This window comes from Heliomicrobium sulfidophilum (genome assembly GCF_057715735.1).
On record NZ_JBVTZZ010000004.1, the window covers coordinates 513,739 to 744,424 of the forward strand.

Sequence of the window (230,686 nt, forward strand, 5' to 3'; positions counted from 1 at the left end):
GGGGCCTTTCATGCTCTCCAGGTTGCCCGTCAGATCGCGGAGGCTCTCCCGCCCCCGGACGCCAACCCGTTCGCGCGGCAGGCCGAGGGCTTGGGCCAGATGGGCCGGCAACAACGGCGTCAGCGAACCGCCGCCGACGAGGATGACCGCCTGCGGCGACTTACCGTTGAGGGTGACGATCTTGTCGGCGATCTGGCAGGCCAGGTGTTCCGCCGTCGGTTCCAGTGTGGCCAGAACATCGCGGACATCCAATTCCTGCTCAAAGCCGAGAACGTCGCAGGCGCAGACCTGCTTTCCCTCCAATTCGGTCGTCTCCCGGCCGGGCGCGCTCTGCGTGAGGGATTGCAACTCCCGCTTGATTCGCTCCCCTTCTCCGAACTCGAGCAGGTATTTCTGGCAGATCTGTTCCGTAATCTCATCACCGGCGACAGGCACCATATCATAGGCGATGACGGTGCCCCCCGAGGTGATGGCGATGTCCGAGGTGCCGGCGCCAATATCGACGAGGGTCAGGTTCAGTTGACGCATGTTCGGCGGGATGACCACATTGATGGCGGCAATCGGCTCCAGGGTGAGGCTTTTCATCTCCAGGCCTGATCGCTGGAGCACCGAAAACATGGAATCGACGACAACCCGGGGCAGGAAAGTGCCGATGACCTCGATCTCCGCCTCGAGCCCCCGCTGGCCCACCAGGTTGCCGATGGGTTGAGCCTCCAGGTAGTAGTTGACGACGCTGTAGCCGACACAGTGGTAGTCGCGGACAGCGTCGCCGCCGGAGATCTTCAGCTCCTTTTGAGCCTGCTGAAGCGCCGCCAGTTCCAGTCCGAGGACGTCTTCCGGCGTGTATTCCTGCAAGGAGGGCGACTTGCGCCCGGCCCGTCCCCGCGAAGTCTTCAGCGCCCGTCCGGCGGCAGCGACGGCCACCTCCTTTAGGGGCTTCTCCAGTCGCGATTCAAGGCGCTCTTTGATCCGGCGGACCACCTGGGTCACCTGAACGACATCATGGATCTGACCGTCCAGCATGGCCCGCTGGCGGTGTTCTTCCATGGCGGTATGTATGATTTCCAATCCTTCTTCCGCCTCGCGGGCGATGATCCCGACGACACTCCGGGTGCCGATGTCGAGGGCGAAGATATACTGATCGCGATCCGGCATGTCCAGTCCTCCTGCATGCGAAAATGCCGCAGGACCTCTTTCGACCCGGCGGCATGTTTTTCCTGCTGTCCAAAAAGAACCTGCCGCGCCTCCCACTTCCCTGACTGCGGCGTCAATCAGGGGCCGTCAAGCCGAGAGAAGCTCCAGAAACTCATCTTTGCTGAGGCCGGCTTGTTGCAAGATGCCCATTAGGGTGCCTTTTTTCAGGTCTTTTTGGTTTCCCGGGACGGTGACGGCGAAAAGTTCTCCTGCTCCTGCCTTCACAAGGCGGAGATGGCTGCCCTTTTGCCGGATCGGCGTGAAACCGTCCCGGGAAAGAACCTTGGCCACATCGAGGCCGGACACCGTAGGTAAGCGGCCGGACATCCCCAAAACAGCGTCACCTCCAGTTTCCTCTGGAGGCGCGACAGGATTCAATCCTATTGTAACCATTCGAGCCCTTTTTAGCGGTTCCTCTTTTCCGCATTTTTCCCTGATCCCGGATTTGCGCATAAAAGAACGCGGCGGTGATACCCTAATGAATGCAGCTTGCTGAATCTATCCGCTATACCAAAACTGCAGGAGATGATGTATCATTTGTACCCGCTTGTTCCTAATCTCCCTGCTGGCTGTGGCGATTGTCGTTCACCCTATGGCGGTTCATGCCGCGCCAGGACCGGGAGAGCCTGAAATCCTCTCCGTCGACGAGGTGCCCTTGCATACGATGGCCCAATTGGCCATGAACGGATACCGTTTGTCCGCCCCTATGGAGGTGGACGCCTCCGCCTATGACGCCTGTATCGAATGTTGCGGCAAGAGCGACGGCATCACCAAGACGGGACAAAAGGCGATCCCCTGGTACACGGTGGCCGTCGATCCCGATGTGATCCCCCTGGGAACGAAGATCTACGTGCCTGGCTTTGGACGCGTCTTTGAGGCTCAGGATATCGGCGGTAAAATCCGCGGACGGCGGATGGACTTCTTCTTGCCCGATCATGAGTCTGCCGTCAGTTTTGGCAGACGCCCCTTGCGTGTCTTTCTCCTGGCCGGCCCCGACGTCAAGTTACCTGGGGCGGCCAACGGGACGATGGTGTGGGCGCCGGCGCGCAGTCAGCGTTAGTCGCCTTGTTGCGGGAAGAGGCTTCCGGGTGGTGTGATCCAGTGGAATCCCTGGCTGTACTGTTCCTTCCAGAGGGTCACATAGCGGCGGGCGTTGCCCTTGAACCGTTCCGCTTCCTCCGGGGTCAATGTCCGCGCCACTTTGGCCGGACTGCCGACGATCAGGCTGTAGGGAGGGAACTCCTTGCCCGGCGGCACGAGGGCATGGGCGCCGACAACGGAGTGTTCGCCGATGACCGCTCCGTCGAGGAGGACAGCCCCCATGCCGATGAGGCAGTAGTCGCCGATGCGAGCGCTGTGAATGATGGCGCCGTGACCGACAGTGACCCAGTCGCCAATCTCCGTGGGATGGAAGGCGTCAGTGTGGAGGACCGTGTTATCCTGGATGTTGGCGTTCTCGCCAACGATGATCGGCTGGCCTACATCGCCGCGTGCGACCACATGAAACCAGAGGCTGGCGCCTTTTTTGACGATCACATCGCCGCCCACGATAGCGCTCGGGGCGATGAAGCTGTCCGGATCGATCTGCGGGGTCAGTGAGCCTAGTCGAAAGATGGGCATCTGCTTCGACTCCTTTTCCAAAAAGGTCTGTGATTGGATCATTCCCGGCAGTTCCCTGATTATACCGGTTTTTTGACAAAGCCCCACCGCCCAGACGGCCCCTTGGACCGTGGACGATGGGGCTTTTCCTTTACTTGTTCAGATAGGGGTTACTTGTTGGCGACCTTCGATTTGGCGCCGGCGAAGAGAACGCCGATCAACACGAGGGGCCAACCTAGATAAAAAAGTCCTTTATAATGCTGTTTCGCTTCTTTCCACTGGCGGTCGACCGTTTTGTCGGCCCGCATCCAGTACCAGAAGCCATAACCGAAGCCGAAGTAGACGCCGACGATAGCGATGGCCAACCATAGGGTTTCGAATATGCTACTGTCCAAGTTTTCTGCCCTCCTTGCTACAGTTTCTGGTAAAAGAAGGTGGCCGCCGTCCCAAAGCCCAATTCCCGCGCCTGAAAGATCTGTTCTGTCGATCCGGTGAACAGGATTCCGCCCTTGCGCAGGGCATTGTAAAAGCGCTTGTAGAGGAGGCTCTTCGTTTCTTCCGTGAAGTAGATGACCACATTGCGGCAGAGGATGAGGTCGAAGCCGGATTCGAAGTTATCCTTCAGCAGGTTGTGCTGCTGGAACCGGATGTGTCGTTTCAAGTCATCTTTCACCCTATGGAAACCGCTCCCCTGAGGTTCAAAGTACTTCGAGACGAGCTGCGGCGGGACGTTGGCTAGCGATTTGTCGGTGTAGATGCCGATCTGGGCCTTGCGAAGCACCTCGGTGTCGAGGTCGCTGGCCAGCACCTTGTTGCGCATGTCGCAACGAGATTCCAACAGGGTCATGGCCAGGCTGTAGGGCTCTTCACCGGTGGAACAGCCGGCCGACCACACCTTCAGGACAGGGTTCTCCTTCATCAGCATGGGCAGGATTTTCGTGGTCAGAATCTCCCACTGGCCAGGGTTGCGTAAAAATTCCGAAACGTTGATCGTCAGGTGATCGATAAACTTGCGATACTGCTCGGCATCCCGGTCGATCAGGCTGAAATAACTGAGCAGATCATTGGCGCCTTGCGACCGCGCCAATGTCCGGATTCGACGTTCCATCTGCGGGCGCTTGTAATTCGACAGGTCCAATCCGCTTTTGGCATGTACCTTCTTAATAAAAATTTCGTATTCATCTCCAACGACGGTCACGGATTTGCCTCCTTATCAGAGTATCATGCAAACCGTCTTATCATTTCGTGAACTGGCGGGAAGATTCCTGCTTTGTTATCGATAAAGGGGCAAGATCCCAACGCCGCAATTAGTGCTGTTTGATTTTTAAGCTAAATACAAAATTTTCCTTCTAGAGAATAAAAAAAATCCTTGGCGCTTGCCAAGGAAAGGACGCAGTGGCTCCGCTGCCGCACCTGCGTTGGAAAGATCATCCATTATAGTTTATGCAGGAGTGCCGACGTTTTATGACTCTTCTTTTGTTGTTTTCCCCGGTCTTCTGCCCCGCTGGCCGTGGGAATACGTTCCCCAGGCAGTTCAGCTTGAAAGAGGTCATCTTCATATACTTCGATCATGGGCTTAGTATGCCCGGAGAAAGGCCTTCTTAACGAAAAAACTATGGTTCACGAAAGTGTGCTTGCAGGGGGGCTTCGCTAAACTCCTGACTTAAGCGTTCCGGACAGCCGCCTGAGCCGCCGCCAGGCGCGCGATGGGCACCCGGTAGGGCGAGCAGGAGACGAAGTTGAGGCCGCTGAGGTGGCAGAACTCGATGGACGAAGGTTCACCGCCATGTTCGCCACAGATGCCGACAAGCAGGTCGGGACGAGTGGAGCGGCCTTTTTCCACGGCGATCTTCATCAAGCTGCCGACGCCTTCCCGGTCGAGGACGACGAAGGGGTTGTCGGCTAACAGCTTCCGATCCGTATAGATGCCGAGGAACTTCGACTCAGCGTCATCGCGGGAGAAGCCGAAGGTGGTCTGAGTCAGGTCGTTGGTGCCAAAGGAGAAGAACTGGGCTTCCTTGGCCACCTGGTCGGCTGTCAAAGCCGCCCGGGGCACCTCTATCATGGTGCCGACGCTGTAGTGGAATTGGGTCCCTGTTTCGGCCATGACGGCTTCCGCCGTCTCTTCGACAACCTTGCGCAGGTAGGCCAGTTCTTTGACCTCAGCCACCAGGGGGATCTCGACCTCGGGCTCCACGTCAAAGCCTTCCTTGACCAGTTGGACCACCGCCTGGAAGATGGCCCGCGCCTGCATGGCATAGATCTCGGGGTAGGTGATCCCCAAGCGGCAGCCGCGATGGCCGAGCATGGGGTTGAACTCGTGGAGGGCGCGGACTTTCTTCATCAAGACTTCTTTTGCGTCCAACTCTTCGAGCAAGGATTCTTTGCGGTCGCCAGCGGCCGTCTCGATGGCGCAGCGCAGGCGCGTCGTTTCGACGAGTAGGTCTTCCAGGTTCGGCAGGAACTCATGGAGAGGCGGGTCGAGCAGGCGGATGCAGACGGGGAAGCCGGCCATCGCCTTGAGGATGCCGTAGAAATCGCCCTGTTGCATCGGTAACAGTTTCGCCAGCGCCGCTTCACGCTCTTCCAGCGACTGGGCCAGGATCATCTCCTGCACGATGGGCAGCCGCTCCTGGGCCATGAACATGTGCTCCGTCCGGGTGAGGCCGATGCCGGCAGCGCCGAAGTTGCGAGCCATCTCCGCTTCCTCGGGCTTGTCGGCGTTGGCGCGTACGCCGAGAGTGCGAATCTCGTCGGCCCAGTCGAGGAGGACGCGGAACTCTTTCGTCAGTTCCGGTTCGAGCATAGGCACGACCCCTTCGATGACGCGGCCGGTAGCGCCGTCGATGGAGATGACGTCGCCCTTATGGTAGGTCTTGATCCCGCCAGAGGCGGTGGCGACGACGAAATCGCCACGGTTGTAGTCGATGCGCAGGGCTTCACAGCCGCAGACACAGGGTTTGCCCATCTGGCGGGCGACGACGGCGGCATGGGAGGTCATCCCGCCGCGGCTGGTCAGGATCCCCTGGGCCTGAACGATGCCGTGGATGTCATCGGGCGTCGTCTCCATGCGGACAAGGATCACCTTTTCGCCTGCTTTGCCGAGGGCTTCCGCCTCGTCTGCGTCAAAGACGACCTTGCCCGAAGCGGCGCCAGGCGAGGCCGGCAGGCCGGTGGCGATGACGGTCAGTTTGGCCGACGGATCGATGCGGCGATGCAGCAACTGGTCCAGGTGTTCCGGTTCGACGCGCAGGATGGCTTCTTCCTTGCTGATCAGGCCTTCCTGGACCATGTCAACAGCGATCTTCACGGCGGCGGCGGCGGTGCGCTTGCCGTTGCGTGTCTGCAGCATCCAAAGCTTGCCCCGCTCGATAGTGAACTCAATGTCTTGCATGTTGCGGTAGTGCCGCTCCAGGATCCCGCAGATCTCGACAAACTGTTCAAAACAGACGGGCAATTCTTCTTGCATGCGCGAGATATGTAGCGGCGTGCGGATGCCGGCAACGACATCTTCGCCCTGGGCATTGATCAGGTACTCGCCGTAGAGGGTCTTTTCCCCTGTCGAGGGGTTGCGGGTGAAGGCCACACCGGTGCCACAGTCATTGCCCATGTTGCCGAAGACCATGGCCTGGACGTTGACGGCTGTGCCAAGATTGTCGGCAATTCGGTTGATTTGGCGGTAGACGCGGGCGCGGTCATTGTTCCAAGAGGAGAAGACGGCGCGGACGGCACCTTCCAATTGGGCCATGGGATCCTGCGGGAAGATCTGGCCGGTGGTGCGCCGAACCATGGTCTTGTAGTCATTGATCAGGGCGCTGAGGCTTTCGACCGTCAGTTCGTTGTCGAAACGCACGCCCTGCCGTTCCCGGTAGTCTTCGAGGATATGTTCAAAATCGGCGTGAGAGGCGCCGAGGACGACATCAGAGTACATCTGGATGAAGCGGCGGTAGCAGTCGAGAGCGAAACGCTCGTTCTGGGTCGCCTGGGCCAGGCCTTTGACGGTCTCATCGTTAAGGCCCAGGTTCAAGATGGTGTCCATCATGCCAGGCATAGAGAAAACGGCACCCGAGCGGACAGAGACGAGCAAGGGGTTTTGGGCGTCGCCGAACTTCTTGCCTAGTTTTCCTTCTACCTCGGCCAAAGCGGATTTGACCTGAGCCATCAACCCTTCGGGGAAGTCTTTGCCGGCGTCGTAGTAGGCGTTGCAGGCCTCGGTGGTGATGGTGAGGCCCGGCGGAACAGGCAGGCCGATGTTGGTCATCTCGGCCAGGTTGGCGCCTTTTCCACCCAGCAGGGATTTCATTTCCGCTTTACCTTCCTCAAAGAGGTAGACCCATTTTTTAGACATTCCGTTCCCCCCGGTAATAATATTCCAACACACGAGCGGCAGTCTCCTCTACCGCTTTGTTGGTGACATTGATGACAGGACAGCCGACGCGTTTCATGATGCTGTCGGCGTAGTCCAGTTCCTGCAGGATCCGCTGGTGGCTGGCGTAGTCGGCGTTGCCGGCCAGGCCGAGGGCGCGCAAACGCTCCGTCCGGATGCCGTTGAGCAGTTGCGGAGAGATCGTCAGGCCCACCACCTTGCGTCTCGGCAGTTGAAAGAGTTCCTCCGGCGGCGCCACCTCAGGAACGAGGGGGACGTTCGCCGCTTTGATCCGTTTATGAGCCAGATACATGCAGACAGGCGTCTTGGATGTACGCGACACGCCGATCAGGATCACATCGGCGTGCAGGATCCCGCGAGGATCCTTGCCATCATCGTATTTGACGGCAAATTCAATGGCCTCGACCTTGCGGAAGTACTGTTCATCCAGTTGATGCAGCAGCCCTGGTTTTTGGGCCGGTTTCAGGTTGGTCAGTTTCTGGAGCCGATCGATCGTGGGCCCGAGCACATCAATCGTGGGGATCTGGCGCTCCTGAGCCATGCGCAACAATGTCTCCCGTTGCTCGTCAATGACGAGCGTATAGGCGATGATGCTGCGATGCTTCGACGCTTCTTCGATAATCTCCTCGATATGGCTCTGTTCCAGCACGTAGGGCACTCGCTTGATCTCAAACCCCTGTCCGTCAAACTGGCTGGCGGCGGCGCGAACGACAAATTCAGCCGTTTCACCGATGGAATCAGAGACTACGTAGATGACTGGTTTTCCACCATCCGCGTTAGCGATATGCTTCCCCTCCTTGGTACCCGAAGCGGATGATCATCGGCTCCGGTTTACAATTCGTCGTTGCCGAGTTCTACAAAGAAGCGGGTGATGTTCGTTTTGGTCAGCCGTCCCACCACTTCAAGCCGTTCCTGACCGTTGGAGTGGACAAAGGTGCGAACAACAGGCAGTGCGTCGATCTGATGGGAAATCAGCCGTTTGGCCGCAAGGTAGACGGTGTCATCAGGTGTGACGGTGATGATGTTCGGCATGCGGGTCATCACCATCCCGATAGGCATCTTGTGCACATCACCGCCGCTGATGGCGATCTTGAGGAGGTCTTTGCGGGAGACGACACCGGTAAGATAGCCTTCAGCATCGACGACAGAGAGGGTCCCCACATCCTCGGTGAACATGGTGACAACAGCGTCATAAACGCTGGCCGTTTCGCGCGCCACCACCGGCAGGGATTTGATGTCCTTGACGCGGAGCTTGCTGATGGCGCGGGCCACGAGGGTGTTTCCAGATCGACCGTTGTAATAATAGCCTACCCGGGGACGGGCTTCCAGGATTCCCGACATGGTCAGGATTGCGAGATCAGGTCGCAAGGTCGCGCGGGTCAGTTCCAACAGGTCGGCGATCTGTTCGCCGGTGATCGGCCCTTTCTCCTTGACGATCTGCACGATTTTGACCTGGCGTTCAGAGAGTTCGATACATCGTCACCACCTTGCCGTCCTCACCCACTGCTTAGAATTATGTCATACTATATTGTTTGATAACCAAAATGATATATACTATATCGACCTCTAGTTTTCCTGCTTAAATGACAGATTTTTTTGTACTATGCGCATACATTTGGCAAAGTGCGCGCCTGGCCGGGCATGCCCTAACCCTAAAAAAAAGCTGCTGACCTAGTCAGCAGCCTTTCCTTGCTCCCCTCTTGTTTGAGTGAGTCAATCGACAAGTTTACTCAGATCGGCCACTCCTCGAGTCAACCTGATGACACCGTTGAGGAGAGCGAGGCGGTTTTCCCGGATGGCCGGCTGGTCGGCCATAACCATGACGGCGTCGAAAAAGGCATCCACAGCCGGTCGCAGGGCGGCCACAGCCTCCAGGACGGCGCCGTAGTCGCCGCCGGCCTGCCGGACCCGAGCTTCAGCGGCTTGCAGGGCCTGATAGAGTTCCCCTTCTGTCGCCTCTTCAAAGTGAGCGGGCTCTACGGCGCCGGCGCTGCCCTTTTTGGCCAGGTTGGCTGCCCGGGTGTAAGCGGTGATCAACGCCGAGAATGCGTCGGCACGGCGGAAGGATGTCAAGGCTTTGGCCCGTTTTAAGACCTCGGCCGGTTGATCGAAGCCTTCGGCCAGCACGGCGTCGATGGTGTCGTAACGGATGCCCTCTTCCCCGAGGAGGAAGCGCAGACGCTGGCGGAAAAACTCCATCAGATCCTGCTGCGCCTGTTCGAGGCTGCGCGTCGGTCGGCCTGCCGCAGCATAGAGGCTGTAGGCCTTCTCGATCACGGCGGGCAGGGACAGGGGCAGGTCACCGCGCATGATGATCTGGCAGACGCCCTGGGCTTGCCGGCGCAGCGCATAGGGATCCTGGGAGCCGGTGGGGATGATGCCGATGGAGAAGCAGCCGACGATGGCATCCATTTTGTCAGCCAGGGCGACGAGGGTCCCCTCCATTGCGCTGGGTACATCATCGCCGGAGAAGCGGGGCTGGTAGTGCTCGCGGATTGCCTGGGCCACCTCGGACGCTTCACCGGATAAGTTGGCGTACCGTTCGCCCATGGTCCCTTGCAGTTCCGGGAATTCGTAAACCATGTGGGTGACCAGGTCGGCTTTGGCCAGTTCGGCAGCCCGCAAGGCACGCTCCCGCACCGCACCGGAGACGTTCAGGCTGTCCGCCAGGAAGGCGGTGAGCGCCTGTTCCCGCTCCACCCGTTCGAAGACGGTGCCCAGGCTCTCCTGAAAGACGATCTTCTTCAGTTTTTCCTTCTGATCAACCAAGGGCGTCTTCTGGTCTTCCGCGTAAAAGAAGGCGGCGTCGGCGAGGCGTGCCCGCAGCACCTTTTCGTTGCCGGCCTGGACGATGGAGAGGTGATCGGCGGTGCCGTTGCGGACGGTGATGAACTTGGGCAGCAGGCCGCCAGAGGGATTTTTGACGGGGAAGTAGCGCTGATGCTCCTTCATGGGCGTGATCAGCACCGCCTCGGGCAGTTGCATGTAATCGGCGTCCACCTGTCCGCAAAGGGCTGTAGGGTACTCAACCAGGTAGGTGATCTCGTCAAGCAAACCCTCGTCTTCGGCAACCTGACCGCCTTCCTTTGCGGCCAGATCGGTGATCTGCTGCCAAATCAGGGATTTGCGTTTTTGCGGATCGGCGATGACATAGGCGTTTTCCAGGCTTTCCAGGTACCTCGCCGGTTGGTTCAGTTCGATGGGACCGCCGCCGAGAAAACGGTGGCCGTAGGTCGTCCGGCCTGACTGGACCCCTTCAATTTCGAGGGGGATGATCTCTTCGCCGTAGAGGGCGACGAGCCAGCGGATGGGCCGGGCAAAGCGCGTCTCTCCCCAGCCCCAGCGCATCGGTTTCGGGAAGGATAGTCCGGCGATCCAGCTTTTCAACAGTTTCGGCAATACCTCCCGGGCGGGGCAGCCGCTTTCGGTACGGAGGGCATACAGGTAGGGCACTCCGGCCAGATCGCGGGTGACCAGGGCGGACACGTCAACGCCCTGGGAGCGGGCAAAACCCTGGGCAGCCTTTGTCGGGTTGCCCTCCTTGTCAAAGCCGGCTTTGACGGCCGGGCCTTTTACCTCAAGCCGCAGGTCTTGCTGCTGCAGCGCCACCTCTTTTACATAGAGGGTAAGTCGCCGCGGCGAGCCGTACGTTTCGACGGCGCCGAAGGCCAGTCGCGCCTCCTGAAGGCCCTTTTCAGCCAATTCCCGCAGTTGAGCCAGCGCGGGGGGCATGAATTTGGCCGGGATTTCTTCTGTTCCGATTTCTAACAACAGATCGCGAGTATCCACGCGTCAACCTCCTCTATTTCCACGGGGAGCAACCCCTGCGCCACAGCTTCTACTCCCCTGCTTTTGCCTGATCCAACCCGAGCTGCTCGCGCTGCGCCGGATCCTTGATCAGGGGATAACCGAGGCGTTCCCGCTGTTTCACATAGGCTTGGGCGCAGACGCGGGCCAGGTGGCGCACACGGGCGATAAAGCCGGTCCGTTCCGTCACCGAGATGGCGCCCCTGGCATCGAGGAGGTTGAAGGCATGGGAACACTTGAGCACATAATCGTAAGCCGGTTGGACGAGTCCCTTTTCGATGACCCGCAAGGCCTCTTTTTCATACATGTCAAAAAAGGTGAACAGGGCGTCCGTGTCGGCCACTTCGAAGTTGTAGTGGGAGTAATCGACCTCTCCCTGGTGATGGACATCGCCGTAGGTGACGCCGTTGACCCATTCGATGTCATAGACGGAATCCTTCTGTTGGATGAACATGGCGATCCGCTCGATGCCATAGGTGATCTCGGCGCAAACAGGCCGGCAGTCGATGCCGCCGCACTGTTGGAAGTAGGTGAACTGGGTCACCTCCATGCCGTCGAGCCAGACCTCCCAACCGAGACCCCAGGCGCCGAGGGTCGGCGACTCCCAGTTGTCTTCGACGAAGCGAATGTCGTGCTTGAGCGGGTCGATGCCCAGACGGCGCAAGCTGTCCAGGTACATCTCCAGGACATCGTCGGGAGAGGGTTTCAGGATGACCTGGTACTGGTAGTAGTGTTGCAAACGGTTCGGGTTTTCACCGTAGCGCCCGTCGGTGGGACGGCGCGAAGGTTCCACATAAGCCACATTCCAGGGCTCTGGTCCGAGGGCGCGCAGAAAGGTGGCCGGGTTCATCGTGCCGGCGCCTTTTTCCACGTCATAGGGCTGCTGAATGATGCATCCCTGTTCCCCCCAGAACTGGTTGAGCGCCAGAATGATCTCTTGAAAGTTCACGGTCAAGCGTCCTCCTTAATCATGGTAACTCCCATTTATCGTCGCTGTCCTATCTTCGAGCCGTTGCCGCCCCCATTCCGAGTAATCAAACTCAATTTTAACACAAAAAGACCAAAATTACGAAACCATGGGGGAATCGGATGATCGATTTTATCGTAACGGCAGGAATTTTTAACAATCGGCAGAAAGTGAAAAATAATCGGTTCTCCGATTGAATAAAAAGTTCCGCTCCGGTATAATCATTTAGTGCCAATAAATGCCATGGACGGATTGTCAACCAGGGGAAAGGAGCGTATTTTATGTCAGTTGCCGTCTTTCTGGCGCCGACAGCTCTCGATGCTTTTCAGATCGTTGACGAGATGTTCCTCGCCGGGCTTCCTGTGGCGACGGTGAAAGCAGAGTACGGGTCCACTGTTGTCGAAGGCAGAGATGCCCCGACCCTGGCTACCCGGACGGGCGCCTATGCCGGCCGTCCCACACCGTGCATCGCTGAACTCACTCCCCTGGAGAAGGGGGCCGTCGTCATCTCCCGGCTGGATTTAGATACGATCGGCGCTTGTCTCGCCCTGATTGGACAAAAGCCACAGGATGAAAACTTCTGGGCTGGCGCCGCTTATCTTCAGGTGCGAGGGCCCCACCGGGCCGGCGACCTTCCCGAGCAGGTGCGGGAGCAGTTGGACGCCTGGTCTTCCTGGTCTGAATCGCACCTTCCCCTCGGCCCCTTCCGGCGGACGATCAATGTAACCAACCATGTCGTCAAGGGCGGCGAGGCGATCGAGGCCATCCTGACGGGTGATCGCGAACTGCTCACCGCCGGTCAGCAGTGGGCTGCCGGGCATGACGCTGTTTCTGAAGCCAGGCTGGTCGACGAAAGCCCCCTGGTCCGCGTCTTCGTCACCGAAGGCCCCCGCTGCTCTGCCGCCTACTACTCCCCCCGTCTCGGGCGGATCGTGCCGGCCACGGTGGTCCTGGACTCCCGGCAAGGGACGATCACCATCGCCTGTGAGGGGGGCCAGTTCGACGCCCGGTCTATTGTTCGCGAACTCTGGGGACCCGGCGCCGGCGGCCGGCCCGGCATCGCCGAAAGCCCCCGCGATCGCCGGATGGGCCTATCGGATCTGATCATGGCTGTCAATGTCGTGGGGAGGGCCGTCGAAGCCAGTTGGGCTGATAACGACTTACCGCCCGTCGATCCGGATGCTCCGCCCGAACTGACCTTCATCGCCGTCGATTCTGTCGGCGGTTTGAAGATCGGAGAACCGGTGGTCGCCAGTTTCCCCTTCTGGAAAGACGGCGCCATCACGGTGCGCTCCCTCTGGGGCGGTTCGCCTGTGCTCGTTCCCGGCGGCGCTCTCTTCCCGGCCTATCCGGGATTCTGGCTCCGCATCGAAGAGCGCGCCGAGGAACCGGGCGCGCCTGTCGTCCGGGGGCGCGTTCTCGGTCCCAAGGACGCAGAGGACGCCCTGGTTCCGATGATGGAAGGAGAAGGGATCACCTTCAAGGGGATGAGTCTCTCCCCTGATCCTCAGCGACCCTTCGTCTACTGCTCCCACTGGATGACAGCCGAAGACGGCAGCGGCGTCATCCGCTGCGCCGCCGTCCAGTTGCTGCCGACGGAAACGTACCTGAAAGCGAGCCATAAGCCGGTTCAGGAACTGTTCGTCTAGAAAATAAGAACAAAAAAGAGCCTCGGAGTCGCTGAGCTACCAGCCTGCAGCATGGACTCCGGGGCTCTTTCTACTCTTTCATCGGTTCAGTTGGCGCCACCGTTGGCGCCGCCTCATCAGGCAGGGTCTTGCCGACGGATTCCATCACCGCCCAAGAGCGCATATTCCCCTCGGAACGGCTGCGGATGGTCTCCTGAAGCAGGATGGAGGCATGACGCAACACCTTGGGACCCACGCGCAGACGCCCGAGGTCGCGCGGGTCCATCTGAAGCAAGTGGCGCAGCAGCCCCAGGGCGCCAGGGGCGATCAGGCCTGTCTCGGTGTGGCGATGGCGACAACAGGCGCCGATCACCCCGCCCATCTCCGGTGAATAGGCGGGCCAGGGCCCGGATTCGGCGATCTCGACCGGTTCGCCGCAGTCCAGGCAGAGGAAGAGTTCCGGGCAGTAACCCAACCGGTCCAGCAAGCGGAGTTGAAAGAGACAGGCGACCAGATCGCCCGGGAAAACGGTGAGCAGGTGCCAGCCTGTCAGCAGCAGCGGGAACAGGTCGGCCCCGCTGTGGTCAGGGCTGAGCCGGTCTACCAACTCGGCCATGGTTGACGCGTGAGTGAAGCGCTCCACATCGCCATGGAGGTTGGCGAAAGATTCGATCGGTTCCGCCTGGGTCACCGTCTGCAGGTTCTTGCCATCATAGAGGACCAGTTGGCTCTGCGTCAGCGGCTGTGTGCCGGCGCGCAGGCGGCTCGTCGGTTTGCGCACCCCTTTGGCGATGGCGTTCACCTTGCCCCGTTCGCGGGTGAGCAGCGTCAGCAGCCGGTCTGCCTCGCCATAGCTCCGGCTGCGCAGGACCAGCGCCTCGGCGCGGTAGACGCGCATATTCGCCCTCCTCTATTCTGTTCGCGGGAAGTCAGCGACACCGGAGAGACCGTCGAGGATGACCAGAGAGGCGCTCGTCCCCAAGCGGTCGGCGCCAGCTTCGAGCATACGCACTGCCGTTTCAGCCGTCCGGATGCCCCCGGAGGCTTTTACGCGGGCATGGATTCCCACCGTCTCCGCCATCAGCGCCACTTGGCCTGTCGTGGCGCCTCCGGGCCCGAAGCCTGTCGACGTTTTTACATAGTCGGCGCTGGCGGTTAGGGCGCGCTGGCAGGCGGCGATGATCTCTTCGTCGGTGAGCAGCGCCGTCTCGACGATGACCTTAACGATGGCGCCCGGCTTTTGGCGGGCTTCCCCGACGACACCGGCGATATCGGCCTCGACATCATCCCAGCGACCCATCTTGGCCCAGCCGATGTTGATCACCATATCCAGTTCATCGGCGCCTGCCCGCAAGGCTTCCCGCGCCTCCGACGCCTTCAGGCGGCTCAGAGAGGCGCCGAGGGGAAAGCCGATGACGGTGGCCACCTTGACCTGGCTGCCCTGTAAGAGGTTGGCGCAGGTTTCCACCCAGACGGGGTTGACGCAGACAGCGGCAAAACCGAAGGCGGCCGCTTCGCGGCAAAGGTTTTCGATTTGCGCCTTCCCCGCCTCCGGTTTGAGCAGCGTATGGTCGATGAGCGGCGCAACCCTCTCCCGGGTCCACTTTTCCTTTGTTGGCAAACTCAAGGGCGATCACTCCATTTTTTCGTCGAAACCGAAGGAGCGCAGCACATCAGGGCGCTGGCGCCAGTCTTTCTTCACCTTCACCCAGAGTTCCAAATAGACTGAAGTCCCCAGCAAGGCCTCGATCTCCTGTCTGGCCTTCTGTCCGACCTCTTTCAGCAGTGAGCCGCCCTTGCCGATAAGAATCCCCTTTTGGGAATCCCGTTCCGTAAAGATGGTGGCATAGACGACCATGCCCCCTTTCGGCGTCTCCTGCATCTGTTCGATGACGACGGCCACCGAATGGGGGATCTCCTCGCGGGTGGCATGAAGCACCTTTTCCCGGATCAACTCCGCCATCAACTGCCGTTCCGGCTGATCGGTGAAAGAGCCCGAGGGGTAGTAGAGGGGTCCTTCCGGCAGTTTGTCGAAGATCAGGTCTTTGAGTCGGTCCAGGTTGGTCTTCACCCTGGCCGAAACGGGGATCAGTTCCTGCCATGCCACCAGTTGGCTGTACTGGCTGATCTTCTTCAAGCCCTCTTCCCGGGTGACAGCGTCCATCTTGTTGACGACGAGAAAGACAGGCGTCTTAATGTCTTTGAGCAGGTGGCTGATGAACTGCTCTCCCCCGCCCGGTTCCTCCGAAGCGTCAACGACGTAGAGGATCAGGTCCACCTCGCTCAAGGTCTTGCGGGCTGTCGTCATCATGATCTCGCCCAGCTTGTGCTTCGGTTTGTGGATGCCAGGGGTGTCCAGGAAGACGGCCTGACCGTTTTCCGCGTTGAGCACCCCGACGATGCGGTTGCGCGTCGTCTGGGGCTTGTCAGACATGATGGCCACTTTTTTGCCGATCAGTTGGTTCATCAGCGTCGACTTGCCCACATTGGGACGACCGATGATGCTGATAAAACCGGAGCGGAGTTTTTCCGCGCTTTTGCCGTCAATCTCCGGCGCGGGAACATTGGCGACTGTCATCTCCGGTCGGGGAGGCCTTTTCTCCCGCTGGTACCGCCGGACAAACCGATATTTTTCCGCCAAAAGGGCTCACCTCAGTCTTTTTTAATTCCAATTACGCTTTGCCGAGCGATTCATCAAGCCGAAAGATGCCTGGCAAGAGTTCGCTCACCAGTCTGATCTCCAGGCGGTCCTGATCGTCGATCATATAGACAGGCATCTGAGGAGCGAACTCGCCCAGCGCCTGGCGGCAGGCGCCGCAAGGCGTAACAGGCGCCTTCGCATCAGAGGTAAGTACGAGGGCTCTGAAGCGTTGGCAGCCCTCTGATACGGCTTTGAAAAGGGCGGTCCGTTCGGCGCAGTTGGTCAAGCCAAAGGAGCTGTTCTCAATGTTGCAGCCGCTGTAGATGACGCCATCCTCCCCCAGCAGCGCTGCACCGACGCGAAAACGCGAATAAGGCGAATAGGCGCGCTCACGGGCTTGGCGCGCTCTTTCGATCAACTCCTGTAGCACCGCTTCTGGCAGAATGGATTTTTGCTCGGACGATAAAGCCATCGCGTCGTCCTCCTTTATCGTTGGACTTTCTTAGGATGTCCGCTGCGGGGGGATTACTGTTTCAAAGCATGCTGAAAAGACGCGGACCAAAGACGATGATCGCCACGATCAAGGCATGCAATGCCAGCAAGAGAACAGCGCCGGCGGCAGCATCCTTAGCGGCGCCAGACAGGGGGTGTTGTTCCGGGCCGATGCGATCGATGGCCGCTTCGACGGCGGAATTGAAGGATTCCGCAGCCAGGACCAGAAAAACAGCCGTGACCACCCAGGCCAGTTCCCAGCCGCCTAAACGAAACCAGGCAGCCAGGGCCAGAGCGGTCACAGCGGCGATCAGATGGATCCGCATGTTCTGTTGCGTCGCGATCACCCAGAGGATGCCGCGCCAGGCGTAGCGGAAGGAGCAGAGGAACTTTTTCAGGTCCATTCTCGCTTGAGTCCCTGGGTTTGCAAGACCTTTTCCTCCATAGCTCGCATGCGGCTCGTCTCTTCCTCATCACAGTGATCGTAGCCCAAAAGGTGCAACATGCCATGGACGAAGAGAAAGCCCATCTCCCTCTCCAGGGAGTGGCCGTACTCCTCAGCCTGTCGTTCCGCTGTTTCTACGGAGATAATGATATCGCCCAGCACCTTGCCTGCCGTGGGGTCTTCAAAGTCCGGCTCATCATCAGCCTGTTCCTCCATGGCGAAGGACAAGACGTCTGTCGGCTGATCGATCTTCCGGTACTCGGCATTGAGGCGACGGATCTTTTCATCGGTCGTCAGGACAAGGCTGATCTCCGTTTCCTCGATGGAATGACCGGCCTCCTCGAGACAAGCCATCGCCAACTGCTCCAGCATCAACTGCCATGCTTCTTCCACTTCCGGGTCTTGGAAAAGGCTTTCCCGTTCATCCACTATATACAGTTCCACTGCGCTTCCTCCCGTCCAATTCTTTGGAAACACTCTCGGGGTATTCGATCCGTGTATGATAGATCCCGTTGAAGACGCGGCAGAAGGCCTGGGCGATGCGATCAAGATCCTTGAAGGTCAAGTCGCATTCCTCCAACTGCCCGTCGTTCAGTTTCTCCTTGATCAGTTTGCGCACCAGACCCTCGATCTTGCCTGAGGTGGGTTGGGGCAATGAGCGGACGGCCGCTTCGACCGTATCGGCCAGCATGACCAGCGCCGCTTCCTTGCTCTGCGGCTTGGGCCCGTCGTAGCGGAAATCACCTTCCTGAACGGACTCTGTGCGATCCGCCTCCAAGGCCCGGTGATAGAAGTAAGAGACAAGGGTATTGCCGTGGTGCTGTTCCACTAGATCGACCACCTGGGGCGGCAGGCCCGCCTCCCGGCACAGTTCTGCGCCGTCCTTGACATGGGAGGTGATGATCAGGGTGCTCAGGGAAGGGGCGATCTTGTCGTGGGGATTTTGCCCCTGGGACTGGTTTTCAATGAAAAAAGCAGGCCGGCGGATCTTGCCAACATCGTGGTAATAGGCCCCCAGTCGAACGAGCAATGCGTCAGCGCCGATCATCTCGGCCGCCGCCTCGCCTAAGTTTCCGACGAGCAGGCTATGGTGGTACGTGCCCGGCGCCTCCATCAGCAACCGCCGCAACAAAGGGTGGTTCGGGTTGGCCAGTTCGAGCAGTTTCACCGATGTGGTCAGCTTAAAGGCCGACTCCAGGTACGGCAAGGATCCGATCATGAAGACCGACGACAGGATTCCGTTGACAACGGCCATCGGCAATCCATACGTGGCGATGATGGGAATCTTGACGCCCATGGACAGACCGATGGCAAACACAGTCAGCGCATTGGCAGCGGCCATCGTCAGACCGGCCCGGGCGAAATCCATCCGCTGGCTGAAGCGGGAAACGCTGTAGACACCGACGAGAGAGCCAATCCAAGCCACGATGGCATGCGGGATAGAGCCTTCAGCGATTACGCCGATGAAAATACTGAGCACCAGCGACATGAAAACGGCCACGCGGCTGTCCAGGAGGATGGCGATCAGCATCGGACCCGTCGCGGCGGGGATGACGTAGAGTAGCTGATCATAGACGGCCCTTTGCTCATGCAGGTTTATCGAAGCGATGATCCGCGCCGTCAGCAGCGTCATCATCGCCATCAAGCCCAACAGCAGGAGCATCCGTTCATCTTGATAGAGATCACGCCGGTACGTACGCAGGTACCAGAGCACAACGGTCATGTTCAGGAGGACGAGCAATACTGTTCCCAGCGGTTTCAACCAGGCAGCGCCTGTCCGCAACAGCTCCAATTGGGCTAGCAGTTCGATCTGCTGTTCGGTGACGACATCACCGGCGCGGACGATCACATCGTCCTTACGGACAAGGAATGTGATCGGCGCAACACTCTGACGCACCTCGTTGCGCAAGCGCTTCGTGGCGTCTACATCTAGGGTCGAGTTGGACCGCAAAAAGAGCGGGATCAAGGTACGCAGGATCTCTTTCGATTCCTGTGTCAAGACAGAACTGTCGATCCGATCGAGGACGATGGCGTGGGCTTCCTGCAAGCTGTAAGGGAGCACCCTGCCAGCAGCCCGGGTAAGGGGCATCCCTTGAGGCATTTCATCAACGGTATCGGTCAATCCGGGCATGCTCAGCAGATCGTTGATCTGATTTTGCGTTTCCGCCTGAATAAAAGCGAGCGATTCAGGACGGAGGGCAACGAGCTTGCGCAGCAGGCCCTCCGGGATCGGCACATTCATCTGCACCTTCAACTGATCCCACCGCCGCTGTTCTGCGGGGGCGCCGGCAGAGGCGGTATCCGCGTTGAGCGGTTCCGTACCTGCCCGTTGGTAGTCGGAGATCGCTTTAAACAACTGTTCAATATCACGCTGGCTCCGCCCGGCTACGTTGGGATCATGGGTGTAGACGGGGGGCGTGGCGTTGACTTTTTGTTCGCGAGCCAGTCGGGTCCGTTCCTCGTCAACAATCTCCTTCGTGATCGGCGATTTGATGTCTTTCTGGCTTGTCTGCCCCACTTCGAGCGTCTCCAGGGAAGACAAGTGGGGCAAGGCCAGGATCACAGTATAGAACAGGAAAAAAGTGAAGCCGAAAACGACTCGGCGTGTTGTCCGGTATTGCCATACTTTCCGCAACGCCAACGTCAACAGGGCCGTCATTTGGCTGTAAGCCACCCGATTTCACCTCATTTATTTCCCTGTCAGCCCTGGCCTTCATAATCCTCATAGGCGCGAATGATCCGGCCGACGAGAGGGTTGCGCACCACATCTCCCGTGGTGAAGAAATGAAAAGCGAGTCCTTCGATACCCTGCAGAATCTTCTGCACAGTCACAAGCCCCGAGTTCGCGCCCCGGGGCAAATCCACCTGTGTAATGTCGCCGGTGACGACGGCTTTCGATCCAAAACCGATGCGGGTCAAAAACATCTTCATCTGTTCCGGCGTCGTGTTTTGCGCCTCGTCGAGGATGATGAAGGAGTCGTCAAGCGTGCGTCCCCGCATATAGGCCAGCGGCGCAATCTCGATGACCCCGCGCTCCATGTATTTCTGGGTCGGTTCAGCACCCATCGTGTCAAACAGCCCATCATATAAGGGGCGCAGGTAGGGGTCAACCTTCTCCTGCAAGTCCCCAGGGAGGAACCCTAACTTCTCCCCAGCCTCCACAGCCGGACGGGTCAGGATGATCCGGTTGACTTCTTTGTTCTTCAGAGCCAGTACGGCCATGACGACGGCCAGGTAGGTTTTACCCGTCCCGGCCGGTCCAATGCCGAAGATGACCTGGTTTTTTCGGATGGTCTGCAGGTATTTCCGCTGGCCCAATGTTTTCGCTTTGATCTGCTTTCCCCGCGGCGTTGTCATTACCACATCGCCGAGCGCTTCGGCGATCAGCGGTGGGTGCCCTTCATTGATCAGGCGAAAAGCGTACTCGATCTCGCTCTGACCCACCTCTCGCCCGGACCGGACGAGGGCGATCAATTGTTCAATCAGCCTTGTGGACGCCTCGACGACAGGCTTGGCGCCTGTGATGATGATCTCGGCGCCGCGGGCGACGATCTTGGCCCCGCTTAAGCGCTCGATCAACCGCAGATTCTCATCGCGCTGGCCGAAAAGCCCCACAGCTTCCCAGTTGTCTTCAAGATGGATTCTTTGCTCTTGGCTGGATGCCGACAGGTTTGTCCAACCTCCCGTGACGCCTCGCGCCTATTCTGTGCCCGCTTCGATCGACTGGGGAAGGGCGATGTCTTCCAGCGCTTCCACCGATACCTTCACTTTGACTGTTCCCGGTGGCGCCGGCTGGGGGAAAACCATCTCCCGCAACACCCTTGCGCCTGGCGGCAAGAGATCGCCGACGGCCTGCCGGGCTTTTTCCTGGGCCGCCACCATCGCTTCCTGAGCGGTCCGCTCATGCCGGAAGCTGCGCAATTCATGATACTCTGTTTTTATTATTTCGACGGGTAAGCCTAGATTCCTCCATAATGAAGGAGTTCTCATGGAAACCTCTTCTTTACCCACCGGATAAGGGCTACTGCGGGGACCTTTTATGATGATTTCCTGATTTCCCCATCTTATGCGCCATTGTTCGCTGATAGCCCCTGTGGGAACCGACCCTTCCAAGACAATAGGCTCTTCGATCCATTGATCATAGGAGACCTTCGCCCAGGCTTCTCCGCGAGCCTGCACCTTGTCAAGCAGTTTGGGCGGCTCCGGCTTGTCCTCCCCTTGGGTTCTGACAGTTGGTCCATGCTCAAAGAGGAGTCCCGAGATCAATAACTGATCCTTCTTTACACGCTCGCCCTCGGCGACCTTCCCCTCTCCGACGAGGACCATGAGACGCTGGATGACGCCCTCCTTGGCGGCGATGATATTGCAGGGACCGCTCACAGATGATTTTTTCGGCAACACCTTTTCCTGCACTTCGATGACGACACGCGTTCCTTTAGCTGTGATGCCCACCCACTCCAAACCGGGAACGGCGCTCATGATCGATTGTTCCGCCTCACGCACATTGATCAAAGGCCGCCAGCATCCGACGCGGATCCCCTTTTCGCTGGCCGCCTGCAACAGTTGCTGCTTGTCCACCTTTTCATTGCCGATGACATCGACATCCCAGACGAAGGTGGACATGATCAGAATGGTCAACACAAACGATAAGACGCCGATGACGAGGGAGCGCTGCCGTTTCAACGACGAGGCGTAAAAAGGCAAGCCATAGCGCGACTCGATGCGCATACGGCTGCCTGATCGGCGGGCCACATGGCGGAGTGAACGGAAGCCATCCATGCGCACCTTAGCCGACATACGGCCTGACGCTTCTCGCCGCAGGTCATAGAGGGGGATCCCCCGGCTCGCCGCCAGATTGATGAATTTTTCCAATTGAGAACCTTCGATTTTGATGCCCAAAAAGCCGAACCAAAGGGACCACCATCGGCGCAGCATGGCCTTCCCCCCTAGTCATTTCAAATAATTCAGTTGGTAGATGCGCCCTTCCACGACCAGTTCCTCAGGAAGGATCGTCCGAAGCACCAGTTGTTCTCCCCTGATCTCCAACTCGCCTCCGGTGATGCCGATGCGGATGCGATCGTCGGAATACTCGACGATGCCCCGGTGATTTTCCAACACGAGTTGCACCTGACCGATCATGGTGATCTTCGGGTAATCTAACAGCACATCCTTGGGCATTTCCAGGAATCCGGCCAATGCCTTTTGCAGACGCTGCTTGCCTCTTTCCCAGGCCATGTTCCGCACTCCTTTCCATCCTTGTCCATACCTATGCGGGAAGGCAAGCGAACATGCCCCGCCATCCGAGAGAGGCGCGCCGGCTTTTCAAGAGGACACAAAAAAGAACCCTTGCGGTTGTTTCCCGCAAGGGTTCTTTATCCGTCACCGGGGTTGTACAATTAGTCTTTAGCCAAGGATCTCCTTGACGACCTGGTTGACTAGTTTACCGTCAGCGCGACCTTTGACTTTCGGCATCAGAACCCCCATGACCTTGCCCATGTCTTTGGGGCTCTGGGCGCCTGTCAATGTCACAGCTTCCCGCACCAGCGCGCGGACCTCTTCTTCGGAAAGTTGCTGGGGAAGATACGCGGTCAGAAGCGCGATTTCTTCTCTCAGCGCTTCTACGGCATCAGAGCGGCCCGCTTTTTCATACTCAGTGATGGAATCGCGGCGCTGTTTCACTTCCCGGGCAAGCACATCGATGGTCTCTTCTTCCGTGAGATCGCGCCGTTTATCGATTTCCACTTTCTGAATGGCGGATCGAACCATGCGAATGACAGAGAGGCGGAACTTGCCGGCCTCTTTGTCCTTCATCGCCTGCTTCATGTCCTCCATCAAACGTTCCTTTAGCGACATGATGTCACCATTCCTCAGGTGGATTTCCGTTTCCGGGCTGCCTCTGATTTTTTCTTCCGTTTCACACTGGGTTTAAGATAGTGTTCACGCTTTCGGCATTCCGACAAAACGCCCGCTTTCTGGCAGGAGCGCTTAAAACGCCGCAGGGCGCTATCTAAAGTCTCATTTTTACCAACTCGTACTTCGCTCATTCCGCTTCCCTCCCCCCGCTGGTATCTATGATGCCGGGTCCAGGCTGTGCTTGGTGCGGCGAACGGTAGTGTGCAACAAACAAGATACACACAGTCTACATTATACTTCCAGGGAGCGAAAGCGTCAACCGGGGAGTTGCTGCCGTTTTATCCCGGTGGCCAAGCAAGGGCTCTTCCGGCCAGGAGATGGACATGGAGGTGGAAGACGGTCTGGCCGGCATCGGCGCCGGTGTTGATCACCAGCCGGAAGTTATCCTTTTCGATGCCAACCTTTTCGGCGATCTTCGGCGCGGCCAGAAGGAGTTGACCCAGCAGGGCCTGGTGTTCGGCAGTGGCTGCCGCCACAGAAGGGATGTGTTCCCGGGGGATGATCAGGATATGGGTTGGCGCCACCGGGTTAATGTCCCGGAAAGCGACGACCTGCTCGTCTTCGTAGACAAGTTGAGCCGGAATCTCCCGCCGGACGATCTTGCAAAAGATGCAGTCGCTCACAACTTCACCCCCTTTACCGGGTTCATTCCATCAGACCTTGGCATCACGCCTCAATAGGTAGGCCGTCCAGGGCGCCGTCGGGGCGGACCCGAAGCAGGCGAACAGAAACCAAGTCCTCCCGTTCGATCCCCCTTGCCTTTTCCCCTGGCACGTTTCCCAAGGGCTTTTCAAAAAAGACCTTCAGGTAATTATCGGTATGTCCTGTCCAGAATCCGGCAACCTCTTCCTCGGCCAGCACCTCCCGGATTTGGCCGACGAAGGCCTCGGCGTACTGGACAGCAAGTTCGCGCGCCAGTAGCCCTAAGCGCTGCACCCGTTCCTGTTTGAGGGAAGAAGGGATCTGGTCTGGGAAGGATGCTGCCGGTGTGCCACGGCGCGGTGAATAGGGAAAGACATGCAGACCGGCCAATGCCGCCGCGCGGCAGAGTTCCTCTGTCATCCGAAAATCGGCCTCCCCCTCGCCAGGAAAACCGACAATCACATCGCTGGTGATCGCCGCATGAGGAATCAGTTCTTGGATCTTTCGCGTCACGTCGAGAAAATCCTGCCGCCGATAGCGCCGTCCCATCTTTTCCAATACGGCATCCGATCCCGATTGCAAGGGGATGTGGAAATGGGGACAGACGTGGGGATGAACGATGGCCTCCAGTAGTTCCGGTGTAAACTCCTGCGGTTCGACTGAACCGACGCGGATGCGCCGGAGGTCGGGGATGCGGCAGAGTTCGACAAGCAGTTTAGCCAAGTCTGTATGGAGATCGCTCCCATAGGCGCCTAAATGGATCCCCGACAGGACGATCTCCTTAAACCCCTCTTCGGCGAGACGCTCGGCCTCGTCGACGACGCTCTCGATCCTGCGGCTGCGCACAGGACCCCGGGCATAGGGAATGATGCAGTAAGTGCAATAGAGGTTGCAGCCGTCCTGGATCTTCATCGTCGCCCGGGCGCGGGAGCGTTCGGCCACGGCGGGGAGTTCCTCAAAGTGCTCAATCCGTTTTGAGTCGAAGACGGTGTTCACCGTTTCTCCGCTGTGGCGGTGCTGCTCCACCAGATCGACGATGGCTCTGCGCTGATCTGTGCCGACGATGATATCTACGCCTTCGATGGACCGAACCTCATCAGCCGCCGTTTGCGCGTAACAGCCGGTCACGACGACGACGGCTTCAGGGTTCTGGCGGTTGGCCCTCCGGATGGCTTGGCGGGATTTACGGTCGCTCAGGTGGGTTACGGTGCAGGTGTTGACGACATAGACATCCGCCGGCCCGTCAAAAGGTACGATGGCGTATCCGCGGGCCTTGAACATGCCGACGATGGCGTCAGTCTCGCCCTGGTTGACCTTGCAGCCGAGGGTGTGGAATGCGGCGGTGAACTCTCCCGGATTCATCCCCAATCCCCCAGTTCGTACATGATTGCGGCCAAAGCGGCAATGCCAGCCGTCTCCGTCCGCAAGATCCGGGGTCCGAGGCCGACGGAGCGGGCGCCTTTTTCTTTGGCTTGGGTCACCTCTGCGGCTGTCAAGCCGCCCTCAGGACCGATGGCCAGGCCGATGATCTTGGGGGGGCCGTCGTGAAGCAGGCCTTCCTCACGCAAACCGGCGAGCACCTGCTTCAGACCTTTCCCCCGCTCCTCCTCCCAGGGGATCAGGAGAGGAGCGGCGGGATCCCATCGGGCGATGACCTCCGACCAGGTACATGGGGTTTTGACCTCCGGAATGACGGTGCGGCGGCACTGTTTCGCCGCCTCGCGGGCGATCTTCTGCCAGCGGTCGCGCCGCTCCTTCGCTTTAGCGGCGTCGAGACGCACGACAGACCGTTCGGTCAGGACAGGAAGGATCTGCGCCACACCGAGTTCGGTGGCTTTTTGGATTACCAGATCCATCTTCTCGCCCTTGGCCACGCCCTGGAGCAGACAGAGGCGGACCGGGGCTTCCCGCGAAGCGCCAGTCCGCCGCAAGCCTTCCAGACAAGCCTTGTCTCCGTTAACCTCGGCGACGACGGCCTCATATTCCTGCCCAACCCCGTCAAAGGCGAGCACAGGGTCGCCGGGGCGCAGGCGCAGCACCCGGGAGAGGTGCTGGCTCTCTTCCCGGTCGAGGCAGACGCAGTCGCCTGTCAGATTGCTTGGATCAAAGAGAAAACGGTGCATCGGTCACGCCCCGGTTCAGTTTTCTGTTGAGGCGCCTGCCCTGCGGGCGACGACGGCAGCCCATTCGCCGTGGCTGATCAGTTCTTCGATGGTGAATCCCTTTTCTGTCATCGCCTCGACTACATCGTCAAGGCGGTTCTGGATAATCCCGGAAACGATCATGATCCCCTCCGGGGCAAGCAGAGCCTCTGCTTGGGGAGTCAGGCGGATAATCACATCGGCGATGATGTTCGCAACCAGGATGTCGGCCTGTTCCTCCAACCCGGCCAGCAGATCGTTGCGGCGCACGTTCACGATCGCGTCGACCTTGTTCAAGGCCACATTTTCTTGAGCGGTGGCAACAGCCACCGGGTCATTGTCGACAGCGAAGACTTGCTTGGCGCCTAGCAGCGCTGCGGCGATGGAGAGCACGCCAGAGCCGGTGCCCACATCGAGGACACGCGCCTCAGGGTGAACATAGTCCTCTAAAGCGCGGATACACATCACCGTTGTAGGATGGGTGCCCGTGCCGAAAGCCATCCCCGGATCGATGGAGATGACCAGATCATCCTCTTGCGGGACATATTCTTCCCAGGTCGGCCGGATGACCACGCGACGACCGACTTTTTCCGGTTTAAAAAAGGCTTTCCAGGCATGGGCCCAGTCGTCCTCATGGAGGTCCGTCATCGTCCAGGCATGGGCGGGCCATTCTTCGGAGCGCTCCCGGGCGGACAGTTCTTCCTGCAGCGCCGCAAGCCGCTCTTCCAGGGCGTCGTCGATGGCCAGGTATGTCTTTACGCGGATCATGCCTTCTGGCACGTCTGGGATCTCCACGTCGTGGAGGTCCCAGACATTGCTCTCAATGTAGCTGGCGATCAGTTGGGGGTCCTCAATAACCATCCCCATTGCCCCGACTGTTTCAAAAATCTCGGCCATCGCGTCGGCATTTTCCTGCCGGGTGGTGATGGCGATCTCACGCCATTTCAACAGCGATACACCCTTCCCCGCCGGTTAAGCCGGTCCTCACATGAAGGCGTCTTTCATCTTTTCAAAGAAAGACTTTTCTTTCTCTGACTCGATGTTTTCCGCCTTCAGGGTGCGCCCGAACTCGCGCAGCAATTCCTTTTGTTTTTCACTCAACCGAGTTGGCACGGTCACCTTGACCTCGATCCGCTGGTCGCCCCGTCCGGTGCCCCGAAGCCGTTTAATGCCCTTGCCGCGGATGCGGAAGACGGCCCCCGTTTGGGTTCCTTCGGGAATCTTCAAGGATACCTTGCCGTCCAGGGTCGGTACCTCGATCTCAGCACCCAAGGCCGCCTGGACGAAGTTGATGGGAACCTGGCAGATCACATCGTCGTTGTCGCGCTCAAAAAAGGAATGGGATTGCACCTCGATAAAGACGTAGAGGTCGCCTGGCGGACCGCCTTTGTCGCCGGCCTCGCCTTCGCCGGAGACGCGGATCCGCGTCCCCGTGTCGACACCGCCGGGCACCTTGACTTTGATGCGCTTCCGCTTGCGAACCTTCCCCTGACCGCCGCAGTGGAGGCAGGGTTTGCTGATGATCTTCCCGTCACCACCGCAGGTGGGACAGGTGCGGACTGTCTGCATGTTACCGAGCATCGTCTTGGCGACGGTGGTCACCCGCCCAGAACCGTGGCAGGTGGAACAGGTGGTCGCCGAAGTGCCCGGCTCAGCGCCGCTGCCACCGCAGACATCGCAAGCTTCCAGACGCGGGATGTCGACCTCTTTTTCCACGCCAAAGGCTGCCTCTTCAAAGGTGATGGACAGGTTAAACCGCAGGTCGGCCCCCTTCTGGGGACCGCGCCGTTGGCCGCCACCGCCGAAGCCGCCGCCAAAGAACATGTCGAAGATGTCGCCGAAACCACCCATGTCGGGTCCGCCTTCGCCGAATCCGCCAAAACCGCCGGGACCGGCGTGGCCGAATTGGTCATAGCGGGCGCGCTTTTCCGGATCAGAGAGCACCTCGTAGGCCTCATTGATCTCTTTGGTCTTCTCTTCAGCGAATGCTTTGTCGGGGTGGACATCGGGGTGGAATTCCTTGATCAACCGGCGGTAGGCCTTTTTGATCTCCGTCTCCCCGGCGTCCCGCCCAACGCCTAACACCTCATAGTAATCGCGTTTGCTCATCCTTGTCCCCTCCCCCCGGTAAAAGCATCGACAGGGGGGCTAAGCCCCCCGGTCGCCTGAATCAGGATTTTTTCTTATCGTCATCGATGACAGTATAATCGGCGTCGACCACATTGTCATCCTTTTTCTCTTCTCCGCCAAAGCCGCCGGGGGCGCCTTCCGGTCCCGCGCCAGGCGCGCCGGCAGCCCCGGCTTGCTGGTAGAGCTTGGTGGACAATTCATAGACAACGGTCGTCAGGGCTTCTGTCTTTTTCTTGATCTCTTCCAGGTCAGTGCCTTCGAGGGCTTTTTTCAGTTCTTCCTTGGCGGCCTCGATCTTTGCTTTATCGGCGGCCTCCACCTTATCGCCTAGGTCTTTCAGGGTCTTTTCCGCCTGGTAGGCCATGGAGTCGGCCTGGTTGCGGATCTCGACCTCTTCCTGGCGCTTGCGGTCCTCTTCGGCGTGCAGTTCAGCGTCTTTGACCATCTGGTCGATCTCTTCCTTGGAGAGACCCGTCGAGGCGGTGATGGTGATCTTCTGCTCGTTGCCGGTAGCCTTGTCTTTGGCGCTGACGTGGACGATGCCGTTGGCGTCGATGTCGAACTTGACCTCGATCTGGGGGATGCCGCGCGGCGCCGGCGCGATGCCGCTCAGGTGGAAGCGGCCCAGGGTCTTGTTCTGGGAGGCCAGCTTGCGCTCGCCCTGAAGGACGTGCACCTCGACAGAGGTCTGGTTGTCGGCGGCGGTGGTGAAGGTCTCGCTCTTGCTCGAGGGGATGGTCGTGTTGCGCGGGATGAGGACGGTGCAGATGCCGCCCAGGGTCTCAATGCCCAGGGAGAGGGGCGTCACGTCGGCCAGAACGATGCCTTTGACCTCGCCGCCGAGCACGCCCGCCTGGATGGCGGCGCCCATGGCAACGACCTCGTCAGGGTTGATGCCTTTGAAGGGCTCTTTGCCCAGGTATTTGCGGATGGCTTCCTGGACGGCGGGAATCCGGCTGGAGCCCCCGACGAGGATGACCTTGTCGATGTCTTTCGGTTCCAGCTTGGCGTCTTGCAGAGCTTGGCGGGTGGGACCCATGGTCATCTCCACAAGGTCGGCCGTCAACTCGTCAAATTTGGCCCGCGTCAGGGTCATGTCTAGGTGCTGGGGACCGTCAGCGGTAGCGGTGATGAAGGGCAGGTTGATGTTCGTCGACATGACGCCAGACAATTCGATCTTGGCCTTTTCAGCGGCTTCCTTAAGGCGCTGCATGGCCATCTTGTCGCCGCGCAGGTCGACGCCGGTCTCCTTCTTGAATTCGGCGACCATCCAGTTGATGACCTTTTCATCGAAGTCGTCGCCGCCGAGGCGGTTGTTACCGGAGGTGGCTTTCACCTCGAAGAGGCCGTCGCCCAGTTCAAGGATGGACACGTCGAAGGTACCGCCGCCCAGGTCATAGACGAGGATGGTGTGGTCCTCTCCCTTGTCGACGCCGTAGGCGAGGGCAGCCGCGGTCGGCTCGTTGATGATGCGCATGACTTCCAGGCCGGCGACAGCGCCGGCGTCTTTGGTGGCCTGGCGCTGGGAATCGGTGAAGTAGGCCGGGACGGTGATGACGGCCTGGGTGACCGGCTCGCCCAGGTAGGCTTCAGCGTCAGCCTTCAGCTTCTGGAGGATCATGGCTGAAATCTCTTGGGGAGTGTAGTTCTTGTCATCGATTTTTACTTTATGATCAGTGCCCATGTGCCGTTTGATCGAGATGACCGTCCGGTCAGGGTTGGTGATGGCCTGCCGTTTGGCCACCTGGCCGACAAGACGCTCGCCCGTTTTGGAAAAACCGACGACTGAAGGAGTGGTCCGGGCGCCTTCTTTGTTAGGGATGACGACCGACTCGCCGCCTTCCAGCACGGCGACACAGGAGTTGGTTGTGCCTAGGTCGATGCCGATGATTTTACCCATGTGTGTAACCTCCTATTTTCTTTGCCATTTCATCGTTCCAACTATTTGTTTTTGGGGCTCGTTATTCAGCTTGTTATTTATTTCGAAAGGGCTCAACCGCCTTTAGCCACTTTGACCATGGCTGGCCGGATCACCTTCGCCTTAAAGAGGTAGCCTTTTTGCAACTCTTCCATGATAACTCCGTCCGGAAACGTTTCGTCGGCTTCGCCGAACATGACGGCCTCATGGGCCTGGGGATCGAATTCCTTGCCAACTGCCTCAAGGGGTTGCAATCCTTCTTTCGCCAGGATATCGGCGAACTGGCGCTCGATCATGGCCACGCCGGAGAGCAGATTTTCGGCGGCGCCGGCCTTTGCCATCGCCCCCAGGGCGCGCTGGAAGTTGTCCAGGACAGGCAGGAGCTTCTTCACCAGCCCCTCATTGGCGTAGGTCCCCAGTTCCTCTTTTTCTTGGCGCGTCCGCCGGCGGAAGTTGTCGAAGTCGGCCTGCAAGCGAAGATATCGGTTTTCCCAGTCTTGCAGTTCTTCTTTCGTCTTGTCGAGCTCTTCCTTCGTCTTGGCCACCTCGGAAAGAAAGCGGCCCAACTTCTCTGCCGCATCGGCAGCTTGGCGGTCCTCTTCGGTAAGTGCGGCCTCTGCGCCTTCTCCGTCGGTGGACGGGTTTGGACACTCCTTCTCAACGGGGCTGTTTTTCATGTCGCTGTGATCAAAAGCGGCCTTGTCGCTGTTCTTGCTCTCTCTCTCTTCGACGGTCACCAGTCTCCCTCCCCACGGTTATTGCCTGAATCGGGACGTTCCTCCCGCTTTTTGATGATCGTGTCGATGCGCAGTATGGCTTCCGCCACCTCGCCAGCCGCCTTTAAGGCATGCATCTTCACTTGCGCCGGATCGATGACTCCCATGGCCCACATATCGGCCAACTCGCCGTTGTCACAGTTGATCGAAAGGGTGTCGCTGTTCTGCTCCATCTGGGCAGCGATGACATCGCCCAGCTTTTCCAGGGGGTTGAAGCCGGCATTGGTGATGATCTGGGCAAAGGGCTTCTTCAGAGCGGCCACAACGCAGTCGAGGCCGTAGGCGGCCATGCCCCGTGTCTCCCGGCGCACCTCTTCCATCTGACGGGCAACAGCCAACTCGACGGCGCCGCCGCCGGGGACAAGCCCACCTTTGATGGCCGCCTGAACGGCCGAGGCGGCGTCCCTGGCGATGCGTTCCCGCTCGCCGACAACCTCCTCGGTGGCGGCGCCAACGAGGACTGTGGCCACCGGTTTTCCGCTTCCCTGCAGGATGCAGACATGCTCCAACTTCTCATCGACGGTAATCGTCCCCGCCTTGCCCAGATAGCGTACTAAATCTACGGGATCGCGCTTCAGCCCCGTGCGCTTGATTGCCCGGGCGCCTGTATGTTCGGCTGCCTTTTTCAACTCCCGGCTGGCGACGCGCTGGATGACGAGCACGCCGGCGTCGGTAAGGATCTCTTCGGCGATATCTTCTACACCCCGGTCAACAAGGACAGCCTTGACGCCGAGGGCGACGATCTTGCGCACGTTTTCCAAGAACTCCTGTTGCTTCTGGCGATACCAGTTGAAGCCGGCCTCGGTGCTGAGGGCCTCTTCCTCTAATTCCTCCGGTTCAAGGGCGTCATCGATCACCAAGACGAGCGCCTCTTCCAGCTTTTTGGGCATGTCCTCATTCATGGGCGTCTTGTTGATGATCACGCCAGAGAGGACCTGGTTGTCAGCGCCTTCACGGGCGCGGATCGTCTCGGAGAGTTTGAAGCCGGACTCACGGATCTTCTCTTCCCCAACCATTCGGGCTGCTTCCACAACCAGCCGGGCAATGTCCTGATGTTCCCGACCGGCCACGAGGGCTACCTTCTCCAGCATGGGATCCATGACGCCTTGTACGGGACGGGCATGACGCTGAAACATCTCGACGGCGTTTTTAACGCCTGCCTTCAACCCCTCGATGACCCGGGAGACGGGGACGCCCTTCGTCACCTGGTTGACGCCTTCGCTGATCAGGCTGCCGGCGAGAACAGTCGCTGTGGTCGTCCCGTCGCCGATCTCCGACTGCTGTGCCCTGGCCATCTTGATCAGCATACGGGCCGCCGGATGGTTGACCTCCATCAGCTGCAGGATCGTCACACCGTCGTTGGTGATGACCACGTCGCCGAACTTGTCAACAAGCATCGTGTCGAGTCCTTTCGGACCGAGGGTGCCTTCGACGGCGCTGGCGATGGCGCGGATGGCGTTAGCGTTGGTCATCAATGCCGCTAATCGCTCATCCACTTCGGTGTTGTTGCTCACTTGCTTGACACTCAACGCTGATTCCTCCAAGTCTCTTACGAAAAGGCAGGGAAATAGGGACTTTTTGCCGACAAAAAGCCCCTACCCTTCCAGAACCTTCTACCGATTGAACATTTTTTTCAGGGCTGCCGAAAGTTGTTCCGTCAACCCCTCTACAACAGCGACAGCTTTGGAATACTCCATACGGGTCGGCCCGATCAGGCCGATGACGCCGAGGACCTCTCCATCCAACTCGTAAGAGGCCGTCACCATGGAACAGTTGCGGAAACCTTCGAGGCGGTTTTCCGTGCCGATCTTGATGTGGATGCCCTGATCGGGGTGATCATGCATCAATTCGCGCACGGTATGATGTTGTTCTAGTATGCCCAAAAGGGTCTGGAGTTTTTCCACATCTTTGAACTCAGGCTGTTTGAAGATATTCATGGTGCCAGCCAGAAAGACCCGCTCTTCGCTGTCGCTGAGCAAGGCCTCATCGATGAGTTCCAGCGATCGCGAAAGGACTTGCTTCTGTTTCTTCAAGGCCTCGTTTAGATCCATGCAGAGCGAGGTCCGGACCTGGGCCATCGTCAATCCCTGCAGGCGTTCATTAATCATCGCCGACACCTTCTGCAGGTCTTCCGGCGTCATCGACTCGGGGATATCGAAGAGCTTGTTCTCCATGACACCGGCAGAGGTGACAACGACAGCGACCGCCTTCGTCGGCATGACGGGGAAAAAGTGAATCTGCTGAAAAGTCGTCTTCCCCACCTGGGGACCCAGCACGACAGCGGTGTAGTTCGTCAACTTGGCCAGCAGGTTGGTCGTTTGCTGCATGATGCTGTTGACTTCCTGCAAACGCTCCGACATGGCTCGTTGCACCCTCCGGAGTTCCTCCGGATTGAGGCTCTCCCGCTCCATCAGGCAGTCGACAAAGTACCGGTATCCGTAATCGGAAGGGATGCGCCCCGATGAGGTATAGGGCTGTTCGATCAGTCCCAGTTCCTCCAGGTCAGACATCTCGTTGCGGATGGTGGCGGGACTGACACCGAGGTCATACTTGCGGGCAATGGTGCGGGAGCCGACGGGTTCCGCCGTGGATACGTAGTCTTGAATAATAGCCCAGAGTACCTTCTGCTTGCGATCATTCATTTGCATCCCGGAACACCTCCCGTTGTTAGCACTCGCTGTAGACGAGTGCTAACCTCTACCGTAAAAAATACCACCGGAAAAAACGCTTGTCAATACTTGGGGAAGCCTGCAACTGTCAGTCCAGGTAGCGGCCCATGATCTCGTTGGCGATCAGATAGGAACGCGGTTCGAGGGCTATCGTTGTCCCATCATAGTGTATCCAACCCTGACGGGAGAGCTCTGCTGACAGTCTATGCCAGTTTTGCCGCCTTGCCTCGTCAAGACCGTATTCAACGGCCACCGCCTGCAGGCTGACGCCAGCCATTGTGCGCAAGCCGAGGATGACCGCCTCCTGGGCCGCTACTTCCGGTGTCAGTCCCTCCTCTTCAACAGGCAGCACTTCCTCGCCCTTTTGAAAAGAGCGGACGAAAGCGTCACTGTCGGCAGGCCAGGACCAGCGTTGCAAGCCGGTGGCAGAGACGGCGCCGCTGCCGAAACCGAGGTAATCCCCCCGCAGCCAGTAGTTCAGGTTGTGCCGGCATTCCCTGCCGGGCCGGGCAAAGTTGGACAGTTCGTACTGGAACAAGTCGGCTGATTGCAAGGTACGGCAGGCTGTCTCGTACATCTCGACTTCTAGGTCCTCGGCGCATGGTTCAGCCAGGCCTCTCTTCAGCCAATCGGAGAGGGGGGTTCCCGATTCCGCTTTCAGATTATACAGCGAAAGGTGATCGGGCGCGTAGCCAAGGGCCAATTCAAGAGACAATTGCCAGTCCTCCATGGTCTGACCAGGGATGCCGTAGATCAGATCGATGCTGATGTTATCGATGCCTGCCTTCCGGGCCGCCAATAGGGCTGCCGTCACGTCAGCCAGGCGCTGCCGACGGCCCAGGAAGGCGAGCAGCCGCGGTTGAAAGACCTGTACACCCAGGGAGAGACGGTTGCAGCCGGCCTCGGCCCAGCCAGCCAGCTCGCGCTCATCGACGGTCCCTGGATTGGCTTCAATGGTGATCTCCGGCAATACTTTCGATCCAGATCGCCCCTCATCAAGGCCGTAGCAACGGCGCAAGGCGTCCAGGATCCGCGACCCCGCCGCTGCGGTTAGCAGTGTCGGGGTGCCGCCGCCAAAAAAAACCGTCGCCGGCCCCGAGGGGAGGCGGTGACGCCAATGGTCCGCCTCCCTTTCGATCTGGCCGATGACGGCGTTCGCGTAAGCCATCCGGAATTCGCTATCAGCCGGATGGGAATAGAAGTCACAGTAGGCGCACTTGCTGTGGCAGAAAGGGACATGGACGTAGACGCCCCAGCTCGATTTCATCCCTTGCGCAACAGAGAAATGCTTTTGCTGATTTGACAAGCTCTGATCTGCCCTATCGCTCGCATATTTCATCATACTTGGACCCTTCTGGCCAGCCCTACTTGTCGATGCTGAGGACAGCCATGAAGGCTTCTTGCGGAATTTCCACGCTCCCCACCTGTTTCATCCGCTTTTTGCCCTCTTTTTGCTTCTCCAACAGCTTGCGCTTCCGCGAGATGTCGCCGCCGTAGCACTTGGCGAGTACGTTTTTGCGGATGGCTTTGATCGTCTCGCGGGCGATGACCTTGTTGCCGATGACGGCCTGAATGGGGACTTCGAACATCTGCCGGGGGATGAGATCCTTCAGCTTATCAGCCAAGGCGCGGCCGCGGTTATAGGCGCGGTCACGGTGGACGATGATGGAAAAGGCGTCGATCAGGTCCCCATTGAGCAAGATGTCCAGCTTGACCAGTTCAGAGACGCGGTAACCGATCAGTTCATAGTCTAGCGAAGCGTAGCCCTTGGTGCGGGACTTCAACTGATCGAAGAAGTCAAAGATGATCTCGGCCAGGGGCAGTTCATAGATCAGCATGACCCGCTGACCGGCGATATAATCCATGTTGATGAAAGTGCCCCGTTTTTCCTGGCAGAGTTCCATGACGGCGCCCACGAAGTCGGAAGGCACCATGACAGAGGCTTTCACATAAGGCTCTTCGATGGTCTCGATCTTCTGGGTCGGCGGCAGTTTGGTCGGATTGTCGACGAGGACCACCTCGCCGTCGGTCTGGTTGACTCTGTAGATGACGTTCGGCGCCGTCGTGATCAGGTCGAGGTCGAACTCCCGTTCCAAACGCTCCTGGACGATCTCCATGTGCAAGAGGCCGAGGAAGCCGCAGCGGAAGCCGAAACCGAGAGCTACCGACGTTTCCGGCTCATAGATGAGGGCGGCGTCGTTGAGGCGCAGCTTGTCGAGGGCGTCGCGCAGGTCTTCATAATCAGCGCCTTCGACAGGATAGAGGCCGCAGTAGACCATGGGCGTCACCTGGCGGTAGCCGGGCAGGGGCTCCTTGGCCGGATGATCGGCGTCGGTGATCGTATCGCCCACACGGGTGTCTTTGACATTTTTGATCGAAGCGACGATGAAACCGACCTCGCCGGAGGAAAGCTTCTCCACCTGCCGCGGCGCCGGCGTGAAAACGCCCACCTCGGTCACCTCGAAGGTCTTGCCGGTGGACATCATCTTGATCTTGGTGCCTTTTTTCACGGTACCTTCGACAACGCGCACATAAGAGATGGCGCCTTTGTAGGCGTCATAAAAGGAATCGAAGATCATGCACTGCAGCGGCGCTGTCGGATCGCCCTCGGGCGCCGGGACCTTGGCCACGATCGCTTCAAGCGTCTCTTCAATGCCGATGCCAGCCTTGGCGGAAGCCAGGATGGCGTCAGAGGCGTCCAGACCGATGACATCCTCGATCTCCTGCTTGACCCGATCAGGCTCGGCGCTCGGCAGGTCGATCTTGTTGACAACAGGGATGATCTCCAGGTCATTCTCCAAAGCCAGGTAGACATTGGCCAAGGTCTGGGCCTCAATACCTTGGGCGGCGTCGACGACAAGCAACGCTCCCTCACAAGCGGCGAGGGAACGAGAAACCTCATATGTGAAATCCACGTGGCCCGGGGTGTCGATCAGGTTCAGCGTGTACACTTGGCCGTCCTTTGCCTTGTACTGGAGACGGACGGCTTGCAGCTTGATGGTGATGCCCCGCTCCCGCTCCAGGTCCATCGAGTCCAGAACCTGATCCTCCATCTCACGTTCCGTCAGCGCCCCGGTAAATTCCAGGATGCGGTCGGCAAGGGTCGATTTGCCGTGGTCAATATGGGCGATAATGCAAAAATTTCGAATGTTGGCTTGCGCCTTTCCCATAATTCTATAAGTCCTCCCTTGCCAATTGCACAGACATATGCAATATATTATAACTCATTTCACCGGGGGCAAACAACGCCATCGGGCAGCTAATCGTTGCATTTTTAAAAAGAAAAGGCCCGCACGGAGAAGCGCGCAGGCTCTAGCGTCGCATGAACCGGCTGAAGAAGGTACGGGCGACCATGTCCGCCTCCTCCATCTTCATTAAATAGGTCGCCAGCGCGTAGATGGCGGCGCCGGTCGATACAGTGATCGTCAATAGGATGAGTTGGCCTGTCAGGGTGGTCATATCCACCATGGTCCCGATGAATTCCTGCAAAACCATGATCACCCCTCCCATGATCGTCGAGGCGACGAGGGTTTTCAACAACGACGCCAGCAGCCGTCCCCCGTCGATGGAGCGCAGCGCGCGCCGGGCCAGGAGCAGGAAGAAGCCGAAAGCGACAACGGCGCTGAGGGAGAATGCCATGGCCAACCCTTCCGCCCCCCAATAGCGGATCATGACCAGGCTGAGCGCCGTGTTGAGGACGAGGATGATCACGCTGACGCGAACAGGGATGGAGGGTCGCTGCAAGGCGTAAAAGACTCGTGGGAGCAACTGGTTGGCACCCTGTGCGAAAAGGCCGATCAGGAAGAAGAGCAACACCGAAGCGGTCGCCAAGGTGGCTGTGTGGTCGAATTTATCGCGTTCAAAGAGGACCTGCACAATGGGAACGCGCAGGATGGCCATGCCGACGGCGGCGGGAACGGTGATGTAGATGACCGTTCGTAAACCGAGGGACAGGTTTCGGCGAAAATCAGACCACTCCCGGCGGGCAGCAGCGCTCGTCAAGCTGGGAAAAACGGCCACCGAGATGGCGATGGCGAAGACGCCGAGAGGAAGCTGCATCAAACGGTTGGCGAAGCGGAGGGCCGTGATCGACCCCGGTTCCAAGGCGGACGCCAGGTTCTGGTTGATGATGTCCTGGACCTGGCCGATCGATAACCCCAAGAGGGCCGGTCCCATCAGCTTGGCAATCTGGCGCACGCCGGGATGATCGAGGCGCATCACCATCCGGTAGCGCAGGCCGATACGCAGCAACATGGGCACCTGCACGAGGAAGTTGACAAATGCCCCAAGGACGACGCCGATGGAAAAGGCGGCGATTCCGTAGGTATCGGACAGGAAATAGCCACAGAGGATGATGACCACGTTGTAGAGAATCGCCCCGACGGAGGGCATAAGGAAGTGCTGGTATGAGTTGAGCACGCCCATGGCCAACCCGGCCAGGCCCGTAAACAAGACAGAAGGAAACATGATCCGCGTCAAGAAGATCGTCCGTTCCAACGTCTCTCCCTCAAAGTCATAGGCGACCAGGGGGATCAACTGGGGGGTGAAGATTTCGCCGATGATGATGCCGATCGTGAGCAGCAGGATCATGGCATTGATGAAGGTAGACGCCACGATCCAGCCGTCATTCTCCTTGTCGGTGGCGACGTAAGAGGAAAAGACAGGGATAAAGGCCGTCGAGAGAGCGCCTCCGACGAGCAAAAAATATAAAAAATCTGGCAATGCAAATGCGGCGATGTACGAATCGGTAATCGCGTTCTGTCCAAACTTGGCCCCGATCACCGCTTCCCGGACAAAACCAAGGATGCGGGAAATCAGCATCGCCAGCATGATCGAGCCGGCGGCCTTGGCGATGCGCTGACCACCCTTGGAAGGCGGCGTCCCGTCGTTGTTGATGTGGTTCACTATCTGACTCCCTTTCCTGGCTGGCTCCCTCCCTAATTGTAGTAACTTTTTTTGCTTTGACAACCGCATTTCCGTCATATCTCCAGCGATATGTCAAAAAAAGTTCATAAAGCGCCTGTTCTTTCCCTGACCAGGCGCCATCATCTCCCCTTTTTCCCTTCCCGGATCAGCCCTTTTTCTTCGAGCACCTTGGTCAAGGCGTCAGCGAAGATCTCCGCCGACGCCTGCGCTTCAGCAATGCTATTGAGGTGGCCGCCGATCTCGACGAGCAACGCCCGCGGGTGCATCTGCTGGTGGTAGCGACCGGCCTTGGTGATGACGCCCTTGCATAAGCCTGGCGCCTTTTCATCCAGTTTGGCCGCCACAGCCTCGGCGAAGGCGAGGTTATCTCTCCAATGGGGATGAGGCGCTCGGGCATCTGTCCCGACGACGATCAGTATCCGCGCCGCCTTCCGTCCGCCAATCGTCACCGTCTCCCGCAATGGAACGGCATCCCGGTGCAAATCGATGATCGCTAAGGGGTTGGTGTGACTGTTGAGCAGCTCGAGGAGGGTTTTTCGCGATTGAACATAGGCCAAATCGTAGGACGGGTAGTCGTGAATGGCGTCGGAATGGATGACACGAAGCTGATGTTTATCCTGCAATCGGGCTGCTAAACGCTTGCCGGCTGTAAAGACACCGGCATTGCGGCCATCGAGTCGCGATGGTCCCCCGCCAGCGCTGTAGTTTTCCGCGTTGTGGGTGTGATAGAGCAGCACAACCTTTTCTGGCGCTCCTGCCGATGTTTGCGGTTTCGCTGGAGGCGTGTCGGGAGAACTTTGTCCTCCTGCATTCAAGCCAGGTTCGCCGCGAGGATCCTCTCGCAGGATATCGAGGTCGGGGTAATCGTCGCCCTCCTGTTCGAGCGCCTGCTTTTGGGTCACGCCGCTGTCCCCGTCTGGTATCCTAGCTTGCTTTTGACCGGTCGCAGGCAAAGCCGCCTGTTGCATAGTCGAGCCCAGAAAAGGGATTTGACCTTCGATCAGGCGATTGAGGTAAGCGGTTGTGAGGCCCTTTGAAATTGTAGAAGGACCTTGTGTGTTTCCTTCGCCGTCGATGCCTGTTCCATCCCGGGGATCCGGCGGCGGCGCCGGGGGTTGCGTTGAGAGGACAGGCAGGGCAAACTTGAGCATTTCGTAAGGCGGAAACCAGGTCCAAAAAGCCGGAGTGAATCGCCACAGAACGCCCGCCAGCACGACAGTGAGGAAAAAAAGGACGACCCAAAGACGGCTGCCACGAGAACGCCCCCATGGGTTTGTCCGGCGAATGAACAAAATAAAAACCCCCTTCTCACCCAATATATGGGTATGTCGGGGGTGGTCAGGCTATGACGGGAATCGGTTCTCTCAGCGATTTCCTTTGCCTGGCAACGCTTTCGGCGTCAGCGGCGTCGGCAGCACGGCGTCAACGGCGCCGATAATCAGCGCGGCGATCAGCGCGCCAACGACACTCGTCTGGATCGCATTCGGCACAATCAGTTGGCTCAGCCAGATGACGGCTGCGGAAACCAAGAATCCGACGATGCCGCGGTGCAGGCTCGTGATCCGGTCTCCGAAAACGGCTTCTGCCGCGTAACCCAGCAAGGCGATGACCAGAGCGGCCACGACGGCTCCGATGATACCGTTGATGACGAAGAAGGGGATAAACCAACTGGCCACCAAGAGGACGACGGCGGAAACAAGGAAGCGGACAATCATTGAAAACATGATGGGCTTGTTCCTCCTTTTGGAACTTTTCGCCCTTAGTTTCCCCGTTCTTCCCTGATCCATGCATGACTGCCCAACCAATTTTTACAGACAAATATAAACCGTATGAGGCAAAAAAACTTATATCGAGGCCAATGCCGTCATAATTTGGCTGAGGCGCAAAGTCTTTCTTGCATCTGTTCCTTTCACATGGTAAAATGACTTTTGTTGAGTGGCAAGGAGGTGAGGAGTGTGCCCAATATCAAATCAGCGATCAAGCGGGTCAAGATCGCCCGTGAGCGGACGTTGAAGAACGCCTCTGCCCGTTCCGCGCTGCGTACGACGCTCAAGCGTTTCGAAGCCGCGATGGCCTCCGCCGACGTGGACAATGCTCGCGCCGCCCTTGCCAAGGCTGTCCGGGCTCTCGATAAAGCCGCCGCTAAAGGTTTGATCCACAAGAATACGGCGTCTCGCAAAAAGTCCCGTATTACGAAGCGTTTCAACAAGGCTGCGGTGTAAGGCGCCACTGTCCAACGGGCAGTTTGTTCGGTGGGTAATAAAAAGGGAGATCGGATCATCCGGTCTCCCTTTTGTCATGTCTTTTTATGCTCTATTGTTCCCTTGCCTGCCTTCACCGGCGAAAGCGAGCAGGCACAGTTCCAGCGTCTGCTGAGCCTCACCGGCGCCTGTCTTGATGGTCACGTCGGCTGCTGTCAGGCGGTGATAGAGGCGGCGCAACTCTTCCCTGGGGAAGCGGTCAGCCTGGCCTTCCAGTTTCCGTACGACCCCTGCCGGCAACTTCATCTCCCTGGCCCAATCATTCTTGCGCACGCCGGAGGCGGCCAGTTCCTTCAGTCGAAGCAGTTGCCGCACATGGCGGATGATCAGAAAGAGCAGCGGTATGGGATGCTGGCCATTGCGGACAAGGTCGCGGGCGATGCGCAAGGCATCATCGACACGGCCGTCGCCGAGGGCGTCGGCGATGGCAAAGACATTATCCTCTGGTGTGGCCGGTACAAGTCGGCGGACCCGCTCAGCCGTCACCCGCCGGGTCGGTGAGGGTTCGCCCAGAAAGTTGCGCAGCTTCTCCAACTCGAGGACTATCCGCCCCAGATCGTCACCGGCGCGGTCGATGAGCAGATCCAGCGCCTCTGCGTCAAAGGGCACTTTCATCGCCTTGGCTCGCTGGGCCGCCCAGCGACGACCATCCGATTCGGACAATTTTTTAATCTCCACGGCGTGGCCGGCCTTTTCGATCGCTTTATAGAGGCGTTTTCGCTTATCCACCCCAGCCGGGGAGAAAAAGATCAGGCAGGTCGTCGGCGACGGATCAGACAGGTAGTGAAGCAGCGGCGCCTCCGGTTCAAGGGCCTTGGATCGGCTGGCGCCCTTGCCTTTACCTGAGTTTACTGCCTCCCCATCGGACGATTCGGAACCGCGAGGCGCCCGCAACAAGGGCGTGTCACGCACGATGACAAGGCGCCGTTCGGCCATAAAAGGCGGCGTCTGGGCCGCTTCGGCGATGGTCTCCGCAGTCACGTCTCCCTCCAGGCGGTCGATGTTGAATTCCCCTCCCGGCTGGCTGGCGAAGCGCCCCGTCCATTCGTCCAAGACCTCGCCCATCAGGAACGGCTCGTCGCCAAAAATAAGGTAGACAGAGGCATAGACATCCCTCTGAAGTGTTGCTTTGATGCCGGCATAATCCACGGCCACCCCGCCTTTCTGCAAGCCTTCGGAGACTGCTCTTCATATATTGTAAAACGAAATCGAGCAAAGGCAAGTGCAGTCGGCAAGGTGGTCGCAGCTTTTGGCAGAGACGGCGGAACAACTGGTTGAACTGATCTGGCGGGAATACGGCCTCCATGTCCGGGCGATCCAGCGGCTCGCTCCGGTCTGGCGGTTGGAGACCGACATGGGGCCCCTCTGCCTTAAACGAGTCGATTACGATGAAGGGAAACTGCGCTTCATCTGCCTGGCCATGGACCACCTGCGCCGGCAGGGGTTCACCCGCTCGCCGGTCTTGATCCCTTCGCGGCAGGGATGCTTGTGGATCCCTCACCGGGATGTTCACGGTGAGGGCTGGCTCTTTCTCACCGACTGGGTTGCCGATCGGCCTTGCAACTTCCTTGACGAAGGTCATATCCTGGCCGCCGCAGCGACCTTGGCCGAGTTCCATCAATACGCCAAGGGGCTCGATTGTCCGGGCTTATCGCGGCGGCGCGCCCACTGGGAGCGCTGGCCCCGCCTGCTGGCCGGGCGGATGGCCGACCTAAGCCGCTATGCATCGACGGACACAGGAACGCCGGAAGAACAGGCACTGCTAAAGCGCAACATCAGGCAAGCCCAATCCGCTTTGGCCGTGCTGGAAAAATCAGAGTACCGGTCTATCGCGGCAGATTCGCGCCAGGAAAAAACCTTCGTCCACCGCGATATCGCAGCCCGCAACTTTGTTCTCGATTACCGTGATGAGGCGAAACTGATCGATTTCGACTACTGCCGCTGGGACCTGCGCCTCGCTGATGTGGCCCGTCTCCTCGACCGGGTGTTGCGAAGCCACCGCTGGTCCTTCTCGCTGGCTCAGAAAATATTGTCTGTCTATGAAGAGATCACACCTTTACAGCCAACGGAGTACCCTGTCCTGCTTGCCTTCCTCCTCTTCCCTCAACGCTTCTGGCGCCTCTGTCGCCGCCGTTATGACAGTTTTCTCTTCGATGCGGCCGAGTTCGGTCGCGACCTGCGGCAGTTGCAAGCCGAGCAAAAGCAAAAAGACCTCTTTCTCCGCCGATATGGGGAGGAATACTGCTGGGGGTTTTTGCACCGTCATTGTTTTGATTCGACGATGAAGGCAATGGGGTTCACAGAGGAACAAGGCGCAGTAGCAGATGTAGGCACGGAAAAAGAGCTAACCGCAGAGACGCCGATGCAGCTTGGGGAATCAAAAAATAACGCGATGGGGCTGGCCTATCAACTTGATCTGTATCGGAATTTTTTCTGTCAGGCATGCAAGCAGAAACCTGACCTGCGCCCGATGTCGCCAGCATAGGAGCCCGATGCAGCTGGCTTACGATGGGCAAAGGCATTTTTATATTTTTGGAATTAGAGGAATTTACTGAAACGTTGTAGAAAAAACCACCGGGGGTGTCGCCATGAAGCGTCCTTTGGTGGTTTTTGTTTGCATTTACGCCATCGGCGTCGCGCTAGGTTTGCTTGGTCACGAAATAAAAACCTATCCCCTGTCTGCTGATACAGTCCAGACAGCGATTGCGCTGGCAGCCAGCGGGGTCGCCCTGTTGCTCTGGGGGGACCGGCATCTATTTGCATCTTCGAGCGGACACCCCCCTTTAGCGCTCTGGAAACGAACAGCCCTCTATTCGGCAGTCATCGCCGCCGGAACGGCCTTCACTTTCCTGGCGGCGCAACCGCGCTCCGGACTGTACCTATCGCTGGAACGAACGGTCACCCTGGTCGGCAGGGTAGAACAGATCCACTCCCATGACGCGCCGCTGCTGATGGATATTCGGACCACAGAGGGAGAACGGGTCCGTGTCAGGTCTCAGCGCGCAACCTCAGGGGTCCCCCTCCGACTTTACGAACAGGTCGAGGTGACGGGGGAGTTGCGCCTTCCGACGGAACGGCGCAATCCTGGCGACTTTGACTACCGGGCCTACCTGTGGCGGCAAGGGATCGCCCTGGAACTGCACTGCCGGGATGGCGAGGCAATCGGCCGCGTCCGCTCCCTGCTGACCGAGGCGGATGATGGCGTCATGGAGGGGATCGCCGGCGCCGCCGACAGCATGCGCCGGCAGATGGAAGCCTTTCTCTTCGAGCGCCTCCCCCAAGAGACAGCAGGTATCATCTCCGGGATTCTTTTCGGCGGCCAAGGGGGCCTGTCAGAGGAAGACCGGGAAGTCTATCGCGTCACCGGTGTCGCTCATGCCTTCGCCGTCTCGGGTTCGAACATTGGCGTGATCGCCGGGACGGTTCTGACACTCCTGCGCGGCGGACGACGATGGCGGGCGCCCCTCTGGCCGAGCATCGCCGTGACAGCTGCCGCCATCATCTTCTACGGCTTCATGACCGGCTTTCCCGCGTCGGTGCAACGGGCGTTGTTGATGGCGCTGGGCGGACTCGCAGCTTACGGATTGCAACGCAAAGCCGACCCGCCGACAATGCTGGCAGCTGCAGCGCTGCCCATCCTCCTCATCAACCCGCTCATGCTCGCCGACCCCGGCTTTCAATTGTCCTTCACGGCCACCTGGGGCATTCTCTACCTCTTCCCCACGTTGCTCCGCGCGCTTCAACCAGGGATCGAGCGCCTAGTTCAGTCCTTGGAACAGCGCTACGCCAGTGCAGGCGTCGCCTTGGGCAAAGGGGCGTCACTGCTCTTCGATGCGCTGCTTGTCTCCCTGGCGGCACAGTTGGCGGTATCTCCCCTTGGCCTCTACCACTTCAACCTGTTTTCCGTCGCCGGCCTCTTAGCCAACCTGGCCGGCGGCGTGATCATCGCCCTCGTGACGATCCTTGGCTTCGTCGCTTTCTTGCTGCTCCCCTTGTGGCCGGCAGGAGCGCTCAGCTTCACCCTCGTTTCGGCGGCTTCCGTCAACCTCCTGAATGTCTTCCTCCGCAATCTCGCCGAATTGCCAGGGGCAGCCTTGACCGTGGCCACACCCTCTCCCCTGCTGTTATTTGCCTACTACTTGGCTCTCGTCTTTTTCCGGGAGAGCCTAGCAGGCCACGTCCGCCCCAAAGACGCTGCCCGCGTTCAGTACTGGACTATACGGACTACCCCGATCGTAATCATCCTCTTCATTGCTTTCCGCCTATTTGTCCCCACCGAACTGCGAGTCACCTTCATGGATGTGGGCCAGGGAGACGGCATCCTGATCGAGACACCCGGCGGCAAGACGGTGCTGGTGGATACGCCCGGCCCACCACCGTTCACCCTCCAAAATGAAGCGGGGCCATCCAAGAAAGCCTTCGATCCAGGCGAACGGGTCGTCTCCCCTTTTTTTCACCGGCAGGGAATCACCCAGTTGGATCTGGTCGTCAACAGCCATGCCGATCAGGATCACATCGGCGGCCTTCCCTATTTGTTGGCGGAGTATCCTGTCGGACAACTGGTACTCTCCCACCCGCCTGGCCCTTTGCCTCCCGTGTATCTGGCACTGCAAGAGTTGGCAGAGGAACGGGCAGTTCCTGTCTTGGAATCGCTGGAACCAGGCAGCGACATCAGCCCCGATCCGGCTGTGCGCATGACAGTCCTCTATCCGACACCCGATTCGTCGCCCCAAACTGTCAACGGCTCTTCCATCGTCCTGCTCGTCGAATATGGTCGTTGCCGCCTGCTACTCACAGGTGATCTGGACCAGGAGGGATTGGCTTATCTCGTTTCCCATCACCAGGAAGACATATTCCCCATGACGGCAGGGGTGGTCAAGATCCCTCACCACGGCAGCCGGCACAACCTAGAACCGTCATTCATGGCGGCTCTCGGCGAACCGGACCTGGCCGTCGTCTCCGTCGGTCGGAACACCTTCGGTCACCCCGCTCCGGAAGTGCTACAACGTTGGGGGGAACAGTGCGCCGAGGTGTTGCGCACCGATACTCGCGGCGCCATCATCGTCACCAGTGACGGCGAGCAATGGCGCTGGCAAACCACCCGCCGGGAAGAGCCTGCGCTTACGGAGTGACCAGACGAACCCACAAGGCATCGCCGGTTATGCCGCATTCGGTCCTTTTGCCAAAGAGGGGCGACAGGGCATGCGCCGTGCTTCCCGTAAAAAATGAAGCCCGTAGGCTGTGTCTTTTAAACCTAAACCTAAGCGTGCATGGTCCGTAAAAAAATAAAAAATGGAAGTCTGCTGGATGAGCGGCAACTTCCATCTTCAAACAAGCCTCTTGGCAAACCTTATCATTGCTATGTAATCACAACTCCCAGCCCGTACAGCACTGGAACGGTGATGGCAATTCAAAGCGAGCCGTCTCCCTTTTGGCAGTCGCGACAATAGCCGAAGATCTCAAAGGTATGTCCCAGCACTTGAAAGTCTTCGCGCCGGGCCAGTTCCTCGGCCCTCTCCTCCATGGGGCAATAGGGCAGGCAGAGGGACTTGCCGCAAGTTACACAGACCAGATGGTGGTGGTGGGGCCGGCCATCCAGTTCATATCGTGCTCCCTCCTTGCCCTGCTGGCTGATCAGGCTGACCACCCCTAAGTCGCAAAGCACCTTCAGGTTGCGGTACACCGTATCGGCGCTCATGTCGGGGTAATCCTCCCGCAAGCGGTCAACCATCTCCTTGACGGACAGAGGCTGTTTCGCCTCAATTAATGAACCGATTACCGCCCGCCGCTGGGGCGTAAACTTGTAGCCCTTTTCCTTGAGCAGTTCCAGCACGTCCTCTGTCTGCCTCTGTTTCGTCTCCTCTATCGCCATAACGCCTCCTGCAACTCAGCCGAACGTTGTCAATACCCCTGGGACATTCGTCCTTTTTCGCCCGTTCAGTGATTGACCAACCGACGCAGCGAAACCTCTTCCTTGGATCGACGGCGGAGGAAGCCCACTATGGCAGCCCGCAGCGCGATGGTCGCCACCAACAAGGCGGACGCCAATAAGACGATCGTTCCTCCTGGGGCGAGATCAAAGTAATAAGAAGCCGTCAAACCGAGACTGACTTCCGCCAGAGCGTAGACCAGCGCCAGCCAGAGGGCTGCGCGGAAACTGCGGGCTACCTGCAAACTGGCTGCAACAGGCAGAACCAGCATTGACGAAACGAGCAGAATGCCGACGATCCGCATGGAAGCGGCCACGACGAGGGCCGTCAGCACCATGATCAACAGGTTGAGGGCGTTGACGGGCAAGCCGCTGAGGCGCGCCTTCTCCTCATGCAAGGTAATGTAAAAAAAGCGGTGGTAAAAGAGGCTGACGGTGAGCAACACTGTCAGGCTGACAGCGGCCAAAATCGCCAGATCGCGGTCATTAACGGCGACGATGCTGCCGAAGAGATAGCTCAGGATGTCTGAAGAGGCCGACTTTTTCATACTCAACAGGATGACTGCCAAGGCAACGCCGCCGGATAAAACGACGGCGAGGGAGATCTCGGCGTAGTTTTGAAAGCGGCGACGCAGTTTTTCCAAGCCCAACACGGCCACGATGGAAAAACCGAGTGCCATCAGCGGCGGATAGACGCCGAGAAGCATCCCGCCGGCAACACCGGCCAGGGAAACATGGGAGATCGTATCTCCGATCAGGGAGAGGCGCCGCAGGACAAGAAAAAGTCCGATGGCCGGGCAGATGACAGCGACCATGACGCCTGCCAGGAGCGCTCGGACCATGAAATCGTGTTGTAGCATTTCAGGCATGGCGCTCCCCTCCTAATGGCCGTGCCGGATCATCTGCACTGGATGACCGTAAAGCAGTGAAAGGATTTCTGACTGGCGCGCCTTGAAGCCGCTCACCTCGCCATGGAAGAACAGGCGGCGGTTCAGACAGACGAGCTTGTTGACACGCTCTGTCACAGCGCCGATGTCATGAGATACAATGACAATCGTCAAAGCCGATTCGCCGTTCAGACGCTCCAGGAGACCGTAGAACTGCTCTTCCTGTTCCATGTCCACCCCGACGGTGGGCTCGTCCAAAAAGAGAATCTCCGGTTCGCCAGCCAGCGCCTGGGCGATAAAGACCCGCTGCTGCTGACCGCCGGACAGGTTGCCGATCAGCCGGTCGGCGAAACCGTCCATCCCGACCGTCACGAGAGACTGTTCGATGATCTCCTGGTCATCCTTATTGAGGCGCCCAAAGAGCCCCTTCCGGCCCAGCCTGCCGGCGGAAACAACCTCGCGGACAGTGGCGGGAAAAGCGTCGTTGAAAGCCGTCACTTTCTGCGGCACATAGCCGACCCGGCTCCAATGGCGAAATTGGGCCAACGGTTCTCCCCAGAGGAGAACCTGTCCTTGTTCCGGCGTTAACAAACCGAGGAGCAGACGCAAGAGCGTCGATTTTCCTGAGCCGTTGGGACCGATGATGCCAAGAAAATCGCCCCGATAAATGTTCAATTGGATATCCGTCAGTGTCTCCTGGTGACCATAGCGAAAAGAGAGATTGCGGGCCTCGACAAGCAGGTCTGCATCCGACTGCCAAAGAGCCGCAGCCTCTTGGCCGTCCCCTTTTTTTGGAAATGGCACGGCCCCTCCCTCCTCTCAATAAACAGATTAACAGCAACAGGTTGTGCAAAACTTGACTGAATTCCCTCCGGCGCATACAACGCGTTACCATCTATATCGTCACTTAAATAGGATTATTCTTATTTGCGATTTAAGCTTACACCGACAAGGCTGCTGATGACAAGTCTCAATCGACCGTGATGTACTAATTTCCCCTTCCCATTCTCCCCCTATCGCGATGCCGATAAACAGAACCGGAGGCCGCGAAACCAAAGCTACGTTTGGTCGCGGCCTCCGCATGAATTTTGGGTTGTTTGTATCGCCTGCTCTTTATTGCTTCGTTACTGCTTGGTGATCAGTTTCAGCGCGACGGGGATCTTGGCTTCCACTTTTTCTTTCTTGACTACTTTTTCAGCGGTCTGCACGCCCACTTCCCCGATCAGCTTGGGCTGCTGGGCGATGGTGGCCGACATCTTGCCTTCCTGAACGGCCTTGACGGCATCAGCGCCGCCGTCGAAGCCGACGAGGATCACGTTCTTTTTGGCGGCTTGCAGGGCTTGCAGGGCGCCGAGGGCCATCTCGTCGTTATGGCAGAAGACGGCTTGGATGTCCGGCTGGCTTTGGAGGATGTTCTCCATGACGGTCATACCTTTGGAGCGGTTGAAGTCGGCAGGTTGCTTGGCAGCGACCTTAATTTCCTTTTCATTGTCGATGAGGCTGTGGAAGCCCTGTCCACGGTCGCGGGCAGCGGAGGTGCCGGCAATACCTTCAAGCTCGGCTACTTTGCCTTTTCCGTTCAGGGACTTGACGACGAATTCAGCTGCCAGCTTGCCGCCAGCTACGTTGTCCGAGGCGATGTGGGACAGGACGTCGCCGCCGCTAACGCTGCGGTCAAGAGTGATCACCGGTATGTTTGCTTTGTTGGCATCTTTAACGGCGGTGACGAGACCGTCGCTGTCGGTCGGGTTGAGCAGGATGATATCCACTTTCTGCTGGATCAGGTTCTCCACCTGGGAGACCTGCTTGGAGGCGTCGTCCTGGGCGTCCATGACGACCAGCTTGGCACCCAGCTTGTCAGCGGCGGCTTGAGCGCCGTCGCGCATATCGACAAAGAAAGGATTGTTCAGGGTGGAGAGGGCGATACCAACCGTCATCTGCTTGGCCGAGTCAGCTGGCTTATCGGCCGGTTTGGCCGGCTCCTTGGAACCGCCGCAACCGGCGAGCATGCCGACCATAAACAGGGAACCGACAATGAGGGACGCTGCTTTCAGATACCGTTTCATGCGATTTCCTCCCATTTCTTTCGCTCTTTCGCTGTTTAAAGCACCACTTGAGTTGGAACGTTCAAAACCGCTTTGATGACACTGCTTTCACACGTCATACTTCAAAGCTCGTCATACTCGAACCGACCCCTTGCCTGCTCACCCCCTTGCGGCATTTCGCCGGTCTAATAGCACCGCGATCAGGATCACGATGCCTTTCACCGCCTGTTGGTAGAAGGAAGAAACGTTGAGTATGTTCAGGCCGTTGTCGAGCACACCGATGATCAGTGCGCCCACAAGGGTCCCGAGCACGCCACCCTGGCCACCGGAGAGGCTAGTCCCACCGAGAACGACCGCCGCGATGGCGTCCAACTCATAGCCGGCGCCGGCTGTCGGTTGGGCCGACATGAGCCGCGAGGTGAGAATGGCGCCGGCAAGGCCGCACATGAGACCGCTGACGGCGTAGACAAAGATCTTGCTGTAAGTAGCCTTGATCCCGCTGAGGACCGCCGCCTCCTCATTGCCGCCGACGGCGAAGACGCGGCGCCCCACCGTCATCCGGTTCAAGACGAACCAGGCCAGAAAGACCATGACGGCGGTGATGACGACCGGCGTCGGGATGGGACCCAGGTATCCGCCCCCCAGGGCGTTGAAGCCTTCCTCAACAGCGCGGATGGGACGTCCCTCTGTGTAGATCAGCGTGGCCCCTCGGAAGAGGGTCATCGTGCCAAGGGTGGCCACAAAGGGGGCGATGCGCCCGTAGGCGATTAACAATCCGTTCAACGCGCCGCCAGCGAGGCCGATCAGGCAGGCGTAGAGCAGGACGAGCCCCGTATCCATGCCGCTGGCCAACGCGCCGGCAGCCAGAGCCCCGGCAAAGGCCAGGATGGAACCGACGGAGAGGTCGATGCCGCCGGAGATGATGACGAAGGTCATCCCCAAGGCAAGGAGAGTGTTGATGGACACCTGCCTGGCGATGTTGAGGATGTTGGAGGCCGTAAAAAAGCGGTCCGACATGAGGGTCAGGGCGATGCAGATCAGGACCAGGCCGATCAGGGGGCCCATCCGGTATCGGCGGAGTTTTTCCAGCAGTTCTTTCATGGGGCACCTCCTGTGGCGCAACGCATAAAGGCTTCTTCCGTCACTGTCTCTCTCGTGAAATGGCCAGTGATCTGGCCTTCGTACATGACATAGATGCGGTCGCTCATGCCCATCAGTTCCGGCAGGTCCGATGAGATGAGCAGGATGCCGATGCCGTTGGCGGCTAGTTCGTTGATCAACTGGTAGATCTCCACCTTTGCCCCCACATCGACGCCGCGCGTCGGCTCATCGAGGATCAGCAGGCGCGGCTTCGTCTCGAGACATTTGCCGAAGACGACCTTCTGCTGGTTGCCGCCGCTCAGGTTGCGCACCGGCTGGTCTGTCCCGGACGTCTTGATCCGCAAGGTCTTTACATAGCCATCCACCATCCGGCGTTCCTCGGCGCCATCGATGACGCCCAAACGCGCCCGCTTGGCGAGCGTCGGCAATGCCAGGTTATCTTTCACACTGGCGATCAGCACCAAGCCTTCGTCCTTGCGGTCTTCCGGTACCATGGCGACGCCGTGGGCGATGGCTTCGGCGGGATGGCGAAATAGCCCGGTTCGGCTTTCACCGCTGCCTGTTTGCAGGCGCAGGCTCCCTTTCGCTGGGTCAAGGCCGTAGATGGCTCGACCCACCTCGGTCCGCCCGGCGCCCATCAGGCCGCCGATGCCGATCACCTCGCCGGCGCGCACGGTCAGGCTGACCGCTTTTAACCGGTCGTTTTGCAAGCCTTCCACTTCCAGAATCGTCTCGCCTGCTTCCACCACCACTTTGGGAAAGCGGTCCTCCACCTGCCGTCCCACCATGAGGGAGACCAGTTCATCGATAGTCGTCTCCGGAATCGGCCGCGTGGCGATAAAAGCGCCGTCGCGCAGGACGGTGACACGGTCGCAGATGGCGAAAAGTTCCTCCATGCGGTGGGAGATGAAAATGATCGACACGCCTTGTCCGGCGAGGGTGCCCATGATGGAAAAGAGCTTCTCTTTTTCCGTCTCCGTCAAAGCTGCCGTCGGTTCGTCCATGATCAGCAGCTTTGCTTTCTTCGAAAGGGCTTTGGCCACCTCGACAAGCTGTTTTTCGCCGACGCTCAGTTCCTCGACGGCGCGCGTCGGCGCCACCGTCAAACCGACTTGGTCGAGATAGCGACGAGAGGCATCCACCAAGGCCGGCCAGCGGATGGTCCCCCAGCGGGTGAAGGGGCCTTCGTTGCCCAAGAAGATGTTCTCGGCCACGCTTAACTGAGGGACGAGGTTGAATTCCTGGTGGATCATGACGATCCCGAACGCCTCTGCTTCCCGAGGTCCTCGCACCGTCAAAGGTTTGCCATCAAAGTCGATTTCCCCGCTATCCTTGCTGTAGATGCCGGTGAGGATCTTCATCAGTGTCGACTTGCCGGCGCCGTTCTCGCCCAACAGGGCGTGGATCTCCCCTTTTTCGACGCTGAAATCGACAGCCTTGAGCACCTTGGCGCCGGGAAAGCTTTTGTTGATCGCCCGCATCTCCAAGAGTGACATGGTCTTCTCCTTCCTAGCCGTCAAAAGGTGACTCCGGCATAGAGGAGGATGTTGGCGTAGGGCGTCCACTCCCCTGTCCGGATGACAGCCCGGGCTTGGCGGCAGCGCGTCTTCAGCGATTCATGATTGACGAAGTACAGCTCCACCGGCGCTAGACGACCGGCGAGGGCTTCTACCAGCGGTTCGTTTGGTTTTAGTTCCTCGGCGACGGTGGCCGATTCGACGACCATCTCCGAGAGGATGGCGTCAAGGACCGGCAAAAAGGGCGGCACCCCTTTGGTCACAGCCAGTTCGATGCAGGGAACGCCGGGTGGGACGGGCAGGCCGCTATCGGCCACCACCACCAGGTCGCCATGGCCGAGGCTGGCGATTAACGAAGCCAGATCGCGATGCAAGATGCCCTGTTTTTTCATTGTACCCCCTCCAAAAAACGATTAACCTCGTCCCGGTCCGGCAGCGACGTCTGAGCGCCCTTTTTTGTCACCGACTGGGCGGCGACGGCGCTGGCGAAATGAAGGGCCTCTTTCAGCGCCTGCCCCTCAGCCAGGGCGACAGCGAATCCGGCGACGAAAGCGTCTCCGGCGGCGGTTGTGTCAACGACGGGAACGGAAAAGGCGGGAATGCGGTTCATCTTTACTCCGTCATTACCCCTATCGCACCTTTTGCCTCCATCGCCAATATCTTCACTATTTCCTCCGTCGCTATCGTCGACTTCATGATCTCCCTTGTCTCCCTCGCACCCATCGCTTCTTTCGCTGAAAAGCACACCCTTCTCGCCCATGGTCACGATAAGCGTCCCCGTCATCTTTTTCTGCAAGTCGCTGAAGTCACTCGCCGGGTCGCCAACGAGCAAGGCAGCTTCATGTTCGTTGGGCACGAGGTAGGCGATGCGACGAAGCCAGTCCTCCGGCAGCGGCTGGGCTGGCGCCGGGTTGAGGATCAGCGGCTTTTGCAGTCGCTCCGCCAATTCGATCGCCTTCCCCACCGTCTCGAGGGGCGTTTCCAGTTGAACCACCACCGCGTCGACGGAGGCAAAAGCGTCAGCGCACGCCTCCAGATCAGCCGGCGTCAATTGATCGTTGGCGCCGGGAACGACGACGATCTGGTTGTTGCCGTGGTCATCGACAGCGATTACGGCCACACCGGTCGAGCCGGGAACCTTTTTGATGCGAGACGGCTCCAAACCGTTCTCACGGAAATACTGCACCATGTCAGTTCCGTAACGGTCATCACCGACGGCGCCGATGAAGGTCACCTCTGCGCCTAGACGGTTGGCCGCCATGGCCTGGTTGGCGCCCTTGCCGCCGGGAACGGTGAAAAACTGCTTTCCTTTTACAGTCTCGCCTGTATGGGGGATCCGCTCGGCATAAGCCACTAGGTCGACGTTGATGCTACCGACGACGAGCAGGCGCGGTCTTGTCATGTTCTCACCCTCCTGACAGAAGACTCCCCGATCTCCAACCGGGGCTCCAGTTCGATATGTTGAAAGCTCTCGTTGCCTTTGATGGTCTCTAGCAACAGTTGGACGGCCCGTTCCCCCATCTGGTAGGTCGGTTGGACGACCGTCGTCAAGCGCGGGTGGACGTAGTGGGTGAGGGTGATGCCGTCATAGCCGACGATTGCCAGATCGTCAGGCGCACGCAGGCCGGCCATTTGCATCTGTTCGAGCGCCCCGATGGCCATCATGTCGTTGGCGCAAAAGACAGCCTCCGGCGGCGGCGTCATTGCCAGCAGTGCAGCCATGGCCCCTTTTCCCCCACTTAAGCGGTAATCACCCTCGACGACAAGGGACGGTTCGACCGGAAGGCCGGCGTCCATCATGGCTTGGGTAAAGCCCTCCAGACGCTGCTGCGCCGAGACAGAGGCAGCCGGTCCGGCAATATGAGCGATTCTCCGGCACCCCTGAGACAAAAGGTGTTCTGTCGCCAAGACGGCGCCGCCGATATTGTTGGAACTGATGGAGTGGATATCAAGGGTGATGGTGCGATCGATCACGACCAACGGCGGCAAGGAGCAGCATTCTTCGGTCAAACGCTCCTCGGTGAGTTTCGTACTGACCAAGATGACACCGTCGACACACTGCTGGCGCAGGATACCCAGGTACAGAGCCTCTTTCTCCAGTTCCCAATCGGAGTTGCAGAGGATCAGGTTGTAGCCGTGACGGTAGGCTTCGTCCTCGGCGCCTCGGGCCACCTCGGGGAAAAAGGGGTTGGTGATATCGGGCAGGATCAAACCGATCGTCCCTGACCTGCGTGTCACCAGGGTGCGGGCGACGCGGCTTGGCCGGTAATCGAGGGCCTTGATAGCGGCCAGCACCCGCTCCTCTGTTTTACTGTCCACATAGCCGCTGGCGTTTATGCACCGCGACACCGTTGATACGGACACGCCAGCCAGGGCGGCGACATCTTTGATCGTAGCCATAACGCCCCTCCGCTCTTCTCGGTTTGTCTCGGCAGTCTTCACCGGTTTGGCAGCGGTTCTATCGAACTGATTTTCATGTGGTAACGTTTCCACATGTTAATTCGCCGTTAATTTCTGAATTCCTCTCCAGAAAAGTTCCTCATATAAAAAAAATATCACCACCACAGCGATCCCCTCCCGTCCTTTATTTGCATGGACCCTTGACAGATCGACAGCGACATATTACCATTTAACATGGCGATATTTGCGGATGTCGAAAAGGGCATCCTTTTTTTATGAGATTTAGGAGGAATAATTGTTTGAAACGGACAGATCTGCGGAACATTGCCATCATCGCCCACGTCGACCACGGCAAGACGACCCTCGTCGACGGACTCCTGCGCCAATCAGGCGTCTTCCGGGCCAATGAAGAAGTCCAAGACTGTGTCATGGACTCGAACGACCTGGAGCGGGAACGGGGCATCACTATCCTCGCCAAAAACACAGCCGTCTCCTACCAGGGCATCAAGATCAACATCGTCGACACGCCCGGCCACGCCGATTTCTCCGGCGAGGTGGAGCGCATCCTCTCCATGGTCGACGGCGCCATCCTGCTCGTCGACAGCGCCGAAGGCGTCATGGCCCAGACCAAGTTTGTCCTGCGCAAGGCTTTGGAAGCCGGCCTCTGCCCCATCGTCGTCATCAACAAGATGGACCGCAACGACGCCCGCCCCGAGGAAGTGCTCGACGAGATCCTTGAACTGTTCATCGAACTGGGCGCCGATGACGACCAGCTTGAATTCCCCGTCCTCTACGCTGTCGGGCGGTCCGGCTGGGCCAGCCTGAAAGCGGACGAGCCGGGGACCACCCTGGAGCCGCTCTTTAAAACGATTGTCGAAAAGGTCCCCTGCCCCGAAGGCGACGAGGATGCCCCGGTGCAGTTGCTGGTGGCTGCCCTCGACTATGACAGCTACGTAGGCCGCGTTGCCATCGGTCGCATCCGCCAGGGCAACCTGCGCGCCGGTCAGCAGGTCTCTGTCTGCAAGCGCGACGGCGCCATCGTCAAAGGCAAGTTGCTCAATGTCTACACCTACCAGGGTCTCAAACGGGTCGCTACGGAAGAAGCGACCGTCGGCGACATCATCTGCGTCACCGGCATCGAGAACGTCCACATCGGCGAAACCGTCTCCGACCCGGACAACCCCGCCCCCCTGCCGATCATCAACGTGGACGAGCCTACCCTGCAGATGACCTTCCAGACGAACACGAGCCCCTTTGCCGGCAAAGAGGGCGAATACGTCACCTCCCGCCACCTGCGGGCGCGCCTTTATAAGGAACTGGAGAAAAACGTGGCCCTGCGCGTCCAGGACACGGAAGACCCCGATGTCTTCCTCGTCTCCGGCCGGGGCGAACTGCACCTGTCCATCCTGATTGAAACGATGCGCCGCGAAGGCTACGAGTTGGCCGTCTCGAAGCCGCAGGTCATCCTGCGTAAAGACGAAGACGGCGTCCTCCTGGAGCCGCTGGAGCACCTGACCATCGACGTGCCTGAAGAGTACATGGGCGTCGTCATGGAGAAACTGGGCACCCGCCGCGCCGAGATGACCAACATGGTCAACAGCGGCAACGGCCAGGTTCGCCTGGAATTCATCATCCCCGCCCGGGGCCTCATCGGCTACCGGACGGAGTTCCTCACCGACACGCGCGGCTTCGGCATCATGCACCACCTCTTCCACGGCTATGGCGAATACCGGGGCGAAATCCCGGGCCGTAGCCGCGGCGCCGCCGTCGCCCTTGAAGCCGGTACCACCACCGCCTACGCCCTGGGCTACCTGCAAGAGCGGATCCGCTTCTTCATCTCCCCTGGCGCCGATGTCTATCAGGGCATGATCGTCGGCGAAAACTCGCGGGAACAGGACATGGACATCAACGTCTGCAAGGCCAAGCACCTGACGAACATGCGCGCCTCCGGCTCCGACGGCACCATCCGCTTAGAGCCGCCGCGTATCCTCTCCCTCGAAGACGCCCTGGAGTGGATCGACGACGACGAACTCGTCGAAGTGACGCCGAAAAACATCCGCCTGCGCAAACGCATCATGGACATCAACCAGCGGGAACGGGCGAAGAAGAATAAGGCGTTGGGGATCAACTAAGGAATTAACTAAAGCGCCAGTTATTGGCTAATCTTTCGATGCAGCTAAGGTTTTAGCGAAAGAAGCAACGATTAGGGGCCCTTTGCGACTTAGGCAAAACATCGAAAGAAGTGAGAACGGATCAAGCCCTTGGGTCTGACTGACGACCCAAGGGCTTGTTGTTTTTCCGGCTTGGGAAAAGCAGACGAAACGGTTACAATAGAGGATATAGAACATATGTTGCCTAATTCTTTTTGTCGCTTTTTCCTGTTCCACTTCACTCCCTTACCCCTCACCCCTTACTCCCTGCCCTTGTTCCCCATCCCATCCTGCTACTGCGTTGAATGCTCACTTATAAATCCTTTAGGAGTTGTTCCTATGGACCTCTTTTCCTATCAAAGTGAGGCTTTAAAAAGCAAAGAAGGACCCCTTGCCTTCCGCATGCGCCCGCGCAGCCTCGATGAGGTGTCCGGGCAAACCCATCTACTAAAAAAGGGCTCCCTCTTTCGCCGCATGATCGATGAGGATAAGCTGCAGTCCTTTATTCTATACGGGCCGCCGGGAACGGGAAAGACCACTATCGCCCGGCTGATTGCCCAGACGACCGATAGCAGCTTTGTCACCCTCTCCGCCGTCACGGCCAACACGAGCGATATCAAAAAGGTGGCCAAAGAGGCCGAAGAGCGCCTCTCCTTCAACCAGAAGCGGACGATCCTCTTTATTGACGAGATCCACCGCTTTAACAAGGCCCAACAGGACGTGCTGCTGCCGATCGTGGAAGACGGCACCTTGATCCTGATCGGCGCCACAACGGAAAACCCGCTTTATGAGTTGAACGCCGCTCTCCTCTCCCGCTTGCGAGTCTACATTCTGCAGCCCTTAAATGAGGAAGAACTAGTGTCACTCCTGAAACGGGCGCTCACCGATGGTGACCGGGGTCTGGGCCTGCAAGAGAACGCCCTTACGGAAGAGGCCCTCGATCTGATCGTGCGGGCCGCCAAGGGAGACGCCCGGGCTGCTTTAACGATCTTGGACATGGTCGCCGGCGTTCACAGCGACGCCGGTCAACCGATTGAGGCGAACGAGGTAACCGAGGTTACGGGACGGGTTGCTGTCTACTACGACAAAAAAGGAGATCGCCACTACGACACGATTTCCGCTTTTATAAAAAGCATCCGAGGTTCCGACCCTGACGCGGCACTCTACTGGCTGGCGGTGATGCTGGAAGCCGGCGAGGATCCCCTCTTCATCGCCCGCCGCATTGTCATCCACGCCGCCGAAGACATCGGCATGGCCGACCCGATGGCCCTCGTCGTTGCCCAGGCGGCTGCCGAGGCCGTCAAATTCGTCGGGTTGCCGGAAGGACGCATCCCCCTCGCCGAAGCGACTATATACCTGGCCTGTGCTCCCAAGAGTAATGGTGCCAAAGATTCTATTGACAAGGCGTTACGAGCCGTGCGGGAGGCAAAACGCATTGAGGTCCCCCGCCACCTGGCTGACACGTCCCACTCTAAAGCTGGCGACCTGTTGGGCAGCGGTGTCGGCTACAAGTACCCACATAATTACGGCGGCTATGTCCGGCAAAACTACCTGCCGCCGGAAATGGAGAACGCCCGGTTCTACACCCCCTCGGAGAATGGCCGGGAGAAGCAGATTGGGCGTTGGTTGGAGGAATTGCGCGAAAATCACAACACCCCCTAATTCTAGAAGGTATTTCAGAACCCACGCATCTTTGATAAAAAAAGTCCGCCAAACCCTTATCTGAAGCGCTTTTGGAGAATTGTCACGAAATCGCGACAATTCCCACACGAGAATGGATATAATTAGATAAATTTCCAGAAAAGTTTAAAGGATTCCTAATCCCTTTGTCGAAGTGAGTTGTTGCAACGCAAAACACTGCACAAAGGAGGAATCCTCAATGCAAAGTGTAGCACAGCCACCTACAAAACCACAAGTAATCCTCTGTAGAACACCTGGTGGAAAAAAAGCGGGCCGACAAGTCCAACTTTTTACGCAGTACGCCTCAAAGGTACATGGCTTTTCGCAGATGGTTCGTCAAGCAAAGGATGGTCGCAAGCAACCCCGTATCAAAGCCCCAGCCATTTTTACCGTCGCTTTTTTTGGCGCCTTTTTCAGTATGGAGAGTATGGAGCAGATGGACCGTTGGCGGAAAACCACATCAATGGTTGGCGAGTGACTGCCATCAATGGCGTTGAGTTATTCCACACCAAGGCCCATCGTTGTCCCGAATGCCTCACGCGCGAACATCGCGACAAGACCCTTTTTGGGGTGTTCAATCAACGTAAAGTCTGCTACAACAATCATGCTTTTTTGTGTGGACGCCCTTGGTGCTACTTGCAGGTAGTACCTTAACAGGGGCGTCTTTTTCCTTTCAATTTCATTGGTTATGGTCATTATATCCAGTAAATCTCGGTCAGGCAATCCCAGCATTTTTTGGGCATTTTAGGCCAGCGTAAACAGTTGACCTGGGGTTCGTGGTCCTCGGGTCGGAGGTTTGCCCTTCAGACAACGCCCATGCCGGGCGCACTAAAAAGAAGACCTATCGCTTCAAGACGATAGGTCTTCTTTTTATGCGCTTACTTTTTCCTTCAAAACCACACAGAGTATATTTACCGTAAAGCATACAAGTGAAGGTCAAGTCCTCGACCGATTCGTACCCGTCGACTCAACACCTCGTCTTCGCCTCTCAGCGCCTAGGCATCCGCCGTATGCCCTTACTAACTTGACCTTATATCAGTTACTGTCGTAGCGTCTTATCCGTCGTTTCACCGGACTTATCTATCCGCTGACGCATCGTCGATGCATGGCATCGTTGATACATGATCGGAATCGAAAGAAGTCCGCTCAACGCCGGCGCAAATCACTTCGACCATAACCGCTTGCGCTTTACGTATCCTCTGTGCAGTTTTCAAGGAGCAAATGAAATGGTGGGCCTAGGTGGACTCGAACCACCGACCTTACGATTATCAGTCGTACGCTCTAGCCAGCTGAGCTATAGGCCCATCATGACCCGCTTCAGTTTCACACATCACTGCATGAGCTGTCGAGCCTGCCGGTTTCCCGGCCGATCCGGCGACGTCCTACTCTCCCAGGGACCACCGTCCCAAGTACCATCGACGCCGGAGAGCTTAACTGACCTGTTCGGGATAGGAACGGGTGTTACCTCTCCGCCATTGTCACCAGATCATCTTCAGTTATAGGAAACCATTGAGGGATGCTTGAGGTGTAACCGTCGCGAACAGCTCCAGTAATGACCGCTTGTTGCGGCTCACCAGCGCCTGACTGCTCACCGGAATTCAGAGTCTATCACACTGGTCAATCGATATCAACCGGTATGTTTTACCTCGAATTCCTGTGAACCGTTTGCTCCGGTCCCTCAAAATCAAACAGTTGCGATTTTTTTCTTTGCCCCTTTGCCGGGCGGAGTTATATAGTATCACTTTCAGCTCATCATTTCAACTGGTATTTTTAAGAAATTTAAGCGATTCACTTAAAAATCCTTTTGAATCATCAAGCATCAGGTGAATACCACATGCATATCGCGGTACAAACAAACGTTGTTTTATCATGGCGGAGCAGACGGGATTCGAACCCGCGATCTCCAGCGTGACAGGCTGGCATGTTAGGCCTCTACACCACTGCTCCCTATTGGTGGGCGATAACGGAATCGAACCGCTGACCTCTTGCATGTCAAGCAAGCGCTCTAACCATCTGAGCTAATCGCCCGTATTTTTGGAGGCGGCACCCAGATTCGAACTGGGGAATAAAGGTTTTGCAGACCTTTGCCTTACCACTTGGCGATGCCGCCGTTTCTCGACGGAACTGTATATTAACAGGCGGTTCGGATAAAGTCAATGTTATTTTTATCCTTACGCTCCACAAACATATTCAATATCAAGCGCCGTTAGGTCATTTGCTTTTTTCACAGATGGTTTCAAAAGGCGAGGCAAAAGACGTCGGCATTTCTAGGTCCACCTCTGGTCCGTCGAACCTTTACGGCAGCCATTCCACTTTACCCGTATCCAGATCATACTTCGCCCCCTGGATCTGCACCTTCTTCGCGTTCAACGCATTTTGGAGAATGGCGCTCTTCTTCAGCTCGTCGAGGGAGGCCTGGATATTGTCATTCGCAGTGGTCTCGACCAGTTCTGTCCCCTTGAGCCCTTTTGTCTTTTCATCTTCCGCTAACGGACGGATCCGATCGGTGATAGAGGCGATGCTTCCCTCCACATGACCGCCTTCTACAGCCGCCTTGACAGCGCCACAGCTTTCATGGCCCAAAACCACGACGAGAGGCGTTCGCAGGTGTTCCACGGCATATTCAACGCTGCCAAGCACCTCAGGGCTGACCACATTGCCGGCGACGCGGACCACGAAGAGATCGCCCAGTCCCTGATCGAAAAGGTGCTCAGGAGGAACGCGCGAGTCGGAACAACTGACTACCACCGCTATCGGTTTCTGACCGCCGACCAATTGCCGCCGCTTATCTTCTCCGAGATTTTTATCCTGTGGCGCCGACTCAATAAAACGCCGATTGCCTTCCTCCAGTATCTGTCGGATCTCTTTGGGTGAGGCCGACACCTCAGGGGTCACTGTGTTTTTCATTGGTCGGGCACATCCTGCTGCCAATAAACATGCACTTAGGAAAAGAACGATACCCAGAGAAAGGGGCCACTTTCTTGTCTGCAAAAGAGACACCGCCTTAAAAGCAAGTTTAAGCGGTTATATCTTCACCCTTTGAGATAAAGTTATACTTGTTCGCAGAACAAAAAATGAAAATAATCGTCACTTCCAATCCAACAGAAGCCCCCGCTTGTTGTTCTTCACGAAACAGGGGGTCAGCCTTCCGGAAATAGTGAACTGTGTGAAAACGAAAGAAGCATTGCCATCCTCACTTTTTGCAGGAATGCAATGCTTCTTACTCGCTGCTTTATCTCTCAATCAAATTCAACCGTTTATGCGGGAGGAATCAAAATGGAGCGGAAGACGAGATTCGAACTCGCGACCCTCGCCTTGGCAAGGCGATGCTCTACCGCTGAGCTACTTCCGCATAGGGACTGGAGCCGATGGCCGGACTCGAACCGGCGACCTATTGATTACGAATCAATTGCTCTACCAACTGAGCTACACCGGCAAAAGATCCGCCATGATTCACGACGGAATTGTATTTTAACAAATGATCATGAAAAAGTCAACGGTAGATCTACGACAGAGCGGCCTCTTCTCGCTTCCTCCAATGAAGCGCCAAGTACACCGTTAAGGCGGCTCCAAGGAGCAACAGAACAGAGAGGACGGTAAAGATAGGCTCGATGCCTACCCGGTCGGCAATGTTCCCGAGCACGGTCACACCGACGCCGCCCATGCCGATGGCAAAACCGATGATCAAACCGGAGACAGTGCCCAGATGGTTGGGCATCATCTCCTGGCCGATCACGATGGCCGAGGAAAAGCTGGAGAAGAGCACAACACCGAGCACCGACAGGATGGCCTGCAAGGCAATCCCATCAGTAAAGGGTACGAGAAAGACGAGGGGCATGGAGATCAACAGCGACAGGAAGATCAGCCGGCGAGCGCCGAAGCGATCGGCGATGGGGCCGCCGGACAGCGTCCCGATAGCGCCGATGATAAGAAAGTAGCTGAGCAGGTTCGCGCCCTCATCTTTTGTCCCATGGAGGATGTCGACAAAATAAAGCGGAACGTACGTCGTCAGACCCGCCGTCACCCAGGAACGGATGAAAACGATGACTAGCAGTGTGATGAGGGGTCCCGTGAAGGCAAAGGGCGCCTTCGCGGGCAATGCAGCAGAAGGAGGCATTGCCGCAGAGGCCGAGGCCGAGACTGCTCCTGTTTGGCGGACAGTCACCTGGGACGCGCCCGCCCGGCTTGCTTCATGTAGACCGGACATGCTCCGGATGAGCAGGTAGGCCATAGCGATGCTGATCGGCAAAAAACCGACCAAGCCCGGCAACCCCCACCACTTGTAAAAAAATCCGGCCAACAAGGGGCCGATGCCGAAGCCCAGATTCCCACCGACAGAAAAGATCGAGATGGCCGATGCCTTGCCTTTCCCGGCCACGACCTGGGCGGCCTTGTAGCTTTCGGGGTGAAATGCGGCGACACCCAACCCCGATAAGAGAAATCCAGCCAGGGCAGTCCAAAAGTTCGTCGACAAACCGGCCAAGGCCATCCCGGCCCCGGCCAATACCGTACCAAGCGGCATTAACCAGGTGGTCCTGTAGCGGTCGCTGAGCACCCCGAAGATAGGCTGAATGACCGAGGAGGACACGTTCCCGACCAAGATTGCGATCCCGACCAGGAAATAGGAAAGATCATAGTGGTCCTTGAGGAAGATCGCCACTAAGGCCATGGCGCCCTGGTTAAAATCTGTCACCATGTGCCCAAGACTGAGAAGCAAGAGTTTCCGGTTCTGCTGAATCCATTGCCATGATAGGTTCATCTGTAAATCTCCGTTTCTTCACCCGTTGCCAATATCTGACCTGTTGCAATATAGGTATCCACAAATGCTACTATATCACCCGGATTGGCGGAGTCAAACAGTAAAAAGGTCCTTCATGCACCCTATTACGCGATTATTACCGATTGTCTCTGCGGTATCCGCAAAATCAGACATGGCGAAAACAAACGGAGACCGGCCACTTGCTCCGGTCTCTCACGGTTCTATTTAATTTATCAGCTCCATTTTCTGTTATATTTCCCGCCCAGCTTCGCCTCGTTCCTGTGCGCCTTTACTTCCCACAGCGACCACGGGAGTCAAGAACATACATGCCGTCTTTCATGAGCAGGCAGTCACCGACCCGGGCCTCTTCGGGGATGCGATGGCGGGGGATTGTCATGACCCCATCATCGGTCTTGATAAAGGCTTCATTTTCTCCGATGCCGTCTAAAATCACTCGCATCATCAGGTATCACTCCATCAATTAGGTTACGATCACTCGCAAGCCTTCCCGCCATCTCGGTCTACCATACATTCCCCCTTGGCTTTCCGCCCACACACTCCCACTTACACATTTCTTTTATCGTTTCTTCCATCGTTCCCTTCATCGTTTCCTTCATCGTCATCCCGATATCAATCTACAGTGATCATCTCCTTCAGATCACCGAACTTTTTCGGCCCAATCCCGGGAACATTCTGCAGATCTTCGATACGCTGGAAGGGGCCTTTTGTCTCCCGGTACTGGATAATCTTCTGTGCAGTCGAAGGCCCCACACCTGGCAGGCGGTCCAACTCATTCGCATCCGCCTGATTGATGTTGATTATGGAACCCCCGCTGCTGCCAACACTGCTGTTGTTCTTGTTGTTGCTGTTATAACCGCCGACGCTTCGCGCGCTGACAGCACTTACCCCGCTGGAGACATGCCCGGGTGCAGCAGTGGCGGTCATTGTAGCGTTACCCTCGCCGCTCCCACCCTGTCGATAAGGAACGACGATCTGCCTGCCGTCTGCCAGAGGCGCCGCCCGGTTTAAACCTTCCATGTCGGCGTCCGGGTGAACTTCCGCCATCCGGATCGCGTCTTCCACACGGCTGCCGGCAGGCAAGCGGTAAACGCCAGCCTTCTGGACAGCCCCGGTGACATGAACGGCAATCTCCTTCTCCTTCTGGGCCTTTGAACCGTTCTGACTCTTTCCCTGATCGCCGTCGGAAGCCCTCGCCGCCGGGAGGACTTTTCGCTCCGTCGCCGTTTGGGAATAGAGCTTCGTGCCTTGAAGCCCCATGCCAATTACCAATACCACCAGCAGCCCCCCGAGGATCGCAAATAGGCGTTTTGGATTATCCATCATTTCGCCACCTTTTCATGTCTTTTCGCGATCCTGGTTCGACATAACAGTTACAATCCCTTCCAAAAATATGTTCTGTCTCCTATTTTTTTCTAAATTATCCGTGTTATTCTGGAGAACCGCGTTGTTCTTATGTATCTGCGTTGTTCTTGATTATCTGCATTGTTCTCAAAGTATCCGTAAGTGCTCAAGAAAAATGCCCCGTTGTCCATGCACGGACACCGAGGCGACAACTTCATTCTTCATCCGTTATTACCTTACGGGAGAGAAACCTGATAATCATAGACCATCTTGGAGACGGTCGCCAGGGTTTCATTCGAAGCCGCCTCCCAGCCGTTTTTGCTGTAAAGGCTGATGATATAGGGACGGTTGTTGGCGAAGACGACCCCCATGTCATGAATGCTGTCGTTTAGCGAGCCGATCTTATGGGCGACCACCGTTCCGACAGGCAGTTTGGCTGGGATCCGTTCATTGAAGACGGTGTTTTCCATCGCTTGGAAGATCTCCCCGCCCAGTCGGGGATGGGCGTCCTTAAAGAGGAGGAGCGTGCCCAGATACTTCCCCATATCCCGAGGCGTCGTGATAAAATATCCATTTGCGTCGGAGCCGGTCACATTGGCGCCGAGGGAGCGCATATAATTGTTCACGTTGTCTCGACCCAGGTAATCGAGAAGCATGACCCAGGCCACATTGTCGCTGTAGACGATAGAGAGCCGACCCAGTTCCCGCAGGGTGTACTGACCGCCGTATGGCTTGGTCTGCAAAATGCCTGTGCCCTGACGATAGTACTGGGGCGTATAGGTGAGCTTGCTGTCCAGGTTGACTTTCCCTTGCGCCGCCAGGCTGTACAGGTACATGACGGTAGGCACCTTATGGGTGCTGGCGGTCCGGTGGGTCTCATCGCCGCCGATATCCATTTTCGAGCCGGAAGTCAGGTCCTGCACATAGAGGTTGACCTGGCCGGGCCGTGTATTCAGGTAGCTCTGAATCTGCTGTCTCAAGGGAGCGTAATTGGGAAGGGATACCTTTTTCACCCCGGCGCCGAGGGTAAAACGCCCGTCCGCCGTCCGGACAGCGGCGATATGATTCACGCCGTCCCAGCTTACATCCGCGCCAAAGGCCTGCCCAAAGAGCGTGAGTGGCACGTAAAGGCGTTCACCCGAAAGGTAAGGCGCAAAGGTCAACTGAATCGCCTTGCCATTGGCTGAGGCCCAGGGGTTCCCTGTCTCCACCGTCACTCCCATGGGTGTTGGCCCTGCCAGAGGGGGTTTTTTGGATTTCCTTTGGGGCAAGGCCGACCCGGAGGCCCGGTAGGGCCGTAGGGTCGGAGCCGTCTCTTCTCTTATGCAGTGGGTACGCTTTCGAGTCGCTTCATACTCTGCCGGAAACGGTACGACTCGCCGTTCATGAGCAAGATGTGGGCATGGTGGGTCAGGCGATCAAGAAAGGCCGCCGTTAGCTTGTCATTACCAAAGATCTGGGTCCATTCGGCAAACTCCAGATTGCTGGTCACCATGAGGCTGGCTCGCTCGTAGAGGGTGGAACAGAATTGAAAGAGCAGTTCCGCCCCTGTCTTGCTGAAGGGGATGTATCCCAATTCGTCGAGAACGATCAGGTCATGCTGGCGCCATTGCTTTTCTACTTTGGTCAAGCGGTGTTCCGCTTGCGCAGCGAGGAGTTCATCCACCAGCGTGGCCGCATGGACGAAGCGCACTCGTTTTCGTTGACGACAGGCGGCGTGGGCGATCGCCGTGGCCATGTGGGTCTTTCCCGTTCCGCTGTTGCCGATCAGGATGACGTTCTCTTTTTTGTCGATAAACTCGCCTTGCGCCAACGTGAGCACTTTTTGCTTGGACAGGGAAGGAATCACCGAAAAATCAAAGGCGTCCAGTGTCTTGAGCAGGGGAAAGCGCGCTTGCTGGATACGTGCTTTTTGCTGGTTCTCTTCTCGTTGACTTACCTCGGTTTCCAATAACGTGCAGAGGTACTCCAGATACCCCTGGCGGCTTTCTTCCGCTTCCCGCGCCAACGCCTCGGCGTGGCGCGCGACAGTGGGAAGCTTCAGCCGCTTGAGGCAACTTTGCAATCGTAGCGTCGTCGTCAATGCAACGTCTCCTCCTTCCCGAGAAGTCGGTTGAATTGACCGATGTCCGGCTGGGCCACGGAATAAGCGGCCAGTCTTCCCGGTAGCTCACCGACCGCCATGGAGAGAAGCGGCGCTGGATGGAGCCGGCGGCGAACAAGTTCGGCGACGACATCATAGCGGTACACCCCCTGCGCTTCCGCTTCTGTTAACGCCGGCACAAGCACGTCCGCGCCGTGCTGCCGGTGCAGGTGCAGGATGCGGATAAAGGCGCGGTCTCCTTCGGCTCCGTAGCGCTGATGCATCTCCATGTAAAAGCGGCGATAGACTGGGGGTGCGCTGTCATTTTGAAAGGCTGCCGCATCGCGCAGCGCCCGCGGTTTTTTGGCCAGCGCGTCGATGAAGTGATCGAATTGGAGGCGCCACTGTTTGCGCTCATAGCACCGGCGGTGCACGGCGATTACCTCGACACCTGCGATGATCCGGATTTCATCGACATACGCCTTCAGCAGCAGTTCACGACCAGCCCAGGCGCACGGGATCGAGTAGGCGTTGGTTTCAAAATGGACCAGGGAATAGTGGTCTGCTCGCGCCGGGATTACCCGACAGGCATCAAAGTCGTGCTCCGGCAGCGCAAGCAGGTGCGCCTTTTCTCGCGCCCAGGCAGAGGCGATCCGCTCTTCGCTGTGCGGAAGCCGGGTCTTCCCCGCGTAGCGGAGGCATTGTTGCTCAAGCCGTTGGTTCAGTTCGTCAAGGCTGTCCACTTCCGGCAGGGGCACGAAGAAATTCCGCCGACTGTACCCCACCATACATTCCACCTGACCTTTTTCATTTCCTGAAGCGACATTGCAAAACTCGGCTCGGAAGACGTAGTGCCCCCGCAATGCCTGGAAAGCTTCTTGTTCCTCACGGTTGCGGCCACCCAGGACCTTCTTCACCGCCGTCTTCAAATTATCGTAGGTGACGCGCTGCGGTACACCGCCGAAGAATCGGAAAGCACGGCAGTGGCCGTCGAAAAAGGCTTCTTGGCGTTCATGGGGATAGGCCCGGACGTACAGAGCGCGGCTGGCGGTCAACCGCATCACAAACAGATGGACTTTGGTGGGCGCTCCTTGGAGAAGGACTTGTACCTCACCCCAGTCACATTGTGCATTGTCCCCCAGCGGAAATTCCAAGGGTATGTACACCGTTTTGACTTCCCGGCGAAGCTGTCCCACCATTCGTCGCACCGTCGATTCCGCGCCCGTGAAGCCATATTCTTCAGCAAGGCGCTCATAGATGCGCCGGCCTGTATGGCGCTGTTTCGGCGGACGGGAGAGATCGTCCGTCAGCCAGGTTTTGATGATTGGCGAAAAAGGACCCACGACAGGCGCTGGACGGTGGCGTGGTATCTGTTTTCTGCGCCGTTGGGACGGCTCTAAACCGTCTTTCAGATATTTGCCGATGGTGCGCCGCGACATCTTAAGTTCGGTGGCGATTCGACGGATCGATTTCCCTTCCCTAAAGTACATCCGTCGGATATCATGGTATTGAGCCATCGTGATCATCCTTTTTTCCTCCTGCACGCTAGTGTATTGGCACTTAGGAAAATTGGAAATCCGGTGGCTCACTTTTTATCGGATCACTGGCCTCAAAAGTGGATCACTTTTAGATTAGCATTTACACGTCACAGCAGCGCTTCCCTTCACCACTGTCATGGCTTGAGTCGCCGGGTTCCAGTAGACATTCATGCCAAGACTTTCCGCCGCGCCCCGAAAGGGAACGGCTGTCACACCCTTTTTGCTTTGAACAGGCGGTGTCGTCTGAACCAAATTGCCGTTGATGGAGAGGGAGATTTCCGGATAACTGGCTGCCGCCGGTTGGGCTGCTGTCATTCCGAAAAGCATCACCGTGGCAATCGAGAGAACCATCAGCCCCCACTTCCACGTTTTTCGCATATTACCACCCCTTATATAGTGTTAATTGGGCGCTTGTTCCGGGGGGGCACAATGCACTATTGTATAAGAAGTGAACCGGATGTGTCCACAAGCATATATTGGTCGTTATATCGGATATGAGATATGTTTAATGTTTAATTAACAATCATGGAGCCATTGGGCTGGTTCCCTTTGAATAGTTATGTTAAACTGAAAACAACGTGGAGAAGAACCGTTCGGAAAGGAAGAATGCGATGATTCACGAAATTCAATCGTCGAACAACCAGGTTTCCGTTACGCTGACAGGAAGTATACTCGTGACCGACGCTGCGGAACTGCGAGAAAAACTGCTGAAATATGCAGATAAGCACGGTGTCCTCTTTCATATTGATATGCAACGCGTTGAATTTATCGACAGTTCTGGGTTGGGCGTTCTGGTTACGGTTTTAAAGCGCAGCCGTCAAAACGGTGGAGACGTTATCATCAAAGGCATTCACGGCGTTGTTAAGGAAGTCTTCGAACTGACACGCCTCAACCGGGTCTTCCAAATCCAATAACCCCTCTCAGATCTCAGTTGTGCCTCTTGTGAATAGCTACGCAGTCCCTCACCCGTTTCAGCCTTTTTCCGCCATATTTTCCGAAAAGAAACCCTTGTCTTTTTACAGACAAGGGTTTTATAATGTTTTGTGCATATTCGCACATTGAACTTTTGCCAGAAAGATCAAACCACTGTCTAGCCTTTGGTAGCCCTTGCTACGCCTCTATTTCATCTACCTTTTCTCCCTCATTCGCTACACTCGAAATGCAATCTACAGATCGGGAGGTACCTCAGATGCAACCTAAATTTGAAACCACCGTGCAACTGCTGCGGCATGAGGTGCTGACTCATGTGGCCAAACTGGCCATGGAAAAGACACTCGATCAGCATAAGGACCTGATCCCCTACATGATCGTGCAAGGCAAAAAGCCGCGTTTCCGCTGCTGTGTGTATAAAGAACGCGCCGTCCTCAAAGAGCGGGTGAGCCTCGCCTGCGGCAACGATGTGCGCGGCTCCTCCGGCATCATTCAGGTCATGCAGACCGCCTGCGAGGAATGCCCTGTCGAACGGTTCACCGTCACAGAGGCCTGCCGGGGCTGCATCGCCCACCCCTGCATGGAGGCCTGTCCCGTCAACGCCATCAGTCAGATCAACCGACGGGCCATCATCAACCAGGAAAAATGCATCGAGTGCGGCCGCTGCCGCCAGGCCTGCCCCTACGGCGCCATCACCGACACGCAGCGCCCCTGCATTAAAGCCTGTCCAGTCAAGGCCATCTCCTACAGCGAGGACAAGTTGGCCACGATCGACCAGAAAAAATGCATCAACTGTGGCCAGTGCGCTTATCGCTGCCCCTTCGGCGCCATCTCAGACAAGTCTTTCATCACTCAAGTCATCGGCACGGTGCAAGCCAAGGAGCGACCGGTTTACGCCGTCATCGCACCCGCTGTGGCGGCCCAGTTCCCTGAGGCCAATCTGGGCCAGATCCGCACAGCCCTGAAACAGATCGGCTTTTTCGACGTGGTCGAAGCCGCCCTCGGCGCCGACATGATCGTCCCGGAAGAGGCCAAGGAGCTGGAAACGAAGATCCGGGAAGGCTCCTTCCTCACCACCTCCTGCTGCCCCGCCTTCTATGACATGGTGGACAAGCACTTCCCCACCCTGAAAGACAATATATCATCGACCGTCTCCCCCATGATCGCCACTGCCCGCTACATCAAGGCCAAGGACGTCAATGCCGTCGTTGTCTTCATCGGTCCCTGCATCGCCAAAAAAGCGGAGATCACCCGGCAGGCGGTGGCCGGCGCTGTCGACTTCACCCTCACCTTCGAAGAGATGCTCGCCCTCTTCCAGGCCACGGACATCGATCCGGTCCAGTGTGAAGCCAACCTCCGGGAGGAAACCTCTCCCTTCAGCCGCGCCTTCGCCCGTTCCGGTGGCGTGACCGCTGCCGTCGTCCAGGCATTGAAAGAGGAGAACAAGGAGCTCGATGTACGTCCGGTCAAGTGCAACGGCGCCGAGGAGTGCATCAAATCCCTCCGCTTGGCCAAAGTCGGCAAGCTGCCGGAGAACTTCATCGAAGGCATGGTCTGTGTCGGCGGCTGCATCGGCGGCCCGGCGGCTTTGAACCATAGCGCGAAAGCCAAGGCGATGATCGACAAGTTCAGCGCTGAGGCGCAGGTGAAGACCATCCGGGAAGCCCTCGAACCGCTCGACGACTGTGACGTGGACCTGCACAGCCACCATTCATAAAACCAGCACAGCGAAGGACAAACACAATAGTGACGGATGAACACAATAGCGACGGCCGGCGGCATCTGCCCCGGCCTTGTTCATTTCCTTCGCAAAAACCATTGACTTGGCTCGTGAAACATCCTACAATGAATATAAAGATTAACATAATCTTAACAAGACAAAGGGGGGGCGTTGACTATGTTAATGGAATTGGCAATCGCTGTACTACTGACCTCGGTTCTCTTCGCCAACCTTCAAACTGCGCCTCGCTGAAGTAGCGAGTCAGGAGATGGTAAAGAGAAACAATCAATAAGGACGGCGCAAGCGTTTTAAGGAGGGATGTACCATTTTACCAGCGCCTCACGAGTGACTGCCGCTCGGACTTCGGTCTGACGCGGCAGTCATCTTTTTAAAGGAAGAAGTTAAAAAAAGCCGCGGCACAAAAGCGCCGCGGCGTCAAAAACAATGCATATGCATCAATGGACCGAATCGATTAGATAAGAAACCATCTAGGAGTTTCCATCAAACCATTCGGATCAGTGAACTCGATTGAAAAAGAATCCCTTAACCGACAAGCACCTTGCCAGGGTTCATGATGCCGTTAGGGTCCAGTGCCTTCTTGATGGTCACCAGCACCTTGCGTTGGGCATCGGTCATGTGCTTGTCCATGGCCTGGGCGCGCTTGGCGCCGATGCCGTGTTCACCGGACAGGTTGCCGCCGAGGGCATAGACTTCTTCGTACAGTTCGTCGAGGACGGCGTACTTCAGCTCATGCCAGGCGTGATCGTCGCGATCTTCGCGCATGATGGTGCAGTGGATGTTGCCGTCACCGGCGTGTCCGGCGCTGGGGATCTTGCACTCATACTTGGCAGCGATGCGCTCGATGGCTTCGATGGCTTTGGGAATGTTGGAGACGGGGACAACGATGTCTTCCATGCAGTAGACGGGGCTGATCATCCGGATGGCTTCTGCGTAGCACTTCCGGGACTTCCAGATCCGCTCCTGGGTGGACATGTTGTCGGCCACGAAGACTTCCAAAGCGCCGTTTTCCAGGGCCAGCTTGCCGATGGTTTCATAATCGTCCTGGACCTGCGTTTCCGAGGTGCCGTCAACTTCGCAAATGACATAGGCGCCAGCGTCTCCATAGGGCAGCTTCTTGTTCAGGTACATCTCCGCCGACTTGATGGAGAGGCTGTCCATGAATTCGAGGCAGGTGGGGATGATGCCGGCAGTCATGATCTTGGGAACGACCTTGATAGCGGTCTGCATATCGGCAAAGGGGATGAGCAGGTCGGCCACATACTTGGGCAGGGGCATCAGTTTCAGCCAGACCTTGGTGACGATCCCCAAGGTGCCTTCGGAACCGACCATCAGGTGGACGATATCATAGCCGGTGACGTCTTTGACGTTCTTGCCGCCGAAGGTGACGATCTCACCGTCAGGCATGACGATTTCCAGGCCATAGATGTGGCGGGAGGTAACACCGTACTTGACGGCCTTGTTGCCGCCGGCGTTGGTGGCCACGTTACCGCCGATGAAGGAGGAGTCAGCCGAACAGGGGTCGCCGGCGTAGAGCAGGCCATGTTCCTTGGCTGTCTTCTGGACGTCGCCGGTGGTGACGCCCGGTTCGCAGACCATGAACAGGTTTTCCGTGTCTACGTCGAGGATTTGGTTCATCTTCTCCAGGGAGAGGACGATGCCGCCTTGCAGGGGAACAGCGCCCGCAGCCAGGCCGGAGCCGGCGCCCCGCGGCGTAATGGGGATCAGTTCACGGTTAGCCAGTTTGACCACTTCGGAAACCTGCTGGGCATTTTCCGGTTTAACGACGACTTCAGGCATCTTTTCCCAAAGCTTGTCAGAGACTTCATCCTTCGAGTACATCTCGATTTTTTCTTCGTCGATGAGAACGTTGGCGTCACCCAGGAGGGCGCGCAGTTCTGCAACGATGCTATCAGTCACTTTATTGAATTGCATTCCTCTACACCCCCTGCTTACGCGTTGGCCTTCAAGTTTTTGAAGGCTTCGATCATCATGGGAACGACCTCGAAGACATCGCCGACGATGCCGAAGTCGGCCACTTTGAAGATCTGAGCTTCCGGATCCTTGTTGACCGCCACGACGACTTCGGACGTCTGCATGCCAGCCAGGTGCTGGATCTTGCCGGAGAGGCCGAAGGCGAAGTAGAGCTTCGGCGCAACGGTCTTGCCGGAGAGGCCGATCTGGTGCGGGTAGGTGGTCCAGCCCAGTTCAACGGCGTCACGGGTGGCGCCGACGCCGGCGCCGAGGATGCGGGCCAGCTCTTCGACCATCCGGAAGCCGTCGGCGTTCTTCATGCCTTTGCCGCCGGCGACGATGACGTCCGCTTCTTCGATGCTGACTTCCTGGGTGGTGTCCTTGATATATTCGAGGAATTTTTCGGGGGTGAAGAAAGTCGCCCCTTCGTATTCCTTGACGATGACTTCGCCGGTGCGGTTGGCGTCGAAAGCGGCCGGTTTGGCAGACTTGGGACGGACGGTCGCCATCTGGGGACGATGGTCCGGCGTCTTGATGGTGGCCATGATGTTGCCGCCGATGGCGGGACGGGTTTGCAGGAGGAGACGCGTTTCGGCGTCGATGGTCAGTTCGGTGCAGTCAGCCGTCAGACCCGTTTCCAGCATGGCCGCGACGAGGGGCATGACGGTCCGGCCGGTGGTGGTGGCAGCGGCGACGATGACTTCCGGCTTCAGTTCTTCGCAGAGCTTGGTGATGGCTTTGCTGTAAGGACGGGGCAAGAAGTTTTTCAGAACGGCGTCTTTAATGAAGAAGACCTTGTCGGCGCCGCGCTTGACGACCTCTTCCAGGCCCTCGATCTCGTCACCGAGGAGGACACAGGAGAGTTCGCAACCCAGGTCGTCGGCCAGCTTGCGGCCGCGGGTCAGCAGTTCGTAGGTGACTGTCAGGATCTTGCCGTCTTTCTGTTCGCCGAAGACGAGGACCCCTTTATATTGCGAGAGCTTTTGCTCTTTTTCCACGTTTGCGTTGACGTACGTCGACATCGTTATCCCTCCCCTTAGATGGCTTCCTTGCCGGCGAGAAACTTCATCATTTCTTCGACCGGCCCGGTGGTGCCGTCAGCTTTTTTCATGATCGTGTCGCGGGACAGCTTGGGGCTGAACACCTTCACGACCCGGGTCGGCGAACCCTTGAGACCCAGTTCAGCGGGCTCGAGGCCCAGTTCAGCAGGGCCATAGACGGGAACAGCCGTTTCCCTGGCTTTCAGCTTGCCTTTGAGGGTCGGGAAACCGGGTTCGTTGATGTCTTTGTTGACGGTGGCCATGACGGGGAAGGGAATTTCAACGCGTTCGAAGCCGCCTTCGACGGTCCGTTTGACGATAACGCCGCCTTCTTTGACTTCCACGCCGGAGACATAAGTTTCTACGGGAATGCCCAGGTAGTAGGCGATCATGGCGCCCGTCTGACCGGTTTCACCGTCGGTGGCGCGTTCACCACAGAGGATCAGGTCCACATCGCCCACTTTGCGGATGGCAGCGGCGATGGCTTTGGCGGTGGCGATGGTGTCAGAGCCGGCGAAAGCGCGGCCGGAGATGAGCACGCCGCCGTCGGCACCCATGGCGATGGCTTCTTTGATGGCTTTCATCGCTGATTCGGGACCCATGCTAACTGCGGTAACTTTCACATTCTCGTGTGAATTTTTGATGCGGATGGCCTCAGCCAGGGCGTTTTCGTCGAGCGGGTTGATAATGGTGTCCTTACCGCTACGAATCATGACGCCGGTGACGGGATCCATCTTCACGTTGTCTGTGCCGGGAACTTGTTTGACGAGCACGACAATGTTCACCGTTTTGCACCCCCTGCAATATTTGGGACCTTGTTGGTTCATGTGGCCGTAAACCAGGATTCATCGCAAGCATTTGAGGACCCGGTGGCTCGGTGGTCAGACCAAGTAAAGCCGCAAAAAAAGAGTGCGTGACCCCCGGATGCTTGTGAATGAAGGGCTTACCACAACACACATGAAATGTATTTTGTATGTACTCATTATAAAGCAAAAAAGTCCATCGTTAAATATTTTGTGAAAAAAAAATATTCAGAAATATTATTTTTTCGTGATGAACCCCGGTGTTCCGGGGTTCATCCAGCTTCCATGGTAACAGGCAGCCACCGCAGCAAAAGACGGTTCAGATCTTCCCGGTTCAACGGCTTGGTGAGCGCGTCATCAAAGCCCAAGCCTGTGTATCGCTCCTCGTCGCCTTGCAAGGCAAAGGCCGTCATGGCGATGATAGGCGTTCGTCGGCTGGCGCCGGTTTCGTTGGCGCGAATCTGTTTCACCGTATCTGCGCAGTCTTTCTCATTGTCCTGATAGTCGAGGAAGACGAGCCCATAATCGCCAGTGACGGTTGCCTGGACGGCCTCTTCCCCACTTACAACGGCATGGACGGTGAGACCGAACTTTTTTAGTTGGAGCACAGCCAACCGCTGGCTGACGGGATTATCCTCTACGAGAAGCACCGGATTGTCCGTCCGGATGGCCACGCCCTGCTGGGCGATCACAGTTGCTGGGGCGGTGTCTTTTGCCGCACCGAACGGTTCCAAGGGAATGACAAACCAGAAGGTGGATCCTCTTCCCTCTTGGCTTTCAAAACCGATCCGGCCGCCCATCAGGTCGACGAGTCGTTTGGCGATGGACAGGCCTAGACCGGTGCCGCCATAGCGGCGGGTCGTCGAGGTGTCCGCCTGGGTAAAGGGTTGAAAGAGCTTTCCTTTCGCCGCGTCGGGGATGCTTACACCGCTGTCGGTGATCTCGAAACGCACCCATGGATTCCAGGTTGCGTGAGCGCGCCATGTGTGCGCCTGCCTGCCGGGATCATACAGATTCCAGACATTCGGCTGCTCCCGCGAAATCCTGACTGATACCTGACCGGCTTCGGTGAACTTGACGGCATTGCCGAGTAGGTTGAAAAGGACTTGCCGCAGCCGCACCGGATCGCCCCTTACCAGCCCCAAATCCTCCAGGTCGATTTGATTGAAAAAGCGCAGCCCCTTTTCCTCCGCCTTGTCAGCATAAACCTGCAGCACATCGGTGAGCAGGACGGTCAGATCGAACTCCACGTTCTCCAGGTTCATCTTCCCTGCTTCGATCTTGGAGAAATCGAGGATGTCATTGATGATCGTTAGGAGCAGATTGGCCGAATTAATGACCACCTCGGCGTAATCGCGCTGCTCCGGATCCAGGTTCGTATGGAGCATGAGTTCTGTCATGCCGATGATCCCGTTCATGGGCGTGCGGATCTCGTGGCTCATGGTAGCGAGAAAATCGCTTTTGGCCCGGTTGGCAGCGTCGGCAGCTTCTTTTGCCTCTGTCAATTCATCGTTCAACCGCTGCACCTTTTCCAACTGCTGCTTCAATTCCAGTTCCCGCTGTTGGAGCATGACCAGCGCCTGGGCCAGTTCCCGGTTTTGTTGTTTGATCTCGTCTAGGGCCGTCTGGGGCTTTTCCTTCTCCAAAGCCTCGCGCCAGCGGGCGACGACAGGCGTGGAGACGCGCGGCATCGCCGTTGGGATGGCCTTGGCGAGGCGCACCACTGTCTCTCCCGGCTTATCTTCCACCGAAAAGAAATCGACCAGGTTATCATACCGGAAAGGACCCGGCGTCTGGGCGAAGCGATTGGCCGAGGCATCGCCGGAAGTAAAGAATTTTTCCCGACCCTGGATGGTGATTTGAAGGTACTGCCGGTTGTCCCGTTCAAGCAGGTTGAATTCGACCTTGCCGCCACCGCAAAGGAGCAGGCTGCGGAGAATGTCTGACAGGGCGCTGATCAGACGGGTGCGGTCATGGTCGCTGAGTCCGGCGAGTGAGGCCACGTCGCGGGCTCGCTGGCGCAACTGAATGATATCCGGTTCAAATCGGACTTCGGCTTGATTGATGACAATTCCACTCATGACTAACACCCTTGCCGGACAACGACGACGGTCACATCGTCATTGCCTCGAAAAAAGTCTCGGTACAAGACGGCGGCGATCAGCGCAGGGTGGCGCACTAGCAACCCCGGATAGGCGGCGTGGTCCCACCGCGACGTGAGCCCGTCGGAGTGCATGACCAACAGAGCCTGCTCCGGCCAGGCATAGCTGTTGTCTTGAAACCTTCCCGGATTGAGCCCGACCGTTCCATTGTAAGAGAGGCAGCCCGTAACCCCTTGGGGGGACAGGATTCTACCAGCGATATTGCCGGCACCGGAGTAGGTCACCTGACGCTGCCTCAAGTCAATCGATGCCAGCGCCACCGCAGCCCCCCGTGTATGGCGCAATGGGCCATTGATGCAGCGGATGAACGCAGCCGGCGACGTTATTTTCTGCTCTCGGAAAAAGCGCAGCGCTTCTTGGGAAGCCTCTGCCGCCTGCAGGCCATGACCGAGTCCGTCCGTGACGAGGAGGGCTCCCCCTTCTTCTCCGATGTGAACCCCCCAGCCGTCTCCGCTGACCGGTTCGCCTGGTTTGGGACGCATGACAACGCCAACCTGCAGCGGCGCCTTCGCTTCTAACCATCCCCGTTCATAAACTTGCGCCAGGATGGCCGTCCCCTGCCCGGGACGCGTATAGATATCAAAGACCTGGGATAGGCGGAGGACGGCGCCAAGGCCGTTGCCGACAGTGCCTACTGTAGAAACGCCGTCTTGCAGCATACGCTGAGGATTCTCAATGCCCGGTCCCTTGTCAAGACTGATGATCTCTACGCCATAGTGGTCGCCCGTTTCAACGGACGCAAGCAGGATCTCTCCGCCCCTGGTGGCGTGTTTGACCAGGTTGCTGGCCAGTTCGGTGGCCACAATGGCCACCCGGCCAGCGTCCTCGGCGCAAAACCCGTTGGACAAGGCGATCTCATTGGCGGCGCGCCGCACCTCTCCCACCTGGCTTGGCTCAACGACCGGATAACAGCAGTGATGCTTCATGCGCCTCCACCCTCTCTCCCTATATCCAGCGCGCGATGACGATTTTCGTCCCTTTGCCGGCCTGTGAACGGATGTGAAAGTCGTGGACGAGTCGTTTTGAACCGGGCATACCCTGGCCAAGCCCATTTCCGCTCGTATAGCCTTCTTGCATCGCCAGGTCCAGATCAGCGATCCCCGGTCCCTCATCTTCAAAGGTGATCTGCAAACCCCGGCGCCCCGGCGCTTCGACCTGTTCGATGAGTACCGTTCCGCCGCCGGCATAGTCGACCATGTTGCGGGCCAGCTCGCTCGTGGCTGTCATCAGCTTAGTCTGATCCAGGAGATTGAAGCCGAGAGAAACCGCCTGTTCACGCACCCGCTGACGGACCGCGACGATCTCCTGGGCGCAGGAAAGGGGGATGCGTTCACACTTCGGCATCAACGTCATGGACCATCTCCTGATCGAGCCCCAAGCGGGAACGCAGCAGTTCCATGCCTCTTTCCACATTCAGGGCTGTCAGGACGCCAGGAAGATCCAACCCCAGCTCCACCATGGTGATGGCCACAGCCGGCTGCATGCCCACGACAACCGTCTGAGCGTCCATGAGGCGAGTGACGGCGGCGATCGCGCCCAGCATGCGGCCGATGAAGGAGTCGACCATATCCAGGCTGGAGATGTCGATCAACACGCCCCGAGCGCCCGTTTTGCTGACCCTATTCGTCAGATCATCCTGCAAGGCCATGACCAGGCGGTCGTGCAAGTCCACCTGAATCGTGACCAGGAGAAAAGGACCCATCTTCAAAATGGGGATTCGTTGCATACGCCTTCCCCCTAGCCCTTGCTGGCGGGTACGACAATCAGTTTGCGCATCTCATAAGCCAAGCGAAGCGCACCGGCCAGTGAAGACCGCGTTTTGACCATGGACAGATCGACGCCAAGTTGCACGATGGTCTGGGCGATCTCCGGACGCACGCCGCTGATGATGCATTCGGCGCCCATCAGGCGGGCGGCGCTGACCGTCTTCATGATGTGCTGGGCCACCAGGGTGTCGACAGTCGGCACGCCAGAAATGTCCAAAATGGCCACATCGGAATTGGTGTCCTGGATGCCCCGCAGCAGGTTTTCCATGATCACCTGGGTGCGCCCGCTGTCCAGGGTGCCGATCAGGGGCAAGGCCAGGATGCCATCCCACACACGGATGACCGGCGTTGAGAGTTCCAGCATCTCCTGCTGCTGGCGGGCGATAATCTCCTCCCGCGCCCGCGTATAGCTGTCAAAGGTAATCAAACCGAGCTTGTCCAGGATCCGTGACAAAGGAAGAAAATCGAGGACGAAGATATCCATCTGGTGGCTTCCTTCGCCTTGAATGAGGCGGATCAAGGCTTCTTTGAGGCTGAAGATATAACTGGCTGTCTCGATAGGGCTGAACCCCTGGTGGGTGCGAGAGACGGAGATCTGAGTCAGCATCATTCTCACAGGCTCCCACTCTTCCCGGTCGATATCCTCCACGTTCCCTGTGGAGACGGCAGCGACGAAGGTATCGACGAACTCCCTCGACTGCCAATACAGATCCTGGGAGGTCATCCGATCCAAGCGAAGGGACAACTCAGCCATCTGTCCCTCCATCCAGATCTGCAGCAAGGCATCCTTTCTCTCCATCAATAGACGAGTGATTTGAGTCGGCATTCCGGATCCCCCCTGTCCATGTTCGAACAAAATCTTTGCTTTCATTATAATTCTACCCTTTGCGCTAAAACCATTCTTTTTTTCCTGCCAAGAAAAAAACATCCACAGAGGTAACTTGACAAGAGGCGGCGAGCATCGTTCTTTTCCAAGGTTGCGAGGTGTGGTACGCTAGGGTCAGCACAGGCTTTCGTCTGGGCATCGCCTCTCGCCAGTTTGGGTGCTGCTCAAAGCTAGTCTAGGCAATGCCCGCTCGCATTTACAATTTAAATTGGAGGGAATACTCTCATGGCCCAAAAAACCAACGCCGCCCGCCTGCTTGATCAGATGAAAATCGCCTATGAGTTGATGGAATATGATGTCGACGAATCGGACCTCTCTGCCATCACGGTGGCGGACAAGATCGGCCTTCCCATCGAACAAGTCTATAAAACCCTCGTCGCCCGGGGCGACAAGACAGGCGTCCTGCTGGCCTGCATCCCGGGAGACCACGAACTCGATCTCAAGGCCCTCGCTGCCCTGAGCGGCAACAAAAAGGTGGAGACGGTTCCCCTTAAAGAGGTTCAACCGCTGACCGGGTATATCCGGGGCGGCGTTTCCCCGGTGGGGGCGAAGAAAAAGTACCCCCTCTATGTGGACGAGCGGATTAAGTCGGTAGAGAGGGTCTCCATCAGCGCCGGCATTCGCGGTTGCCAGATGGTCCTCTTCCCTGCCGACCTGCTGCGGGCGACAGGGGGGCGCACAGGGAGCATCTCCAAGGCCTAACCAGTGAAGAATGCCCGAAAAAAAATGGCCCCGGCTTCTTTAATGAAGATCCGGGGCTTTACATCTAGTCAAACTTCGCAAAATAGTTGTTATGTAAACTATAGAAGTCAGAACAGCTAACAGCGACTGCCCTGCCTTTTAATGCCATATTAATAAAGCGCCTCCGTAAAACCAGCAGAATGCAGGAATAAATTGAGTGGTGGCTATAAACTATCTTAACAGCGGCATAGAACCTGTTAGCTTGTTTATTTTTTTCTTATTCCCGTAAATAGCAATTCCAAAGTAAGTATGGTCTTGCTCCATTGTGATTGCTGCCTATCTGATACTTAGTGTATCACAAGTAGCAATACCATTCTTGTATGATATTGCCCTACCGATTCAGCAAGCAAATAGTCCTCCCAACGGGGTGTGTCGTATCCCATGCTTTTCCTTCGCATCAGCAGCATGACCGGCAACCTTCCGGCTTCCATTTAATTCGCTTCAATTATTCTAATATTTCGTGAAATCTTTACTTTTATGGGGGGCAGAAAAGACAAATAACCCGTAAGAGGGTTCACCTTATCAGTGGCCTTCTTACGGGTCTCTGTAGAACTATCTGTCTGCTCTTCTCTGGTGTACTTAGGTTAAGACGAAAAGCATACGCTCATTTCATCGGTTTCTATAGGAAATACCCCACCCCAGAAGCAAAGATCCGCTGGTCCTTCTCCCCTGGCACGTTGACGACCACATGGCGGCCGATCCGTTCCGAGTGGCCCATCTTGCCGAGGATGCGTCCGTCGGGGCTGGTGATGCCTTCGACGGCCGCGACGGAGCCGTTGGGGGTGTAGCGGATGTCCTCGTTGATATTGCCGTCGAGGTCGACATACTGGGTGGCAATCTGGCCGTTGGCGAAGAGGCGTTCGACCATCTCCGGCGAGGCGAAGAAGCGGCCTTCGCCGTGGGAAAGGGCAACACTGTGGACCTCCCCTGCTTCGACGCGAGAGAACCAGGGTGACAGGGTCGAGACGACCTTCGTCCGAGCCATGCAAGAGATGTGGCGGCCGATCCGGTTATAGGTCAGGGTCGGGCAGTCCTCGGTGATGTCGACGATCTCACCGTAGGGGACGAGGCCGAGCTTGATCAGCGCCTGGAAGCCATTGCAGATGCCGAGCATGAGGCCGTCTCTCGTCTTAAGCAGGTTGGTGACGGCTTCTTTCACCCGGGGGTTCCGGAACATGGCGGCGATGAACTTGCCTGATCCCTCGGGTTCGTCGCCGGCGCTGAACCCGCCGGGAAGGGAGACGATCTGGGCGTTGTTGATGCCCTTCACCATCTCGGCGATACTTTCCTCTACATCGATTGGGGTCAGGTTGCGGACGATGAGGAGGTCGGCAACGGCGCCGGCCTTTTCGAAGGCGCAGGCCGTGTCATACTCGCAGTTGGTGCCCGGGAAGACAGGGATGAAAACGCGGGGACGGGCGATTTTCACGGCCGGGCGATGGGTGTTCCGGCCGGTGAACAGGCGGATGTTTCCGTTTGGGTTGACCGCTCCGTCGGGCTGTCCGTTCTTAAGCGACGCCATCAGTTCATCGCTCGTCTTCACCCGTGTCGGGAAGATCTTCTCCAGCGGTTTTTCCCAAGCGGACTGGGCCTCGGTCAGAGCGATTTCTACGCCGTTGACGCGCAGGACCGAAGCTTCCTGGGTGTAGCCCAGAAGCACATAGGGAACATCGCCGAAGGAAGCGGCCAAGTCGGCAGCGCTGTCGATCTCCAGGACGAGGGAGCCGTAATCGGCGCGGAAGAGGTCGGCGGACGCGAAGCCATCGCCCATGATCAGGCCGATCTGGTTGCCAAAGGCCATCTTGCTGACGGCGGCAGCGACACCGCCGAAGCCGACGGCGTAGGCGGCAAGCGCCTTGCCTTCCCCAGCGAGTTCGGCCACCTTCCGGTAGTTGCAGTCGAGGCTGGCGAAATCAGGCAGTTCGTTCTCATCGCGGCGTAGGGGCAAGAGGACGACGGGATGGCCAGAGCCCTTGAACTCCGATGAGATGGCCTGTCCGGCGTCCATCACGTTGACGGCAAAGGAGACAAGTGTGGGCGGCACATGGAGATCCATGAAGGTGCCCGACATGCTGTCCTTGCCGCCGATGGCGGCGATGCCGAGCCGTTTTTGGGCCACAAAGGCGCCGAGGAGGGCGCTGAAGGGCTTGCCCCAGCGGACAGGGTCTTTGCCCAGTTTTTCAAAATACTCCTGGAGGGTGAGCCGGATGCAGCGGTAGTCGCCACCCAGGGCGACGGCCTTGGCGACGGACTCGATGACCGCATAGAGGGCGCCGTGGAAGGGGCTCCATTTGGCCAGTTGGGGGTTGTAGCCGAAGGTCATGGCCGTGGCGGTCGTCGTCTCGCCGCCGAGGACGGGGAGCTTGGCCACCATGCCTTGGGCCGGCGATGCCTGGTGGACGCCGCCGAAGGGCATCAGCACCGTATTGGCGCCGATGGTGCTATCGAAGCGTTCGACGAGACCCTTCTGGCTGCACACGTTCAGGTCGCTCAGGTTAGCGAGCCAGGCGGCGCGCAGGTCGGGCAGTTGGGCCTCGACTGCCGCAGGCAGGGTTTTAAAGTAGTTCTTTTCGGCCTCCGGCCCTTTGACAATCACCGTCGTCCGCTGCTTGACGCCGTTGGTGTTCAGGAACTTACGGCTCAGGTTGACGATGGTCGCGCCGCGCCAATTCATCTTCAATCGCTCTTCTGTTGTCACGGAAGCGACGGGGGTCACTTCCAGGTTTTCTTCATGGGCCAATCGGGTGAAGGCGTCTACATCTTCCGGAGCGACGACGACGGCCATCCGCTCTTGTGATTCGGCGATGGCCAGTTCCGTCCCGTCGAGGCCCTCGTATTTTTTGGGGATGGCGTCCAGATTGACGATAAGGCCGTCAGTCAGTTCGCCGATGGCGACAGAGACGCCGCCAGCGCCGAAGTCATTGCACTTTTTGATCCGACGGCTAACTTCGGGGTGGCGGAAAAGGCGTTGGATCTTCCGTTCCGTGACCGGGTTGCCCTTTTGAACCTCTGCGCCGCAAGAGAAGAGGGATTCTGCCGTATGCTCCTTCGAGGAACCAGTGGCGCCGCCGCATCCGTCGCGGCCCGTCCGCCCGCCGACGAGGAGGATCACATCGCCCGGCGCGGGGGCTTTGCGGACCACGTTTTGCCGCGGAGCTGCGCCGATAACCGCGCCGATCTCCATCCGCTTGGCGACGAAACCTTCGTCATAGACCTCGGCCACCTGCCCGGTCGCAAGGCCGATCTGGTTGCCGTAGGAACTGTAGCCGGCAGCGGCGCCGATAGTGATCTTGCGCTGGGGCAGCTTGCCGGGCAGGGTGTTCTCCACCGGGGTACGGGGATCGCCGCTGCCGGTGACACGCATGGCCTGGTAGACATAGGAGCGCCCGGACAAGGGATCGCGGATCGCCCCGCCGAGGCAGGTGGCGGCGCCGCCGAAGGGCTCGATCTCTGTCGGGTGGTTGTGGGTCTCGTTTTTGAACATGACGAGCCATTCTTCTTTTTTGCCGTCCACATCAGCCTGCACGACAATGCTGCAGGCGTTGATCTCGTCAGACTCGTCCAGGTCGTCGAGGCGGCCCTGTTTTTTCAGTTCTTTCATGGCGATGACGGCCATATCCATCAGGCAGACATCGCGCTCTTTATCGCCGTAGACGAGGTTGCGCGATTGCAGGTACTCCTCATAAGCCGCCCGGATCGGGCCAGTGAAGGCGCCTTCTTCGATCTGGACATCCTCGATTTTGGTGAAAAAAGTCGTATGGCGGCAGTGGTCAGACCAGTAGGTGTCGATGACCCGGATCTCGGTGATCGTCGGGTCCCGCTGTTCCTCATCGCGAAAATAGGCCTGGCAGAAGCGGAGGTCCTCGAAGCTCATGGCGAGACTCAACTGCCCCATGAGAGAGCGCAGTTCCTCATCGCTGGCGGCAATGAAGCCGTCAAGGGTCTTCACGTCTTCCGGCGGCTGGAGCTGCATGTCCAGGGAAGCCGGTTTTTCCAGGCCAGCCTCGCGCGATTCAACGGGGTTGATGCAATAGGCCTTGATCCGGTTGAACTCGTCGTCACTGATCTGGCCTTCGAGGACGAGCACCTTGGCCGACTGGACGACGGGGCGTTCTTTCTGGGTCACAATCTGGATGCTCTGGGTCGCCCAATCGGCCCGCTGGTCGTACTGGCCGGGCAGGTATTCCATGGCAAAGAGGCGATGAGCCGGGTCGATCTCCAGCCGTTCATCGTACACACGGTCCACGTTGGGTTCCGAGAAGATCGTGCCGCGCGCCCGGGCGTACTCCTCGTCAGAGATGCCGGCCACGTCGTAACGGTTGACGATCCGTACGCCTTCCAATCCGGAGATGCCCAGGTTCTCCCGCAAGTCATCGCGCAGGTGCTGGGCTTCCACATTGAAACCCTCGCGTTTTTCCACAAAGATCCGGCGTATCGCCTTATCCATATTAAATCAATGCCCCCCGTGAGTGAATCAAATGGGTGATTCGATAGGTTATCCGTAGGTCTCTCAATCAGCGATCATCATTATAACACGGCTAATAGGGAATTGGCGAAACGTGTCTAATCTTGTGGCGTCCGCCCCTTCGCAGCTGACTTTTTCTTGTCCACTGTCGTTTTTTTGGAGGACTTGTCGGGCGAGAAAGAGAAATCCTTCCCCATTACACGGAAACGTCGGCAGGTCGATGCGACCACTGGTTCAGCGATTGTGAGTTACGCAACTTGCTGGATCACGCAGCTTGCAGGTCACGCGGCTCGCTGGCGGATTTCTCAAGGGGAAGTATACCATGAAAGACAAAAATCTCACCATCGTCGCCGCCCTTGTCCTCATCGGGGGCATCGCCGCCGGCCTGTTCACAATCGAACAGACCCGGGCCAGCGCCCCGACCTCTCCCTCATCGCCTGTAAAGACTCCTGCGGCTTCAGCGGGCGTCGACGCCGCAAAAACATCCCCAGCCCTGTCTGAAACGGACAAGAAGAACGGGGAAAAGGACTCGGAAAAGCCGTCGCAGGCTTCGCCGCAGTCCTCTTCGGAGAAAATCGAGACGAATCCCAAGTCGGGCGCATCGTCCGCCAAAGGGACGACCGGTCCCCAGGACTGGTGGATCCCTCGCCACGAGACAGGCGTCGCCCCCCAGTGGCCCCGCTCGATGACTAGCGCCATCGAAGCCTATAACCCGGTGTACCGGATCCCGTCGGAAGAGAAAGCGCTCTATCTGACTTTTGATGAAGGATATGAGAATGGCTTCACGCCGAGGATTTTGGAGGCGCTGTCCCAGGCGAAGGTCCCGGCCACCTTCTTTGTCACTGGCCAGTTTCTCGACACCCATCCGGAATTGGTTCGCGACATGGGCCGGCGCGGATTCGGCGTCGGCAACCACACCCAGACCCATCCGGACATGACAAAGCTGAGCGCCGAGCGGCAAAAAGCGGAACTGACGAAGATCAATGACGCCGTCAAAAACCTCACGGGGCGGCAGCCAGGCTACTACCGTCCGCCCATGGGCCGCTTTGACGCTACCTCTGTCGCTGTGGCCCATGAACTGGGATTGACGACGACCTTTTGGAGCATCGCCTACAGGGACTGGGAAGTGGACAAGCAGGTCGGTCCGGACAAGGCGCTACCCCAAGTGATGAAGCAGATCCACCCAGGGGCGGTCATCCTGCTCCATGCCGTCTCTCAGGACAACACAGAGATGCTCCCCCGCTTTATTGAAGAGTGCCGCGCCCAGGGGTACATATTCAAAGCGCTGCCGGGCGAGCCGTCGCCGCGATGATGTACGAACACTGCGTTGATGTACCAACGTCGCAGCGATATACGAACGAATAACGAAGTATAACATAGAGGAGAAATGAAACCAGCTCAACCCCGCTGCGTTGCAGGGTTGAGCTTATTTTACAGGCATCGTATTTCCATGGGGTAAATGGTTCTTTTTTTATTGCTTCTGTTCAGATTTACTTTGAGGCTTTATCCCTCTAGGGCTCTTTTATCACCTGGTTCCTTACGGGCTCCCTTTTACCCTTCCTGTTTTGCCGACGCCAGCGACTTGCGGTTCAGCATCCAGTAGATCGGCAATCCGATGACCGTGATGATCAGGGCCAGCAGGGTGTCGGTCGGGTTGTTGAAGATGGTGCTGATGACGATGAAGGCGGAACCGACGATGGCGACGAGCGGGATGAAGGGATAGCCGGGCACGCTGTAGGTCCGCGAGGCAACGCTGTTTTTCTTCCGCAGGATGAAGATGGCCACGAAAGCCAGAATATAAAAAACATAGATGGCAAAGATGGCGATGTCGGAGAGGCGGTCCGGGTCAGCGACAAACATCATCAGGATGGCGAGGACCACCTGCGAGATGGTGGCGAAGATGGGCGTTCCGAGATTCGGTTGCACCTGGGACAACAGGCGTGAGAAAGGCAGTTGGCCCCGCTCGGCCATTGCCAGCGGCACCCGGGGGAAGGTGAGGATCTTGCCGTTGAGGCAGCCAAAGATGGAGACCATGATGCCGATGCTGATCAGCTTGCCGCCGATGCCGCCGAAGAGGATCGTGGCTGCCGTGCCGGCCGCGTTTTCACCAAGCTTGGCGATTTCAGAGGCGGGCAGGACGTGCATTATGGCGATATTGACAGAGAGGTAAGCGACGGTGACGACGGAAAGACCGATGATAATGGCGCGCGGGAGGATTTTCGCCGGGTTTTTCATCTCGCCGGCGACGAAGCCGACGACGAGCCAGCCGTCATAAGCCCAGAGCGTCGCCAAGATAGCGGCGGCCATGCCGGTTTTTTCGGTGACGCCGCTGGTCATGTTGAGAATCTGGCCGTCACCTTGCCAGATGCCAAAGATGGCGATCAAGGCGATAGGGATCAGTTTGCCAGCGGTGGCAAGGGTTTGCACAAAACCGCCGTATTTGGTGCCGATGCTGTTGACGACAGCCAAAAAAACGATGGTGCTAATTCCGATATAGAGCTTCGTTTCTGGCCCCCAACTGAAGAAGTTGGCCACAAGGGAGCCGAAGTAAAGACCTAACGCGGCGATGACGGCGGGACCGTAGATCAGGGTTTGCATCCATCCGCAAAGGTAGCCCCACAGCTTGCCATAGACCTCTTCCAGATAGACGTAGAGACCGCCTGTTTTGGGGATCTGAGTCGCCAACTCGACGATAGTCAGGCCGCTGGCCAGGGTGATGATCCCGCCGAGGATCCAGGCCCAAAGCGCCATGGTAGAGTCGCCTGAAGCAAGAATGACCTTCCCTGGTTTCATGAAAATACCCGATCCGATGACTGAACCGATAACGATGGACATGGCGACGATCGTTCCAATGTCTTTTTTTAGCATCGATTCCGATTTGTGTTGCATCCTGTGATGCTCCTTTCGTGGATTGACCACTGGGTTTTTGGGTATTTGTTTGTACCTCGCGGACACTTGTACATTATACAAGGAACCTTCGCAATCGTCAGCAATAATTTTATTCCTCTTTGAAAAAGCCCTTGAAAACCTCAAAAAACCAATAAACTTTTTAATACATCATAATAAAGTGATAAATCAATGTATGATGAGTAAACTGCCTGGACAGGCGGTTGAGTCAATGAGAAAATATAATTCGTTACCCCGTCAAGAAAGGACTGTGGTCCATGACTTCTCCGGACCTGCAGAAGCGACATGAAGCAATAACCATCGACCCACCCCGTGGCGATGTCGGTGGCGGTGGCGGGGGCGGTGTAGGCGACGATATCCGCCGCGGCATGCACGCCGGCATCCCTATCGCCATCGGCTACATTCCCATCGCCATCGCCTTCGGACTGCTCGCCAAATCGGCCGGTCTGCCCAACTGGGTCGGCATGACTATGTCTTTTTTCATCTTCGCCGGCGCCAGCCAGTTCGTCGGTGTCAACCTCCTCGCCCTGGGCGCTGGTTTTGGCGAGATCATCTTAACGACACTCATCCTCAATTTCCGCCACTTCCTCATGTCGGCGTCACTTTCGCAACGACTGGAGGCGGATGTGACAAAAAAGTGGCTCGCCCTGATCGCCTTCGGCGTCACCGACGAAACCTTCGGCGTGTCGGCCCTTCGTCCCGAAGCCAAGCTGGCCAAGGGATTCGTTCTCGGTCTCAACGGGATCGCCTACGCCGCCTGGAACGCCGGCACCTGGATCGGGTTGTTTATGGCGGAAGGGCTGCCTGAGGCGTTGAAAAACAGCATGGGCATCGCCCTCTACGCCATGTTCATCGGATTGCTGCTGCCGTCGATGAAGCGTTCCCGCGAAGTGCTCACCATCGCCCTGCTCGCCGCCGCCATCCACGCCCTCCTGCGCTGGCTTCCGACCTTCGCCGGCTTGTCGACAGGCTGGACGATCATCATCGCTACCGTGCTCAGCGCCGCCGCCGGCGCGGCCATCTTTTCGAAGGAGGCGCAAAAGGCATGAATCCCCTTGCATCAGCAGCTTCCGCCAGCACAATCGACCCGTGGATGCTCTTGGGCCTGATTCTCGCTATGGGCCTTGTCACCTACCTCCCGCGCATGCTGCCACTGGCGCTGCTCCGCCACATGAAGCTACCGCCGGCGGTGCACCGCTTTCTCCGCTTCATTCCCTTTGCCGCCCTGGGGGCGCTTATCTTCCCCGGCATCCTCTCCTCCACCGGACCGGATCATTTGCCGGCTGCGGCGGCCGGCGGCATCGCGGCGGTCCTGCTGGCGTTGCTGGAGATGAACCTGATCCTCGTCGTCGCCGGCGGGATCGCAGGGGCTTTCCTGTGGGGCCAGCTTTGGCCGTAAATGAATCGGATAGACGAAGGCATAACAAAAACAGGCCTGCTTCCGCGCCGGAAGGGGCCTGTTTTGTATTACAGATGTTGCGTATACAGGTGTTACGTGTAAAGATGCTGCGTGGACAGATTGCGTGGGCTGTTCAAAATTGCTTCATTTTCTGAGCGCTGATTACTTCTCTTCGATGCTGATCGTTTCGATCCGCACGTCTTCCATGGGCTTGCTCCGCTCGCCGCCAGCACCCCATTCCACAGGCGTGTCAGAGATCTTCAGGACCACGTCCATCCCATCGGTGACTTGGCCGAAGACGGTATAGTTGGGGTAGTTGTTCAAACCGCGGGCGCTGTCGCCGTTACAGATGAAGAACTGGCTTCCGTTGGTGTTCGGGCCGGCATTGGCCATGGCAACGACACCGGGCGCGTAGGGCAAGGCCGGCGGCAGCTCGTCGGCAAAGCGGTACCCCGGTCCCCCTGTGCCGTTGCCTTTGGGGTCGCCCGTCTGGATCATGAAGTTCTTGATGATCCGGTGGAAGCGAACGCCATCATAGAAATTGTCGCGGGCCAGGAAGACAAAATTGTTGACCGTCTGCGGCGCCTGGGCGGCGAGCAGTTTGATCGTGAAGGTCCCCCTCGTCGTGTTGACAGTGGCCAGATATTCTTTTTCCGGGTCGATGGTCATTTCCGGCGGCGCCGGGTAGGTTTTTTGTGCCATCGGTGTAAAGGTCATCTCCTTTTCTTCATCCAAATTATACCCCGTTGACGGCGCTCTGAACCCGTCTCCCCTACTGTACGCGCTGACGAAGAAGAAATCAATGGAAAAGGTCAATCGCTGTCACAGCGCTGCCTTTGCCTACATAATAAAGAACGTTAAGAAGCGCGCGCATAGGAATCGGTCGGCTCTTCTCGGGCCTGCGGCAAGGGAGCGTTGTCTATGTTTGAGCTTGAACAACTCCAGGGCCTCCTGCTCCAGCCCTTTTCGTTCGTATATCACCGTTATGACGTCCATGTGATGGTGTACCTCCGGGAGCATCCAGAATACGAAACCCTGGAGGCCATGATCCGACTCCGCGAAGGTTCTGATCCGCTGATCTGGGCGATCATCACGCTCCACGATCAGTCTCAGGTCGATCATGTCAATGACGAGCGGGTGATCCAGCAGTTGAAACGGGAAGGACTGAAACGGGAGATTTATTTCCGGCCCATCGGATGCCGCCGGACCGTGGAAGAAGATATCGCCCGCATTCAGCTTTCCTTTAATTCTTACCGAGGGGAACCGGTCCGCCTCGATTTCGTCGCCGCCGGCAAGACATCCTCCCGTTGGGGCGGGCCCGTCGACCCGGGGGAACATGCCCGCCAGCGTTCCCTGCCAGTCATGTTCCGCCAACGAAGCACCCTGGCCGGCAAGCGGAGCCGGTTGCTCATCACCGGCAAGGAGTACGCCATCCCCCGCCGCGTCTGGATTCCCTTTTTCTTCACGGGACTCAAGGGGTACTACTCGGAGGTCTTCGATATGGCTGTCCTCCGTTCCGGCGACCGGCAGATCCGGTTGGTCGAGAAGCCGGAAAAAGGGGTAACGGGCGAACGGTGGCGTTTCATGAGCAACAGAGGCGAGATCGACTACGTGATCACGGCTGCCAGCGAGGAGCAGATGGTTGTCCAGTCGGCTACCCATCATCTGATTCTAAGGCAAAGCAATGACCGCCCCGCTTTGCGCGCCTTCGGTTCCGCCTCCCATACGGTCGCTTCGGGAACAGGCAACTTTGCCGTCCAGTTCGATCCGCCGCTGCCCATCCCCTCCCTCGACGCCGGCCCGTCGAAAAAAACAAAGGCGGGCAACGAAGCGGCGCCCGCCGGTGAGATCCATGAGGGACGGTTTACTTTGTCCATCGACGACAACGAACTGGTCACCGGAAAAACCATGGTTCGGGAAAATGCCGGAGGTGTCGAGATCCGCCTGTTACCTGATTACCCCCGCTGGGCGAAGCGGCGGCCGCTGACAATGACAGTGGAGAAACAAGGCGACGCCTTTTCCGTTTGCACCAAGGTTGACCAAGTGTAATTGCGTAGCCGGAAAGCGGCGGATACTTCCCGGCGGTCTGTTTTTGCGGTCTGCATCTTACGTTGATCGGCCTGTTTCCAGACGATGGCGCTCCCACATGTCATGATGCTTTTTCAGCATCTCGGGAATGGGCAGGTTGTAAGGGCACTTCTTGACACAGGCGCCGCAGGCGACACAGTTGGGGACCGTCTCCATGGGTCGTCGCAAAAACTCGACGGCCACCGACGGCGCCATGCGCTTGGCCAGCACCTGATACCCCATGGCCGGGGTGATCATCACCCCATGGGGACAGGGTTGGCAATATTCGCAGCGCCGGCAAAACTGCATGCCCAGTTCCTGGCGGTAGCGGTCCATCGCCGCTAGGTCTTCGTCTGTCACCACGTTGGGGCTGTCGTAGAAGGAGACGATCTGGTCAACAGACTGCACCGAGTCATATCCGGGGATCGCCAGCACGTCGGGATGCTGGCGCAAAAACTTGAAGGCCAGCGCCGCATCGTCGATCATGCCCCCGGCAAAGGGTTTCATGGCCAGGATGCCCAGATCCAACTCTCTCGCTGCCGGAAAAAGGTCCTCCTCGGCGGCGTCTTCGATGAAGTTGAAAGGAAACTGGATCGTCGAAAAATGACCTGTACGGATCAGTTTGAGGGCCATCTGGCGGTTGTGGGAGGTCACACCGATGTGGCGGATCTTCCCCTCTTCCTGCGCTTTGACGATGACCTCCATGGCGCCGCCGGGCGCTGTCAAGGCCTCCCAGTCCCTGTCCTGGGAGACCTGATGCAGTTGGTACAGATCGATATAATCGGTGCGCAGCATGCGCAGGCTGTTCTCCAAGTGGGCCAGCGCGCCTTTTGCGTCACGGGAGCCCGACTTGGTGGCAATGACGACCTTGTCGCGCATCCCTTGAAAAGCCTGGCCGATCTTGTCTTCGCTGTCCCGGTAGGCGTTGGCTGTGTCATAGAAGGTGATGCCCCGCTCATAGGCCCGTTGCAGCACCTTGATGGCTTCATCGGTATCGAGGCGGATGATGGGGATCCCGCCAAAACCGAGTTCCGATACGGTAAGGCCGGTTTTTCCCAGACGCCGGTAGTTCATCGGATCATCTCCCTCGCGTAAATCAGTTATTGCCCGATTTTCATTTTCTTTGGCGCCGCATCGGCGGCATGGGTGTCTTTACTCATCTTTTCTTGCTGTCCGCTGGAAAATCCTCCGATGCAGCAGGCAATCTCGAATAGAAAAAACCGCCCTCTGAACGATGATCTTGTTCTTTGGGGCGGTTTTTCATGGGTTGGTAGTTAAGGGGCGGTTCTGCTCATTGAGTTATGTATCGGACTGCCTTAACGAGTTTTTGAGTGTTGCCATTTCACTCAAGCGCTTACGAAGACCCTCTGTGTGTTCGATCATTGTCTCGACCAATACCTGAACCCTTTGTCGAGCTGCAGCCTGCTCGTTCAAGACCCGATTCATGGCGGCCTGCTTCATAGAGTCCGGAGATCCCAAACAACCAATCTGGTCGATATTGTCGACCATGTTCCGGCTGGCCTTGGCGATCTGTTCCACCGTCGCCGTTACATCATGGATCTGGGTGGCCGTGTTGTTGACCAGATCGGCAATAGCCTCAAAGCCAGCACCGGCGTCACGGGCCAATTGGGTGCCTGCTTCTACCTCTTTTCCGCCTGCCTCCATGGATACAACGGCTTTTACTGTTTCCCCCTGGATCTCGGTGATGAGGACGCTGATCTCCCGCGCCGCTTTGGCTGAATTCTCCGCCAGTTTCCGCACCTCTTCGGCGACGACAGCGAAGCCTCTTCCCTGCTCCCCGGCCCGGGCCGCTTCAATTGCCGCATTCAAGGCCAGCAGGTTCGTTTGATCGGCGATGCTGGTAATCACATTGGCGATTTGGCTGATCTGTCCTGACTTGCTGCCCAGTTGTTGGATGATGCCGGCTGTATGGAGGGAGGCGTTGCTGACGATTTCCATCTGGTTGACGACGGACATGATCGAGTTCCACCCCGATTCAGCCGACGAATAGGCGTCAGCTGCAGACTGGCTGGCAGCCGCTGAACTCTCGGCGAGGGCTTCCATCGCCTGGGCGATTTCGAGCGAGTCGCCCCGCAAGCGTTCCGCCAACCGGGCCTCTTCTTCCTCCTCGACCACTTTTCCGTCCTGCGCCGCTGTCCATGCTGTCTCAACAGAAAGACAATCGAGATAAGCGTCGAGGTGAGAACGCAATTCACCGGCCCCTGTTGCCATGGTTTCCACCAAGCGATGCAGATTGGAGAGGGATGCGGCCTGCCATTCGATAAGCCATTTCAGTTGTCCTTCCGGCGAAGGGTCAGCGCCGCCGCCGCCTGGATGCGCCCGGCACGCTTCCGACACTAAGGTGTGCAGTTTCTCCATCTGTGAGGCCAATTGGGCAGCCGATAACCCCAACATCATAGTTGCAATGGCAGCGAAGACACTACATACCACCGCCATCGCCGGAACTGAGAGGAAAACGCTCGCTCCTGCGCCTGCCGCGCCAAGAACGGCGGCGGCTGTGAGCAGCAAGAGCCTGCTTTTTTCGTTGAACCCGTTCATCTTCCGCGATACCCACCTTTCCGTCAGCCGGGTTCACCCTTTTTCAATGCCACAATCAGGTGATGATGTAAGGGAGACGGAAGATGAAGGCAGTTCCTTTTCCGATTTCGGAGCAGACTTCGACACTCCCCCCGAGGCTTTCCGCTTCGGCCCGGACAGCGGCCATCCCGACGCCGCGGCCCGATACGATGCTGACTTCGTCTTTCGTGGAAAAACGGTCCATAAAGATGATTTCGACGATTTCCTTGTCAGAGAGCCCCTTGATGGCTTCCTCCGAGTAGATACCCTTTTCGACCGCTTTGGTTCTGATTACGGCAGGGTCAATCCCTTTGCCGTCGTCGGCGATGACAAGGGTGAAGCCTTCCGATTCGGCCTTCACTTCCACCCGGATCGTTCCGTATTCAGGCTTGCCGGCTTCGATGCGACTGTCCATATCCTCGATGCCGTGGTCGACGACATTGCGGAAGACATGGACAAGGGATTTGCAGAACTTCGTATAGGCGTTCTTGTCGATAAAGATGTCGTCACCGCTGATCTCGATCGGCTCAATGCCCTTTTCCAACCGTTCTGCCAGGCTTTGCACGTATTCGGTATAAGACGCCAGAATGTCTTTGAAGTTGGTGCAACGGAGTCGCTTGATCAGGGACAGCAGTTCGGCCTGTTGCTCCTCCGGGAAAGCAGTGGTGACACGCTGTTCGATCTCGATGATCCGGTCAAGGCTGACCGCAAAGGTCTGGCTCTGGCAGAAGAAGCCTTCACCCAAGATCTCGGTGATGATCTCCCGGTCGCGGGCGAGACAGCACTCACAGTCGACGGAGTCCACGATCTCTTTGATGGCCTCAACAGTGGCATTGCCGCTGTCCGTCAACAGGGAGAGACGGTCTTCCAACTCATGCAGATGGGACGCCGTGTGGGAGAGGTGCAGTTGGCTGAAGTCTCCCTTATATGTGTGGACAGCGCGATAGATCTCAGACAGCTTTTCTGCTGCGCCGTAGCCGCTTTCGAGGATTTCTGGAACAGTTTTCTCCATGAACTCTTTGAAGCCGTCCATGCCGTTGATGATGTCGCTCTGGCAGGAGAGCGCTTTGAGTACCAGCTTCAGATTGTTTTTTTCCTCGATCATCTTTTGTTCGAGCGCTTTTTTCTCGGTGATGTCGGTGAGGATCGCCATGACGATCTTCTGCTCCAGTTGAGGAATGATCTTGTATTCGCACTGGACGATCTTTTCTGCGACCTTGATTTCGCTTGGCAGCAGGGAGAGGTAGACGTTCGTCTCCAGGCTGTTATTGGCGTTGAAGATACCTTTCAGCACCGCATCGGTCGTTTCCCGTTCCTCTTGGGAGAGGTGGCAACCGATCAATTCAAGAAAGTTGAGTCCGCCGATTTCCCTTTCGAAAATATCGACACATTCCAAGCTGTACTCATTAAAGATGACCAGGTCATTCCCGAAGGACAAAAAGCCTTGGCCGGCGTTGTCCATCAGGTTTTTGATCGTTTCCTTCTGTTTTTCCAACAGCTGGATCTGCTTCTCCCTGCGCTTGGACAGTTCCACCATGAAGCGGCGGATGCTGATTGCGCCAAGGTAGCAGCCCTTGTCCTCGACAAGGATGAAGTCATAGAGGCTGTCCTGGTCGCGACTCATGGACAGCATGCCGATCTGCGTGATATCCGTGCTGGGATTGACGATCAGCGGCTGCTTGTTCATAATACGGTTCACGGGCCGGGTCAGGAAAACCTCCCGTCCAAACTGCTTGCCGATCCTGCGGTAAAAGCTGTTCCGCATGATCAGGCCCACTGCGCGGCCTTGTTTAAGTACGACGACGCCTTCTGCGTTCTCATCGGACTCAAAGATTCCCAGGACACGGTTTCCCAGATCGTTAAAGTCGACGACGGGAACCTTCTGAATCAGCTTGCCGATATGCACGTCATAATGATCGCCTGTTTCTTCTACATCAAGGGCACCGTTTTTTTCCGGAAGGTTGAGGAGAATCTCTTCCATTACCGCCACAAGAATCAACCCCTTTCATCCAATCCGATACAATGCCATCGGAAAAGCAATCAGCCATTAGGCTTTCAATACCTCATCAACGGCGCTGAGGACCTTATTGGCGTCGAAGGGTTTGGTCACATAGCTTTTGGCGCCGCTGTTGATCGCTTCGAGAATCTTCGGCGCCTGGCCCAAGGCGGAGATCATGATCACTTTGGCCCGCGGATTTTCCTGGATGATTTTCTTCAGCGCCGCGATGCCATCCATTTTCGGCATGGTGATGTCCATGGTGACCAGTTCCGGTTTCAGTTCGGTGTATTTCTTGCAGGCTTCCTCGCCGTTGACAGCTTCACCGACAATCTCGTGCCCTTTGGTGGTCAATATTTTCTTCAAGTTGCCCCGGGACAGGTTGGAATCGTCACAGATTAAAATGCGCGCCATGGCTCACGAACCTCCTTGTTGTCAATTTACCCGGCAATGGCGGGAATCCCTTCGGCGAAGATGAAATCAATTCGGCCGAAAGGCAAGTGAACAGGGATGCGGAAGAGCGTCTGGCCTCTCAGCAAGGCTTTTTCCTGGCACAAGGTCGGCGGCTGCAGTTCCAAATCGATGCCCTGGTTGGACAAAGAGGCCAAGAAGAGACCGCAGGTGACGTTTAAGAATTCGCCGAGCGAATCCTCCATCTCGATATCTTCGATGCCCAGACCTTCGCTGAAACGGAGGGAGAACTGCTCGACCACATCCTGTTCCCCGGCAAGTCCCATGAACAGGTCGTAGCTGCCGTTCATCGTCGTAAAGACCAACGTTTTGAAGGCAACCTGTTCAACCACTTCTCCCTGACTGAAACGGAAATCACTTTCGACGAAACGGAACGTGTTCTTGACAAAGCTGAGAAAGGCGTCGCGATAGAGCCCGTTTTCCTCGGACTGGTCGAGCTTCAGGAAGACATCGACCATGGCGTCCATATCGTCATTTTTCAAGGCTTCGAATTCCTGATCGCTGATGTTGCGCTGTTCTTTGAACTCTTTCAGCAGGTTGGCCATCTGGTCATAGGTGAAGAATCCTTTATCGACGAGCACCTGGCTGAGGGCGAGATAACTGCTCGACTGATTGCCCAGCAACTCTTCCAGTTGGGCGACAGTCAGAAATCCCTCCTGGATGGCCAGTTCGCCAAAACGTTTGTCTTGCTTGAGCTGCAGGCTGTGGATTTGTTCGACCTGCTCCCCTGTCATGTATCCGGCATCAATCGCCAACACGCCAAGCCGCGCCCGGACATGCTTCAAACGGTTCAACACTTCACCTAATTGGTCCATGGAGAGTAAATGCCGTTCAAGGAGGTAGTTGCCAAAAAACTGGGTAAACATGCTGCCAAGACCTCTCTCTCGTTGTTCGTTGTTATTTGCGGACATGGTTTAAAACCGAAAGACATGCTTTCTCGTTCATCATAATGGTGAAGTGTTATCCAGAATTTACTGGTTCGTTAAGGAAACGTAAAAGTCTATTTAAACGAGTTGTAATCAAGGCAATGATTTACAAAGTTGGAGTCGAGTTAGGCATAATGTCTATGCATGCAGACTTTCGATTCCTTTGGGCCGTTTTCAACCGATAAATCTGCTATAATGTTTTGTGGACAAAATAATCAGACAAAGGACTCTCCACGGATGTAATCAATCTCCCCCTTTGAAGGTTTGGGGATATCCCATCCCTTTCCTTACATAGTGATAAAGAGGTACAGTGAACAGTGAGGAGGATTTTGTTTCATGACCTTCAGCAAACTCAATCGAAGCAATGCCACCATGACCAAGGCCCGCACCCCTGACAGCGTCGTCCCCTTCTCGGGCCTCTGCGCCACCTGCCTGGACGGGTGCCCCGGTCTCTGCGAAGTGGGCAAGTCCGCTTATCGCGCCAAAGAGACGCTCTATCCCCAGCCTTTCGGCACCACCACTTCTGCTTCTGAAAAGGATTATCCCGTCGACCTGTCCCACTTCAACATCATGGGAACGGCTGTCGGCGCCAAGGGCATTGAAGCCGACTCAGACAAGGCCATCTTCCCCGCTGTCAACATTGAGACGGAAATCGGCAATGAACATAAAATCAAGCTGAAGAATCCCATCGTCATCGCCGGCATGGGCTCCACCAACGTGGCCGCCAACAACTGGGATCACCTGGCCGCCGGCGCCGCCATCTCCGGCGTGGCCATCGTCATCGGGGAAAACGTCTGCGGCATGGATCCCAAGGTGGAGATCAAAGACGGCAAGGTCGTCCATTCCCCCGCCCTGGAAGCCCGCGTCAAGGCTTTCCAGAACTGGTACAACGGCTACGGCTGCATCGCTGTCCAGGCTAACGTGGAAGACACCGGCCTGGGCGTTCAGGAATACGCCCTCGAAAAGCTTGGCGTCACCGCTGTAGAGTTGAAGTGGGGCCAGGGTGCGAAAGACATCGGCGGCGAAGTGAAACTGAACACGCTAGAACGGGCCATGCAACTGAAAAACCGCGGCTACATCGTGTTGCCGAACCCCCTCGAAGAAGATGTGCAAGCAGCCTTTAAGGCAGGCGCCTTCAAGGAGTTTGAGCGCCACTCCCGCGTCGGCATGGTCACCCGCGAATCCTTCATGGCTCGCGTCGACGAGCTGCGCGCTAAAGGGGCGAAAAACATCTTCCTGAAGACGGGGGCTTACCGCGCCGCCGACCTGGCCCGGGCCGTCAAGTTCGCTTCTGACGCCAAGCTCGACCTGCTCACTGTCGACGGCGCCGGCGGCGGCACCGGCATGAGCCCCTGGCGGATGATGAACGAATGGGGACTGCCCACCGTCTACATCCAGGCCCTGCTCGTCAAATACCTCGACAAACTGGCCGCCAAAGGCGCCTACATCCCGCCCGTGGCCATCGCCGGCGGCTTCACCCTAGAAGACCAGATGTTCAAAGGCATCGCCCTTGGCGCTCCATACATCAAAGCCATCGGCATGGCCCGTTCGCCCCTGACGGCAGCGATGGTCGGCAAGACCATCGGCAACCAGATCAAAGAAGGCAAGGTCGCCGGCGAAGCCGCCAAATATGGCGATACACTGGAGAAGGTCTTCATGCTCACGTCGGACGTGAAGAAAATGACAGGCGATCGCTTCGAAGAGCTTCCCGTCGGCGCCATCGGCGTCTACAGCTACTTCGAGCGCCTGGCCCAGGGCCTCAAGCAGTTCATGTGCGGCGCCCGCAAGTTCTCCCTCGACTACATCACCCGCGACGACCTCTGCGCCCTCACCCGCGAAGCGGCCGAGATCACCGGGATCCAGTACATCATGGACCATGACGCCGAAGAGGCGGAGGCGATTCTCGGGGGTTGATTCGACTACGCCGGAAGGCCGTTCCTCTGAGGACTGCTCTTCTGAGGACTGCTCATCAGAAGATCAACGGAAGGTTGCTTCACCAGATAATTGTTCAAATACAACAAGAACCACGACCGAGCATGTACCGGTCGTGGTTCTTCTTTTCACAGTGGACATACCTCCGGGGCGCTTGGTATATTTGGGTATATATTCTGTGAACATTCCAAAAAGAATTTGAGGTATGACCGATGGACACTGCCAATCGCCTAATGATCGAATTTCGCTCCCCCTCAACCCTGGTTTCTTTCGGCCTCAAGCGGCAGTTCCCCGCCGTCACCAAAGGGGACGATGGATGCCACCGCATCGCCTTCACTGCCGACAGCAAAGACCACGTTCAATTGTGTGAGTTCTGGAAGAAAGCCCGCCGCTGGGAAATCCGACGCATCAGCGCTTCCGGAAAAGCGATTACGCCGGAACAGTTGGATAAGATCGTCACCTGCCTGGAACAGCGCCAGAAGGTCCGCGACGCCGCTTACTACTGTGACGGGCGCAGCGTGGGGCTCACCGCCCGCGATGAAGGAGCGCTCTTTTTTCCGGGCTGCCGTTTCCTCATCGTCGATGACGTGGACTGGTGCGAACCGGACGGGCCTCGCTGGTATCGCCACGGCGCTATCGACGGCGAAGGCGTCTTTCATACGGACAAGGCGGGTGTTCTCGCCATGCTGGAGCAGTCGGCCCAATCGTCGGGCTGTGTCGCCTGCCCCGCCCTCGATTGGCAGCAGGTCAGCCGTCGCGTCTTAGCCCTTCCCGACGCCATCAACCCGCGCAAGGACGGCGCCTGGGAGTACCGCTTCGACGACACCGGAACCGCTGTGACGGGTATCATCCGGACGCCGCCGGAGCGGGCCGGCAACGGCCGCTTTGACATGGACACCTGCATGACCAGCGTCCGTGTGGACGAATCGAAAGCGCTCACGAACAGCGCAGTATCGAGACCTGTGAAGCCTGAAGAAGCCTCCCAAGAGGTCGACCCTTTCACCGGCACTGGCAATGGATCTTCGACCGGCTCTTCTAAGACTGGCTCCTCCTCGTCCGGCGCCGTCTCCCATCCGCTCGACAACACCATGGAAGATTTCTTCCGCCCCGTCAAACCGGGCAAGGTCACCTATGCCGACGTAGGCGGTTTAAAAGAAGAGTTGCGCCTGCTCCGGGAGGCTGTCGAACTGCCTTTGCGCTACCCTGATCTGGTGCGGACCCTCAACATCACGCCGCCGAAGGGCGTATTGCTCTACGGCCCGCCGGGCTGCGGCAAGACGCTGCTCGCCCAGGCCGTCGCCAACGAAGTGGAGGCCACCTTCTTCGCCGTCAAGGGACCGGAATTTCTCTCCTCCCTCCACGGGCAGAGCGAAAAACGCCTGCGCGAGCTCTTCGCCCAGGCGGAGCAGAAAGCCCCCAGCATCATCTTCTTTGACGAGATCGACGCCTTCGCCTTTGACCGCAGCCGCACGACGACCTCTTTCGAGGCGACCCTGGTGGCCCAGTTCCTCTCTCTGATGGACGGTTTTGACCGGCGCGCCCAGGTCGTCGTCATCGCCACGACCAACCGGCTCGATGTGCTCGACAAAGCGCTTCTGCGCCCCGGCCGCTTCGACTACCGTGTCCGGGTGACCGTGCCGACCCTGGAGGATCGCTTGCAGATCTTCAAGCTCCATACGGCCAAGATGCCCCTGGAAGGGACGGTCGACATCAACGGCCTGGCCGAAAAGACACAAGGCTTCACCGGCGCCGACATTGCCGCCCTCTGCGCCAAGGCGGCCCTGATGGCCGTGGCCCGGGCGCTGGGACCGGACATGGACCGCTGGCCGGCCTCGCTCTCTAGCGACTTCACCAGCGCCATCCGGATTACGGGAGATGATTTCAACGTGGCGCTGACCCAGGTGCGGGCTTCGGTAGACGTGGACGACAATGATGACCACATCGCTTAGGCTATCAGGGTACAGCGAGGCACGTTATGATCCTAAGGCCCCATTATGAGCCCAAGTCCACGTTATGTTATGAGCCCAAGTCCACGTTATCCTCCCCTGTCATCGTAAAGCTCAAAGCCTAGCGAACGGGCACGCAAGCAAACCAGGCGGCAACGTTACATTCAAGGAAACAGGCTTTCCGCCTAGCAACGTTACGCTCAAGACTACAGGTAAGCAAAGACACCCAGCCGGAACCGACAGCATCCGTCGCACCCGGCTGGGTGTTTCTTGTTATTTTCATGGAAAATTTTAATCATCCAGCAGGAGTGTTTTTACTGGCAATCGAAGAAAACGATTGCTATTTCTTTTGCTATCCAGGAAAGATTAAGGAATGGAGAACTAGCCGGCGCAAGGAGGTTCGATCAGATGAACATGGTTTATCCCTCCCCCATGCTAGGCGCAGATAACGGCGCCGCCCACGGGGCTTCCCCCGCCCCCGATGTCACCCAAGCGATTGACAGACTGGTGAATCAGGCCCAGGCGGCCTTGGACCGTTTTCTTGAACTCGACCAGGACCAAGTGGACAACATCATCCACGCCATGGCCGTGGCTGGCCTGGAGCAGCGCATGCCCCTGGCCAAAATAGCCGTCGAGGAGACGCGCCGCGGCGTCTATGAAGACAAGATCATCAAAAACACCTTCGCCACCGAGTCGGTCTACCACAGCATCAAGTACCACCAGACGGTGGGCGTCATCGGCGTCAACGAGTTTGACGACTACGAGGAAGTGGCCGAGCCGGTCGGCGTCATCGCCGCGCTGACGCCAGTCACCAACCCCACCTCGACGACGATGTTCAAAGCGCTCATCGCCATGAAGACGCGCAACCCCATCATCTTCGCCTTCCACCCCGGCGCCCAGCGCTCCAGCGCCGCCGCCGCCCAGGTGGTCTATGAGGCCGCCGTCCGGGCCGGCGCGCCAGAGCACTGCATTCAGTGGGTCGAGCGGCCCTCCATTGACGCCACCAACCTGCTGATGCGCCACCCCGGCGTCAGCCTGATCCTGGCCACCGGCGGCGCCAACATGGTCCTCGCCGCCTACAGTTGCGGCAAGCCGGCCCTCGGCGTCGGGCCGGGCAACGTGCCCTGTTTCATTGAAAAGACGGCCAACCTGCACCGGGCCGTCACCGACCTGATCATGTCGAAGACCTTTGACAACGGCATGATCTGCGCCTCCGAGCAGGCCGTCATCGTCGACCGGGCCATCGCCGGCGACTTTGAAAGCTACATGAGCGAACACAAGTGCTACTTCCTCAGCGAAGACGAAAAAGCCCGCCTGGAGGGCATCGTTGTCAATGAGGAAAAATGCGCCGTCAACGCCGACATCGTCGGCCAGCCAGCGGCCCGCATCGCCGAGATGGCCGGATTCTCTGTGCCGCCCGACACGAAGATCCTGCTGGCCCGCTTAGAGGGCGTCGGCCCCCAGTATCCCCTCTCCCGGGAAAAACTTAGCCCCGTCCTCGCCTATTACATCGTCGACGGCGCCGAGGAAGGCATCGACCGGGCCGAAGAGATGGTCCGTTTCGGCGGCATGGGCCACTCGGCCGTCATCCATTCGGAAGACCCGGCGGTGATCGACGCCTTTTCCCGCCGGATTAAGGCGGGTCGGCTGATCGTCAACTCCCCCGCTAGCCAGGGCGCCATCGGCGAGATCTACAACGCCAACATGCCCTCGCTCACCCTGGGCTGCGGCACCTTCGGCGGCAACTCCACCTCGGCCAACGTATCGGTGGTCAACCTGATCAACAAAAAACGGGTGGCGAGGCGGCGAGAAAAGATGCAGTGGTTCAAAATCCCCGAGCGGATCTACTTCCAATTCGGCGCGGTGGCCTACCTGGAGAAGATGCCCGACATCCACCGCGCCTTCGTCGTCACCGACCCGGTCATGGTGCAGCAGGGGTATGTGGACCGGGTGCTCCACTACCTGCGCCAGCGCCACATCTACGTCCACAGCGAGATCTTCGCCGAGGTGGAGCCCGATCCGTCCGTCGAGACGGTCATGCGCGGCTGCCGCATGATGAACGACTTCAAACCGGACGTGATCATCGCCCTCGGCGGCGGCTCGGTCATGGACGCCGCCAAGGGGATGTGGCTCTTTTACGAACACCCGGAGACCGACTTTTCCCTCCTCCGCTTGCGTTTCATGGACATCCGCAAGCGCGTCTACAAGTACCCCAAACTGGGCGCCAAGGCGCGGCTCGTCGCCATCCCGACCACCTCGGGCACCGGCTCGGAGGTCACATCCTTCGCCGTGATCAGCGACAAAGAACGGAACATCAAATATCCCCTGGCCGATTACGAACTGACGCCCGACGTGGCCATCATCGATCCTGAATTCGTCATGACCGTCCCGCCGGGGGTGACGGCCGACACGGGCATGGATGTGCTGACCCACGCCATCGAGGCCTATGTGTCGGTCCTCGCCTCCGACTACACGGACGCGCTGGCGATCAAGGCGATCCAGATGGTCTTCGAGTACCTGCCGCGGGCCTTCCACAACGGCCACGACAAACAGGCCCGGGAGAAGATGCACAACGCCTCCTGCATCGCCGGCATGGCCTTCACCAACGCCTTTCTCGGCATCAACCACGCCATGGCCCACCAGTTGGGCGGCGTCTTCCACATCCCCCACGGCCGGGCCAACGCCATCTTGCTCCCCCACACGATCGCCTTCAACGCCAGCCGGCCGACGAAGTTCACGTCCTTCCCCAACTACGAATCCTATGTGGCCGACCGCCGCTACGCCGAGATCGCCCGCATGGTCGGCCTGCCGGCCCGCACCGTCGAGGAGGGCGTACAGTCGCTCATCGAGGCCGTCCGCCATCTCATGCAGAAACTGCGTATGCCCCTCACCCTGGCTGAACTCGGTATCGAGCGGAACCGGTTCATGAGCCTGGTGCCGGAACTGGCGGAGCGGGCTTTTGATGACCAGACGACGACGGCGAACCCGAGGATGCCGTTGATGACGGAGTTGCAGCAGATTTTGATGAATGCTTACGGGGGATAAAGAGCGGTTTTGAAAAAAGTACAAAACTGATCATGGATTTGCTTTCGACGATTTCTAATGCGACCTCGCCATCTTCGGCGACGTCGCATTATCTTTTCGGTTGTCAGAGGGCGAAAATGATGTCCCTTATATCAATTCATCTACACTAGGCGGACGACTTCCATCCTCCTAGCGCCTCCCTGCCCGACAAAAAACTCTGGTTATCCCGTAAAAACTCATCTGCTATGTGAGAAGGAAAAGCAATTCTCACCGGTTTGTGGCGAAGTCTCTCTAACTCTTTCGTTGTCCCCTGATCAATACCCCTGAGTATTGTCAGGTCTTCGTCAACAATATCGCAGACCTTGTCGGGAACTTCAATACCTGCAGCTTCGACTTTTAAAGAGGCTAGCATTCTAGGATTTAATATTATAGTGGGTATTAATTATCTCATCCAAACCTTCCTTATTTTTCAAAATAAGCTTAGGATGAAAATTTACAACATACTGATCAATTGCAATAAAAGAAAGTAATATTTCTAACGCCACCTTATTGTAATTAGCGAGTAATATATCGTTTATTAGGAGAGTACGGAGAGTACCTGTAATTTTTTCTATTGACGACAAAAAATAAAGTATAATCGATAACTCATACGAAAGTTTTCTAAAGTTAAGTCTATTAAAAAGTATCAACGACATACTAGTAATGATTTTGTGACTATCTCGCGTAGAACTTAAAATTCTTCTATTGAAAAAATCTATAATATATACTCCCCAATATGAGAATACTACCATAACAATTAAAAAAACAATGTAAACGATTGCGGAGTAGTACTTTTTGTCAATATCAAAAATTTGTAACACAGCAGTCCATAACACAAATTGAATTCCTGCCAGCAAGAAGAATGTTACAACAATGCCAAGAAATATTTGAATTATAGCAATAATTTGATAAACTAGTTCCAAAAGTTTATTAACTACAAATGCTATTTTACCTATATACTTATTTTCCTTAAATGGCTCAAAAATAATTTTTATGCTTAATAACGAAAAAGTAGTCCCTGTTAAATATATAACCAATTGACCTTGCAAATCGTCTACATTGAAAATTACGTACCAACAATACGCCGCTACAGAAACAAGCATTATAATAACAATAATAGATAATATTTTCAATTTTGTTTTTTCCTCCACAATTCAATTATATTGCTCCAATTTTTTCGACAGAAAAGGTATTTTTCCTTCTAACCGTTAATAATTAACCTTATCTACAGGTACTGGTGGTTAAGGCTTATTACACGTCGGGCCAAAAGCCCGCTTCTACTACCTCCGCGAGAAGAAAAACCGCCCTGGCGGCTCTCCCTAACTATGTAATCTGTTAAGCCTTATCCCTTAGCTTCATCCATTGCATCTTCTTAAATATCCTGCCAATCAAAATTCCGTTGCCTCCGCTATGTCCAATTCTGTTCCTATCGAATACTCGGCGGCCATAACCTCATCCGGAAAATCTTTCAGGTCGTTCTTCTGCCGTATCAGGCTGGCAACCATTTCTGTGATCACTCGCTGCAAATGCTCGTTCATTGTTAGCTCTGTCCTTTCAGCGTCTATGTGTTTGGGTCGATGTAACTGTATTTTACTAGCAATTATAGGTTTGTCGGTGTTGGGGGGAAAGAAAATCAGCCCGTCAGTGTGACGGACTGTTTGGATGAACAGTCGGATTTCCCCCACCGGCCATTCATCGTCTCTGTTTTTGGGTCAATGTAACGAGGTTCTACTTGTTGCTGGAGTTTTAAATACCTTTAGTATTATGTAATTCAAAAATTATGAACTATGAAATTTGCTAGTTTATCAAATTCCCTATCCATTAAGTACATTAAGTCTATCTGATTTTGAGCCCAAGCTCCCCTGCCTATATCTCTGGTAGGTCTTGTATTATGTAAGTATTTAATCGGTGTATTTTGCACAATACTATCGGGTGCCATAACATTAAGGTCTTCAATCTTTGCAACAGGAATTTCACCGATACAACTAGGTATGCAATTGTAATTCTTTATATTATTCAAATTTATTAGCAGCCGATTTTTTACGGCACTTTCAATATGTTTGTATTGTGCTTTGTCCGCTCCAGTCGCCTGGGCAACACTAGTACCCGGCTTTTTCCTAGTATCAAATCCGTTAAATATCCATCCCCCAAACTTGGGCTGCCCTTTGGTAGGTATTAAAGTATCGTATGGATTTGATTCCAAATATCTACTAGTTCCCTGTTGCCAATCCGTAATAAATTGCGGCAGTACTTCACCGATTAAGCCTATACAATACGCTGAGAACAAATCCGGAGTACAAGGAACAATAAAATAATCGGAGCAATACAACGCAGATCTAACTAAAGTATTAAATGACGGAGGTAAATCAAGTAAAACAAAGTCATATGCGAAACCTTTTGATTTTTCCACCTCTTCTATTAATAAGTAAAAAACGGTATAGCCCTGAGCCCCCAATAACGTCAGTACCAACATTAAGTACGTCAGCAAAATTATTCAACCAAAAATCCCCAGGTACTATATCGAGAGTTATTTTTCTTGAGACATTCAAGACTCTTTGCGTTTGAACTGTAGAGATTTTATTCTGAAGAATGTACGGTTGGGCAAATGATCTTACTGTCATACCGTAAGGGTTGCTGCCGGAAGTGTTAAGGCAAGTTGCAAATCCACTAGTTCCAATAGTAGCAATTGAAAGATTGCATTGCGGGTCAAAGTCAATAAATAATACTTTTTTTCCCAGATGGGCTAACGAGACTCCTAAATTCCAGACTATAGTAGTTTTCCCAACTCCGCCCTTGTTGTTAAAAATAGATATAACTCTTCTCACATCTAGTTCTCCCCTCGATAATAAATAAATACCAATTTTTGTTTGAGCAAATGACGGATAGAATAGAATCTATCCCTCTGCTTTCCGAAATCCTCAATAAATCTAAGGAGCTATTAGATAAATGTTATTCTACGGCGTTCCTTTATTTTCCTTCAAGTGGTTTCAAAAAAACTAAACGTGTGTTGCCGTTTCTCCACTGCCTAAACGTCGGGCCTACGGTTCGTTGTTCCCCCCGCTATCCCCCAACACAAAATAAAAAAGCCCCGGAATTAATCCTGGACTCCAACATAACTCATCTTTAAAACCCCACGTAGCCGTCACGCCAGGCGTCACCGCCCGACACAACCAACATCCACACACCCGAAAAAACCAATAAAATCAATGGTCGGGGTGACAGGAACCTGCGGCCTCTTGCTCCCGAACCAAAGAACCGTAGATGGGTAAAATTATTTCAAGCACAAAGCTAAGCATTGTCAATATTATTCTCAACCCCACTCAATATTTTCCCTGTTACCCCTTTAAACACCTGCCTTTTAAAACAACGCAAATCTGGCACCGTAAACAAGAACGGCGCCAGATTGCATAAAGAGAAAACGTTTGGCTCTTCGTCAAGTAATGTTGTTTTCTTACTTAACTTCCTACTTGAGAATCCCAGCAGCCAGCGCGATGTAGTAAGCACAAACACCACCGATGAACGGTCCAGCGACGGGTATCCAAGCATAACCCCAGTCAGATCCACCCTTGCCAGCGATGGGCAGAATGGCGTGGGCGATGCGGGGTCCTAGGTCACGAGCAGGGTTGATGGCGTAGCCAGTGGGGCCGCCGAGGCTCAGGCCAATGCCCCAGATCAGGATGCCGACCATGTAGGGGACCATGCCGGCGGGGACGGCGACGGCTTTGGAGGTCAGGGCGAAGACGGGGACGATGAGCATGATAGTGGCGATGATTTCACATAGCAGGTTGGATGGGGTGTCGCGAACGGCGGGAGCGGTGCAGAAGATGCCCAGCTTCGCGCCCTTGTCTTCGGTCAGTTCCCAGTGGGGCAGGAAGGCCAGCCAGACGACAGCGGAACCGACGATAGCGCCAGCGACTTGCACGCCCATGATGGCGACGGCTTCCGAGAAGGTGTAGACGCCGATCAGCGTTTTGGCGAGCGTTACAGCCGGGTTCAGGTCTCCCTGTCCGCCGGTGGCGACGGAAGAAGCGATGCCCATGATGACGGCAAAAGCCCAGCCTGCGGTGATGACCAACCAACCGGATCCCTCCGCCTTGGAACCTTTCAACAACACGTTCGCCACGACGCCAGCGCCGAAGATGAGCAGCACGACGGTGCCGAAAAATTCGCCAAACAAATAATTCATTGGGAAACATCCTCTCTTCTGAATTGTTCATTTTTTTGACTATTGCAATTATTTGTGTATTCAAATAATTGCTCTTTTCTGTACGCTCAGGTTTTCTTACTCTTTTACGCTTACTTAGGACGACTTAGCGTAAAACAGCTTAGCGGAAACAGAGTAGAAATAGGATAGAAACGAGGTAAACTCGACCGGCTACTTCGAAACCTTATCGCGATAGAAGTAGCCGGCCCGTATCGTAAGCCGATACTGTTCTGCTAAGAAAATGCTCGTCTTGGAAGATATTCGTCTTAGAAAATGCTCGTCTGCAACCCCTTATGCGGCGCCGGGATAACGATCTGATCGACCAGGAATCCGCTGTCGGCGATGACGTGGCTGCCGGCCTTGATGGCGGCGGTGACAGCGCCTACGTCGCCGGTGAGCGATACGATGGCTTTGCCGCCGAGGCCGCGGGCCAGGCGAATCTCGATCAGTTCGACGGCGGCGGCTTTGACAGCCTGGTCGGCGGCGACGACGGCCGAGGCGACCGAGTAAGTCTCAATCACGCCGAGCGCCCGGATTTGCTTGACTTCGGTGCAGCCGGTCAACGCCGGGAAGACGGTCGGATGGACGTTGGGCAGGACGAAGTCGTTGACCACATGGTCCTTTCCAATCGCCTGGCCGCTGCGGACGGCGCTCTGGACGGCCCCGACGTCGCCGCTGACGAGGATGACGTACTTGCCCGGGCAGAGGGGCTGGGCCAGGAGCAGTTCCACGTTGCCGGACTTGAGCATGGTGTCGGCGACGAGGATGCCCTGGGTCACATTTTCAATCTCCAACATGCCGATGGCGTTTTTCATTGCTTCCCCTCCCCTCTCAGGCTTCCGCCCGGATCGTAACGCCGATTTCCGTCGAAATGACGACGCCGTCAATGCTGGCGTGGATGTTGGCGCTGACCGCCGCGCCTTCCGGGATGGCGGCCACCAATTGCCCCACCGTGACCTTGTCACCGACGCTCACCGCGATGACAGCCGGCGCGCCGATGTGCTGCCGCAAAACCAAGCGCACTTCGTCCGCCGCCAGGAGCTCATCGACCAGCGGCGCGGGGACGTCATACTCGTACAGGCCCAACCGGGAGACGAGCCGTTTGATGGGAATGCGCCGGTTGCTGCGGTGCGAGCCCGCCCGGAGCGGCTTGTTGTGATGGGGGTTTTTGATGCCGGCGGCGCTCATCTGCCGCTTCAGTTCCGCGTTGACGCGGCGCGGCGACAGGCCCATGGTGCAGCCGAAGCTGTCGCAAGCCCCGCATTCGGAACAGAGGAAGGCGCTCGTCAGCACGGTCGAGGCGCTGCCGGTAAGACCGTTGCCGACGGCCTGCATGATCCGGTGCGGCTCCAGACCGTGACCGAGCAGGTGACGAGGGCAACTGTCGGTGCAGGCGCGGCAGGCGCAGCAGACCGATTTGGCCCGGTTGAGGGCCGCTTGCCAGGGCAACTGGCGGCTGACGACCAGCGGGTGGTCCTTCGGCAGGACGAGGATGCCGCCGGTCGTCTTGGTGACCGGGGCGTCCTTTTCGATCAGGCGTCCCATCATGGGGCCGCCGTCGATCACGGCGTAGTCGTCGATCTTCGCGCCGCCGGCGGCTTCCACGAGGCGGCTTACGGAGACGCCGACAGGGACTTTCAATGTCACCGGCTTGTGTACGGCGCCGGAGACGGTGACGTACTTTTCGGTGACGGGAATGCCGTCCATGGCCCGGGTGACGTTGAGCAGCGTCTCCACGTTGACGGCGACGACGCCCACCTGCAAGGGGATGCCGCCTTCCGGCACGATCCGCCCGGTCACCTCATAGACCATGACCTGCTCGTCGCCGGCCGGGTAAAAGTCGGGCATGAAAAAGAGTTCGATCCGCCCCGGCGCATGGGTGGCGATGGATTTTTCCAACGCCTCGGCGGCGGCGGTGTACTTCTTTTTGAGGGCGATGTAACTCTTGGTCGCCCCGGTGGCCAGCATGACGGCGATCATCCCGAGGACGACCTTGTCGCTCTCGACAGCCATAATCTGCTGGTGGGCGCGCAGCAGCGGTTCACATTCAGCGCCGTTGGCGATGATAAAATCCGCTTTCGCGTTTATTTTCACATGCGTGGGAAAACCAGCCCCACCGGCCCCCACCACACCAGCGGCCCTCACGGCGTTGACGATTTTTTCGATCATCGGTTTCAATCACCCGCTTTTTTTAGGGGGCGGTTTGCCCCGCCCCAATCAATCCTAATCACGCGATCTTGACTGGCAATGCGATATCGCCTGCTAATCATTCGTTCTAGCAATGCGACTTCGCTTTGCTCGACAATCACGCCAAACTACACGATCTTGAAGCCTTCTACAAGGACGCAGCGGCGCTGGCGGGTGAAGGTCCGGGCGGAGGTGAGGCCTTCCCCGGTCGGACCGGCGATGGTGAAGGTGGTGTGGCCTTCGCCGCCGACGCCAATCCCAGCGTAAGAGGGGCCGTTTTTGACGAAGATGGTCGTCTGGATGGCGCGGGCGAGGCGGGTCAGGTTGTCCACGTTTTTCGAGTGCATGATGGCCGTGTGACGGTTGCCATGTTCGACTTTGACGGCCAGTTCGATGGCGGCGTCGATGTTTTTCACCTGGACGATGGGCAGGATGGGCATCATCAACTCTTCGATGACGAAGGGATGGTCCTCTTCTACCTCGCAGATGACGGCGCGGATGCTGTCGGGCACATCGATGCCGATGGCCTTCAGAATGAGCTGGGCGTCCTTGCCGACCCAGGACTTGTTGATGCCGTAGCTCTTCTTCGGCTTGACGGTGCAGCCGGGAGCGATCAGCTCTTCCTTCTCCGTCATGACCACTTTGAGCAGGGCGTCGATCTCCGATCCTTTGATCAGGTAGGCCCCGTTGCGACGCATGTGAGCGATCAGTTCATCGGCGACCGAGCCGACGACGATGACCTCTTTTTCGGCGATGCAGGGCAGGTTGTTGTCAAAGGAGCAGCCGGCGATGATGTCGCGGGCTGCTTTGGGGATGTCGGCCGTCTCGTCGACAACGGCCGGCGGGTTGCCGGCGCCGGCGCCGATGGCTTTTTTGCCAGAGGAGAGGACGGCTTGGACGACGCCCGGTCCACCGGTGGCGACGAGCAGGCTGATGCCGGGGTGTTTCATCATCTGGTTGGCCGCCTCGATGGACGGTTCGGCCACCATGGTCAGGAGGTTGCCGGGGCCGCCCGCCTCGATGATGGCGTTGTTGAGGATCTCCAAGGTCCGGTAGGAGGTCTTCTTCGCCGTTGGGTGGGGGCTGAAAAGGACGGCGTTGCCGGCGGCGATCATGCCGATGCCGTTGCAGATGATCGTCTCCGAGGGGTTGGTGGTCGGCGTGATGGCGCCGATGACGCCGTAAGCGCCCATCTCCACTAACGTCAAGCCGTCATCGCCGGTCCAGGCGGTGGTGGTCAGGTCTTCCGTGCCAGGCGTTTTGTTGGCAACCAACTGGTTTTTCAGGATCTTGTCGCTCACCCGTCCCATGCCGGTTTCCTGGACGGCCAGGCGGGAGAGTTCCTCGGCGTGGGCCAAGGCGACTTTGCGCATCGCCGCGATCAGTTCTTCCCGTTTGGCGACGGAGAGGGTCTGCAGTTGCAGGTAGGCGCGACGAGCGGCGTTGACGCATTCATCGACGGTGGCGAAGACGCCGGGGATCTGGGGCGCCGCGGCTTTGGCTTCCTTACTTTGCAGGTTGGCCAGCACCTCGGCGACGATCTTGCCGACGATCTCTTGGTTGATGCTCATTGGTCATTCACTCCCTGTTTCACGGCGTACTCAGGCGTCCAATCCGGCTTGCGCGACGGCGATGTCCTGTTCGACAGAACCGCCGCTCACCCCGATGGCGCCGATGATGACGCCGTCGTCAGCGATGGGGATGCCGCCGCCGAAGACGACCAGCCGGCCGCCGTCGACGGTGTTCAGCCCGTAGAGCGCCCGGTAGGGCTGGGCCAAGGCCGCCGCCGCTTCTGTCGACATCTTTAAGGCCACCGCTGTGTAAGCCTTGTCCCGGGAGATGGCGATACTGGCCAGCAGGGCCCCATCCATCCGGTGTTGGGCCACCAGGTTTCCCCCGTCATCGACGACGGTGATCACCATGGGTACACCGATTTCGGCTGCTTTCGCTTCCGCGGCTTCGATCATCGCTTTCGCGCGACCGAGCAGCGTTGAGGCAGCCGCTTTTTTTGTCAAGTTTACGGGGTCGGCAGCCGCCTGTTTGGCAGCGGGTTGCTCAGGGGTCAACGGTTCCGCTTTTGCCGGCTCAAGAACCGGCGGCTCAAAAAACGACCGCTCTTCGGAGGAAAGCTCAGTCGCCGATTGCTCGGACAAAATGCGCTTCACCGTGGCGGTCACTTGGTCAACCATCTCTTCCTGGTCCACATAGCGGGCCAGCACGAAGAGCAGGTCGGAGAGGCGATTCAGGTAGACCATGACGGGCGGGTGGACGTCGGCGAACTTGGACAGTTTCACCGCCGCCCGTTCGGCCCGGCGGACGATGGTCCGCGCCAGGTCAATGGCCGCGCCGGCGGAAGAGGCGCCGGGGATGACAAACCCCTTTTGGGGGATCCGAGCGGCTTCCAGGCGGTCGATCACCTGTTCCAGCGCGCGGGCATGGTCGTCGGTGAGGCGGTAGCTCAACCGGCGGTTTGTCCCTTCCTCCCCGAGTTCGGTCGCCAGGTCGGCGTTGACATCAAAAAGTTCCGCCTGGAGGCGGTGGATGATCGACAGGACCTGCTCGTTTTTGGTGAGCGATTTGGCTAAACCCAGGGCGGCGCTCGCTTCATCGAGGGTCCCGTAGACCTCGACACGGGCGTGGTCTTTCGGAACGCGCTGGCCGCTGAAGAGGCTGGTGACGCCCCGGTCGCCTGTTTTGGTGTAGACTTTCATCGCAAATTACCCCTTGCCGGCTTTTTCGGCGGTGTTTCGCCGTGTGGGTGCTCCCGGCCCACCCGACCCGCCGTGGCGGGCGAATCGGGCCGGCCGTTTGCGGAGCCGGTCAATCGGCGTCGTTGAGCAGCCGTTCGTCGAGTTCAACGCTGTCGATGATCCCGACGATGGCGGCGTCAACGGCGCTGTTTTTATTGGGCAGGATCAGCCGGGCCGATGTCCCTTGCAGGACCAGCACCCGTTCGCCGCTTCCCGCGCCCACTGTGTCGACAGCCACGATCAGCCCGATTTTGTTGGCTGAACTGCTGGACATGGGCTTGACGATCAGCAGCTTGCTGCCGACGAGGCTCTCATCCTTGCTGGTGGAGACGACGTTTCCTACAACCGTTCCGATCCACATGGAAGATCGCTCCCCTCCTCGGGCTCACCGGTCTTTTAGGTGTTCGCCCGGATAATTTCTACGCCGTAATCCCGGGCTGTGTCGCGAGCCAGAGGGGTGATCAGATCTCCCGGGGCGACGGAATAGACCCGTCCGCCCGATAGAGCGACGGCTTTGATTTTTTCGGCGTCGACGAGGTTCTTTTTCGCCGGCGCAGCGGTTTGCGGCGCTACCGCTTCCCTGCCGCCGGCGTTGAAACGTTCCAGCGCCCGCCGGGCTTCCCGGCCCAGGTTGCGCACATCGGTCAGGTTCACGCCGAAGTCGCGCACCTTGCGCAGGTTCTCCTGAAAGGCCCGCACCAGGACGATGGGGGCTTTGTCCATCTCCAGGCCGGCTCGCCAACTGTCCCGGGGGTCAGCGGCGTTTTCGGCGGCGATGACCGGCTTGCCCAGCATGAGCGCCTGCATGATCAGCGTTGTGGGCAACGTGTCAGACAGGGTGTGGGCCAGCTTGGCCATGGTGTTCTGTGTCAGCACAGGCACGATGACCAGGTCCGCCTGCCGGAGCGCCTTACCGGGATAGGGAGAGTCCGGCGTCACGATCGTCACGTCGTCGCCCAGGTGCTGGCGCACCCGTACGGCGCCGATGATCGTTTCCGCTGCCCGGGAGAGGACGACCGTCAGGTGGCAGGCGTCTTCCTGCAACTCCTTGAGGGCCGCGAGCCCCTCCTCCCTGCCGATGGTGCCGCCGGTGAAGATGGCCATCACAGAGGACCGGGGTGTTGCGGGAGCGCTGTCAGCGGTTGTATCGTCCGAGGCCTGGCGGATGCGCCGCATCACTTCTTCCATCACGCGGCGGACCAGTTCTTCATCCATCAACGCCCGCCTCCTTTCACTCCGGCCGGTAGAGGTAAACGGGGTCGTTGTTTTTCAGGCCGGCGGCGTTGGCCTCATCGACGTCCAGGTGCATCTCCAAGCGGAACTTGGGATGGACCCGGATCAGCACGTTTTTGAAGATGACGCCGCGTGGTCCGAAGCTCTCGATGTTGACGCGGTCCTGGTCATGGAGGCGGAGGGCTTCCGCCTCGGCGGGGCTCATATGAATATGCCGGGCCGCGCAGATGACGCCTTCTCTCAGCATGAGGGCGCCGCAGGGACCGGCGATGGAAATCCCCGGCGATCCCTGGGTCTGGCCGGAATCGCGGACCGGGGCGTTGATACCGAGGGTGAAGCCGTCGGTGCGGGAGATTTCCACCTGGGTCTGACCCCGCAAGGGACCGAGGACGCGAACGCTGCGCAGGACGCCTTTCGGACCGATGAGGGTGACCGTCTCTTCGGCGGCGTACTCGCCTTCCTGTTTGAGGTCCTTCATCTTCGTCAAGGCGTGACCTTCCCCGAAGAGGATGGCCGCGTCCGTCGTGGAGAGGTGGATATGGCGGTTAGAGATGCCGACGGGGATCCCCTTCGGAGGCGCTTCCCCATCGGGGAAGCGCTCCTGCAGGGCGATGACCACTTGGGTGATGATTTGTTCCATCAATTTGGCGTCCAACGGTTTCACCTACTTCTGCCCTGCGTCCGAAGACACAAGGATCAGGCCTCGAATTTGGGAATGATTTTTTCCACATCCATATGGGGGCGGGGAATGACATGGACGGCGACCAGTTCGCCGACTTTTTGGGCTGCAACGGCGCCGGAGTCGACAGCGGCTTTGACAGCGCCGACGTCGCCGCGGACGAAGACGGTGACCAGGCCGGAACCGATTTTTTCATAACCGATCAGATTGACGTTGGCCGCTTTCACCATGGCGTCGGCCGCTTCTACGGCGCCGACGAGACCTTTGGTTTCCACCATGCCCAGAGCTTCTCCTCGCATCGGTCATACCTCCTTAGGCTTTGTGGTGCATGCATGTGCTGCGGGGCTCCCCTTTTTTCCGGGGACAGCGGGGATCGCCGCAGAGGTTGCAGGTGTATGGAGAGGCCGGTTCTGTCACGGATTCTGATACCGGTTCCAAAACAGGTTCGGATACCGATTCAGACACAGGTTCCGTCTCCGGCTCTGGCGCTGCTTCGATCACCGGTTCGCTCTCCGGTTCGAGTACAGGCTCGGTCACCGGTTCCGCGAGCACTTCGGGCGCAGGCGCTGGTGCAGGCTCAGGCGCCGAGGCAGGCTCAGGTTCGGCATCCGGTTCACTTCCCGTCGAAGCGTCCGACGCAGGCGGGGTTTCGGATACAACCTTCGATCCGGACGCCTTCGTGGTGACTGTTTCCCGGTTGAAGATGACGCCCTTGATTTCGCTGTGCGGGCGGGCGATGACATGGGTCGCTGCGACCTTGTTGACTTTGCGGGCCGCTTCTGCGCCGGCCGCGACGGCTGCCTTGACGGCGCCCACGTCGCCGGCCAGCTTGATCAGGACCATGCCGCCGCCTTTGGTCAGTTCGTAACCGAGCAATTCAATGTTCGCCGCTTTGACGGCAGCGTCGGCAGCCTCAACGGCTGCGGCCATGCCTACGGCTTCAATCAACCCCAGGGCATTTTGGACCACGGGTTCACCCCCTTCGCCTCGCCTTGATTCGTTGCCTTGCCTTGCATCGGGCACTGCTCTGCCAGGATCTTGGCGACGATCCGGGCGATCACTTGGTCGAGCGGTTCTTCAGCGCCCGATTGTGCGTCGCCAATCGTTGAATATGAATTCGCTATACCACTGAGGTTCGCTTCCGAACGACCTTGCGCTCCTGTCGCTCCTATCGCTCCAGTCGCTCCTGCCGCTTCGGCGCCCTTCCCCCTCCGGCTCGCCGGCTCAGCGTCGGTTTCCAGCTTGAAGGCCGTCCCTTTGACCAGCCGCGCCGCGTTGTAGCCAAAACGACGCCAGTCGGCCGGTCTTCCCGTCTCATCGAGCAGAAAAAGGGGACGGTTTTCCGGCAGGCGGCGGTGGTGGATGCACATCCCCAGGCCGCCGATGACACTGATGCCGACACCGAGTTGGGAGGCATGGGCCGCCTGGTGGGCGATCTGGCTCAGATCGCCCACCTCCACGGTCCGGGTTGAGGCGGGGATGCCTTCCTCTTCGAGTCCGGCATTCAATTCCCGCAGCTTCCGCTGGCAACCGTCATGGGGTGTGTAGGAGATGATGACAGACGGTCTTGCCGGCGCCCGTTCCGCAGCCATTGCCGCAGCGGCAGGGACATTCAATGCAGCGTTCGCCTCGACCGTCTTTGCCGTGGTCATCGCCTGCTCACCTCCCGTCGCCGGTATAGGTGAGCACCAGGCCGGTGGCAACAGCGTTGCGGGGACCTTCCGTCCCGCGGATGTTGCCGCGGCCGCAGACGATGCCGTATTCGGCCAAGGCGTCGGCTACCATGTCGGCGACCTCGAAATCGAGGGCCGAACCGCCCACCATGACGACGAACTCGATGTGACGGACGTTGCCGGTGGGGGCCACCCGGGCCAGGGCGCGCAAGGCGTTGGTCACGAAGACCTTCTTCTTGGCTTCCCGGCGCACGTGGCGGATCTTTTCCAGCGAGTGGGTCGTCGGGATGGGGACCATGCCGCTTTCCTTCAAGATGACGACCCGGGCGAAGACCTGGGGCGGCAGGTGCTGTTCATAAAAACGCACTGTGCCGTCTTCCAGGCGGACGTGGTAGAGGCTCTCTACCTTGGCCAGGGAGTGCTTCTTGATGTCCTCGGCCAGGTCGATGTCGTTCAGACCCAGTTCCGAGTTGATCAGCATGGTGACCATGTCTCCGGCGCCCGCCAGGTGGATCGAGTGGGTCTTGCCGTCGCGGGTGGCGATGGCCGCGTCGGTCGATCCGCCGCCCATGTCCAAGATGGCCAGGGGCTTGTCCGTGCCCGGTGTCGTCAAGGCCCCGAGGACGGCCATGTTGGCTTCCACACCGGCGATGACGACAGGGATGCCGAGTTGGGCCGTCAGTTGATCGGCGATCTGCTGCATCGGCAGGCGGCTCGTCTTGACCATCGCCGCCAGGGCGACGGCGTTTTCGAGGGCGAACTCGCCGGCCAGGCCGCCGCGGACCTCTTGGGGGATGAAGGTGTCGACGCTGAGCAGGTCTTGGATGTTCATCTGGTTGAGGGGCTGGCCCGTCAGGTCGCTCATGACCTGGCGGACTCGCTCCAGCATGCCGCCGGCGTTGGTGCCCGGCTCGCCTTTCACATCCACGACCGGTTGGACCCGTTCGACAGCCTGCATGATCTTGGTCGATCCGGCGTCCACGTCGATCTCTTCGCGGTGGCGCTGGCCGAAGATGGTGATGGCGCCGGCGGGGATGGTGCGGGCTTTGACATCGCCCTGAGGCGTCCGGACGACGACGGCAGAGCGGTTGCCGATCAGCGCCCGGGCGATGGGCACGACCATTTTGGTCTCTTCCGGCGTCAGGTTAAAGACGGTGGCGATGCCGTAGGGGTTCGACAGGGTTTGGATCGTGTTCCCCGGCTCGGTCACTTCCACAGCGGCCAACATGCCCAGGGGCACCTTGTCGATGAGGGTGACTTCGTCGACGATGGGGATCGTCTTTTCGAGCCGGTTGGCGATCAAGACCGCATCGTCCTGGCAGGCGATGGCCCCTTCGATCAAAACGCCACGGTCAAAAGCCCAATTGAGGGACTGGGCGGCATCGGCAAAGTCGATGCCGGCGGGGATGACGACGATCACCTTTTCCCCGGAGAGGACCTGGTCCAGTTCGCCAAAAGCCACTGTCTTGCCGACGCCGAGGCCGAGGCCGCCCGGTGTGCCCGGGTTGTGACCGATCATGGTCGACTCGGTGATGATCGTTTCGGTGATCGTCTCCATGGCCAGGTCGCCGATGACAGGGGTGGCTTCGTTGAAGCGGATCTGCTTCAGATCGTGCATGTCCACGCCGGCGCTTTTGAGGGCGTCGGCGAGGGCCATGCGGATGCCGGGGATGTTGGCAGTCGTTCCCTTGATGCCGGTCGTTTTAACGATGCCGCTGCTCAGAAACTGCATCTCTCCCGAATCACTGACCTGGGCGATGCATACCTCCGTGGTGGAGTTGCCGATATCGACGCCCGCCACAATGGCCATGAGCGTTCACTTCCCTACTCCGCTTTCAGGCGGTTCCGGCGCTCATAGACATCGGCGGCTTCCCGCACAAAAGCGGCATTGATTTTAGCGGCGAACTTGTTGTCCAGTTCGTCAGCGATGGCCAACAGTTCTGCTTTCGTGGAGCGGTACGGGCGCAGGGCGTTGTAGATCTCGAGGATGCGAGCGTCGGGGATGGCCGTCAATTCGGCAGCCCGGCGCAGGTTGGCGGCAAACTGAACGCGGCCGACGCCGTCGGCGATCTCCGCTTGCATCCGCAGGGTTTCCGGGGTGATCCGCACATCATCGGCAGTCACGGCGCCGCTCAGGACGTTGTCCAGGGTGATGTCGCTGAGTTTTTTGCCGGTAGGCGATTTCAGCAGTTCCGGCCGCTTCGTGGCCAGGGGGTAGTCGGCTTTCGGATCCAGCTTGGCGCAAGCTTGGGCAGGAGCCGGAGCGGCAGACGCGGCGGGCGCCTGGGTCACCGATGCGAGCACCTGGCGGACCAGTTCTTCGAGCATTTTTTCATTCATTCCCGTCACCACCTTCTAGAACTGTACTTGAAGTTCAACCGGCTTAGCGCCGGGAACGACGTGTTCCGTTTCCTTGATGTGCAGCACGGCCGCTTTGGCCTGGAACTTGGGCCGGGCCATCTGGTCGTTTTTCGTGGGAACCGGCGTCGGGGACTCGCCTTTGGCGTACTTGGCGGCGTTGCGGCCGATGGCCCGGTAGGCCGGCAGGTCGATCAGGGGCGATTGGGGGAACAGTTCCAGGTTGCTGAGGGGCGGCAGGTCTTTCTGGTGAATGACCGTGGTGCCCCGGGACTGGATCCCGATGGCGATGCCGGAGCCGCTGATCTTGGTGCCGTCATGGGCGACAAAGGCCACGTCAGAGGAGCGGGTCACGCGGATGACCCGGGCGCGCATCCCTTCTTCTTCGATGCCGGCGATGATTTCGCGGAGGACATCGCTGTGGGGGATGTTGACGATGGTCTTGTTCTGATATTTCGCAAACGCCGGGGCCAGGGCGACGACGACTTCGTCGCTCTTCGCGCCCGGACGGGCTTCGCCTTGTTCGGTGATGGTCATGGGGCGTCCGGTGACGACCGTCTTGGCGGGCGCGGCGGCCGGCGCTTCCATGCCTTGCAGGACTTGCAGTACGATCTCACGGAGCACTTGCTCGTTCAGTTGCATCCTTGTTCCACCTCTCTCCCGATCAAACGTCAAAGTCGGACGGCTTGATGGCCTGGCTGATGTTCTGAATCTCGTCCCAGCGTTCCTTGCTCATGCGATAGCCCGTTCCGGGGCCGGCATAGTCGTTGCAGCAGTTGACGGCGCTGACGACGTTGAAGTCCTTGTCCAGGATGGACGAGGTGTGCAGGTAGTCGCCGGAGATGCGCTGCTTGAGCATGTTGAGGACGTTCTGGGCGATGTCGGCAAAGCCGTTCTTGGCCAGGGCTTTGACGATGTCGATGCCGGTGATGCCCCGCTTCATCATGTCTTCGGCGGCTTTCAGGTCTTCGACGACGTTCCGGGGCGGCATGTCCTTGCTGCCATGAGCATAGGTGGCCGCTTCCACTTCCTCGTCGGTGATGGCCGGGAAGCCCAGTTCGCGGAAGACCACCTGGAGGGCTTTGGCCGCTTTGTTCCGGACAGCGATGACTTCCGCTTCCGAAACGGGGCGCAGGCCGCCGTCGACCTTCAGGTCGCGCTGGATGATGTTGAAATCGTCGAAGTCTTCGGCGTCCACGTTGGAGCCGGCAAACATGTTGTCATAGTTCGGCGTGGCGCTGTAGCCAGAGGTGATGAAGTCGGTGCCCGGCAGCATCTGCATCAGCAGGCGAGCGGTCCGGCGCATGTCGGAGTGGGAGAAGGTCTGGTCATTGCCGGAGGCGACTTCCAGGTCGAGCATGGTGGTGCAGAGGTTCTCGGCGAGGACGGCGCGGATGCCCGAGGGGACAGCGCCCGGCACGCCGATGCAGGAGATGGAGCCGTTTTGCAGGCCCTGGACGCCGGCGCCCTTGGTGACAAGGATGCAGCGGATCTCCAGGTAGAGCATGGACTTGCCTTCGGCGTAGCCCATCTGCACTTCCGAACCGGTGCCGGAGGTGAAGCGCATCTTCAGGCCGCGAGAGGCGTAGGCGGAGGCCAGGAAGCCTTTGGACCAGGGGGTGTCGTCGCCGTCGACGAAGACGTTTTCCGTGCCGTAGACGGAGATGGTTTCGGCGTAGGCGGTGATGCCGCGCATGCCCAGGAGCAGTTCCGTCGCTTCTTCCAGGGCGCACTGGATCAGGACGCCGCCGCGGCCGACCTGACCGCCGACCTGCAGGGAGAGGGCGTTGAAGGGGGCGTAACGGACAACGCCGACGGTGGTTTCCATTTCATCAAATCCGCGCAGGGCCGCTTCGGCGGCGTCGGCGGCGATTTGCACCGGGTTGTCTTGGAGGTTGGTGACGTGGCACTGGTTGGAGGGGATCTTGCGGGCCCGCATCTTCTGAACGGCCATCATCATTTCGACGACATTCATCTTGTCGAAGACATCGACCAGTTTGGCGGGGGTGAGACCGCGAGCGACTTTGACAACCTCGTCACGGGAGACGTTGATGTCGACGAGCATCTTGGCGATGGCCAGGCTGTCCATGGCCATGGCTTTTTCGGCGACGGTGGCGTCGATGGCATAGTCGGCGATGAACTGGTCGATGAAGTCGAAGTCTTCCCGTCGCTTGCCGTCCAGTTCGACGACTTTCCCATTCACCACTTTGATGCTGGGTACGGGGTCATTGGGGCTGCCCATGGCGATGAGACCGACTTCCGGCCACTCGACCACGAATCCGTCCTGGTTGACGGGGCGGGCTGCCAGGGCTTCGAAGCGCTTGGAGCGTTTCACTCGCTATCCCTCCCTATTGTTTAGATGTAGGGCGTCGTCACGGAAGGGGCCGGGCCGGCCATGGCTTCGATGAGCTTCAACCCGATTTCCTTAGCGGCGAGCACAGATTGACGAACGGCGCCGGAGTCGCCGGTGATTTGCAGGATCACTTCGTTGGAGTGGCTGGTGCCGGCGGCAGGGCTGGCATAGCCGACGATGTCCACGTTGGCCGTCTTGACAGCCGTATCGGCCATGATGACGCCGATGGCGGCGGGAGCGCCGACGATCAGGCCGAAGGCTTTGCCCAGGGGGGCGCCGAAGGCCTTGTTGATGGCGTAGCTGGCCCGGGCGGTGTACTGCATTTCCAGGTGGCCGGCGTCATTGGCGTAGACGTCGCCGAAGGTGCGGTCCAGTTCTTTCAGGGCCACTTCGATGGCGCGGCGGGCGTCGGAGACTTCCTCGGCGCCGAAGAGGATCAGGCTGCCATGGCCGGCGCCGCCCTTGGTGTCGCGGGCCAGTTCGATGGCAACGATCTCTGTGTTGGTGGCTTTGACGGCTTCGTCGGCGGCCATGATGTGGGGGCCGGCGCCGGTCCGGGCGCCCAGGATGCCGATGGAGCGATACTTGGGATCGAGTTTCATGTAAGAGTGCAGGATCGGGTCGACGTTGGCGATGACCAGGCCGATCGTGTCACCGATGGCCGTTCCGACGAATTCGGTGATGCCGGGGTTTTTCAGGACGGCTTTCGGGGCTTCCGCTTTGGGCGCTTCCGGGGCAGCCGCTTCCATGCGCTTTTTGATCTCTTCCATGACCTTGTCCATCAACTGCTCATGCACGATCAAAACACCTCCGTGTTTTCTTCATGATTACTTCAATTTCGGAAGAATTTTTTCCACATCCATATGCGGACGCGGAATGACGTGGACCGACAGGACTTCGCCGACCTTGGCGGCGGCGCAGGCGCCGGCGTCGGTGGCGGCCTTGATGGCGCCCACATCGCCGCGGACCATCACCGTAACGAGACCGGAGCCGATTTTTTCGTAACCAACGAGGATGACGTTGGCTGCTTTGACCATCGCGTCAGCCGCTTCGATAGCGCCGACGAGGCCTTTTGTTTCGACCAAACCTAATGCTTCACCCATGGTTGCACCCCCTTTCGGCGAGGAATGTATGCAATTCCGCCAGGCCTTCGCCGGTGCGGGCGGAAACAAAGAACATCGCTTCTCTGATTCCAGCCTGTCTCAGGCGGGCCGCCGCCGTCTGCCGGTCTGCTTCCGGGTGGTCGATCTTGGTGACCACGCCGATGACAGGACAGGCAAACATGCCGGCGAAGCCGGGTGGAACGGATACGCTGCGTTTGGTGCCATCGTGAACGAGGAGGATCAGGGACGCGTCGGCTGCAGTCACCTGCAATGCCGCGTAAAAACGGGGAGACTGGATGTACTCGCCCGGTGTGTCGATCATGCCGTCTTGGTAGAGGATCATCTGGGTCTTGGCTGCCTTTTCTGCCGTGGGTGTGTTTGTGGGGTTCTCGGTGGGTGTCTCGGCGGGTTCCTCGGTGCTTCCCTCGCCGACGCCATCGGCAAACCGTTGCAAGGCTTGGATCAGGGTGGTTTTTCCGGCGCCCACGGGGCCGATGAGCATGACGCGCTTCATAGCCGCGACCATCAGGAGCGGGTCAGCTTGGCGGCGGAAAAGGCCAGCTGATTGCAGAGCATGGTGGTCACCTGCTGGAGGGCGGCTTCCACGGCGGAGACGTTGCCGCTGATGACGAGGGAGCCGGTGAAGCGGTCCAGGAACCCGATCTCCACAGCAGCCGTCTTGGTGGCCACGTCAGCGGCGATGATGGCGGCTTCGCTGGGAGTGATCGTCAGGATGCCGATGGCCGAACAGGACTCCAAGCCCAGGCGTTCGCAGAGGTCTTTTTTGGGGTTGGCGATCAGATGGGCCAAGGTCACCTGTTTGCCGGGGACGTACTCCTGAATCATCCTCGGTTTTTCCTGAATCTTCTCCAAATTCAGCACCGCCTTCTGCGTTCGGTCATCGCTTGCTTCATTGCTCATGTCTTCGCTGCGCATATGTCTTCGCGCTTGTGCACTCATTTTCAATTCACGCTAAATATATTGGCGTTAAGGGCTTCTTTTCCTATGAGGGTTCTTGCGCTCCTAGTGGATTATCTTGTTCCCACAAGCGCATTGAATTGACGGATATATAGAATGATTGGACTTTTCACACAAATCATAGAACTTTTCTGACAAAATGGGGTTCTTTTGCGCTGTGTAAAGGAAGAGGGCCACAAAAAAGCGGCGATGAACATCCAGTCCTACATTCCAACGAAATAGAGACAGGCGCACACGTATCAGCTATGGTAATACGCGCACACCTGTCTAGGCGGATCTATGTGCAGATTTTTAAAAATTTGAAGACTCCGTAGAAAGGTATTGGCAACAACAAGTCCATTACCCGGAGTTGGCGTCGGGAATTCGAATTTACTGTAGTCGGGCGCCCTCTTTCACTCTATGATGATGCAACAGTGCCCATGACTTCGAAGCAATTCAAGATCGTCCACTGTCAGTACTGGAAGCGGGACTCTTTTGACCAGTTTTTTTTCTGTTGTATCTCCGAACCAGATGGACCAGAGTTCCACCTTGTCTTCTGTGCCGATGTTTTTCTTGATGTAATCATGAAGTTGATTCACGCACTTGGGATGAAATCGCCCACCAAGCCAGTAGATGTATGCTTTCGTTATATAGCACTCCAGGCCATAGGGCGGGTTGTCACAGATAGAAATGTGCAACCCGCCGATATCCGCTTCACTCTCCGCATACAAGACCTCGCTATTTTCATCAAGTTCATCCCATGATGCCAGGGGGACCGGCGATTTAGGGACGGGGATCATTTTCTTGAGTTCCCTTACCTTCATCCTGATAAAACCGCTTTGATCGATTTCCGGCAAGGGATTGTCTGAAGCGATGAAGCGGAACAAGCTCATAGCAATACTCCTTTGTCCGTTTTGCCTGCTTCCTTTCTTGATGGCGGGGCAGCGGCATGGGTGTCTGTGCCGGCGTATTGGCAACGGTTTCCTATCCGTTCTCCGCTCCTATGGAGATCGCCTGATGAAAGTTCCCCCGCCGCATATCCTTGCGGTAGCGGTTCGGCGTCATGCCTGTCTCCTTGCGAAAGACGCGGCAGAAGTAGCTCGAATCCTGATACCCCACCTGGCCGGCGATCTGGATCAGGTTGTTGTCCGTGTCGGTCAGCAGTTTTTTGGCCTTCTCCATCCTGGCGTTCGTCAAAAAGTCGACGAAGTTGCAGCCTTTTTCCGTCTTGAAGATACGACTGAAGTAGTAGGGGCTTAAGTGGGCCGAACGGGCCACCTCTTCTAACGAAAGGTTGCGCTGGCAGTTGGCGGTGATGTACTCGCAGGCCCGGTTGATCAGGCGACGGTTGGCGCTGGAGCGGTTGTCGACCATGCTGTCGAAGAGGCTATCCAAGGTCTTCTCCGTCCAAGCACGGCAGTCTTCTTTGGATCGGCAGGCCAGCAGGCCTTCGATGCGCTCGCGGTCAGAGAGGGAGAGCCGGTCCAGTTGGGCGCCCCCTTCCATGGCGGAACGGGACAGGAGGATGAGGAGTTCCACAAGGTAGGTCTTCACTGTCTCCATGCTGTCCCAGCGCTGCAAGGCTTCATCGAGAAGCACTTGCAATCCCGCCTGGGCCTCCCGGCGTTCGCCGCAGCGGATCCTTTCCAGGAGCGCGCGCTCCATGGAGACGAGGACGCCAGAGGGGTTGACCTGCACCGATTCAGCGAAAAGGTTTAATCGGAACAAGGTAGCTCCCGACTGTGATTGCAGCTTCGCCTGCTGGCGCAAGCGCTCTGCTTCCGCCCGTTGTTGCTTCTCCTCCCTCACCTGATCGGCCGCCGTAGCCAATACCCGCACAAGTTCGGAGGGCCGCACCGGTTTGAGCAGGTAGTTGAAGGCGCCCCACTGGACGGCTTCTCGGGCATACTGGAACTCGTCAAAGGCGGTGAGGATGATGATCCGGCAATCAGGCAAAAAACCGCGCAGGCGCTTCATCACCTCGATTCCGTTAAGCCCGGGCATGCGGATATCGAGCAAAACCACATCCGGTTTCAATGTCTCAGCCAATTCGACGGCAACGTCGCCGGAAGCCGCCTCCCCCACCACGTCCATCGGCAGTTCTTCCCGCTTGATGATCTGGCGGATCGCCTGGCGTTCTAAAGATTCGTCATCGACAACCATCAAGGTGCACATGGCTCCCTCTCCTTCCTGGCGTCAATACTAGGGCTCGCTGATTGGGGAGGGCAGATGGATCTCTACTGTCGTTCCCTCGCCGGGGGCGCCTGTGATTTGCAGGCCGCATTCGCGGCCGAAGTAGTGCTGAAGCCGCAGGTGGACGTTTAAAAAGCCCAAGCCTGTCGTATGGCCGCTGGGGGTGTGGCGCTCGCCTCGGAAGATCTGGGCGATCTTCTCTGGTGTTACTCCCACACCGGTGTCGGCGATAGTGATGATTACGCGATCCTTTTCTCGGACGGCGGTGATGTCGATCTTGCCGCCGCCTGTCTTTTGCTCCAAGCCATGGATAATGGCATTTTCCACCAGGGGCTGCAAGGTCATCGTGGGGATCTGGAGATCGAGCAGGTCTTCTGGGATGTTGACGGTGGGGCGGATCCGGTCGCCGAAACGGGCAGCCTGGATGGATAGATAGCTCTGAATATAGGCGATCTCTTCGCGCACTACGCTCATGGGGCGGTCATGGCGCAGGTTGTGGCGCAGTAAATCGGAGAGGGCGTAAACGATCTCCTCCGTCTGCGCGGCGCCTTCCAGCAGGGCCAACCGGGCGATGGTATTTAAGGTGTTGAATAAAAAGTGGGGGTTGATCTGGGACTGCAAGGCCTTGATCTCGGCCTCGCGGAGCATCTTCTCCAGATCCGCCTTCTCCTTCATCTCCGTCAACAACCGGCGTTGGGTAATGTTGGCCATGCCCATTTCGACGATGTAGTTGGTCATGATGTAGAGCAGGTCGGCTGCAGCTTTCACCCGATTCTCCGGGATCTCCTCCACCTCGGTGAGAAGCCTTTCCACGTTCGCCGGATCATAGCCGAGGTCGGCAATGCGGCGCTGCACGTCGGCGAAGACGTCATAGTCGCGTTCGCTCAATCGCACCTGGCCGGCCAAGAAGGCGCCTAAGTACTGGTCGTTGACGATGATCGGCGCCGCCAGGTCGGTCAAACCGCCATGGCAGCGGTAGACGTTGGCGCCTTGGCCCCGCACAGCCGCTCTCCCTCCCCGGGAATCGGAACACATGCAGCGGTTTAAGCCTTCCGGTGTGGAACGGACGAGCATGCAAAACTTCGTGAAGTTGCTCGGGTTGGTCAGCGGTCGCCCTTCTCCGTCGACGATGACGGCGGCGATCCCTGTCGCTTCCGTGAACTTGTCCTGAATCTCCTGGAGTTTGGCCACATTGATGATCTCGCTCAGTTGGTACTCGGGATATCTTTCCATGGACTCCCTCCAATGGCGGGTTTTGAAAGTGTAATCACGTTCACTAGCGGTGTGATAGGGCTTCCTGTGGATAGGACGTCTATGGGTTATTCTAATTGACAATTAATTCTTAAAAAATCGTCAAATTAATAGATTCTTCGTCTTTTTTCGATTCCCTTCTTTTCGACCCTTCATTTGGATGTGAAAGTCCGAGAAGGAACGAAAAAAGCCGCAGCATCCTGCGGCGTGAATTCATGATCGGTCGCCGTCACAATAGGGCGCGAGGACGGCTTTCACCCGTTCGTACTCTTTTTCGGTCTGCTCGAACAAAAGCGCCAAACCGTCCAAGGCCCCGTTGCGCGACTGCATCTCCATCTCCCGGCACAACCGGGATAAGGCGAGGGCGCCCAGATTGCCGCTAGCCGACTTCAGCGAATGGGCCAAGGCGCACACTTGAGCGGCCTCTTTCGCCTCCAGGGCAAGACGGATCTTTTCCATTTTCTCCCGTGATTCTATATAAAAGAGTGTAAATAGATGGGAGAAGAGCGGAAGTTCCTCCGTTGTTACGCCCAGGAGACCCTCAACCACGCTAAAATCCACCGGTGGCGCGACAGGCGCCGTCTCACAATCAGATACTGAGGCAGGGATTTTCCCCCCTGATTCACTCTCCACCGAAGCTTGCGCAACACTGCTCTCAGTATTATCGTCACCGACGGTCTCTAAAGGCAGCCAACTCTGCAGCGCCTCTAGCAGTTGCTGCAACCGAACCGGTTTGCTGATATAATCGTCCATCCCCGCTTGAAGACACTTCTCCCGATCCCCGGGAAGGGCGTGGGCCGTCACGGCCACGATCGGCGTATGAGATTCCTTTCCTTCATAGTCACGGATCAACGCAGTTGCGCTGTAGCCATCCATCACCGGCATCTGGCAGTCCATCAGGATCAACCCGTAGGCATTTTCGCGGGCCAAATGCACTGCTTCGTCACCATTGGCGGCCGTGTGTATCGTCTCAATTCCCAACTGTTTTAATTGGGTGCGGATCATCTTGAGGTTGATCGGGTTGTCTTCCACCACAAGCACAGGCAGTCCCCGGTATCCGACAACCGACCAGGGAGACAGCAACCGGCAGGTCGTTATCCTATTGCCTTTTTCCGATTGACAGACATCCATGGGCGTCTCACTCCCTGTATCACTGATAGCTTCCCCCTATTCATCATAATCCCAAATAGGACTTTACACAAACGAAAACTTAACAAACCATAGTAAGCGATAGTTCGTGAATTTCAAAAAGAGAAACACCCGGATCGGCCGATCACCCGGGTGTCTGGAGAAAAAGGTTCAACGCCTGCAACGCTGTTTCCATCGCCCTTTCTTTCTCGGCTGTCATAGCCTGTAGGGGGATTTTTTATTCATCGCCTTGTTGGGTTCTATTGCTCCGCTTTCGCAGACTGATAGGCGTTCAAGTCGGCTCTGTAGCGGGCAAGCGCCACAAGCTTGGGGTTATTTTTGACATACCAGTTGTTGTAGAAGTACTTTCCCCCGACGGCAATGCCAGCGCCGACGATAAAACCGACAGGGACCATCATCAACATCTTATCATCGGGGACGACGCCGCTGCTGAAAAAGGCGTAAATCAGGCCCAGGGGGACGATGGTGATCAGCATCTCCACCCACTTACGGTCCTTAAACTTCTTTTCAATGGCAGGAATCTCGTTCTCCGTCAAACCATAGTCGCTGAGCACAGGTTTTTTCATGCAAAACACCTCAACATTTTATGTAATTACACGATACATCATCCCGGAGGATTCGACAAGCAGATCTAAAGAACACAGCAAAAAACCCTGTCCGGCTTCAACGACGGCACAGGGTTTGGTTTTCATAAGTCCAGGTTTTATAAGGATTGGGATTCAATTATGGCAAAGAGTCAACTTCACCGGATCTTCCGTCTCTGATCGTCCAGGAACATCGTGAACAGAGGGATTCGCGGGTTCACCGAAAATACTTAACAAGTCCTCCGTCAGGGCCAAACCCTCGATGAGGAAAAGCATCTTATCAAAGGTAACCACGCTCGGTTCACGGGTGGCCGCCAAACTGGCAAAATAGTGAACTGTCGTCGATTGGGGCATGCGCTGTCTAAGGGTCTTTATGCACTTCCTCGCCCAGATCTCGACCGGTAAGATCCTGGTGACCACTTTATCCGGCAGAGGCGACATGATGCTCTGTTTGAGAAACTCACCTTCTTCAGCCAGTTCGCGAAATGTTACCATCTTTCCCCTCCACATTGTCCGTCTGTCTCTAGCGACTCAACTCCCTACTGTCATCATAGCCGATTGTATTTCAACGCAAAAGATAATTATTTATTATAAATACATTACAATTTCTTTTTACAAAAAATTATTACGTAGAGTATTTGATTATCTTGCACAGCGAAGGTGAAAAGCGGTTTTGACAAGTGATGATGAATGGAGAGCCTGTCGGAAAGCGTCCGGTTAGTCTTAATTTTATCCAACTGGGCGCCTGCAATGCTTGCTATGTTCCGTTGGCGCCAGCCTGTCGAGCGCCGACCTCCAGGTGCAGCATGGCGATCCCGCAGTCGAGGCGTTTGGCGATGTGGAGGAAAAAACAAGACGATCCAGCCGTTCTAGCTGGATCGCCTGATGGCGGTAGGTGGTTGTCTGACTTTCCTACAAGTCCGTTATGGCTGAACGCTGGCTTCCAGATCCCTTGGATCGTCGTCCAGCAGTCGCTGGACATCGCTGGGAACGTCGAACCCGGAAAAAGTGTCGCAGACGCGGTCCAGGAAACGGAAGATCTCCAGTGAAGAATCATCGGAACCATCAACGAAGTCCTTCGGAGCCGATCCTTCGGTCACACGCTGCAGCATCGGGTCCAGCCATCGTTCAAAGAAAGCCATCACCTCCTGGGGTTAGGATGCCCCCCGCTTCGATCATATTTTTTGACCGCGCAGTAGGAGGTTCCCGGGAGGTCTCTGCCGTGGAGGTCTTTTCTGCGGGGTATCGTCGGGAAGGTTATGTTCGTTTGCACGATAACTGGATGGGTTGGCTCTGTTGATCTGTTTCCATATAAAAACATCGATATCGTTCCTGCTGGGGTAACGAGCTTCCGCTTATCGCGCCAGTGGAGTAAAACAGCCATGGCGATCACCCCTTGTTTTGCATTAATTTTTAATACTATTTTAATGCTTTAGAGGCGCACAATCAATCCTTTTCCATGACCTTTATCGGAGAAAATCCGAAGAAATTCACTGCAAATAATACTTCCACAAGAGCGAGACAAACAAGACGCAAAAGGAAAGGATCAAAAAAGCGCGCACAAGGGAGGCGCCTTTTTTAATGGCAAGGGTGCTGCCGATATAATTCCCTGCCACATTCGCCAAGGCCAACGGAAGGCCGAGGGCAAGCAACACTTTCCCTTCCAGGAAAAAAACGACCAATGCCCCCGCATTGGAGGCGAGGTTAAACACCTTGGCTGTCGCCGACGCCTCGATGAGTTCCAAACCGACGAAGAGGTAAAAAGCCATGATCAGAAAACTACCGGTGCCGGGTCCGAGAAATCCATCATAAAAACCGAGGGAGAAACAGAAAAGGGGAACCTTCAGGTACAGCGATCGCGTTGACAGGGGATCGGCGGAGTCTCCTTTCCTTCTCGGGATCAGGGTGGCGATCATTACGGCCGGGAGCAAAAGGACGATCATCTTCCCCACCGTCTCATTGGAGAAGTACAAGATCGTTTTCGAACCCAAGAAGGAGCCGACGAGGGAAAAACCGATCCCCACCGCGACGACTCGCCATACGACCGTCTTGCTGCGGATGAAATTGATCAGCGCAAAACTGGTGCCGATGGTGCTGGCCAGCTTGTTTGTCCCCAATACCAACTGCGGTGGGATGCCGGCAAAGAGAAGCGCCGGCATTAACAACAGACCGCCACCCCCGGCGATGCTGTCGATAAAGCCAGCGCAAAATGAAACGACAGAAAGAATTACAATGATGGTTGTCATATCTGCTTCGATCAATATTCAATGCCCCTTTTGTGATTTGGCTGCTAAATGAAGCATGGCCTCCAGGACGCCGCCGCCGATTGCCCGGGCTTTGTCGCTGATGCTGTAGCAATACGCCCTCTCCAACCGGGGATCGACATCGCCAATTTTCAATCGGGCCGTGACGAAGATGCCGTCCTTGACGAGACCGCGTACGATACCGGCGATTTGCGCAATGACCGGCTCACCGCTCACCGTTCCCACCGGTTCCCCTTCGGCGACCTGGTCGCCAATCTCCCGGCAGGCGGAAAAGACCCCTTCTACAGGCGCGCGCAGCAAACGCTCCTGCCGGTAGCCGCCCACCTCCCCCGGGATGCCCGTATCGGCAATGGCGTAGCCATCGTAAATGACACGTCCCAGATCATGGCCACGCTTCGTCTCCACCACTGCATGGACATCCTTCCCAGCGGAAAAGCCTGGACCCAGGGCGATCACGAAAGGCGCCTTGTCCATCGTCAAGCCGTGGTTTCTTTTTCGTATCGTCGCCTCTATGTAATAAGTGGGCGCCAGGTGTTCCGTTATCCTGTCGTCGGGATCGACAAGCACCGGGATGACTCCTTGTTCCCGCCGGGCGATCGCCTCATCAACAGTATCAACCCGCACGGCTCGTACGCCCTCCACCGTGGTTTCCCCCTGGTAAAGGGCTTCGGCGAAGGACACCGTTCGTCGGACGACGAGCGGCTCGGCCAGCTCTGTCATGATGGGGATAAAACCGCATTGAAAGAGGCGGTGGGCCACACCGCTTGCCAGATCGCCCGCTCCTTTGATCAGGACCAGTTCTTTTCGCATTTGCACTCCCCCAATGCCGTTACATCGTGGCCTTCAAACCGTCGCAACGAGTTCCAACAAGACCTCCATGGTCCCGCCACAGGCCATGCCCTCTTCGGCGGCCCCATCGTTGTCTAAGGAAAAACGGAAAAGCCCGGCAGCGCCTCTGTCAAAGAGGTGCATGGCCTCTCGCCGCGCTTCCGCCTCGATGCAGCCCCCGCCGATCGTCCCCTTCATCTGCCCATCACGGAAGACGAGGAGTTTGGCGCCGGCTTTGCGCGGTGTCGATCCCCGCGCTTCCACGACCGTGGCGAGGACGGCCGGGATGCCCTGCTTGGCGCTTTCCACCAAGGTCTGTAACAGTTCCATGTCCTGGAGGGTGATCCCTGCGCCGCGTCCCCCGCCTCTTCTCGCCTGAATCAATTCGGCGGCGATGCTGACGGCGATCTCCTCCGGCGTCTGCGCCCCGATCGCCAAACCGATGGGCATATGCACCCGCTCGATCCTCTCTTCGGCGACACCCAAAGAACGCAGATGATCTTTGATCATGTGAACACGTCGGCGGCTGCCGATCATGCCGAGGTAGCCCAGTTGCTTCTCCACGAGCGCTTCCAGGCAACAGAGGTCGTGGCGGTGGCCCCGGGTGATGATCGCCACCGAACAGTGGCGATGCAGGGAGAGGCTTTCGATCGCCCGGACAAAGTCGTCGCAAATCACCCTCGCCGCGCCGGGAAAGCGTTCCGGCGCAGCGAAAGAAGGCCGGTCATCGACAACGGTGATGCGATACCCCAGCATGGCGGCAACAGGGACGAGGGCTTGAGAGACATGACCGCCGCCGAGGATGACCAACTCATCGGGTGGGAAGAAGGGTTCAGCGAGCAGCCGTGCCGTTTCCTCTTCCACGAAAACGGGTTTTGACTCCACTCTTCCTGAACGCATGGAAGCCTCAGCGAGGTCAACGACTTCCCTCTCGATTGAGTTGGCTGAAAACACATCCATGGAAGCGGCTGCAATGCCGATAGTCACCCTGTTTCTTATCCCAGAACAAGACCAAAAACACTTTCCTTCTACTGCGGGAAGTTGTTTCGAGTCTTCTTTCAATAAGGTAAGGACAACGCAAGGCTCTCCCTTTTGAAGCGATTGCACCACGTCCGAGTAGACCATTTTTATCCCTCAACTTACCTCTGAACTCAATATAATCCCAAAGCCTTATCGAACTGGCTCCCTGATTAACATTTTGCTGTCGCCTTGCTTAATAGGCCCTCTTGTTTTCAAAGTGCTGCCCGGCGTTAGCTTCCCCATCACCCCTGAATCCCGCCCTGCCCAAAGCTGCACCTCGGGTAGCGGCATTCGGGGCAATTCCGGCAGAGCCCGCCGTGGGCCAGCGCGATGATATCGGCTCGCCGAAGCTTTTCGCCGGCGAAAAGGCGCGGCAGGACCAAGTCCAGCACGGTGATCCGGAAAAACATGCCGCAGGCGGGCATGCCGATGATGGGCATGTTCCCCTTATAGGCGAGCAGAAACATGGCGCCCGGCAGAACGGGGGCGCCGTATTTTTCCACAGGAGCGCCGCTCAGGCGAATCCCTTGGGGCGTCACATCATCGGGGTCGACTGACATGCCGCCGCTGACCAGGATCAGTCCGGCCCCTTGAGCGGCAAGTTGGTTGATCTTTTCCGCTATCATCCCAGCGTCATCGGGGGCGTAGGCCAGGGGAAGGACCGAGCCGCCGTAGGATTGGATCTTCTCCCGGAGGACCGGTCCGAAGGCATCCTTGATCCGCTGATGATATACTTCGCCGCCGGTGACGACAATTCCCGCCGTCAGCACCTGGTAGGGGATGACCTCGATGATTTTCCCCTGCGTCGCGCAAATGGTCTCGGCCTCTTGGACCGTCTGTTCCGGAACGACGAGGGGGATCACCTTGGTCGCCGCCAGGAGATCGCCAGATTCGACAGGCGTGTGGTTGCTCAAGGAGGAAAAGACGACATCCTCCAGTTCGTTGAGGGCGAGCAAAGCCGGCACGTTCACCTTCAAGAGCCCTCTCACCGAACTGATGAGATTGACGCGGCTCTCTTTCGGATCGCCGGTCAGCACATGTCCCCCTGCGGCCGCCCGACCGATCCGTATGCCGGCGTCATCTTCATGGATCTCTCCCGGCTCCAGCTCAAGGGCAAAGATATGGGCCTTGCCCATCTTCTGCAGTTCAGGTATATCTTCCGCCCTAATGACATGTCCCTTGCGAAAGGCCGGTCCCTTATAGGCATCGGGAACAATCTTGGTCAGGTCATGGGCGATGACCATGCCGAGCGCTTCTTCAACGGGGACTTTTCGTTGCTTCAAGACTTGACCACCGCAATTCTACCGTGTGTTGGATTGTCTGCGCCATCTTGTAGAACAGTTTCGCACGAAACGACTTTTCGGGTTACCATCTGCTTTTACACTCTATATCGCTGCTATTTTGCTATCCCTTGTCATAGGGCGTCCCTTTCAGCGGCAGATCAAACCGCTGCTGCCGGTCAAACCGGTAGTAGGCCGAGGCCACGGCAGGCGCGACGGGAATCGTGGCGATCTCCCCGACCCCTTTCGCGCCAAAAGCCAGCGGCGAGGGGTTTTTCTCGACGATGATCGTCTCGATTTCCGGCATCTCGGTGGAACGGAACAGCCCTAACGTTCCGAACTTCACCTGCGGCACGCCGCCTTTGAGGGGAAACTTTTCGCGGAGGGCGTAACCGAGGCCCATGGCGATGGCACCCTCGATCTGGCCCTCGATCGCCTTTGGGTTGATGGCACGACCCACATCATGGGCGGCGACGACCTTGGACAGGCGGCCCTGGTTGTCGAGCAGCACCACCTGAGTGGCGTAGCTGTAGGCGACATGGTTCACCGGATTGTCTTTCGGCGAGTTCAGCGGGTCGGTGACGCCCTGATACTCGCCGGAGAACTCCCGGCCCTCCAACGGCTCCAGGTCCCCCTCCGTCTCATTGAGCGCCTCTAACAGGTCCAGGGCAGCCTGGCGAGCGGCCTCGCCGGTAAATAAGGTCTGCCGGGAGGCGGTCGTCGTCCCGGCGTCAGGCGTGACTCCTGTTTCGGGCAGGGCCACGCTCAGTCTCTCGAGGGGAAGGCCTGTCACCTCGGCGACGATCTGGGACACAATGGTGGCCAGGCCCTGGCCGATGCAGGCGGCGCTCGTCAGGATCCGCACCACGCCGCCGGTGATGGACAGTTTCACTCGACCAATGTCGGGCAACCCAACGCCGATGCCGGTGTTTTTCATGGCACAGGCGATGCCAGCGTAGGGCTGGGATTCATAAGCGTCCCGGACCGCCAGCAGGGTCTCCTTGATGGCGGTTCCTTCATCGGCGATCTGTCCTGTGGCGTTGACCATCCCAGGCGCCAAGGCGTTTCGAAACCGGAATTCCCATGGAGAGAGCCCTGCTTTTTCGGCCAACAGGTCCATGTTTCCCTCACAGGCGAAAGCGGCCTGGGGGACGCCAAAGCCTCGGAAGGCGCCGGCGGGCGGGTTGTTCGTATAGACGCAAAGACCGGTAATCTCGGCGTTGGGTACATGATAAGGACCGGCCACATGGGTGCAGGCCCGCTCCAAGACAGCCGGTCCGAGCGAGGCGTAAGCGCCTGTGTCGGCAACGATGCGGGCCACGATAGCCGTCAGCTTGCCCTCGGCGTCACAGCCGGTGGTGAGTTCTAGTTCCATGGCGTGGCGCTTGGGGTGGACGTGGATGCTCTCCTGGCGGCTCAAAGTGAGCTTGACCGGCTTTTTCGTCACATAAGCCAGCAGCGCAGCGTGGTGCTGGACCGATAGGTCCTCTTTTCCGCCGAAGCCGCCGCCGATCAGCTTGCCGATCACTCGCACCTTCTCGGCCGGCAGGCCGAGGATGGCCATGATCCCCTGCTGGTCCTTGTAAACGCTCTGGGTGCCCACGTACACCGTCAGCCCACCGTCGTCGCCCGGCACAGCCAGGGCGCTTTCGGGCTCCAAAAAGGCGTGTTCCGTCGACGGGGTGGTGTAGCGGTGGGTGACCACATGGGCCGACCGGGCCAGCGCTGCTTCCGGATTGCCCCTTCGGACATAGGTCTTGGAGAGTAAGTTTCCCTTCAGGTGGATGGCTGACGCGTCCTCGGCCAGGGCCGCCGCCGTCGTGACGATCGGTTCGAGTTCTTCATATTCGACACGGATCGCTTTGACCGCTTCCCGGGCGATTTGGCGCGTGCGAGCGGCGACAATGGCGAGGGCATCGCCGATGTAGCGCGTCACCTCCCCTTCAGCGATCATGGTCGGCCAATCCTTGGCGATAAAGCCCCAGTGCCGCTGCCCCGGGATATCCTTCGCGGTGAGCACCGCTTCTACGCCAGGCAGCGCTTTCGCCGCAGCGATGTCGATCCTTAGTATCCGCAGGCGGGCGGCCTTCGGGCGCAGGACGGCGCCGTAGAGCATCCCCTCGACCTGCATGTCATCGACATACTCGCCGGTTCCCAGTGTTTTTTCTCGGGCGTCGACGCGATGGGCGCTGATGCCGACACCCAAGCGGTTATCCCTATGAGGTATGTTCAAATCGCCGCGCAGCACAGCGGCTGCCAGGGCGATCGCTTTTTCAATCTTCATATAGCCAGTGCAGCGGCAGATGTTGCCGCGGATGGCTTCTTTGATCTCTTGTTTCGTCGGGTGCGGGTTTTTGTCAAGAAGGGCCTTGGCGCTGATCACCATGCCAGGGATGCAAAAGCCGCACTGGACGGCACCCGCTTCGGCAAAAGCCCAGGCATAGGCTTCTTTTTCCCGGTGGGCGAGCCCTTCCACGGTGATGATCGATTTGCCCTCCGCCTTGACGACGGTGAACAGGCAGGCCCGCATGGCCTTGCCGTCGACGAGAACCATGCAGGCGCCGCAGGCGCCCTCGCCACAACCGTTTTTCATGGATGTGAGCCGCAGTTTATCGCGCAAATAGTCCAGGAGATTGGCTTCGCCGCTGTCGACTTGATGGATCACGCCGTTGACCTTCAGTTTGTGCATGGCCTATCCCTTCTCTCTACAGGATTCGCGAGGATTCACGGAAGAGATACCGGCCTCCCGGCGTGGCGTCGGTCAGTTCACCATCACGGACGACGGGACGGCCCCGCAAGAACAGATGGGCTGGGCGGCCCGCTTGCCGGAATCCCGCGTAGGGGTTGTAGTCGAGCCGGTAGTGGTGGTTCTCGTTGGTAATTTGCCTTTCAGTCGCCGGATCCCAGACGACGATGTCGGCGTCAGCGCCGACGGCGAGGGTTCCCTTACGGGGGAAAATTCCGAACAATTGGGCTGGCCGTGTGGCGGTGAGGGAGACGAATTGGTTCAGACTGATGCGCCCGGCGGCGACGCCGTAGGTATACAATAGGCCCATGCGGTGCTCCACACCAGGCATGCCGTTAGGGATCCGGCTGAAGTCGTCGCGACCTTTGTCTTTGTGGCCCCGATAAAAAAAGGAGCAGTGATCGGTGGCGACCGTGTCGATGACGCCTCGGGCAAGGCCAGACCAGAGAGCCTCCTGATGCTCTTTCGATCTGAGGGGGGGTGAGATGACGTACTTGGCGCCTTCGAAAGTGCCGCTGGATTTGCCGTCACCGATATCGTTTTTGTTGCAGCAGCATCCGCCGATGCTAGCGCCGCTATCTGCGCTAGTAAGGATGTTACAGTTGCCGGGGATGTTGTCGCTGCCATAGCGGCTGTCATCCAGCAAAAGATACTGGGGGCAGGTCTCCACAAAGACAGGCGCTCCCATCCGGCGAGCGGTTTCGGCTGCTTCCAGGGATTCCTGGGCGGACAGGTGGACGATGTACAAAGGAGCGCCAGCCATCCGGGCCAGGGCAATGGCACGGGACACGGCTTCCGTTTCGACAGCCGGCGGGCGGCTTTGCGGATGATAGCAGGGCGTCTTTTTTCCTTGGTTGCGGAGCTCGCGGACGAGCACATCGATGACATCGCCGTTTTCGCAGTGCAGTCCCACAAGGGCGCCGATCGCCCGCGCCTGGCGCAGGGCCTGAAAGAGGATGCCGTCATCGACTTGGAGGACATGCTTGTAGGCCATGTACAATTTAAAAGAAGTAACTCCTTTTTGCCGGACGAGGACCGCCATTTCGCCGGGCGTTTCCTCCCGCCAATCAGTAATGGCCATGTGAAAACCGTAGTCGCAACGGCATTTCCCCTGTGCCCGCTTGTGCCAGTTCTCCAGGGCGGCCATCAGGGTTTCACCGCGAAATTGGGTGGCAAAATCGATGACCGTGGTGGTCCCCCCGAGCAGGGCCGCCTGGCTGCCGCTGGCAAAGTCGTCCGCAGTGGCGAAGTCGCCGACAGGGAGGTCAAAATGGGTGTGGGCGTCGACGCCGCCAGGAAAGAGCAAAGCGCCGGCCACATCGATGATTTGATCACCCGGCTGTCTGTCCAGGTTTTCACCGATGGCGGCGATCCGCTCCCCTTCTATCCGCAGGTCAGCCCGGCGGCTCTCTGTCGCCGTTACGACTGTGCCACCTCGCAACAGGTAGGCCAAGGTTGTCACCTCCCCGGTCAAATCGAAGTGATTGCGCACCCTGCCCTCCCCGCCGCCTTGCCCGTTGAAGGAAGAAACAGCGGAGGGACAGTGCGCGCAATCTTTGAGACATTACCAATTAAAATCGACTTTTTGTTGCTCCGTACTACTGTTGAGGGCAAATCATCAGCATTTTTGTTTAGGAGGAGAGTCAGGGATAGACGTGTGTCCCCGTTCGCCCGGCGACGGCCTCTTCCAGCGATTCCGGGTTGGTGATGATCGCCTTCTTGCCGCCCCCTTCAAGGAAGGAGATGACGGCCTTCACCTTCGGCAGCATGCTGCCGGGGGCGAAGTGGTTTTCGGCGACGTACTGCTTCAGTTCGGCCAGGGTCACCCTGTCAAGGGACTTCTGCTCCGGCGTGCCGTAGTTAAGGCACACCTTCGGAACACCTGTCGAGATGATCAGGATGTCGGCGCCGATGTCCGTCGCCAGCAGGCTGGAGGCAAAATCTTTGTCGATGACGGCGTCGATCCCTTTGCGCGAGCCATCTTCCTGGGTAACGACAGGGATGCCACCGCCGCCGACACCGATGACACAGTAGCCCTGACGGACGAGCAGACGGATCACGTCTTTTTCGACGATCTCCTGGGGCATTGGTGAAGGGACGAGCCGGCGGTAGCCGCGCCCGGCGTCATTGACGAGCACCCAGTCAGGGTGGGCCTTTTTCAGGCCCACTGCCTGGGCTTCGGTGTAGAAAGAGCCGATCGGCTTGGAGGGGTTTTGGAAAGCCGAGTCGTCGGGGGAAACGGCAACCTGGGTGATGACGGTGACGGCTTCTTTATTCATTCCGCGCTTTTTGAACTCATTGTCCATGGCCTGCTGGATCTGGTAGCCGATGGCCCCTTGCGTGTCGGCGCCGCAACTGACCAGGGGCACATGGTGCATGCCAGCCACCTCGCTGGCGATCTCAGAGCGTCGGAGGATGAAGCCGACTTGGGGGCCATTCCCATGAGTGATGATCACCTCATAGCCCTGCTCGATGATCCCGGCGATATGTTTGGCCGTTTCACAGACAGCGGCGTACTGGTCCTCTACTGAGGTTTTGCTGTTGTCGATGATGAGCGAGTTGCCGCCGATGGCTACGACGACCAGTTCTTTCACTGTTAACGACCACCCATCAACAAAGTCATGACGGCTTTAGCGGTGTGGAGGCGGTTTTCGGCTTCGTCGAAGACGATCGAATGGGGACCGTCGATGACGGAGTCTTCCACTTCATTGTTGCGGTCGGCCGGGAGGGCGTGCATGTACATGACGTCTTTGTCGGCGGTGGCCATCTTCGCTTCAGTGCACTTCCAGGACTTTTGGGCCATCAGCTTTTCATCGACGACCTTCGTAGCCCCGGCGATGGAGGCGCCTGTCTGGTCATTGACCCAGGAGCCCCAGTTTTTCGGGATGACGATGTGGGCGTTTTCGTAGGCTTCCTCTTCGTTATTGGTAACGGTCACGGTGCCGCCAAACTTGGCCGCATTGGCTTTCGCTTTTTCGATGACCCAATCGGGCAGTTCCCAGCCCTTCGGATGGGCGAGGCAGACGTCCATGCCGTAGCGCGGGAAGAGCAGGAGTTGGGAGACGGGAACGGAGATGGGCTTTTTGTGGCTCTCGGCGTAGGCCCAGATGATGGAGACCTTGGTCCGCTTCAGGTCGCCGATCTTTTCTTTCATCGTCATGAGGTCGGCCAGGGCCTGGAAGGGGTGGTAGAGGTCGCACTGGAGGTTCATAATGGGAACCTTGGACCACTGGGCCATCTCGGTCAAGTACTTGTTGCCATAGCCCCAGTTGCAGTAGCGGCAGGCGATGGCGTGGCCGAAGCGGGACAGGATGATGGCCGTGTCCTTGGCGCTCTCGCCATGGGCGATCTGCATGCTGCTCGAGTCGAGGAACCCGGCGTGACCGCCCAGTTGGGCGAGGCCGGCTTCCATGGAGTTGCGGGTTCGCGTAGACTGCTCGAAGAACATCATGAACATGGTCTTATGGAGCAGGTACGGCGTGGGCACGCCCATGGCGAATTGTTTTTTGAGGTCAAAAGAGACCTCCAGCATGGTGTCGACTTCTTCTTTGGTGAACTCTTCGAGATCGATGAAGTGGCGGCCGCGGAAAATCGTCTGCATGAGAATCCTCCTATATTTTTGTGTTTTTCATTTAGGGTTGAAGAACGGCCTTTCCGGCCATTTCTGGAACCGTTTTTTTCGACGAAATGGTTGCTTTTCACTAGGTTCACGCCAAGAGTCGGATTTGAACCTAGGAAACCTGGCAACAGTGGCCTATCCTAGTCTACCAGGTTCTTCGTATCCTCCGGCATCTGCGCCGCATACTTGGAGACATAAATGGAAGGGATTACGGCGTACATGGCAGCCGCCATGACCAGTTCCTTTTTCCAGGTCCGCTCGTTGGGGGCGTGGGCCTGGTCTTCGTGGCCGGGGCCGAAGCCGATGCAGGGGATGCCGTAGCGGCCCATGATCGAGACACCGTTGGTGGAAAAGGTCCACTTGTCTACGACCGGTTCTGTCTGGAAAAGCCCCTTGTAGGCGTCTTCGAGGGTGTAGCAGACCGGGTGGCCGTCTTCGATCAGCCAGGTCGGGAAGTAGGCGTCGGTCGGGTAGATGAGACCGGTGTAAGCCGGCCGTTCATAGGTGTACATCTCGACGACAGCGCCGGCAGCTTTGACAGCGGGAAGGTTGCGGATCTGGTTGAGGGCCAGTTCGGCGTCTTCCCCAGCGGTCAGGCGACGGTCGATGGAGATCCAGCAGCTATCGGCGACAGCGCAGCGCGACGGCGAGGTGTGGAAGATCTCCGAGACGGTGAGGCTGCCCTTGCCCAGGAAAGGATGGTCTTGCAGGTTTTCGTGGAGCGCTCGCAGTTCCTTCAGAATATCGGCCATCTTGTAGATGGCGTTGTCGCCCCGCTCTGGCGCTGAACCGTGGCAACTGACGCCCTTGGTGGTCACCTTGATCTCCATGCGGCCGCGTTGGCCGCGATAGATCTTGCCGTCGGTCGGCTCGGTAATGACGACGAATTCGGGACGGAGCTTGTCTTCGTTGATGATGTACTGCCAGCAGAGGCCGTCACAGTCCTCTTCCTGGACGGAACCGACAATGACGAGGGTGTAGTCGTCTTCCAGGCCTAGGTCTTTGATAATCTTGCCAGCGTAGACCATGGAAACCATGCCGCCGGTCTGGTCGCTGGCGCCCCGGCCAATGATGATCTCATCGTCTTCATAGCCGATATAGGGGTCGTACTGCCAGTTTTCCGGGTTGCCGACGCCGACCGTGTCGATGTGCGCGTCCATGGCGATCAGGTGTTTGCCGCGGCCGATATACCCCAGGATGTTGCCCATGGGGTCGATCTCGACCTTGTCAAAGCCCACCTTCTCCATTTCCTCTTTGATGCGAAGCACGACCTTCTGCTCGTCACAACTCTCGCTGGGGATGGCGATCAGATCCCGCAGAAACCGCGACATGTCCGGTTTGTACTTCTCGGCCAGTTTCAGGACCTCGGCAAACTTGTTCTCCAACACCTGCATCTCCTTATCACCCGATTATGTATATCCACTGTCCGGGAGGCGGACAGGAGGGACCATCCCGACAATAGGGAATCACTTCTCCCCCATCGCCTTTTCGGCCGCGTTGATGATGTTGTGATAGCCAGTGCACCGGCACATGTGCCCGGAGAGTTCCTTTTTCAATCCCTCGCGGTCGCAGTTGCATCCCTTTTCAGTCAACGCCGTCACAGACATGACGAACCCGGGGGTGCAAAAGCCACACTGGACAGCGCCTTCCTCGACAAAGGCCTCCTGCACCTTCGTCAATTGGCCCTCTTTGGCCTCGCCCTCGATGGTGCGGATCACTTTGCCGTCCGCCCAAACGGCGAGAAAGAGGCAGGAGTCGATGGCTTCGCCGTCGACCAAGACGGTGCAAGCGCCGCACTCGCCGACACCGCAGCCCTTTTTCGTACCGGTCAGGTGAAGTCGGTTGCGCAGGACTTCCAGTAGGGATTCGCCCACTTCCACTTCGAGGGAGTGTTTCTGACCGTTGACAGTGCAGTCGATTCGCTTAGTCGCCATAGATGATCCCCCCTGCCTGTTGATAGGCCTTGACCAGCGCCTGTTTGCTCAGTTCCTTGGCCAGGTGGAGACGAAATTCGCGGGAGGCCCGCCAGGAGGTGCGCGGGTTGATCTCGGCTGCTGCCGCGTTGCCGAAGGCTTCCACCACTTCCGGGCTGAATGGTTTGCCTTTGACGGCCCCTTCCGCCTCGGGACAGCGGATCGGCGTCGGCGCGGCCACGCCAAAAGCGAGCCTCACATCGGCGAGGATATTGCCCTCAGTTACCTTGCAGTTGACGGAACAGCCCAGGGTGGCGATGTCCATGGCCTTGCGCATGGCGTATTTGATGTAGTGGCCGCCATAGCCCTCATAACTTTCGGGCATGATGAGGATCGCCGTGAGCACCTCGGCCTGGCCCAGGTTGACCTTGCCCGGCCCGCGGTAGAACTGGCGGATCGGCGTCAACCGGACGCCCTCCGGCCCCTGGATCTGGAGGATGGCGTCGAGGGCGAAAAGAGTCGAAGCGCTGTCGGCTGATGTGGCGCCGTTGCAGACGTTGCCGCCGATGGTGGCGACACGGCGGATTTGGGGACCGCCGACGGTGTCGACGGCTTCGGCCAGGACGGGAACGCACTGGCGGACGAGCGGGTCGGAGGCGATGCGGCTGAAGGTGGCCGCCGCGCCGATGGAAAGGGCGCCGTCCGCCGTACCTTCGATGCGGGTCAATTCGGGGATATGGCGGATGCCAACCAACTGGGCCGCCGGCTGTTTCCCTTCCCGGATCCGGATCAACACATCCGTTCCGCCGGCGATGAGCCGCGCTTTGGGATCGGCTGCCAGCAGGGCCACAGCCTCGTCAACGGAGCGGGCTTCATCGTATCGGGCAATGTCGAACATGGTCATCCCTCCTATTCGATCAGCCCTTCCGCTTGGAAGCGGGCGATCAGGCGCTGGGGTGTGAGGGGCAGGTCATTAAAGGCCACGCCGGTGGCGTCAAGGATGGCGTTGCGGATGGCCGGCGCCGGCGTGATGGCCGGCGGCTCGCCCAAGGCTTTGTTGCCATAGGGCCCTGTCGGCTCATAAGGTTCGACGAAATGAGCGCCGATCTCGGGGGTGTCGTAGGCGGTCATCAGCTTGTAGTCGAGGAGGTTATGGATCAGGGGCTTGCCGCTCTTGGGGTCAAAGAGCATCTGCTCGTAGAGGGCGTAGCCGAGCCCCATGCTGACACCGCCATGGACCTGGCCGACGGCCAATTGGGGATTGATGATCTTGCCGGAATCGTGGACGTTGTGGATCTCGATAACCTCCACCTTGCCTGTCAACAGGTCCACTTCCACCTCCACGAAGGTGCAGCCATAGGCGAAGGCGTTGACGCGGGCGTTATTGGACACATCGGCCGTAAAGGGCTGGCAGTGGACCGTGTTTGTGTGGGCGTCGAGGGCCACCTCGCCGATGGGCAGGATCGCTTCGCCGTTGTGCTTGTAGACGAGCCAGCCGTCAGCGATGTCCATGGCGCTCGCCGGGATGTCGGTCATTCCCCAGGCGTAGTCGAGGACCTTGGCCTTGATCGCTTCGGCGGCCTTGCGCACGGCCAAACCGGTGATGTAGGTCTGCCGGGAGGCATAAGAGCCCAGGTCGACAGGCGAGATGTCTGTGTCCTGTTCGGCGACGATATGGACCATCGATGGGGGGATGCCGACCGTCTCGGCCACCATCTGGGTGAAAACGGTGTCGCTGCCCTGGCCGATCTCGGTGGCGCCCACCTGGAGTTGAACCGAGCCGTCTTCATTCATGACGATTCGCGCCCCGGCCACCTCCAGACCCACAGGGTGGGTGCCTGAGGCGTAGGTGAAACAGGCTGCGCCGACGCCGCGCCGCTTCGTCCCCTTCCGCCGGCTGGGGTCCGCTTTTTTGGCGTCCCAGCCGATGAGTTCTCGTCCCTTTTGTAGGCACTCGGCCAAGCCGTTGCTGAGCACCTTGACGCCGCTGATCGGATCCTGATAACCAGCGCTGACGATATTTTTCAGGCGAAAGTCGACAGGGTCAATCCCCAGTTCCCTGGCCACATCGTCCATATGGCTCTCCAAAGCGAACATGACTTGGGGGATGCCGTAGCCGCGCATCGCCCCGGCGGAGGGCATGTTCGTGTACACCGAGGTGGACTTGCATTTGATCGCCTGCTGGGCGTAGAGCTGGCGGTACTTCGTGCCTGCATTGTTGGCGATGGACTGGCCATGGGAGGCGTAGGCGCCGTTGATGGAGACGATCTCTAACTCGCGGGCCAGCAGGGTTCCGTCTTTTTTGACGCCCGTCTTGATCTTGAATGCGATGGGATGGCGCACCCGGGAGGCGATGAAACTCTCTTCTCGGCTGAACTCCAGTTTTACGGGGCGGCCGTGGACGACGGTGGTGAGAAAGGCGACGAGCGGTTCCACGACGGCGTCCTGTTTGCCGCCGAAGCCGCCGCCTATGTACGGTTTGATCACGCGGACGCGGCCCCAGGGGATACCGAGGGCCTGACCGACGATCCGCCGGCAGATGTGGGGGATCTGGGTAGAGGAAACGACGACGATGCGGCCGTTTTCCTCCATGTAAGCGTAAGCGCTGTAGTTCTCCATGGCGCAGTGGGTGACCATCTGAGTCGTGAAGGCGTCGGAAAAGACGTGGTCCGAATCGGCGAAGGACTGGGCGAGATTGCCCAGTTCGTAGCCGCCCCGCCCCAGCACATTGCCCGTCCCGGCATGGATTTCCGGCGCGCCTGCCTTGAGGGCCGCTTCCGCCGTCAGCAGCGGTTCATATTCCTCGTATTCCACTTCAATCAGGGCCAACGCCTGTTGCGCCGTCCGTTCGTCGACGGCCACCACGGCGGCGATCTCGTCGCCAACAAGGCGCACCCGGCGCGTCAGCAGATTGCGGTCGGCCACGTCCTGGTGAGCGGGATCCTTCGAGTAAGGGTGGCCGGCCGTCGGAAAGGTGTGCTCCGGCACATCCTCATAGGTGGCGACGGCGACGACGCCCGGCAGCGCCTTAGCCTTGCTGACGTCGATGCGCTTCACCCAGCCGTTGGCGATGGCGCTGCGAAAGACCTTGGCATGGAGCATGCCGGGAACAAAATAGTCGTCAACATATTTCGCGGCGCCTTTCACTTTAGCCACGGCGTCGACACGGGTGAGACTCCGGCCTACGCTTTTCATGGGCGCTCCCTCCTTCTTTGCATTCCCTCTTGCAGCAGATATAAAAAAGGTGGATGGGACGACCTCGGGAGACAATCACTGCCGTCTCAATTCGAGACTTTTTTCTTATATGAAAAAGGCATCCTAGGCGATATCAGAAGAGTGGTCTAAGAGATACCACCGGGCAAATCCTTTATAAATCCTTTTATTATCGAAGCCTTTTTCGCTCATACTTTTTATGAGTTATGAGCTTTTTTGTCCAAAGCCTCTTTTTGTCTAACTCGTTATCGAACCCATACGGAAGACATCTTTTGTTTATGTTCGAATGCATCGCGTCTCACAATGAGACAACCGTCTCCTCGTAAAAGGTCAGGAAAAGACCTTGCGCTCGGCGATGTTATATTCCTTAATCTTGCGGTACAGCGTCGCCCGGCTGATCCCCAATCGCTTGGCGGCGTCATCCTTGCAACCCTCAGTGGTGGCCGCTTCGAGGGCCTTGGTGATGGCTTCGCGCTCAAGCACCTTCAGGTTAAGGCAGTCGTCCTGGATTTTCACGGGCTCCTCAGCCTTGAGCCGCTTGGGCAGATCCTTCAGGCTGATCAGCCCGCCGGTCGCCATGGTGACGGCGTATTCGACGACATTGGCCAGTTCCCGCACGTTTCCAGGCCAGGAGTAGCGTTGGAGGAGCGACGCCGCATCGGTCGCCAGCCGGGTCACCTGCTTATTCAGCAGGTGGCAGTAGTGCTCCAGGTAATGGTCGATCAGCAAGGGGATGTCTTCTCGCCGCTCCCGCAGTGGCGGGATGGTCAAGGGGATCACGTTCAGGCGGTAGTAGAGATCCTCCCGGAACTCGCCAGCGGCGACCATCTTCTCCAGGTCGCGGTGAGTGGCGGCGACGATCCGCACATCGACCGGGATGGAGCGGGAACTGCCGACTCGCTCGACGCGCCGCTCCTGGAGGACGCGCAGAAGCTTGACCTGCAGGTGCAAGGGCATGTCGCCGATCTCGTCGAGAAAGAGGGTCCCGTTGTTGGCCAGTTCGAACTTGCCCAGCTTGCCGCCCCGTTTCGCCCCGGTGAAGGAGCCCTCCTCATAGCCGAAGAGCTCACTTTCTAAGAGTGTCTCGGGGATGGCGCCGCAGTTGATGGCGATGAAGGCGTTTTGGCTGCGGCTGCTAGACTGGTGGATCGCCCGGGCCAGCAGTTCCTTGCCGGTCCCGCTCTCCCCCTGGATCAGCAGCGTCGAATTGCTGGAGGCGACTTTGCAGGCCAGGGACTTGAGTTCACGGATTTTGGCGCTGCTGCCGATGATCTGCGAAAATTCGGTGGCGATATCGCTGACCGTCGTGTCGTTGACGAGGCGCTTGATCTCCTGAACATCCTTTAAGATGATGATGGCGCCGTCGATAGCCTCCTCTCGGATGATCGGCATAGCGTCACAGTACCAGTGGGCCGACACCCGCCGCCCCTTCACCTGCCCGGAAAAGCCTTTTCCCTTTTCGATGGCCTTCCAGAGCTTCTTGTCGTCCATGATCTGGGGCAAGGCGACCCGGGACCCTGCCGTCAAATCGGTCAGCGAAGCGGCCAATTCGTTGTGGTGGGTGATCACCTTATCGGCGCCGACGACGAAGATCCCGTCGTGAAGGAGGTTCAGCACCGTTTCCAGTTGGCGGACGAGCGATTCCCGCTGCCGGTTCTGGACGTTTTCCGCCGTTTTTCCGGCGATCAACTCAGCCATCTTCTCCAAAAAGCGGAGCAACGAGTCCTGGCGGCTGAGCAGGCGCTTCCCTTGCGGCCCGTCAAAGCCGATGAGCCCGATGACGCCGATTGCCTTGTCGTCGATTTTGATGGGCACGGCCACCTCCGCCGTCTCGGAGCAGTCGCCCCGGCGGGAGCAGGGCTGGCAGAGTTCGTGATGGCCCGGCTGGTCGATGATCACGGCCTGACCGCTTTGCAGGATGTGCCGGTAGACGAAACCGTCCTCCAAGACGCGCCCGCGACCTTCCCGGTAGCGACCGGTTCCGGCGATGCGCACCAGATCGGGATCTGCGATCTCCACCTCGATCATCAAGGCCTCGGCGATCGCCTCGGCCGTTTGCTGCACTGTCTCTTCAATGTCGCGCAGCCAGTACACTTGCTCACCCCCGCTTCATGCAATCACGAGCACGATGATTGATCCTATCTATTAGACTTTCAGACCCTTTTTTCCTGCACTGGTTCCCACAATCGTCATCAAAGGTTGTTTTATTCTTTCTTACCTATGCAAAAACCGCGCCAACGAATGTCGAAAAAAGAAACTTTGTTTTTCATTAATGCCTGTCGTCAGAGTCGATGATCTTGGTATAATTTTTGCATCAAATATGAGTGCTACCTTTTTGACAAGGAGGGAATCCCGTGGGCGACATCATGCGACCGATTCCGTTGAAAGAACTGGTTTGCCGTGCCTTCCAGGAGTACGCGGCAGATCGTTCCGTCTTTGCGCTTCCAGGAGCGCACTTTTTCCGCAAAAGCGGGGAGAAGACCCTTCGCCTCTTCGGCGAAAACTGTGAGACCCCGCTGGGACCAGCGGCAGGTCCGCACACCCAACTGGCCCAGAACATTGCCACGTCCTACCTGGCTGGCAGCCGCTTCATCGAATTGAAGACGGTCCAGGAGAAAGAGCCGCCTGTGGAAAAGCCCTGCATCGACGCCGAGGATGAGGGGTTCAATACGGAGTGGTCCTCTGAGTATCCCGTCGAAAAGGCCTACGCCGAATACATCAAGGCTTGGGTGCTGTTGCACCTGCTGGAAGAAGCTTTTGAACTGCGGATCGGGAAAGCGCGCTCTTTCATCTTCAACATGAGCGTCGGCTACAACCTGGCGGGGATCCAGTCCCCCCGCATGAACGCCTACATCGACGGGCTGATGAACGCTTCCGGCCATCCCCTTTTCGCTGCAGCGCTCCATGATTTGGCCGATCTGCTGAAGGAAGGGACGTTCTTGCACGGCACCGGCCTGGAGCACCGCCTGACGGCGCTGCAATCCCTGCCGGAGCGGATCTCGCCTCAGATCTGCAAGTCGGTCACCCTCTCGACGATGCACGGCTGCCCGCCCGAGGAGATCGAAAAGATCTGTATCTACATGCTGACGGAGAAAAAGCTGGAGACCTATGTCAAGCTGAACCCGACGTTGCTCTCCTACCCGATGGTTCGGAACATCTTAGATACGCTTGGCTTCGATTATGTCGCCCTCTCCCAGGCGTCTTTCGACCATGACCTGCAATATCAAGAGGCCATCCCCATGCTGAAGCGGTTGCAGGCGCTGGCGGCAAGCCAAGGGCGGTTCTTCGGCGTCAAGCTGACGAACACCCTCGGCGCCGTCAACTTCAAGAACCGCCTGCCCGGCGGCGAGATGTACATGTCTGGCCGGGCCCTCTTCCCGCTCTCGATCAACCTGGCCGCCAAGATCTGCGACGAGTTTGCCGGGGAACTGCCCATCTCCTTCTCGGCCGGGATCAGCGAACATAACGTGGCCGAGGTCTTCGCCACCGGCATCCGGCCGATCACAGCGGCGACAGAGTTGCTGAAACCAGGCGGCTATGCCCGCATGGCTGCCATGGCTGGCAAGCTCGAAGCCATGGATGGCTGGGAACAGACCAAGATCGACCCGGCCAAAGTCGCAGCCCTGGCGGCCAAAGCCTTAGAGGCCGATTACTCCAAAAAGAGTTTCCGCGGCGACGCCAAGGCGTCCGTCGCCTCCGAGCTGCCCCTCTTCGACTGCGCCGAAGCGCCCTGCCAGGCGGCCTGCCCGATTCACCAGGACATCCCGGCCTATATCCGCCTCGTAGGCCAGCAGCGCTACGCTGAGGCGCTGGCGCTGATCTATGAGAAGAACGCATTGCCGTCGATCACCGGCCATATCTGTGACCACGCCTGCCAGTACCACTGCACCCGCCTCGATTACGAAGGCTGCGTGCTGATCCGTGAAATGAAGCGGATCGCCGTGAAAAAGGGCTTCGACGAATATAAAGAAAAATGGGCTGTCCCGGTGAAGCGACATGCGGCCAAAGCGGCTGTCATGGGCGCCGGTCCCGCCGGCTTGGCCTCAGCCTACTTCCTGGCCCGGGAAGGCTTCGATGTGACCGTCTTCGAACGGCGCGAATCGGCCGGCGGGACCGTCCGCCATGTCATCCCACGCTTTCGCATCAGTGACGAGGTGATCGACGCCGATGTCCGTTTCATCGAGGAACATGGCGTCAAGTTTGTCTTCAACGCCTCGCCTGACCTGACGCCGGCGTTGCTGCAATCGATGGGCTACGCTTATGTCGTCGTTGCCGTCGGCGCGGGAGCGGAAAAGGACTTCCCCATAGAGAGGCTTTCGTCCGTTGATTCTGTCAACTCCGTTAACCCCCAGGGCTCCCTCAATTCCGTAGAAGCCCACGCGATCAGTGCGGTCGGTGCCGTCAATGTCGAAGCGACGAATGCCAGGTGCAAAGCAGTCCTCCCCCGCATGATGTCGGCCCTCTCCTTCTTGGAGCAGTTCAATCGCGACCCGGCATCGCTACGCCTCGGCAAGCAAGTGGCTGTCGCAGGCGCGGGCAATACGGCCATGGACGCCGCCCGCACCGCCCTGAAGCTCCCCAGCGTGGAAAAGGTGACCGTCATCTACCGGCGGACGGAAAAAGAGATGCCGGCCTACCGGGAAGAGTACGAACTCGCCCTGGCTGACGGCGTCGAATTCCTTTTCTTGATGAACCCTGAAGGCGTCGACGGCGACGGCAATCTCCTCTGCCGGGTGATGCAGCTCGGCGCGCCTGACGCCAGCGGACGTCGCCGCCCCGAAAAGACGGACGAGGTGCGGGCGCTGCCGGTGGAAACGCTGATCACCGCCATCGGCGAAACAATCGATACGAAACTGCTCGCCAAACTGGGACTGGCGCAAGGGGAAACCGCAGCGCCGCCGACGAATAAGTCCACCTGCGCCACCTCGCTGCCCGGAGTGTACCTCGTGGGCGACGCCTCGCGCGGCCCCTCCTCCATTGTCAAGTGCATCGCTGACGGGCGAAAAGCCGCTGACGCCATCTGCCGGGCCGAAGATCCCGCCTGGAAACGGGCGGCCTTTATCCCCGGCCCTGCCGACGAAGAGACAGTCAAAGCGATCACCGCTAAAAAACGAGGCCTCATCGCCCAATCAGATGTGCCGGTGGAAGCCGGCCCCGAGGTGGACCCAAACGTGGGCGACAGGGAGTACCACCGCTGTCTCGAATGCAGCAGCGTCTGCAACAAGTGTGTCGAGGTCTGTCCGAACCGTGCCAACATCGCTGTGCCGGTGAAAGGCGCGGCAGCGGGATTCCGCAACCACTTCCAGATCGTCCACCTGGACGCCTACTGCAATGAATGCGGAAACTGTGCCACCTTCTGCCCTTGGGACGGCCGGCCCTATAACGACAAGCCGACCCTCTTCAGCTTGCGGCAGGATTTTGAGACCAGCCGAAACCCCGGCTTCTTCATAGAAAACGGTACCGTCTATGTACGGGTGAGAGACGCTGTGCGCACTTTCCCCTTGGTTGACGGCAGCTTCCAAGTCGATGACGGTGACGCCACACTGGCCCGCATGGAAGGAATTTTTGCGGCCCTCTATGGCAAACGCCCCTCCCTCTTTGGGCGCGTAGAAGAATAGTCATTGCGCAGACCAATCAAATGCCTGTAGCCGTTACACACGATAAAATAACCAACGCGATGAACATAGAAGCAACGCCAAAGTGAGGATCAAAGGAGGTACAGACCCGTGATCCTGCTCAAAAACGCCACCGTCGTCGAATTCGCACCGCCGAGCGTGCGGACGGGCATGGACATCTACATCTATGGAACGGAAATCATGGCCGTCGGCACCGATCTCTCGGGGACCTATGACGCCAAACGGGTCATCGATGTCAAGGGCGCCCTGGTCATGCCCGGCATTGTCTGCAGCCACAATCACTTTTACTCAGGCTTGTCCCGGGGAATCCTGGCCCGCATCAAGCCGAGCCCCGACTTCATCTCGGTCTTGAAAAACCTCTGGTGGCGCCTGGACCGAGCCATCGACGAGGAAATCCTCTACTATAGCGGCCTTGTCTGCTCCCTTGAGGCCATCCGCTGCGGGACGACCGCCGTCATCGATCACCACGCCTCGCCGAACTTCATCGGCGGTTCCCTCTCGGTCCTCAAAGCAGCCTTCGAAGAAGTGGGCCTCCGGGGCATCACCTGCTATGAGACGACCGATCGTAACGGCGGGCTCAAAGAGGTGGAGGCTGGCGTCGAAGAGAACGTGGCCTTTGCCAGACTCTGTGAAAAAGACCTGCAGGCGGGCAACGGCCACTACCTAGTGGAAGCCATGATCGGCGGCCACGCGCCGGTGACGATGCCTGACGAGGCGCTCCGGCTGATGGCCGAGGCAGTCAAGGAGACAGGCCGAGGCATCCATGTCCATGTGGCCGAGGATCGCTACGATGTATCCCACTCCCACCATCTCTATGGCAAGGACATCATCGCCCGCCTTCATGACTTCGGCCTGATCAACGACAAGGCGCTCCTCGTCCACGGCGTCCACCTCTCTGACGACGATGTGCGCCTGATCAACGAAAACAACGCCTACCTGGCCCACAACGCCCGATCCAACATGAACAACAACGTGGGCTACAACCACAAAATCCCTCAGTACCAAAACTTTGCCCTCGGCACCGACGGCATTGGCAGCGACATGTTTGAGGAGTTCAAATTCGCCTTCTTCAAACACCGCGACGCCGGCGGTCCCCTCTGGCCGGACAGCTTCCTCAAATTCCTCTACAACGGCAACGACCTTCTGGGACGCTACTTTGGCGCTCACTTCGGCAAGGTGGAAAAAGGTTACAAGGCTGATCTGACCATCGTCGACTATGACTCCCCCACCCCGCTTGTGTCTGAGAACATTGCCGGCCACATCGCCTTCGGCATGGATTCCCGGGACGTAAAGACGGTCATCGTGAACGGCAAGATCGTGTTGGAAAACCGGGAATTTGCCAAGGATGTGAAGCCGATTTACGAAAAGGCGCAAAAGGCGGCCAAGCGGCTCTGGGAGCGGATGGACTGTTTAACCGATTGAGGGGACGGGAATGTCACCCGTTTTTGAAGTAAACCCCTTCATTGGACACGAATAAAAATCCCTATCGCAAAATCCTGAGATTTGATGCAAGCTGACATCGTTTTTCATACGGTGTCAGCTTTGTTTTATGTTGGATTCGCTCATCCCAAGTTTGAATCCGAAGGAAAGCTATCCGATGAAAATTTACCCCAAGGAACCATTGGCAGGCAACTTGCATATAAAATACACTGATGTCAATAATAGAGAAATACAAGAAGAGCTTTTAGGTTCTTTTGATTTAATCAATAAAATCACAGTGAGAGTTGATATTGTCTCTATTGATCTCAGCAAGGGGTTTTGTCAGTAGAAAAGGCCGTAATACATTAATGCTTAGATCGCTTATCTGTACGTCCGCTCTTAAAATAGCGAAAACCCCAGCCTAACGGTTTGGGGTTTTTCCTTTTTCGCTAATTCGCCCCTAGCCTCCTTGTATTTCCTTGAATTTTTTACCGTTGTATATGTGATTAAAATAATTTATTTATATATTCAACCTTCGACAGGACTTTCAACAATCTTGTCTAATATCTTATACAATCATTAAAAATGACTTGAACGGGAGATGATGGGATGGGCCTGTTCCCATGGGACAACATCTGGGAAATCGCCATTTGGTACGCCCTCTACGCTGGCCTTTGGCACTACAGCGACCTGTTGGCGGGCAAATTGGCGGAGCAGGGATTCCTGCGACAAAACATCGTCTGGGTGCGGGTCTCCTCTCTCTGTATCGGCGCCGGCCTCTTCCCCATCGCCTATCTGGGTTCGGAACTGTTGCTGACCCAAGCCGCACCAAACGCGGTCGCTCGTGTGAACAATCCAGTGACCTCAGCCGTCCTCATGGCCTTCAGCGTCACGGTGCTGTACGCCATGGGTCGATACGCCACGCTCCGGCGTGATATTCTCTTCAAACAGTTTTTGACCGAGTGGTCCTTCGATTACGGCCATCTGTTGAGCGAACGGACCTGGAATGGTCACTCCATCAGCGAACTGCGCAACCTGAACCAGCAGTTGGGCATCGGTCGCATTGTCATCGCCACGCTCAACGCCAATGGCATCGTCACCTCCCTGGCGGTCCGCCGCGCCGGGTGGCTCTATATCAACGACCATGAGTTGTTCGCTATCGATTACTGGCTGCGCACAGAGGGCGGACCGGACGTGGCCATCTGGTACACCGCTGATGAGGAACGAAATCCCTTGGAGGCGGAATACGAACAGATGAAACATCTCGTCGACAAGCTGTCTCGCAACCGCACGGAAACGCGCTATGTGCTCTTCCACAATGGGCGCCAACTGCAGTGCCTCTACGTTTCGCCGTCGATCACCCCCGCGATGGGAGAACAGTTGACAGGGCTCGAAGCAGAGTCATCAGGGCTTTGATCTTTAAACTGACAGTAGATGAATAAACGTTAGGGTTCTGTGAAAGCTTTTGACAGAACCCTTTTTTGTTGCACAATCGGCCCGGCATTTTTGACTTCCATCGGGTGAACTCCCCCCTTGTCTCGCGCCCCATTATCCTATACAATCAAGCAAGTGTTTGTTTTCACGAACAACAAAAAATCCTGAACAGGAGGCTAACAATGTCCACCGAAACCAAGCATGTTGAAGCAAAAATCACTGTTGCCGACCCGACAGCCCTTGGCGTCTTCGGCCTGGCCATGGTCACCTTTGTGGCCTCGACACAAAAGCTGGGCTGGACCAGCGGCGTCTCTGCCCTCGTTCCCTGGGCCTTCTTCCTCGGCGCCTTCGCCCAAGTCATCGCCGGCATCTTTGACTTCAAAAAGAACAATTACTTCGGCGCCACCGTCCTGACCGCTTATGGCCTCTTCTGGTTCTCTGTCGCCATGTCCTGGGCCATCACCCTCGGCTGGCTCGGCCCCGAATTCAAAGCTGCTTTCAGCAGTGTCCAACTCGGTTGGGGCTTTTTGGGGTACTTCATCTTCTCCCTCTTCATCATGATCGCTTCCTTTGAGACCAACAAGGTCTTTGCCGCCATCCTAGTGCTGATCAACCTGTTGCTCCTCTCTCTCGCCCTGACCGCCTTTCAGGTCATCGACCTCCACGCCGTGGCCGGCTGGTCCGAGTTTGCCATCTCGATCCTCGGCTTCTACGCCGCCGGCGCCTTCTTCCTGAACAACTTCTTCGGGCGGACCATCCTTCCCCTCGGCGCCCCCCTGGGCCTGATCAAAAAAGGTCCCGCCAACGTAACGGTCATCAACAACCGCCGCCCTGCTTAAAGGCGAAATGAGCATCATAGATCATAAGTCCAGGAATAAGCCCGGCAATTTTTTGCCGGGCTTGCCTGATCAGAAAATTTTGCTCCCCCTAATCCCAAATTCCTTTGTTGTATTTTTTCCGTTTTCAGGTTATACTAGGAACTGCTCGTAACCATTAGGAGCAGACGATATCCCCTTCCTCGATAGCCTCCGGCTCGGGAAGTCAAGGAGTTCTGTCGCTTCCCTAGCGCCGGGCAAAAAATATCGAGGAGGATTTCCACATGTTTCAAGACAAGTACCTGACCTGCAAAGACTGCGGCTCTGAATTCGCGTTCACCGCGTCGGAACAAGAGTTCTTCGCTGAAAAAGGTTTCACCAACGAACCTGGCCGTTGCCCTTCCTGCCGCGCCGCCCGTCGTGGCCAGCAGCGCAACAACAACAGCGGCTTTGGCCGTCGTGAAGAGCGCCAGATGTTCCCCGCCGTTTGCTCCGGCTGCGGCGTCGAAACCACCGTTCCCTTCCAGCCCCGCGGCGACAAGCCGGTTTACTGCCGGGACTGCTTCAGCTCCCGCCGCTCCAACTGGTAAGCCATTGGCACTACGCAACTCCCCAGGCTTTGCCTGGGGAGTTTTTTGCGGTGTACACCCAATAAACGAAAAAGGTTAGGTGTCCGAAATGATCAGTACACAGAACCTCACATTGCGTTTCGGCAAGCGCGCCTTGTTTGAAGACGTCAATATCAAATTTACCCCCGGCAATACTTATGGCCTCATCGGGGCCAACGGCGCCGGCAAATCCACCTTCCTGAAGATTCTCTCGGGCGAGCTTGAGCCTTCGAGCGGTGAAGTGGTCGTCACCCCCGGCGAGCGCATCGCCGTGCTGAAACAAAACCACTTTGAGTTTGACGAGTACGATGTCATCAAGACGGTAATCATGGGCCATGCCCGCCTCTATGAAGTGATGGAGGAAAAAGACGCCATCTACGCCAAAGCCGACTTTACCGAAGAAGACGGCATGCGCGCCGCCGAACTGGAAGGCGAGTTCGCCGAAATGAACGGCTGGGACGCCGAATCGGAAGCGGCCAATTTGCTGACTGGTCTGGGCGTCCCGAACGAACTGCATAACAGACAGATGAAGGAACTGGAAGCCAACGCCAAGCTGCGGGTCCTCCTCGCCCAGGCGCTCTTCGGCAACCCCCACATCCTCCTCCTTGACGAACCGACGAACCACCTGGATCTTGACTCCATCGGCTGGCTGGAAAACTTCCTGGCCGAATACAAGGGCATCGTCATCGTCGTCTCCCACGACCGGCACTTCTTGAACCAGGTCTGCACCCACATCGCCGATATCGATTTCGGCAAGATCCAACTCTACGTGGGCAACTACGATTTCTGGTACGAGTCGAGCCAGTTGGCCTTGCAGATGGCCCGCAACGCCAACAAGAAGAAGGAAGAAAAGATCAAGGAACTGGAGCAGTTCATCCGCCGCTTCAGCGCCAACGCTTCCAAGTCCAAACAAGCCACGTCGCGGAAAAAGCTGCTCGACAAGATCACCCTCGATGACATCAAGCCGTCCAATCGTAAGTACCCCTACATCGTCTTCAAACCAGACCGGGAAGCCGGAAACGACCTGCTCACCGTCTCGGGCCTAACGAAGACAATCGACGGCGAAAAAGTCCTCAACAACGTCTCCTTCACCATCAACAAGGGTGACAAAATCGCCTTCGTCGGCTCCAATGGCCTCGCCAAGACGACCCTCTTCCAGATCCTCACGGGCGAATTGGAAGCTGACAGCGGCGAGTTCAAGTGGGGCATTACCACCTCCCAGGCTTACTTCCCCAAGGACAACTCGGCCTACTTTACAGAAGGCGATCTCAACCTGATCGATTGGCTTCGCCAGTACTCGAAGGATCAGGATGAAGGGTTTGTCCGTGGCTTCCTCGGCCGCATGCTCTTCTCCGGCGATGAGACACTAAAAAAAGTCTCCGTCCTCTCCGGCGGCGAGAAGGTGCGTTGTATGCTCTCGCGGATGATGCTCAGCGGCGCCAACGTGCTGATCATGGACGAGCCGACGAACCACCTGGATTTGGAATCGATCACCGCCTTGAACAACGGCCTGATGAGTTTCGAGGGCACCCTGCTCTTTGTCTCCCAGGACCACCAGTTCACCCAGACCATCGCCAACCGCGTCATCGAACTGACATCCGATGGCCTGATCGACAAGCTGATGACCTTCGACGAGTACCTGGAATACCAGGCATCGTTGAAGGATGTCCAAGGGGCCGTCTAGGCACAAGAACACTCAAAAAAAAAAGGACCTGTCGACGGGCAGGTCCTTTTTTCATGGATATATCGCTCCATGAAAAAGGTCCGTCTAAAGTTGATCGCATTTTTGCGCAATTCAGACTTGTCTTTTTCCAGAGTTCCAATTAAAATAGGTAATACTTGCGACAAAAGGAGGTCAATCGTCAAGCCGTTTTGAAAGACATCAGACACGACCCTGTCTAAAAATGAGCACTGCTTTAAAAAGTCAGAAAATTGTCCCAATACGGAATTTTTGCAGTTTTAGGAGGCAGATCCATTGTCGAACGAAGCGAAATCCATTGAAACGAAAATCACTGTCGCCGATCCGACCGCCCTTGGCGTATTCGGCCTCGCCATGGTCACCCTGGTCGCATCAAGCCAGAAACTCGGCTGGACCACCGGCGTCTCCGGCATCTTCCCCTGGGCCATCTTCCTCGGCGCTCTGGCCCAGTTCATCGCCGGCATGTATGACTTCAAAAAGAACAACTACTTCGGCGCCACAGTCCTCACGTCCTATGGGTTATTCTGGTTCGGCGTCGCCACCTCCTGGGCGATCACCCTCGGCTGGATGGGACCTGAGTTTAAAGCTTCCTTCAGCGGCGTCCAACTCGGTTGGGCCTTCCTCGGTTACGGTATTTTTTCCTTCTTCATCATGATCGCTTCTTTTGAAACCAACAAGGTCTTTGCAGCGATTCTGGTGCTGATCAACGTGTTGCTCGCTTCGCTCGCCTTGACGGCCTTCCAGATTGTCGACCTTCACCTGGTCGCCGGTTGGTCCGAATTTGCAATCTCCATGATCGGTTTTTACGGTTGCGGCGCCATCTTCCTGAATACCTTTTTCGGCCGCACTGTTCTTCCCCTCGGCGCTCCCCTTGGTCTGATCCGAAAAGGAACAGCTATCTCCAATGTTGCCCAGCAAAAAACACGTCAGGCCATTTAGATGAACTCAGCGTCGGGCGTCTATCTCCCCCACTTCCGACCAACGCTTTTCCTTTGGCGGTGAGATGCGGGTCGCTTGCCCTGACGTAATCTGCACTGACGCCAAATTGGTAACCAGGCCCCTTTTATCCTATTTTAAGTGGATAAAAGGGGCTTTTTTACAAGTATCGGAGCAGGATATAGCCGTTGGCGATGATGATACTGACCAGCATGAGCGGAAAGGCAAGCTTCATGAAGCCGACGAACCGTATGGGAAAGCCTTCTTTTTCAGCAAGCCCAGCTACGATGACGTTGGCTGACGCACCGATGAGGGTGCCGTTGCCACCCAGACAAGCCCCCAGGGCGAGGCTCCACCACAAGGTATTCAGGTCCATGCCGCTAAGTTGCCCCATCGTCTTCAGTAGCGGAATCATGGTGGCAACAAAAGGGATGTTGTCGATAAAAGCAGAGGCGATGGCCGACACCCACAGAATCAGGATCGCCGTCTGTCTCAGATCGCCGCCGGTCAACTGAAGGCTCTCTTCAGCGATCCAGTGAATAACGCCCACCTTCTCCAGTCCCCCGACAAGGATAAAAAGACCGGTGAAAAAGAAGATGGTTGGCCATTCCACATGAAGCAGAATGTCCTCTGGTTCTTCCCGGGTTACCAGCAACAGCAGCACCGCACCTGCCAGAGCGATGGTAGCCGACTCCAGATGAAGCACGCCGTGGAGGATGAATCCGCTGATGGTCAGAGCCAGTACGGCTAGCGATTTTTTGAGCAACGCCCAATCCTTAATCTCTTCCCGCTCGTCAAAGGCCATGATCTTGGCCATGTACTCCGGCTCCACCTGAATGTCACGGCGGTAGATGTAGATGAGCAGAGCCAAAGTGATGATCAGGATGACAACGCTGGGCAATGCCAAATTGACCAAGAAGTCATTGAAGCTCAAACCAGCAGCCGAACCGATCATGATATTCGGCGGATCGCCGATGAGTGTGGCTGTTCCGCCAATGTTGGAGGTCAGAACCTCGGTGATCAAAAAGGGCATGGGATTCACGTTCAGTTCCCTGGTGATCGAAAAGGTGACTGGCACGACGAGCAGAACTGTCGTCACATTATCCAAAAAGGCTGACGCCACGGCCGTGATCAGCCCCAGCAAAGCCAGGATCCGCAGCGGCTCACCTTTGGCAACCTTGGCCGCTTTGAGGGCAAGATACTCAAAGACCCCCGTCCGCCGCGTAATCCCTACGATAATCATCATGCCGACCAGCAGCCCCAATGTGTTGAAGTCGACCGCTTCGATGGCCTGCTTCTGAGTAACGATACCGGCCAACAAGAGGATGACAGCGCCGAGAAGGGCCACGACCATGCGGTGGATTTTCTCAGAGATGATCAGTCCATAGGTGATTAGAAAGACAATAACAGCTGTGTATGCCTGCATGTCAGCATTCAATTCATTCACCACCGAGAGGAACCACGGGACAAGTGCCCGGGGTTTGTTTTAGCGAATCGTCAAGTTGACTGGAACGTCTTTTTCCCGCTTCTTCATCGGCAAGAGGCCGACATAAGCGCCGATGAGGAGACAGCGGATCGTCAACAGCGTTAGTTTAGGCAGCAACGGTGCAAAGACGAATGTCGCCACCCATAAGGTGACAAAGATGATAAAAAGCAGTCCAGCCCGCGTTTTCCAGTTGCTTCGGCCTTTCCAGGCATGGGCGACGGCGGCGGCAGAAAAGCAGGCGGCCCCGTAAAAGGCCAGCCCAGCGAAGAGATTCGTCTCGATGAGCGTAACGAGCGTCTCCATGTCATCGACCTCCCTAAGTTCGAACTAGCCGAAAAGGAGCCCGGCTCCGCACAATCGGCCGGAGCCGGGACCGAGACAGGTATTGCCAGCATGCAGCTGAACAGAATGCCACCTGTGAAGCTGGTAGCAGGAACAGGATATCGCTTGGCAACAAGGCAAAAGTCAACGGCAAACCCAAACTTTACTTCTGCTCCGGCTGTAACACCATATTCTGCATCCGACGCTCTCGGCGCTCAGCCGCGGTGCCATGGATGCGCATCCAGATCTGTTCCACGTTAGCAGGCAGCTTCTTGTCAGAGATGGAAACGATGAAGATAACCGCAAAGGACAGCGGGACAGTGATTAAAACCGGGAAAGTCAACGTGCCCAGGGTGGCGAAGAAGGAGTCGGGAGCAACGGCTTTTGTTTCTTTCAGGATGTTCATGAGGATAAAGAAGATAGCGCCGAAACCGCCGGTAAACATGCCGGCCAACGCGCCTTTTTCGGTAGTCTTCTTCCACCAGATCGATGCCAGCAAGGTCGGGACGAAGGCGCTCGCCGAAATGGAGAAGGCCCAGGTGACCATCATGGCGATGAGCGCCGGATAGGCTTTATCAAGGCCAGCGGCAGGTATGCCCAAACCGACCAGAAGGGAGAGGACCGACATACCGACGACAGCAATCTTGCCGACGAGCACTCGCTTCCATTCTTCTGCATGGGGGTTAACGTAGTTTTCATAGATGTCGTGGCCCCAGGAAGCCGCTGAAGCCATCAGCAGTCCGCCGATAGTGGAGAACATGGCAGCGAATGCACCGGCAGCCACATAGCCGAGCCCGAATTCGCCAGCAAAAATCTTGCCCATGATCGGCATGACTTGGTCTGCTTTCAACAACATTCCATCTACAGTCAACTTCATTAATTCGGGATCACCGACCACTTGCGGCGGGATGATCTGGCGAGCGATAGCACCCACATACTGGCTCATCATATAGAAGAGGGCGACGAAGCCCAACACCCAGACAGTCGTAAAGCGCGCCGACTTGCCGGAAGGGTTTGTGTAGTAGCGGTTCATTACGTGAGGTAACCCTGCCGTACCGAGTACGAGCGCCAGCACCATGGAGAACTGATCAAGGGCGCTGTATCGATGACCCGGTTCGTTGAACATCATCGCCCGCTCAGGATGGAGTTTGTTCTTCTGAGGCATCAAAATATTGACTTCAGCCGCAGGGTCACCCTTGTCAACAACTGCCTGCACTTTGGCGAAGGCTTCGGGCGTCATGTTTTTCTGGTTGATATCATAGAGGCGCTTGCCCGGCTCCCCTTCCATCAACTTGGCGACAGTAACCTTGCCGGGGTTTAGGAGGGGTTTTTCCGAGTTCTTCGCCACCGAATCAGAATATCCTACACCGTTGACGACACCCAAGATGACAACCAGGATCATGGCAGTGAAAAGAACCCAGAACTGGATGAGTTGGTTCCAGGTGGTGCCCTTCATTCCGCCGAGGGCGACGTAGAGAGTCATGATCAGGACAACCACCCAAACCCCTGTGGCATAAGGGCTGAGACCGAAAAGACCTTGACCGACGAGAACGTTCCAAGTAGCGCCAGCGCCAACCATCTGCGGTGCCAGATAGAAGATGGAGATCACCTGCACCATGATGACGCCAATGATCCGCGCCCGGTGACTTTGGCCATATCGGGCGAAGAGGAAGTCAGGAATCGTATATTCGCCAAAACGGCGGATCGGCGATGCCATAAAAAGCACTACGGGAACGAACGCTGCGCCAAAACCAGCAGCGAACCAAGCGCCGTCGAGACCGGAGGCGTAAACGGCAGCTGCCACACCCAGGAAGGAGGCGGCGCTGAAGTAATCGCCGCAGATGGCTGAGGCGTTCGTAAAAAAGCCAACCTTCCGTCCGGCCAAGTAGAAGTCAGCCGTGTTCGCTGTAGCCCGTTTTCCCATAATCGAAACGATAACTGTCGTCACGATGAGGGCGAGCACCATTCCGATAGCCCAGATGTTGATCATATCGCCTTCACCACCATCTTCTTATTTTCATCCAGCCGGCTCTCGACACGTCGGCCAAGCAACTCGTCTTCCAGTTTATTCGCCTGCAACGTGTAGGCAAGCCCGATCACAATGTAAAAGATGTGGTATACAAAAGCCAACATAAAATAATTGAGGGTCATGCCGCCAAAGAACGGCTTTCCGAACCAAGCGTCAGAAAAGAGACTGAGCGTAGGAATCGACAGTGTTACCAGGAAAAAGATGAAGCCATAAGAAAAACTCAGTTTCCGTTGCGCTCGGAAGATGCGATCGACCTCTTCCGGGGTGTCAAATTCGTCGTGGACCAGATGTTCGTCATTTTTGCCCATTATCGGCAACCTCCCTTTTGTCTGTCATCGTTCTGCCGGAAAAAGTCCGACTGCCGCTTGTGCCTGCGGCTCTTGTTTACCAGTCCACGTTCGCCGGCTGATCCGGTCTTCCGTGACCTGCCCTTACCGAACAGGTAGAGGACCGGACTCGTCGGGGGTGACCCCCCGTCAGGAAAATCGATGCCGCCTCGTTCGGCTTCCTGGGCCGAAGACCGTTCCCTCCTTTCTACCTGGGCGGCGGGTTTGGTCTTATGGTATGTTATTTTTCTGAATATTTCAAATAGTTTTTCCCTTTTTGGTTTAAGCGGTAGAATTCCACGCCTGAGGTGCATGGGAGGCTGTTTAAACGGCAAACGGCGAAGCGTCACTCGCTTCACCGTTTGTATGTTGTTTTTCGCTCCTCACGGAAGAACTCCTTTTGGCAGGTCGAAATATATTCTATTCATTTAGGCGCTGCAAAACCTCTTTGGCAGCAGACCGGCTGACTGGGAGTTTCGCGCCGTCCATCCCCTTGAGAATGATGTTGTAGGTCCCGTTCTGCCATGGCTCGATCTCATCCACATAGTCGAGGTTGACGAGGAAACTGCGGTGGCAGCGGACGAAGGGATGGCCGGAGAGTTTATCCAGCAGTTCCTGCATGGTCAGCCGCGTCTCAAAGCGCCCGCGATCGCAATGGATCACGACCCGCCGCTCCTCTTTCTCGGCAAAATAGATCCGCTCCGGTTTGATGACGACGAGCTTGTCGCCCTCTTCCAGGAGGAGATTGCTGATCGGTGTCTTGGGCGCCGCCTCCGAGGTTAGTTCCTGCAAACGCTCCCTCGCCCGCTGCAGTGATTCGAAGAGGCGCTCCTCGTCGAAGGGTTTGAGCAAGTAATCGAGGGCACGCAGGCCGAAGGCCTCGACGGCGTATTGTTCATAGGCGGTGGTGAAGATGATCAGCGGCGGCGGGGTCGCCTCAGAAAGTTGGCGGGCCGCCTCGACGCCGTTCATCTCCGGCATCTCGATGTCCAAAAAGATGAGATCGGGCTGATGTTCTTTCTGTAAGCGCAGGAGTTCCTTGCCGTTGCGGGCGCTCGGACAAAGTTCCACATCCTCAACTTGCGCCAGCAGGTAGCCCAGTTCTTCACGAAACAGTGGCTCGTCTTCGGCGATCATCACTTTCATCGTTGTCCCTCTCTTCCTTCGGTTCCGGCAGGAAAAAGCGCACCTCACAACCGCCCTCAGGCAGGTTGGCAAAGACCAGTTGAGAATCGGCTCCCAACACGGAAGCGAGACGTTGGCTCACGTTATGAACGCCGATGCCGTTGCCCTTTTGGCTTGGCACCTGCTGACGGGCGAGACGGCTGAGCAGGGATTCGGGAATCCCTGTTCCGTTGTCAGTCACCCGTATCAGGGCGCCATGACCATGACGTATGATTGACACAACGATGCTGCCGCCCTCAGAGCAATTCTTCAGCCCGTGCTGGATGCTGTTTTCGATGAGCGGCTGAAGCGTCGACGGCGGTATACGAAAGTGACTCAGACCCGGTTCCACATCAACGTGGATGGTCATGCGATCGGCGAAACGCAGCTGTACGATCTCGATATACGCCTTCAGGTGCCGCATTTCCTCCTCCAGTGAGACGAAAGGCCTGTCCATCATCTTTAGGTTCATTCGCATGAAGTCGGCCAGTTGCAACATCATCTTGCGCGCCAGGCCCGGATTTGTCCGAATCAGCGACACAATGGCGTTCAGGGAGTTAAAGAGGAAGTGAGGGTTGATTTGGGCCTGCAGCATGCGCAGTTCTGCGTCTTTCAACAGGAGGCTCTTTTTTTCCGTCTCCAAGAGGCTCAGTTGGTAAGAGATGAGCTTTCCCAGCCCCTGGGCGAGGCCGATCTCATAAGGTCGAATGTCCTGGGAGCGGTAGAAATAGAGTTTCAACAGACCGATCACCTGGCCGGAACAACTGAAGGGGATGACGATGGCGGCACGCAGAATTTTGTCCAGGTAGGCGTGCTTGTACGGTTCATGGCGGTAGACGACCTGCAATTTGCCTGTTTCGAGGGCCTTCAAAGAGCCTTTCGTATGGACGAGCCGCCCGTGGGGATACTCCTCCTCGCCGATGCCGACGTGGACGAGGACATATTTGTTGTCCGTGATGGTCACGGCCATGGTCTTTAGCTCGGCCATGAAGGCCTCAGCGATGTTACGGCCCGTCTCGGCGTTAAGCCCCTGCTGGAGTTGGGAGAGGGTGTACTCGGTCAGCTTCAGCGCTTTTTCCGTCTCTAGGGCCACCTCCTCCACCTCCCGCGAGGCGGTCCGGAGCATTTCCATGAAGACAGCGGCCGCCAGAGCGTTGACAAGAGCGGAAGGCAGCATCGACCCGGCAGGAAAAGACGCCGGGCCGGCGCCAAGCTGCTGGCGCATCATGATGATGACGCCAGCCAGGAGGGAGATGACCAGGCTTACGGCGAGAGCCGGCCGCCCCGACAGGAGTGATTCTCCGTTGCGATGCGCCAGCCATCCTGCCAGCAATCCCATGAGGAGCATGGCGATGGAATTGACGCCCGCCATCATTCCACCGAGTGCGAATAGGTGCAGCGCAGCAGTCGCGCCGACAACCACACCGACCGGAAAGCCGCCGACGAGCCCGCCACCGATGACAGCCATCCCCGCCAGGGTGACCAGCGTCTGGTCCGCATGCAAAGGGGTAAGGGGCACGTGGCTGAGCAATAATGCCTGCGAGAAAGCTTCAGATGCTGGCAGGGAATTCCGCGGAGAGGCCAGCGATGAAGCCATCGCTGGAACCACCCCCTCTTCCCCTGTGACGACAGCGCCAGCCTGAGTCGCCAACAGGGCGAGCAACCCAAACCAGAGAACCAGGTATACCTTCCGCTTACCAACCAGTTGCCGCTGGATGAGGGAGCGAAAGAAAGGGAGGCGGAGGAAGAGAAAGAGCGCCACAAGCAGCAGCGCCGCCCGCTGGAGCAGGAGAAAGGTCAGCGTCAATGAGAAACTCAGGTCCTCTCCCTCCCCTCTGAGGACAATGCCTTGTCATGGCTTCTCGACAGGGTGACCAGCGCCAAAAAGGAACCGAGCAACGCCATGGCCATGTCCGACTGGGTGTCCCAGACATCACCTTGGGTTCCGAGAAAGGCCTCGGCCGCCGTGCCTGTTGCCAGGGCGACCCACCATTCGATCAACTCATAGAAGGCGCTAATGGCGAGGCAGACACAGACGATCAGCAAGGAGAGCAGCGTCCCCCGTCGCAGGGGCGACAGTCGCAGAAGGATCTCCCGGGCGATGATGGCCGGGATGAACCCTTGGGCCAGGTGACCCAAACGGTCATAGTGGTTGCGGGCGAGGTCGAAGGCGTCGCGCAGCCAATCAAAGAGAGGGACCTTGGCATAGGTGTAATGGCCTCCGACCATCAGGATCACCATATGGATGGCGATCAGCGTATAGCTGAAGGTGGTCAGAGGGAAGCGCCGGTAGGTCAGGGCGAGAACAATGAGACCGATCACAGCCGGCAATACTTCGAGTATCCAGGTAAACCGATCGTAGGGATTGAGCCCCGACCAGAGAAAGACGAGCGCCACAAGAAAAAGCAGAACGAAGTGGTTTCGCTTCACCGGCATTCACTCCCTTATTGCATTGATTTACAGCGCCGCAGCACTTTGTAACAATATATCGCAACGACAGAAGAGACTGGCAGATTTTCTTTTGGGCGGCATGATGGCAGCCCTTTCTCCAGTTTCCTGAAGCAGCAACTGGAGTTGAAAGCGTCGTTGACGCTCACGGGGAGTTGCATGGCCCTCGTTTTTACCTTGATCGGGGCAACCTAGATAGGCCTTCGCAAAAACAAGCGGATTAGATAATCGGCTGCACCGGAACCACCCCGGAAACGACGGACCGCCTGGCCTTAGTCATCCGCCGCAGCGCAGCCCCGATCCGTCTCGCCCCTTCTTCCAACAGGGCTTCCGGATGGGTGGTAAAACAGAGCCGGAACTCCCGCTCCCCCACTTCAGGGACCGTGTAAAAGGCATCTCCGGGGACAAAAGACACGCCTCCTTTGATCGCTTCATGCAGCAGATCCCGGGCGGTGACAGGCCGTTCGATGCGGCACCACAGATAAAAACCGCCCTCGGGAATGGAAAAAGAGAGAGCGGTGCCACAGTGTTGCCGGAGCGCCTGGACCAGGGCGTCCCGGCGTTTTTTATATCTCGATCGCACACCATTCACATGGCCGGATAGTTGGCCGCTTGCGAGGTAGGCGTGGACGAGCCATTGGCTGATGTTGCTTGTGTGCAGATCGATGTACTGTTTTTCGATAGCCAGACGGTTGATCAGGGTCGATGACGCGGCCAGGTAGCCTACCCGTAAGCCCGGCATGAGCAACTTGGAAAAGGTGTTTAAGTAGACGACACCGCCGTAGGCATCGATCGCTTTCAGCGGCAGCGGCGGCGGCTGGCGGTAAAACAACTCGCCATAGGCGTCATCTTCGATGATGACCAGCCGGTAGCGCGCCGCCAGTTCGAGCAGGCCCTGCCGCTCCCTTTGGGAAAGGGTCCGCCCTGTCGGGTTGTGAAAGGTCGGGTTGATGTAAAAAAACTTGGGCCGATAGCGGATCAGGTAATCCTCCAAGAGGGGCAGGTTGAGCCTCTCGCTGACAGGGAGGGTGAGCAAGCGCGCCCCGGCGCTCTGGAAGACCTGGATCGCGCCGATGAAGGCGGGCGCTTCGACGATCACATAATCGCCCGGCTCCAGCATGATCCGCGCCAACAGGTACAACCCGTTCTGAGAACCGGCGAAGGTGATCACCTGATCGGCTGTGGCGGTGATCCCTTTGGCCGCCAATTCCGTGGCGATGGACTGGCGCAGCGGGCCGTAGCCCTCTGTCGGGATGTGACCAAAATCGTTCGGCGAAGCAGCGCAGGCCGGCTCCGCGAAAAGGCGCTGCATCGATGCGATGGGATATGTGGCCGGGTCGGCCATCCCGGCGGCGAGCGCGATATTGTCCTCGGTCAACGGCGCTGCCACCAGGTCGCGCAGGATCGTCGACAAAGGAGACTGGAGACGGGCGGCAAAGAGTTCTGTCCAGGGTACGGCAGAGCCGCTGCTCCAGCCATTCCCGCCGCCCCCGGCGCCCCAGGCGCTTCCGGCGCTCTCGGTAGCATGGCGTTCCACATAAGTGCCGCTGCCGACGCGCGTTTTTACCCATCCCTGCTGCTCCAGGGCGCGGTAGGCATTGATAGCCGTGGTACGGCTCACATCGAAGAGGGCCGCGAGTTCCCGCTCCGGCGGCAGCTTCGTTCCCGGAGGAAGCACATGATGGAGGATCTTTTGAATGATCAGGTCGGCGATCTGCTGGTAAAGGGGCGCTGCTGACTGGGCTTCCAACTTGGCGTCAGAAAACCAATTGGATGCGTCCACTTCCCCTCACCTCCTCATTTGGTATCCAATTTTACGTGCTATCTGATTAATTGGATATTTACCCTCCTTTTCCTGCTGGCTAGAATGAATACCAATAAAAGATGAGGAGGCGCCCTCGATGGATAACGGAAAAGCGATCACCTTTAGCCGGGCGGACCTCTCTGCTGGCGAATTCGCCTTGGCGGTCCGGGACACCCTTCCCATTCTGGTGGGCATCATCCCTTTCGGCATCACCTGCGGCATCATGGGTCTGACGGCCGGGCTGACACCGATCGAGACGGTGATGATGTCTGTACTCGTCTTCGCCGGCGCTTCCCAGTTCGTGGCCATGTCCATGATCGGCGCCGGGATCACCGGCTGGGGGGTCATCGTCGTGACGACGCTGCTCGTCAACCTGCGTCACCTGCTGATGGGCGCTTCCTTGGCGCCGCACATGTCCCGCCTGCCCTTGCCCATGCAAGCGTTGCTTGCCTTCAGCCTCGTCGACGAATCCTACGCTGTCACGGTCAGCCGGATGCTCAACAGCCATTACAGCGCTGCTTACCAATTCGGCGCCAGCGCCACCATGTATCTCACCTGGATCGGCGCCACCGCTGCCGGCGTCCTGCTGGGCAGCCGGCTCCCCGATCCCCTGGCCTGGGGCCTCGACTTTGCCATGCCGGCCACCTTTCTGGTCCTGCTCATCCCCCGTCTGATCGACGATGTCCAGCAGAAGGTATGCGCCATCGCCGCCATCATGGCGCTCCTGGGCGCTTCCCTGCTTCCCGGAAAATGGTACATCATCGTGGCCTGCCTGACGGCCAGCGCCGCAGGCGCTTACCTGGAAAGGAGGAAGGCCGGTGCGCAGTGACATCTTCCTGATTATCGCCGGCATGGCCGCCGTCACCTTTTTGACGCGCTTCGGCGCCCTGGGTCTCTTCCGCTTCATGCCCCAGTGGCTGGAAAAGTGGCTCAAGTACGTTCCCACAGCGGTGCTGACCATTCTGATCGCCCCTGCCCTGCTCATGCCTTCGGGAAAGATCGATATCTCCCTCCATAACGACTACCTTCTGGCTGGCTTGGTGGCCGCCCTCGTCGCCTATAAGACGCGCAACGTAACGGCCACGCTAGGCTTGTCGATGGCGGTCATGTTCTCGCTGAGATGGTGGAGCGCATAGGGGATTTTTCAAAAAACCGACGATACGATGAAGAGGCTGCCGGGAATCCGTCCGGCAACCTCTTCTTTCGTTTCAAAATTCTTCTCATATCGTTTACTGCAATTTCTGTTTTTACAGCTATTCCTGCTTCTCTTCCCGCGTAAGAAGCCCGTCTTCCTTCGGCAGTCGTCCCCCTTTTTTCACCGCTTCCCTCAACAAAAACTCCATATGGGCGTTGACACTTCGCAGTTCATCGGCCGCCCAGCGTTCCAGAGCCTGATACAGCGCGGGATCGATACGAAGAGGAAAGCTCTTTTTCGGCGGCACTCGGCGTCACCTATTGGTAAAGGCTGCCGGTGTTGACCACCGGTTGAGCCGACCTGTCCGATACGATGGTGACGAGCAGGTTGTTGATCATGGCGACTTTTCGTTCATCATCGAGTTCGACCGTGCCGTCCTGGGTGAGTTTGTCAATGGCCATCTGGGCCATACCGACGGCGCCCTCGACGATCATCTGTCTCGCAGCCAAGATGGCTGACGCCTGCTGCCGCTGCAGCATAGCGCTGGCGATCTCTGTCGCATAGGCCAGGTGGGTCAGCCGCGCCTCCATCACCTCGACACCGGCTACAGCCAGGCGCGTCTGCAATTCCTTGGCGATCTCGGCGGCCACCTCTTCCGTATTGCCGCGCAATGACGCTGCATTCCCCTGGAAATCGTCATAGGGATACTTGGTGGCCACGTGGCGCAAGGCTGTCTCGGCCTGAATCTCAACGAATTTCTCATAATTGTCCACATCGAAAATCGCCTTGGCCGAATTTACAACCTTAAAGACAATGACGGCCGCGATCTCGATCGGGTTACCTTCCACATCGTTGACCTTCAGTCTGGCGCTGTTAAAGTTTCTTACCTTCAGGGACACTTTTTTATAGGTCGAAAAGGGAACGGTAAGCCAGATGCCGTTCTCAGAGATGCTGCCCATGTAGCGCCCGAAAAAGATCACCGCCTTGGCCTCGTTCGGTTGGACAATCCGGAAACCGGAAGATAAAATGATGAACAGCAGGCTCACAAAAATCCCTGTAACTATTTGCTCCGCAAGAAAGAGGACGATGGAACCGAAGAACAAAGCCACAAGGAACAATAGGGCGACAAAACCGTTGACCTTCCAGGCCTTTCGCTCCGTCATGGTGATTCCCTCCTGATTTTGGTTTGATGTTATAATGATATCACCTTAACATCAACCTATTCAATCGATTATCTTCAGCCTTATCTGGCTATTTTTAGCATTACGCGCCATCGTTATCCCGTTACCTTAGCCGGCATGTAAAGCATGATACAACAGCCTGCAGCAGGGTGTAGCCCCTTGACTGCAGGCTGTTGTCTGGATCGTTAAAAGATTTTCAGCGGCCTTTTGCACTTTGCCGATCCAATTCCTCAAAGGTGATCTGGTTTGAGTCGGTTAAAGTGGGGAAGGAAAAATCGAAGCGAGGATTTTCGGTATCCCAGTTTTCTAGTTCGATGCGGAACCGCCCGCCAGCGCCCCGATCGCCTTTCTCAAAAATCTCGATATCGATCCGGTTGAGGCTGCGGAAACTGTTTCCCTTCCTGGGCCCCTTGATCAGGGTATATTCATTCAGGTGGAAGGAGCGATCCATCTCACTGCGAATCTCTTCCAGGTTTTTCTTCAGCTCCGCCGGATCGGGGAGTTCCGATAGGGACGCCTGTTGCGTAGGCAAGGACGAATCTTTGAGCGCCGCTTTATAATACTTGATCACGCTATCGGGATTTTCCGCAACAACCTTAACGAGGGCGGAAAGCAAAGGGAGCAGATCATCGTGGCCGAGTTGCACCCCTACCGATTGGTCCGAAAATACTTTTACGGTCTGATCAGGCAGGGCGCGAATCAGCAGTCCAACCATAGCGGAGACTGCTTCGCGAGACTCCGCATCTAGCGTCGACTCTTTTTTCGCTTTATCTAAATCGTTCCAAAAAGTGAACAGTTCCTTTTGATCTTTCGGCGAATTGACGAGATACCTTTTATCTGCCGGTAGCTGGGAGGCCGCATCCGGTTCGATCTGGGCCAAGGACGTCCGAACAGAATCAAGGTCGACAACGAGCTGTTTCTCCAGGAAGTAGAAGGTCAGAGGGAGTTTGAACTGACTGTTCGTGAAGAGCAGCGAAAAGCGAGCCTTTCGGTTTTTTAGGTCAAAGGCAATTTCATAGTCCAAAACCGACTTATTGAGGTGCTGGGAGAGAGCGGCGGTGAAGGCGTCTTCTCTGCTGTCCCCTTTCGGCATAAAGGATATTTCATCAATTCGAAGTTGCCCCTTCGTTGCCTGGGTGTGCAAACCGGCTGTATCCCGGGTGATACTTTCGACGAAGTAATCCTGGAGCGCTTTTTTCGGTTCCACGGCGCCGGCGGGCGCGACAATTCCAAACAACGCCCTCGACGATTTCTGCATCTGTGAAACCCATCTCCCGCATGTCAGCAATAAATCCTCTGATCTGTTCCCCCATCAGTTCATCGCGCAATCATCACCACGGTCAGATAGCCCCCCGCCTCTGTAATGAGGGTGAACGTCTGTGCGGATATCATATCCTCCGCCGGGATGATAGATAAGCATGTGTAGACAACAACCGCGTTGATCAGCCAAAAGGCCATCCTATGCGTCAAAGCGAGAAGCAACTTTGCCGATAGAAGCATCCAAACCGGTTGCGGACAATGCAACCAAAGATGAGGCGTTTGCTTTAACTCTCGGTTGAGATTGGAGATCAGATAGAACGCGGGGTAAAAGAGGCTAACGGCAAGAACAAAAAAGGCGGGAAGCAAAAACAGCTTGTGAACCCACGGATCATGAAAGTTTTATTTTGAACGAGGACGACCATCATGTTCATTTCTTGCACCATTGGCGCTCTTTCTTGCCCACCTCTCTCTTCGGATAGGAAAAAGGGAGCTTCGCAAAGAATGTGAAGATTATAACAAAATCATTTAAAACGATGCCGAGCGGCGGAAAGGAAGACGGAAAATTGAATAAACAGGTATACCGCTATTTCATGCCGCCGGTCAGCCTCGTCGGCGTCAACTGCCTCGATGAGATCGCCGAGTACATCCAACCCATGCGCGTGCGCAAGGCCCTGGTCATCAGCGACCGGGTGCTGGCCGACACGGGGTTGGTGAACAAGCTGACCAGCGTTCTGGACAACCTGAGTATCGGCTATCTCCTCTATACGGAGGTCAAACCCAACCCCACCGTGGAAAATGTGGAGCAGGGTTTGCAGTTGTACCGGGACAATGCTTGTGATTTCCTCGTTTCCTTCGGCGGCGGCTCCCCCCACGATTGCGCCAAGGCCATCGCCCTGCTGGCTACAAACGGCGGCCAGATCACCGACTATGTGGGATCAAACAAATCGAAGCACCCCGCAGCGCCCCTCGTGGCCATCAACACGACCGCTGGGACAGGCAGTGAGGTGACCCGCTTCTGTGTCATCACCGATGAGAAGCGCCACATCAAGATGGCCATCGACGACTGGCATGTGACGCCGATGATCGCTGTCAACGACGCTGCTCTGATGACCGGCATGCCGCCGGGGCTGACGGCAGCCACCGGGATGGACGCTTTGACCCATGCCATTGAAGCTTATGTGTCGACCCAGTCGACGCCGGTGACCGACTGCAAGGCGCTGAAAGCGATCGAACTGATCGCCGGCTACTTGCCTCAGGCCTTCTATAACGGCAACGACATGCAGGCGCGAGTGATGATGACCTATGCCGAATACCTGGCGGGGATCGCCTTCAACAGCGCCAGCCTCGGTTACGTCCATGCCCTGGCCCACCAATTGGGCGGTTTCTACAACCTGCCGCACGGTCTTTGCAACGCCCTCCTGTTGCCAGCAGTCTGCGCCTACAACCTGCCGGCGGCCCAAGCTAAATTCGCCCGCATCGCCGAGGCGATGGGTGCGGCGACGGCGACTCTCCCGCCGATGGAGGCTGGTCTGGCGTCCATCGGCGCGATCCGCCGCCTGCAACAGGCCTTGAAGCTGCCGACGCGTCTTGGTGAACTGAAAGGATTCGACGAACGCCATATCCCCACCCTGGCGGCAAACGCATTGCAGGATGTCTGCGGCCTCACCAATCCCCGGCGAGCGACACAAGCCGAACTGGAAGCTATCCTGCGAGCATTGTTATAAACCGAAACAATTAAATGCCGTCTGAAGCGCGTTGACTTCAGACGGCATTTTCATGCTCTGTTTTAGCGCCGACGAAGACACCATCAGTAACCGATTCCAGAGTTTGCCATAACCTATTGGTAGAAACCACGAAAGGAGGTCGTTTCGGATGGGTGGTTCTTACGGCTTCTTCGGTTCCGGTTTTGGGGTCGTGGCCGGTCTTGTCATCGCTCTGATCATCATCGGCGCCTTCTATCCCCATATCGTCGGCTTCGGTTACGGCGGCGACTAATCTTTCTATGAACGATCTTCGATGAAAGGGGGTTCCTTTTATGGGCAACTCTTGCGGTTGCGGGACCGGCGGCTATTACTTCGGCAATAGCATCGTCGCCCTGGCCATCTTGATCATCATCATCGCCATCCTCGGCACCGGTTTCGGTTTCGGTTACGGTTACGGGGGTTAAGGCTGAAAGATGTCGCTTTCACCTAGGTGATTGAAAAACCCGCCTGCTGCGCAGCAGGCGGGTTTTCCAATTCGGTAGCTTAGAATCATTTTTCCTTCGCTGCTTGATCAACCGAAGAGGGCGTTGGCGATCAGCAGCGTCACCAACGATGTGGCCCAGGCGATAGTCGTCGGCACGGACCAGACTTTCAACTGTTCCTTCGTGTCTTCGATACCGAGCATGCGGTTAACAACCCAGTACAAGCTGTCATTGAAATAGGAGAATACGAAGGCGCCCATAGAAGCCGATTGAGCCGCAAAAACCGGGTTGACGCCAAGATTCGCCAGGATCGGGGCGCTGATAGAGGCGGCGGTGATCATGGCCACGGTGCCGCTGCCCTGGATCAGGCGCACCAAGGTGGCGATGACGAAGGGAAGCAAGATGGCCGGCAACGCCGTTCCGGCGATCAGTTTTGCCAGATAATCGCCAGCGCCGCTGTCGCGGAGGACTTGACCGAGGGCGCCGCCGCCGCCGGTGACGAGGATGATGATGCCAGCCGAGGTGACGCCTTCCTCCATGCGCTTGAGCACATCTTTTTTGTCATCCTTGCCGGCAAGACCGTAAATAGAGATGAGCAGTGCGATAGCCGTAGCGATAATGGGGGTGCCCAAGAAGATGAAGGTCTCGGCGATGGGACCAGTCACTTTCATGGCCGATAGGACCGTGTTAGCTAGAATCAGCAGAACCGGAACGACAATCGGCGCAAAAGAGATGGCAGCCGAGGGGAGCTTTTTCTGTTCTTTTGATTGCATCCAATCGTCATAGGCCGCCTGGATTTGAGGGCGTTCCCAACTCATGCCTGTTTCGTCGGGCAGTTGGTAGATGCGGTTGCCCAGCCATTTGGCGTAGAGTACGCCGGTGATCAGGACGGGGATGGCGAATACGATCCCCCACAGGATCATGGCGCCCAGATCGGCTTTGAAGATACCGGCGGTGCCGAGGGGACCCGGTGTGGGCGGGACAAGATGGTGAGTGGCGACGAGACCGACAGCCAAGGCGACACCGAGGGAGACGGCCGATTTTTTCGTTTTCCGGGATAAAGCTTTGACGAGGGGCATGAGGATGACAAAGCCGGAGTCGACAAAGATAGGGATGGAGACGACGTATCCGGTCAAGGCCAGGGCCCATTCCTCTTTTCTCTTACCGAGGTACTTGAGGAAGGTGTAAGCCATTTTCTCAGCGGCGCCGGAAACCTCCAAGATGCGTCCCATCATGACGCCAAAGCCGATGACGATGCCGATGCTCCCCAGCGTGCTGCCAAAACCATTGGAGATCGACTTGGCCACAGCCGGTGTGGCCATCCCGCCGACGATGCCGGTGACAGAGGCGGCGATGATCAGCGCGAGAAAAGCATGGACCTTGGTGCGCAAGACAAGAAAGATGAGCAGAAAGACGCCGAGAGCGAGCCCGATGAGCATTTGGGAGCCGGATACAGTGGCGGCTGCAGGTTGCATGATGTGTTGCGCCTCCTTTTTTTGAAAAAGTGGTGATTAGTGCATTGTTTGGCATGAGATCTCCCGGAGCTTCCTCCCCCAACGCGTTTTCCGTTGGGGACGGCACGTTCGTATTCATCTGACCGCTAGGAGCGGCGGAAGCTGGGAGCGTACCGGACAGCCAGCTTAATGGCTTCTTCCATACTGACGCTGCTCGCTTTGCCGGAGCCGGCGATGTCGAAGGCGGTGCCGTGATCGACGGAGGTCCGCAGGAAGGGCAGTCCGTTCGTGACAGCGACGGTCCGTTCGAAATCGACCATTTTGGTGGCAATATGCCCCTGGTCATGATAGAGGGAAAGGATGGCGTCATAGGCGCCCTTGAGGCCGAAATGAAAGACCGAGTCGGCCGGGACAGGACCGACGGCATTGATGCCCCGCTCGCGGGCGGCCGCGATGGCCGGCGCGATCTGCTCGTCCTCCTCATCGCCGAAGAGGCCGTGTTCCCCGCTGTGGGGATTGAGACCGGCCACGGCGAATTTGGGGTTGTCCACACCGAGTCGCCGAAGAGCCTCGGTACAACGGACGAGGTAGTCAAGGGTGCGTTCGGTCGTCACCATGTCGCAAGCTTTGCGCAGCGAAACGTGGCGGCTCAGGAAAAAGACGCGCAGTTCAAAGACCTGGAACATGGTCAAGGGATCGTTGGCGCCGGACAGGTGGCCGAGGATCTCTGTGTGACCGATATGGGGGATGCCGGCTGCTTTCAAGGCTTCTTTGTTGATGGGGGTCGTGGCGATAGCGTCGACCAGGCCGGCCATAGCCAGGGACACCGACTTTTCGATGCATTCGTAAGCAGCTTTGCCTGCCATGGCTTGGACAGCGCCCATTTTCAGTTGTTTCACTTCAACATTGGCCAGATCGATGAGGTCGATGGCGCCGGTCTCGTATTTTCCCATCTCCGGATCGGGGACGGTGTGCACCGCCAGTTCAAGATCGCAATAGGCCATTGCTTGACGGACGACACTGGCGTCACCGATGATAAGCGGACGGGCGATCCTGTACATCTCTTCGTTGGCCAAGGCCTTGACGACGATTTCCGGACCGACGCCGGCAGGGTCGCCCATGGGGATCGCAATGATCGGTCGTTGCATAAGACTCTCTCCTTACTCGGCTGGATAGATTTCGTTGGAGATCTTCGTCAACAGATAATCGACACAGGTGCAGGCGGCGTTGCTGTTGCCCACCAATCCTCCTTTGGTGATGATTGGCGTCTGATTGAATGCGCCGCCGATGAGCCTCCCATAAGCGGCCAAGGGGACAACTTCATCCTTGACCTCGACGCCGCTCGCCGCCAAGGCTTGGCAGACGGCCACGGTCACATCGCCGCCGCTGGTGTACAAGCCTCCCACCTCCCCGTGGCTGACTTGGAGGATCCGGCGAGCTATCGCTGCCAAACCGTCAGCGATGCGCGAGGCGATTTCCTCTTCGCTGATCATGCATGCCGCGGCGACCGAAGCGAGGTCGAGGACTTGGCCCGCCTCTTCGACGGTGCGCACGCCAAGCACCTGGTAATCATCAAGGTAGTCCAGCACGTCACCGGAAACCCGTTCGATCTCCTCGGCGTTACGCCAAGGGTCGATCAAGGCAAGGACATTGACGGTGGTAAAACGGGTGGAATAGGTGTTTTCAACAGCGTTCAACTGCTGGCGTGTCAAGGCAGTGACGCTGCCGACCACCATCAGCACTTTCTTCCCTCTCCCCTGCTTGGGCTTTGGCAGCACGTAAGCGGCAAGCGCTTCTGTGAAAGGGCCGGGATCAACGGCGACGATGGATAGTCCTGAGAGGTACGCCCCGTGGGCGATGGTGTCCAGATCCTTTTTGGTGGCGGCGTCCATGACAACGATACGTTTGCCCGCCTCTTTTTGCGCTCCGAGGGCTTCCATCACGGCAGTGCTGCCCTGCAATACTGTGGCCAAGGGGATAAATCCCACAGAATGCTTCGATTGGGCAGCGACGATATCGGCGACAAGGGTCTGATGGACAGGCGTCTTTGGATCACGGGCCACATCAGTTTGTTCGAGGGGAATCGAGTGGACGAGGAGATAGCCGCCGACGGTGATCCTACCGGAGGACGGAAAGGCGGCGACGACTACAGCCAGGCTGTCCGGCCCGAGCACATCCAGCATGGCGTCTATCTCCGGCCCGAGATTTCCGCGCAGGGTGCTGTCGATGCGTTTCGTGAACAAGCCCGGTTTGTTTCCCAACATTGCCCTGGCGGCTTCCGCCACGCGACGGTAGGCCTCCTCGGGAGCCACGGCCCGGCTGTCGGTCGTGACGGAGATGACATCAAAGCGATTACCGTTTTCGGGCGGATCCTGCGGGAGATGCAAAAAAGTGGCCGTCTTGTAGCCTTTGCGGGCTAGGAGGACACCAGTGGCATTGGCTCCGGTCAAATCGTCGGCGATGATGACCACGTTGCTCATAAACATCCTTCTTTCGGGGTTGAAATGGCTCGTTCGTTAACCATCGACCTGTTCTCAGACAACACGCGTCTCTAGGCCCAGTTCCTGCAACTGTCGGACCGTGTCCGGCGCTAGGCCGTCGTCGGCGATCAACAGGTCCACCTCTTCCAGGCGCGCGATCTGACAAAAAGCCTTGTTGCCAAATTTGCTGTGGTCGGCCACAAGCACCACCTGTTCCGCCACGGCCATCATGCGCCGCTTGATCTGCGCCTTCTCCATGATGGGTGTTGTAATCCCCCAAACGACATCGATGGAAGAGGCGGCCAAAAAGGTGATGTCGACACGGATGCTCTCCATGAATTGCAGTGTCGGCGGTCCGATCAGACTGCCCAGGTTCTTCTGCACCCGCCCGCCAGTGCAGTAGAGGGTGATGCCATCCACATCAAAGAGTTCCATGGCGATCTTGAGGTCGTTGGTGATCACCGTCAGGTCGGAGAAGCCCTTCAGTTGCCGCGCGATCTCCAAGGTGGTCGTTCCGGCGTCGAGGAGGATGACCTGTCCTTCCCGGATAAGCGATAGCGCCTCAGCGGCAATGCGGCGCTTGGCCTCCATATGAGCCGCCTGCTTCGTCTGGTAGGTGGCCTCCTGCAGCAGGCTCCCCACCGGCAGCGCTCCGCCATGGGTCCGCTCGACCAGCCCCTGCTGTTCCAGCAGATTCAGGTCACGACGAACCGTCATCGGCGATACGCCCAGTTCGGCTGCCAATGGCTCAATCTCAACCTTCTCTTCTTTTTTAATGATTTCAAGGATGCGCTTACGCCGTTCAGCAGGTAACATCGTTCACCCTCTCTTCTGACGGGTCGAATACTCCAGTTCTTGCGGTTCAACCCGAAAACCAAAGGAAAGTAACCACAAGCCTCATGGTGATATATTCTGTTCGTTTATGTGTTTTCCTGCACGTTTTTAAAAAGTTTATCGAGTTTTTTGTTCGAACCTTTTGTCCTTCCATCCCCAACTCACAAACATGAACAAAAACGCAAAAGGCCAAGTCTCACCCATTACAGGCGGACTCAGCCTTGTTGTTTGATTCTGAATCAATTGTTGAAAAGTATCGGCAGTCTTAAACAGCCATCGTATCCTTTCTGCCTAAGAGCACAACAAAATTAAAATACTTATACACGCAGTCGACTTCGGCAAAACCGGCTTGCCTCAACCAATTCAACTGATCGTCCAAAGGCGCGAAGATGTCCAACTTCAGCCTTTCGTACGCCGCTTTGATCGCTTCATCACTCAGCCCGCTGGACTCCACTTTTCCCTTCCAATCGGCGACATACATCTGATCGAGATAGGGAGTGCTTCCGAGCACCTGATCGGCGTTGACGAATACCCCCCGCTCGTTCAGGATGGAGTAAGCCGTCCGGTACATAGCTTGTTTTTCGAGATCGGTCAGGTGATGAATCGACAGGGATGAAATGACAAGGTCAAACTTCTCGGAAAAAGGGTATTTCGAATAGTCGCCGACGAGATAGGTCACATTGGGATTATCGCCAAAGCGCTCCTTCGCTAAGTCCAGCATTTTCTCCGATAAATCAATCAGCGTGATGGTGGCATTCGGGTATTTCTCTAAAATGAAAGAGGCGAGCAAGCCTGTTCCCGCGCCGATGTCGAGGATCTTCGGCGCTTCCTTTTCCGTCTCGGCGATCGAGACGGCGATGCCGTAGAAATCATCGAAACAGGGGATCAATTGCTTCCGTTGGCTGTCATAGCGCCGGGCGTTGTCGTCAAACTTCTTACGGACCGTTTGCTTGGAAGCTTCCATGATTTCACTCCTCTCGTTTGCAAAATTATATCACGGAAAGTGGAGCGAGCAACGACCCGTCGACGCTTGCCGACAAAGCGAACAATAGGAGCAGGGATCGCACTGCTTTTCTCGAAATTAACAACATCTTTATCCATTGACGACTTAGCCATGCAATCCTGAGCCATGCAACCCTGCACAGAAAAGAGGAATCGACCATGGATTTCTTCCATTGCATCCCCCTTTTAGAAGCGCAAGACATGATCGTCAAAGAACTGACCGGCAGTGTCGTCGCTCTTGAACAAGTCCCTCTCGTGGATGCCTTGGGGCGAGTGGCGGCAGAGGATGTTGTATCCGCCGAGAACCTCCCCCCTTTCAGCCGTTCAACCGTCGACGGTTTTGCCGTGCGTAGCGCTGACACCTTCGGCGCCAGTGAAGCGGCGCCTTCGCTGTTCACCGTCGTTGGCGAGGTGCTCATGGGGGAATCGACTGGCATTGAAATAGCCTCCGGACAAGCTGCGGCGATCCCGACAGGCGGCATGCTGCCAGCCGGCGCCGATGCTGTGGTGATGCTCGAGTATGCCGAGCAGCCAGATCCCCATTCCCTGCTGATCGCCAAGATGATCGCCCCAGGGGAAAATGTAGTCGTCAAAGGCGAAGACATCACCTCCGGTTCGATTATCCTCCATAAAGGACAAAAAATCACACCGGCTCACATCGGTGTCCTCGCCGCAAGCGGCATCACCCATGTGCCGGTGCGCCAACCTGTGAAAGTCGCCATTATTTCCACCGGCGACGAACTGGTCGATATCGATGTGCCCGTCAAGGCGGGACAAATCCGCGATGTCAACTCCTACGCGTTGGGCGCGCTGTTCACCGAATGGGGTTGCCGCGTATTGCGCATGGGCATCGTCCGGGACAGTTATGAAAAATTCTACGGCGCCTTGGCCGAAGCGGTGAAGAATTGTCAGATTGTGATCATTTCCGGCGGCAGTTCTGTGGGCGCCCGCGATTTCACCGTCAAGGCCATCGACGGTCTCGGCGCTCCCGGTGTGCTCTTTCACGGCATCGCCATCAAACCGGGAAAGCCGACCATCTTTGGCATGGTCAACGGGACGCCCATCTTCGGATTGCCGGGACATCCCGTGGCAGCGATGACCGTCAGTGAGCAGTTGGTCAAGCCTGCTGTACGCCTTCTCTCCGGCCAAAAAGAGAGCTTTGCGCGACGGAGCGTCCCGGCCTGTCTCACCCGCAACGTAGCCTCCTCGCCCGGCCGGGACGATTTTGTCGGCGTCCGGTTGAACCGGCAGGCAGGCGGCGGCTATCAGGCGGCGCCGATTTTCGGCAAGTCGGGTCTGATCCGGCTGATGGCCGAGTCAGACGGCATCATGCACATCCCCTCCGACAAAAGCGGTGTTTATGAAGGGGAAATGGTCGAGGTTCTCTTGCTCAACGACGCCGATGAAGGAGGCAGGCCTGAGTGAAGAACAAAGCATACCTGAACTGCCTGCAGCGAGATGAAGCGCAATCGATGTGGCGAAAAAGCCTGAGTGAAAGGGGCTATTTCGAGCGCCTGCCTGTGGAAGGCCTGCCGGTTACGGCCTCGCTTGGACGTGTAACTGCCAGCACGGTCTACGCAAAGCAATCGGTGCCCCACTACAACGGGTCGGCCATGGATGGCATCGCCGTCTATGCCCCAGATACCTTCGGCGCTCAGGAGACGGCCCCGAAGAAGTTGACATTATTGCCACCTCACAGCCCCTTCACCCCGGGGGGCTGCTATGTCGTCGATACGGGCGATGCAATGCCGGCTGGAACGAACGCCGTGATCATGATCGAAGACGTCCATATCGCCGGCGGCATGGCGGAGATCATCGCCGCCGCCGCCCCCTGGCAGCATGTGCGGATCATCGGCGAAGACATCGTGGCCGGCGAGCTGGTCATCCCGGAACATCATGTCATTGCACCGGTGGACATTGCCGCCTTGCTGGCAGCCGGATTGGAAACGGTAGATGTCGTCAAAAAACCGAAAGTCGCCGTGATTCCCACCGGCGACGAGATCGTAGCGACCCGGGAGGAACTGCAACCGGGCTCCATCTTGGACGTCAATTCCCACATGCTCGCGGCAGCAGTGACCGAATGGGGCGGCGAACCGCTCCGGAAGCCCATCGTCAAAGACAACCGCGAGGCCATCGAGCACGCCCTGTTGGAGAGCTTGGCCGAAAGCGATATGGTGATCATCAATGCGGGCACATCAGCCGGCCGGGAAGATTACACCGCCCATGTTCTGGGCGCCATCGGCGAAGTTCTCGTCCACGGTGTCGCCATCAAACCGGGCAAGCCGGTGGTCCTGGCCATCTGTCAGGGCAAGCCGGTGATCGGTTTGCCCGGTTATCCCGTCTCGGCCATGCTGACAGCAGAACTGTTCGTCCGGGACATCCTCCTGGCCAGGCAAAAACTACCCTCGCAGGAAACGCCCCAGGTGGCGGCAAACCTGGCAAAGGCGGTTGCATCAACGATCGGCATGGAGGAGTATATCCGCGTCTCCATCGGCGATATGCAGGGCAACCGAATCGCGGCGCCCTTGAGCCGGGGCGCCGGGATGATCTCGTCGTTAACCAAGGCGCAAGGCGTCATTCGCCTCGACCGCGGCAGCACCGGCCTCCCTGCCGGCTTTTCCATGCCGGTCACGTTGTTGCGCAAGCACAAGCCGGCCCGGACCATCCTGGCTGTCGGTAGCCACGATCTGGCCCTGGAACTGCTAGGTCTGCACCTGCGGCGGCGGTTGGAAAATGTCGCCCTCTCCTGCGCCAACGTAGGCAGCATGGGTGGCATCATGGCCATACGCAACAATGAAGCCCATATCGCCGGCATCCACCTGCTGGACGAGCATTCGGGCCGTTATAACGTTCCATTCGTGAAAAAGTATCTGCCCGATCTAAAAGGCTGTCTCGTCCATCTCGCCATGCGCGAACAGGGCTTGATCGTCCCACCGGGCAACCCGAAAGGCATCACCCAGTTAAGCGACCTCGCCCGGCCGGAGCTTACCTACGTCAATCGGCAGCGCGGTTCAGGAACGCGGATGCTGCTCGATTATGAACTCGCCAAAGCAGGGATCTCCCCCACCGCCATCGCCGGTTATGATAAAGAAGTGGGCACCCACATGGCGGTGGCCGCCTCCGTTTCCGCCGGCACTGCCGACGCCGGCCTCGGCGTGCAGGCGGCGGCGCAAGCGCTTAACTTGGACTTCATCGCCGTTGCTCAAGAACAATATGACCTGCTGCTGAACTTTTCACCGGACGATGAATGTCTGTCCACAATCATCGCCATCTTGCAGTCTGAAGAGTTTCGCCAGGAGGTAGAATCCCTCGGTGGCTACGACCTGCGTGAGTCCGGCAAGATCATATCAGAATACAATCCGATTGCTTTCATCGATTTCAAAAATTGCTTTCAATCCCTTTAAGACGGCTCCCTGTGACGACTACAAACCCGGTTTTATATGACGCTGCTCCGATCGGGCCGCACTCGCCAATAAAGCCAAGAAAAAGGCGACACAACGTACTTTCCACGATGTGTCGCCCCTCGTTTTTACCCTGCGCTGCTTCGTTCCGAGTAGCTTTCGGCGGCTGCCACGCCTTTAATAATGTAGAGCAACTGCTCGAAGGTGTTTTCATCGATCTTCTTCGCTTTGCTCCACAACTGGTAGAAGTGTCTCGTAAAGGCTGATTTGGGCATCCTTTTCTTCATGGTAATATCGCATTTGAAGATCCAAAGCCTGGCATATCTGTCGAACTGATCGATGCTCAAGTGGTTCACCATATGGCTCACATTGCATCCTTCAGAGGCGAGCTCTTGAAACACCATTGATTAGCCCCCTCACGCAATTACTATTACAATCATTCTACTTCATATGTAGAAAATTCCGACATAGACAATATTGCTGCCCTTTAGGATTATTTTGCGAACCATTAAGCCACCTGCCTCGCCAAGAAGAGAGATAATTGGTAACGCCCAAAAAGCTACAATAAAGAACGAACCGCCGCTGTAGTGTAAGACACATTTTGTGCTTCCACGATGATCCTCCTTGCAGATCACTCTTAGCCCTTATGTTATAATTTTCTATATGATTGGAAAGGGATGAGCAACCTTGTTCACTGAAATGCGTCGAAGCGATAAGCAACTATCTTCCGAAGATTGCCTAGAGATCCTTAAAAAAGGGGAATACGGGATTCTTTCTACGGTAGGCCCAGACGGATATCCCTATGGCGTGCCGTTGAATTATGCGTACGAGAACGGCTGCATTTATTTACATTCCGCCCTAAAGGGCCATAAACTTGACAATATCCAAAACGAGAGCAAGGTTTCCTTTTGTGTCGTTGGCGACACAGAACTGTTAGTGAAGTCATTTGACACCAACTACGAAAGCGTCATTGTCTTTGGAATAGCGAAGGTCGTCCATGATCAAGAGAAAGCGCATGGGTTATTGTCGCTCGTTAAAAAATATTCCTTTGATTATATCGAAAACGGCAAAAAGTACATCGAACAATCGGGAGAAAAGACACAGGTCGTGAAAATAGAAGTCGAACACGTGACTGGAAAAGCCCAGAAATAGTGATAATTAAATTCCCAATAAACTCCTAAGGAAGTATTGCCGCAAAAAAACGCTATCATAGCACTCTCTTGTGAACATAACAAAAGCGACCTCACCCATTGAGTAAAGGTCGCTCGTGCATTATTTTATCGATTCGATTTCCACTACCATAGAATGAAAAGCCTCCAGCACTACCTTTGAGAGATGATCACGAGCCTCCTTGGATATCGGGTGGGCGATGTCTTGGTACGTCCCATCGGGCAAGACTTGGCTTGGCATGGCGATAAAGATTCCCTTTTTTCCTTCGATCACTTTGATCTCGTGAACTGCAAATGAGTCGTCAATCGTTATAGAGACGAATGCTTTGACGGAACCCTTGAGGTTAACTTTATTGAATCTTACTTCTGTAATCTCCGTTCAAAACATCTCCCTATCTCCCCTGACAACTACCCTTAACAGCATTGTATAGCTTTTGATGAAGGAATACAATGGCATATAAATAATTTAACTAATCACTCATTGTTACACTGCCAGGCATGGTCACGCTTGTTGAATTAGCGCGCCTAAAATAACATACCGTTACCAATTCTAGTTACGCCAGGGAAGTTGGTCGCACTCTCTAGGCCGGTGCAGTAACGAAAGGCAGAATCATCATTGGCAGTTGGCTCTTGAGGTATGCCATTCTCCTCTTACGCGCATGATACTTCTCATGAATAACCGGCTGATAGGAGTGCTGCTCCCAAAGGCGGGGACGGAACCGTTCCATTGGGGGTCTGACGATCTCTTTGTTCGTCGTGGCGGCTTATCTGACGGTTTCATGTTTACTGGATCAGCATCGTCTGTTTTCGGTGAGATTGAGGAGGACAACGCGTGCCCAAGAAACGGTGCATCATCACCGGCGGAAATTCCGGGATCGGTAAAGCGGCAGCCATTCAACTGGCGAAAATCGGAATGAACGTTTTGATCGGTTGCCGAGACGAAGAACGAGGCCGGGCGGCATTAGAAGAAATCCGAGAGAAAAGCCATAGCCACGATGTAGACCTGTTGGTAGTAGACATGAGCTCCCAACGCTCCATCAAGGCGGCCGTCGCAACATTCAAGTCGACATGCGATCGGTTGGATGTGCTCATTCATAACGCCGCTGACTTTGATATCAGCAGGAAAAAACCCCTGTTTTCGGAAGAGAACATCGAAACCGTATGGGCCACAAATCATATCGGTCCGGTCCTGCTGACCGACCTGTTGCTCGATGATTTAAAAAGAAGCGAACAAGGCCGCATCATCACCGTCGCTTCCCAAGGCTTAACCTTACACCCCTTTTTAACGATTCACTTCGATGACCCGGAATTCAAAAAAGGAAATTTCAGTGTGGAAAAGGCCTATTATCAGTCAAAGCTGGCCCAGGTGATGTATACCTATTGGCTCGCTGATCAATTGAAAGATACGCGCATCACCGTGAACTGCGTCCGGGTCACCAACGTGAAAATCGACATCCGAAGATATCCCAACTTATCAAAGACGATGAAGTTCATCTATTCGATCAAAAGCAAGTTTTCCATATCCCCGGAGGAAATGGCCGGGACGTACACCTACTTAGCGACTTCCCCGGAAGCAGCGTCAGTGACCGGAAAATACTTCGATGAAAAGAATCGAGTAGTTGATTCTTCGCGTTACAGCAAAAACATGGAAAACATTCGTGCGTTAATGGAATTGACGAGGAAATATATCATCTGAGCGATACCTAGTGTAAATGTTTCCGTAGATTGGCTGGATAATGTTCAGTGTACGGGTGATAATGGTTACTGCAATCTCCATGAAAAAGCCTCGGGTTCCACCCGAGGCTTTGCATATTACTTCACCACAATATTCACCAGTTTATTCGGTACCGTAATCACCTTCACCACAGTCTTCCCAGCGATCAGCGCCTGCACCTTCTCTGTCTCCAGCGCCTTCGCCTTCAGCGCGTCGCCGTCCAAGCCATTAGCCACTTGCAGCTTTTCACGGACCTTGCCGTTGATCTGGACGACCACTTCCACTTCGTCCCGGACGAGGGCTTGTTCGTCATAGTTGGGCCAGGGTTGTTTGTAGACCGATTCACCGCCGCCGATGACCTGCCACAGTTCTTCGCAGATATGCGGGGCGAAGGGGGCCAGGACGAGGACGAGGCGGGCCAGGGCGTCTTTGACGAGGGGGATGTTCTGCTGTTCAGCGGGAACCTTGTCTTTGTACTGGTAGAGGTGGTTGACCATCTCCATGATCGCTGAGACGGCCGTGTTGAAGTTAAAGCGCTGGCCGATGTCTTCGGTCAGTTTTTTCACGGTATAGTGGGCCACCCGGACGAGTTCGCGGTCATCGCTGTTCAGGCTGGATAGGTCGCTCCCCACCAACGTCCCCGGCACGCCGGCGATTTGCTCGCTGTAGGCGTGGACGAGCCGCCAGACGCGGTGCAGGAAGCGGTGGGCGCCTTCGACGCCACGGTCGCTCCACTCGAGGTCGCGCTCGGGCGGGGCGGCGAAGAGGATGAAGAGGCGGGCCGTGTCGGCGCCATATTTGGCGATGATCTCTTCGGGGCTGACCGTGTTGCCTTTCGATTTGGACATCTTGGAGCCGCCCATGAGGACCATGCCCTGGGTGAGCAGGTTTTCAAAGGGCTCTTCCACCTTCACCAGCTTCAGGTCGTAGAGGACTTTGGTGAAGAAGCGGGCGTACATGAGGTGCAGGATGGCGTGTTCAACGCCGCCGATGTACTGGTCCACGTTCATCCAGTAGTCCACGTCCTCTTGTAAGAAGGCGTGGTCTTTGTCCTTCGGCGTGCAGTAGCGCAGGAAGTACCAACTGGAGCAGACGAAGGTGTCCATCGTGTCCGTCTCGCGCCGGCCTTTGCCGCCGCACTGCGGGCAGGCGCACTCATAGAAGTCGGGCCGGGTGGTCAGGGGCGATTCGCCGGAAGGGGTGAACTCCACGTCAGTGGGCAGCATGACCGGGAGTTGTTCGTCGGGGACGGCCACTTCGCCGCACTTTTCGCAGTAGATGACGGGGATGGGCGCGCCCCAGTAGCGCTGGCGCGAGATGAGCCAGTCGCGCAGGCGGTAGTTGACCTTGCGGACGCCCTTGCCTTCCCGCTCCAGTTTGTCGGCGATGACGTCGAGGGCTTGCGTGTTGATCAGGCCGTCGAACTCGCCCGAGTTGACGAGGCGGCCTTCCTCTTCATAGGCATGGTCCATCTCCTCCACGTCCAGGTCGGGCAGGCCCTCAGGCTGGATGACCACTTTCATGGGGATGTTGTATTTGGTGGCGAACTCAAAGTCGCGCTGGTCGTGGGCCGGCACGCCCATGACGGCGCCGGTGCCGTAATCGACGAGGACGTAGTTGGCCAGGTAGACGGCTACCTTGTCGCCGGTGAGCGGGTTGATGCAGTAGTGGCCGGTGAAGAGGCCCTCTTTTTCCGTGTCGTTCGCCGTGCGGTCCATCTCGCTCTGGCTGAGGACATTTTTGATGAAGGCGCGCAGCTCTGCTTCGCGGGGGTTGCCGCTGACCAGGGCTTCCACGGCGGGATGCTCCGGCGCCAGCACCATGTAGGTGACGCCGAAGATGGTGTCCTGGCGAGTCGTGTAGACGGTCAGTTTGTCCACGCCGCCGACGGGGTTTTCCAAGGCAAAGTCAGCCTCGACGCCTTCCGAGCGGCCGATCCAGTTTTCCTGCATCGTCTTGACCTTGTCGGGCCAGCCGGGCAGTTTATTCAAGTCGTCCAGGAGGCGCTGGGCGTAGTCGGTGATGCGGAAGAACCACTGCTCCAGGGCTTTTTTCTCGACGGTGGCGTCGCAACGCTCGCAGAGGCCGTCGACGACCTGCTCGTTGGCGAGGACGGTGGCGCAGTCGGGGCACCAGTTGACGTTGGCCTTTTTCTTGTAGGCCAGGCCGGCCTTGTAGAGCTGCAAGAAGAGCCACTGGGTCCATTTGTAGTAGTCGGGATGGCAGGTGGCCACTTCCCGATCCCAGTCATAGGAGATGCCCATGGACTGGAGCTGGCGGCGCATGTTGGCGATGTTGCTCCAGGTCCAGTCAGCGGGGGGAACCTTGTGCTTGATGGCGGCGTTTTCGGCAGGCAGGCCGAAGGCGTCCCAGCCCATGGGGTGCAGCACGTTGTAGCCTTGCATGGTTTTGAAGCGGGCGACGACGTCGCCGATGGAGTAGACGCGCACATGGCCTATATGCAGGTTGCCCGAGGGGTAAGGGAACATCTCCAGGCAGTAGTATTTGGGCCGGCCTTCCTCCTGCTGGAGGCGGAACATGTCCGTGTCTGCCCAGTGCTTTTGCCATTTTTGCTCAATCTGCTGGTAGTCGTAGCGTTCTTGCATCAGTACGGATTCCTCCCAAAAGAATATCGATCTCTTTTATCAATCCCTATTTCTCTGGAAAATGAGAAAACCTTCCCGCCCGTCATGGGACGAAAAGGTTCTTTCCGCGTTACCACCCAAGTTGCCGCGCCGGGGGAGCCGCCATGTTTTCAAGCCTTCCAGGCACTTTGCCTGGGAAGACTGGCTCGCGGGAGGTTGCGTCAAAAAAACAACCTTCGCGCATGGGTGTCCGCTGCCGGAAATCGGCCGCTCTCGCAAGGATAACGGTCCTGCCGCCGGCTGAGCTTACAGGAGGCTGGCTGACTTCCTATCGGCTGGCTGCCCAATTGGGACAGCCATACAATCCGCCTGCGCGCCGCTGGCGGTTTCGCTGCGCCAGCGTCTCCCTTCGGCCCTGCGACTCCCGGGCGAGGTTCGACCGCCTCTCCCCTGCCTTGCACCAGCCGGCAGGTCTCTGGTGGAAGATGGGCGGTGTACTGCTCCCGTTCTTCGTCGTTTTCGTCACCCGTTCGTCATATCGGGGTCATATGTTTCCTATTATAGCATTTCCCGCGGCAAATGCAATTTAATCGATATGAATCGCTTTGGCGCAGTCCTAACGATTGATTTCTAACGTTTCAGCCCTAGCGAATTCAGTCTTTGCGGCTCATCTTGGAGCGGCCCTCCCGGTAATCCTTGAACTTGTGCCAAAACCAAAAAGCGCCGATGAGACCGATGACAGCGATGATGACGATGTCGATGTCATGGCCGTACTTGCGGATGGACTGCCAATTTTCGCCGAGGACGTAACCGATGTAGGCGAGGCCGTAGCACCAGGGGAAGGAGCCTAAGAAGGTGTAGAGGGTGAACTTTTTCACGTCCATCTTGGCGATGCCGGCCGGCAAGGAGATGAAGGTGCGGATAACCGGCAACAGGCGGCTGATGAAGATGGCCGCGTCGCCGTACTTGTCAAACCAGCGCTGGGCCATGTTGAATTCCTTGCGCGAGATGAGCCAGCCGAAGTATTTGAAGAGAAACTCCTCGCCGAGAGCGCGCCCGGCGTAGTAGGCGGCTAATGAGCCGATGACGTTGCCCACCGTGCCGGCCATGGCGGCGCCGAAGAGGGTGATCGAGCCCTGGTAGGCCATGAAGCCGGCCATGGGCATGATGATCTCCGACGGCAAGGGAATGCAGGCGCTCTCGATGGCCATGCCGATGACGACGCCGGCATAGCCGAAGGAGTTGAGGTAGGCGACGATTTGGGTCAGGAAGACCTCGATGACTTTGATCAGATCGCTCAACAAAAGACTCTCCTTACGCTCTGGTTCAGATATCTTTGTTTTTCGGGTTCAGATGGATTCGCCGTCTTCGCCCTTCATCGAGCCCTACTTCGACTGTGCGATTCGGGCGCTTTACGCGCGACGAGGTAGAAGCGCTCGCTTGTCGCCGCCGGGGCGTTGCCGGATAGGTCGCCGTAGAACCCTTCCAGGACAAGGCCGGCGTTGACAACGGCGTTTTCGATCTCCTCTTGGGTGTACCACACCTGGTAATGGCTCTCCTCAAAGCGTTCGTAGAGGCCATCCGGACGTGAGACGAAGAAGAGCAGGTCCATCTCCACCATGCGGGTGGCTGAAGAATAGTAATTTGACCAGATGTAGGCAAGATCTTCCCGGATCTCTGTAAAAGTTTCGTTGCCGAGCACCGTCGAGAGCTTATGCTCCGTGTGCAGGTCGGCCACCAAGACGCCGCCCGGCGCAAGCGCGTGGGCGATGCGCTCCATCGTCTGGGCTAAGTCGTCGGCAGAGGGCAGGTAATTCAGGCCGTCGAGAAAACAGACGATAGCCTCCACCTGCCGGGGATATTCGAGTCGCCGCATGTCCTGGTTGAGGAGCAGCAGTTCGCCCCGCTCCAGGTATTCCTCATGGCGGTCAGCGCAGACGGCCAACATATCCGGCGAGAGGTCGACGCCAACGACGCGGTAACCCCGTTTGAGCAACCGCTCGGTGATGGCGCCGGTCCCGCAAGCCAGGTCGAGGACGGTGGACGGTTGAAGCCCGCACCGGGAAAAAACGCCTTCGGTGAAGTCCACCCAGTCGTCGTAGTTGACATCGGCCATCAGCCGGTCGTAGACGCCGGCCATCAGTTCATACATGCTGCTCATCTCCGCTTCGATTCTGTCGCAAATTGTTATGTCGCCCAAACAAAAGGGACGCTGGGAAGCGCCCTTTACGCGGGCCGGGGCCGGAACATATCTTTCTCATTTTACCATGGTTGTCGGCGATTTCAACGTGTCGAGTCCGTCCACATAAACCAGGGCAAGATAGCTGTAACAAAGACCAGATGAGACTCCTTACTTCTCTTCCACCGTCACCCCGTAGATCACCACATCGAGCAAGGGGCTGCTAACCTCGTTGCCATGCCCTCGGGCGACCGGCGTCGCGGCGATCCGCTGGACCACATCCATACCTGCGGTGACTTCGCCAAAGATGGTGTAATTGGGATTGTTGTTCAGGTTCTTGGCGCTGTTACCGGTACAGATGAAAAACTGACTGCCGTTCGTGTCTGGGCCGGCGTTGGCCATGGCGACGACACCGGGGGCGTAGGGAATCTTGACCGGCAGTTCGTCGGCAAATTGATAACCGGGGCCGCCCGTGCCATTCCCCAGGGGATCGCCCGTCTGAATCATGAAGTCCCCCATGATCCGGTGGAAACGGATACCGTCATAGAAGCCTTCCCGCGCCAGGAATACGAAGTTGTTCACCGTCCGGGGCGCATCGTTGGAACGGAGTTGGAGAGTGAAATCGCCTAAGTTGGTGCTGACGACGGCGCTGTATGTATGATCCGGATCGATGATCATGGGGGGAGCGGCTGAGTACTTCTTGTTTTTGGCGATGACGGTCTTTTCGGAGATCGCTTGCAGCGTCACCGTGCTGCTTTCGCCGTTCCAGCCGACTTTTGCGCCATAGACGGCGCTGATCAATTGCAACGGCACCATCACGCGCTCATCACGCCGGACGGCGGACGTATCCAGTTCGGCCTTCACGCCGTTGATGTAGGCGACCGGCTGATCGAGCGGAATGGCGATGGTCTTGCCTCGGTATTGAATCTCCGCCATTTGAGCGCTATCATTCCATCTCACTGATGCGCCCAGTTGTTCGCTGACAAATCGCACCGGCACCATCGTGCGGCCATCGTCGTTCACGTAGGGCTTAGCGTCAGGGAAATCGACAATCGCGCCATTGACACGGATGGTGACCTCATCGGCTCTCGCGGCGCAGACCGGCCCAGCCAGCAGCAACATGGAAGCGAAAAAAATTGCAGCTTTTTTTCTCAAAATCTTTCTTCCTCCTCCGAAATAATAAAGATTTGAAGACAGCTAAGGTTCGACAGACAAAACCACCGCCCACCTTGTATATTTGCCGGCCCCTTCCTTGAATCCTTTTTGCATTACAGACTTGTAAGAGATAACCCCCACCGCTCTCCCCACTCCCCCCCGTTTTCCCATCGTCTCCCTTCAAGGCCAGCCGTTATAAGGTTGACCATCGGTAACCCTCGGACATATAATTAGTTAGGTTAATAAAGTATCTTACTTCCGTTTATCTCTGTCGATTCCCGCTTCCTTTACTTGATAAAAAACGATGAGGTGGCAACATGGCGAGTGAACGCGGCACGGCCCATAAACTGCTGCAAGCTTTCATGCAGTTTAAGCGGCTCGAGTGGCATCAGCGGAGCGTCCTGGGCTATAAGCCGAGCGAAATCAAGCTTTTGTTCTGTATCCAAAAAGGCGGAAGTGTCGATTCTCCCGGCATCAAGGCGTCCGAGATCAGCAGTCTTTTGCGGGTCACGCCTCCTACAGTGACACAACTGATCAAGGACTTGGAATCGGGCGGCCTGGTGGAACGGGCCGTCGATCCGGCGGACCGGCGGGCCGTCCTGATCCGCCTGACCAGCAAGGGCGAAACGGTCACGAAGGCGGCGGCCGCTGAATTTCTGGGCGCCTTCAGCGCTCTCGTGGACCATCTGGGCGAAACAAAGAGCCTTGAATTGGCCGATCTGCTGCATCAGGTGTTCCACTACTTTGCGACCAAAGATTCGGTGGCCCACCAGCCCCCGTCCAAGGGAGGCGATGAGTCATGCTAAAACTATACCGGTTTCTGCAACCCTACCGCGCTTCCGTCGCCTTGATTTTGGTTCTCCTCTTTTTGCAGGCCCTGTCCGAGTTGTATCTGCCGACATTGATGGCTGATATCGTCAACTGGGGCATCATGACTGGCGACAGCCTCTACATCCTTAAGCTCGGCGGGGTCATGTTGATCGTGGCTGCCGCCGGCGGGATCTGCTCCGTCGCGGCGAGCTACTTGTCGGCCAAAGCGGCCACCGGCTTCAGCCGGAATCTCCGGAGCGCCCTCTTCACCCATGTGGAAAACTTTTCCCTCCAGGAATTCAACCGCTTTGGCGCCGCTTCGCTGATCACCCGGACAACGAACGACATCAACCAATTGCAGCAGGTGTTGACAGTGACGATGCGCATGATGATCAGCGCGCCCTTAATGTGTGTGGGCGGCATCATCATGGCCGTATCGCGCGACGCCCGCCTGTCGCTTGTCTTCGCCGCTGTCGTCCCCGTTCTGGCGGCGACCATCTTCGTCATGGCGCGCAAAGGGATGCCGCTTTACAAAGCCATCCAGATCAAGCTGGACAAATTGAACCAGGTGCTGCGGGAAAGCCTGCTGGGAATTCGAGTGATCCGGGCTTTTAACCGCGTTGACCACCAAGAGGCGCGCTTTGCCGAAGCCAACGAAGACCTGACGAATACGGCGATCCGGGTCAACCGCATCATGGCCGCCTTGATGCCGCTGATGATGCTCTTATTGAACCTCTCCATCATCGCCATCGTCTGGTTCGGCAGCCTGCGCATCGAAAGCGGCCATCTGCTGGTCGGCGACCTGATGGCATTTATCCAATACGCCATGCAGATCCTGTTCTCGCTGATGATGGCGGCCTTTCTCTTTGTCATGATCCCCCGCGCCTCAGCGTCGGCGGCCCGGATCAACGAGGTCTTTGATACGTTTTCCACGATCACCGATCCTGTTCCAACGGCAATTCCTCACTCGGGAGAGGTCCGTGCCTCTGAAGCATCCCCTCCGTCGGTAACCGTCCCTCCTTCGTTCACCGCCCCAGTGGTATCTGCTCCTTCCGCCTGTCCCGAAAGACCTACCCCGGGAACAACGGCGCCTGTTCCCTCTCCCACTCGGGTCCCGGCAGGCGAAGGCGTCTCCGCCCTGGAGTTTTGCAACGTCACCTTTGCCTACCCCGGCGCGGAAGAGCCAGTTCTCTCCGACATCTCCTTCACAGCCCGCGTCGGCGAGTTGACGGCCATCATCGGCGGCACCGGCGCCGGCAAATCGACGCTCTTGAGCCTGATCCCCCGCTTCTACGACATCGACAACGGCAGCATCCTCATCGACGGTGTCGATGTGCGCCAGATGGCCCAGACAGACCTGCGCGCCAAGATCGGCTATGTATCGCAAAAAGCGCTGCTCTTTTCCGGTACGATTGCCGAAAACGTCCGCTACGGCAACCCCAGCGCCACTGACAATGATGTGCGGCGCGCGCTAGAGATCGCCCAGGCCGGCGAGTTCATCGCCGACAGGACCGGCGGTCTTGATTCCCCTGTCGCCCAGGGCGGCGCCGACCTGTCAGGCGGACAAAAGCAGCGCCTCTCCATCGCCCGCGCCCTGGCGCGAAAACCGGCGATCTATCTCTTTGACGACAGTTTTTCCGCCCTTGACTTCAAGACGGACGCCAACCTGCGCGCCGCTTTAAAACCGGAGACGTCCGGCGCGATCGTGCTGCTCGTGGCGCAGCGGGTCGCCACCATCATGGACGCCGCCCGGATCATCGTCCTCGATCAGGGGCGCATCGCAGGCATCGGCAACCACGCCGAATTGATGCAAACCTGTGCGGTGTACCGGGAAATCGTCGCCTCCCAACTCTCTGAGGAGGAAGCAGCATGAGCAATCACAGCAAGACCACAAAGGGCGGGCCGCGCGCCGGCTTCAGCCCCGGCGGCGGACCGTCCATGGGGATGCCCGTTCAAAAAGCCAAGGACGTGAAAGGGACGCTGCGGCGGCTGTCGGCCTACCTGCGCCCCCACCGGCTCTCTCTGTTCACCGTCTTCGTCACCGCCCTGTTGAGCACCGTCTTTTCCATCGTCAGCCCCAAGCTGTTGGGAAACGCCACGACCAAGTTGTTCGAAGGGTTGATGGCGAGGGTCCAGGGAGCGCCCGGGGCCGCCATCGATTTTTCCTATATCGGGAACATTTTGCTCATCCTGGCGGGGCTCTACGGGTTCAGTTCCCTCTTCGGCTATGTGCAGCAGTATGTCATGGCCGGTGTGGCGCAAAAGACGGTCTATGCGCTCCGGCAGGACGTGAACGAGAAGTTGTCGCGCCTGCCCCTGCGCTATTTCGACGGCAACGCCCACGGCGAGACACTGAGCCGCGCCGTCAATGACGTGGACAACATCAGCAACACCTTGAGCCAGAGCCTGACCCAACTGATCACCAACGTGGTGACGATCGTCGGCGTCATCGTCATGATGCTTGTCATCAGCCCCTGGATGACGCTGATTCTGCTCATCACCTTGCCATTGAGCGCCTTCGTGCTCAAGGGCATCGCCTCGCGCTCCCAATCCCATTTTATCAACCAGCAAAAGACGCTGGGACAATTGAACGGCCATATCGAAGAGATGTTCACGGCCCATCCCGTGGTGAAAGCCTACGGGCAGGAGGCGGCGTCGATCGCCAAATTCAACGTCGTCAATGAACAGCTCTATGACGCCGGGTGGCGCGCCCAGTTCATCTCCGGGATCATCATGCCTCTGATGATGTTCATCAACAACCTGGGTTATGTCCTCGTTTGCATCGCTGGCGGCCTCCTGGTCACGAAGCGAGCCATCGAGATCGGCGATGTGCAGGCATTTATCCAGTACGCCCGGCAGTTCGGCCATCCGATCACCCAGACGGCGAACATCGCTAATATAATTCAGTCGACCATCGCCTCGGCGGAGCGGGTCTTTGACCTGCTGGATGAGGCGGAAGAGATTCCCGATGGAGAGGCCGTCGGCTCGCCGGCGTCAGTCGATGGTGTCGCCGTTCTCACAGCGATGACCGGAGGGGCCACGCCGGCGACTCCGGTGAGCGAACACATTGCAGGCGGTCAGGTCGCGAGCGGAGAGAAGGCCGTTAACCGCGCGAAAGCGCTCCGTCCCCGCGGCGACGTCGCCTTCGAACAGGTCTCTTTCCGCTACAAGCCGGACGAGCCCCTCATGGAAGATCTGTCTTTCCACGTCAAAGCAGGCCAAATGGCAGCCATCGTCGGCCCCACCGGCGCCGGCAAGACGACACTGATCAATCTGCTGATGCGTTTTTACGAGGTCGACGGCGGCCGGATCACCGTCGATGGCGTCGATATCCGCCAGTTCCGCCGTAGCGATCTGCGACGCTGCTTCGGCATGGTGATGCAGGACACCTGGCTCTTTCACGGGACCATCCGGGAGAATATCGCCTACGGCCGCGAAGGGGCCACCGAAGAGGAGATCGTCCGCGCCGCCAAAGCGGCCAACGCCGACCGCTTCATCCGCACCTTGCCAGACGGGTATGACACGGTGCTCAATGAGGAAGCCTCCAACATCTCGCAGGGGCAAAAGCAGTTGCTGACGATCGCCCGCGCCCTCCTGGCCGACCCGGCCATCCTGATCCTCGATGAAGCCACCAGCAGCGTCGATACGCGCACGGAGGCGTTGATTCAAAAGGCGATGGGCCAGTTGATGCAGGGCCGGACCAGCTTCGTCATCGCCCACCGGCTGTCGACGATCCGGGAGGCTGATCTGATCCTGGTCATGGATCATGGCCGGGTCATCGAACAGGGAAACCATGCCGAGTTGCTTACCAAGGGCGGTTTTTATGCTGAATTGTATCAAAGCCAGTTCCGTGATGGCGGTCTTCCGCAGGCGGTGTAAAAACAACCCCCCCCTATGACAGCGTTCATCCTGTCATAGGGGGGGTTGCTCTATCGGGCTTTCCTACCGATGGCAAACAGTATTCCCGTTAAAGGATGGCCGGTCAAAGGGCGACCCGGTCAAAGGACGATCCGGTTTCTCCCCTCATCCTTCGCCATATAGAGCTTCTGATCGGCCGCTTTGACGATCTCTTCCGGTTTGGCGTAGGTGTCGTCGTACTCGGCGATGCCCCCGCTGACGGTGATGACGCCATAGGGGCTCTCGCTGTGGGCGATGGCTAAGCGATGGATCGACTGGACGATCCGCTTGGCGATCCCTTCCGCTGCCGTTGCATTGGCGTCGTTGAAAATCACCACGAACTCTTCCCCGCCGTAGCGGAAACAACGGTCCTCTTCCCGGATGTTCCCCTTGATGGCAGCGGCGATGGCCTTGAGCGCCCCATCCCCTTCGGCATGGCCGTAGTTGTCGTTATAACTTTTAAAATAGTCGATGTCGAGCATCATGACCGAAAAGGTGCCCAATCCCTGCTTGGCGTCAGCGAATATGTGGGCCAGGCTGCGATCGAAGGATCGGCGATTGTGGATGCCGGTCAACCCGTCGAGGAGACTCATTTCCATCAGGTCGGCATTCGCCTTTTCCAGTGCCCGTGTCCTTTCTTCCACAATCCGCTCCAGATTTTCTTTGGCGTCTTTAATACTGCCGGCCATCTCCACAAAGCGCGTGGACAGCAGTCCGATCTCATTGTTCAACTGAACAGGCAGCGGGATCCGCCCTTCCGCCACTTCCTCGTATTCGCCGCTGCCGATCACCTCGGCCGCATGGGTCAACTGTTGCAAAGGCTTCTCCGCCTGGTAGCGCATCACCGAATAGACGACAAGGAGTACAGTGAAGAGCACCGTCATCCCTTCGACAAAGACCCTTCTCGCCTCATGGTGGGCGGCGTCGCGGATCTTGGCTACCGGCAGGACCCGCACGAAATACCATTCCGGTCCTTGGATCATCCCGACAGCCAGGTAACTGTCATGGGTTTTATTCTGAATGATGCGGACTTCCGCTGTTTCGTCTTTGATCTCTTCCCTGATCCGTTGGTAGGCCTCCTTGACGGAAGGGATATCGATCTTATCGAGAGACAGTTGTCCGACCCACTTCTGCGCATCGCTGGGATTGCTCGGGTGGGCCACGAGATAGCCGTCTTTGCGGATGATGAAGTTATAGGTGCCGTCATTGGAGCTTTCCACCAGGCGATCCATCAGTTCGGTCAGATAGAGGTCATGACCCGGGGTGATCAGGTGGCGTCCGTCGTAGTCGACGGGATCCATATAGGTGATCATCCATTTTTTCGCCGTCTCATCGAAATACAGTCCCGACCAAATCGATCTCCGCTCGGGATTTTTCTGTTTGCTCACGGCGCCGATGACGCCGAGTTCGTTCATGGGCAGGTCAGCCCGGGCATTCAAGCCCCAGGGCTCTTCCGGGTAGAAAAGCGTGATGGCGTTTTCGGGAAAGGCCACGTGCACATTGGCGAAGCGATTGACCCAGGCTGGCCCCAATCGGGTCAGCACGCGGTTCGCCAGCACCAGGCGACGCTGAAAATCGGGATCATCCACCCTTTGGTTGTTGCCGATGAAGCTGGATATGCCGTATATGTAATTCCCGTCTTTTCCGTAAAGGCCGTCAAAGTATTCCCGCTTCATCCGGGTAGCGCCCTGGGCGTCCACAAAGTAGTAAGACCAGAACTCTTCTTTCGTCACCTGCGCATCGGAACGGTACAGTTGCATGAACTCTTTTTCGAAAACCTTTAGGTTGTCCTCTGCCAACTGGAAGATCTCGCTGTCCGTTCTCACTCTCTCCGCCACATCTGTCTTGAGTTCTTCCAATCGTTTCTCCGTCTCCGTCGAAAAAACGTTGGCATAGGAGACAAAGGAGATGACTGAAACGAAGTAATATTTATGACTTTTTTCGACGTTTAGCAGGTAATTCCTTCAAGCGATTGGGCTGTCGCTCTCAATAATTCCATATAGGAGAAACTGGCAATCGGCATCAGAAAGCCCTATAATACTGAATAAAAGCGTAAAATGCAATAATACGACACAAGGAGGCCCTATGTCTGAAAACCTCCTCCGCCCCATCCCTGAACTGGCCTATCTAAATGCGACGAATACGCCGCGCTACCGACTGATTATGCGCTTTTTCTATGAACAGCACCAGCGGCTTCGCTACTGGCTCAAGCCGGAAGAGGTCTACGAAGGCGTCTGCCGTTTTCAACTGCTCCCCAACTATAGCCTGGAGCAATGCCAACAGGACTTGAACGCCCTTGCAAACTGGAAAAACCTCGCCCCCCGCCATGACGGCGGTCGTTCCAGCACGATTGAGGAGTACCTGCGCAAAAAGTACCGCTACCAGATGACCCCCTATTCGGTCGAGATCGAGCGCATGGTCGCCGGCCTGGAATCGATCCGCGGTTACGGCGGCTCTCTCGAATCGAGCCACCTGGACACCATCTCCTCGAATCTTCGACGCATCGTTGCAGAGCAGGGCGACTTTTCTCCCGGTGAGGCCTTGCCCCTCTGGAAGTCGACTTATGAGGCTTTTACCAAACTGACGGAGAATGCCTCCGATTACATCGCTTCCTTACAAAGCGCCAAAGCGGAGGAACTCATGGCGACCGAGGCGTTCTTGATTTACAAGAACAACCTGACCGAATACTTGCGTAATTTTGTCCAAAACCTGCAGCGCAACGCCTTTCGCATCGAGGGCTTGCTGGAGGCGGTTTCGCCGGAAACGATCGAGCGGTTTTTCCAACAGGTCCTCCGAGATTTGCAGGCGCTGCCCGTGCTCGATGAGCGACCGAGCGAGGCGGAAGAAGCGGAAGGGCTCAGCCGGGAGTGGCAGGCGCTGGTTCGTTGGTTTATCGGGGACGACAGTGATAACAGTGACATCCAGTACCTGGAGCAGGCGAGCAAAGACACGATCGCCAAGATTGTCCGTTGCGCCCTGCGCATCCAGGAAAAGCGGTTGAGCGGTCTTTCCCGCAAGCGCGAACTGGCTTACCTTGGCCGGTGGTTTGCTTCCTTAGAAGACGATGTGGATGAGGCGCACCGCTTGGCTGCGGCTGCCTTCGGCCTGTACCGGACTCGCCATTTCCAGGGCTTTGATCATAAAGGCACCGAGTCGGCCGACATCGCCATGTGGCAGGCGGCGCCGAATGCCTACGCGCTCCGTTCCCGCTCTCGCCAGCGCCGTCGTGAAGGCGGCACCGACGCCATCGCTGACCGTTCTCGCCAAAAAAACGAAGCCCGGCAGGTCTACCTGGCCGAGCGAAAAGCGGAACAGGATCTGCTGGCACAGTTTGTCGCCCAAGGTCAGGTGCGCATCTCGGAGATGCAGGAGGTTTCTCCTTTTTTGCGCACCCATTTGCTCTACTGGATCAGCCGCTGCATGAACCAGCGAGGGAAAAGCTTTCGCACCCCGGAGGGCGTGCGCATTTCCCTAAGCCCCCCCGGTGGCAGGCGCGCCCTGTTGCGCTGTCCCGACGGCGAGTTGGACATGCCTGACTACACACTGCACTTTGAAGGAGAAGCCCGGTGAGCATCAATCAAACATCGCCCAGGTCGGAAAAAAACACGTCGGCTGCCTCTTCGACTAACGGGAAAAACACGGGGAAAGGCACGCTTCGGCGGCGCTTTTCTCCAGGTTCTGCCGATTACTTTCACCAGGAGCGCATCGCCTGCGCCCAGGCCCTGCTCAACCGTCCCTGGATCACAAAGGAAGCGGAACCTGATCTCTATCAGGCCATTAAGCAGCATTATGAGGAACTGCGCGGCTTTTTCCAGGACTGCTGTGATTTTGTCCTCATCATCACCCGGCATGTGGCCAAGCTGGACAAGTACCCCACGACGCCGCAACCCTGGATGGGCTTTGAGGAGTTTGCGAGGAGCCGCGATTATATGTTCTTCACCTTCTGTCTCTGGTATCTGGAAGGGAAAAATGAAGTCGAGCAATTTCTCTTGACCGACATGATCGAGGAGATCCGCAACCACCTGCTGGGATTGGACATCGATATCGACTGGAACCTCTACGAACACCGCCTCTCCATGGCGCGGGCGCTGCGCAAACTGCGCGATCTGTCCATCGTCATCGCCGTTGACGGCGACGAAACGGAATGGAGCCGCAGCAGCGGCAGCGAACATAACGTGCTTTACGAGTGCGGCCAGGGCGCCGCCTTCGTGCTGCGGCGTTTTCCCCGCGATCTGTCCACTTACAGGAACATTGAAGCCATCTGTGACGGGGACTACGCCGATACCGATGACGGGCGCATACGCCGCCGCCGCCACCGTGTCTTCCGCCGACTCCTGCAAGAACCGGTCGTCTATGACAGTGACTTTTCCGATGATGAACGCCAGTATGTGCTCACCCAACGGCGCTATATCCTCGAAACCCTGGAGCATCATCTCGGCTTGACCGGCCAGCGCTACCGTGAGGGACTGGTCCTGTTTCATCCCGATTTGACTGGAGAGTGTCAACTCTTTCCGACGGCGAAAGCCATCTCCGACATTGCGCTCCTTTTCGCTGGCGAAGTGCGACGGCGGCGGGCGCAGGGAAAAGCGATTGGCGAAGACGAGGGGCGCCGCATCGTCTTCACCTGGCAGGAGACGGAGGCCTTGCTGCACCACCTGCGGGAGCGCCACGGACGCTTCTGGAGCATTCAATTCCGCGACGGCAAGCTTCGCGAATTGGCCCAGGAGCTCTTCGCCCATCTACAAGAATGGAACCTGGGCGGCATCATCGATGAACACCGCCTCTGGATCGGTCCTGCTCTCGGCCGATTCATCGGCGATTACCAGGCCGACTTCGATGAATAAGGAGACGATGCCTTTGACTTCCCCACGCTGGCAGATGCACCGCGCCGGGATCCTGAATTTCTGGTTTTATGACGATGAGGCCGAGTTCGAACTGGCTTCCGGACGGGTGATTTTTCGCGGCGCCAACGGTTCCGGCAAGAGCGTGACCATGCAGAGCTTTTTGCCCCTCGTCCTGGATGGCGACAAACGCCCCCACCGCCTCGATCCCTTCGGTTCGAAAGACCGCCGGATGGAGTACTACCTGCTCGTCGACGATGAATCGATCACTGACCGGACGGGCTATCTGTGGCTGGAGTTTTTTCATCCAGTCCAGCAACGCTACCTGACCATCGGCATCGGCTTGCGGGCACGCCGCAACAATCCCCAGGTTGGCTTCTGGGGCTTTGTCATCACTGACAATCGCCGCATCGGCAAGGACCTGCTTCTTTATCAACTCGATTACAGCGATCCGAAGAAGCCCCACAAGATCCCGCTGACGCGGCAAGCACTGGCCGAACGGATCGGCTCAGGCGGAGAGGTCGTCTCGGAGCAGGGCAAGTATAAGGGGCTCGTCAACCGCCACCTTTTCGGCTTCAACGATCTGGACGCCTACAGCGAGCTGCTCGACCTGCTCATCCAACTGCGTTCGCCGAAACTCTCCAAAGACTTCAAGCCAACGACGATTTACGAAATCCTGGGCAATGCCCTGCCGCCGCTCCATGAAGAGGACTTGCGCCCCCTCGCTGAAGTGCTCGATGACATGGACCAAATCAGTGATCGCCTCGATGAATTATCACGCCACCAGGAGGATACGAACCGTCTCAACCAAAGCTACCGCCGCTATAACGAGTATTCACTCTACAGCCTCTCCAAGTCGCTGACAGAGGCAAAGCGACACCGCGATGAGGCCGAGAAGGCTGTTCAGCAAAGCGAGCGACAACTGCGAGCGCTAGAGGACAAGCTTGCCGCGGAAAAAGAGCGTCACGAGAGCAATCAACAGGCATTGTGCGCCTTCCAGGCCGAGCGGGAGATGCTTAGCCAAAGCGAAGCCTTTGCCACACAAGCACAGTTGGACGCAAAAAGCCGAGATCGCCAGTTTCTCGCACAAAAGAAAAAAGACGCTGAGAACCGTCTCGATGCAACGTGCCAGCGGCTTCAGAAAGCGATGGACCGCAAAGACGAAGCCCAACAGACGATGGAACAGGCCGCCGCTGAACAGCAGGCCGCCTTGCGCGATATGGACGGCTTGGCCGGTGAAACCGATTTTACCCTGCACGGCTTCCACAGTCAGCCCTGGGAATCGGCCATCCCAGAAGAGGCCGCTGGATTTGCGCTCTGGCAAAAAGATCTGGCCGCCCACCGAAATCGACTCGATGAAGCGGCAGAGCAGGCTCGTGCCGTCGCCGATCTGCAACAGCGCAAAAGCAACGCTGAGAGCGCCCTCAGCGAGGCGCAAAAAGGGAAAGACCGGGCGGAGGAGGAATGGCGCCTCGCCCAGGAAGCCTTGGAGGATGCCAAAGAGGCGCAACAGGAAGCGCTTTTTCACTGGCGCAAGTCGCTCCATCATCTGCCCTTGCCGGAAGAGCGGTTCCGAGAAGCCCTGCACCACCTGGCCGGTTTTCCCGAAAAGGATTATGAAAAAGTCCGCCAACCCATCCTCGCGGCTTGGCAGGACCGCAATCAACAGCTCGCTCATGACCGGGCCGGACGGCTCCGGCAAAAAGAGGATCTGGAACAGCGACGCCTGGAACTGACGGAAGAGCGGGATCAGTGGCTTGCCCAGAAAGAACCGGAGCCATCCCGCCTCCCCGCTCGCCAAGCTTTCCGGCAGCACCGCCAAGGGATCGATCCTGCCGGGGCGCCTTTTTACGCTTGTGTGGAGTTCCTCCCCACTGTCGATGAAGGGACCCGAGCCAGCCTGGAAAGCGCCCTCGAAGAAGCAGGCCTCCTCGACGCCTGGGTCGGCCCCCAAGGAGTAGCCTGGGCGAACAGCGCTGATGCCGACGCTGTTCCGATGGATGAGACCTGGCTGGAAGCGGACCCGGAACTGCTCGGCATCACCCTGGCCGACTACCTCTGCCCGCTGCCACCGGAAGAAGGCCGCCTTGACAACACCGCCATCGCCGACCTGCTGCGCACAGTGCGAATCGCCGACCGCGACGGAGTTCTCCGAGGAACTGGAACCGAAGTCGGCGATCAGCGCGGCATCTGGCTCAGCGAAGACGGCGCATACCGCCTCGGCGCCCGTGTCGGTATCGCTGCAGCGAAGCCGCTGGCCGAATACATCGGCAAGGAAAGCCGCCGCCGCACCCGGCAGGCCCGCATCGCCGCGCTCGATGAGGCCATCGCGGAAACGAATGCCACCATCGAGGCTATTGACGAAGCACTGAATCGCTTCAAGGCGGAAGCTGAGGCCCTGGCTGCAGAATTGGCATCTTTTCCGACCGGCGAATCCTTGCAGGCCGCCAACGGCGAGATGATCAAAAAGCACTTTCTTTTTCAGGCGGCTGACCAAGAGTGCTCCCGCCAGGACGAGCGGTTCCGAAAAGCCGTCAAAGCCTATCAAGAAGCGACGGCGACCCTGCATGAGTGTATGAAAGATCTGACCATCAAGCGGGATGAGCCCTCCCTCCGCGACGCCCTAGACAAGTTCGACCGCTACGGCCGGCTGTGGTTTCATTTAAAGGCCGCTTGGGAAGCTTATCGAGCCGCCAAAAAGCAATTCATTGACGCAGAGGCTGATGAAGCGGAATTTAATGGGCAAGCAGATCGGGAAGAAGCGGAAATCGGTGAATATGCCCAGGAGTTGCGCCGTCTTGACGTAGAGATCGACAGCCTGCAACGGCGGCTGAAAGACATGGGCCTTGACGATATTGTGCGGCGTTTGGATGAATTGCGCCAGCAGATCGCAGAGGCGGAACGGGCGATTGGCGATTATCACAAAAGCCTGCCGAAATGGTCAGAGTCCCGCGGAAAAACCTTATCCGAGTATGAACAGCACCATGATACGTTGAATTTGGCCCAACAGTCGCTCCAGAGCCTGCTGTCCCAGTGGCTCTTAGAGTGGAAGCGCGGCCTACTTCCCGATCTGGCAGAGTTCTGCCGCTCCAACGGGGGAAAAACAGCCTGGCGCGATCCCGCCGATCTCAGCGGCGATCTTGCAGATATGGACGCTGCGCTTGTCACAGCCCAACTGCTCCTGCAACAGTGGCGTGGACGCTACGAATCCCGTCTAGCCCAGTCGATCACCAACGATCTCTTCGGTATCTTCAACGATATCCGCCGTACACTCTTTCAGTACGTCCCTGAATCACAGGAAGACCCGGCGACCGGACGCATCCTCATCTATTTCATGCGCGACCGCCAAAATCCGATCTCACCGCAGCACCTGCTGGACGAGTTGACCCTGGCCAAGGAAGAACAGATGCTCCTGTTAAGCCAGAAGGACCGCGAACTCTACGAGGAGATCATCATTCGCGCCGTCGGCAAGGCCATCCGCAACCGCATCCACCGGGCGGAGCAATGGGTGCGCCGAGTGAACGAACTGATGGGCCAGCGCAACACGTCGAGCGGCTTGCGGTTGCAGTTGAAGTGGGAGCCTCGTCCCGCTGGCAGTGAACGGGAACTAGATACGACGGCGCTCGTCAAGTTGTTGAAAACCAACCCGGATCAGCTTCATGATGATGACATTGACCGCATGGTCCAGCACTTCCGTTCGCGCATCGAATGGGCCAAGCAGGAGTCGGAAGAAAAGGACTCCCTCCGCCACTGGGTCAACCAGCTCCTGGACTACCGCAAGTGGTTCCGCTTCGTCCTCTACTATGAAAAAGGAGAAGGTACGCGCCGGGAACTGACCGATTCCCGCTTCAACGTGCTCAGCGGCGGTGAAAAAGCGATGAGCATGTACATTCCCCTCTTTGCCGCCACCTACTCCCGCTACAATGACGCGCGCCCAGAGGCGCCCCACATCATCTCCCTCGACGAAGCTTTCGCCGGCGTCGATGACGAAAACGTGCGCGATATGTTCGACCTGCTCACCCAGATGGACTTTGACTACATGATGACGAGCCAGGTGCTCTGGGGTTGCTATGACACGGTGCCCGACCTGTCGATCTATGAGATCTTCCGGCCGAAAGACGTGAACTATGTGACCTTGTTCCATTATCATTGGAACGGGCACCAGAAACGTTACATCGAAAGCGGCGCTGTCGACGACGGAATGGCTCTCGATGATGACATTGCTGTCGACAATGGGATGGCTGCTCACGAAAAAATGGCCGCTCATAACGAAAAGGCTGTCGACGAAGGGCATCGCGCTCTGCCCTTTTCAGAAGGAGCGTAACCGATGGGAGGGCATCCCTCGCTGCCGCCGGACCTCCGCCGTTATCTTCAGCACCCCGGCTTGACGCCGTTGTTTGAAGCCGCTCGGAAGCGCTTTGAATCACTGGGACGGATCGGCGGATCCCTGCGCCTGGAAAGACTGAACGCTGATGAAATGGAGGGACTCAACGCTTTTTTCGGCCGGCAAGTCGCCTTGCCTCAGGGAACCATCGGCACGGAACCAGGGCCAGATGGAACAAAGGGCCTCACTTTCACCGCCTCCCTTCGCCTGTCAGAGATCGACCAAGTCCTGCGCCAAAGCCGCTGGCGACTGACGTTGGAAGAGGTGCTCTACGGGCTCTATGGGCAAGACCTGCTGCTTCGTCCCCAGCAGCGCCAGGCCAGTCGACAAGCCTGGCAATCGCTGTTGGAGCGGGCTAAAGGGCAGGCATCCCCACCTGGTCAGCGCTGGATCGATGGGATTGCCAACCGGCGCTCCGGCGGCTACCGAATCTTAAAAAGCGCCTTTGATGTCGATCCTTCGGACGCTGCGCAGCACTTGCTTGCCGTCACCGAAGCGATCAGCCGGATCGCTTCCGATACGGCTGCATCGTCCTCGCTCCCTCGCCAACGCTTACCGATCTTCGCGGCGCAGATCACCGGCGATCCGCACGCCTTTGATCGCAACACCCCCCTCGGGCGGCTCTTCAGTTCCGCCTTGGCTTATGTTTTTCAGCCAAACGAATCCATCGATGAGGCCGATTTTTCCGGCGAATCCTATGAATCGGCTGAAGCCCATCGGGCGCTGCTGCGGAAAGCGGGCCTCGACGGCGATGATATCTCCTCCTTTGTGACCGTTTTTGGCCTGTCCGTCAGGCCGGAATGCCCCTTGCGCCCCCTCTTGGAGGCCGCCATCGAGGTCGGCGAGCCCCTCAACCTATCGCTCCGGAACCTGCGGCAAGCAGCCACCGTCGGACCACATCTATGGGATGTCGTAGAGGGGCAGACGGTCTACATTGTTGAAAATCCGGCCGTCTTCTCGGGACTGCTGGATCGCCGCTTTGGTTCGCCGTCTGCAAGGGCGATGCATCAAGGTCCCCTGATCTGCACCAGCGGCCAACTCTCACTGGCCGCCCAATTGCTGCTGGACAGCCTGGTCGATGCAGGCTGCCAGCTGTTCTACAGTGGGGACTTCGACCTGAAAGGACTGGAGATCGCGCTGCAACTGGAGCGCCGCTATCATGCCTCCGGCATTGCCGAAGGCGGCATCTTCCGACCGTGGCGCTTCGACAGCACAACCTATCAAAAGGCTGTCAAAAGGGTAGCCCTTTCGGAAGACCAGCGCCGGCGGCTGGCGGAACTGACTGTGCCCTGGGATCACGAATTGCCGGCGATTATGGCAAAATCCGGCCTCATCGCCTATCAGGAAAATCTTTTTACGGAATTGGCCTTGGATTGGCTCGGCGCCTAGTGCCTCGGAATCCGCCGAGATAGGACATAGAAAAGACCCCTCCTTGCCGGACGGGCCTCGCAGAAAAAGGTTCACTTTTGCCGTTGAAGGGCTTCGTATTCGGTCCAAGTATCGACATCTGCAAAAGGTCGATCGTCCGCCCAGTCTACCGAAACAACACATCCCGGATTTTTCCTGATCAGATCCCGTCCTCCCCGGTCACCAGTCAGTGTCGACAAGGCAGGTCGCCAGGCGGCGCCGAAGAGAACCGGGCTGCGCCACTGTCCTTCATGCCGCGGAACGACGATGGCGCGCCGATCTTTTTTTTGAAAAAAGGCATCAGCCATCGCCGTCACCAGAAGTGGTTCCATAAAGGGTTGATCGCCCGGCAAAAAGAAAAAGCCGGAAAGTTCGGTCGCCTGGCTTACTGCCCGAGAGGGGCACAACATGGAGACTGCCAACCGGACCGACGACGCCTGTCCTTCCTCTCGCCTTTCGTTGTAAACGGCTAGGTAACCCCGGCTCAAAGACAGGTCGGCGAGGGCTTGCCTCGGCTCGCCGATGACAACGAGCCGGCGGCCCCAAGGCAAGTCGTTCATCCGGTCCAGCGCGTGGGCCAAGAGCGGTTTTTCTCCCAGGGGCAACAGGAGTTTAGGCTGTCCCATGCGTCGCGAGAATCCTGCTGCCAGGATGGCGATGCCTAAAGATGAGAATAGTTTTTTAGACAGTAGGACTGTCTGCGAGACTGGTGACAGAGTTGATTGTCCTGAGGGTGCTACCTTCGCAGAAGCACCGTCTTGCGGTGAAGAGGAAGAGGCACATAAAAAGAAAGAGGGCAACCCCTCTTCTCTATCGCCGCTGATAGACTCGCAGCGCCCGCAGTTCCCGGCCATATCCTTTTGTCCGGATGACGCGTTCAATGCGGCCGTCCCCTTCCTTCCAAACCTGGTCAACGATCGCTTCTGTCCAGCGCCTGTGCAGGTCCTCCTTGTCTCCGCCGGCATCGCCGCTGTTCAGCACAAGCGTCCTTTTTCCCGCAGCGCCCCGGAAAATCCCCTTCGGATGGAGGGCCAACCGGGCCAGGTCAACCGGTTCGATAGGTTCCCCATTCTCCTTTCCGATGATGGGTCGGACAAGGCCTGGGCGATGGACGACGGTCGTGTCAATGGGGCTCCCAATGGCGCCGAGGTGGAGCACGCCGACCGTCAGGTCGCTCCGGGAGGGAACAACAGGTTCATGGGCGGCAGGCGCTTTGAGCAGGCGGCCGGCGGCGCCGTCCGCTTCGATGGCCAGATGCCAGGAACATCGATAGTCACAAAGGCGATCCACCCATTCCGGTGGAACGCCTTTCACTTTTTCCTCGGAAAAAGCCCGAAACCAACCAGCCCGACCAAAGCGCCCCAGGTCAGAGAGCACCTGCAAGAGCCCACGCTGAAATTCCTCCTCAAAGATGGGCGCCAGGTGCTCCACCTGCGCATAAGCCATTCGGGTGGTCGTCGTCAACACATAAGGGATCCGCTCTGCTTCCCACTGGTCGCTGAGAGACATCAGAAGCGAACTCTTTCCGCCTGCCCCGACGACCGACACTACCGTCGGGCTCATGATGCCTAACGCCTCTGATAACCGCACCGCATCTACCTCCGGAACGAACGCTTCCTCACTGCGTTACACTGCTTTTATCGGACGATCCCGGCCCTGCGGACGACACGGGTGATGGCTTCACTCGCTTCTCGGAGCAGGTCCTTTTCATCGATCGTGGTCAATTTCCCTTCCTCATAGACGATTCGACCGTCGACGATGGTCAAAACCACGTCGCTCCCCCGCGCCTGGTAGACCAGTTGGGCGTACACATCGGCGCCATCGATGGGGGCGCAGTGAAGGCGATTGAGATCGAGCATGGCCAAATCGGCCCGCTTGCCCACTTCGAGAGAACCGATGCGGTCCGCCATGCCCATCACCTGGGCTCCGCCTAAGGTGGCCAGTTCAAAGACCTGCCAGGCGGGCATGGCTGTCGGGCCATGAAGGGCTTTCTGGATCAGTGCGGCTGTGCGCATCTCAGTGAAGGGATCGAGGTTGTTGTTGCAGGGAGCGCCGTCAGCCCCAATGGAGACGGCGATGTTCCGGCGGACCATCGCCGGGATAGGCGCAATGCCAGAGCCGAGTTTCAAGTTGCAGGAGGGACAGTGGGACACCTTGATGTGACGCTGTTCGATCAAGTCCAGTTCTGTCTCGTCAAGCCAGATGCAATGGGCCAGGATCAGGTTCTCGCCGGCCATGCCCAGGTGGTCAAAATAAAGAACGTTGCGCATCTTGCGCTCTTCCTGGACGATGGCGATCTCGCCCCGGTTTTCCGAGGCATGGGTGTGGATCATGACGCCGTAGCGCCGGGCCAGATCACCCACCTCGAGGAGCAGCTCCTCGCTGCAGGATATGGCGAAGCGGGGCGCAAAGGCGTAGTGGAGCCGCCCGTCGCCCTTCCCATGCCATTTTTCGAGGAGATCGACGCTCTCCCGGAGCGATTCCTCCCGCTGTTCCATCAGGGTGACCGGAACATCCTGCCCCCAATCCATCATGCATTTGCCGCTCAGGGCGCGGATGCCCGAGTCGACGATGGCCTGAAAAACTGATTCGGTGTGGTGGACAGTGGCCATGTCGACGATGGCTGTGGTGCCGCAGCGAAACATCTCGCCGATCCCCAGCCGGGCCGACGTGTAGAGGGATTCCCTGTCATGGGCGCCTTCCAAGGGCCAGATGCGCAGTTTCAGCCAATCCAGCAGTTCCAGGTCATCGGCCTGGCCGCGAAAGAGGGTCTGGCAGAGGTGGATATGGCCCTGAATGATCCCGGGGATGACGAGGCGTCCCTTTGCGTCGATGATCCGGTCGGCGACGAAGGGCGATTGGGGAGCGCCTTCAAGGTCAGGGGCGTCTACAGGGGCGGGGTCGCCTCCGGGGCGGATAGACGAAATTACCCCATCGCGGATATAGAGGTCTCCTCGGATAACCTGGCGCTGCCGATTCATGGTCACGATCAATGCGTCTTTGATGACGATGCAGGACAATCGATTCACCTCAATTCTCTGAAGGGTGAACGGAGCTATCGTTTATGACACGATAACCTTACATTTCGCTTCGGTCTTTTACCGCTCCTCCCGGTTATAAGACAAACCCAAGGCCTCCGGCGAGGCGACGCGGCGCCTCTTCGTCTCCCGGGTGACGACGATGAGGACGATGATCGTGAAAACATAAGGGAGCATCTTCAGGAAGAAGGAGGGGATCTGGATGCCCAGGGTCTGCATGGTGAAGCCGAGCACATCGATGGTGCCGAAGAAGAAGCTGCCGAAGAAGGCCCGGATGGGGTTCCACATGCCGAAGATGACGAGGGCGACAGCGATCCAGCCCCGTCCGGCTGTCATGTTCTCCAACCAGGAAGGCGCGTAGGCCAGCGACAGGTAAGCGCCGGCGATGCCGGCCAGCATGCCGCCGGCGATGACACAGGCGTAGCGGGTGGCGAAGACGTTGATGCCCGCCGCGTCGGCAGCAGCTGGGTTTTCACCGACAGCCCGCAGTTCCAAGCCGGCTTTCGTCCGGAAGAGGAAAAACCAGATGAGGGCAATCAGCGCGTAGCTGATATAGACGAGCACGTCATGCTTGAAGAGGATCTCGCCAAGAAGGGGGATCTCGCTGAGGCCGGGGATGGGCACTGGTTTGAAGGTGTGGGCCAGGGGGACGCCGATCAGGTTTTTCCCAAGGTAACCGCTGAGACCGGATCCGAAGATGGTCAGGGCGAGACCGCTGACGACCTGATTGGCCCGTAATGTGATACATAAAAAGGCGTGGATGAGGGCCATCAGGCCGCCAGCGACGGTGGCCATGGCCAGACCGGCCCACTCATTCTGGGCGCTGTGGGTGACGAGAAAGCCGGTGACAGCGCCGACAAGCATCATGCCCTCGACGCCCAGATTGAGGATGCCGGCCCGCTCCGTCAGGATCTCGCCGAGGGCGGCAAAGAGGATCGGGGTGCCGGCGATGACACCGGTGGCTAGGAGGGATACCCACATCGATGTTTCCATATTACCGTCCCTCCTTACCGCCGGTTCTGAGCCGGTAGTTGACAAAGATTTCGCCGCCAACGACGAAGAACAGGATGGCGCCCTGCAGCATGGAGACGGTCGCCGCCGGAAAGCCGCTCGTCTGAATGCTGTAGCCGCCGACCAGGAGGCCGCCGAAGATAAAGGAGACGAAGACGATCGCCCAGGGATGCAGGCGGGCTAGCCAGGCGATGATGATGGCCGAGTAGCCGTAGCCCGGCGAGATGCCGTGCTGGAGCCGCTGGGTGATGCCGGAGACCTCGGTCATGCCGGCGAGGCCAGCCAGGGCGCCGCTGATGAACATGACCATGAGGATGTTTTTGATGTGGTTCATGCCGGCATAACGGGCGGCTGAGGGGCTCTCGCCGCTGACGCGGATCTCAAAGCCCCAGCGGGTGTGGCGGAGGACAAAATAGAGAATCCCCGCCGTGATTAGCGCCAGAAGCAGGCCCGTGTGGATGCGGCTCGTGCCGAAGGCCGGCAGGATGGCGCTGGGTGAAAAGGGCGCTGTGATGGGGAAGTTGAAGCCGTTGGGGTCTTTCCAGGGGCCGTAGACGAAGTAATCGACCCAGAGGATGGCGATGTAGTTCATCAACAGGGTGGTGATCGTTTCGTTGACCTTCATGTAGGCCCGGGGGATAGCCGGCAGGAGGCCCCAGAGACCGCCCAACGCCATGCCGACGATCGCCATGGCGGGCAACAGTATGAAAGCTGGCCAGTCGGGGTTGGTGAGGGCAACCCAACTGGCGCCAAAAGCGCCCATGTACAACTGGCCTTCCGCGCCGATGTTCCATAACTGCATGCGAAAGGCGACGGAGACAGCCAGGCTGCAGAGCATGAGCGGAATGGCCTTGACGATCGTCTCTGAGATGCCGTAGGAGGAACCGAAGGCGCCCTCAAACATCAGAGAATACACCTTCATCGGATCCTTGCCGGTGGCGGCGATAAAGAGGCCCGAAAACAGCAGGCCGATGACGATAGACAAGACCGGGACGAGGACGAGCACCGTCGTAGAGGTGTTGCCCCGTTTTTCAAAGCGCCAGTCGGAAAAGCGTAGCCGCCCGGCAACACCTTGTTTTTCTGCAGTATCAGGTTGCATCGACCGTCACCTCCCCCCTGCGTTTTCCGGGCTCTCGTCGCCCTGGTTGCTTCCATTACCCTGGACGGTTACATTGCCCTGATTGCTATACATATTGGCGTTTATCCGCTCGCCTGCCATCATCATGCCCACCATCTCGATGGTCGCCGCCCGCGGGTCAACAACGCCCATCACCTCGCCGCCATGAAGGACGGCGATGCGATCGGACAGGGCGAAGAGCTCTTCCAGTTCCTCTGAGATGAGCAAGACGGCGACGCCGGCGTCGCGCTGGGCCACGAGGAGGTTGCGGATCGTCTCCATGGCCCCTACGTCAAGGCCGCGCATAGGGTACATGGCCACGATCAGCCGGGGGCTGTTGGAGATCTCGCGCCCCAGGAGCAGTTTTTGCAGGTTGCCGCCGGAGAGCATCTTGACAGGGTCTTTGAGGCTGGCGATCTTCACGTCGAAGCGCTGGATGATCGATTCCGTAGCGTCGTTCGCTTTTTTCCAGTTGATCACCTGGGATGTATCGCCGGCGCCTTTCAAGAGATAGTTCTCAACGGCGTTCATGTTCGGCGCCAGACCGGTGCCGAGGCGGTCTTCCGGGATATAACTGACGCCTGCTTCAATCAACTGTTTCGGCGACGCCTGGGTCATCTCGGAACCGGCTATTTTTTTCACGCCCGTCTCGATGATCCTCAACCCGGCCACCACCTCGGCCAATTCGCGCTGGCCGTTACCGGCCACACCGGCGATGCCCAGGATCTCTCCGCCATAGATATCGAGCGACAGTGATTTCAAGGCCAGCAACCCCCGGTCGTTGAGGGCGGACACATCGACCAGTTCAAGGGTCTTGTCGCCGCGTTTGGCCGGCGCTTTGTCGGTGCGCAGGATGACTGTCCGGCCGACCATCATACAGGTCAGTTCCTTCTCGTCGGTCTCCTTCGTATTGACGGTCCCGACGGAACGGCCGCCCCGCAGGACAGTGATGCGGTCCGTGTTCCCCAACACCTCGCTCAGCTTGTGAGAGATGACGATGATCGCCTTGCCCTCATCGGCCATGCGGCGAAGCGTCGCATAGAGGTCGACGGCTTCCTGAGGCGTCAAGACGGCTGTCGGTTCGTCGAGGATGATGATGTCGGCGCCGCGAAAGAGGATCTTCAGGATCTCCACCCGCTGCTGCTCACCGACGGAGAGTTGCCACACCTGGGCGGCGGGATCGACCTGAAGGCCGTATTTCTCACTGGCCGCCTCCACCTGGGCGTTAATGGCGCGAATGTCATAAACCTGCTTGATCCCCTTGAGGCCGAGCAGAATGTTTTCCGATACAGTAAAGGGCTTGACCAGTTTAAAATGCTGGTGAACCATGCCGATGCCCTGTGCAACGGCGTCCCGGGGGGATTGCAGTTCCACAGGACGCCCGTTGATGCGGATCTCGCCACCGTCTGGGCGGTAAAGACCGGTGAGCACGTTCATCAGGGTGCTCTTCCCTGCGCCGTTCTCTCCAAGCAGGGCGTGAATCTCCCCTTTGCGAACGGCGAAGCTGACCCGATCGTTGGCCAGAACCCCGGGGAATCGCTTGATTATGTCGACCATCTCGACCATATAGTCCATCACATGCACCCTACCCTATGTTGTCGTTTCAAAAAAATCAGCCCGACAAACGGCTTGCCGCCCGCCGGAAAACCGGCGGACGGCGACCATCCTCTGATTGCGAAGAACCTGCTTCATTGGGAAAGGAAAAACCGTAGATGGCTTTTGGAAAAGCGCAGCGCGCTGAAAAACCGCTATTCCTTGGAAAACAGGGTTTTTGGAACAATAGTCTTACTTGGGAATGGTCCCGTCCACACCTTGGACGAACCAGTTGAATTCGAGCATTTCCTTATCGGTCATCTTAGAGCCTTCCGGCACTTTTACCTGGCCGGACTGATCTTTAACAGGACCGTAGAAGACATCCCATTCGCCTTTCATGATGGTGTCCTTCTTCTTGGCGATCAGGGCTTTCGTGTCCTCGCTCACCATGGGGCCGAAAGGCGCCAGGTCGACGACCTTATCGGACATGGGACCCCAGTACTGTTCCGACTTCCAGGTCTTGTCCATGACTGCCTTAACAGTCTTCACATAGTAGGGACCCCAGTTCCAGACGGGACCGGTCAGGATGGCTTTCGGGGCGAAGGAGCTCATATCGGTGTTGTAACCGACGCCGAATTTGCCTTTTTCCTCAGCAGCCTGCATCGGGGCGGGCGTGTCCTGGTGCTGGGCGATCACGTCGGCGCCGGCGTCGAGGAGACTCTTGGCGGCGTCTTTTTCTTTGGCAGGGTCATACCAGGTGTTGGTCCAGACGACCTTGACGGTGGCGTTCGGGTTGGCTTCTTTCACGCCCACGGTGAAGGCGTTGATGCCGCGGATGACTTCGGGGATGGGCATGGCGGCCACATAGCCGATGACATTGCTCTTCGTCTGTTTGCCGGCGGCGAGACCGGAGAGGTAACGGGCCTGGTAGATACGGCCGAAGTATGTACCGACGTTAGGAGCTGTTTTATAACCGGAGCAATGGAGGAAGGTCACATCAGGGAACTTCTGGGCCACTTTGATCACATAGTCCATGTAACCGAAGCTGGTGGCGAAGATGATCTTGTTCCCTTTGGTGGCCAGTTCGGTGAGCACCCGTTCAGCGTCAGCGCCTTCGGGCACCGATTCTACGATGGACGTTTCCACATTGGGAATCTCTTTTTCGAGGTACTTGCGGGCCTGGTCATGGGCGTAGGACCAACCGGCGTCGCCGACAGGTCCAACATAGATGAAGGCCACCTTCAGTTTTTCGCCAGCGGCTTTGTCACCTGACGGTTGTTGGGTGGCAGTCGGTTGTCCGCCGCAGCCGGCCAGCACGAGACCGAGGACGAGGGCCAAGCTTACGAAAACCGCCAGCATCTTGGATTTGTTTTTCACGAATGCATCCTCCCCATTTGTTATTTGAACCTATTCAGCGCTGCGTTAGCGAGGGTTTTTGTTGCCCAATCCCCCGCCGCTTTTCCATCCCTCCTCAGGCAAGTTCTAAGGGTCACAAATAAAAGGCCCTTCACCACGCGGCCTCTTCCCTTCGCGGTGAAGGGCGCCATTGCCCTTCTGTCATTCCATTCGCTGTTTTGATCCAACGGCTAAGATACTTGTAATTTTATTCCCAGAAAGGTTGAAAAGCAAGACCTGAACAACGTATTCCTGACTTTTGCCTTCATTTTTTGCCGCTCAAGGGGGTAGACGCCATGGGTTTGTGTCGATTCATGGCGTCTTTTCCTGCTTTTGTAGGGTTACGCTCAGCCTTTTTGGCGGCTGGCAGCGATCTTTTCGTTGTAGACGTTGACCTTAGCGTATTGCTCTTCCCAGAAACTCGCTTCACGCATGGCGTTGAGGAAGTCGAGGCTGTAGCCGAACTTGAGCCAGTCATTCTCTTTCTGCTGGAAGAGTCGCTCTTTCTTGTCGGCGCGGCGGACATCATAGACCTGCTGGTCATCGGCGCCGAGGAAGATGTCCTTGGCCCAGCGTTCGAGGACGAAAGGCGCTGTCTCCAGGTAGCGGCGGTCTAGTTCTTCCATGACCGAGTGGTAGCGGTCAAAGCCATCGGTAGCGACGGTGACCACGTTGTCGCCAGGGCCGAGGCGGAGGAACTTGGCCATCTTGATGGCACCCAGGATGTTGCAGATGCCCGAGGGACCGAACCAGTCGCGGATCGACAAGGCGAAGTCGCGGTCGACACCCATCTGAAGGAGGGCTTCCAGGCCGTCGCGAAAGATTTTGAGGCCCTGTACCGTCTCCTCGTCACGGATCAGGATGATGAAGTCCGTCGTCAGCAGGTTGTGGATGAGGGTACACATCTTGTCGCCGATGCCTTCGATGCGGTGCTGACCTCGCCCGCCGTTGGCCAAGGTGGAGCACTCGTAGGGTTCCAGGGCGCCGATCTTGGCTTCAGGGAAGATGGCCTTGATCTGATCGCCGGCGGCAAGGGTTCCGGCGGAACCGGGAGCCGAGACGAAGCCAGCGATGCGCCCGTTGCCGACACCCTGAACGGCCTCGACGGCGCTGTTGCCGGTCACATGGCGGTGGAAGCGGTAGTTGGGGAAGAGTTCAAACTGGGCTAAGGCTTTGTAGGCCGGGTTTTTCATCATCTCATGGGTCCGTTCCAGCGTCAGGATCACGTCCGATTCGCTGCCCGGCGTCAGTTCCAGTTCACCGCCGTATTTGCGGATCCGTTCATAGCGTTCCTTGCTCATGTTGTCGGGCATGATGACGATGGCCTTAAAACCGAGCAGATTGGAGATGTAGGCCGTGCCGATGCCGAAGTTGCCTGTCGATGGACCAAGGATCGTATGCACGCCTGGGACAATCTCGCCGTCGACGAGGCCCTCGATCAAGGTGCTATAAGCGGGGCCGACCTTGTGGGAGCCTGAGGGAAAGCCGTAGCCCAGCATGACGACGATGTTGGCGTCAACGCCAGTGAGGGACGGCGGCAGGACCACCTTGCGCACCTGGTTGTCGGCGTTTTTCCAGGTGATGTTGAAAAGGTTGATCGGGTCCAGTTCATTCCCCTGGAGGGCGGCCAACGCCTGAGAACGCACTGTCGCATCGAGCGTCTCGGGGTGCAGCATTTCGTCATAGGTGGGTCCGAAGGGAATCCGAGTCATAGATATATTCCTCCTCTAGGGGTCACAACTAGGTGATCCCCGGTCTTGTGAAAGTGTTACCATTTTCTTCTTCGCCGCAATTGTGCGAATTTCCTGCTAGAAAAAAGCTCCTTAGGCACTTACCACTTGCCGTACGGCATCAAGTTCCGGCGCCACTGGCAAGGGTTGCCCGGCGGCCCGGATGGCGCTGGCGATGTCTTTCAAGCCATTTCCGGTGACGATGACAGTCACCGACTCCTCAGGGCCGATGATCCCTAACCGCCGGGCCTCCTGCACGCCGGCCACACCAGTAACACCGGCCGGTTCGCCAAAGACGGCCGCTTTTCGGGCCAGCGTCATCATCGCTTCCAAGATAGCGACATCCGAGACGGCCACATAAGCGCCGCCCGATTCGGTCACAGCCCGCAACCCTTTGACAAAATTGCGGGGATGGCCGACGGCGATGGAATCAGCCAGGGTGTCGGCGTCACAAGGGGTGAGCCCTTTGCCCTCGCGCCAGGCGGTGACGAATGGCTGGCAACCGGCGGCCTGAACGCCAAGGATCTTCGGCGTCTTTTCGATCCAACCGATGCGCTCCATCTCTTTGAAGCCCTTCCAAACGCCCCCGATGGTGCAGCCGTCGCCGACAGAGACGACGACCCAATCGGGGAAGGTTCCCCGCTCCCGGAACTGTTCGACCAGTTCCAGGGCAACCGTCTTTTTCCCTTCGATTAAGTAGGAATTAATGGCACAGTTGCGGTTATACCAGCCGAAATGGGCGCTTGCGGCCATGCACAGCTCCCAGGCTTGGTCATAAGTTCCTTGGACGGAAAAGACCTGGGCGCCGAAGACGAGCAACTGAGCCAACTTGGCTTCCGGCGCCCGCTTAGGCACGAAGATGGAGGCCGGCAGGCCGGCGGCGGCGGCAAAGCCAGCCAGCGAGGAGGCGGCGTTGCCGGTGGAGGCGCAGGTGATGCGGGAAGCGCCCTTTTCCAGCGCCTTTAGAACTCCTACGGCGCTGGCCCGATCCTTGAAGGATGCTGTCGGGTTGCGACCTTCGTCCTTGACCCAGCAAGCGGCCACATCGAGGGTTTCCGCCAACCGAGGCGCCGCGTAGAGGGGTGTCCAGCCGACCTGCAGGTGGCTGATCCGCTCCGGTTCGGCTACAGGCAAGAGCGGCAGATACCGCCACATGGAGCGTGGACCGCCGGCGCTGAATCGTTCCGGATCCATCTCCGCTTTGACGGACTCATAGTCGTAGATCACATCCAGGATGCCGTCATGATAGCCACAGGCGGGACAGTAATAGTCGACCTCGCCGGGGTCGTATGCTTTCCCGCAATGGATGCATTGCAATGATTGAACGTGTTTCATCATCTCACCTCTGCCTGTTTAATCATGCAAAAATCGGGCCAATGCTATGATCTTTTTAAAAATAAATGTGATTTGCAAAATCAATCACGAGCTACGGCGTCTTTTATCGGCTGATTCTTTAAAAAACAAGGGGGTTCCCGCGTTATGTATTGCGATGGATGTATCATTTTGATATTCTTGTATCTTTATGAAAACGAAAAGGCCGCCTCGGCCTTTCCAACACCTTAATTTACTGCTTGGCTTCCGCTCCCGTTCCCTTGCCGGCAAAGAGCTTTTTCGCCCACTCTCGTCCCGTCGGCGTCTCCGCCAGGCCGCCCCGGGCGGTCTCGCGCAGTGTCGCTGGCAATGCTGCGCCGACAGAACCCATGGCGTCGATCACCTCGTCGACTGGGATGACGCTGGCGATCCCGGCCAGGGCCATCTCGGCGGCGACAAGCGCCTGGGCCGCCGCACCGGCGTTGCGCTTGACACAGGGAACTTCGACCAGCCCGGCCACGGGGTCGCAGACGAGGCCGAGCATGTTTTTCAAGGCCATGGCGACGGCATCGCCCACCTGAACTGGTTTTCCGCCGCAGAGATCGACAACCGCGCCAGCCGCCATCGCCGCAGCAGCGCCGCATTCCGCCTGGCAGCCGCCGGCTGCCCCTGAAAGGGTAGCCCGTGAGGCAACGACCATGCCGATGGCGCCAGCCACCAGGACTCCCTCGGCCAACTGTCTGTCTGACAGACCATGGGAATTGCCTAAGGCAAAGAGCACCGCCGGCAGCACACCGCTCGACCCGGCTGTTGGCGCGGCCACGATGCGGCCCATGGAGGCGTTGGCCTCCCCGACAGCCAGGGCCATCATGACGGCATCGGCCAGGATAGGACCGACGACGCTCTTGATCCGGTCGTCGTTGCGGTAAGCGTCCATCTTGGCCGCATCACCGCCGACGAGACCCCCGACGGAACGCTGGCCCCGCAAGCCGGCCTGGACGCTGTCCCGCATCACCGGCAACAAGGCCTCCATCCTGACTATCAGCGCCTCTTCCGTCGTTTCCAGGTCTGCCGCCTGCCGTTGCAGGCAAAACTTTGCAAAAGTGAGGTTTTTCTCTTCGGCCTGCGCAATCCATTGTTGCAGGGAGAGTTTTTGGGCCACGACGACTCCTCCTTGTTCAGTCGTTGATTTGGAAGGTCAGTCGGGTTGATGCTCAATGCTTTGGCGTCACTCGGTTTGGCGCTTAGCCGATCTGGATCCGTCGCGCCGCCTCGACCGGCGGCAGTGAGGCGATGGCTCGCAGCGCTTCATCGGTGACAAATTGGTCGGTTTCAAGCACCATCAGCGCCCGGGCGCCCTTCTGTTCCCGCGAGACGCGCATCTGGGCGATGTTGATCCCCTGTTGACCTAAGACGCCGGTCACCAGGGAGATGACGCCGGGGCGGTCGCGGTGGGTCACCAGCAGGGTGGCGAAGTCGCCTGTCAGTTCGACAGGAAAGTCGTCTACACGGGTCACCAGGACACGACCGCCGCCGATGGATGCGCCGGTGACCTCCGAGCGGGCGCCCTTCTGTCCGGTCAGCTCGAAGCGAACCGAGTTGGGATGGGCCAGTTCGCCCAGATGGATCTCGGAAAAGGTGACTGTCAACGCCGCTGCTTCGGCGAATTCGAAGGAATTAGGGATGCGAAGGTCATCGGTGGTCCAGCCGAGCAGACCTGCCACCAGAGCCAGGTCGGTGCCATGGCCCTGGTGGGTCTCAGCGAAAGAGCCGTGGAGGCCGATACGCGCCTCTCGGACCGCTTCGCCCAGGATCAGGCGGGCCACATTGCCGAGGCGTACAGCGCCGGCCGTATGGGAGCTGGACGGGCCGATCATGACCGGTCCGATTACGTCGAAAATATTCATAGATCTGCTCCTGTGCCTGTCCAATCCGCTTTGTTACAACTTATGGACTTTCGGCCTACTGCACAAACTCCTCAAAGTTCGGCTCGACCGCTTTGGGCGCGTCGCCCCAGAGGCGCTCTAAGGCATAATGGTCTCGCGTCTCGGGACGGAAGATATGGACGACCACGTCGCCGTAATCCATCAACACCCAGCGCCCGTCCCGGTAGCCTTCCACGCGAAGGGTGCGGCGGCCGTAATCTTTCAGTTTTTCTTCGATGTGCATGCAGATGGCTTGCACCTGGGGCGTCGAATTGCCGTTGCAGAGGACAAAGTAGTCGGTCACGTTCGATTTGCCGCGCAGATCGAGGAGCATGATCTCATAGGCTTTCTTATCGGCGGCTGCTTCCGCGATGGCGATGGCCGCTGCTTTACTGTCTTGTCCCAAGTTTTTGGTTCCTCCCTGATTTGATATTTTTGAGATTCATTTTTTTGCCGTCATTTTCCCGAGATTCCTTTTGGGGGAATCACTTTCAGCTATGTTTTTGTCCGCCGGCATCTTTTATATCCTGCTCAATGATCAGCCGGTTGCGCGTCTCCACTGTGAGGGGATGCAGCAGCGTCCCTTTGCGGAGGACATGTTGGATGGCCTGATCGAGACAGGCGAGGACGGCCCGGTCCAGCGACTGTCCGGCCAGGGTGCGGAGCGTATTGACACCCTTGTAAGACCGGTTGGGCTCGATCTTGTCGGCCAGGTAGACGATCTTCTCCAGAAGGCCCATGCCAGGATAGCCCACTGTGTGGTGGTGCACCGCCCTCAGCACCTCGTCGTCCTCGATGCTGTAGTGCTTTGCCGCCCACCAGGCGCCGGCATAGCCGTGCAAGAGTTCCGCCTGTCTTCGTTCCCATGGCTCAAGGGTGACGCCCGCATCCTCACAGGCTCGCAGCAACCGATCAGCCGGCCATTCGCGGGCGATATCGTGCAACAGAGCAGCGATGCGGGCTCGCTCCGGGTCGCCGCCCCATTGCCGCGCCAGGTGGAACGCCGTTTCACCCGTACCCATGATATGGTTAAATCGCTTCGGGCTTAACTCCCGGGCCAGATCGGTTTGCAGGCGCCGGATGATGGCTTGCCAATCTCCCAACAGGATCATCCTTTCCGTCATACACAATAATAAACCTCCTATCCCGTTACGGTCTAGGAGGTGCATATAAATTCTTTTATTGGTCCTGTCTGGGCTTGGCCTCGTTGACGGTCAGCATCCTGCCTTCATACTCGGCGCCGTTCATGGCTTCCACCATGCGCTCGGCGTCTTCATCTCTGACCTCGACGAAACCGAAACCTCTTGAACGGCCAGTCTCTCTGTCTGTGATGATCCGGCTGCTCAATACCTCCCCATAGGGGGAAAAGAGATCTGTCAGGTTCTCGGGCTTGGTTGCCCAAGGCAAATTGCCCACATAGAGGGTCCGAGTCATTCCATTCACCTCACCATAACCCCATGATTCTCGGCTTCAAGCGATGTTCTTTCGCCCTGCGCTCGCGACTTAGTATGACCGGAAACAGCGGGGTTATTCGTGAGGCTGCCGGCGGCGGCCCTTCATGACGACTGCCCTTCACGGTAACTGCCGGTTTCAATGATGCGGTGGACGACCGGCTCGGGCAGCAGGTATTTGATCGATCGGCCCTGGGTCAGGCGATGGCGGATATCGGTGGAGGAGATGGCCAGGGCCGGCACCTCGACCAGGTGAATCCGCCCGGAAAAAGCCTCCATGCGCGCCACCGCTTCCCTCAGGTGGTCCCGGTCATAGCCGGGTCGGTAGGCGGCGATAAAACGGCATTCGGCCATCAACTGGTCGATCTGGCGCCAGGTCATGATCTCCAGGATGGCGTCGGCGCCGGTGATGAAGAAAAACTCCGCCCGCTCCCCATAATCTCGCCGGAAGGCGCGCACCGTGTCGATGGCATAGGAGTAGCCGGGGCGGCTGACCTCCACATCAGACATGCGAAAACGCGGGTTCGAGCAGGTGGCCAGTTCAGTCAGCCGGTAGCGTTCCCAGGGGTCGGTGACGCTCTGGTTTTGCTTGTGCGGCGGCCGGCCCGAGGGGACGAAGACGACGACAGAAAGGTCGAAAAGATCAGCCGCCGCTTCCGCCGTCACCAGGTGGCCGTAGTGAACAGGGTCGAAGGTGCCGCCCATGATGCCGATCCGGACCTGCCCTTCCCCTGTTTGATTCACCTTGATTTTGGGCACCTTGATCCCGAAGGTGGTGTCCACCCACTCATAGTCAGCCAGGTCTTCGGGGATGGAGATGACGACGCCGTGGGGACCGATGATAAAGCCCTTGCGCTCAACAGGGTGATTAACGGATCTGTCCATCGCCGTAGCAGACGTACTTGATCGTCGTCATTTCATTCAGCCCCATGGGGCCGCGAGCATGCAGTTTCTGGGTGGAGATGCCGATCTCAGCGCCCATGCCGAACTGGAAGCCGTCGGTGAAGCGTGTCGAGGCGTTCACGTAGACGGCGGCGGCGTCTACGCTGCGGGTGAACTCGCGAGCGCGGCTGTAGTCGCGGGTGACGATGGCCTCCGAGTGGCCCGTCGAGTATCTGCGGATATGTTCGAGGGCCTCGTCGAAGCTGTCGACAACCTTCACAGCCAGGATCAGGTCGAGGAACTCGGCGGCATAGTCCTCGTCGGTGGCCTCCTTGATGCCCTCGAAGAGGCTCATGGTGCGCGGGCAGCCACGCAGTTCCACGTTCATCTCCGTCAACAGCTTGCCGATCTGGGGGATGAACTTGCGGGCCACATCCTGGTGGACGAGGAGCGACTCAGCGGCGTTGCAGACGCCGGGGCGCTGGCACTTGGCGTTGATGATGATCTTCTCGGCCATCTCCAGGTCGGCGTCGGCGTCGACATAGATGTGGCAGTTGCCGACACCCGTCTCGATGACCGGCACGGTAGCGTTTTTGACGACGGCCTGGATCAGTCCGGCGCCGCCGCGGGGGATGAGCACATCCAGGTATTCGTTCATGGTCATCATCTGCTGGGCCACTTCCCGGCTCGTGTCTTCCACGAGTTGGATCGCCCCTTCCGGGATGCCGGCCTCTTCGGCTGCCTTGGCGATGACCTTGACGATGGCCATGTTGGAGCGGATCGCCTCCGAACCGCCGCGCAGGAGAACGGCGTTGCCCGTCTTCAGGCAGAGGCCGGCAGCGTCGACGGTGACGTTCGGCCGCGCTTCATAGATGATGCCGACAACGCCGAGGGGTACGCGAACCTGGCCGATTTCGAGGCCGTTGGGGCGGCGCCACTGGCGCTTCACCTCGCCGATCGGATCGGGCAGGCTGACGAGTGCGTAGAGGCCTTCGGCCATCTCTTCGACGCGCTTTTTATTCAGCATCAACCGGTCCAGGAGCGCCTTGGACATGCCTTTCTGCCGTCCCGCCTCCACATCAAGGGCGTTGGCGGCCAGGATCTCTTCTTCCTGAGCCACCAGGGCGTAGGCCATCGCCTCAAGGGCCTTGTTTTTGACCTGGGAGGACAAGGATCCCAGCTTATACGCGGCGTCTTTGGCTTTTTTGCCCTTCAAGGACAGTTCGGAATACATGTTCATGCCTCTTTCCCCCTGTTTCGCCTTTGGTTCTTTATCCGATATGCCGGGAGACCATGACGGTCAGGTTGTCCCGGTGGACGACCTCGTCGACGCCTTTCATGCCCAGGGTCTCTTCAATGTCCTGGCACTGTTTCCCCATGATGCGCCGGACCTGATCAGCCGAGTACCGGGTGACGCCACGGGCCACTTCGAGGCCTTCCGGCGAGATGATGCTGACCATGTCGCCGCTCTGAAAATCGCCTTCGGCGCCGGTGACGCCGCAGGGGAGCAGGCTCTTGCCACCGGAGATAATGGCCTCGGCGGCGCCGGCGTCGATGTGAATGCGGCCGCTGGAGGCGGAACCGAAGGCGAGCCAGCGCTTGTAGCCGGGCAGCGGCGTTTCGTTGGGGATGAAGAGGGTCCCCACCTCTTCCCCGCTCATGATCTCCCGGAGCCCGTTGGGCCGGCTGCCCCGGGCGATGACCATGGCCACGCCCGACTCGACGGCGATCTTGGCCGCTTGCAGCTTCGTCGCCATGCCGCCGGTGCCCAGGTTGGAGCCCGCGCCGGCAGCCATGGCCTCGATCTCCGGTGAGATCTCGGCCACCTCGGGGATAAAGACCGCCTCGGGGTCCACGCGCGGGTTGGCCGAGTAGAGCCCGTCGATGTCGGTCAGCAGGATCAGCACGTCGCCTTGGACCAGGCCCGCCACCAGCGCCGACAAGGTGTCGTTGTCGCCGAAGCGGAGGCGGATCTCGTCGATGGCGACGGTGTCGTTTTCGTTGATGATGGGGATGACGTTCATCCGCAGGAGCGCCTCGAGGGTATTGCCGGCGTTGATGTAGCGCTCCCGGAAGGCGAAGTCATCCCGCGTCAGCAGCACCTGAGCGACGACGAGACCGTACTCGGCGAAGAGCTTCTCGTACATATGCATCAGGATGCCCTGGCCGACGGCGGCGCAGGCTTGTTTTTCCGGCACGGCTTTGGGCCGCTTCTCCAGACCCAGACGCCCCATCCCGGCGCCGACGGCGCCGGAGGTGACCAGCATGACCTGATGGCCCCGGTTGGAGAGGTCCGCCAGTTGCCGGACGAGCTTTTCCATCTGCTCCAGGTTCAGCTTGCCGGTGCCGTGGGTCAAGGTGCTGGTGCCCACCTTGACGATGACGCGGCGGGCCTTGGGCAGGTCTTGGCGTCCAAACACGGAGCGCACCTCCATCGTCGATTCGCAGCAGGAAACAGAAAAAATGTTGTACAGCAATCGATACCGGCGTCGCCCCCTATTGCCTTGTATACAGGATCGCCGGTGTTGTATTCTGGTTTATTCTCGACGCGACGGTAGTTTCCTGCTTTGACCCTTTTTACACATTTTTTTCAGAATCGAGCAAATTGGGCAAATCATTTACTTTCCGTTGCTGTCTTCGTCGCGATCGGCATACTGGGCGGCATACTCGATGAAGTCAAACTCCAGGTCGCGGATGCGCACCGGATCGCCATGTTGGCAACCGGCGTCACGCAAGGCTTGATCGACGCCCATGACGTCGAAGATGCGCTGCAAGCGCGCCACCGATTCTTCGTTTTCCATGTCGGTCATGGCCACATGGCGTTCCACTTCCTTGCCGGTGACGACGAAGACGCCTTGCTCGTCTCGATGGATCTTGAAGCGCTCCTCTGTCTTGCCGGAGAAGCGGACATCCATGTGGGCGTCAGCGGTGACCGTCTCAAAGACGACAGGCCCCAGTTCCTCCAGTCCCTTGTGAACATGGTAGATCAGCGGATCCAACCCCTGACGGGTGGCGGCGGAGACGGGGAAGATGACGGCCTCTTCGCCGAGCTTCTCCCGGAGGCGCGCCAGGTTTTCCTCAGCGCCGGGCAGATCCATTTTATTGGCGGCGACGACCATCGGTTTGTTGGCCAGTTCCGGCTTGTAGAGGGCCAGTTCCCGGTTGATGGCGTCATAGTCCTCCAAGGGATCCCGCCCCTCGCTGCCAGAGATGTCCAGGACATGGATCAGGTAGCGGGTCCGCTCCGTGTGGCGCAGGAAGTCATGACCGAGTCCGGCGCCGGTGTGGGCGCCCTCGATCAGCCCGGGAATGTCGGCCATGACAAAGCTCTGGCCTTCGGCGATGCGGACTACACCCAGGTTGGGTTCGAGGGTGGTGAAGTGATAGTTGGCGATCTTGGGCCGGGCGGCTGACACGTTGGCGATGAGCGTCGATTTGCCCACGTTGGGGAAACCGACGAGGCCAACGTCAGCAAGCAGTTTGAGTTCCAATTCCAGCCACTGCTCGTCGCCCGGTTCGCCCTTTTCGGCGATCATAGGCACCCGGTTGGTGGAACTGACGAACTTGGCGTTGCCCCGTCCGCCCCGCCCGCCCTTGGCGGCGATGTATTGCTGCTCGTCGCGGGTGATATCGGCCAGGATGGCGCCTGTCTCGGCGTCCTTGACGACAGTGCCGATGGGCACGCGGACAGTCATATCCTCGCCGTCGCGACCGTGCATGTTTTTGCCCATGCCGTGCTCGCCCCGCTCGGCCTTGTAGTGGCGCTGGTAGCGGAAATCGACGAGGGTGCGCAGTCCTTCGTCGCCGATGAAGATGACGTTGCCGCCAGCGCCGCCATCGCCGCCGTTCGGTCCGCCTTCTGGCACGTACTTTTCGCGGCGAAAGGAGACGATGCCGTTCCCCCCGTCACCGCCCTTGACGAATATCCTCGCCTGATCGTAAAACAACGGCGAAAACCTCCTATGGAATCGAACCCGCTTCGGTTCAATCATGCTGCTGTTGTTGACGTTGTGCTACTGGTTGTATGATTCCAGCTTGCAACGTTGATCGGTAATAACGGTTGCTGATCGCAGGTGTTTGATTCCCTACTGCAAAAGGGACGCGAGTTCGATTGTCGTCAACTTCTCGTCACGGCCCAGCCACCAGGCTTCCAGCAACGGCTCAGGGCCGCGAAAGCGCAGGCAGAGCGCTGGTTCCTCTTCCGCTGGATCTTGAGACGGAAGCAACGACTCGATCGTCGCCGACGCCACCTCCGCAAGCCTGCGGGCACGGCTCTCCCCTTGCCATGGTTCGGCGTTCCAACCCCGGTCCACCTGGACGCGCAGGTCAACGGCACGCTCCCGCAGTTCCTGCCCTTTGAGCAGCAGGTGGGCGATGACCGGCAACACGCCGAGAAGCGTAATGCCACCAGCCTCTTGGAGCCGTGAGGCCACTTCGCGGAGGTATTCAAGGGACCGCTCCCCGCGCCCTACCTGGATGTACCCCAGGATCGTCTGCAGGTGGTTGATAAAATCGTGGCGGAGTTCCCGCCAGAGTTCCACCCATTCGGCCGCATCTGGGCTGAAGCCGGCCAGGCGAGTCCCAGAGGGACCACTCCCTGACGGATCATTCCGGTCAGCCGCCCCCGGCCAATCACGCTCCGCCATCGGAAAACACTCCCGCCAGCGCCGGATCTGCGAAAAAAGCGCGGTGCCGCAAGTCCGGCGCACAGTATTAATATTGACAAAAAGCCCCCGGATTTCTCCGGGGGCTGCTTTGTTCTTAGACAGCGTACACGCTGACCTGTTTTTTGTCCCGACCTTTGCGTTCGAATTTAACGACGCCGTCGATCAGGGCGAACAGGGTGTCGTCACTGCCCAGACCCACGTTGTTGCCGGGGTGAATCTTGGTGCCGCGCTGGCGGACCAGGATGTTGCCGGACAAAACGGCTTGACCGTCGCTGCGCTTGACGCCCAGGCGCTTGGCTTCGGAGTCGCGACCGTTTCGGGAGCTACCGACACCTTTCTTGTGGGCGAAGTATTGCAGATTCATGACTAGCATGGGACACACCTCCTCTTCTCGACGTGAAGGAAACGCGGATAAACTTCCGCGGTTTGTTGCAGACCGAGGACCATCGTTTCCAGGATGATCTGGGCCGTCCGCGCCGCTTCCGGCGCCAGCGGTTCCCGCAAAAGGCAGCTTAGGTCGCCCGGCTTGGGGGCGCTCACCTCGGTCGCCTCAGCGCCGAGAAAGTGCTCCAAACCGTTGACGGCTGCGATGGTCAGCGCCGACACACCGGCGCATACCACATCCTGCCCGCGAGGCGCCGCCCCGGCATGACCCAGGGCTTGAAATCCCAGAATCCGTTGCCCCTCATCGACATAGACTGTTACCTTGACCATGACGCGCGCCTTCCAGCCTTAGGCTTGGATGGCTTCGACACGGACCTGGGTAAAGGCCTGACGATGACCTTGTTTGCGGCGGTAGTTCTTCTTGGGCTTGTACTTGAAGATGATGATCTTCTTGCCTTTCCCGTGGTCTTCGACTTTCAGCAGGACTTTGGCGCCTTCGACGGTCGGGGCTCCGACCTTCAGCTCCCCATCCTTGCTGACGGCGAAGACGCGGTCGATTTCGACCACATCGCCAGGATTGGCTTCGAGTTTCTCCACCTTGAGCACATCGCCTTGTTGAACCTTGTACTGCTTGCCACCAGTTTCGATAATCGCGAACATGAATGCTACACCTCCCATACTAGACTCGCCAGGTGCAAGGCGCGGCCAAAAGCCGACTTTTCCAAGCCCGTCCTGAGCGGTTGAGAACAGAGGACAGATACCTACAAATCAGTATTTTATCGAGTGAGAAGTCCTTTGTCAAGGGATTCAGAACAACCTCCTTCATTTATCGTGTGAGGTCATTCTAATCAGCAAGATCAAACTGCAAATAAACCACAAGTCCGGGGCGCATTGGCCTGTGAGCGGTTTGGGCGGAGTCGCCGAGCGAGCCGCCGCGGAGCCCTTAGCGAGCAGGCCAATGCAATGCGCCCCGACTTGCCGCGAATGCCTTTTAAAGGGGGGATCGGTTTTGGATCAGGGCGCCTCCCCCTTGGCGACCCGCCCCCGCCCCTCGCAACACTCACAAGGCGCCGTCAACAGCGACGCCAGGCTCTGGCGCACCTTCTTACGGGTCATCTCCACGAGCCCAAGGGCCGTCAAGCCAAGCACGCTTGTCCGCGTCTTATCCCGCGCCAGGTGCGCCTCCAGCGTCTCCAGCACCTCAGCCCGGTGCCGCTCATCGCGCATGTCGATGAAGTCGATGATGATGATCCCGCCGATCTCGCGCAGTCGGAGCTGGCGCGGCACCTCACGGGCCGCCTCGATGTTCGTCTGGCGGATCGTCTCCTCCAAATTGACCGAACCGGTGTAGCGGCCCGTGTTCACATCAATGACGGTGAGCGCTTCCGTCTCCTCGATGACGAGGTAGCCGCCCGACTTGAGCCAGACCTTGGGCCGCAAGGCTTTTTCGATCTCGCTGGTCAGGTTGTGCTCAGTCCAGAAGTCGCGCCCCTCTTCCAGGCGCAAGCGGGTGCGAAGGGACGGCAGGTTCTCCTCGGTCCACTCCCACATGCGGTTGTACACATCGAGGTCGCTGACGCGGATCAATTCAACGCCCTCGTCGATGCGATCGCGCAGGAGCCGCTCGACCAGGTCGCCGCTGCTCTCGATCAAGCAGGGCGCCGGTCGGCGGCTCGCCTTTTCCTGGATCCGCGCCCAGCGTTGCCGAAGGCGCGCCACATCAGCGGTCAGTTCCTCCTCCGTGGCGCCGGCGGCGGTCGTCCGGACGATGAGGCCCATCCCGGGCAGGCGCACCCGTTCGGCCAGTTGGCGCAAACGTTCCCGTTCGGCCGGATCGTCGATCTTCCGGGAGACGCCCCCCTGATCGCCATCAGGCAACAGGACGACCCAGCGACCGGGGAGGGTGAGGTGGCAGGTCACTCGGGGCCCCTTGCCGCCGATCCCCTCCTTGAGCACCTGGACGGTCACTTCCTGGCCCGGCTTGAGGATATCGCCGATGGAGAGGTTGGCGCGCAAGTCCTTCAGGTCAGGCGGCACGGCGTCAGCGAGGACGAGGAAGGCGTTTCGCTCCCAACCGATATCGACAAAGGCCGCCTGCATCCCCGGCAACACGTTTTCCACACGGCCTTTGTAGATATTGCCCACCATGATGCCCTGATCCCTTTGCTCCCAGTGGACCTCGACGAGGCGTTCCTCCTCCAGGACGGCTACCTTTGTCCATTCCTTGCCGGCTTGCACGAGGATGGTCTTGTTCATAGCACATCCATCGGCGTGATCAGGCGATCTCCCTGGGCGATGAACAGCCCTAAGCGCAGGATGCGCACCCGCTCCCGGTCGACGGTCAGGTTACCGTAGCGGCACACAGCCTCCAGCACTTCTTCCGGACGCACATTCCCCTCGCTGCCCGTCATGACGAGCATCTCCAGGACCAGCGCGTCGTCGGTGCGGGATCCGGACAGTTGAAACAGGCCGGAGCGGATCTCTTTTGTGGAGACCCCTTTTTTCCCTTCCCGCTCCACCAGCCAGGACGTTTCGGCAAGGCTGCGCGACAGAGCCGCTGTGATCGCCGTCTCATCAAGCGGTTCTTGCAAAGGAGCGCGCAGCCGGTACTGAGCCCGGTTGACGGCAGCCATGAGCGCTTGCGTCCCTGGGGCGACGGCCTTGACGCCATGGATGCCGAAACCCTCGGGCATCGCCTTTTGCAAGCGTTCCCGCACCTCTTCCGGGTCTAGGGCCACCGCCAGGTCGATATCGACATACTCGCCAAAGGAGACGACCCCGACGGCCAGCGCTGAGGCGAAGGCGATTTTGGGATGGGGATTAAACCCTTCTGAAAACGCCAACGGAATGGCCGCGCGGCGCATGGCCCGCTCAAAGGCTTTCTGAGTGTCCAAATGAGAGAGCCAGCGCACCGGATCCTGTTTGCTAAAGGCGATTCGGACTCGGAACATGGTCACCACCCCGCAAATCGATACTTACCCCTAAAGTCGGGCAAACGCCGCATCCGGCGCACGAATCGGCCCGGCAGTCCCGGGTCAGCGATGCGGCCAGCGCGTTTTTATGTTCTCGGACGAGATACCGGCGATCGACGCCAAAATCGAGGTGGTCCCAGGGCAAGGGGTCGTCATAGTCGATGGTCCGGTAGGCGAAATCAGCCAGGTCGACGCCGCATTCCTGAAAGGCCTCCAGCCATGTATCGTAACGGAAGAATTCCGACCAGCCATCAAAGACACATCCCTTTTGCCAGGCCCGGTGCAGCACCTGGGCGAGCCGGCGGTCGCCCTTGGCGAAGACAGCCTCGAGGAAGCTGATCCGCGCGTCGTGCCAGTTGTAGCTGATGCGGCGATCGCGGAGGCGCTTTTTCAAAAAGGCCTGCTTCTCCTCCAGGTCAGCCATGGGCGCCTGAGGTTCCCATTGGAAGGGCGTCTGGGCTTTCGGTACAAAGGAAGAGGTGCTGACGGTGACGCGGACGCTCTTTTTGATGCCCTTTTCCCGCAGAATCCCTGTCCCCTTGTAGACGACCTGTTCGGCCAGACGGGCGATCCCTTCCAGGTCCTCCTCCGTCTCTGTGGGCAGTCCGATCATAAAATAGAGCTTCAGGCCGGTCCAGCCGCTGGAAAAGGCGCTTTCCACCGTCTCCATCAGGTCGGACTCGGTGACGCCTTTGTTGATCACATCGCGGAGGCGCTGGGTGCCCGCTTCCGGCGCAAA

204 protein-coding genes, 6 tRNA genes, 1 rRNA gene and 1 pseudogene (2 of these 212 running past the window's edge) are annotated in these 230,686 nt (G+C 57.8%); 43 read left to right on the forward strand and 169 right to left on the reverse strand.

Annotated elements, in window-relative coordinates:
- On the reverse strand, positions 1 to 1,155 hold the 5' portion of the coding sequence (locus AC0CW1_RS04180; protein WP_488181806.1) for a cell division protein FtsA. Its footprint begins 1,041 nt before the window's first position; 1,155 of the gene's 2,196 nt are visible here — the first part of the coding sequence; it begins with the start codon at positions 1,153 to 1,155; its stop codon lies beyond the left edge, outside the window.
- 126 nt (positions 1,156 to 1,281) lie between these two features.
- On the reverse strand, positions 1,282 to 1,521 hold the full coding sequence (locus AC0CW1_RS04185; RefSeq protein WP_488182111.1) for a type II toxin-antitoxin system HicA family toxin: 240 nt from the start codon (positions 1,519 to 1,521) through the stop codon (positions 1,282 to 1,284).
- A gap of 220 nt (positions 1,522 to 1,741) precedes the next feature.
- Here AC0CW1_RS04185 and AC0CW1_RS04190 point away from each other — a divergent pair, with 220 nt between their 5' ends.
- The gene (locus AC0CW1_RS04190) at positions 1,742 to 2,254 is read left to right on the forward strand and encodes a 3D domain-containing protein (protein ID WP_488181807.1); all 513 of its coding nucleotides are present in this window, start codon (positions 1,742 to 1,744) and stop codon (positions 2,252 to 2,254) included.
- Here AC0CW1_RS04190 and AC0CW1_RS04195 read toward each other — a convergent pair.
- The 8 genes from AC0CW1_RS04195 to glyQ form a co-directional block, all read right to left on the reverse strand.
- Positions 2,251 to 2,856 (reverse strand): gamma carbonic anhydrase family protein, encoded by a 606-nt coding sequence (locus tag AC0CW1_RS04195; protein WP_488181808.1) that lies wholly within the window; start codon positions 2,854 to 2,856, stop codon positions 2,251 to 2,253. The genes AC0CW1_RS04190 and AC0CW1_RS04195 overlap by 4 nt on opposite strands.
- A gap of 107 nt (positions 2,857 to 2,963) precedes the next feature.
- Complete coding sequence (locus AC0CW1_RS04200; RefSeq protein ID WP_488181809.1) at positions 2,964 to 3,188, reverse strand: hypothetical protein; 225 nt, start codon at positions 3,186 to 3,188, stop codon at positions 2,964 to 2,966.
- A 17-nt stretch (positions 3,189 to 3,205) separates the two neighbouring features.
- Positions 3,206 to 3,991 (reverse strand): CheR family methyltransferase, encoded by a 786-nt coding sequence (locus AC0CW1_RS04205; RefSeq protein WP_488181810.1) that lies wholly within the window; start codon positions 3,989 to 3,991, stop codon positions 3,206 to 3,208.
- Positions 3,992 to 4,456: 465 nt separating this feature from the next.
- The gene (ppdK, locus tag AC0CW1_RS04210) at positions 4,457 to 7,141 is read right to left on the reverse strand and encodes a pyruvate, phosphate dikinase (RefSeq protein WP_488181811.1); all 2,685 of its coding nucleotides are present in this window, start codon (positions 7,139 to 7,141) and stop codon (positions 4,457 to 4,459) included.
- Entirely contained in the window at positions 7,134 to 7,964 is an 831-nt protein-coding gene (locus tag AC0CW1_RS04215; RefSeq protein ID WP_488182112.1) for a pyruvate, water dikinase regulatory protein, read from the reverse strand. The genes ppdK and AC0CW1_RS04215 overlap by 8 nt, the downstream gene beginning before the upstream one ends.
- A gap of 47 nt (positions 7,965 to 8,011) precedes the next feature.
- The gene (gene ccpN / locus AC0CW1_RS04220; protein WP_488182113.1) at positions 8,012 to 8,653 is read right to left on the reverse strand and encodes a transcriptional regulator CcpN; all 642 of its coding nucleotides are present in this window, start codon (positions 8,651 to 8,653) and stop codon (positions 8,012 to 8,014) included.
- A 240-nt stretch (positions 8,654 to 8,893) separates the two neighbouring features.
- Positions 8,894 to 10,969 carry a glycine--tRNA ligase subunit beta gene (gene glyS / locus AC0CW1_RS04225; protein ID WP_488181812.1) on the reverse strand — a complete coding sequence of 692 codons (2,076 nt, stop codon included), beginning with the start codon at positions 10,967 to 10,969 and terminating at the stop codon, positions 8,894 to 8,896.
- Between the two features lie 49 nt (positions 10,970 to 11,018).
- Positions 11,019 to 11,936 carry a glycine--tRNA ligase subunit alpha gene (gene glyQ / locus AC0CW1_RS04230; RefSeq protein WP_488181813.1) on the reverse strand — a complete coding sequence of 306 codons (918 nt, stop codon included), beginning with the start codon at positions 11,934 to 11,936 and terminating at the stop codon, positions 11,019 to 11,021.
- A 299-nt stretch (positions 11,937 to 12,235) separates the two neighbouring features.
- Between glyQ and AC0CW1_RS04235 the strand changes: the two genes are divergently transcribed.
- Positions 12,236 to 13,603, forward strand: coding sequence for a hypothetical protein (locus AC0CW1_RS04235; protein ID WP_488181814.1), 1,368 nt, complete (start codon positions 12,236 to 12,238; stop codon positions 13,601 to 13,603).
- 70 nt (positions 13,604 to 13,673) lie between these two features.
- Here the strand turns inward: AC0CW1_RS04235 and recO are convergent, their stop codons facing one another.
- The 26 genes from recO to AC0CW1_RS04365 form a co-directional block, all read right to left on the reverse strand.
- Entirely contained in the window at positions 13,674 to 14,480 is an 807-nt protein-coding gene (gene recO / locus AC0CW1_RS04240; RefSeq protein ID WP_488181815.1) for a DNA repair protein RecO, read from the reverse strand.
- A gap of 12 nt (positions 14,481 to 14,492) precedes the next feature.
- Positions 14,493 to 15,203, reverse strand: a complete 711-nt coding sequence (gene deoC / locus AC0CW1_RS04245; protein ID WP_488182114.1) for a deoxyribose-phosphate aldolase — start codon at positions 15,201 to 15,203, stop codon at positions 14,493 to 14,495.
- A 12-nt stretch (positions 15,204 to 15,215) separates the two neighbouring features.
- Positions 15,216 to 16,160 carry a GTPase Era gene (era, locus tag AC0CW1_RS04250; RefSeq protein ID WP_488182115.1) on the reverse strand — a complete coding sequence of 315 codons (945 nt, stop codon included), beginning with the start codon at positions 16,158 to 16,160 and terminating at the stop codon, positions 15,216 to 15,218.
- 94 nt (positions 16,161 to 16,254) lie between these two features.
- Entirely contained in the window at positions 16,255 to 16,695 is a 441-nt protein-coding gene (cdd, locus tag AC0CW1_RS04255; RefSeq protein ID WP_488181816.1) for a cytidine deaminase, read from the reverse strand.
- Between the two features lie 61 nt (positions 16,696 to 16,756).
- A complete protein-coding gene (locus AC0CW1_RS04260) occupies positions 16,757 to 17,119 on the reverse strand; it encodes a diacylglycerol kinase (RefSeq protein ID WP_488181817.1) in 363 nt (120 codons plus the stop codon).
- Positions 17,110 to 17,604: an rRNA maturation RNase YbeY gene (ybeY, locus tag AC0CW1_RS04265; RefSeq protein WP_488181818.1), complete on the reverse strand. Its 495-nt coding sequence runs from the start codon at positions 17,602 to 17,604 to the stop codon at positions 17,110 to 17,112. Before ybeY ends, AC0CW1_RS04260 begins: the two co-directional genes overlap by 10 nt.
- Entirely contained in the window at positions 17,582 to 19,834 is a 2,253-nt protein-coding gene (locus AC0CW1_RS04270; RefSeq protein WP_488181819.1) for an HD family phosphohydrolase, read from the reverse strand. The genes ybeY and AC0CW1_RS04270 overlap by 23 nt, the downstream gene beginning before the upstream one ends.
- Before the next feature lie 26 nt (positions 19,835 to 19,860).
- On the reverse strand, positions 19,861 to 20,829 hold the full coding sequence (locus AC0CW1_RS04275) for a PhoH family protein (protein WP_488182116.1): 969 nt from the start codon (positions 20,827 to 20,829) through the stop codon (positions 19,861 to 19,863).
- 30 nt (positions 20,830 to 20,859) lie between these two features.
- A complete protein-coding gene (gene yqfD, locus AC0CW1_RS04280; protein WP_488181820.1) occupies positions 20,860 to 22,095 on the reverse strand; it encodes a sporulation protein YqfD in 1,236 nt (411 codons plus the stop codon).
- Between the two features lie 15 nt (positions 22,096 to 22,110).
- Positions 22,111 to 22,395, reverse strand: a complete 285-nt coding sequence (yqfC, locus tag AC0CW1_RS04285; RefSeq protein WP_488181821.1) for a sporulation protein YqfC — start codon at positions 22,393 to 22,395, stop codon at positions 22,111 to 22,113.
- 168 nt (positions 22,396 to 22,563) lie between these two features.
- Entirely contained in the window at positions 22,564 to 23,013 is a 450-nt protein-coding gene (locus AC0CW1_RS04290) for a GatB/YqeY domain-containing protein (RefSeq protein ID WP_488181822.1), read from the reverse strand.
- A 14-nt stretch (positions 23,014 to 23,027) separates the two neighbouring features.
- A complete protein-coding gene (gene rpsU, locus AC0CW1_RS04295) occupies positions 23,028 to 23,204 on the reverse strand; it encodes a 30S ribosomal protein S21 (protein ID WP_161254949.1) in 177 nt (58 codons plus the stop codon).
- Between the two features lie 147 nt (positions 23,205 to 23,351).
- Complete coding sequence (locus AC0CW1_RS04300) at positions 23,352 to 23,696, reverse strand: histidine triad nucleotide-binding protein (RefSeq protein ID WP_488181823.1); 345 nt, start codon at positions 23,694 to 23,696, stop codon at positions 23,352 to 23,354.
- 43 nt (positions 23,697 to 23,739) lie between these two features.
- On the reverse strand, positions 23,740 to 25,077 hold the full coding sequence (gene mtaB, locus AC0CW1_RS04305) for a tRNA (N(6)-L-threonylcarbamoyladenosine(37)-C(2))-methylthiotransferase MtaB (protein ID WP_488181824.1): 1,338 nt from the start codon (positions 25,075 to 25,077) through the stop codon (positions 23,740 to 23,742).
- Complete coding sequence (locus AC0CW1_RS04310) at positions 25,074 to 25,838, reverse strand: 16S rRNA (uracil(1498)-N(3))-methyltransferase (protein WP_488181825.1); 765 nt, start codon at positions 25,836 to 25,838, stop codon at positions 25,074 to 25,076. Before AC0CW1_RS04310 ends, mtaB begins: the two co-directional genes overlap by 4 nt.
- 15 nt (positions 25,839 to 25,853) lie before the next feature.
- Positions 25,854 to 26,804, reverse strand: coding sequence for a 50S ribosomal protein L11 methyltransferase (gene prmA / locus AC0CW1_RS04315; RefSeq protein WP_488181826.1), 951 nt, complete (start codon positions 26,802 to 26,804; stop codon positions 25,854 to 25,856).
- 36 nt (positions 26,805 to 26,840) lie between these two features.
- A complete protein-coding gene (dnaJ, locus tag AC0CW1_RS04320; protein ID WP_488181827.1) occupies positions 26,841 to 27,965 on the reverse strand; it encodes a molecular chaperone DnaJ in 1,125 nt (374 codons plus the stop codon).
- A gap of 61 nt (positions 27,966 to 28,026) precedes the next feature.
- Positions 28,027 to 29,886: a molecular chaperone DnaK gene (dnaK, locus tag AC0CW1_RS04325; protein ID WP_488181828.1), complete on the reverse strand. Its 1,860-nt coding sequence runs from the start codon at positions 29,884 to 29,886 to the stop codon at positions 28,027 to 28,029.
- A 92-nt stretch (positions 29,887 to 29,978) separates the two neighbouring features.
- Positions 29,979 to 30,641 carry a nucleotide exchange factor GrpE gene (gene grpE, locus AC0CW1_RS04330; protein ID WP_488181829.1) on the reverse strand — a complete coding sequence of 221 codons (663 nt, stop codon included), beginning with the start codon at positions 30,639 to 30,641 and terminating at the stop codon, positions 29,979 to 29,981.
- Entirely contained in the window at positions 30,638 to 32,209 is a 1,572-nt protein-coding gene (locus AC0CW1_RS04335) for a TCP-1/cpn60 chaperonin family protein (RefSeq protein ID WP_488181830.1), read from the reverse strand. Before AC0CW1_RS04335 ends, grpE begins: the two co-directional genes overlap by 4 nt.
- Before the next feature lie 84 nt (positions 32,210 to 32,293).
- On the reverse strand, positions 32,294 to 33,328 hold the full coding sequence (gene hrcA, locus AC0CW1_RS04340; RefSeq protein WP_488181831.1) for a heat-inducible transcriptional repressor HrcA: 1,035 nt from the start codon (positions 33,326 to 33,328) through the stop codon (positions 32,294 to 32,296).
- A gap of 109 nt (positions 33,329 to 33,437) precedes the next feature.
- Entirely contained in the window at positions 33,438 to 34,655 is a 1,218-nt protein-coding gene (gene hemW, locus AC0CW1_RS04345) for a radical SAM family heme chaperone HemW (protein WP_488181832.1), read from the reverse strand.
- A 58-nt stretch (positions 34,656 to 34,713) separates the two neighbouring features.
- Positions 34,714 to 36,519 (reverse strand): translation elongation factor 4, encoded by a 1,806-nt coding sequence (gene lepA, locus AC0CW1_RS04350; RefSeq protein ID WP_488181833.1) that lies wholly within the window; start codon positions 36,517 to 36,519, stop codon positions 34,714 to 34,716.
- Positions 36,520 to 36,661: 142 nt separating this feature from the next.
- On the reverse strand, positions 36,662 to 38,254 hold the full coding sequence (gene murJ / locus AC0CW1_RS04355; RefSeq protein WP_488181834.1) for a murein biosynthesis integral membrane protein MurJ: 1,593 nt from the start codon (positions 38,252 to 38,254) through the stop codon (positions 36,662 to 36,664).
- 140 nt (positions 38,255 to 38,394) lie between these two features.
- Positions 38,395 to 39,567: a stage II sporulation protein P gene (spoIIP, locus tag AC0CW1_RS04360; RefSeq protein ID WP_488181835.1), complete on the reverse strand. Its 1,173-nt coding sequence runs from the start codon at positions 39,565 to 39,567 to the stop codon at positions 38,395 to 38,397.
- A gap of 72 nt (positions 39,568 to 39,639) precedes the next feature.
- Positions 39,640 to 39,999, reverse strand: a complete 360-nt coding sequence (locus AC0CW1_RS04365; protein WP_488181836.1) for a phage holin family protein — start codon at positions 39,997 to 39,999, stop codon at positions 39,640 to 39,642.
- Between the two features lie 231 nt (positions 40,000 to 40,230).
- Here AC0CW1_RS04365 and rpsT point away from each other — a divergent pair, with 231 nt between their 5' ends.
- Positions 40,231 to 40,497, forward strand: a complete 267-nt coding sequence (gene rpsT / locus AC0CW1_RS04370; protein WP_488181837.1) for a 30S ribosomal protein S20 — start codon at positions 40,231 to 40,233, stop codon at positions 40,495 to 40,497.
- Between the two features lie 84 nt (positions 40,498 to 40,581).
- Here rpsT and holA read toward each other — a convergent pair whose 3' ends face one another.
- A complete protein-coding gene (gene holA, locus AC0CW1_RS04375) occupies positions 40,582 to 41,685 on the reverse strand; it encodes a DNA polymerase III subunit delta (RefSeq protein WP_488181838.1) in 1,104 nt (367 codons plus the stop codon).
- A gap of 100 nt (positions 41,686 to 41,785) precedes the next feature.
- On the opposite strand from holA, the gene AC0CW1_RS04380 reads away from it, so the two are divergent.
- Together AC0CW1_RS04380 and AC0CW1_RS04385 are read left to right on the forward strand one after the other, a co-directional pair.
- On the forward strand, positions 41,786 to 43,021 hold the full coding sequence (locus AC0CW1_RS04380; protein WP_488181839.1) for a CotS family spore coat protein: 1,236 nt from the start codon (positions 41,786 to 41,788) through the stop codon (positions 43,019 to 43,021).
- A gap of 103 nt (positions 43,022 to 43,124) precedes the next feature.
- On the forward strand, positions 43,125 to 45,668 hold the full coding sequence (locus tag AC0CW1_RS04385) for a DNA internalization-related competence protein ComEC/Rec2 (RefSeq protein ID WP_488181840.1): 2,544 nt from the start codon (positions 43,125 to 43,127) through the stop codon (positions 45,666 to 45,668).
- A 278-nt stretch (positions 45,669 to 45,946) separates the two neighbouring features.
- Here AC0CW1_RS04385 and AC0CW1_RS04390 read toward each other — a convergent pair whose 3' ends face one another.
- The 9 genes from AC0CW1_RS04390 to AC0CW1_RS04430 all read right to left on the reverse strand — a co-directional run bounded on the left by AC0CW1_RS04390 (position 45,947) and on the right by AC0CW1_RS04430 (position 54,415).
- Entirely contained in the window at positions 45,947 to 46,408 is a 462-nt protein-coding gene (locus AC0CW1_RS04390; RefSeq protein ID WP_488181841.1) for a Fur family transcriptional regulator, read from the reverse strand.
- A 65-nt stretch (positions 46,409 to 46,473) separates the two neighbouring features.
- A complete protein-coding gene (locus AC0CW1_RS04395) occupies positions 46,474 to 47,334 on the reverse strand; it encodes a metal ABC transporter permease (protein ID WP_488181842.1) in 861 nt (286 codons plus the stop codon).
- A 12-nt stretch (positions 47,335 to 47,346) separates the two neighbouring features.
- Positions 47,347 to 48,156, reverse strand: coding sequence for a metal ABC transporter ATP-binding protein (locus tag AC0CW1_RS04400; protein ID WP_488181843.1), 810 nt, complete (start codon positions 48,154 to 48,156; stop codon positions 47,347 to 47,349).
- A gap of 320 nt (positions 48,157 to 48,476) precedes the next feature.
- A complete protein-coding gene (gene rbsB, locus AC0CW1_RS04405; protein WP_488181844.1) occupies positions 48,477 to 49,418 on the reverse strand; it encodes a ribose ABC transporter substrate-binding protein RbsB in 942 nt (313 codons plus the stop codon).
- A 138-nt stretch (positions 49,419 to 49,556) separates the two neighbouring features.
- Positions 49,557 to 50,498, reverse strand: a complete 942-nt coding sequence (locus AC0CW1_RS04410; RefSeq protein WP_488181845.1) for an ABC transporter permease — start codon at positions 50,496 to 50,498, stop codon at positions 49,557 to 49,559.
- Positions 50,495 to 51,994, reverse strand: coding sequence for a sugar ABC transporter ATP-binding protein (locus tag AC0CW1_RS04415; RefSeq protein ID WP_488181846.1), 1,500 nt, complete (start codon positions 51,992 to 51,994; stop codon positions 50,495 to 50,497). The genes AC0CW1_RS04410 and AC0CW1_RS04415 overlap by 4 nt, the downstream gene beginning before the upstream one ends.
- Before the next feature lie 20 nt (positions 51,995 to 52,014).
- The gene (gene rbsD, locus AC0CW1_RS04420) at positions 52,015 to 52,407 is read right to left on the reverse strand and encodes a D-ribose pyranase (protein ID WP_488181847.1); all 393 of its coding nucleotides are present in this window, start codon (positions 52,405 to 52,407) and stop codon (positions 52,015 to 52,017) included.
- A complete protein-coding gene (locus tag AC0CW1_RS04425) occupies positions 52,404 to 53,417 on the reverse strand; it encodes a ribokinase (protein ID WP_488181848.1) in 1,014 nt (337 codons plus the stop codon). The genes rbsD and AC0CW1_RS04425 overlap by 4 nt, the downstream gene beginning before the upstream one ends.
- Positions 53,414 to 54,415, reverse strand: coding sequence for a LacI family DNA-binding transcriptional regulator (locus AC0CW1_RS04430; protein ID WP_488181849.1), 1,002 nt, complete (start codon positions 54,413 to 54,415; stop codon positions 53,414 to 53,416). Before AC0CW1_RS04430 ends, AC0CW1_RS04425 begins: the two co-directional genes overlap by 4 nt.
- A gap of 275 nt (positions 54,416 to 54,690) precedes the next feature.
- Between AC0CW1_RS04430 and typA the strand changes: the two genes are divergently transcribed.
- The 3 genes from typA (at position 54,691) to AC0CW1_RS04445 (ending at position 58,723) form a co-directional block, all read left to right on the forward strand.
- Positions 54,691 to 56,547, forward strand: coding sequence for a translational GTPase TypA (gene typA / locus AC0CW1_RS04435; RefSeq protein WP_488181850.1), 1,857 nt, complete (start codon positions 54,691 to 54,693; stop codon positions 56,545 to 56,547).
- A 357-nt stretch (positions 56,548 to 56,904) separates the two neighbouring features.
- A complete protein-coding gene (locus AC0CW1_RS04440) occupies positions 56,905 to 58,227 on the forward strand; it encodes a replication-associated recombination protein A (protein WP_488181851.1) in 1,323 nt (440 codons plus the stop codon).
- A 217-nt stretch (positions 58,228 to 58,444) separates the two neighbouring features.
- Positions 58,445 to 58,723, forward strand: coding sequence for a hypothetical protein (locus AC0CW1_RS04445; protein ID WP_488181852.1), 279 nt, complete (start codon positions 58,445 to 58,447; stop codon positions 58,721 to 58,723).
- A gap of 749 nt (positions 58,724 to 59,472) precedes the next feature.
- Here AC0CW1_RS04445 and AC0CW1_RS04450 read toward each other — a convergent pair.
- The 15 genes from AC0CW1_RS04450 to AC0CW1_RS04520 form a co-directional block, all read right to left on the reverse strand.
- Positions 59,473 to 59,549, reverse strand: a tRNA-Ile gene (locus tag AC0CW1_RS04450).
- A 65-nt stretch (positions 59,550 to 59,614) separates the two neighbouring features.
- Positions 59,615 to 59,731: ribosomal RNA gene (gene rrf / locus AC0CW1_RS04455) — 5S ribosomal RNA — on the reverse strand.
- A 384-nt stretch (positions 59,732 to 60,115) separates the two neighbouring features.
- A tRNA-Asp gene (locus AC0CW1_RS04460) sits at positions 60,116 to 60,192 on the reverse strand.
- 4 nt (positions 60,193 to 60,196) lie between these two features.
- Positions 60,197 to 60,273: transfer RNA gene (locus tag AC0CW1_RS04465), tRNA-Val, on the reverse strand.
- Positions 60,274 to 60,280: 7 nt separating this feature from the next.
- Positions 60,281 to 60,355, reverse strand: a tRNA-Cys gene (locus AC0CW1_RS04470).
- Between the two features lie 185 nt (positions 60,356 to 60,540).
- Positions 60,541 to 61,152, reverse strand: coding sequence for a carbonic anhydrase (locus AC0CW1_RS04475; protein ID WP_488181853.1), 612 nt, complete (start codon positions 61,150 to 61,152; stop codon positions 60,541 to 60,543).
- A 370-nt stretch (positions 61,153 to 61,522) separates the two neighbouring features.
- Positions 61,523 to 61,597: transfer RNA gene (locus AC0CW1_RS04480), tRNA-Gly, on the reverse strand.
- A gap of 8 nt (positions 61,598 to 61,605) precedes the next feature.
- Positions 61,606 to 61,681 (reverse strand) — tRNA-Thr (locus tag AC0CW1_RS04485).
- Positions 61,682 to 61,750: 69 nt separating this feature from the next.
- Complete coding sequence (locus tag AC0CW1_RS04490) at positions 61,751 to 63,004, reverse strand: MFS transporter (RefSeq protein ID WP_488181854.1); 1,254 nt, start codon at positions 63,002 to 63,004, stop codon at positions 61,751 to 61,753.
- Between the two features lie 289 nt (positions 63,005 to 63,293).
- Positions 63,294 to 63,467: a hypothetical protein gene (locus AC0CW1_RS04495; protein WP_488181855.1), complete on the reverse strand. Its 174-nt coding sequence runs from the start codon at positions 63,465 to 63,467 to the stop codon at positions 63,294 to 63,296.
- A 167-nt stretch (positions 63,468 to 63,634) separates the two neighbouring features.
- The gene (locus AC0CW1_RS04500; RefSeq protein WP_488181856.1) at positions 63,635 to 64,345 is read right to left on the reverse strand and encodes a helix-hairpin-helix domain-containing protein; all 711 of its coding nucleotides are present in this window, start codon (positions 64,343 to 64,345) and stop codon (positions 63,635 to 63,637) included.
- Positions 64,346 to 64,602: 257 nt separating this feature from the next.
- Positions 64,603 to 65,589 (reverse strand): serine hydrolase, encoded by a 987-nt coding sequence (locus tag AC0CW1_RS04505; RefSeq protein ID WP_488181857.1) that lies wholly within the window; start codon positions 65,587 to 65,589, stop codon positions 64,603 to 64,605.
- Positions 65,590 to 65,687: 98 nt separating this feature from the next.
- Entirely contained in the window at positions 65,688 to 66,449 is a 762-nt protein-coding gene (gene istB / locus AC0CW1_RS04510; protein WP_488181858.1) for an IS21-like element helper ATPase IstB, read from the reverse strand.
- Positions 66,446 to 67,975, reverse strand: a complete 1,530-nt coding sequence (gene istA, locus AC0CW1_RS04515; protein WP_488181859.1) for an IS21 family transposase — start codon at positions 67,973 to 67,975, stop codon at positions 66,446 to 66,448. Before istA ends, istB begins: the two co-directional genes overlap by 4 nt.
- A 105-nt stretch (positions 67,976 to 68,080) precedes the next feature.
- Positions 68,081 to 68,365: a stalk domain-containing protein gene (locus tag AC0CW1_RS04520; protein ID WP_488181860.1), complete on the reverse strand. Its 285-nt coding sequence runs from the start codon at positions 68,363 to 68,365 to the stop codon at positions 68,081 to 68,083.
- Between the two features lie 233 nt (positions 68,366 to 68,598).
- Between AC0CW1_RS04520 and AC0CW1_RS04525 the strand changes: the two genes are divergently transcribed.
- Both AC0CW1_RS04525 and AC0CW1_RS04530 read left to right on the forward strand, forming a co-directional pair.
- Positions 68,599 to 68,901 carry an STAS domain-containing protein gene (locus tag AC0CW1_RS04525; protein WP_488181861.1) on the forward strand — a complete coding sequence of 101 codons (303 nt, stop codon included), beginning with the start codon at positions 68,599 to 68,601 and terminating at the stop codon, positions 68,899 to 68,901.
- Positions 68,902 to 69,176: 275 nt separating this feature from the next.
- Entirely contained in the window at positions 69,177 to 70,634 is a 1,458-nt protein-coding gene (locus tag AC0CW1_RS04530) for a 4Fe-4S dicluster domain-containing protein (RefSeq protein ID WP_488181862.1), read from the forward strand.
- A 546-nt stretch (positions 70,635 to 71,180) separates the two neighbouring features.
- Here AC0CW1_RS04530 and AC0CW1_RS04535 read toward each other — a convergent pair.
- From AC0CW1_RS04535 to AC0CW1_RS04570, 8 genes are all read right to left on the reverse strand, one after another.
- Entirely contained in the window at positions 71,181 to 72,590 is a 1,410-nt protein-coding gene (locus AC0CW1_RS04535; RefSeq protein ID WP_488181863.1) for an FAD-binding oxidoreductase, read from the reverse strand.
- A gap of 17 nt (positions 72,591 to 72,607) precedes the next feature.
- On the reverse strand, positions 72,608 to 73,651 hold the full coding sequence (locus tag AC0CW1_RS04540; protein ID WP_488181864.1) for an electron transfer flavoprotein subunit alpha/FixB family protein: 1,044 nt from the start codon (positions 73,649 to 73,651) through the stop codon (positions 72,608 to 72,610).
- A 14-nt stretch (positions 73,652 to 73,665) separates the two neighbouring features.
- Entirely contained in the window at positions 73,666 to 74,454 is a 789-nt protein-coding gene (locus AC0CW1_RS04545; RefSeq protein WP_488181865.1) for an electron transfer flavoprotein subunit beta/FixA family protein, read from the reverse strand.
- Between the two features lie 290 nt (positions 74,455 to 74,744).
- The gene (locus tag AC0CW1_RS04550) at positions 74,745 to 76,553 is read right to left on the reverse strand and encodes an ATP-binding protein (RefSeq protein WP_488181866.1); all 1,809 of its coding nucleotides are present in this window, start codon (positions 76,551 to 76,553) and stop codon (positions 74,745 to 74,747) included.
- A 2-nt stretch (positions 76,554 to 76,555) separates the two neighbouring features.
- Positions 76,556 to 77,560 (reverse strand): SpoIIE family protein phosphatase, encoded by a 1,005-nt coding sequence (locus tag AC0CW1_RS04555; protein ID WP_488181867.1) that lies wholly within the window; start codon positions 77,558 to 77,560, stop codon positions 76,556 to 76,558.
- Positions 77,561 to 77,579: 19 nt separating this feature from the next.
- The gene (locus AC0CW1_RS04560) at positions 77,580 to 77,987 is read right to left on the reverse strand and encodes an anti-sigma regulatory factor (RefSeq protein ID WP_488181868.1); all 408 of its coding nucleotides are present in this window, start codon (positions 77,985 to 77,987) and stop codon (positions 77,580 to 77,582) included.
- Positions 77,965 to 78,360 (reverse strand): STAS domain-containing protein, encoded by a 396-nt coding sequence (locus AC0CW1_RS04565; protein ID WP_488181869.1) that lies wholly within the window; start codon positions 78,358 to 78,360, stop codon positions 77,965 to 77,967. Before AC0CW1_RS04565 ends, AC0CW1_RS04560 begins: the two co-directional genes overlap by 23 nt.
- An 11-nt stretch (positions 78,361 to 78,371) precedes the next feature.
- Positions 78,372 to 79,226, reverse strand: coding sequence for an STAS domain-containing protein (locus AC0CW1_RS04570; RefSeq protein WP_488181870.1), 855 nt, complete (start codon positions 79,224 to 79,226; stop codon positions 78,372 to 78,374).
- A 285-nt stretch (positions 79,227 to 79,511) separates the two neighbouring features.
- Here AC0CW1_RS04570 and ybaK point away from each other — a divergent pair, with 285 nt between their 5' ends.
- Positions 79,512 to 79,988: a Cys-tRNA(Pro) deacylase gene (gene ybaK, locus AC0CW1_RS04575; RefSeq protein ID WP_488181871.1), complete on the forward strand. Its 477-nt coding sequence runs from the start codon at positions 79,512 to 79,514 to the stop codon at positions 79,986 to 79,988.
- Positions 79,989 to 80,198: 210 nt separating this feature from the next.
- On the opposite strand, the pseudogene AC0CW1_RS04580 reads toward ybaK, so the two are convergent.
- Both AC0CW1_RS04580 and AC0CW1_RS04585 read right to left on the reverse strand, forming a co-directional pair.
- A pseudogene (locus tag AC0CW1_RS04580) lies at positions 80,199 to 80,288 on the reverse strand (DUF2000 family protein); the annotation flags it as partial.
- 358 nt (positions 80,289 to 80,646) lie between these two features.
- Positions 80,647 to 84,474: a phosphoribosylformylglycinamidine synthase gene (locus AC0CW1_RS04585; protein ID WP_488181872.1), complete on the reverse strand. Its 3,828-nt coding sequence runs from the start codon at positions 84,472 to 84,474 to the stop codon at positions 80,647 to 80,649.
- Positions 84,475 to 84,814: 340 nt separating this feature from the next.
- Here AC0CW1_RS04585 and AC0CW1_RS04590 point away from each other — a divergent pair, with 340 nt between their 5' ends.
- Entirely contained in the window at positions 84,815 to 85,804 is a 990-nt protein-coding gene (locus AC0CW1_RS04590) for a delta-lactam-biosynthetic de-N-acetylase (RefSeq protein WP_488181873.1), read from the forward strand.
- A 239-nt stretch (positions 85,805 to 86,043) separates the two neighbouring features.
- Here the strand turns inward: AC0CW1_RS04590 and AC0CW1_RS04595 are convergent, their stop codons facing one another.
- Complete coding sequence (locus AC0CW1_RS04595) at positions 86,044 to 87,381, reverse strand: APC family permease (protein WP_488181874.1); 1,338 nt, start codon at positions 87,379 to 87,381, stop codon at positions 86,044 to 86,046.
- 275 nt (positions 87,382 to 87,656) lie between these two features.
- Between AC0CW1_RS04595 and AC0CW1_RS04600 the strand changes: the two genes are divergently transcribed.
- Both AC0CW1_RS04600 and AC0CW1_RS04605 read left to right on the forward strand, forming a co-directional pair.
- The gene (locus AC0CW1_RS04600; RefSeq protein ID WP_488181875.1) at positions 87,657 to 88,448 is read left to right on the forward strand and encodes an AzlC family ABC transporter permease; all 792 of its coding nucleotides are present in this window, start codon (positions 87,657 to 87,659) and stop codon (positions 88,446 to 88,448) included.
- Positions 88,445 to 88,798 (forward strand): AzlD domain-containing protein, encoded by a 354-nt coding sequence (locus tag AC0CW1_RS04605; protein WP_488181876.1) that lies wholly within the window; start codon positions 88,445 to 88,447, stop codon positions 88,796 to 88,798. The genes AC0CW1_RS04600 and AC0CW1_RS04605 overlap by 4 nt, the downstream gene beginning before the upstream one ends.
- 162 nt (positions 88,799 to 88,960) lie before the next feature.
- Here AC0CW1_RS04605 and AC0CW1_RS04610 read toward each other — a convergent pair whose 3' ends face one another.
- Positions 88,961 to 89,500, reverse strand: coding sequence for a peptidylprolyl isomerase (locus tag AC0CW1_RS04610; protein ID WP_488181877.1), 540 nt, complete (start codon positions 89,498 to 89,500; stop codon positions 88,961 to 88,963).
- A gap of 219 nt (positions 89,501 to 89,719) precedes the next feature.
- Between AC0CW1_RS04610 and AC0CW1_RS04615 the strand changes: the two genes are divergently transcribed.
- Positions 89,720 to 90,847, forward strand: coding sequence for a hypothetical protein (locus AC0CW1_RS04615; RefSeq protein WP_488181878.1), 1,128 nt, complete (start codon positions 89,720 to 89,722; stop codon positions 90,845 to 90,847).
- 57 nt (positions 90,848 to 90,904) lie between these two features.
- Here AC0CW1_RS04615 and AC0CW1_RS04620 read toward each other — a convergent pair whose 3' ends face one another.
- The 5 genes from AC0CW1_RS04620 to AC0CW1_RS04640 all read right to left on the reverse strand — a co-directional run bounded on the left by AC0CW1_RS04620 (position 90,905) and on the right by AC0CW1_RS04640 (position 96,775).
- Positions 90,905 to 91,939 (reverse strand): aldo/keto reductase, encoded by a 1,035-nt coding sequence (locus tag AC0CW1_RS04620; protein ID WP_488181879.1) that lies wholly within the window; start codon positions 91,937 to 91,939, stop codon positions 90,905 to 90,907.
- 225 nt (positions 91,940 to 92,164) lie between these two features.
- Complete coding sequence (locus tag AC0CW1_RS04625) at positions 92,165 to 93,424, reverse strand: methyl-accepting chemotaxis protein (protein ID WP_488181880.1); 1,260 nt, start codon at positions 93,422 to 93,424, stop codon at positions 92,165 to 92,167.
- A 55-nt stretch (positions 93,425 to 93,479) separates the two neighbouring features.
- Entirely contained in the window at positions 93,480 to 95,423 is a 1,944-nt protein-coding gene (locus AC0CW1_RS04630; protein WP_488182117.1) for an ATP-binding protein, read from the reverse strand.
- Between the two features lie 66 nt (positions 95,424 to 95,489).
- Entirely contained in the window at positions 95,490 to 95,852 is a 363-nt protein-coding gene (locus AC0CW1_RS04635) for a response regulator (protein WP_488181881.1), read from the reverse strand.
- 26 nt (positions 95,853 to 95,878) lie between these two features.
- Positions 95,879 to 96,775 carry a chemotaxis protein CheX gene (locus AC0CW1_RS04640; protein ID WP_488181882.1) on the reverse strand — a complete coding sequence of 299 codons (897 nt, stop codon included), beginning with the start codon at positions 96,773 to 96,775 and terminating at the stop codon, positions 95,879 to 95,881.
- A gap of 396 nt (positions 96,776 to 97,171) precedes the next feature.
- On the opposite strand from AC0CW1_RS04640, the gene AC0CW1_RS04645 reads away from it, so the two are divergent.
- The 3 genes from AC0CW1_RS04645 to adhE all read left to right on the forward strand — a co-directional run bounded on the left by AC0CW1_RS04645 (position 97,172) and on the right by adhE (position 103,758).
- On the forward strand, positions 97,172 to 98,749 hold the full coding sequence (locus AC0CW1_RS04645) for an FMN-binding glutamate synthase family protein (protein ID WP_488181883.1): 1,578 nt from the start codon (positions 97,172 to 97,174) through the stop codon (positions 98,747 to 98,749).
- A 230-nt stretch (positions 98,750 to 98,979) separates the two neighbouring features.
- Positions 98,980 to 100,716 carry an ATP-binding protein gene (locus AC0CW1_RS04650; RefSeq protein WP_488181884.1) on the forward strand — a complete coding sequence of 579 codons (1,737 nt, stop codon included), beginning with the start codon at positions 98,980 to 98,982 and terminating at the stop codon, positions 100,714 to 100,716.
- 429 nt (positions 100,717 to 101,145) lie between these two features.
- Positions 101,146 to 103,758 carry a bifunctional acetaldehyde-CoA/alcohol dehydrogenase gene (gene adhE / locus AC0CW1_RS04655; protein WP_488182118.1) on the forward strand — a complete coding sequence of 871 codons (2,613 nt, stop codon included), beginning with the start codon at positions 101,146 to 101,148 and terminating at the stop codon, positions 103,756 to 103,758.
- 392 nt (positions 103,759 to 104,150) lie between these two features.
- On the opposite strand, the gene AC0CW1_RS04660 is transcribed toward adhE, so the two are convergent.
- The 29 genes from AC0CW1_RS04660 to AC0CW1_RS04800 all read right to left on the reverse strand — a co-directional run bounded on the left by AC0CW1_RS04660 (position 104,151) and on the right by AC0CW1_RS04800 (position 128,945).
- Positions 104,151 to 104,927 carry a hypothetical protein gene (locus AC0CW1_RS04660; RefSeq protein WP_488181885.1) on the reverse strand — a complete coding sequence of 259 codons (777 nt, stop codon included), beginning with the start codon at positions 104,925 to 104,927 and terminating at the stop codon, positions 104,151 to 104,153.
- Between the two features lie 237 nt (positions 104,928 to 105,164).
- On the reverse strand, positions 105,165 to 105,314 hold the full coding sequence (locus AC0CW1_RS04665) for a hypothetical protein (protein ID WP_488181886.1): 150 nt from the start codon (positions 105,312 to 105,314) through the stop codon (positions 105,165 to 105,167).
- Between the two features lie 233 nt (positions 105,315 to 105,547).
- On the reverse strand, positions 105,548 to 106,186 hold the full coding sequence (locus AC0CW1_RS04670) for a ParA family protein (RefSeq protein ID WP_488181887.1): 639 nt from the start codon (positions 106,184 to 106,186) through the stop codon (positions 105,548 to 105,550).
- A complete protein-coding gene (locus AC0CW1_RS04675; RefSeq protein ID WP_488181888.1) occupies positions 106,158 to 106,601 on the reverse strand; it encodes a ParA family protein in 444 nt (147 codons plus the stop codon). Before AC0CW1_RS04675 ends, AC0CW1_RS04670 begins: the two co-directional genes overlap by 29 nt.
- A 638-nt stretch (positions 106,602 to 107,239) precedes the next feature.
- Positions 107,240 to 107,962: an MIP/aquaporin family protein gene (locus tag AC0CW1_RS04680; protein WP_488181889.1), complete on the reverse strand. Its 723-nt coding sequence runs from the start codon at positions 107,960 to 107,962 to the stop codon at positions 107,240 to 107,242.
- 284 nt (positions 107,963 to 108,246) lie between these two features.
- Entirely contained in the window at positions 108,247 to 108,795 is a 549-nt protein-coding gene (locus AC0CW1_RS04685) for a BMC domain-containing protein (RefSeq protein WP_488181890.1), read from the reverse strand.
- Between the two features lie 16 nt (positions 108,796 to 108,811).
- Complete coding sequence (locus tag AC0CW1_RS04690) at positions 108,812 to 110,149, reverse strand: 4Fe-4S dicluster domain-containing protein (RefSeq protein ID WP_488181891.1); 1,338 nt, start codon at positions 110,147 to 110,149, stop codon at positions 108,812 to 108,814.
- A gap of 146 nt (positions 110,150 to 110,295) precedes the next feature.
- A complete protein-coding gene (locus AC0CW1_RS04695; RefSeq protein ID WP_488181892.1) occupies positions 110,296 to 111,738 on the reverse strand; it encodes an aldehyde dehydrogenase family protein in 1,443 nt (480 codons plus the stop codon).
- A 30-nt stretch (positions 111,739 to 111,768) separates the two neighbouring features.
- Positions 111,769 to 112,878 (reverse strand): cob(I)yrinic acid a,c-diamide adenosyltransferase, encoded by a 1,110-nt coding sequence (locus AC0CW1_RS04700; protein ID WP_488181893.1) that lies wholly within the window; start codon positions 112,876 to 112,878, stop codon positions 111,769 to 111,771.
- A 109-nt stretch (positions 112,879 to 112,987) separates the two neighbouring features.
- A complete protein-coding gene (locus AC0CW1_RS04705; protein ID WP_488181894.1) occupies positions 112,988 to 113,278 on the reverse strand; it encodes a EutN/CcmL family microcompartment protein in 291 nt (96 codons plus the stop codon).
- A gap of 35 nt (positions 113,279 to 113,313) precedes the next feature.
- A complete protein-coding gene (locus AC0CW1_RS04710; protein ID WP_488181895.1) occupies positions 113,314 to 114,132 on the reverse strand; it encodes a flavoprotein in 819 nt (272 codons plus the stop codon).
- Between the two features lie 16 nt (positions 114,133 to 114,148).
- Positions 114,149 to 114,790, reverse strand: a complete 642-nt coding sequence (locus tag AC0CW1_RS04715; protein ID WP_488181896.1) for a phosphate propanoyltransferase — start codon at positions 114,788 to 114,790, stop codon at positions 114,149 to 114,151.
- A gap of 56 nt (positions 114,791 to 114,846) precedes the next feature.
- Entirely contained in the window at positions 114,847 to 115,128 is a 282-nt protein-coding gene (pduA, locus tag AC0CW1_RS04720; protein WP_161258613.1) for a propanediol utilization microcompartment protein PduA, read from the reverse strand.
- Between the two features lie 13 nt (positions 115,129 to 115,141).
- Positions 115,142 to 115,798, reverse strand: a complete 657-nt coding sequence (locus AC0CW1_RS04725; RefSeq protein WP_488181897.1) for a BMC domain-containing protein — start codon at positions 115,796 to 115,798, stop codon at positions 115,142 to 115,144.
- Complete coding sequence (locus AC0CW1_RS04730) at positions 115,774 to 116,481, reverse strand: glycerol dehydratase reactivase beta/small subunit family protein (protein ID WP_488181898.1); 708 nt, start codon at positions 116,479 to 116,481, stop codon at positions 115,774 to 115,776. Before AC0CW1_RS04730 ends, AC0CW1_RS04725 begins: the two co-directional genes overlap by 25 nt.
- A gap of 7 nt (positions 116,482 to 116,488) precedes the next feature.
- Positions 116,489 to 118,312: a diol dehydratase reactivase subunit alpha gene (locus tag AC0CW1_RS04735; protein WP_488181899.1), complete on the reverse strand. Its 1,824-nt coding sequence runs from the start codon at positions 118,310 to 118,312 to the stop codon at positions 116,489 to 116,491.
- A gap of 14 nt (positions 118,313 to 118,326) precedes the next feature.
- On the reverse strand, positions 118,327 to 118,842 hold the full coding sequence (locus AC0CW1_RS04740) for a diol dehydratase small subunit (protein WP_488181900.1): 516 nt from the start codon (positions 118,840 to 118,842) through the stop codon (positions 118,327 to 118,329).
- A gap of 15 nt (positions 118,843 to 118,857) precedes the next feature.
- Positions 118,858 to 119,502, reverse strand: a complete 645-nt coding sequence (locus tag AC0CW1_RS04745; RefSeq protein ID WP_488181901.1) for a propanediol/glycerol family dehydratase medium subunit — start codon at positions 119,500 to 119,502, stop codon at positions 118,858 to 118,860.
- Between the two features lie 22 nt (positions 119,503 to 119,524).
- On the reverse strand, positions 119,525 to 121,195 hold the full coding sequence (locus AC0CW1_RS04750) for a propanediol/glycerol family dehydratase large subunit (protein WP_488181902.1): 1,671 nt from the start codon (positions 121,193 to 121,195) through the stop codon (positions 119,525 to 119,527).
- Between the two features lie 20 nt (positions 121,196 to 121,215).
- Positions 121,216 to 122,010, reverse strand: a complete 795-nt coding sequence (pduB, locus tag AC0CW1_RS04755) for a propanediol utilization microcompartment protein PduB (protein ID WP_488181903.1) — start codon at positions 122,008 to 122,010, stop codon at positions 121,216 to 121,218.
- 30 nt (positions 122,011 to 122,040) lie between these two features.
- A complete protein-coding gene (pduA, locus tag AC0CW1_RS04760; RefSeq protein WP_161258605.1) occupies positions 122,041 to 122,316 on the reverse strand; it encodes a propanediol utilization microcompartment protein PduA in 276 nt (91 codons plus the stop codon).
- Positions 122,309 to 122,830 carry a EutP/PduV family microcompartment system protein gene (locus AC0CW1_RS04765; protein ID WP_488181904.1) on the reverse strand — a complete coding sequence of 174 codons (522 nt, stop codon included), beginning with the start codon at positions 122,828 to 122,830 and terminating at the stop codon, positions 122,309 to 122,311. Before AC0CW1_RS04765 ends, pduA (AC0CW1_RS04760) begins: the two co-directional genes overlap by 8 nt.
- A gap of 11 nt (positions 122,831 to 122,841) precedes the next feature.
- Positions 122,842 to 123,162: a BMC domain-containing protein gene (locus AC0CW1_RS04770; RefSeq protein ID WP_488182119.1), complete on the reverse strand. Its 321-nt coding sequence runs from the start codon at positions 123,160 to 123,162 to the stop codon at positions 122,842 to 122,844.
- A 524-nt stretch (positions 123,163 to 123,686) separates the two neighbouring features.
- A complete protein-coding gene (locus AC0CW1_RS04775) occupies positions 123,687 to 124,166 on the reverse strand; it encodes a hypothetical protein (RefSeq protein ID WP_488181905.1) in 480 nt (159 codons plus the stop codon).
- 91 nt (positions 124,167 to 124,257) lie between these two features.
- On the reverse strand, positions 124,258 to 125,448 hold the full coding sequence (locus tag AC0CW1_RS04780; protein WP_488181906.1) for a response regulator: 1,191 nt from the start codon (positions 125,446 to 125,448) through the stop codon (positions 124,258 to 124,260).
- A 27-nt stretch (positions 125,449 to 125,475) separates the two neighbouring features.
- Positions 125,476 to 126,699: a sensor histidine kinase gene (locus AC0CW1_RS04785; RefSeq protein ID WP_488181907.1), complete on the reverse strand. Its 1,224-nt coding sequence runs from the start codon at positions 126,697 to 126,699 to the stop codon at positions 125,476 to 125,478.
- Positions 126,700 to 126,930: 231 nt separating this feature from the next.
- Positions 126,931 to 127,848: a response regulator gene (locus tag AC0CW1_RS04790; protein WP_488181908.1), complete on the reverse strand. Its 918-nt coding sequence runs from the start codon at positions 127,846 to 127,848 to the stop codon at positions 126,931 to 126,933.
- Between the two features lie 257 nt (positions 127,849 to 128,105).
- A complete protein-coding gene (locus AC0CW1_RS04795; protein ID WP_488181909.1) occupies positions 128,106 to 128,432 on the reverse strand; it encodes a hypothetical protein in 327 nt (108 codons plus the stop codon).
- A gap of 153 nt (positions 128,433 to 128,585) precedes the next feature.
- The gene (locus tag AC0CW1_RS04800; RefSeq protein WP_488181910.1) at positions 128,586 to 128,945 is read right to left on the reverse strand and encodes a hypothetical protein; all 360 of its coding nucleotides are present in this window, start codon (positions 128,943 to 128,945) and stop codon (positions 128,586 to 128,588) included.
- Positions 128,946 to 129,204: 259 nt separating this feature from the next.
- Here AC0CW1_RS04800 and AC0CW1_RS04805 point away from each other — a divergent pair, with 259 nt between their 5' ends.
- Positions 129,205 to 129,336: a hypothetical protein gene (locus AC0CW1_RS04805; RefSeq protein ID WP_488181911.1), complete on the forward strand. Its 132-nt coding sequence runs from the start codon at positions 129,205 to 129,207 to the stop codon at positions 129,334 to 129,336.
- Positions 129,337 to 129,373: 37 nt separating this feature from the next.
- On the opposite strand, the gene AC0CW1_RS04810 is transcribed toward AC0CW1_RS04805, so the two are convergent.
- The 14 genes from AC0CW1_RS04810 to AC0CW1_RS04875 all read right to left on the reverse strand — a co-directional run bounded on the left by AC0CW1_RS04810 (position 129,374) and on the right by AC0CW1_RS04875 (position 147,427).
- A complete protein-coding gene (locus tag AC0CW1_RS04810; protein WP_488181912.1) occupies positions 129,374 to 129,592 on the reverse strand; it encodes a hypothetical protein in 219 nt (72 codons plus the stop codon).
- Positions 129,593 to 129,940: 348 nt separating this feature from the next.
- The gene (locus AC0CW1_RS04815) at positions 129,941 to 130,711 is read right to left on the reverse strand and encodes a sulfite exporter TauE/SafE family protein (RefSeq protein ID WP_488181913.1); all 771 of its coding nucleotides are present in this window, start codon (positions 130,709 to 130,711) and stop codon (positions 129,941 to 129,943) included.
- A gap of 3 nt (positions 130,712 to 130,714) precedes the next feature.
- Positions 130,715 to 131,524, reverse strand: a complete 810-nt coding sequence (gene yqeB / locus AC0CW1_RS04820) for a selenium-dependent molybdenum cofactor biosynthesis protein YqeB (protein WP_488181914.1) — start codon at positions 131,522 to 131,524, stop codon at positions 130,715 to 130,717.
- Positions 131,525 to 131,557: 33 nt separating this feature from the next.
- Positions 131,558 to 132,529, reverse strand: a complete 972-nt coding sequence (locus AC0CW1_RS04825; protein ID WP_488181915.1) for an XdhC family protein — start codon at positions 132,527 to 132,529, stop codon at positions 131,558 to 131,560.
- 275 nt (positions 132,530 to 132,804) lie between these two features.
- Positions 132,805 to 133,845, reverse strand: a complete 1,041-nt coding sequence (locus tag AC0CW1_RS04830; RefSeq protein WP_488181916.1) for a molybdopterin-binding protein — start codon at positions 133,843 to 133,845, stop codon at positions 132,805 to 132,807.
- A gap of 121 nt (positions 133,846 to 133,966) precedes the next feature.
- Positions 133,967 to 136,531 carry a selenium-dependent xanthine dehydrogenase gene (xdh, locus tag AC0CW1_RS04835; RefSeq protein WP_488181917.1) on the reverse strand — a complete coding sequence of 855 codons (2,565 nt, stop codon included), beginning with the start codon at positions 136,529 to 136,531 and terminating at the stop codon, positions 133,967 to 133,969.
- Between the two features lie 16 nt (positions 136,532 to 136,547).
- A complete protein-coding gene (locus AC0CW1_RS04840; RefSeq protein ID WP_488181918.1) occupies positions 136,548 to 138,041 on the reverse strand; it encodes a dihydropyrimidinase in 1,494 nt (497 codons plus the stop codon).
- Positions 138,042 to 138,231: 190 nt separating this feature from the next.
- Entirely contained in the window at positions 138,232 to 139,182 is a 951-nt protein-coding gene (gene arcC / locus AC0CW1_RS04845) for a carbamate kinase (RefSeq protein WP_488181919.1), read from the reverse strand.
- A 2-nt stretch (positions 139,183 to 139,184) separates the two neighbouring features.
- The gene (locus AC0CW1_RS04850) at positions 139,185 to 140,189 is read right to left on the reverse strand and encodes an ornithine carbamoyltransferase (RefSeq protein ID WP_488181920.1); all 1,005 of its coding nucleotides are present in this window, start codon (positions 140,187 to 140,189) and stop codon (positions 139,185 to 139,187) included.
- Positions 140,190 to 140,347: 158 nt separating this feature from the next.
- On the reverse strand, positions 140,348 to 141,592 hold the full coding sequence (locus AC0CW1_RS04855) for a YgeY family selenium metabolism-linked hydrolase (RefSeq protein ID WP_488181921.1): 1,245 nt from the start codon (positions 141,590 to 141,592) through the stop codon (positions 140,348 to 140,350).
- A gap of 81 nt (positions 141,593 to 141,673) precedes the next feature.
- Positions 141,674 to 142,141, reverse strand: coding sequence for a xanthine dehydrogenase subunit XdhC (gene xdhC / locus AC0CW1_RS04860; RefSeq protein WP_488181922.1), 468 nt, complete (start codon positions 142,139 to 142,141; stop codon positions 141,674 to 141,676).
- The gene (gene xdhB, locus AC0CW1_RS04865) at positions 142,131 to 143,018 is read right to left on the reverse strand and encodes a xanthine dehydrogenase subunit XdhB (protein ID WP_488181923.1); all 888 of its coding nucleotides are present in this window, start codon (positions 143,016 to 143,018) and stop codon (positions 142,131 to 142,133) included. The genes xdhC and xdhB overlap by 11 nt, the downstream gene beginning before the upstream one ends.
- An 11-nt stretch (positions 143,019 to 143,029) precedes the next feature.
- The gene (gene xdhA, locus AC0CW1_RS04870) at positions 143,030 to 145,315 is read right to left on the reverse strand and encodes a xanthine dehydrogenase molybdenum-binding subunit XdhA (protein ID WP_488181924.1); all 2,286 of its coding nucleotides are present in this window, start codon (positions 145,313 to 145,315) and stop codon (positions 143,030 to 143,032) included.
- A gap of 348 nt (positions 145,316 to 145,663) precedes the next feature.
- On the reverse strand, positions 145,664 to 147,427 hold the full coding sequence (locus AC0CW1_RS04875) for a sigma 54-interacting transcriptional regulator (protein ID WP_488181925.1): 1,764 nt from the start codon (positions 147,425 to 147,427) through the stop codon (positions 145,664 to 145,666).
- Positions 147,428 to 147,687: 260 nt separating this feature from the next.
- Between AC0CW1_RS04875 and ygfK the strand changes: the two genes are divergently transcribed.
- From ygfK to AC0CW1_RS04915, 8 genes are all read left to right on the forward strand, one after another.
- Positions 147,688 to 150,951, forward strand: a complete 3,264-nt coding sequence (ygfK, locus tag AC0CW1_RS04880) for a putative selenate reductase subunit YgfK (RefSeq protein ID WP_488181926.1) — start codon at positions 147,688 to 147,690, stop codon at positions 150,949 to 150,951.
- A gap of 108 nt (positions 150,952 to 151,059) precedes the next feature.
- Positions 151,060 to 152,391, forward strand: a complete 1,332-nt coding sequence (gene ssnA / locus AC0CW1_RS04885; protein WP_488181927.1) for a putative aminohydrolase SsnA — start codon at positions 151,060 to 151,062, stop codon at positions 152,389 to 152,391.
- 175 nt (positions 152,392 to 152,566) lie between these two features.
- Complete coding sequence (locus tag AC0CW1_RS04890) at positions 152,567 to 152,737, forward strand: hypothetical protein (RefSeq protein WP_488181928.1); 171 nt, start codon at positions 152,567 to 152,569, stop codon at positions 152,735 to 152,737.
- 260 nt (positions 152,738 to 152,997) lie between these two features.
- The gene (locus tag AC0CW1_RS04895) at positions 152,998 to 153,804 is read left to right on the forward strand and encodes a hypothetical protein (RefSeq protein ID WP_488181929.1); all 807 of its coding nucleotides are present in this window, start codon (positions 152,998 to 153,000) and stop codon (positions 153,802 to 153,804) included.
- Between the two features lie 200 nt (positions 153,805 to 154,004).
- Positions 154,005 to 154,661 carry an acetate uptake transporter gene (locus AC0CW1_RS04900; protein WP_488181930.1) on the forward strand — a complete coding sequence of 219 codons (657 nt, stop codon included), beginning with the start codon at positions 154,005 to 154,007 and terminating at the stop codon, positions 154,659 to 154,661.
- A 260-nt stretch (positions 154,662 to 154,921) separates the two neighbouring features.
- Entirely contained in the window at positions 154,922 to 155,227 is a 306-nt protein-coding gene (locus AC0CW1_RS04905; protein WP_161258569.1) for a zinc-ribbon domain containing protein, read from the forward strand.
- 88 nt (positions 155,228 to 155,315) lie between these two features.
- Positions 155,316 to 156,929, forward strand: a complete 1,614-nt coding sequence (locus AC0CW1_RS04910; protein ID WP_488181931.1) for an ABC-F family ATP-binding cassette domain-containing protein — start codon at positions 155,316 to 155,318, stop codon at positions 156,927 to 156,929.
- A 291-nt stretch (positions 156,930 to 157,220) separates the two neighbouring features.
- Positions 157,221 to 157,883, forward strand: a complete 663-nt coding sequence (locus tag AC0CW1_RS04915) for an acetate uptake transporter (protein WP_488181932.1) — start codon at positions 157,221 to 157,223, stop codon at positions 157,881 to 157,883.
- Between the two features lie 157 nt (positions 157,884 to 158,040).
- Here the strand turns inward: AC0CW1_RS04915 and AC0CW1_RS04920 are convergent, their stop codons facing one another.
- From AC0CW1_RS04920 to pdxR, 8 genes are all read right to left on the reverse strand, one after another.
- Entirely contained in the window at positions 158,041 to 159,318 is a 1,278-nt protein-coding gene (locus AC0CW1_RS04920; RefSeq protein WP_488181933.1) for an ArsB/NhaD family transporter, read from the reverse strand.
- A 48-nt stretch (positions 159,319 to 159,366) separates the two neighbouring features.
- Positions 159,367 to 159,669 (reverse strand): hypothetical protein, encoded by a 303-nt coding sequence (locus AC0CW1_RS04925; RefSeq protein ID WP_488181934.1) that lies wholly within the window; start codon positions 159,667 to 159,669, stop codon positions 159,367 to 159,369.
- 181 nt (positions 159,670 to 159,850) lie between these two features.
- Positions 159,851 to 161,677: a solute symporter family protein gene (locus AC0CW1_RS04930; RefSeq protein WP_488181935.1), complete on the reverse strand. Its 1,827-nt coding sequence runs from the start codon at positions 161,675 to 161,677 to the stop codon at positions 159,851 to 159,853.
- Positions 161,674 to 162,024, reverse strand: a complete 351-nt coding sequence (locus AC0CW1_RS04935) for a DUF485 domain-containing protein (RefSeq protein ID WP_488181936.1) — start codon at positions 162,022 to 162,024, stop codon at positions 161,674 to 161,676. Before AC0CW1_RS04935 ends, AC0CW1_RS04930 begins: the two co-directional genes overlap by 4 nt.
- A gap of 438 nt (positions 162,025 to 162,462) precedes the next feature.
- Entirely contained in the window at positions 162,463 to 163,188 is a 726-nt protein-coding gene (locus AC0CW1_RS04940; protein ID WP_488181937.1) for a LytR/AlgR family response regulator transcription factor, read from the reverse strand.
- A complete protein-coding gene (locus tag AC0CW1_RS04945) occupies positions 163,148 to 165,013 on the reverse strand; it encodes a sensor histidine kinase (RefSeq protein WP_488181938.1) in 1,866 nt (621 codons plus the stop codon). Before AC0CW1_RS04945 ends, AC0CW1_RS04940 begins: the two co-directional genes overlap by 41 nt.
- A gap of 8 nt (positions 165,014 to 165,021) precedes the next feature.
- Positions 165,022 to 165,642, reverse strand: a complete 621-nt coding sequence (locus AC0CW1_RS04950; protein ID WP_488181939.1) for a DUF2238 domain-containing protein — start codon at positions 165,640 to 165,642, stop codon at positions 165,022 to 165,024.
- Positions 165,643 to 165,874: 232 nt separating this feature from the next.
- Entirely contained in the window at positions 165,875 to 167,437 is a 1,563-nt protein-coding gene (gene pdxR, locus AC0CW1_RS04955; RefSeq protein WP_488181940.1) for a MocR-like pyridoxine biosynthesis transcription factor PdxR, read from the reverse strand.
- 118 nt (positions 167,438 to 167,555) lie between these two features.
- Between pdxR and AC0CW1_RS04960 the strand changes: the two genes are divergently transcribed.
- Positions 167,556 to 168,287, forward strand: coding sequence for an AzlC family ABC transporter permease (locus tag AC0CW1_RS04960; protein ID WP_488181941.1), 732 nt, complete (start codon positions 167,556 to 167,558; stop codon positions 168,285 to 168,287).
- The gene (locus tag AC0CW1_RS04965; RefSeq protein WP_488181942.1) at positions 168,277 to 168,594 is read left to right on the forward strand and encodes an AzlD domain-containing protein; all 318 of its coding nucleotides are present in this window, start codon (positions 168,277 to 168,279) and stop codon (positions 168,592 to 168,594) included. Before AC0CW1_RS04960 ends, AC0CW1_RS04965 begins: the two co-directional genes overlap by 11 nt.
- A 117-nt stretch (positions 168,595 to 168,711) precedes the next feature.
- On the opposite strand, the gene AC0CW1_RS04970 is transcribed toward AC0CW1_RS04965, so the two are convergent.
- The 3 genes from AC0CW1_RS04970 to AC0CW1_RS04980 form a co-directional block, all read right to left on the reverse strand.
- On the reverse strand, positions 168,712 to 168,900 hold the full coding sequence (locus AC0CW1_RS04970; RefSeq protein ID WP_488181943.1) for a type II toxin-antitoxin system antitoxin: 189 nt from the start codon (positions 168,898 to 168,900) through the stop codon (positions 168,712 to 168,714).
- Between the two features lie 10 nt (positions 168,901 to 168,910).
- Positions 168,911 to 169,756, reverse strand: coding sequence for an SPFH domain-containing protein (locus AC0CW1_RS04975; RefSeq protein WP_488181944.1), 846 nt, complete (start codon positions 169,754 to 169,756; stop codon positions 168,911 to 168,913).
- Positions 169,757 to 169,970: 214 nt separating this feature from the next.
- Complete coding sequence (locus tag AC0CW1_RS04980; RefSeq protein WP_488181945.1) at positions 169,971 to 171,032, reverse strand: hypothetical protein; 1,062 nt, start codon at positions 171,030 to 171,032, stop codon at positions 169,971 to 169,973.
- A gap of 535 nt (positions 171,033 to 171,567) precedes the next feature.
- Here AC0CW1_RS04980 and AC0CW1_RS04985 point away from each other — a divergent pair.
- The 3 genes from AC0CW1_RS04985 to AC0CW1_RS04995 all read left to right on the forward strand — a co-directional run bounded on the left by AC0CW1_RS04985 (position 171,568) and on the right by AC0CW1_RS04995 (position 173,201).
- A complete protein-coding gene (locus AC0CW1_RS04985; protein WP_488182120.1) occupies positions 171,568 to 172,758 on the forward strand; it encodes an iron-containing alcohol dehydrogenase in 1,191 nt (396 codons plus the stop codon).
- Between the two features lie 148 nt (positions 172,759 to 172,906).
- Entirely contained in the window at positions 172,907 to 173,029 is a 123-nt protein-coding gene (locus AC0CW1_RS04990) for a hypothetical protein (RefSeq protein WP_488181946.1), read from the forward strand.
- A 40-nt stretch (positions 173,030 to 173,069) separates the two neighbouring features.
- Entirely contained in the window at positions 173,070 to 173,201 is a 132-nt protein-coding gene (locus AC0CW1_RS04995) for a hypothetical protein (RefSeq protein WP_488181947.1), read from the forward strand.
- A gap of 107 nt (positions 173,202 to 173,308) precedes the next feature.
- Here the strand turns inward: AC0CW1_RS04995 and AC0CW1_RS05000 are convergent, their stop codons facing one another.
- From AC0CW1_RS05000 to AC0CW1_RS05020, 5 genes are all read right to left on the reverse strand, one after another.
- Positions 173,309 to 174,694: a GntP family permease gene (locus AC0CW1_RS05000; protein ID WP_488181948.1), complete on the reverse strand. Its 1,386-nt coding sequence runs from the start codon at positions 174,692 to 174,694 to the stop codon at positions 173,309 to 173,311.
- Between the two features lie 125 nt (positions 174,695 to 174,819).
- On the reverse strand, positions 174,820 to 175,821 hold the full coding sequence (gene pdxA / locus AC0CW1_RS05005) for a 4-hydroxythreonine-4-phosphate dehydrogenase PdxA (RefSeq protein ID WP_488181949.1): 1,002 nt from the start codon (positions 175,819 to 175,821) through the stop codon (positions 174,820 to 174,822).
- Between the two features lie 12 nt (positions 175,822 to 175,833).
- Entirely contained in the window at positions 175,834 to 177,153 is a 1,320-nt protein-coding gene (gene denK / locus AC0CW1_RS05010; RefSeq protein ID WP_488181950.1) for a D-erythronate kinase, read from the reverse strand.
- Positions 177,154 to 177,207: 54 nt separating this feature from the next.
- Entirely contained in the window at positions 177,208 to 177,969 is a 762-nt protein-coding gene (locus AC0CW1_RS05015) for a DeoR/GlpR family DNA-binding transcription regulator (protein WP_488181951.1), read from the reverse strand.
- 283 nt (positions 177,970 to 178,252) lie between these two features.
- Positions 178,253 to 178,951, reverse strand: coding sequence for a class I SAM-dependent methyltransferase (locus AC0CW1_RS05020; RefSeq protein WP_488181952.1), 699 nt, complete (start codon positions 178,949 to 178,951; stop codon positions 178,253 to 178,255).
- Between the two features lie 197 nt (positions 178,952 to 179,148).
- Between AC0CW1_RS05020 and AC0CW1_RS05025 the strand changes: the two genes are divergently transcribed.
- Positions 179,149 to 180,414: a molybdopterin molybdotransferase MoeA gene (locus AC0CW1_RS05025; RefSeq protein ID WP_488181953.1), complete on the forward strand. Its 1,266-nt coding sequence runs from the start codon at positions 179,149 to 179,151 to the stop codon at positions 180,412 to 180,414.
- Positions 180,411 to 182,393, forward strand: a complete 1,983-nt coding sequence (locus tag AC0CW1_RS05030) for a molybdopterin biosynthesis protein (RefSeq protein ID WP_488181954.1) — start codon at positions 180,411 to 180,413, stop codon at positions 182,391 to 182,393. The genes AC0CW1_RS05025 and AC0CW1_RS05030 overlap by 4 nt, the downstream gene beginning before the upstream one ends.
- A 125-nt stretch (positions 182,394 to 182,518) precedes the next feature.
- Here AC0CW1_RS05030 and AC0CW1_RS05035 read toward each other — a convergent pair whose 3' ends face one another.
- On the reverse strand, positions 182,519 to 182,794 hold the full coding sequence (locus AC0CW1_RS05035; RefSeq protein ID WP_488181955.1) for a hypothetical protein: 276 nt from the start codon (positions 182,792 to 182,794) through the stop codon (positions 182,519 to 182,521).
- 283 nt (positions 182,795 to 183,077) lie between these two features.
- On the opposite strand from AC0CW1_RS05035, the gene AC0CW1_RS05040 reads away from it, so the two are divergent.
- Positions 183,078 to 183,542 (forward strand): pyridoxamine 5'-phosphate oxidase family protein, encoded by a 465-nt coding sequence (locus AC0CW1_RS05040; protein WP_488181956.1) that lies wholly within the window; start codon positions 183,078 to 183,080, stop codon positions 183,540 to 183,542.
- Positions 183,543 to 183,662: 120 nt separating this feature from the next.
- Here AC0CW1_RS05040 and AC0CW1_RS05045 read toward each other — a convergent pair whose 3' ends face one another.
- The gene (locus tag AC0CW1_RS05045; RefSeq protein ID WP_488182121.1) at positions 183,663 to 183,932 is read right to left on the reverse strand and encodes a septation protein SpoVG family protein; all 270 of its coding nucleotides are present in this window, start codon (positions 183,930 to 183,932) and stop codon (positions 183,663 to 183,665) included.
- Positions 183,933 to 184,391: 459 nt separating this feature from the next.
- Here AC0CW1_RS05045 and AC0CW1_RS05050 point away from each other — a divergent pair, with 459 nt between their 5' ends.
- Entirely contained in the window at positions 184,392 to 185,255 is an 864-nt protein-coding gene (locus AC0CW1_RS05050; protein WP_488181957.1) for an SDR family NAD(P)-dependent oxidoreductase, read from the forward strand.
- A 116-nt stretch (positions 185,256 to 185,371) separates the two neighbouring features.
- Here AC0CW1_RS05050 and leuS read toward each other — a convergent pair whose 3' ends face one another.
- The 4 genes from leuS to AC0CW1_RS05070 all read right to left on the reverse strand — a co-directional run bounded on the left by leuS (position 185,372) and on the right by AC0CW1_RS05070 (position 191,192).
- On the reverse strand, positions 185,372 to 187,879 hold the full coding sequence (gene leuS, locus AC0CW1_RS05055; protein ID WP_488181958.1) for a leucine--tRNA ligase: 2,508 nt from the start codon (positions 187,877 to 187,879) through the stop codon (positions 185,372 to 185,374).
- Between the two features lie 632 nt (positions 187,880 to 188,511).
- Positions 188,512 to 189,159 (reverse strand): DedA family protein, encoded by a 648-nt coding sequence (locus AC0CW1_RS05060; RefSeq protein WP_488181959.1) that lies wholly within the window; start codon positions 189,157 to 189,159, stop codon positions 188,512 to 188,514.
- Between the two features lie 74 nt (positions 189,160 to 189,233).
- A complete protein-coding gene (locus AC0CW1_RS05065) occupies positions 189,234 to 190,010 on the reverse strand; it encodes a class I SAM-dependent DNA methyltransferase (RefSeq protein WP_488181960.1) in 777 nt (258 codons plus the stop codon).
- 198 nt (positions 190,011 to 190,208) lie between these two features.
- On the reverse strand, positions 190,209 to 191,192 hold the full coding sequence (locus AC0CW1_RS05070) for a peptidylprolyl isomerase (protein ID WP_488181961.1): 984 nt from the start codon (positions 191,190 to 191,192) through the stop codon (positions 190,209 to 190,211).
- Positions 191,193 to 191,509: 317 nt separating this feature from the next.
- On the opposite strand from AC0CW1_RS05070, the gene AC0CW1_RS05075 reads away from it, so the two are divergent.
- From AC0CW1_RS05075 to AC0CW1_RS05085, 3 genes are read left to right on the forward strand one after another with little or no spacing between them, the layout of a single operon-like run.
- The gene (locus tag AC0CW1_RS05075) at positions 191,510 to 191,998 is read left to right on the forward strand and encodes a MarR family winged helix-turn-helix transcriptional regulator (RefSeq protein ID WP_488181962.1); all 489 of its coding nucleotides are present in this window, start codon (positions 191,510 to 191,512) and stop codon (positions 191,996 to 191,998) included.
- Positions 191,992 to 193,875, forward strand: a complete 1,884-nt coding sequence (locus AC0CW1_RS05080; RefSeq protein WP_488181963.1) for an ABC transporter ATP-binding protein — start codon at positions 191,992 to 191,994, stop codon at positions 193,873 to 193,875. Before AC0CW1_RS05075 ends, AC0CW1_RS05080 begins: the two co-directional genes overlap by 7 nt.
- Positions 193,872 to 195,881, forward strand: coding sequence for an ABC transporter ATP-binding protein (locus tag AC0CW1_RS05085; protein WP_488181964.1), 2,010 nt, complete (start codon positions 193,872 to 193,874; stop codon positions 195,879 to 195,881). The genes AC0CW1_RS05080 and AC0CW1_RS05085 overlap by 4 nt, the downstream gene beginning before the upstream one ends.
- A gap of 119 nt (positions 195,882 to 196,000) precedes the next feature.
- Here the strand turns inward: AC0CW1_RS05085 and AC0CW1_RS05090 are convergent, their stop codons facing one another.
- Positions 196,001 to 197,758, reverse strand: coding sequence for a GGDEF domain-containing protein (locus AC0CW1_RS05090; RefSeq protein ID WP_488181965.1), 1,758 nt, complete (start codon positions 197,756 to 197,758; stop codon positions 196,001 to 196,003).
- A 226-nt stretch (positions 197,759 to 197,984) separates the two neighbouring features.
- On the opposite strand from AC0CW1_RS05090, the gene AC0CW1_RS05095 reads away from it, so the two are divergent.
- The 4 genes from AC0CW1_RS05095 to AC0CW1_RS05110 are packed head-to-tail and all read left to right on the forward strand — an operon-like array spanning position 197,985 to position 206,513.
- Positions 197,985 to 199,469, forward strand: a complete 1,485-nt coding sequence (locus AC0CW1_RS05095; RefSeq protein ID WP_488181966.1) for a TIGR02677 family protein — start codon at positions 197,985 to 197,987, stop codon at positions 199,467 to 199,469.
- Positions 199,466 to 200,743, forward strand: coding sequence for a TIGR02678 family protein (locus tag AC0CW1_RS05100; protein WP_488181968.1), 1,278 nt, complete (start codon positions 199,466 to 199,468; stop codon positions 200,741 to 200,743). The genes AC0CW1_RS05095 and AC0CW1_RS05100 overlap by 4 nt, the downstream gene beginning before the upstream one ends.
- Positions 200,670 to 205,064 (forward strand): TIGR02680 family protein, encoded by a 4,395-nt coding sequence (locus AC0CW1_RS05105; RefSeq protein ID WP_488181969.1) that lies wholly within the window; start codon positions 200,670 to 200,672, stop codon positions 205,062 to 205,064. Before AC0CW1_RS05100 ends, AC0CW1_RS05105 begins: the two co-directional genes overlap by 74 nt.
- Before the next feature lie 3 nt (positions 205,065 to 205,067).
- Positions 205,068 to 206,513 (forward strand): TIGR02679 family protein, encoded by a 1,446-nt coding sequence (locus AC0CW1_RS05110; protein ID WP_488181970.1) that lies wholly within the window; start codon positions 205,068 to 205,070, stop codon positions 206,511 to 206,513.
- A gap of 71 nt (positions 206,514 to 206,584) precedes the next feature.
- Here the strand turns inward: AC0CW1_RS05110 and AC0CW1_RS05115 are convergent, their stop codons facing one another.
- The 25 genes from AC0CW1_RS05115 to AC0CW1_RS05235 form a co-directional block, all read right to left on the reverse strand.
- Positions 206,585 to 207,385, reverse strand: coding sequence for a nucleotidyltransferase family protein (locus AC0CW1_RS05115; protein WP_488182122.1), 801 nt, complete (start codon positions 207,383 to 207,385; stop codon positions 206,585 to 206,587).
- Positions 207,342 to 208,121 (reverse strand): selenium cofactor biosynthesis protein YqeC, encoded by a 780-nt coding sequence (yqeC, locus tag AC0CW1_RS05120; protein WP_488181971.1) that lies wholly within the window; start codon positions 208,119 to 208,121, stop codon positions 207,342 to 207,344. Before yqeC ends, AC0CW1_RS05115 begins: the two co-directional genes overlap by 44 nt.
- A 47-nt stretch (positions 208,122 to 208,168) precedes the next feature.
- Positions 208,169 to 209,551 carry a 5'-deoxyadenosine deaminase gene (locus AC0CW1_RS05125; RefSeq protein WP_488181972.1) on the reverse strand — a complete coding sequence of 461 codons (1,383 nt, stop codon included), beginning with the start codon at positions 209,549 to 209,551 and terminating at the stop codon, positions 208,169 to 208,171.
- Between the two features lie 78 nt (positions 209,552 to 209,629).
- Complete coding sequence (locus AC0CW1_RS05130; RefSeq protein ID WP_488181973.1) at positions 209,630 to 210,562, reverse strand: ABC transporter permease; 933 nt, start codon at positions 210,560 to 210,562, stop codon at positions 209,630 to 209,632.
- Position 210,563: 1 nt separating this feature from the next.
- Positions 210,564 to 211,679, reverse strand: coding sequence for an ABC transporter permease (locus AC0CW1_RS05135; protein ID WP_488181974.1), 1,116 nt, complete (start codon positions 211,677 to 211,679; stop codon positions 210,564 to 210,566).
- Between the two features lie 6 nt (positions 211,680 to 211,685).
- Positions 211,686 to 213,272: an ABC transporter ATP-binding protein gene (locus AC0CW1_RS05140; RefSeq protein ID WP_488181975.1), complete on the reverse strand. Its 1,587-nt coding sequence runs from the start codon at positions 213,270 to 213,272 to the stop codon at positions 211,686 to 211,688.
- Positions 213,273 to 213,482: 210 nt separating this feature from the next.
- Positions 213,483 to 214,589, reverse strand: a complete 1,107-nt coding sequence (locus AC0CW1_RS05145) for a BMP family ABC transporter substrate-binding protein (RefSeq protein WP_488182123.1) — start codon at positions 214,587 to 214,589, stop codon at positions 213,483 to 213,485.
- 383 nt (positions 214,590 to 214,972) lie between these two features.
- Positions 214,973 to 216,337 (reverse strand): PLP-dependent cysteine synthase family protein, encoded by a 1,365-nt coding sequence (locus AC0CW1_RS05150; protein ID WP_488181976.1) that lies wholly within the window; start codon positions 216,335 to 216,337, stop codon positions 214,973 to 214,975.
- Between the two features lie 111 nt (positions 216,338 to 216,448).
- Complete coding sequence (thrC, locus tag AC0CW1_RS05155; protein ID WP_488181977.1) at positions 216,449 to 217,690, reverse strand: threonine synthase; 1,242 nt, start codon at positions 217,688 to 217,690, stop codon at positions 216,449 to 216,451.
- A gap of 229 nt (positions 217,691 to 217,919) precedes the next feature.
- Positions 217,920 to 218,828 (reverse strand): L-serine ammonia-lyase, iron-sulfur-dependent, subunit alpha, encoded by a 909-nt coding sequence (gene sdaAA, locus AC0CW1_RS05160; protein ID WP_488181978.1) that lies wholly within the window; start codon positions 218,826 to 218,828, stop codon positions 217,920 to 217,922.
- Positions 218,829 to 218,910: 82 nt separating this feature from the next.
- A complete protein-coding gene (sdaAB, locus tag AC0CW1_RS05165) occupies positions 218,911 to 219,573 on the reverse strand; it encodes an L-serine ammonia-lyase, iron-sulfur-dependent subunit beta (RefSeq protein WP_488181979.1) in 663 nt (220 codons plus the stop codon).
- 55 nt (positions 219,574 to 219,628) lie between these two features.
- Positions 219,629 to 219,997 carry a ribosome silencing factor gene (gene rsfS / locus AC0CW1_RS05170; protein WP_488181980.1) on the reverse strand — a complete coding sequence of 123 codons (369 nt, stop codon included), beginning with the start codon at positions 219,995 to 219,997 and terminating at the stop codon, positions 219,629 to 219,631.
- Positions 219,998 to 220,082: 85 nt separating this feature from the next.
- Positions 220,083 to 220,715 (reverse strand): bis(5'-nucleosyl)-tetraphosphatase (symmetrical) YqeK, encoded by a 633-nt coding sequence (gene yqeK / locus AC0CW1_RS05175; RefSeq protein ID WP_488181981.1) that lies wholly within the window; start codon positions 220,713 to 220,715, stop codon positions 220,083 to 220,085.
- Between the two features lie 55 nt (positions 220,716 to 220,770).
- The gene (gene rbp / locus AC0CW1_RS05180; protein ID WP_204758215.1) at positions 220,771 to 221,025 is read right to left on the reverse strand and encodes an RNA-binding regulator; all 255 of its coding nucleotides are present in this window, start codon (positions 221,023 to 221,025) and stop codon (positions 220,771 to 220,773) included.
- A gap of 122 nt (positions 221,026 to 221,147) precedes the next feature.
- Positions 221,148 to 221,927: a nicotinate-nucleotide adenylyltransferase gene (nadD, locus tag AC0CW1_RS05185; RefSeq protein ID WP_488181982.1), complete on the reverse strand. Its 780-nt coding sequence runs from the start codon at positions 221,925 to 221,927 to the stop codon at positions 221,148 to 221,150.
- Positions 221,911 to 223,164 (reverse strand): glutamate-5-semialdehyde dehydrogenase, encoded by a 1,254-nt coding sequence (locus AC0CW1_RS05190; protein WP_488181983.1) that lies wholly within the window; start codon positions 223,162 to 223,164, stop codon positions 221,911 to 221,913. The genes nadD and AC0CW1_RS05190 overlap by 17 nt, the downstream gene beginning before the upstream one ends.
- A gap of 31 nt (positions 223,165 to 223,195) precedes the next feature.
- Complete coding sequence (gene proB, locus AC0CW1_RS05195) at positions 223,196 to 224,344, reverse strand: glutamate 5-kinase (protein ID WP_488181984.1); 1,149 nt, start codon at positions 224,342 to 224,344, stop codon at positions 223,196 to 223,198.
- Positions 224,345 to 224,542: 198 nt separating this feature from the next.
- A complete protein-coding gene (gene obgE / locus AC0CW1_RS05200) occupies positions 224,543 to 225,871 on the reverse strand; it encodes a GTPase ObgE (RefSeq protein ID WP_488181985.1) in 1,329 nt (442 codons plus the stop codon).
- A 138-nt stretch (positions 225,872 to 226,009) separates the two neighbouring features.
- Positions 226,010 to 226,570 (reverse strand): Spo0B domain-containing protein, encoded by a 561-nt coding sequence (locus AC0CW1_RS05205; protein WP_488181986.1) that lies wholly within the window; start codon positions 226,568 to 226,570, stop codon positions 226,010 to 226,012.
- 115 nt (positions 226,571 to 226,685) lie between these two features.
- Positions 226,686 to 226,964: a 50S ribosomal protein L27 gene (gene rpmA / locus AC0CW1_RS05210; RefSeq protein WP_012283722.1), complete on the reverse strand. Its 279-nt coding sequence runs from the start codon at positions 226,962 to 226,964 to the stop codon at positions 226,686 to 226,688.
- On the reverse strand, positions 226,958 to 227,305 hold the full coding sequence (locus tag AC0CW1_RS05215; RefSeq protein ID WP_488181987.1) for a ribosomal-processing cysteine protease Prp: 348 nt from the start codon (positions 227,303 to 227,305) through the stop codon (positions 226,958 to 226,960). The genes rpmA and AC0CW1_RS05215 overlap by 7 nt, the downstream gene beginning before the upstream one ends.
- An 18-nt stretch (positions 227,306 to 227,323) precedes the next feature.
- Positions 227,324 to 227,635 carry a 50S ribosomal protein L21 gene (gene rplU / locus AC0CW1_RS05220; RefSeq protein WP_012283724.1) on the reverse strand — a complete coding sequence of 104 codons (312 nt, stop codon included), beginning with the start codon at positions 227,633 to 227,635 and terminating at the stop codon, positions 227,324 to 227,326.
- A gap of 354 nt (positions 227,636 to 227,989) precedes the next feature.
- A complete protein-coding gene (locus AC0CW1_RS05225; RefSeq protein WP_488181988.1) occupies positions 227,990 to 229,231 on the reverse strand; it encodes an Rne/Rng family ribonuclease in 1,242 nt (413 codons plus the stop codon).
- Entirely contained in the window at positions 229,228 to 229,926 is a 699-nt protein-coding gene (locus AC0CW1_RS05230) for a TIGR03936 family radical SAM-associated protein (RefSeq protein ID WP_488181989.1), read from the reverse strand. Before AC0CW1_RS05230 ends, AC0CW1_RS05225 begins: the two co-directional genes overlap by 4 nt.
- Positions 229,901 to 230,686, reverse strand: partial view of a TIGR03960 family B12-binding radical SAM protein gene (locus tag AC0CW1_RS05235; RefSeq protein WP_488181990.1) — the end only. It continues 1,140 nt past the right edge of the window; the window shows 786 of its 1,926 coding nt (coding positions 1,141-1,926); the start codon falls outside the window, past its right edge — the gene reads right to left on this strand; it ends in the stop codon at positions 229,901 to 229,903. Before AC0CW1_RS05235 ends, AC0CW1_RS05230 begins: the two co-directional genes overlap by 26 nt.

What these genes read in the sequence shown, in the direction of transcription:
- AC0CW1_RS04565 (WP_488181869.1), bottom strand. Translation starts at nt 78,360, where the DNA reads ATGCAACGAATCCCCATTTTGAAGATGGGTCCTTTTCTCCTGGTCACG.
- AC0CW1_RS04730 (WP_488181898.1), bottom strand. Translation starts at nt 116,481, where the DNA reads ATGACCACGGCAAAGACGGTCGAGGCGAACGCTGCATTGAATGTCCCT.
- AC0CW1_RS04310 (WP_488181825.1), bottom strand. Translation starts at nt 25,838, where the DNA reads ATGCACCGTTTTCTCTTTGATCCAAGCAATCTGACAGGCGACTGCGTC.
- cdd (WP_488181816.1), bottom strand. Translation starts at nt 16,695, where the DNA reads ATGGCTTTATCGTCCGAGCAAAAATCCATTCTGCCAGAAGCGGTGCTA.
- yqeK (WP_488181981.1), bottom strand. Translation starts at nt 220,715, where the DNA reads ATGACGGAAAGGATGATCCTGTTGGGAGATTGGCAAGCCATCATCCGG.
- hrcA (WP_488181831.1), bottom strand. Translation starts at nt 33,328, where the DNA reads ATGCAAATGAATGATCGCAAGCAGAAGGTACTCTGGGCTATTATTCAA.
- AC0CW1_RS04635 (WP_488181881.1), bottom strand. Translation starts at nt 95,852, where the DNA reads ATGGCGCGCATTTTAATCTGTGACGATTCCAACCTGTCCCGGGGCAAC.
- AC0CW1_RS04630 (WP_488182117.1), bottom strand. Translation starts at nt 95,423, where the DNA reads ATGGAAGAGATTCTCCTCAACCTTCCGGAAAAAAACGGTGCCCTTGAT.
- AC0CW1_RS04940 (WP_488181937.1), bottom strand. Translation starts at nt 163,188, where the DNA reads ATGAAAGTGATGATCGCCGAAGACGAGCCACTGTTTCGTGAAGAACTG.
- AC0CW1_RS04415 (WP_488181846.1), bottom strand. Translation starts at nt 51,994, where the DNA reads ATGTCACTCTTGGAGATGCGGGCGATCAACAAAAGCTTTCCCGGCGCC.
- AC0CW1_RS04925 (WP_488181934.1), bottom strand. Translation starts at nt 159,669, where the DNA reads ATGGAGACGCTCGTTACGCTCATCGAGACGAATCTCTTCGCTGGGCTG.
- AC0CW1_RS04585 (WP_488181872.1), bottom strand. Translation starts at nt 84,474, where the DNA reads ATGGATAAGGCGATACGCCGGATCTTTGTGGAAAAACGCGAGGGTTTC.
- AC0CW1_RS04665 (WP_488181886.1), bottom strand. Translation starts at nt 105,314, where the DNA reads ATGAACGAGCATTTGCAGCGAGTGATCACAGAAATGGTTGCCAGCCTG.
- AC0CW1_RS04590 (WP_488181873.1), top strand. Translation starts at nt 84,815, where the DNA reads ATGAAAGACAAAAATCTCACCATCGTCGCCGCCCTTGTCCTCATCGGG.
- AC0CW1_RS04440 (WP_488181851.1), top strand. Translation starts at nt 56,905, where the DNA reads ATGGACCTCTTTTCCTATCAAAGTGAGGCTTTAAAAAGCAAAGAAGGA.
- AC0CW1_RS04745 (WP_488181901.1), bottom strand. Translation starts at nt 119,502, where the DNA reads ATGCAACTGAACGAGCAAGTGCTCCGTGAGATCGTACTGCAAGTCCTG.
- AC0CW1_RS04290 (WP_488181822.1), bottom strand. Translation starts at nt 23,013, where the DNA reads ATGTCGCTAAAGGAACGTTTGATGGAGGACATGAAGCAGGCGATGAAG.
- AC0CW1_RS04935 (WP_488181936.1), bottom strand. Translation starts at nt 162,024, where the DNA reads ATGGGCAAAAATGACGAACATCTGGTCCACGACGAATTTGACACCCCG.
- AC0CW1_RS04985 (WP_488182120.1), top strand. Translation starts at nt 171,568, where the DNA reads ATGCCGAGCGGCGGAAAGGAAGACGGAAAATTGAATAAACAGGTATAC.
- AC0CW1_RS04535 (WP_488181863.1), bottom strand. Translation starts at nt 72,590, where the DNA reads ATGCAATTCAATAAAGTGACTGATAGCATCGTTGCAGAACTGCGCGCC.
- AC0CW1_RS04235 (WP_488181814.1), top strand. Translation starts at nt 12,236, where the DNA reads ATGTCAGTTGCCGTCTTTCTGGCGCCGACAGCTCTCGATGCTTTTCAG.
- AC0CW1_RS05095 (WP_488181966.1), top strand. Translation starts at nt 197,985, where the DNA reads ATGTCTGAAAACCTCCTCCGCCCCATCCCTGAACTGGCCTATCTAAAT.
- AC0CW1_RS04980 (WP_488181945.1), bottom strand. Translation starts at nt 171,032, where the DNA reads ATGCAGAAATCGTCGAGGGCGTTGTTTGGAATTGTCGCGCCCGCCGGC.
- xdh (WP_488181917.1), bottom strand. Translation starts at nt 136,531, where the DNA reads ATGCACAAACTGAAGGTCAACGGCGTGATCCATCAAGTCGACAGCGGC.
- AC0CW1_RS05205 (WP_488181986.1), bottom strand. Translation starts at nt 226,570, where the DNA reads ATGGCGGAGCGTGATTGGCCGGGGGCGGCTGACCGGAATGATCCGTCA.
- AC0CW1_RS04930 (WP_488181935.1), bottom strand. Translation starts at nt 161,677, where the DNA reads ATGATCAACATCTGGGCTATCGGAATGGTGCTCGCCCTCATCGTGACG.
- rbsD (WP_488181847.1), bottom strand. Translation starts at nt 52,407, where the DNA reads ATGAAAAAACAGGGCATCTTGCATCGCGATCTGGCTTCGTTAATCGCC.
- ppdK (WP_488181811.1), bottom strand. Translation starts at nt 7,141, where the DNA reads ATGTCTAAAAAATGGGTCTACCTCTTTGAGGAAGGTAAAGCGGAAATG.
- sdaAB (WP_488181979.1), bottom strand. Translation starts at nt 219,573, where the DNA reads ATGAATATTTTCGACGTAATCGGACCGGTCATGATCGGCCCGTCCAGC.
- dnaJ (WP_488181827.1), bottom strand. Translation starts at nt 27,965, where the DNA reads ATGAGCAAACGCGATTACTATGAGGTGTTAGGCGTTGGGCGGGACGCC.
- AC0CW1_RS05225 (WP_488181988.1), bottom strand. Translation starts at nt 229,231, where the DNA reads ATGAACAAGACCATCCTCGTGCAAGCCGGCAAGGAATGGACAAAGGTA.
- pduA (WP_161258605.1), bottom strand. Translation starts at nt 122,316, where the DNA reads ATGGGTGAAGCATTAGGTTTGGTCGAAACAAAAGGCCTCGTCGGCGCT.
- AC0CW1_RS04550 (WP_488181866.1), bottom strand. Translation starts at nt 76,553, where the DNA reads ATGAGTGGAATTGTCATCAATCAAGCCGAAGTCCGATTTGAACCGGAT.
- AC0CW1_RS05075 (WP_488181962.1), top strand. Translation starts at nt 191,510, where the DNA reads ATGGCGAGTGAACGCGGCACGGCCCATAAACTGCTGCAAGCTTTCATG.
- AC0CW1_RS04430 (WP_488181849.1), bottom strand. Translation starts at nt 54,415, where the DNA reads ATGGCTACGATCAAAGATGTCGCCGCCCTGGCTGGCGTGTCCGTATCA.
- thrC (WP_488181977.1), bottom strand. Translation starts at nt 217,690, where the DNA reads ATGAAACACGTTCAATCATTGCAATGCATCCATTGCGGGAAAGCATAC.
- AC0CW1_RS04560 (WP_488181868.1), bottom strand. Translation starts at nt 77,987, where the DNA reads ATGACGTTGATGCCGAAGTGTGAACGCATCCCCCTTTCCTGCGCCCAG.
- AC0CW1_RS05080 (WP_488181963.1), top strand. Translation starts at nt 191,992, where the DNA reads ATGCTAAAACTATACCGGTTTCTGCAACCCTACCGCGCTTCCGTCGCC.
- AC0CW1_RS05110 (WP_488181970.1), top strand. Translation starts at nt 205,068, where the DNA reads ATGGGAGGGCATCCCTCGCTGCCGCCGGACCTCCGCCGTTATCTTCAG.
- AC0CW1_RS04690 (WP_488181891.1), bottom strand. Translation starts at nt 110,149, where the DNA reads ATGATCGAAAAAATCGTCAACGCCGTGAGGGCCGCTGGTGTGGTGGGG.
- AC0CW1_RS04960 (WP_488181941.1), top strand. Translation starts at nt 167,556, where the DNA reads ATGGATAACGGAAAAGCGATCACCTTTAGCCGGGCGGACCTCTCTGCT.
- denK (WP_488181950.1), bottom strand. Translation starts at nt 177,153, where the DNA reads ATGAGCAACGTGGTCATCATCGCCGACGATTTGACCGGAGCCAATGCC.
- AC0CW1_RS04990 (WP_488181946.1), top strand. Translation starts at nt 172,907, where the DNA reads ATGGGTGGTTCTTACGGCTTCTTCGGTTCCGGTTTTGGGGTCGTGGCC.
- AC0CW1_RS04715 (WP_488181896.1), bottom strand. Translation starts at nt 114,790, where the DNA reads ATGGAACAAATCATCACCCAAGTGGTCATCGCCCTGCAGGAGCGCTTC.
- AC0CW1_RS05230 (WP_488181989.1), bottom strand. Translation starts at nt 229,926, where the DNA reads ATGTTCCGAGTCCGAATCGCCTTTAGCAAACAGGATCCGGTGCGCTGG.
- pduA (WP_161258613.1), bottom strand. Translation starts at nt 115,128, where the DNA reads ATGCGAGGAGAAGCTCTGGGCATGGTGGAAACCAAAGGTCTCGTCGGC.
- AC0CW1_RS04600 (WP_488181875.1), top strand. Translation starts at nt 87,657, where the DNA reads ATGACTTCTCCGGACCTGCAGAAGCGACATGAAGCAATAACCATCGAC.
- AC0CW1_RS05215 (WP_488181987.1), bottom strand. Translation starts at nt 227,305, where the DNA reads ATGGTCAAGGTAACAGTCTATGTCGATGAGGGGCAACGGATTCTGGGA.
- AC0CW1_RS04640 (WP_488181882.1), bottom strand. Translation starts at nt 96,775, where the DNA reads ATGTTTACCCAGTTTTTTGGCAACTACCTCCTTGAACGGCATTTACTC.
- AC0CW1_RS05000 (WP_488181948.1), bottom strand. Translation starts at nt 174,694, where the DNA reads ATGCAACCTGCAGCCGCCACTGTATCCGGCTCCCAAATGCTCATCGGG.
- AC0CW1_RS05105 (WP_488181969.1), top strand. Translation starts at nt 200,670, where the DNA reads ATGAACACCGCCTCTGGATCGGTCCTGCTCTCGGCCGATTCATCGGCG.
- AC0CW1_RS05015 (WP_488181951.1), bottom strand. Translation starts at nt 177,969, where the DNA reads ATGTTACCTGCTGAACGGCGTAAGCGCATCCTTGAAATCATTAAAAAA.
- AC0CW1_RS04905 (WP_161258569.1), top strand. Translation starts at nt 154,922, where the DNA reads ATGTTTCAAGACAAGTACCTGACCTGCAAAGACTGCGGCTCTGAATTC.
- AC0CW1_RS04740 (WP_488181900.1), bottom strand. Translation starts at nt 118,842, where the DNA reads ATGAATGAAAAAATGCTCGAAGAACTGGTCCGCCAGGTGCTCGCATCG.
- AC0CW1_RS05115 (WP_488182122.1), bottom strand. Translation starts at nt 207,385, where the DNA reads ATGGCCGGGAACTGCGGGCGCTGCGAGTCTATCAGCGGCGATAGAGAA.
- AC0CW1_RS04775 (WP_488181905.1), bottom strand. Translation starts at nt 124,166, where the DNA reads ATGAGCTTGTTCCGCTTCATCGCTTCAGACAATCCCTTGCCGGAAATC.
- AC0CW1_RS04650 (WP_488181884.1), top strand. Translation starts at nt 98,980, where the DNA reads ATGGACACTGCCAATCGCCTAATGATCGAATTTCGCTCCCCCTCAACC.
- AC0CW1_RS04645 (WP_488181883.1), top strand. Translation starts at nt 97,172, where the DNA reads ATGACCTTCAGCAAACTCAATCGAAGCAATGCCACCATGACCAAGGCC.
- AC0CW1_RS04850 (WP_488181920.1), bottom strand. Translation starts at nt 140,189, where the DNA reads ATGCAGACGATTTTCCGCGGCCGCCACTTCATCGATCTCGAAGAGTTC.
- AC0CW1_RS04570 (WP_488181870.1), bottom strand. Translation starts at nt 79,226, where the DNA reads ATGCCGACTCAAATCACTCGTCTATTGATGGAGAGAAAGGATGCCTTG.
- AC0CW1_RS04520 (WP_488181860.1), bottom strand. Translation starts at nt 68,365, where the DNA reads ATGCGAAAAACGTGGAAGTGGGGGCTGATGGTTCTCTCGATTGCCACG.
- AC0CW1_RS04800 (WP_488181910.1), bottom strand. Translation starts at nt 128,945, where the DNA reads ATGGTAACATTTCGCGAACTGGCTGAAGAAGGTGAGTTTCTCAAACAG.
- AC0CW1_RS04505 (WP_488181857.1), bottom strand. Translation starts at nt 65,589, where the DNA reads ATGGGAGTGACGGTGGAGACAGGGAACCCCTGGGCCTCAGCCAATGGC.
- AC0CW1_RS04710 (WP_488181895.1), bottom strand. Translation starts at nt 114,132, where the DNA reads ATGGATGAAGAACTGGTCCGCCGCGTGATGGAAGAAGTGATGCGGCGC.
- AC0CW1_RS04695 (WP_488181892.1), bottom strand. Translation starts at nt 111,738, where the DNA reads ATGAGCATCAACCAAGAGATCGTCGGCAAGATCGTCGCCGAGGTGCTG.
- pdxA (WP_488181949.1), bottom strand. Translation starts at nt 175,821, where the DNA reads ATGCAACGACCGATCATTGCGATCCCCATGGGCGACCCTGCCGGCGTC.
- yqeB (WP_488181914.1), bottom strand. Translation starts at nt 131,524, where the DNA reads ATGCGAAAAGAACTGGTCCTGATCAAAGGAGCGGGCGATCTGGCAAGC.
- yqfD (WP_488181820.1), bottom strand. Translation starts at nt 22,095, where the DNA reads ATGCTGCGCCGATGGTGGTCCCTTTGGTTCGGCTTTTTGGGCATCAAA.
- AC0CW1_RS05145 (WP_488182123.1), bottom strand. Translation starts at nt 214,589, where the DNA reads ATGCTGGCGGTTTTCGTAAGCTTGGCCCTCGTCCTCGGTCTCGTGCTG.
- AC0CW1_RS04595 (WP_488181874.1), bottom strand. Translation starts at nt 87,381, where the DNA reads ATGCAACACAAATCGGAATCGATGCTAAAAAAAGACATTGGAACGATC.
- AC0CW1_RS04950 (WP_488181939.1), bottom strand. Translation starts at nt 165,642, where the DNA reads ATGCCGGTGAAGCGAAACCACTTCGTTCTGCTTTTTCTTGTGGCGCTC.
- AC0CW1_RS04195 (WP_488181808.1), bottom strand. Translation starts at nt 2,856, where the DNA reads ATGATCCAATCACAGACCTTTTTGGAAAAGGAGTCGAAGCAGATGCCC.
- AC0CW1_RS04900 (WP_488181930.1), top strand. Translation starts at nt 154,005, where the DNA reads ATGTCCACCGAAACCAAGCATGTTGAAGCAAAAATCACTGTTGCCGAC.
- AC0CW1_RS04910 (WP_488181931.1), top strand. Translation starts at nt 155,316, where the DNA reads ATGATCAGTACACAGAACCTCACATTGCGTTTCGGCAAGCGCGCCTTG.
- AC0CW1_RS04700 (WP_488181893.1), bottom strand. Translation starts at nt 112,878, where the DNA reads ATGAAAGTCTACACCAAAACAGGCGACCGGGGCGTCACCAGCCTCTTC.
- AC0CW1_RS04995 (WP_488181947.1), top strand. Translation starts at nt 173,070, where the DNA reads ATGGGCAACTCTTGCGGTTGCGGGACCGGCGGCTATTACTTCGGCAAT.
- xdhB (WP_488181923.1), bottom strand. Translation starts at nt 143,018, where the DNA reads ATGTTCGACATTGCCCGATACGATGAAGCCCGCTCCGTTGACGAGGCT.
- ybaK (WP_488181871.1), top strand. Translation starts at nt 79,512, where the DNA reads ATGGCCCAAAAAACCAACGCCGCCCGCCTGCTTGATCAGATGAAAATC.
- rpsU (WP_161254949.1), bottom strand. Translation starts at nt 23,204, where the DNA reads ATGAGCGAAGTACGAGTTGGTAAAAATGAGACTTTAGATAGCGCCCTG.
- era (WP_488182115.1), bottom strand. Translation starts at nt 16,160, where the DNA reads ATGACAGTCGCCAATGTTCCCGCGCCGGAGATTGACGGCAAAAGCGCG.
- AC0CW1_RS04795 (WP_488181909.1), bottom strand. Translation starts at nt 128,432, where the DNA reads ATGAAAAAACCTGTGCTCAGCGACTATGGTTTGACGGAGAACGAGATT.
- AC0CW1_RS04685 (WP_488181890.1), bottom strand. Translation starts at nt 108,795, where the DNA reads ATGAAAAACGCCATCGGCATGTTGGAGATTGAAAATGTGACCCAGGGC.
- AC0CW1_RS04625 (WP_488181880.1), bottom strand. Translation starts at nt 93,424, where the DNA reads ATGAACGGGTTCAACGAAAAAAGCAGGCTCTTGCTGCTCACAGCCGCC.
- lepA (WP_488181833.1), bottom strand. Translation starts at nt 36,519, where the DNA reads ATGGGAAAGGCGCAAGCCAACATTCGAAATTTTTGCATTATCGCCCAT.
- AC0CW1_RS04540 (WP_488181864.1), bottom strand. Translation starts at nt 73,651, where the DNA reads ATGTCGACGTACGTCAACGCAAACGTGGAAAAAGAGCAAAAGCTCTCG.
- AC0CW1_RS05150 (WP_488181976.1), bottom strand. Translation starts at nt 216,337, where the DNA reads ATGACTCGGATTCCCTTCGGACCCACCTATGACGAAATGCTGCACCCC.
- AC0CW1_RS04615 (WP_488181878.1), top strand. Translation starts at nt 89,720, where the DNA reads ATGTTTGAGCTTGAACAACTCCAGGGCCTCCTGCTCCAGCCCTTTTCG.
- AC0CW1_RS04790 (WP_488181908.1), bottom strand. Translation starts at nt 127,848, where the DNA reads ATGGATGTCTGTCAATCGGAAAAAGGCAATAGGATAACGACCTGCCGG.
- recO (WP_488181815.1), bottom strand. Translation starts at nt 14,480, where the DNA reads ATGCGCGTCTACCGCGCCGAGGCGCTGGTCCTGCGCAGCCGGAGCTAT.
- AC0CW1_RS04555 (WP_488181867.1), bottom strand. Translation starts at nt 77,560, where the DNA reads ATGAAGCATCACTGCTGTTATCCGGTCGTTGAGCCAAGCCAGGTGGGA.
- leuS (WP_488181958.1), bottom strand. Translation starts at nt 187,879, where the DNA reads ATGCAAGAACGCTACGACTACCAGCAGATTGAGCAAAAATGGCAAAAG.
- mtaB (WP_488181824.1), bottom strand. Translation starts at nt 25,077, where the DNA reads ATGAATCCGGGAGAGTTCACCGCCGCATTCCACACCCTCGGCTGCAAG.
- rpmA (WP_012283722.1), bottom strand. Translation starts at nt 226,964, where the DNA reads ATGCTAGTCATGAATCTGCAATACTTCGCCCACAAGAAAGGTGTCGGT.
- AC0CW1_RS04765 (WP_488181904.1), bottom strand. Translation starts at nt 122,830, where the DNA reads ATGAAGCGCGTCATGCTCATCGGCCCCGTGGGCGCCGGAAAAACCACC.
- istA (WP_488181859.1), bottom strand. Translation starts at nt 67,975, where the DNA reads ATGATCACGATGGCTCAATACCATGATATCCGACGGATGTACTTTAGG.
- AC0CW1_RS04975 (WP_488181944.1), bottom strand. Translation starts at nt 169,756, where the DNA reads ATGACGGAGCGAAAGGCCTGGAAGGTCAACGGTTTTGTCGCCCTATTG.
- AC0CW1_RS04680 (WP_488181889.1), bottom strand. Translation starts at nt 107,962, where the DNA reads ATGAATTATTTGTTTGGCGAATTTTTCGGCACCGTCGTGCTGCTCATC.
- AC0CW1_RS04605 (WP_488181876.1), top strand. Translation starts at nt 88,445, where the DNA reads ATGAATCCCCTTGCATCAGCAGCTTCCGCCAGCACAATCGACCCGTGG.
- typA (WP_488181850.1), top strand. Translation starts at nt 54,691, where the DNA reads ATGAGATTTAGGAGGAATAATTGTTTGAAACGGACAGATCTGCGGAAC.
- AC0CW1_RS05020 (WP_488181952.1), bottom strand. Translation starts at nt 178,951, where the DNA reads ATGGAAGCTTCCAAGCAAACGGTCCGTAAGAAGTTTGACGACAACGCC.
- adhE (WP_488182118.1), top strand. Translation starts at nt 101,146, where the DNA reads ATGCTAGGCGCAGATAACGGCGCCGCCCACGGGGCTTCCCCCGCCCCC.
- AC0CW1_RS05135 (WP_488181974.1), bottom strand. Translation starts at nt 211,679, where the DNA reads ATGCAACCTGATACTGCAGAAAAACAAGGTGTTGCCGGGCGGCTACGC.
- AC0CW1_RS04610 (WP_488181877.1), bottom strand. Translation starts at nt 89,500, where the DNA reads ATGGCACAAAAAACCTACCCGGCGCCGCCGGAAATGACCATCGACCCG.
- AC0CW1_RS04395 (WP_488181842.1), bottom strand. Translation starts at nt 47,334, where the DNA reads ATGCCTGAAATGCTACAACACGATTTCATGGTCCGAGCGCTCCTGGCA.
- AC0CW1_RS04410 (WP_488181845.1), bottom strand. Translation starts at nt 50,498, where the DNA reads ATGAAAGAACTGCTGGAAAAACTCCGCCGATACCGGATGGGCCCCCTG.
- rbsB (WP_488181844.1), bottom strand. Translation starts at nt 49,418, where the DNA reads ATGAAACGGTATCTGAAAGCAGCGTCCCTCATTGTCGGTTCCCTGTTT.
- AC0CW1_RS04260 (WP_488181817.1), bottom strand. Translation starts at nt 17,119, where the DNA reads ATGGACCTGAAAAAGTTCCTCTGCTCCTTCCGCTACGCCTGGCGCGGC.
- AC0CW1_RS04895 (WP_488181929.1), top strand. Translation starts at nt 152,998, where the DNA reads ATGGGCCTGTTCCCATGGGACAACATCTGGGAAATCGCCATTTGGTAC.
- AC0CW1_RS05140 (WP_488181975.1), bottom strand. Translation starts at nt 213,272, where the DNA reads ATGGACTATATGGTCGAGATGGTCGACATAATCAAGCGATTCCCCGGG.
- AC0CW1_RS04770 (WP_488182119.1), bottom strand. Translation starts at nt 123,162, where the DNA reads ATGATTCAGGAGTACGTCCCCGGCAAACAGGTGACCTTGGCCCATCTG.
- AC0CW1_RS05025 (WP_488181953.1), top strand. Translation starts at nt 179,149, where the DNA reads ATGGATTTCTTCCATTGCATCCCCCTTTTAGAAGCGCAAGACATGATC.
- AC0CW1_RS04810 (WP_488181912.1), bottom strand. Translation starts at nt 129,592, where the DNA reads ATGGCTTTCTTTGAACGATGGCTGGACCCGATGCTGCAGCGTGTGACC.
- AC0CW1_RS04735 (WP_488181899.1), bottom strand. Translation starts at nt 118,312, where the DNA reads ATGGCCATTGTGGCGGGCGTCGATATCGGCAACTCCACCACGGAGGTA.
- xdhC (WP_488181922.1), bottom strand. Translation starts at nt 142,141, where the DNA reads ATGGCGACTAAGCGAATCGACTGCACTGTCAACGGTCAGAAACACTCC.
- rbp (WP_204758215.1), bottom strand. Translation starts at nt 221,025, where the DNA reads ATGACTCGGACCCTCTATGTGGGCAATTTGCCTTGGGCAACCAAGCCC.
- AC0CW1_RS05035 (WP_488181955.1), bottom strand. Translation starts at nt 182,794, where the DNA reads ATGGTGTTTCAAGAGCTCGCCTCTGAAGGATGCAATGTGAGCCATATG.
- AC0CW1_RS04475 (WP_488181853.1), bottom strand. Translation starts at nt 61,152, where the DNA reads ATGAAAAACACAGTGACCCCTGAGGTGTCGGCCTCACCCAAAGAGATC.
- AC0CW1_RS04500 (WP_488181856.1), bottom strand. Translation starts at nt 64,345, where the DNA reads ATGGATAATCCAAAACGCCTATTTGCGATCCTCGGGGGGCTGCTGGTG.
- xdhA (WP_488181924.1), bottom strand. Translation starts at nt 145,315, where the DNA reads ATGAAAAGCGTAGGCCGGAGTCTCACCCGTGTCGACGCCGTGGCTAAA.
- nadD (WP_488181982.1), bottom strand. Translation starts at nt 221,927, where the DNA reads ATGGACAGATCCGTTAATCACCCTGTTGAGCGCAAGGGCTTTATCATC.
- AC0CW1_RS05085 (WP_488181964.1), top strand. Translation starts at nt 193,872, where the DNA reads ATGAGCAATCACAGCAAGACCACAAAGGGCGGGCCGCGCGCCGGCTTC.
- yqfC (WP_488181821.1), bottom strand. Translation starts at nt 22,395, where the DNA reads ATGGCCTGGGAAAGAGGCAAGCAGCGTCTGCAAAAGGCATTGGCCGGA.
- AC0CW1_RS05130 (WP_488181973.1), bottom strand. Translation starts at nt 210,562, where the DNA reads ATGGAAACATCGATGTGGGTATCCCTCCTAGCCACCGGTGTCATCGCC.
- AC0CW1_RS04365 (WP_488181836.1), bottom strand. Translation starts at nt 39,999, where the DNA reads ATGTTTTCAATGATTGTCCGCTTCCTTGTTTCCGCCGTCGTCCTCTTG.
- AC0CW1_RS04780 (WP_488181906.1), bottom strand. Translation starts at nt 125,448, where the DNA reads ATGTGCACCTTGATGGTTGTCGATGACGAATCTTTAGAACGCCAGGCG.
- AC0CW1_RS04390 (WP_488181841.1), bottom strand. Translation starts at nt 46,408, where the DNA reads ATGGCGATAGAGGAGACGAAACAGAGGCAGACAGAGGACGTGCTGGAA.
- AC0CW1_RS04385 (WP_488181840.1), top strand. Translation starts at nt 43,125, where the DNA reads ATGAAGCGTCCTTTGGTGGTTTTTGTTTGCATTTACGCCATCGGCGTC.
- AC0CW1_RS05065 (WP_488181960.1), bottom strand. Translation starts at nt 190,010, where the DNA reads ATGTATGAACTGATGGCCGGCGTCTACGACCGGCTGATGGCCGATGTC.
- AC0CW1_RS04620 (WP_488181879.1), bottom strand. Translation starts at nt 91,939, where the DNA reads ATGAACTACCGGCGTCTGGGAAAAACCGGCCTTACCGTATCGGAACTC.
- AC0CW1_RS04705 (WP_488181894.1), bottom strand. Translation starts at nt 113,278, where the DNA reads ATGTGGATCGGAACGGTTGTAGGAAACGTCGTCTCCACCAGCAAGGAT.
- AC0CW1_RS04445 (WP_488181852.1), top strand. Translation starts at nt 58,445, where the DNA reads ATGCAAAGTGTAGCACAGCCACCTACAAAACCACAAGTAATCCTCTGT.
- dnaK (WP_488181828.1), bottom strand. Translation starts at nt 29,886, where the DNA reads ATGGGTAAAATCATCGGCATCGACCTAGGCACAACCAACTCCTGTGTC.
- AC0CW1_RS04530 (WP_488181862.1), top strand. Translation starts at nt 69,177, where the DNA reads ATGCAACCTAAATTTGAAACCACCGTGCAACTGCTGCGGCATGAGGTG.
- rplU (WP_012283724.1), bottom strand. Translation starts at nt 227,635, where the DNA reads ATGTTCGCGATTATCGAAACTGGTGGCAAGCAGTACAAGGTTCAACAA.
- AC0CW1_RS04185 (WP_488182111.1), bottom strand. Translation starts at nt 1,521, where the DNA reads ATGTCCGGCCGCTTACCTACGGTGTCCGGCCTCGATGTGGCCAAGGTT.
- AC0CW1_RS04425 (WP_488181848.1), bottom strand. Translation starts at nt 53,417, where the DNA reads ATGACAAGACCGCGCCTGCTCGTCGTCGGTAGCATCAACGTCGACCTA.
- AC0CW1_RS04495 (WP_488181855.1), bottom strand. Translation starts at nt 63,467, where the DNA reads ATGATGCGAGTGATTTTAGACGGCATCGGAGAAAATGAAGCCTTTATC.
- AC0CW1_RS04525 (WP_488181861.1), top strand. Translation starts at nt 68,599, where the DNA reads ATGATTCACGAAATTCAATCGTCGAACAACCAGGTTTCCGTTACGCTG.
- AC0CW1_RS05190 (WP_488181983.1), bottom strand. Translation starts at nt 223,164, where the DNA reads ATGAACATGTATTCCGAACTGTCCTTGAAGGGCAAAAAAGCCAAAGAC.
- AC0CW1_RS04785 (WP_488181907.1), bottom strand. Translation starts at nt 126,699, where the DNA reads ATGGAAAGATATCCCGAGTACCAACTGAGCGAGATCATCAATGTGGCC.
- AC0CW1_RS04490 (WP_488181854.1), bottom strand. Translation starts at nt 63,004, where the DNA reads ATGAACCTATCATGGCAATGGATTCAGCAGAACCGGAAACTCTTGCTT.
- AC0CW1_RS04890 (WP_488181928.1), top strand. Translation starts at nt 152,567, where the DNA reads ATGAAAATTTACCCCAAGGAACCATTGGCAGGCAACTTGCATATAAAA.